The organism is Halopelagius longus (genome assembly GCF_900100875.1).
In the GTDB taxonomy this organism is placed as follows: Archaea; Halobacteriota; Halobacteria; order Halobacteriales; family Haloferacaceae; genus Halopelagius; species Halopelagius longus.
This window is the reverse complement of sequence record NZ_FNKQ01000004.1, coordinates 115344-306041: the sequence shown is the minus strand read 5'-3', so window position 1 is coordinate 306041 and position 190698 is coordinate 115344. Positions and strand designations below refer to the sequence as shown.

Sequence of the window (190698 nt, the reverse complement as noted above, 5' to 3'; positions counted from 1 at the left end):
GGACAATTTGAACCAGGCCGTCAAGCCCGATAAGTGTCATAAAGACCCAGAACGAATTGAGACCGACCCGTCCGAACAGTTCAGCGGTCCGTTCGTCACCTAAGGCCTTTCCATCTCGGCTTGCGGAGACCGCTCTGTAGCCGAATACAGCGAGTACGACAGCTGGGATCAGAATTCCAAGGTAGCTTATTAGTGGTAAGTCGTAAAGCTGGGAAGCGATAATGCTCCCTGCTCCGAGTATCACGACTCCGGACAACATCAAATAACCGTTCCGTCTCTGACGGCTAATGTTAGTGGCAGATTCACTCATGCTATCACTTGCACACCTGTATTTTCAGGACCATGCACACACACGTCTGTTCGCGCAGGATGGTTATGTCCTAACGACATTATGTCGGGTATGCTTTCCACATTGTATACGATGGGTTACAGCCACTTAATTGCTTTCCCGTATTATTTTAGACAAGAATGATGCATGAGGCAGAGCGAGCTTCTAGTAGCCTATGCCGAAAATCGCCCACCTCGACTGTGATAGTGACTGTTTCGGGCGAGGGCTTGTTAAGCGAGAGGCGACACCCGAGGCGGCGATGAAGCTCGGTATCCCACTTTATCTACACTGCCGTTTTCGGATACAATTTTGTTCTCGATAGCTGAGTGTCAATCGGTACCGATCCACCGTTCACAACTGGATCCAAAAGCCGGATCGACAGCCGACATCACGAAGGGCAACCGTGGGACGGTGAAGTCGAACTCGATAGTAACGGCCGGAACTCAGAGGAACGGATTCTCGGGTACAAGGGCGACCTCGGCCGGTTCTTCCTTCGCTGGAAGGTAAGTTCCACATCAAACTAGCCTCCGAGGTCGTAGAGTCGACATCAAAATTTTCTATAGCGCCATGCAGTATATGGCTGGCCTGAATCAGGCGGTTCGTCCGAATACAGCGTTCTCACTGGCAGGCAGGGGAGAACCGGCTCCTTTCCATACCACTTTGACTTATAGCCATAAGCACAAGTGGAAACAGCGGGGTCGATGTCCTCCCCCGACGGCCGGTGCTTCCGAGAACAGAGGAGACGTCTCAACAGACTCGCGAGAGACGAAAACTGCAGCCGAACGCACCCTCTGGCGCCATCGAACCGCCGCTTGGGCTGAGGACGACACCGGGACGACTTTTCCGACGGCAGAGATACGGAGGCCGAAGCGTGAATACCGCCGTCGATACGAACGCCCTCCTTGCGCTTCTGTAGGATGACGTCAATCTGCGAAGATCGGTGGTCGGTGAGTATAGAGCGGCTATTCAGCGGTCGAAGTCGCAGGTGAATTCGATGCGATGAAGACGGACAGTCCAACGAGAAACAGCCCACAGATAACCATGGGAACTCTCAACAATTCCCGTTCTGCAGGAGTAAGGAGTTGAAGCTCGATGATTAGCCGTCCACCGATACAGACTGCAAATGAGCTAATCGTGGCGAGGCCAAAAAGCGTCAACCGAACAGTAGAAGGGAGAGTCCACCAAATTCGACGCAGAAGGGCCATGTTTTCAGGTTGTTCTTGTATCTCCGTTGTCTTTAAAGCTATTGAGCCTCTGTCATGAGGCTGTATTTGGTAGATTTGTACTCCTCCTGAGCGGTTAGTTCAGAGTCAAGAAGACGAAACAAACGAGGTTTCCATGATGGATACGCCCTCTATATCGCGCACACTACTGGCACGTTGAGGGGTTCACCGGGCTACCCGTTGTCTCTTTCGGGGTTACTCGTCGAGGAGTTCACTCGCCGCATCCCCCCGCTCAGATGCGTCGATATGTGAGTACGCCTGCTTCGTGACCGAGAGGCTACTGTGCCGAAGAATATCCGACGCTAGTCCGCGGTCCTTCCGGAACAACGTATCACCGAGGCCGCGACGAGCACCGTGTAATTTCGGAGCTTCACCGTCCACCTCGACTCCGGCGTCCTCGGCGATTCGCGCCAGTACCTTCCGAGCACCGTGGGTCGTGATCGCCGGCGGCGCGATCTCGCACTCCCGAAGCACCGGATCCACGTCAGCATCCGCCAGCAAGTCCTCAGCATCCTCCCGCACCGCTCGGACAGCGGCGTACTTCGAGGGGGCGTGAGCGGTCGGGAACACCGGCCACTCGTCGGTCGGCGGATCCTGCACCCGGTACCACCGATCGATAGCGTCTCGTGCTTGCTTTAGCACCGATACGTCCTCCCAGGACTGCGATTTCCCCCAGACTCGGAACGTCCAGGACTCGCGGTCTACCCGGCTCCACGTCAGTCCTTGTCGGCCCTCGCGGTCGTCGCCGCTCACGCGAAAGACCTCCGCGCCTCTGACGCCCGTGTACGCGAGGATATGGACGAACGCGCGCTCTCGGACCGCCTGCGTCGCGTCGAGGTCGTCCTCCTCGATAGCCTCGTACGCTCGGTCGTTCGTGTACTCGACCAGTCGCCGACGGACGTCGGGTGTCCAGAACTGCTGGGTGCGGTCTTGGTCGTCGCGAGGCAAGGGTTCACGGGCGCGGTCCGTCGTTGCTGGATTTCGCGATAGGACGCCGTCGCGGACGCAGAATCCGAGGAACCCGGAGATGACGTTGTAGTACATCTGCGCCGTCGAGGCCGCGATGCCGTCGGCGTCGACGCGCTGATTCAGTCGGTCGGCGTATCGCCGGATGATCTGTTCGCCGTCGCGTTCGAGGTCCTCGAACGAGTCGAGGTTGCGGCGCCGCAGCCACGTCTCGAACTGTCCAAGCACAGTCTCGGCGGTGTCGCGGTACTGTTTGGAGTCTCCGCTGGAGCGGAGGTAGCGGGCGACTGCCCCCGTGAACTCGGTCGCATCGTCGACGCTCACCGTCGGCCTCCTCTGGTGGGATGGGTGTTTCGTGGACTGTAACCCGGGGATTTCGTGGCTGGCATCGAGTCCGATGAGGATACAGCGCCGACCCCCTTGAATCTACTTACGTGTATGCGGCTACACGAAAGTGGAATGTGCTAATTCGGATTCTGCCTCTGCAGCCACCCATACCCACAGTATCAGGACTTCAGCATGTTACTCCACCATGATAAACTATATTAAGCTATACAAACTTCACAAGGGCGAAAGTTGAGGATACACCCGCTATAGAGGGTCTCTGATTCGTGGATTTAGACGAATTCAGGCAGAGTGGTCGCTTCGATCCCTCGTCTCAGGAGCGGTTCGTTCATAAATTATAACTCGTTCTGCAGGGCAGCAGTGCGTGACCAGTGCAGCCGTCATTATTACCTCGATCCAGCGGTCGCGACTGCTTTTTCGCGCGCTTTCCTTCTCGACGAACTGATGTCTTGAAACAGGAGCGATTATCCTTCTCGGAGGCTGTCTGGGGTTTCGACCCGGAGATACGACGCACCTGTCTACGTCGTCGATTGACGGAGAACGCAAGATGATTCGAATGTATCACAGGCGGATACCGTAGCGTATTCCCTCGATCTGACCGCAATATGTTTAATAATCGCACACTGTCCGTACGACATGGACAACACGGAACTCCGGATCGGAATCGTCGGCTTGGGTCCCCACGGGACGAACCACGTCGAGATTCTCACCGACATGGGCCACGAGGTGTTCGGCGTGGACGCCGACCCGAAGGCCCGCCGGGAGTTCCAACGCCAGTTCGATACGACGACGTTCGAGAGTCCGGCCGACCTGTTCGCGCAGGACATCGATGCGGCGGTCATCTCGACGCCGAACAAGTTCCACGAGGCCGCCGCGGTGAAAGCCCTCGAAACGGGGCTCGACGTGCTACTGGAGAAACCGCTGGCGCACACCTTAGAGAGCGCAGAGCGCATCGCCGAGGCGGCGGAGCGAACGGGGAACATCTGCGCCGTCGGATTCCACCACCGCTACCGCAACATCTGTCAGGTGGCGAAATCCTACGTCGAGGAGGGGTACCTCGGAGAGGTGACGCACGTGGACGCCCGGTTCGTCCGCCGCCGGGGCGTCCCCGGACGCGGCACGTGGTACACGTCGAAGGACATCGCCGGCGGCGGCGCACTCATGGACGTGGGCGCGCACCTCCTCGATATGCTTCTGTTTCTGAGCGACTGGCCCGAAATAACGGACGTGATGGCCACCGCACGGTCGGACTTCGGCCACCATGACGATTACGCGTACCTCCACATGTGGGGCGAGGACGACGAGGGGCGGATGTACGACGTGGAGGACTCCGTCACCGCCTTCTGCGAGTTCGACAACGGAATGACGGCGAACGTCGAAGTCGCGTGGGCGGCGAACATGGAGTCGACGCACTCGTACATGCTCCGTGGGACGGAGGCGGGGGCGCACCTCGACATCACGAACACGCTGGACGAAGTCGAACTCGAAGTGTCGGAGCGAAATCGCCTCGAACTGTACGAGGCGCGAAGCGGACGGAGCGACCACTTCGTCAACTCCGAGATAGTCGCGCCGTTCAACGACCCGTACCACGACGAACTGGCGGCGTTCACCCGCGCAGTGGCTACCGACGAGAGCCCCGAACTGACCGACATCGACCAAGCGTTGCAGGTGCAACGCGCCATCGACCGAATCTACCGCGCCGGACGTGGCGACTAACGCTGCGTAACACCTTATACGCCGCATCCCCGACGTTTCGCCATGACCGAGCCACCGGGTACCGGGGGTCGAGGCGGGAACGAGGGCGGCAAGACGATACAGTCGGTCGAAACCGCGCTCTCCGTCTTGGAGTACATCCGCGAACACGGCGAGGTAGGCGTCTCCGAGGCGGCGACGGTCCTCGACTGCTCGAAGAGCACGGTCCACCACCACCTCACGACGCTGGTCGAACGGGGCTACGTGGAGAAGGTGGACGGCCGCTACCGACTCGGTCTCACGTTCCTCGCTCTCGGCGGGGAGGTGCGCGAACGCCAGCGTCTCTACCACCTCGGGAAGGACGACGTGGACGCGTTGGCCGACCGAACCGGGGAGAAGGCGCGCCTCATCGTCGAACACGACGGGCGCGGCATCACCCTCTATCAATCGACCGGCGAGAACGTCGCCGACACCGACACCCACACCCACGTCGGAAGCGTCGAGGAACTCCACTGCACCGCCGCCGGGAAGGCGTTCCTCGCCGAACTCTCGGCGGACGAACTCGACGCCTACCTCGCCGACGCGCCGTTGACGGCGTACACCGACGCGACGATAACCGACCCCGACGCCCTCCGCGAGGAACTGGAGGCGATTCGCTCCCGCGGCGTCGCCTTCGACGACGAGGAACGGTACGAAGGCGTTCGCTGCGTCGCCTCCGCCATCGACGTGGGGACCGGCGAACTACTCGGCGCACTCAGCGTCTCCGGTCCGACCGAAAGAATCGACGACGACCGGTTCCGGACCGACATCCCGAACCGAATCCAGAACGTCGTCGGCGTCGTCGAGATAAACACGACGTACTCCGAGTGGACCGACGCCTTCTGACCTCCCTCGCGCCTCCTCTCTGGCCACCCGTTACAACCGTATTACTGTCTCGGTACGTTCCTCGCGCATTCGGAAGCGTCAAACGAACGTCTGCGGTTCTTCCGACTCGTACGTCCGAGTGTGCCGACGACGACGCGGGTATCGGAGTCGACGCGCGCCGGCACCGTCGAACGGCGCGGCACTCCGACCGAACACCTTCCTCTCTCCCCTCGGCCCCTCGACTCGTCGCGCCTCGATCCGCCGGACCGTTTGACGCTCCCGAACGCCGGCCGCCGAAAATCACCCCTCGTTCCGAGTAGCAAACGGACGATACGGCTCCGTAGCTGCCGGATATCGCCGGATGACCGACGCATCTATCGGTAGGATTATTACCCTGTGAGAGTTCGTGCGAGGTATGCAGACGCGTACCTTGACCGGAAGGTGGGAGTTTCGCTCTCGGGGCGACGACCGGCGGTTGCCGGCGTCCGTCCCCGGCGGCGTCTACTCCGACCTCTTGGCGGCGGGCGAGATACCGGACCCCTACTACGCGGACAACGAACTTGACCTGCAGTGGGTCGGAGAGACCGACTGGGTGTACGAACGCACCGTCGAACTGGACGAGGCGTTCCTCGACGAGGAGTCGGTTCTCCTCCGCTGTGAAGGCCTCGACACCGTCGCCACCGTTGAGGTGAACGGCACCGTCGTCGGCGAGACGGCCAACATGCACCGGTGCTACGAGTTCGACGCGGCGGAGGCACTCGTCACGGGCGAGAACGAGATACGCGTGGCGTTCGACTCGCCGGTGGAGTACAGTCGAGAACGCGCCGAGGCGCACGACTACGAGGTGCCGACGCTCCGCTACCCGGTGGACCAACCCGGTCGGAACTTCATCCGAAAGGCGCAGTGTCACTATGGGTGGGACTGGGGGCCCTGCCTTCCGACGGTCGGCATCTGGCGCGACATCGAACTCGTCGCGTTCTCCGACCCGCGCGTCGAGTGCGTGAAGACCGAACAGACGCACCGGGGCGACGGCGACGTGGACCTCTCGGTCACCGTCGGCATCGACGCGCCGACGGCGGCGGACACCCTCGTGACGGCCTCCGTCACGGGCGCGACGGCCGCGGACCGCGTCGCCCTCCAAGCGGGCACCTCGGAAGTGACGCTCGATCTCACCGTCTCGGACCCCGACCTGTGGTGGCCGAACGGCTACGGCGACCAACCGCTGTACGAACTCGTCGTCGAACTCACCTCGCCCGACCGCGACGCGGTTCACGACGCCCGGACCGAGCGCATCGGCTTCCGCGAACTGTCGCTCCGCCGGGACGACGACGGCGACGACGGCGAACTGTTCCAGTTCGAGGTCAACGGCGTCCCCGTATTCGCGAAGGGGGCGAACTGGATTCCGGTCGACGCGCTTCACGGCAACGTCACCGAGGAACGCTACGACGACCTATTGGAGAGCGCGGTGGACGCCAACATGAACATGCTCCGCGTGTGGGGCGGCGGCTACTACGAACACGACGCGTTCTACGACCGATGCGACGAACTCGGCGTCCTCGTCTGGCAGGACTTCATGTTCTCCTGCGCGCTCTACCCCGCGGACGACGACTTCCTCGACTCCGTGGAGGCGGAGGTCCGGTACCAGGTCCGCCGCCTGACCGATCACCCCTCGCTCGCACTCTGGTGCGGCAACAACGAGATAGAGATGGGCCTGCAGAGCTGGTTCGACGGAAGGAACCACCTCGAGGACCTGTACGAGGACTACGAGACGCTGTTCTACGACTTGTTCGACTCCATCGTCGAGGAGGAGGACCCGACGCGGACGTACTGGCCGGGGTCGCCCTCCAGCGGAACCGGAAGGCGCGACCCGTACCAGGAGGACAAAGGTGACGTCCATTTCTGGGACGTCTGGCACAGCGGCGAACCGTTCGAGGAGTACCACTCGGTCGAACCGCGGTTCGTCTCGGAGTTCGGCTACCAGTCGTTCCCCTCGGTTTCGACACTCTCGGACGTGGTGCCCGAGGACCAACTGAACCCCACCGCACCGCTGATGGAACACCACCAGCGTCACGAGAACGGCAACGGTAAGATTCTGGGGCAGATGACCGACTACTTCCGATTTCCCTTCTCGTTCGACGGCTTCGTCTACCTCAGCCAGGTCCAACAGGCGCTGGCGATGAAGACGGCCATCGAGCACTGGCGGCGACTCAAGCCGTACTGCACGGGGACGTTGTACTGGCAATTCAACGACCTCTGGCAGTGCGCGTCGTGGTCGTCCGTCGAGTACGGCGGCGACTGGAAGGCGCTTCAGCACGTCGCGCGGCGCATCTACGCGCCCGTGCTCCTCAGTACCGAACGCGACGACGACGAACTGAACGTGTGGCTGACCTCGGACCGACGCGAACCCCTCGACGGGACGGTCAGCGTGGAACTGCTCTCGTTCGAGGGCGACGTTTTAGCGACGCGACGGGCCGAGGCGTCGGTTCCGGCGCTCGCGAGCGAATCCGTTCTGACCGTCGATATCGGCTCGCTCGTTCCGGATGGACGGACCGACGAGGTGTTCGTCCGGGCCACCTTCGACGGTGCCGACTCCCACCCCGCCTACGCCTTCTTCGAGGAGTTCAAGCGCCTCGAACTCCCGGAACCGGACGTCTCCGTAGCCGTCTCGGGCGACGAACTCGTCCTCAGCACGGACGCCGCGGCGCTGTTCGTCGCCCTCGACGTCCCCGCCGACGGCACGTTCTCCGACAACTACTTCCACCTCGTCCCCGGCGAGGAGAAGACGGTCCGCTTCGACGCCGACGACGCCGGCGACGTCGAGACGACTCTCCGAGACGACCTCTGGGTGACGCACGTCGGGGCGACGTACTGAATCACCCAAACGATTATTACACTCCGTCACGCAGTAGCGTGTGGCGGCATCTCAGACCGACTGACCGGTGCGTTCTCATCGTGATGCGCCCCGAGTCCAGTATCAACCGTTCCGAGTCGCCGCCCGATTCCGTGACCGGTGCGCCCGCGAAGCTCTCCTTCGGCTTCGCGCCGCGCATCCGCCGCGCTATCCGCGCGTGACCAGATATCCCTCGATGTACTGGAAAATTTTAATACATGGGATGTGAACGTATTCTGCATGAGTGAGTTTAGCATCGGCTTCGTCGGTGCCGGAACCATCGCCGACTGGCACGCCCAGCGAATCTCCCGACTCGGAGGGGAGATTTCGGCGGTGGCGGACGTGGACCCGACGGCTCGACGGCGGTTCGCGGACGAACACGGCGTGAAATCGACGTTCAAGCGCTACGAGGAGATGCTGTCGACTCTCCAGTTGGACGTCGTGGTCGTCGCCGTTCCGAACGCGTTCCACGCCGACTGCGCAGTGGCGGCGTTGGAGTCGGGCGCGAACGTCTTCGTCGAGAAACCCCTCGCGGACTCGGTGGCGGGGGCGAGGCGCGTCGCCGACGCCGAACGGGAGAACGAGGGAACGGTGATGGTGGGATTCATGAAGGCGTTCGAACCGAACACCGACCTCCTCTTCGACCACGTCCGCGGGCGGGAGTTCGGCGACGTGTACGAGGTGAACGTCGAGTACGTCCGCCGCCGCGGCATCCCGCAACTCGGGTCGTGGTTCACCCAGAAGGACATCGCCGGCGGCGGCGTCGTCGTGGACATCGGCCCGCACATGCTCCATCTCGCCCTCTCGGTCCTCGATTTCCCCGATATCGAGTCTGTGTCGGCGACGACGGGGTCTCACTTCGGCGTGAAGGCCCAAGAGTACACGTACCTCGAAATGTGGGGCGGCGACCCCGTGGAAGACGGCACGTTCGACGTGGAGGACCACGTCCGCGCACTCGTCCGCACGGCCGACGGGAGCGCGATTCACCTCAACTGCGCGTGGGCGAGCAACACCGAACCGGTCCAACACGTGCAGGTCCGCGGCGACGAGGGCGGCGCGACGCTGACTCCCGGCGACGACGGCCTGACGGTCCACACGACCCGCGAGGATTCCCTCGCGGACCACACGTTCGAGACGCCGGACGGCGACCCCTACGAGGCCGAGTGGGAGTACTTCTTCGAGGTCCTCCGCGGCGAACGCGTCCACGACCGGAACACCGTCTCAGAGGGCGTGACGGTCCAACGACTCATCGACGCAATCTACCGAAGCGCCGAGGACGGCGGCGAAGTGGTGTTCGACGCCGCCGACTCCGACGCGGAGGCCGCGGTGCAGTCCGACGCCGACGACTGAGCGCGGTTCGTCTGATCCTCCTCGCCGATTGATGCGACTAACCCGTTTTCCCCCTCGTCCGCGCACGCCGACCCATGACGGAAAGAATCGCAGACACGTCCTGTCGAACGGGCGAAGGACCGCTTCGGCCCCCCGACGAGGGCGTCCTCTACTGGCGCGACATCCCGGCGGGCGACCTGTACCGCTACGACCCGGAGACCGACGACCACGGCGTCGTTCTCGACCACGACGGCCACGAGGCGTTCTGGGCCGTCGCCGCCGACACCACCGTCGAACGCGGACTCGCGGACCCTCGCCGAGGAGTACTACCCCGAGGCGGCGGTACGCGGCGAATTGCCGGGCGAGACGAGTCTCGTCAGCGCCGACGAGGCGCGGGAACTCCTCGACCGGGAACCGACGCGCAGTTGACGAAGCATCTGAGCGGTCTCCCGCGGTAGAAGGGGCGTACGCTCCGGTAAGCATCGGCTATCGAACGCGCCGAAGAACGGGTAACCGTTGGTCGAGCACGGACACTTAACTTCCCTTCGCACGACCGAGAAGCTATGACCGAGTTCGGATTCCAACTGTACAGCCTGCACGACATCGAAGACCCCCTCCCGACCGTAATCGGACGCGTCGGCGACGCCGGGTTCGACGGCGTCGAGTTCGCGGGACTTGGTGAGACGGACGTAGGCGACGTGCAAACCGCCCTCTCGAACGCCGACCTCTCTCCCGCCGGCGCGCACGTCGGCCTCGAAGAGTTGGAGGCGAACCTCGACGAGGTGGCGGAGACGTACCGCGCTCTCGACTGCGAGGAGATAGCCGTCCCGTGGTTGGACCCCGAACACTTCGAGTCGGCCGACGCCGTCGAGTCCGCCGGTGAACGTCTCTCCGCCGTCGCCGCGGACCTCGCGGACCGCGATCTAACCCTTCACTACCACAACCACGATCAGGAGTTCGCGGAGGTCGGGGGCGAACCGGCGCTGACGCGACTGCTTGAGGTGGCGACGGACCTGCGATTGGAACTGGACCTCGGGTGGGCCGGGGCGGCGGGGTACGACCCGCTCTCGTTCCTCGACGACCACGCCGACCGCGTCGATATCGTCCACCTCAAGGACTACGACGCGGCGGCGGGCGACCCCGTCGCGGTGGGCGACGGCGACTTGGACCTCGAAGCCACCGTCTCGCGCGTCCGCGACGGCGGGTTCGACTGGTTGGTGTACGAAGCCGAGGAGCGTCCCGACTCCTACGAGACCCTCGATCGCGCCGCAGACGTCCTCGATACGTACTGGTGAGCGACGCTACCGGGTCGCCGCGGTGACGTAGCCGTCGAATTCGAGTCCGATGCGCTGTGCGAAGTCACCGAACAACGCCTTCCCAGCCGGCGAACGCGCCCGACCGACGACGAACGCGTGGTCGCAGTCGTGTCTTTCTCCGGCCTCGAGGTAGACTCAGCGCAGATGCGCCCTCGCTCGCCACCCTCGTTTCACAATTTTAAAAACACTTCCGTGCCCGAGCTCGGTATCCATATAGTCGAACCCCTGCCGCCTACCCAAGACGAACACTCTTTGGGAAGTTACAACCGTAGGTATGTAAAGCACAACTCGGACTCGCCGTCCGTATGGAGTCGGCAACGCCGCAATCGAGTTCGGTGTCGGCTCAGAGACCATCGAATCGACCGCCGGCGCCCCATTCATACCACTATTTGAAACTCTATTCAGTCGATACTCGACTCCCAACGGGAGTAGGTGGTGTTGATCTCGACGACTCCGGCGACGTTCCAGAGTTCGTTCGGGAGTTTCGTACGGAATCGATCGTCGGAGATGCGATCGACGGGGCCGGAGACGCTGATCGCCCCGAGTAATTCGTGGTTACAGCAGACGGGCGTGGCGACGCATCGAATCCCCTCGTAGCACTCCTGGTCATCGAGTGCGACGCCAGTCTCCTCAACATCGGCGATTTCGGCGCGCAGTTCGTCGAGGTCGGTGATCGTGTGTTCGGTCCGTGGTTCGAGGGCCGTCTCTTCGAAGTAGGCCTCGCGCTGCTGTTCGGGTAATTCCGCGAGGAAGGCTTTTCCTGCCGCCGTGCAGTACAGCGAATCAGTCGTCCCGACGTGCGTGTGGGGGTCGGTGACGTTGTCGCCGGCGGCCTGGTAAACGGTGAGTCCCTGGTGGTCGTCCTCGACGATGAGGCGAACGAGTTCAGACGTGGTGTCGGCGAGGCGGTCGACATCGTCTTTACCGTGGCGGTAGAGTGCCTCCCGTTCCCGAACGAACCCACCGAGGGCGAGAAAGCGGAGGCTGAGCCGGTATTTCCCACCTTCCTTTTCGAGGTAGTTCCGCTGTTCGAGTGTATTGACGTAGTGGTAGATCGTACTCTTTGACCGACCCAGCGCGTCGGCGAGTTCCGTGACGCCCGCCTGTTCGCGTTTCTCGAGTACCTCGATCACGTCAAGCGCAGTCTCCACCGACTTGATGGTCGTCCCGCGTTCGTCCGACGTTCGTTCTGTCATACCCCTTTCTCGAACGGCCCCGTAGTTAAGCCATCGCTCACCGCTCGTTCAGCCCTTACTCCGGCGCGGTAAACCTTCTCGATGGCAACCCGGACACCACCCCTAGTGGACGTCGTTTGCCGAAGAGTTCGGGCGGCCTTCGTCTGTCGTCGCGTCGTACTCGCGTTCAAATCGATAGCGGCCTTCGTATCGGCGTCGACGCCGCGAACAGGGTGGCCGATGACGCGAGAGTTCAGCGTAATTTCGCCCGCGGGCGCCGAGGCCGATCGGGAGTTTCGTCGGATCCGTGTATTTCGTGGGTGAGAGACGGGGACAAACCGTTTTGGTCCGAGGAGATTGGCGGCAACGGCGCACTTACCCTTCTGACCCAGCGGAGGTGTTCTCCTCGGCGCCGGTGTCCTTGATCGATGCTCGGTCGGCCAGTGCTCGGCCGGCCGCCGCACGGCCGATCGTTTCACACTCTTAGTTTGAACGTGATCATCGAGCTCCTCGTCCCACATGGTGAAATGAGAGTTCTGCGCAGATCTGTTCGCCCGTCAGTTTGCCGCGTCGTACAGCGCTTGTGAGGCGCCCGATCCGCTGTTCAAGTAATGGTGACGTGTTTAGATACCGCTCCTACCGTTCTGACCGCCACTCTCCTACATCGTCGTCGGCCGCGCGAAGTTCAGGCTCGGACGTCCAGTTACGCGGATTCAGCGCGCGAAACGAGACTCCAGCCTCGCCGCACGACTTCGTAGAGCACCGGCGCGGCGAGGATGTAGATGAAGCCGAAGAAGACTCCGGCTACTTTCCCGAGCGACGCGTATGCTGCGGCGAAGACGACCACGCCGAAAATCAGGAGGACGCCGAATCGGAAGTAGGGCTGTAGTCTTCTCATCGTGATGTCACGTGCTACTGTATACCACGCCCCCCGAAATAGGTACCGATTCGAAAGTTGTGCGGCGGGTCGGTCGGCCGAGGGACCCAAACGGCTATGCTGCCGCATGCGCCACTGTTTCTCACGGACATGGTGAACGGACGCGAACTTCGGTTCGGCACGAGAACGCGGACAGTGGCGGCAGCGCACTTCCTCGCGGCGGGCCTCCTGTTGAGCGTCCTCGCCGGGTGGCTCCTGACGGGCTATCGGCCCGGACCTGCCATGGACTTCCTCGCGCGCCTGTGGGCGGCCTCTGCTGGCGAATCGACGGTCCTCACCCGCGGCGACGCCCTCGGCCTTCTCAGAACGTCCGTGGTCACCGCGGTCGCCCTCGCCCTCGGGGCCATCGCGGCGGCGCAGTTCGTCACCGCGGCCTGCACGCGCCGCGGTCGCCGATTTCGGCTCTGTCTCTTTGCCGGACTCTCAGGCGCGTTCACTGTCGCGGCGTTTCCGCTAGTCTTCGTCGGGGTTTCGCTGATCTACCTCAGCAGGTCGCAGTTCGAGTAGCGTTCGTTCCCAGCATCCGTCGCTCGACGATGCGGTCGCCACGGACGACGAGGCGGCGGTTGGGACACAGGTCGTGGAACCTGACGACAGTTCCGTCAGGGTACTCAACGCGAAGGCGCTCAATCCGGTCGGCGTCGCCGATTCCGACGTGGAGGACGTGGCTGTCCTGCGAGAGGAAGTCCGCCTTGGCGTTGAGCCGCCGGTAGTTCGTCCGGTTCTCGGTGACGACGGTCACGGTTGTCCCCAGGACGGTCCGGTTGTCGTCAGGGCGGACGGTCACCTGCAGTGCATTCCCGTTCGGCGCCTGATTTCGGTAGAGACGCGTCGTCCCGTCAGCGTTGGCGGCGATCAGGTCGGCGTGTCCGTCGGCGTCGAAGTCGAGTTGACCGACGCCGCGGCCGTCAGTCTTGACCATCCCGACGGCGGTCGCGGTTCGATCCTCGAAGCGCCCTCGTTCGACCCGCTCGAATATCCGGGAGTGCTGGTAGTACTCGAACTGCTCGCCCCACTTCGCCTCAAGTTCCTCGGGAACGAACTGCTCGCGGGTCGTGTGGAATAAGTCGAGGTCGCCGTCGTTGTCGAGGTCGGTCATCGACGCTGCCCACCCCCAGCGTCCGTTGCGCACGTCGTATTCGACGGCGCGGTCCGTGAAGTTGCCCTCGCCGTCGTTTATGAGGAGGTTGTTCCCAATCGACCCCTCGGTGATGACGCCGATGGTGTCGAGTTTCTCCCTGATCTGGCGAGTCCAGTAGATGTTGCTGACGAAGATGTCAGGGTCGGTATCGCCGTCGACGTCCGCGACCTCCGAGGCCATGCCGTTACGGTTGGTCTTCGGAATCTCGCGGGGTTCGAAGGATCCGTCGCCCCGATTAACGTACAGCAGGTCGTGGTGGAAGTCGTTAGCGACGTGAATGTCGGGCCTTCCGTCGCCGGTGAAGTCGACGAAACTCGTCGAGAGACTCCAGTGTTCGCCGTCGATGCCCACGTCAACGCGCTGGAAGTCAGAGTCGCAGGTCCCCCGGAACAGGTAGTTGCGCTGGCCGTTGTCCGCCGTCCGGTTCGGCATAACGCGCGCGGGGTAGGTCGTCTTCCAGTCGCCGTTCTGGGCGACGAACACGTCGGCGCAGCCGTCGCCGTCGTAGTCAGCCGCGGTAGCCGAGACGGGCACGTTGATCCGCGTCCGGAAGGCCTCCGGCCGCGGCGAGAACGAACCGTGGTCGTTGTGCAGCAACAACGGTTCGCCGAACAGTGGAAAGATCACGAGGTCGCGCCAGCCGTCGTTGTCGTAGTCGACGAACAGCGCCGTCCGGTACTGTGCGCTCTCGTTGAGGGACGGGAGTGCCTTAGAGCGGGAGAACCGGCCACCGTCATTTTCGAACAGCATCGGCCGGTTACCACCCAGCAACAGTGCGTCACTGTCGAGGTCCCTGTCGTAGTCGGCGACGAACGCACCCGACCGGCTGATCTTCCCACGCATCCCCGCTTGCTTGCGCACCGACTCGTAGACGAGGCCGCGCTCGGAGGCTACCTCGCTAAAATTGAGGTCTGTCGCCGATTGTGATCCGTTCGCGCCCCCATCTTGGATCGACGCGGTGATGCCGGTGTCGCCGACGAACGAGGGCACGATCAGTGCCGCGGGAACGGCGTACATTGCTACTCCCAGGAGGACGACGGCAGTTACGATCACCCGTTCACGGCTCATTCATATCACCGAACGGGTTAATGGGAAATAAATGTGCAGGACTATCGGCTCGCGCCTTCGAGAGGAACGCTCTCCCAGTACTCGTGGTCGTCGTCGGCCCGGTAGCAAGCGACTTCGCCGCCCCTCTCTACGTCGAACGTCGGGGGCGTGCGTTTGCATGCCTCGCGGGCCTTCTGACAACGGGTATGGAAGCGACAGCCCTCCGGCGGGTTCTGCGGGTCCGGGATGTCGATCGATCTGACGGGCGGTCGCTCGCGTGATCCGTCGTCGAGTTCCAGTTCGGGCGTCGCCCACATCAGCACCTGCGTGTAGGGGTGTTGAGGATCGTGAATAATCTGCTCGACCGGCCCGATCTCGACGATCTCGCCGAGATACATCACGCCGATGCGACCGCCGGATTTCTCGGCGAGGTAGCGTGCGTTCGAGAGGTCGTGGCTGATAAAGAGGTAGGAGGTGTCGAACGCGTCCTGCAGTTCGAGCATCAGGTCCATCATCTCGACGCGCAATGACACGTCGAGCGCGCTAATGGCCTCGTCGGCGAGGATGAGTTCGGGATTCATCAGTAGCGTCCGGACCAGTGCGACTCGTTGGGCCTCCCCGCCCGATAGCTGGTGAGGGTAGCGGTAGGCGTAATCCGACGGCGGGGTCATCCCCACGCGATAGAGCATGGCGAGGATCCGCGCCTGTCGCTTCTCGCGGGTGAGGCCAGGCTTCCATTTCTTCAGCGGGCGTTCGAGCGACTCCATCACGCGCTTGTTCGGGTTGAGCGACGCACCCGGATCCTGGTGAATGATCTGGAGCGCCCGCCGGATCTTGCGGTAGGGGACGCCCCTGTCGGCGTTTCCCCTTCGGGTTTCCCAAATGTCCTGCCCGCGGTAGCTGACCGTCCCTTCGGTCGGCTCCTGCAGACCGATCGCGGCCTTTCCGAGCGTGGTCTTCCCGCACCCGGACTCGCCGACGAGCGCGACGACTTCGTTCTCCTCGATATCGAGGTTGACGCCATCGACGGCGTGAACTGCCTCGTTTTTCGAGAACACGTCGAGGAGGCCCCCGTCGGACTCGAAATGGACCTTCACATCGCGCAGCGAGACGACAGTATCGCTCATCACTGACCCCCTCTGTTGCTGGTGAGGTCGGCGGTATGTTCCGTCTCGCCGTCGAGTTCGAACGGCACGGACTCGCGGGCTTCGTCGGGATAAAAACACGCCGCCCGATGGTCGTCGTCGACCTCGAAGAGGCTGGGGTCGCTTTTCGTGCACTGCTCGGTCGCGACGGGACAGCGCGGATGGTACGAACACCCCTTCGGAACCGACGACGGGTTCGGGGCGACGCCCTCGATTGGTTTCATCTCCTCCAAAGGTGCGTTGACGTTCGGGGTCGCCCGCAGTAGCGCACGGGTGTACGGGTGTGAGGAGGACAACAGGACGTCCTCGGTGGGCGCGAGTTCGACCAGTTCGAAGGCGTAGAGGACCGCCAACCGATCAGCGAGTTTCGCCACTAGCGGCAGGTCGTGAGTGATGAACACCATGGTCAGATCGTACTTGTCGGCCAGTTCCTCTAGAAGGCTGACGATCGACCGCTGCATGAGCAGGTCCAGCGCTGCCGTCGGTTCGTCCATGATCAGCATCTCCGGCTGAAGGATCAACGAGAGGGCGATCAGCGCCCGCTGGCTCATGCCGCCCGAGAGTTCGTGGGCGTAGGAATCAAGCACCCGATCGGGTTCGAGATACAGGTCCGAAAGGAGGTTCCGCGCTCGCCGCATCCCCTCCTCGACATCCGCGTTGTGGGCCTCCAGTGTCTCCCTGAAGTGTCCGCGGATGGTCATCGTCGGATTGAACGAGTTCATCGCCCCCTGAAACACCATGGCGACGTCCTCCCACCGTAGTTTGTTCAACTCCTTGTCGTCGAGATCGAGGACGGAGATGGGATCGGCGTCCGGCGGGTAGTAGGTCACCTCCCCGGTGGTGATTCCCGGATCCTCGACCCCGTCAAGCATCGACGATGCCAACATCGACTTCCCGGATCCGCTCTCACCGACGATGCCGAGTATCTCGCCGCGCTCGACGTCAATATCGACGTTGTCGAGGACGCGCGAGTCGCCTCGACCCATCGGGAAGGTGACTGACACGTCCCGCAACTCCATGATCGTCTCCTGATTCGTCGACGGCACGTCCGCGCGCTCGTCAACTGTGCTCATAGTATCACCTGGTGTGCGTTGTTGCGATCTGAAGCACAGTTTCACCGAATCCGGAGGTAACTCTATCATCTGTCGTGCTAAGCTGCATACCGCATATATCGACATTCCCGTATATAATTCATGCGGTTGAGTGACACGGACGCGTCCCGAGCGAATAAATCCCCCCGGCGATACGTATCCACCATGTTGGCGTCACTCTCGGATTTCGGAGATCTCGCGGACGCCCTCCGCGGCCCGGCACGAATCGTCATCGCAGTCACTGTGACACTGCTGGTTCTCTCGGCGTTCTCCGTCTTCGTCGGGGGGTTGAGCGCCGCCGCAGAGGTCGTGCTCCTACTGGCGACGATCATCAACGTCGTCGCGTTGATTGCGGCCGTCGGCGTCTTACTCGTCTGTCGGCGAAACGATCGGCGGCGCGAGGGTCAGAACTGACGACCGACGTGCGAGCCGCGAGGTCGACACCGACGAACAGTAGGTAGAGTGGCGACGCGACCGAGAAACTGTTCGGAGGGCCCGGACCCCGCCGAAGGGTGGGATTCTTCCCGGGCAGGGAGTACGTCAGCGAGTGACGACGGCGGAGGACTGAAACGTCAGCAAGTACTGATCCGCCAAGCCCCACGAAGGGCGAACGAAGCGTCGTCGGTCAGTCTGACAGTGACTGCACCTCGGTACTCGACTCGGACGCGGGGGTCGGCCCGGTCGACTCGGAGTCGGAGACGTGTTTCGACCGTAGGCGCGGGTTGAACATCCGGTCGGCGCTCTGAGAGAGCATCAGCGCCCCTAGTGACAGCAGAACGACCGCGAGCGTCGGTACGAGGATGAGGTGGGACATCGAGAGGTCGTACAGCGCGGCGGTCGAACTGGTGGCGTCGGACATCATGATCCCCCAGTTGGGGCTGATACCGCCGAGAACGCCGAGGTAGTACAGCGCGACGGCCTCGAAGATGATCTTCCGGGCCGCGCCGACGAAGCTAACGGATACGTACGGCATGAGGTTGGGCAGCAGGTCCTCGCGCACGATCGAGGGAGTCGTCAGCCCCATCGTCCGCGCCGACTCGACGTATTCGGCGTCGCGTAGGGTGAGAACCTGTGAGCGGAGCGACCGGGCGAGCCCGGTCCAGTTGTTAATCGCGAGAATGACGCCGATGAAGTAGGGGTTGGTCGTCTCGAAGTAGAACGTGATGACGATGATAAGCGGCAGGCCCGGCAGCGTCAGGAGGATGTCGCTGACGGTCATGAGCACGCGGTCGACGAGGCCGCCGGCGTATCCCGACACCGTTCCGACGAGCGCGCCGACCATCGTGGCGAAGACGGCGCCGGCGGCGACCATCTTCAGGATGTACGGCGTCGAGTGGACCGTCATCGAAAACAGTCCCTTCCCGACACGGTCGGTCCCGAGCGGATACTGCCAATCGACGAACGGGAGCATGAACCGCTGATCCGGCGGCGCGGTCACCGGTTCGGGGACCAGCATCACGCCGACCGTGCCGAGGTAGACGATACCGACGAGGACAGCTATGCCCACGCGACCGCGCCAATCGCTCAGCAGAATCTTCAGCGGGGCGACAATCGACTCGTCGAACGTCCGGCGGAGCCGATCGGCCCGGTCAGGCGTCACCCGCTCGTACGGATCCGTGTCAAGGATGAAGTCGTCGTCATCGTCGTCAGCCGGGGTACCACCGATCCGTGCCGGAAGCGCGAGGGCGCCGGTCCGGAAGCGCAAGAGCATCTCACGGAGAGAGGCGCCGCTGGCGTAGGATTCTCGCTGGCTCTCATTTCCGGTCCGCGGGTCGAGGACGCCGTAGGTGAGGTCGGCCACGAGGATGCCGATGACGACGGCAACCGAGATGATCATGAACGCCCCCATCATTAGCGGGTAATCCCGCGCCTCGATCGCTGTGAACAGGTAGAAACCGACACCGCGGTACCGGAAAATCTCCTCCAGCACGACCGATCCCCCGAAGACGGCGCCAACCGACAGCACGAGGTGCGTGTACATCGGGAGAATAGCGTTTCGGCCGACGTACCGAAGTGCGATGCGCCGCGGCGAGAGACCGCGGAGGCGCGCGACGTAGAGGTAGTCTTCGCCGAGGACCTGAATACTGTTGCCGCGCATCCCGAGCGCGTATCCCCCAGCCCACGTGAGGACGATCGACAGGATGGGGAGCGCCGCGTGCCGGAGTACGCTGACGACGAACGGAACTGACAGTCCGGGCGTGAGGCTATTGTCGTAGAGTCCGCCGGTGGGGAAGATGTTTCCGACGTAACCCAGGTAGAAGACGAACAGGAGGGCGAAGATGTAGTACGGTACTGACTGGGCTACGATGGCGTTCACCGAGAGCACCGAGTCGAACAGCGATCCCTCCTTGTAGGCCATGATCGCCCCGGCGACGATCCCCAACAGGAACGCCAGCGAGATCGACACCGACATCACGAACACCGTCCACGGGAGTGCCTGCGCGATCACGTCGGCGACGGGGGCGTCGAGGGTAAACGACCGTCCGAGGTCGCCTCGCAGTAGCGATCCCATGTAACTGACGTACTTCTCGGTGAACGTCTGGTTGGGCTCGATGTTGAGGTACTGGCGCATCAACCGAAGTTGCTGTTCGGGGTTCGTCGCCCCGCGCAACTGTGACTGCAGGTACGCCATCGGTCCGCCCGGAAGCTGTTGGACGAGAACGAACGAGAGGTTGATCACGACCAGTATCGTAAGCAACGACTGCAGGACGCGCTTTATCACCCATCTCGAATCCATATCTATCGATACATATCCCCTCTGATTGTTAAATGTTCCCGTCACTAATGGTATCGATTGTCAGGGACATCACTCGTGTCGTGGATATCGCTCTGTACGAAAATCTGGCGCGCGGCGCGCCAAAATCGCGGGCAGAAGACAGTTGAATTCGGCCATCGACGACGCCCCGAGGTGGCGCGACGGCGGGGACGCCACGCGGAGGGGATCACTTCGTCGCCTGCATCTCACCTATCTTGGGGAGGAACGTGAAGGGAACGTTCGTCTTGAGGAGGGCACTGTCCGACGACGGGAACGACCACTGATCGCGGGTGATGAAGTGCTGATTGAACCCCTCCGTCGGCTGAAGATACGGCAGCGCCTGGTTGACCGTCCACGCCAGTTCCCGGATCAACCGTTTCGCCTCCTTCGGTTCGGACGCCTTTCCTAGCGCCTGAATCTTATCGTCGACGTTGACGGTCCGGGTGTCGCCGTCGGGGTTACCGACGGGCATCGGGACCTCGTACTCCTTGACCTCGGGGTTGTACTGGTAGGCCGGTTCCGTGAGCGTCCCGAGATTCGTTCGGAAGCCGAAGTAGGGGTACGGCTGCCCGGCGACCCCCCAGGTGCCGGCGATGGCCACCTCAAAGTCGTGCTTCTCGATCGTCGGTCCGAAGAACGTGCTGTTCTCGACGGGTTGCCCCTCGGAGTTGATGCCGAACTGCTTGAACTGGTCGGCGACGTTCTGCCAAGCGGGGCGGTCACCCGTCCACCCGGCGGGGAACTTCACCGGCAGTTCGAGCGGTTTCCCGTTAGGCCGCATCCACGTACCGTTTTTCTTCGAGAAGCCGGCGTCCTCGAGGATCTGAGTCGCCTTGTCCGTCTTGGCGGCCTTGCCGTAGCGAGTGAAGTCGCTGGCTTTGTCGCCGAGGAACTTCTCGTTGGCGCTGATCGACATACCGCTCTGGATAGCGGGAACGTCCTCGGAGTTGATCAGCGACGTGAACTGCTCGAAGTCGAACATGTACGCGATAGCCGTCCGGATGACCCCTGCGTTCTCGGCGTTCTCGCCCACCACGTCGCTTTTCGGTCCGAACGCGATCATCGGCCCCTCGAAGCCGGGGACGCGAACCGCCTCCCAGTGATCGGGCAACTGGTTGATGATGTTGTCCGGCATCTGGACGAAGTCGATGCCGTCGAGTTCATCACCGATCGCCGCCTGGTACAGCGTCTTCTCCTCAGGATAGAACGTCGCCTTGACGTTACTCCAGTTGATGTTGTCCGCCCGAGCGTAGTCGGGGAACCGTTTCAGGTTCACCACGTCCTGGCCGACATCGGTCACCTCGAACGGGCCGTTACCGATCGGTGTGCCGACTTGGTGTTCCTGTACGGCTTGGACGGCTTTGTCGCTGCCGTCGGACGATTCGAGTTCCTCCAGGAACGTTCCGTACTCGGACTTCTTCGCGAAGATTTCGTTGCCAAGGAAGGAGGGCCAGACGACCTCCGGGTTGACTTCGTTCATCTCGATTTTCACCGTGTAGTCGTCCGGCGCGGAGACGCTCTGGGCGAAGTCCCACATTGGCGCTTCGAGGTACTTCTGGATGCGCCACTGGGTGACGACGTCTGCCGAGGTCAGCGGATCGCCGTCGTGCCATGTATAGTCCTCCCGGAGGTTGATCGTCGCGGTCGTTCCGTCGAGGGTAAAGTCCTTGGCGAGGAGAGGTTCGTACTCCTGCTGTTGCTGTTTCAGGCGGGCCAGCGGGTCCCACACCATCCAGCGGAGACGCTGAGGTGTGGTGTCTCCCTTCGGATTGAACATGTTCCAGTTGACTTTCGAGAAGTCGATCCCGCCCTGCATGTGGAAAGTCCGATCGACGACTCCCTCGGCGGTCTCCCCGCCTCCTTGCGCCGCGTCGTTATCTCCCGTTCCCCCTCCGTCGCCGTTACCGTCGGAGGACGAACACCCGGCGAGGGTGACGATACCAGTGGTACCTGCCGAAGCTACAAACGTTCGCCGACTGATACGGCTGCCACTATTTGGCATACTACCCGAATATGCGGGAACTATATTTAATATTTTTCACTGAGATTACAGTATCGGCGACGCCGGGCACTCACGGGCGAGCACTATCGCGTCCGCGTGTATCGACCACCGCCGACGCCACCGACCGTTGATTACTCCGGCGCATATAAGCAGAACCCGCCGTTATCGGCCACGTTGATCCCCAGCGTCTCCCCGGGTTCGAGGCGTCGGCGATCGCGGACCAACGACCCACCGTCCGTGCCCTCGTGAACGACCTGTGCCTCCCGCGCCGCGTCGAGAAAGGTCAGCGGAATCTCGACCGTCCGGGCGGGGCCGGCAGTAATTGCGCCGACGAACCAGTCGCCGCCGCGACGGCGCGCTAGCACGGCCTCTGATCCCGGTCGCCCGCGGAGCAGGACCGTCTCGTCCCACGCCGCGGGCACCCGTTCGAGAAACCACTCCGCCGCGGGTCGGGCGGCGTACTCCTCGATGTCGTCGGCGAGGTGCTGCAGGCCCGATTCGAAGATGACCGACAGAGCGAGTTCGTGGCCAACCGACGTAAGGCGATTCTCCGCGGAGAAAGTCACTGGCGTGTAGTCCATGGGGCCGACGACGTTTCGTGTGAACGGGAGAATCGTATTGTGTTCGGGCGGTAGACCGGTCCACTGGTGGTGTTCGGCTCCCTTGACGCCCTCGTAGGTAAGGACGTGGGGCCACCGGCGCGACAGCCCCGTGGGAACGATCGATCCGTGGAAGTTCACCAGCAGTTCACGCTCAGCGGTGGCTTCCATGAATCGATCGTAGAACTGGTGGCGGCCCTGATCGTCCGCGTCCATGAAGTCGACCTTGACGCCGGCAATCCCCCAATCGGACCACCGGTCAAGTCGTCGCTCGCGATCGTCGTCCCGGTGTAACTCCGTCCAGTGGGCCCACAGAAAGATGCCGACCTCGCGTTCAGTAGCGTACTCGACGAGGTCCGGCACCCATTCCTCGTCCCACCCCTCGTCGACCAGAACGTATTCCCAGCCCCGTTCGGCCGCGTAGTTGACGTGTTCCTTCTGACGCTCGAAGTCCGAGGGGCTCCGGTTCTCGCCCCACCACGACCACGCGACCCGCCCGGTTTCAACCCAGTCGTCGTCTGCGTCGACGGCGACCGGCGCATTGCCCCCGTTGGTGTCAGGACCGTCGACCAAGTCTGGAATAAGCGTCGACTCGGCGATCGCCGAGAGATCACCGATCACCGCGACCCGCCACGGCGTCGCGGCGGGAAAGGCCAGTCGGAGTGTCGTGTCCGGCGTTCGGAACTCGTAACCGCGATCGTGCTCGCTCGTCGTGAGGCGGGAGGCCGCGTAGCCGCCGTCAACGCCCGCTTCGCCCACGAGCACCCACGACCCGTTTACACGGAACAACCCAGGCGGGGTGAACTCCCCGTCGGCAAGCGACGCCGAGTAGTGCTTCCCCACCGATTCGTGATCGTGGTCGTACTCGAACAACCACGACACCGCGCCGGCTGGGAAGCGAAAGCCGCTCCGCTCTTGCGGACCGTTCTGCTCGCCCCCGTGGAGAAGCATTCCCCCGTCGCCGTCGATCCGGTAGCGGTAGGCGATTCCGTCATCGGTCACGCACACCTCGAAGTCGACCGCATGACCGTTTTCGGACTCGAACGTGTAGGTCGCCAGTGTCCACCGACGCCGGCGAGTCGTCGCCTTGCCGCGGGCCGTCTCGATGGTTTCCTCGACCGTACGGGTGTTGCGCCCGACGAGATCGTACGCCTCGGGGAACGGCCCGTCGGGCGTATCGATCCCGATCGGCGACGGATCGATCACCTTCGTACCGCCGTCGAACGCGCGCAGTGCTGACGACGGTTCGGAGAAGTCGATACCCACTTCGAGGTCGCCGCTATCGTGCGAGATAGTTTTCATGTCCCCGCAGACTGCTCTATCCACCTTAACGTTTCTGCTGAATCGAGCGCGACAATTCGTTGCAAGGCGGCGGTTCGCCCCGACGATACATTAATGATGAACGATATCGGATGTGAGTACATGGCACAGGACGACTCCGACGAGAGACTTACGCGTCGGAATCTCCTCCAGGCGTCGCTCGTCGCCGGGGGGATGAGCGCATTGTCGGCGTGTCTCGACACGACTGCAGCGACCGGCGAGATGGACGTTCCCTCGGGTTCGGCCGATCCCAAATCGTACCCGCAATCCCAGCACGCGTGGAACGATTCCCTTGTGATCGACCCGCACGGAAACACCGCAGCACCGAATTATCAATTGTTGTTGTTTCTCCGTTACACCGGATCGATCCCTCCGACCGACGACGAGCGCAGGGCCGTCGCAGAGTGCCTCGAAAGCCTCGACCGCGCTTTCCAGCGCGGTACCGGCGGCGACCCTGACGCGCTGATCCTCGACGGATTGCTCACGATGGTCGGTTACTCACCAGATTACTTCGCCAAGTTCGATGACTCGCTTCCGCAGAACGTCGATCTCCCATTTCCGGAGGTGGTGCTCGATGCTGTCGGTGAGGGCGAGTCAAAGGCCGACCACCACGACGCCGTGGTGGCAATGACGAGCGACCGCGTCGAGGTGTTACTCGCCGCCGAACAGGCACTCCGCGGCAACCGGAGTACCGTCAACGACGTCGACGTTCCGTCGGCGCCAACTGAGGTGTTCGAGGTGGCCGAGCGTCGGACAGGGTTCAAAGGTGAGGGACTGATGAGCCGGAAACTGGCGGCCGAGGTAGGGATAGACGCCGTCTCCGAGGAGTCGCCGTCTGCGATGGGGTACAAGTCCGGATTCTCGGAGAATCAGGCGACGGAACGACGGGTTACGATCCGGGAGGGACCGTTCGCGGGCGGGACGACCCTGCACGTCTCGCGGTTGACCCTCGACCTCGATTCGTGGTACGATCTCCCCGAGAGCGATCGGGTCGACAGGATGTTCAGCCCGGACCACACCGTCGAGATGGTCGGCGAGGCGGGGAAATTCCTCGCCAGCGACAGCCGCGTAAATGAGGAGATGGCTGCGGCGACGACCGAACACACACGGACAGAAGGCGTTGTGGGCCACACGCAGAAACTCGCGAGCGCGCGCGACGAAAACTTCGAACCGCGCATCCTCCGTCGGTCGGAGGCAATTACCGTCGACGGCGGCGAAGTCGGGTTCAACTTCACCTCGGTCCAGCGGACGATAACTGACTTTATCGAGACACGGCGAGCGATGACGTTCGTCGATGGTGGCGACGATCCATCGGGTGGGTCTAGCTGTCCGTTCCACGGGGACGGACCGACTGACCGGAGCGCCGACGGCGATCCGTCCAGACGCGGCGACTGCCCTCTCGACGACGGTATCTTGGAGTTTCTCGAAACCGAGCGCCGGGCGAACTTCCTCGTTCCGCCGCGTCGGTTGCGTGCTCTCCCGGAACCGAGCGGGTAACCGGGGCGACTGACTTGTGGTTCCGTCGCGGGTCTGCTCCGGCGTTTGAGGGGGGATCGTGCGGTTCGTCGTGTTCGTAGTCGAGAATGAGTAGATCCGACGTGTCTCGGCGAGTCCCTTGAACGCGGGGTGCCCGTCGACCTCGACGAACTCGTCGTTTGTGGTAGTCTATTCCGGCTCCGATCGGAGACCTCCTCGGCCAGCGAAAGGGGGTCAGTTCGCGCTTTCCTCGGTCGCCGCCTCGCTCTCGAACTGTTCGGCGTCGAACCACGGGATGACGAGTCGACCGCAGTCGAGGAGTGGGCGAATTCGACGGCTCCCTTGATGGCATCGACGCTCTCGTAGCAGGCGTCTCCGATGCGACCGATCAGATCTGCCAACGGTTCGTCCGATCCTCGTAGCGAGCAGAACTCATCGAGCTATAGACCGAAGTCTGAAATAACGTTTCAAAATTGTTACTCGTCTGGCAACCGGCAATGCGAGTCGGTTCCCTAGTTCTCTGGCTGCGAAGATCATGGCCGAATCATCTAGCGCAGGCTGTTCCAAATGGTGAAATCGACCTGACTGACGGGGAACTCATTTGATACTATTGTGTGATTCCTTTCCGAGGTATCACCTAGCAAACTCGGGTGTGGGGTCCGGTACGAAGTCATTCGGATCCTCCTCAAGACGCAGTTGTTTCTCGCTGCGACGGAGTAATCCCGATTGTGAAGCCTGTTGGCGACCGTATTGGGCACCGACCGCCGTTCGGGGCGGCAGCGACAGGGCGGACTCAACTAACGAACGGGAGACGGCAAACGTCGGACGAGAGCTGTGGCCGCGCTTGGGTGCCCCGTCGATCGCTTTCTCTTTCGCCACCTTCGGTTCACGATGTGAAACGAATCTCGGGTGACTTCTACCTTGGCCGTTACCTCTCGTAAGAACATCCACCGTATTAGGTCGGATACGCCGAAGACTGCCGTTACGATCATCGACGTGTAAACAGTGGTATTCTCCCCACAGTCGCCTGGAGCAACGGTTCCCGACCAGTCTTCGACGCCGCCGCGGCCACGAACCGCCCGATACTCTCGTAATCGCGTTCGGCCTTCCGACGATTTTGATACCGTGTGACTGCGCCGGGATGGCCGCTTGTCACAAACACGGGAGAGGCGTCCTGACGGCCCCTTCGTCGACCTTGACTCGCGAGGCAGTTTTGCGTGTTTACTATTTGTGAACTGACGTCCGTCGGGACCGTTCGAGTGCTGCGGCCTCTGAGAAGTTGATCCACGCCCGCTAACGGGAGCGCTTCGTTCTCGGCACACATTCTATTACAGTACTACGGTTGTAAAACCTGGGCAGGGGAGACAGCCCATTGAAGACGTCGTTTCACTCGATTTCTTCGAATTCAGGAACAAAGCGCCTCTCGACCGGTGCGCCTACGGTTCGAATCACCCGAACCGCCGTCGACGACTAGCGACTGCCCGCCGAGGTAGCCAAACCTCGGTGACGAGGACCGAAATCTCAACCCGAGGTTACTCCATCCCTCTGAGCTTTACGAGTCACCTCTCAATCGTATCGACCCTCCCTCTGAGCTCTCTCCCAGTATCTGTATGGAGATCGCCATTTTGCGCACGTTAGTCCAAACACTTCTATTGAAAACCCACGGAAAACACGCTACTATCGTCCAAATTTACGTTTATCGATTGTTCGTTTACGATAGTTCCGAAATTGATAGCAGTTTGTGTTTTCTGTGCACACTAACCAGGTTTATCCTCAAAATAGAACCGGGAACGATGTTGAGTAATCAGAATTCTTATAATGTGTTTAGCCTGCATGTTCTGAGTCGTACTGTCTGTTGATAGCTACCGTAACGCCATAATACCGTTAAGAATCCGCAGAATACATCTGTATAGTGGCGATATCTGTTTCAGGGGTGTTACAACATCGCCTCCGAGTTATGAGCTGATCGAACACAGTTGGTTCCCTCAGTCGGGTCCCACTTGGACGGACATACTCTGGAACAAATATTATTATTTGTATGAACCATCCTCGTGAAGGCCGGTTCGTCGACCACCTCTTTCTGTTCATCGAACCCGTCTCCACCTCTGAGTTCTACCCCGTTGTAGACCAAGCGACGGATTAGGATACAAAGAGGAGACCCTCACGTTCCCAGCCGCGGTTGGGAAGGGGACTGCGTCGAACCTGGATGTCTTCCGGGCGAAGAAGTCCGGGCGAAGAAGGGAACAACCCGCAGGCGACTTTGAGCAGTTCGAGCAGGTGAAGCAAATGTTAGAGCAGGCCGAGGCCGACGGAAAAGGGACCTAAAAATAGGGATCGTGCTGTTCGGGCCCGTCAAGAGCGCGTGCTTACGAACCTCGTACGTATAGTCGTCGTTCGAGCGAGCGATCGCCTATACTTGAGTCTCTCGCGTTTGGTCAGGTACTTGCAGTACGGCTATTCCCAGAGGCGTTGTAGGATTTGGGCGCTGTACGGGCTAGTGTTCTAGCTTTGATGCGGCGACGGTTTGAAGCTGCGGCCGACCGCTTACCGATTGTCGTCAGTGGTGCCGGCTGCTATCGCATTTCCGTCGTAGATATCGACACTAACCAACACTGATCCCCTCTCGCGCCTCGACCTCTTGGACGTTTCAAGAAGAGCGGGAAGAGTAGAAGATGGCCTTACTTCGCAACAATCGTCTCGATGAGTTCCGCTGCCGTTTTCAGGTTTTGAGTTGCGGTGGCGCACCCGTCTTCGGGCCAGTAATCAAGAAGCCCCGCCTCATCCAATTTCGGCAGGTGGTTGTGGTGGAGTTCTATTTCCATTTGGTCGGGATCCTGCTCAGCGTCCTGTACTTCTGCAGTAACCTGCTTCACGAGAGACGAGCGAGTGACGGGGCGGTCTTTTTCTGCGAGGATATCGACCACGGCGCGGCGGTACTTGTTGTCAAGGGCGGCAAGGTAGTCACCAGTCGGCTGTCCGGACGAGATGCCGTCTTGGTTGATCGCCATTTCTGTTTCTACGAAAGTGGCCAATCCATGAATAACATCGCCCTAAAGAGTTTGGTGTAGTGGCGACTATCAGTCATATAATCCATTTCTCCCAACGGATTAGGAGGGGAGACAAAGGGAGAGAGCCCTTGTACCGCCCTCTCTTCCGTCCGTACGTTACTTCTAACTCACTCTCGAAAATGGGAGGTGCCGAACGGCCGAGAGCTTTCATCGAGAGTATCTCGCAGGCAAGTTCGACCGACGGGACTGAGGTGCTGTTAGACAGCGATCTGTACGAACCGTAGTTCGGCGCGTCCGCTGTTTTTCGTGGATCTCCCAGCCCGCCGTGAGAGGAATCTCTGCGTAGAAAAGAGAGGCGGCTGCACGAGACGCGCCGGTCCCGTTGCCCTTCGTGTCACGATGTCTGTGGCGCACTCTCGTTTCGCACAACCCACGTCGAGAACTGTCCATTCGTATAGACCCGTCCGGCGGCCGTGTCGGTCCGAAGACGGTCCATGTCGTCGTCCGTGATGAAGCGGATGCCCGGCCATCTGTTCCGTGGTTGGTTTCGATACCACGAGCGTCGGGTCTGATGCACTGCTTCCTTGCATCTCATTTGTACCCGAGAGCCTCCAACTGCGCATCGATGTCCGCCTCGTCGTCCGGAGCCGGTAGCGGGTCCGGCTCGTACGTCTCCTGGTCGGTCGATTCGAGTTCCAACCACGGAACGCGTTTCGCCGCCGGGACCCACGAGTTACGGGGGTGCCCGAACACGCCCCACTCTCCGAGGGCGTTCGCGTGGTCCGCGGAGATGACGACGTCGCCCTCGACGTTCTCCAACAGTAGTTCGACCTCTTCCAGAACGAATTCGAGGTTCTTCCGGTAGGCGGTCCACAGTTCCTCGTACTGAAGTCCGCCGTCGCGGTACTGATACCACGAACTCCGGTCGTCTTCCTCTTGTGCGGCTTGGCCGAAGCCGTCGCGACGGTCGTATCCCTCCGACCAGTCGACGGGGACGAACGGTTCGTGCGGTTGCATGTACCACGCGATAACACGGTCTGCGCCGCCGCGATGGGCGTGAATCGCGCCGTCGGTGACCGGCCGCGGTAGGACCGTCCCCTCCTCGTGGGACCACGAGCGTCGCCACACTTCGTCGAGATGCCACCAGTCGTCTTCGCGGACGCAGTCCTCGCGGGTGAAGGGATTCCCGGTCACGAGGGCTGTCTCCGCCATCTGGTCGCGATACTTCTCGGCTGTCATCCGCTGAAGCCACTCGTGGGACATCGACGCCGCGGAGACGTGCGTTTCGACGTCGCCGTCGTCTATCCACGACGTTTCGCGGGCGACTTCGCGAAAGAGGTCCGACCGACAGGCGTCGAGGACGACGAGAACGTCCCAGTCGCCGCGTTCCCAGTGGGGCGTCCCGTAGTTGATACGGCCTCCGACGCGCCGGGCGGCACCGGTTACGAGTTCGCCAGTCGCGTACTTCGCCGCGTCCAGAGGCGGGTGCCGGTCGAACATCTCGCGCGTCTCATCTACCCAGTCGACGAACGTCATTTCGCGTTCTCTCCGTCGGTTTCGAGGTCCTTCAGCCGTCGCTTGATCTCCTCAGTATCACGCTTCAGCGGGCTTCTCTCCGCTCTCTGGCTCTGCCCCTGATTGAACGACTGTTCGCTGGGGTAGATGACGGCGTAATCGAATACCATCCACGCACAGAGTACGAGGACCGCAGTGGAGAGGAATAGCCAGAACGTCCCGAACGCGTCCCGGAGTACCGGCGTCGTAGACCACGCGGCCGACATCGCGGAAACCATCGTAATCATCCGCGAGATGATGCCAGACCGCTGGAAGAGAACTTTCGCCCCACCGAGTCGGATGACTCCACTCGATAGTTGCGGGAGCAGTCTGCTCTTCTCTTCGCTCTCACTCATCGTTGACCTCCATGCGACGGTACTCTGCGGTAAGAATCCCGGCGTAACACCGGTACGCCGCCCACGCGGGCCACTTGTGCGCCGCAAGTCGGAGTAACGGCGAGGCGGCCGACAGTGGACCGCCCAGCCAGACGTCCACACTTCGGTTGATCAGTTCCAGCGGGATGTCGGGGTCCCAACTTCGGCGATGGGGGCGCGAGAACTGTTCCGGCGTTCGGTAGGTCCAGTTCGGTGCTTCGTGGTCCGAATCGGTATCGGCGTTTACCCCCAGCGGAACGGAGATCCGGAGGACACCGCCCGGGCGAAGAACGCGTGCAGCCTCGGCGAAGAAGCCGGCGCGGTCCTCGAGGTGTTCGACCACCTGCCGAGCCTCGATGACCTCGACGCTGTTGTCGGGAGCGAACTCCCACTCCTCTTCGAGGTCGGCGACGACGTCCGGTTCGACGTCGGGGTTCGCATCGACGTTGAGCCACTCCGGACGGTGGTCCTCGCCACAACCGAGATGGAGGCGCTCCGGCTTCTCGTGGTGTTGTGGTAATCGGTTCGCATCGGGGCGACCGACGATCATGTCTCACCACCGTCCGGAACGGTGGGCCGTGGAGTCGGGTAGTCGAGTCCGGTCTTGACACGAGCACTTTCGACCGCTTCGTGGACGATACGTCGCATTTCCGTTCGGAATCGATCCACCGAGAACTGCTGTGCGAAGTTCTCTATCGCCGGCGGCGAACTCCGGACTCCGTGTTCCTCGAACTGTTCGATGACCTCGACGAGGTCCGGAACGCTCCGGTCGAAGAGCAGACCGTTGACGTCGTCGGAGATCTGGAACTCGGTGAAGCCGTCGCGCACGCCGATGACGGGCGTACCGGCGGCCATCGACTCGATCGGGACCATGCCGAAGTCCTCGTTTTCGGCCGCGAAGATGGTCGCCTTCGCGCCGGAGACGAGTTGTCGGAGTTCGTCCCACTCGACGAAGCCGCGGAACTCGACGGTCGGGCCGGCGATGCGTTCGAGGCGCTTCCGTTCCGGCCCGGTGCCGCCGACGACGAGGTTTACACCCGCACGCGTACACGCTCGGACGATCGTTTCGATGTGCTTCGACGGATAGAGCCGCGACCACGTGACGTAGTAGTCGCCCGTCTCGCGGTCGTGTCGCGACCACTCGTCGACGTCGACCGGCGGGTAGACGACGTCGACGTCGTCCGGGCTCACACCCCAGTAGCGGACGATTCTCCGCCTGACGAGCTCCGAGTTCGCGACGAGCCGGTCGGAGTACTTCCCCTCGGGGTGGAACTGCCGGGCCGCCTTCGCGTACAGGTGCGCGACGGGACCGTGGTTCGAGTCGCTCTCGGCCCAGCGGTCGTACGGCGTTCGCTGTGGGCTGTGAACGTACGAGACGACGGTCTGGTCGTCTCGGGGGACGAACCAACCGGGGTTGTTTCCGGAGGTGACGACGACGTCGAAGTCCCGAAGTTCCGGCGCGTCCGCCCACGCAAACTGGTAGTACGCGTCTCGGAGGATGATCGACCGGCGGATGAAGCCGCCGGCGATGCCGTCCCCGAAGAGGTCGTGAACGGCCACGTCCTCCGAAGTCGCGTCTTCGTTCACGAACCCCGCGTAGACGTCCGCGTCGAACGTCCGCGCAAGTTCGTCGGCCACCATCTCGCCGCCGCCACGTTCCGGGTAGTGTTCGTGCGCGACTGCGACACGATACTCGGTCGCCTCAGTCATTGCTACCGCCGTCCGTTTCGGCCGAGTCAGAGCCGTGGTCTACAATCGCAACGGAAACCGTCTCTCCCGCGTAGTTGCTCCCGCTGGTGATACGGCCTCGAGAGTCGGGTGTCACGCTCCGCAGACTCTCTTCGGCCTTCGTTTCGACGGGGACGTTCATCGTCCCTCACCGCCGTGAGCGATGATCGGATGACGCCGATAGCCGACGAGACGCCGTTGCCGTCGTCGGGGTGTGCTTTCGATATTCATGGTTTGTCGGACACGGAGAAGTACAGCAGAGGCTCACGATGCCTAAGGTGGTGAGTTCTGTCGGCACCGGAGCTTCACCCCTGCCCTTCCCCTTGGTGTCTGCCAGCCTCTCTCTCTCCATCCCACATAAATTCATTGTTAAGTTAAAGTCAGTATACATTACTAGTCCTTCAAGATACAGCTCGCGTAATGGTAAAGAGCGGTAGCAACTCCGTCGCAGAATTCCTCCGTCGGATAAAAGTAACTACTATTGCGTATTTAAAATGTCAAGTGTGATCGCCTTCGTGGTCCGTCCGAATCGCTAGTCGGTACGAGGCGCCTGAAAGGCTGGCTACGATGACTCTACGACCGAGATTACAGTCGGCACGCGGACGCGTGCCCGACGTGGACTGAACAAAGTATTTATCAGCTCGTCTCACACAGTCACTCACGCGTTATTCGATACGCATTCAAAGCCCCACTGAGCGTACTTCTAATATGACCCGCCGTTCACTCCGATTCAACCGACGCACACTCGTCGTTCTCTTACTCCTCGGCGTCGTGCTTCTCGCAGTCCTCTGGGCGTCTGGGGGTGCGATTGGAGATTCGAACCCCTCCGTCGACGCCAACGTGACCGAGCGCTACCGCTCCATCGACGCGCTCACCGGAACGCAGACGGTCACGATGCGGACGAACGGCAGCGTCACGTCTCGGAACGTCGCCACCGTCACGCTCGTTCCGGGAACCGAGCGGAAACGGATTCTCTTCGAGAACGCGTCGGACCGGCGGTACGAACGACAGGTCTCGAACGGGTCGACGCTCTGGCTCCACGATACCGACCGAAACGCCGTGACTGCGGTCACGTTGACGGGACCACCGACCGATTCGCGAACGGCGACCCGGATTCAACGAATCGTCCAAGCCGCGGGGCTGACCGACGACGCGGGCCGGCCGAAATCCATCGGCGTGTCGCCGTTGCCCGTCGTACCGCGACAGACCGGTGCCGCCCCCGAAGTGGACGAAAACCGTAGTTACGCCGTCGAATTCGTCGAGACCGACACCGTCGACGGGCGAGACGCGTACGTGTTCGACGTCGTCCCCGCGGACAACCGGAGCGAGGCCGACTACAGACAGCGGTTGTGGGTCGACACCGAACGGTTCTATCCGCTACGCAAGCAGACGGCGTGGACCGACGACGGCACTCGGCGGTCGGTGACGACGACGTACACGAACGTGACGTTCGACGCGGAGGTGTCGGCGGACACGTTCCGACCCGAACTGAACGACGACACGACTGTGCGGCGACCGAACGTCCCCAGCACGGAGTGGTACCGAAGCACCGCCGCCTTGGAGGCGCAGAGTTCGATTTCGGTGCCGAATCCGACCGTGCCGTCCGAGTTCGAGCTGGTGTACGCGACGCGAACGACCGGCCGCATCGAAGGAGTCGGGCTCCGCTACGCCGCCGAGGGGCGCGAGCTCACAGTCGCGAAGTTCAACTACACCCTCGATATCGGCTCCGACGAACGCGACGTGACGATCGACGGCCGGCCGGCGACCCTCGACTACGGGTCGAGCACGTCGCTCTCGTGGAACTGCGACGGGTACGCCTACACCGTCCGGGGAACCGGCGTCGAAACGGACCGTCTGATCGAAGTCGGCCGCTCGGTGGGCTGTCAGGCCTGAAATCGCGCGAGTTTCTGGGTCAGAGACTCGCCCCCCTTTTATATTATCCGACGGCTCGTCGGTCGAAGTGCGATGGGATCAGACAACCTGACAACGTCCCCCCGCGCCAGACGTCTGGTGGTGTGCCCTCTGACAGCACAACGTATCCCATCGCAGTCTCCGTTGACGCCTCAGCCCCTCCAAAGTATCGCGGTCCTGCCCCCCCAACCCCGCGGTACTCCTACGACCGGCCGCCACGTCCGCCGATGTTCAGAACCAACGGGTCTTATTAATCCGAGAGGCGGTTATCCGACCGAAACGTGAGTGAGGATCCTGCGCTGGGTGATCTCCTCGACGTCCTCAGCGACGAGTACGCCCGAGACATCCTCGCAGCGACGAGTATCAAACCAATGTCCGCACAACAGCTTGTCGACGAATGTGAGATGTCCAAACCGACGGTCTACCGCAGGGTGGAGCGATTGCAAATGCACGGGCTCCTCGAAGAGCAGACCAAGATTCGGACCAGTAACAACCACTACAGCGTCTATACGGCCACCCTCTCCGAGGTTTCTATCACGTTAGACACCGGCACCTTCGAGGCGGCCGTGACGCGCACCGCCACCGAATCGTTCCCCGGAGAGGGGGAGAGCGACACCGCCGACCGCTTCACGAAGATGTGGGAGGACCTCTGAGATGGCCCCCCTGGCCGCGTTCATCGACTGGGCTATCATCGCGCTCGCCCTCGGGTCGACGCTCGTCGGCAGCTACGTGGGATATCAGGCCTACCGCGGGTATCGCCGCCACGACAGCCGAGCGATGCGAGCGCTCTCTCTGGGGCTGTTTTTCCTCACGGCCGTCGCGTTCGGTATCGCCTTCGTCGGATCGCTTCTCCTCCGCGAAGGGTACCTCGGTCTCCAGTATCAGCAACCGCTCACGTTCGTCACGCGACTGTTTCAGTTCCTCGGAGTGCTGCTTATCGCCTACTCGTTGCACTCGCGGGGATAACTCGCTCGCGAGGAGGTGCGGATGAGTGTATCCCCCGGCTGTTTCGTAGCCCGAAACCCGAATGGTCGATATGGAACCGCGGGAACATGGTTAGCGCGTAACCGGGATTCGCGAAGCGGTCGTAACGACCCACGGATGCGAACCCGGCGTTGAGTATATCGAGCGGGGAACGGGTGGGGAGACAACTGCTCGGTACGCACACTTACCGATCGGTAGGTTCAGGTCAAACTCTCCTGCGCCGACTGTGGGAGGGTGGTCGCCCGCCGCTATCGTGACTGCACGTCCGTCCATCGGCACGAGACGTACGTCTCCTCCCGTTGTTCGGCGTCACTGTCGCAGGCGGGGGGAGAGTCAGTCGGGCGGCGTTCCCTGCGGGGATGCGACAGCGTGCGAGTCTGCGGAACCGTCCGACGTGCCGGAACGTGACGGGCAGGAGGGAAGAGCGAGAGAGATCGATTAGTCCACCGCCGGCCCTTCGACGCCGCGGAGGACGTTCCCTTCCGTCGTCAGGTAGTAGTCCTCGGCGAGTCGGTCGGTGCCGCCCGCGAGCAGGTAGAAATACTTCATATTCTCGGACCACCAGTATCCGGGCGTCAGGTCACCTTGCTCCATCGGTGACGTCGTCACGTCCGTGATGACGGTGTAGCCGTTCTCGACCCGGCAGTGCTCCTCCATCGCCCGCCAGAGTTCGTACGCGCGTTTGCGATACACCGTTTCGCCGGTCCGTTCGTACAGGAGGAGGGCACCGCCGAGGTACTCCGGTCGGAGCCAGTACGTGGTCGCCTCCGCGGAGAGGTCCGTGTAGTCTATCGACCCCGGGAACAGGTCGTACTTTTCGCGAACCGCCGTCCACGAGTCGTGGTAGGCGCGGCCGATTTCGGGCTGCCCGGCCTCGGCCATCAGCCCCGACCAGAAGTTCGACAGTTCGCTCTGCGTGTGCGCGACGACGTCGCCGGTGTCCATGTCGACGCGGCGGTACCACAGGCGGCCGTCGTACGTCTCGGCTTGGTGTTCCTGAATGCCGTCGACGAGGACGCCGAACCACCGCAGGAAGTCCGCGTCGCCGAACAGGCGCCACCCGTCCCAGAGGTACTCGTAGAAGGAGTCCGAGGGCGGGCCGATGCGCGCGACGGTGTCCTGCCACTCGCCGGTCTCGACATCTATCGAAGCCCCGAGGAGGTCGAGGTCCGATCGGCGGTCGTACGCTGCCTCCATCGCCGCCTTCGCCAGTTCGTAGTAGCTGTCGTCGCCGACCTCCCGGGAGAGTTCGCCCCACTCGGCGACGTACGTCCCGATTTCGGCGACGAAGTTGACGGAGTCGCTCACCTCACCCGTCGCCGGGTTCACGAACCGGTAGGGCATCCCGGTCGGCGACTCCTCGAACGCCGGGCGCAGACGGTCCGCCAGATCCCGCGCGAGGTCCAACAACGCCTCGTCGCCGGTGACCTTGTAGCCCGACAGGAGGCCGCCGACCATGCGGATGTTCGCCTCGAACACCTGCATCTCGGCGTCGATGTCGAAGGACAGTTCCTCTTTTATCCACTCGACCGCCTTCTCCAGTTCGCGGTCCATCCCGAGAAGGTACAGCGTGTCCAACGCCTCGACGAGGGTGAGGCCGACGGGCTGATCGAAGAAGAACTCCTCGTAGCCGCCCGAGACGGGCGTTATCATGTCGTGACCCCACGCGTGCTTCTCGTAGTTCTTCCACGCCCACTCGAACCGCTCTCTCACCTTCCGCGCGGCCGCCTCCGACGCCCGTCGGCGATCCCCGCGAGACTCCCCTGTCGCGGCGGCGCCGGTCGTTCCGACGGCCCCGACGACCCCGAGGGAGGCGAGTCCCTTCAGTGCGCTTCTCCGGCTGATGCGACGTCCTGTTTCGGTAGTTCGTCTCATAGTCTGGTCGGTACCAACCGGCGTCGATCTCCCATCCGACTGCCTAGTCGATCGATGGGTGACAATTGTTGCCGATTAGCACAACCCTCTCCCCGCGCCGACAGACAAAAAGTCATTTCATAGACATTACAAAATGTAACATTGCTAGTGAGTTCGCTCCGTCAAAAGTACCGCCTCGGCGTCCCCCCGTTCGCGAGACCCGGCCGCCTCCTCGGGGCGGGGTGAGGTATCCTCGTCCATGCGTAATTCGGAACGTGAACGCGCACGACGGGACTCGAAGACCGCATCGAAACCCTCACCGGCGGAACGATGTCGGCAGACGCCCCACAGAAAAATCGCTGATGGAGAGTGTACGGCGCGGAACGGTCGATAGCCCCTCTCCGGGGCGACGAGAGTTCGGGCGGGAGCGATGCAATGAGAGAAATGCGCAATCTGTTCGCGGTCTACTAGCGTACTCAGTAGAGACGACAATATCAGTCAGAGACGGATATATGGAAAATATAAGAGTACTTTACCCGTTCATTTGTTCTGTCCGTTGTCATGTACGATCGAGTGACACGAAGAGAACTGCTTTCGACGGTGGGACTGTCGACCGCGACGGCCGCGTTCGGGGACGGAGTGCCCGGACGTCTCGCGTCGGTCTCCGGGGAAGACGCGTCGAGCGACGACGGCCACGAGAAGACCGGTATCGAGGCTCCGCAGGGCGTGCAGACGGGCGACGTGACCGCGGACCGAGCGATCATCTGGAGTCGGGCTAGCTGCCCCGCCCGGATGTACGTCGAGATAGCGACGGACGAGTACTTCTCGGACGTGCGAACGGTTCGCGGTCCGGCGGCGCTGGAAGTCACGGACTACACGGCGAAGCTGGATCTTCAGGGACTTCCCTCCGGGGAGACCATCTACTACCGGGTGATATTCGAGTCTCTGGTCGAACCGGGCGTGCGCAGCGAACCGGTCGAGGGGTCGTTCCGGACGCCGCCGTCGGCGGACGAGGACGGGGCGGTTCGGTTCGTCTGGGGCGGCGACGTCGCCGGTCAGGGGTGGGGTATCGACCGCGACCGCGGCGGCATGACCATATTCGAGGCGATGCGGGAACTCGACCCGGACTTCTTCGTCCACTCGGGGGACGCTATCTACGCCGACGGACCGCTTCCGGAGACGATCGAACTGGACGACGGCGCGACGTGGAACAACGTCGTCACCGAGGCCAAGGCGGGGGTGGCCGACACCCTCGCGGAGTTCCGGGGCAACTACAAGTACAACTTCCTCGACGAACACTACCGGAACTTCCTCTCCGAGGTGCCGATGATCCCGCAGTGGGACGACCACGAGGTGGTGAACAACTGGTACCCCGGCGAGACGCTTCCGGAGGACGACCCCCACGACGTCAAGAGCGTGAATCTACTCGCCGCCCGCGGTCAGCGCGCGTTCACCGAGTTCATGCCGATTCGCTCCCACGACGACAGCTGGGACGAACACTACGACAGTTTCCGCTACGGGTCGGCCCTGGAGGTGTTCCGACTCGACCTCCGAAGCTATCGCGGACCGAACACGGCGACGCGTAACAGCGAGCAGAGCTCCGAGACGGCGATTCTCGGCGCGGAGCAACTCGCGTGGCTGAAGCGGTCGCTCGCGGAGTCGGACGCGACTTGGAAGGTCGTCGCCTCCGACATGCCCATCGGCCTCGTCGTCACCGACGGCGACTACTTCGAGGCGATCGCGAACACCGACGGCGAACCGAGCGGCCGGGAGTTCGAGATCGCCGATCTGCTGTCGTTCCTCTGCGCGGAGGAGGTTCGCAACGTCGTCTGGTTCACCGCCGACGTACACTACACCGCGGCGCACCACTACCACCCCGACCGGGCGCAGTTCACGGACTTTTTGCCGTTCTGGGAGTTCGTCACCGGACCGCTTCACGCGGGGACGTTCGGCCCCGGCGAACTCGACGACACGTTCGGTCCCGAGGTGGTGTTCGAGAAGTCACCGCCGGAGGGTGAGGCGAACCTCCCGCCGAGCGACGGACTGCAGTTCTTCGGTCAGGTCGACGTCGACGCCGACTCCCGAGAGATGACCGTCACGCTTCGGGACCGCGACGGGGCCGAACTCCACAGCCAGACGCTCGTACCGGGGGAGTACGGTACGCTCGATCCGGCCGAGGACGGCGAGGACGACGATGGCGCCGGGGACAGCGACGGCGACGACGGATCGAACGGAGAGGACGACGACTGATCGGGGCGTAAAGAGTACATCCCTTCCGAGAAACAAACGCCGGTTCGTCTCCGAAACGACCGTCGGATCGGCGAGATCGGTCAGTTTCCAGTTGGCCGCCCGGTGTAGGGCAAGCGCGCGAAAACGGGTATTCCGCTGCTACCGAAGCGAAGCTATACGTTAGAACTGCTTGTACGTGATGTCGATGCTAGACGTCGTATTGATACTCAACTCGAGTCTACTGATCTTCGGATCCGTTGTCGCTCTATTTCCGGGGCTCGCAGTCGAGTTCGACGAGAAGTGCTGGTCGCTACTTCCCTTCTCTCGACCGTGGGCGCCTCCTCCGAGCCTACAACGCGTATTCTATCGGGTGCTTGGAATCCTACTGTCGCTGACAGGGTTGGGTTATCTCTACAGGTAGTTCACGCACCCTCTTACTGCCGATCTCAGCCTCTCTTCGCAGAACCAACTCCCGACAGTAGTTCGTCGACAAGCGGCGTCGGAGCCTCGTCCACGAGATCTGCTGGAGATGTTTCCTCCGTAACCGATACCGGCGAACGAAGCCTCCGAAGCGAACCGGAGAAATACGATCGGTCAATTTGACGAGAGCAGTTCACCCGGACACCGAGCGCCGTTTGGAAACGCGAAGTCCGACGAGGTAGAGAAGAACGATGAGGAGTTCTATCACGGCGAGTTCGACGATAGTACGAAACACGAATGCAGCAGCCACTCCCAGTACGAATGCGGAGACGCCTACTACCAACGGAGATCGAGAGCCGTACTTCTCCGCCTGCGAGTAAACGAACGACGAGACGAGGGCCTGTCCGACGAGGAACACGAGGGAACCAATACCAAAGGCGGGCATAGATAGCTCTCTGTGCTGACAATACAAATATTCTCTGCGGCTGACCGCTCGGTTCGTTGTGCGTCTGATTGATATCCTCAACGCATCAGCAGAAATATTCGAATACTGTCGGCACAGAACCGTAGGGCGGTCCTCGCGGACGGCGCACTGACCGAACGCGGAACGCGCGGGAACTGCTGGAAGACGACGGACTGTTGCGACTCTCTGAAAGTCTACTATTGGGGAAGGTATATATTACTCCTCTCGGTGGGGAATCTAATGGTCCACCGCCGAACGGTTCTGGCAACTTGCGGCGTATTGAGCGCAGGGTTCCTTAGCGGTTGTTCGACGGAGGGAAGCAGCGAGGCCGAGACCACCCAACACGATACTACCGCTACGGAAGACGCACCGAGCAGTGATTTTCGTCCGTCAGTTCCGGATTCGCTCGACGAGATGAACAGAACCGGAAATGAGTGGGTCGGCTCGACGAGAGGGGACCCGCACTCACACGGCGTCCTCATTTGGAACAGCGGGACGGCCAGCTACCGATTGAACGAACGTATCTTCCGAGATGGAGAGCGAATCTACGAAGGACAGGGGAGAACAGTAAACCCAGAGACGTACGCTCTGATACGTCTGCGCGGTTCGGCACGGTATCGATACCGGCTCTGGAGTACGTCTACGGAAGTCAAGTTTCGCGTTTCGAAACCAAAGTTCGAGAAGCCCCACTCCGCGACAGTAGTCGAGTTCACCGATACGGGTGCGGCCGCTCGAACTGTTGCCGATGCCGACTGGCATCACCTGTTCACCGAGACAAACCGGTCTAGAGACGGATGAGAACACCTCCGTAGGCGCGGCATCCGGGTGTCTTCCGTCGATCCATCGTTCAACAGATCTTCTAGTGGAGACGGAGAGCCGAGAGGCTACCCGTCTCGCTTTTCGTATCCCCTTCGGTACGTCACGAACCCCCCATCTTTTCGGTGGTGGAAGGGCATTGAGGGGTAATGCTAGAGATTCCGGATTCCTTGAAGCTATTTTTCGAGACGTCGCTCCAGCAATCTGAGGACAAGTACACCATCCACGTCCCACGCGAGTTCGTCGAGGAGGGGTCCTTAGATACGGAACAGACCTACCGAATCGCAGTTATCGAACGGACGGCGGCCGAACGATCCTCGGAACCGTCAGAGCCTCTCGAAGAGGGAACATCGACCGAATCTCGCTCCCCCGAGACGACGAGAAGCGAGTCGCAGGTACGAGAACAGTATGCGGCGACGCCTACTCGGTCGCACTCTCCGGTACCGCCAGTTGAGGAGGGCGAGACGCGAACGGTAAGCATCGACTCCCTCGGGGAGGAGGGGGACGGTATCGCGAAGGTAGAGAACGGCTTTATCGTCATCGTCTCAGATACGCAGCCCGGTGATCGAGTCGAGGTCGAGATCACGGACGTAAAAACGAACGTGGCCTTCGCAGAGCCCATCAGCGAGCCCACTGTCTACTGATCTCTCTCGGCGTAGTTTCCATGTGTCGAGCGCGGTGAGATACCGTTCCTTCGTAGATATCTTATCCTGAGTTTACACGACTACTAGCGTAACGGGGATGCACAGCGGTGAGCCGCGGCGGTTCAGTAGGGGTACGGAGAAACGAGCGCAACAGGAGGAGTTCTCCACCGAAAAGGAACGAACGGTGCTGCCTTCGTGCGGTGCCGTTGGGTTACGAGTTCGAACTCAGCTCTGGGACAATCGAGTTCGCCCACTGGCGTCGGTTGAGAAGCGCTTGCTCGCCTTGGTCGGAGACTTCGTAGTAGTTCGTCCGCCGATCGAGTTGCCCTTTCTCCACGTAGCCCTCTTCGACGAGCGTGTCGAGGTTCGGGTAGAGACGACCGTGGTTGATGTCGTCGTGCTGTTTCTCCATTTCTTCTTTCACTTCCTGTCCCGACGGTTGATCGAGGCCAGCGATCACGGTCAGAAGGTCACGCTGGAAGCCAGTGAGTTCGAACACCTGCTCCGTCATACGGTGGTAAATCAACGGACATAATCAAAAATCATCTGCCCAATATTCCTTACTTTCCAGTTTATCAGAGAATGTGGAACTTCGCTCGCAGGTGGAGAGAGGCCCCCGCGAGAGAGCACGACGGATGCACCATCACCCACGTGATATTCTAAAATACAGTACTGCTCGCGCTCCGGAGAGCCCTTTCTCTTTTCCTGAGCGGAAACGTTAGTTGCCGTATGGCAACGTTCGATGACGCAGTTGCTGTCGTAACGGGAGCCGGATCGGGGATCGGACGAACGACCGCTCTGACGTTTGCAGAACGCGGTGTGAGCGTCGTTATCGCCGACGTCGATACGGAGGGTGGGGAGGAAACCGTCGCACGAATCGAGGACGACGGCGGGAACGCCCTCTTCGTCGAAACTGACGTTACCGATCCGTCGGCGGCGGAGTCGATGGTCGACGCCGCCGTCGACGAGTACGGTCGCCTCGACTACGCGTTCAACAACGCCGGCATCGGTGGCGCACAAAATCCGGTTGCCGAGTACGACCCCGAAAAGTGGCAGACCGTCGTCGACGTGAATCTCGTCGGCGTGTTCAACTGTATGCGAGCCGAACTCAGTCAGATGCAGGCGCAAGACGAGGGCGGCGTCATCGTGAACAACTCCTCGGTTCTCGGAAAAGTCGGGTTCGAGAACTCCTCGGGATACGCCGCCGCGAAGCACGGCGTTCTCGGTCTGACGAAGACGGCCGCCCTCGAAAACGGCGAGACCGGTGTCCGTATCAACGCCGTCTGTCCGGGGTTCATCGAAACACCGCTTCTCGAAGCGGGAGGGATCACGAGCGACTCGGAGATGCGCAAACAGATCGAGAGTCGTCACGCGATGAACCGACTCGGAACGCCGGAAGAGGTAGCAGACGCCGTCGTCTGGTTGTGCGAGGACGATGCGTCGTTCATCACCGGCGAGGCCCTCGGTGTCGACGGTGGCTACCTCAGCCGGTAGGCTCATCGATAGAGAGCGTGCGAGTGGCGATTTGAGAGAAACTATCTGGCGTCGATCGTTGCTTTCATTCTATCCGTGGTCGGTGCCGACGTTCGAGAGGACGTGCTCGACGCCGGAGGACCGTGGCGAACGAAGCATCGACGTCGGCGAGGCCGCTACAGGAGCGAGGTGACCGTCGGCCAGTAGACGAGCCAGGAAACGGCGACGACCAGCGTCGCGTACCCCAGCGTCACGAGACCGAACGAGACGACGTCGACGGTAGAGAGCGGTCCGCGGTCGAGCGACACGAGGACGGACGTCGTGTTGAACGGGAATATCGTCGTCGAGCCGACGACGATGAGGGTGGACAGGCCGAGATAGAGCTGGTTGATCCCCATCCGACTGCCGAACTGCAGGAGTACCGGGAGAGTGACCACGATGGCGGCCGAAGCCGTCGAGAAGAATATCCTGACGAAAGCGGCCAGCGCCAAGAGCACGGCGACGCTCTGCCACATGGAGAACGCCGCGAACGGGACCAGCCCCGTCGTCGTCTCGACGAGGAACGCGAGCGCACCGGTCGACTGCATCGCGTCGAGGATGGAGAACATCGCACCGACGACGAACAGGATACCCCAACTCACGCTCGCGACGTCCTCGCTCGCGAGGACGCCGATTCGTGGCAGTGATAGTACCGCGACGGCGAGGACTGCGGGGACGATGGTCGGCACGCCGACGAACGAGCCGACGATCCAGAGGACGACTGCGCCGAGGAGGACGGTCCCGACGAACCGCTGTTCGGTCGTGAGCGCCGGCGCCACGTCGACGTCTACGGTCTCGCCGGACCCGTCACTCGCGGTCGCGGACGCCGCCGCTCTCGTCGGCGACCCGTCGGCGTAGCGGTACTCGGCGGTCAGCGTCGTCAACCCGTAGAGGAGGAGGACGGGCGGGATCATGAGCACGCCCCACTCGACCCAGGTGACCGACCGGCCCGCGCGACGGATGAGGTTCGACGTGACGATGGCCATCCCGCCGCCGGTCATCAGCGCCATCGAGGCGATGGGGTTCACGTGCCCGATGACGAGGAACGAGGAGCGTTCGAACGCGCTCCCCCGACCGAGGCCGTACGCGTCGGCCATCTCCCGAACGACCGGGATGAACGTGATCGCCCGTGCGACCGCCGACGGCATGACGAACGCGAGTGCGAGGACGTTCAGCGCGACTAAGCGGACCGGGTCGGCCTCGCCCGGTTCGCGCGCGACGAGTCGCGACGCGAACCACGAGTCGAGGTCGACCTTCCTGATGGCCTCCCCGAGGAGGAAGACGAGTAACAGGAAGAAGACGATCGTCGACGCGAACCCGGCCGTCGCCGCCTGATACGTCTCGACCGCACCGAGTGCGAAGAGGAGCGTGACGCCGAGCGTCGAGGAGACGACGTACGGAATCACCGCCGTCAACCACAGGACGAGGACGAACCCGAACACGCCGAAGACGGTCTGCATCGCCGGCGTCATGCCGGCCGGCGGCGTGGCGACGGCCGTCCAGAGAATCGAGGCCAGAGCGCCCCCGATACCGACGCCCTGGCGAATCGCGCGACGCGACGCGGGGGATACGGTCACCATCGACGCTCACACTCCGATTTCGGGACGGTCGCCGTCCGGTTCGGTCGGTTCGGTCGATTCGGTCCGTTCGATACGTACGCGCTTGATTCGCGTCTGTTCGACCGATTCGACGTGGATATCGACGGTCTCGAATCGGAACGTCTCGCCCTCCTCTACGAGTCGGCCCGCCCGGTTGAACACGAACCCGGAGATGGTCTCGAACTCCTCGCCTTCCGGGATGTCGAGGTCGAACGACTCGTTTACCGCTTCGATCTTCACTTCGCCGCGGACGAGGGCCGTGCGTTCGTCGAGGTGCGCGATAGACGGTTCTTCCTCGTCGTCGAGGATGTCGCCGACGATCTCCTCGACGATGTCTTCCAACGTGACGAGGCCCTCGGTGGTCCCGAACTCGTCGATGACGATCGCCATCTTCACTCGCTCGTCGCGCATCTCCTGGAGGAGCGCGTCGACGTCCTTCCCTTCCGGGACGTGGAGCGTCTCCTCGATGAGTCCGTCCAGGGAGCCGTCGCCGTCGAGGCCGTCGTTCTGCTGGTGGAGCACTAACTCCCGGAGGCGGACGAGACCGACGACGTTGTCGAGTCGGTTCTGATAGACCGGCAGACGTCCGTGACCGCTTCGAATGCAGGCCCGAATCGCCTCTTCGACGGACGCCTCTCGCGGGACTGCGGTCATGTCGAGTCGCGGCGTCATCACTTCCTTCGCGATGGTGTCCCTGAACCGGAGGATACGCTGGAGCATCGCTCGCTCTTCGGTGTCGATGACCCCCTCCCGTTCGCCGGTTCGAATCATATCGCGGAGTTCGTCGCGGGTCACGTAGGAGTCTTCGAGGGTCGATTCGCCGCCGCCGAGTCGGTTGACCGCGCGCGTGAGGTGATCGAACGTGACGACGAGCGGATAGAGGCAGTATTCGGCGAGTTGGAGCGGGCGGGCGATGCGGAGCGCCCACGATTCGGTGTTCTCGATCGCGTACGACTTCGGTGCGCTCTCTCCGAAGAGCAAGACGAGCGCGGTCACGCCGAACGTCGCCGCGAGGACGGACTGGCCGCGCGAGAGGTAGAGACCGCACAGGCCCGTCGCGATGGACGACATCGCGATGTTGACGAGGTTGTTCCCGACGAGGATGGTGATCAGTAGCCTGTGGGGGTCCGATGTGAGACGTTCGAGCGTCGCCGCGCCGGGGACGCCGTCGTCGACGAGTGCATCGACGCGGTGGCGAGCGAGCGAGAACATCGCGATCTCGGAGGAGGAGAAGAACGCCGAAAGTCCCATCAGTACGACGAGAGCCGCGACCCCGGCGAGCGTCACGACTCCTCGGGAAGGACGAACGGCGTCGAACAACGGCGCGTCGGCGACGGTGAGAAACATTTGGAAAGGGGGTATACGGGGGTGTGAGTCAGTCGCCGAGCGACTCGCCGGTCTGCGGGGCGTCGGCGTCGACCTCGTCTACGCTTCCCTCCTCGTCTTCCGGGAAGTAGCACGCCGCCGAGTGGTTCTCTCTCGTCGCGGCGTCGAGGCCGGGTTCCGAGCGGCGACACTCCTCCGTCGCCTTCGGACACCGCGGCGCGAACGCGCACCCCGACGGGAGGTTCACCGGGTCCGGAGGCTCGCCCTCGAGGAGCACTCGCTCGCGATCGACCGACGGATCCTTCTCCGGCGCCGCCGAGAGGAGCGAGCGCGTGTAGGGGTGAAGCGGCTGCGACGCGAGGCTCTCGACGGTCCCCTCCTCGACGATGCGGCCGAGGTACATGATGGCCAGTCGGTCCGACACCTGCGTCAGGCTCGCGAGGTCGTGGGAGATGTAGACGACGCCGATGTCCTCCGTGTCGGCGAGGTCGCGGAGCAGATTGAGGAGGTTGACCTTGAGCGAGACGTCGAGCATCGACGCCGGTTCGTCGCAGATGAGGAAGTCCGGGTCGAGGACGAGCGCCCGCGCGATGGCGACGCGCTGGCGCTGGCCGCCGGACAGTTCGTGGGGATACTGGTCGAGGAACTTTCGTGCCGGCGTGAGCCCGACCTTCTCGAGGGTCTCGATTATGGCCGCCTCGCGTTCGTCGGTCCGATAGTCGTGGATCGTCAGCGGCTCCCCGATGAGCTGTCGGACCTTCTGTCTCGGGTTGAGGGAGTCGAAGGGGTCTTGGAAGATGATCTGGGCCTTCCGGCGGAACTCCTTCATGTTCCCGTCCTGGTAGTACTCGTTCGACTTCCCGTCGAAGGTGATTTCGCCGCCGGTCGGCTCCTCGAGGAGCGCCATCGTCTCGCCGAGCGTGGACTTCCCGCACCCGCTCTCGCCGGCGATGCCGACCACCTCGGATCGGTGTACCGTGAGCGACACCCCGTCGACGGCTCTGACGTAGTTGGGGTCCTCGCCCCGAAACTTACTGAGGATCGTCTGACTCTGGGGGTACCACTTCTCGAGGTCCTTCGTCTCGAGGATGGTCTCGCCGATATCGGATTCGGAGGACTCCTCTTCGATGATTCCCCACGCCTCCGGGTCCTGCGCTTCCTCGCGCATCTGCGCCGCTTGCCGGATGTTGTGACACGCCGAGTTGTGGTTCCGGTTCGGGAGGTCGACCGGGTCGGGGTGGGACTCCGCGCACTCCTCGGTCGCGAACGGACACCGGTCTTCGAACACGCACGAGGTGGGCTCGCTGTCGAGATTCGGCGGCGACCCCGGAATCGAGACCGGATCGGTCCCTATCTCGTCGAGTTCCGGGAACGAGTTCTTCAACCCCATCGTGTAGGGGTTCGTCGGGTTGATGAGGACGTTGTCGACGCTCCCCTGTTCCATCACCTTCCCGCCGTAGAGGATCGAGAGTTCGTCGCACGTCTCGGCGATGACGCCGATTTCGTGGGTGATGAGGAGAAGCGAGCTGTCGATCCGGTCTTGGATCTCCAGTATCTTGTCGATGATCTTGTCTTGGACGATGACGTCGAGTCCGGTCGTCGGTTCGTCGGCGATGATGAGGTCGGGTTCCAGAGCCAGCGCCATCGCGATAGTGACGCGCTGGCGCATCCCGCCGCTGAACTCGTGCGGGTAGTCGTCGATCCGGTCGGGGTCGAGTCCGACGAGGTCGAACAGTTCCCGCACTCGGTCCCGCGCGGTGGACTTCGAGACGTCCCGGTGTTTCTGGATCGCTTGCCTGATCTGGGCGCCGGTCGACATCACCGGGTCGAGCGAGTCCATGGCGCTCTGCGGGATGTACGCGATGTCCTCCCACAGGATGTCACGGCGTTCCTGCTCAGAGAGGGTCGTCAGGTCCTTGCCCTTGAACTCGATCTGCCCCCCCTCGACGTTCCCGTTGTCGGGGAGGAGCCCCAGTATCGCTTCGGCCGCAGTCGATTTTCCGGACCCGGACTCGCCGGCGAGTCCGTAGTTGACGCCCTCGTCGATGCTGAACGAGATTCCGTTGACTGCGTGAACTTTGCTGTCTTGCGTGTCGTACGTGACCTTGAGGTCTGTGACGTCGAGGAGACTCATGATTCGGTCTGGATTTCGGGGTTGATGACTTCCTCGTAGGCGCGACCGACGAGGAACACCGAGGTCGTAATCGCGGCGATGCCGACAGCCGGCGGCAGGACCCACCACCAGGCGATGCGGATGTTTCCGGACGTGAACACCATCCGGAGCATGCGGCCCCAACTCGTCGTCGTCGGATCGCCGAAGCCGAGGAACGCGAGGCTCGCCTGCGCGGCGATGGACCACGCGACGCCGTAGGCCGTGTACAGGAAGCCGATCGGCAGGACGTTCGGCGCCACGTGGTAGAACATCGTCCGGAGGTTGCTCGCTCCGCTCGCGCGCGCGGACTTGACGAACGTCCGTTCGCGGACGGAGAGGACCTCCGAGCGGACGACGCGGGCCGGCATCTTCCAGAGGAACGCGGCTATCACGCCCGTGATGAGCCAGATGTTCGGCGTCATGAACGTCAACAGCAGCAGCGCCATCGGGGTGAACGGGAGCGAGAACGTCAGGTCGGTGAGGCGCATCAGCACCTCGTCGACCCACCCGCCGTAGTACCCGCTCACGAGTCCGACGAGGAACCCGATCGCACCCGTTCCGATGCCGCCGAACAGTCCGACGATGAACGTCGGCCGCGCGCCCGCGAGGAACTGGCTCAGCACGTCTTTCCCGTAGGCCGTGGTGCCGAACGGCGCCGCGGCGTTCGGCGACGAGAGCCGCATGATACTCCCGTCGGCGTTCTTGACGTCGTAGCCGATGGGGTCGTGCGGCGCGAGTACCGGTCCGAAGAGGCCAAGGAGGATGAAGGCCCCGATGATGAGGGCTCCCGCCAACGCGAGCCTGTCTTGGCGGACGAACGCGAGTTGCTCCTTCAGCGCGCGCTTCCAGGCGTTGACCCGTTCGAAGACGACCGCACCGTTCTTCGACTCCGCGCTCATGCGGTCCCACCTCCGCTGGTCGAGACGGTCGGGTCGAAGTACGCGTAGAGGACGTCGGCGACGAGGTTCGCGATGATGACCGCCAGCGCCATGATGAACACGGCCGCTTGGACGACGGGGTAGTCCTGTTGCTGGATGGCCATGACGAGGGCGCGGCCGATACCCGGCCACGCGAAGACGACTTCCAGCAGGATGAGGCCCTGGAAGATCATCCCGAGCCGAAGCGCGAAGTACGTGAGGACCGGCAGCATCGAGTTTCTGCCGGCGCGAGCGAGCTGCTCGAGTTCGGTCAGTCCCTTCGCCTTGTGGAGTTTGAGGAACTCGGAGCCTTTCTTCTCGATGACGCCGTTCCGTGCGAGTAACAGGAAGTCACCGCTGTAGTAGAGGACGGCGACGCTGAACGGCAGGATGTAGTGGTGGAGGAAGTCCATCGAGAGGTACGTCTCCGCGAACCCGCTGGGCGCCGCGGTGATGTCGCGCATCCCGAACGCGGGGACGACGTTCAGGGTGTACGAGAAGACGATCACGAAGATTATCGCCGTGATGAACACCGGCGTCGACCGGAGGTACGTCGTCGTGATGATGCTGAACTTCTCGAGCCTGCTCCCGCGGTTCCACCCGACGAACATGCCGAGCAGCGTGCTCAGAACCGCCGTCGTAACGAGCGCCGGCACGAGCAGGATGAGCGTGTTGAACAGTTTCGGCCGGATCACCTGCCAGACCGGCTGACTCTGGAGGATGGAGTACCCGAACTGGAAGGTGAGGATGTTCTTCAGGTACGTCAGGTACTGCTGCCAGAGGGGCTGGTTCAGCCCGTACATGGCCATAATCTCGTCGACCTGCTGTTCGGTGAGGTTACCCGCTGTGATGAGCGCCTCGAAGGGACTCCCCGGCAGGAGCCGCAGGACGACGAAGATGACCGAAACCGCCACCAAGGTCAGCACCGCGGCGATGGCGAACCGCTTCGCGAGGAAGCGCTGGAACTCGCTCATCGCGTCACCTCTCGGTCTCCGGCGGTCACGTCGGGCTGTGCGTCTCGGGGTCGTTCGTTCACGCGGCGACCGCACGCGGCGTACTGACGTGGGGTCGCTCCCGTGGTGTCTGGAATCGAATGCATATCTCGACTGGGCGTTGGTCGCTTCCGCGACGGCGTTGGGTGCGGAACCATGAGTTGAGTCGGGTCAGGTGGTCGCGTGGGTGGTTACGAGAAGTCCGACTGCCCGAGTTCCTCGCGGCGCTTGTGCGTGTTCCCGGTCTGTATTCGCTCGACGAAGGCGGCCCAGGCGTCGCCGTTCGGGAAGCGGATGTTCCCCTCGGAGTCCCAGGTGTAGCCCGCCTTCTCGAGGATCGTCTTCGCCTCGTCGACGCTGTGGGAGTACTCCGGGGTGTCCTCGGTGTGCCACGGGTTGATCGGGGAGATCGGGTTCTCGCCCTTGGGAACGGTCGCTCTGCCCTGCAGCACGCTCTCGGTGAACCCCTTCTTGTCGACCGCCTTCGCGAGGGCGACGCGGAACTCCTTGTCCCGGACGAGCGGACAGGAGAACATCAGCTTCACGTCGAGCGGCGCGAAGTTGTCGGCGACCATCTTCTCGATGCCGTCGGTCTTCGCCGCCCGGTCCGCCTGACCGTTCGATAGCGTCGTCCCGATAGCGTCGATTTTGCCCTGCTGGAGCGCTCCCAACATGGAATCGACGTTTCCGACGTTCACCCAGACGACGCCGTCGATACCCGAACCGCTCGCGAGGCGGTCGCCGAGGTACTTTCCGCGCGTCTCCTCGTCGAACAGCCAGTGGTCTTTGTTCGCCGACACGGTGAGCTTCGACCCCTGCTCCCAACTCTCGTACTTGAAGGGCCCCGTCCCGACCGGGTTCTCCGGGTTGTGCTGGGACGGGTTGTCGACGTCCTTCCACTTGTGCTTCGGAATGATGACGCTGCGGACGACGCGTTGCGTCGTGAACGCGGCGTCGGGGTACTTCAGGTTGAATCGCACCTTGTGGTCGCCGAGGACCTCCGCGCTCTCGATGGGTTCGTAGAACGGGACCTGACTGGTCGAGGAGTGCTCCTTGTAGAGGTCGACGGTGAACTTGACGTCCTCCGCGGTGAACGACTCGCCGTCGTGCCAATTGACGCCCTCCCGAAGGTCGAGTTCGACGGTGGTGTCGTCCACGAACTCGGCGTTCGTCGCGAGTGCCGGCACGACTTCGAGGTCCGGCGTCGCGTCGAAGAGGCCGTCGTAGACGTACTTGAGGCGCTTCTCCTCGGCACCCCCCGCCGCCCACGGGAGGTTGAGGGAGTTCATCGACGTCGTCACGCCCTTGACGTACGTCGTCTCGTCGGTCTTCGGCTGGAGGTTGACCTCCGACCACCTGAACGAGTCGCCGGTCGGCCCGTTACCGGGTGTCTTCACGTACCCCTCCCACTTCTTCCGGTTCGCCGCCGTGATGACGTCCGGGAACAGGCTGATGATGCCGCCGACGTCTTCGGCGAATATCCGCTGGGCCTTCGAAACCAGCTCTTGGCGCTTCTTCTCGTCCCCGGTTACGGTTCGCTGTTTCTCCAGAATCTCGTTCAGTTCGGGGTTGACGTAGTTGTCGTAGTTCGAGGGGTTGTCCTTGTGCCGACGCATCAGGAGCGGATTCGGATCGAGTCCACGCTGCGGGTCGGGGCCGTGTGTGCTCATCGAGATGACGGCCTGTAGGCCCGGCGTGTTCCAACTCTGCGCGTAGAGTTGGTTGAGTGGCCGGTCGTTGAGCGAGACGGAGAGACCGAGGTCGTTCGCCGCCCGCTTCACCATGAGCGCGTGTTCGCGCATCCACGGGTCGTCTTCGCTCGAGAACTCGACCGGAATCGGATCGAGGACGGCGCCCGCTTTCGCGGCGTAGTCGAGCGGGGGCTTCTCCGCGTCGATGTTCGACCAATCGTGCCAGTACTTGGTCTCGACCGATTCGGGCGTCCCCTCGGGGACCTTCGCCTCGAGGCTCTGCCCGCTACTCGTTCCGCTACTGTTGGATCGATTGCTACAACCAGCCAGCGCGGTCAGCGCAGCCGTCCCGGCCGCGGTCGTCGCGAGGTACTCGCGCCGACTGAACTGGTCGTCTCCACCCGAACGCTCCGATTTGTCACGGTCTTTCGACGCCATGTACCCCTCCATTGAGAGGTATTCACACTCAATATATTCCCGAAGGACAATGATGAACATCGTTCTTTATAAGGAATGTCTAGCGCCTGACGTTCGCACGGAACTCTCGGCGGGGACCGTTCGTTAGAAATCGTTCGGGCCGTAGATCAGTTCGAGCAGAGCCCGTTCGGCGGTTCGGAGTCGCTCACTCAGCGTGGACTGCGCGATGTCCAGTTCCTCGGAGAGTTCTTTGGCCGAAACCTCCCGTGGAACGTCGAAGTAGCCGAACGTGTACGCCGTCTCCAGGATTTCCAGCTGTTCGGTGGAGAGCTTCGTGGTTAAGACCTCCATTAACCGTCCGCTATCGAGGGGTTCGCCCGGCTGTTCGATCTGGTTTACGCTCTGTAGTTCGAACGTTCCGAGCGTCTCCTTTATCTCGTCGGCGAGTTCCCGAAAGTCCTCCCACTCGCGGGTCGTAACGACGACCTCGAACAGGCCGTCTTGGTAGACGATCCGGTTCGGGATCGCTTCTTTCCGAAGTACGATGCCTAAGATGAACGGGTAGGATTCGGTAGCGAGGAGCGTGAGGCGTTTTACCGTCACGCCGGTCGGACCCGTCGGAATCGTGCGCGTATAGAAGAGTGTCGTCCCGGAGATTCCGCTCACGAAGTCCGCCGGATCGAAATCCTCCGTCGCAGAGATCGTGAGTGACTCGATCCACTTCCCGTCCTCGACGTAGAAGGCGTTGTCGAGTTCGATGCTCCGAACCTCGTCGATCGTGTTCGCGATTTTGGACATCACTCCCGTCGGAGTCGTTCGAAACTCAACTCGTAGAATGAGATCTCACCGCTGTTTCGTTCTGGGATACCCCTATATACTTTCACCGATACCTTCGGACGGAAACGTGCGTTGCGGCGTTCAGACGCCTCCCAACCGCTAATTTCGGTGACAAGATTGTGGCCGTACGTCTCCGAGGCGGCTAAACGCCGGAACGCCGTCGACCACGGAAAGTCGGTAGTTCATATCGGAGCGTACACCCGGTGACGGCGTACGCATCGTTGCCACTCCTTGGAGACCCAGTACGAAACGGGAACTATCCTAGATACTCTTACAGAAGGGGTAACAACGTAGCGCCTTATCAGGGCCCAAAGGCCGCGATATCGGCTCCCACCGTCGCCAGTGCGTCGGCTGGGTTCGGGTCGCTGTCGGCCAGATGCGTATACCGGTGGTCCGGGATGCTCGATAGCGCCGCCGTGACGGCTTCGCTGTACGTCTCGACGCCCGGTTCCGTCGGGTCGTTTCCGCCCCAGACGTCTCGGATGACCGTCATCGAGTCGATGCGCACTTCCAGCCTGCGTGGCTCGTAACGCGCCAGCAGTTCGGAGAGCCCGAGTTGGAGGGCGACGTACTCGGCGGTGTTGTTCCCCGTCCGGGAGCCGACCGGTCGGCCGAGACGGGCGAGTTCCTCCTCCGCGGCGTCCATGATGACAGCGCCCGCACCCGCGGGACCGGGGTTGCCGCGCGAACTGCCGTCGACGTAGAGGACGAACGTGTCGCTCGTCGCCTCGGGGACGGACGGTCGGGTGAGTCCCGACTCAAGCAGGCTTTCCAGTGCGCGACGCAACTCGGCCGAGGTGGTCGCGGGGTCGAAGAGACCGCCGTAGCCGGGGACGGCGTCGTCGATGGCGTCGGTGGCGGCCGTCACCTCGTAGCCGACGCCCGCGAGCACCTCGTCGACGAGCGTGGCGAGCGGCGAGAGATGTTCGGCCGGGAGGGGGTCGTCGGTCACGATACACCCCGCTTCGGGCTTCGGTTCGGGGCCCTCACACCGACACGCCCGGATGACCTCGTTGGATGATCGCACCACTGCATATCGGTTCTTGGTAGTCGAGCGGGATAATCTCTTCAGGTGGGAGACCGGTGGGGAGCCGTCTCGAATTGGTCGGCTCCGTGGGTACTGTGGTGGCAGATACGAACGGCCTAACGAATAGTGGGTGTGATCTACAAGAATGCCTCGGCGAGACCGGGTGAAACAGGTAAGTGATACCTATTTTAGTGATGGCTGAGGTGTACCCGTATGGTCTCCCGACGAATTACCGCCCTCCTCGCTGTCCTCGTCCTCCTGAGTGGAGTCTCGGTCGTGGCCGGCGACGAAATCACCTCACCGCCGACGATGACGGTGACGAACGAGGATACGACGACGTACCGCGTGACGGCATTTACGGCCGAAAACCGGCAGACGGCGTTACTGATGAACTTCGCAGTCACCACGCGAGAGGGGGAGCGGCGACTCGCGACGCTTTCCCAGATGGTGTGGCCGGAGGGGTATCGGAACGTCACTCTCGTCGACGACGGGATTCCGACCCGGCACGTCACTGTCGACCCCGGTGAAGAGGAGACGATGACGGTCACCGACTGGACGCCGGGTAACGTCACCGTCTACGTCGTCGAGGACCTCGGTGACAACGAAACACACGTGCACACGAAGATCGTGAGCTGCACACAACGCGAGCAGGAACACACCCTCACGCTCAGGGAAGATGGTTCCGGCGGTTCGTCCGTCTGCGCATCGAGCGTGGATTGGCTGCTCGCTTGATTCCGTTGTGTGCCCTGAGGGCGAGGGCGACACTGGCATCCGGTCAGCAGTCACCCCGTTGTTCGAGGAGAACGGCGAGTGCAACCGAGTGAAGGGGGGCGACGATACCCGTACTCAGAAAGCCCCCGACGAGTGGAACCTGGGCGAGTACCCAGTACCCGACTCCGAAGATGACGACGAGTGAGAGCAGCGGCCAGAACGCCCCTTTCGAGGCGCACACGCTCCGTTTGAGTGCGACTGCGACCCGGTCTCCCCTACCGACGAAGCCCGAAAACAGGAAGAACCGCACGGAGACGACCGATACGATCACGAGTCCTAATAACGTAAGCGGCAGACTATCGAGGGAAACGGACGTCGGGCCGAGGAGGACGGGAATCACGCCGGTCGATCCGAAGACACCGAGATACCGGACGAGCGATCCGAGGTGTCGATCGGTATCCAACGCACGAGTGATCGTGACCCACCCTGCGAGTCCGACCACGAAGAAGACCGCAACTTCGAGTGTGACAGCACCGAGAGCGTACGGCGTTCGAAGGTCGACGACTGCACTGAGCGTTCTGACGGTCCGGGCAGGACCGCTCGGGAAGAACGAATATTGGACGCTGAGCGCTTTTCCGACCCATTCCGGAGTCGTCACGGGGATGGGGTCCCACGCTCGAATCGCGTCCGCAAGTGCGATAACTACCCCGGCGATCACGAACGGAAGTCCGAGAAGCGGGTCACGCTGAAGTCGTGTCAGCGCTCGTTTTAGAACTCGTCCGAACGCCATCGGCTGACTGACTGATCGCGTCTCGGAGTTCGGTGCTGACTCGCCAGGACCCTGAGGCGTCATGCCGCCTCCTCCAGTGCGAGAATTCGCTTACGGTTAGCCGCATAGAGGACACCGTCGCCCACGATCGGTGTCGATAACGGGACCTGTGACGGGCGATACTCGAACAGCGTCTCGCCGGACTCCGCGTCGAGAGCCACCAACGAGTACCCCGATCTGACCGCGTACACGGTTCCGTCGGCGACGACGGGGGTCGTTGGGCCATCGAACGGCGCAGTCCAGCGTTGTTGGCCCGTCGCGAGAGCGATGGCGTGTAACGATTCCCGTTCGTCCGCGACGAAGATCGTGCCGTCTGAGACTGCGGGCGTGCTTTCGGTCGCGTTCCCGTCCGTCGAGTACCGCCACACCTCGGAGCCGTCTGTCGGATCGAGTAAGTAGACGAACTCCCGAGACGGGACAACGACTCCGTGTTCAGTCGCGACCGGCGGGAGGAGCAACTGGTCGTCGAGTTCGACCAGCCACTGTCGTGCGCCGGTCTCGGCGTGATACGCGGCCGCCTGCTTGGGCCAGTTCGTGACGAAGACGAGTCCATCCGACACGGCGGGACGATTGATCTCTGCGCTTACTGGGTCGTCTTCGTGGTGGGTTCTCCGCCACAGGACCCGACCGTTGTTCGGGTCGAGTGCGGCGACGGAGTTCGTCCCGGGGAGTGCCGCGTAAATCACCCCGTCAGCGGTGACCGGAGTGTCCGCTTCCGCCGGGCCGAAGAACCCCCCACCTGCCGACTGCGGCCCGGCCCACCGTTCGACCCCGACGGGACGGTTCAAGAGGGGAATCGTGAATCCGCCGCCGGCGTTCAATCCGAAGACCCCGGATGGGGCAGTCACCGCGAGCGTGTCGGTGTTGTAGGCCGGCGCTGGAGCGAGTGCCGGAGACGATTGATACGGGCCGGCACGTCCGAACTGACGGTCTCCGGACTCGCTGTCGAGTGCGAGCAGTCCGTTGCCGACTGCGTAGAGGGTATCGCCGCGCCGAACGAGTGACGTCGTTCCGAGAAACCACTCGGGTGCATCGTGCGTCCACCGAATCGAGACGGTATCGGTGGGGCCAGACGCCGTCGGGTGATGACCGGTTCCGGCCGGGTCGTACCGCGCCATCGGCCAATCGAGGCCGGAGTCGGGACTCGCTTCGACAGCGTCCGCAACGGGTGCTCCGTGGGTCAGACCCGCAATCGCGAGCCCGATAGATTGGAGAAATCGACGTCTACAGGAGGGCATTCAGACACCTCTATACGGTTATGACTGTTGGGTGTTCCGATACGTTTCCGACCCCGCTGAGCGGACATCGCGGTAGCCGTAGCAGTAGTAAACACAGAGGAAACTGGATTCTGTATTGAATAAATAGTGCAAGTCCACTCTGGTCGTTCTTTTACCACACGTTACACTCCAAATGGAAGACACATAGTCGGTAGTACAGTTCTCAGATCGTGGCTCGTCGGACAATCCATACAGCGCTCCGTCTCCTGGGTGGAATCTTCGCGGAGCGTTTCTTTGGACCGCTGTTCGTTCCTGATCCAACGGGACTGCTCGCCGCGGGCTCGACAATTAGCGTTACGGTGGTTGTGAGTCTCGTTCTCTCCCGTTCTGAGGGGTTGGGCGAACAAACATCAACTAGATTATAAAACGTTGCGCGCATCGCCCAGACCGGGACGATCGCGTGAGCGATACGCACAATATATCACACAGCTCTCCGACACGTATCACGGACCATCGATCTCGACAACGCCGCTGTCTAGACACCGATTACCGACCGACGAATCGTCGATAGAACGTCGTCTGGACTCCGTACGTCAAGTACCCGGCCGCTGTGAGCGCTAAGACGAGCGGGATGAGGGGCCAGACGAACGACGAAGCGAGTCCGAGGAGAGGCACCCCGACGACTTTGAGTACGACCATACTGAGGGTCGTCACGAGACTGAACGCGAGAACGAACAGGATCAAGAGGACGATAAATTCTGCAGACCGGTCTCCGCTCCGTTCCGTATCGGTCAACACGTAGCCGGCGATTGCACTGAGGCCCACGACCACGACGATTCCGGGGCCGCCGCTGAGACTATAGGTAGTTCGAGTCGCAGCGAGATAGCCAGCGTACGCGACGAACCCGATCATTCCGATCATCAGCCCCGCAAACGCGCCTTTGACCGCGCCGAGGAGTCGGGTCCGGTGGCGGCGATACGATTCCGAGTCGACGCGATAGGCGAGTAGGTGCGAGCCGACGAAGACCGCGACCGCCGTGAGGGTCGGAAGGACGAAATACGGGATCGAGAACAGCTGATCTCCGAGGAACCACTGAAACGCCAGTGTCGGGACGATAGCGAGTGTCCAGCCTGCAAGGAGCGACCCGACGAAGACCACACGCTTGCGGTGCGCCGACGCCGACGTCGCGAGTTGACCGCTCGTTACCCACCGATAGCCGCCGATACCGCCGACGAGGAGGCCTAGCGGGGCGGCAAACTGAATCGATGCCACCCAATCGGGTGGAAAGAACGCGTCCGTCGTCGCGCGGTAATAGTTTTGGAGGAGTCGTCCGAGTGTATCGAGGACGAACAGCTGAACCAGACCCCACTGAAGCGCAGCCACTAACGCCTGATTCTTTGTGGAGGGTCCATCCGGGGTGGACATATCTAGGTTATCTCTACCTTCTGATTAGAACGTATTGGTGAGCTGTCGTATTTAAAGCCCACGTACTCCGTATCTCGGATTCGCATCGGATTCCGCATCTATCGGCAACTGGTGATCCAATTCTGATGAACTCCTCGGGAGGCCTCAACCGTGCCGTGTCGAACAGCGGAAACAACCACGGAGGCCTCGGATATTCGCCTCAGTGACGCTGCACGAACCGCTACGCAGCAGTTTGAATCCATCACGAGATAGGAGCTCCCGAAGAGAGGAAACAACTGGAGACACGTTGGAGGTTGTATCTAGAGGGGACGCTCGGACCCAGAGAGACGACTATTTGGGCACAAGAGGTAGGTATCTCTCGGACCGTTATCGAACTAGTGCTCAATCGGTTTCGCCATCCGCTCGTCGCGGTTGCCGTCGCGCTAGTATTGACAGTGCCGTGGATCGGGACGTTCGTCTCGTCCGGTGGGTACGGAACCGTACATCCGGGCGAGAATATTACGCCCGGGATGGCCGTCCTCGTCGGTGGGCTCGCAATCGTGGGTGCAGCGTTCCTGCTGGCGTGGGCGGCCGAGACCGCCGAAAAAGACGTCCCGCAGGCGTTCGCCATCGCGGTGCTTGCGGTGCTTGCGGTGGCACCCGAGTACGCCGTCGACGCCCTCTACGCGTGGCAGGCCGGTGCCGGATCTAGTGAGGCCGCCAACCTCGCGGTGGCCAACATGACCGGTGCGAACCGAATTCTCATCGGCCTCGGGTGGTCGGGTATCGCACTGTTCACGGTCTACCGCGCAAAGCGCACTGGCGACGCAGCGGTCGACTACCGCTCAGGATTTCTCGCGGATGCGGTCAGTCTCGACCGGGACATCGCGACCGAGATCGCGTTCTTACTCGTCGCGACCGCCTACGCCTTCGTCATCCCGCTCAGTGGCGGTATCGGGCCGGTCGATACGCTCTTTCTCGTCGGACTGTTCCTGCTATATATCGTCGTCGTGATCCGGGGTGACGCCGGTGCGTCCGAGGAACACATCGGTGTCCCCGCCTACTTCCACCAGTATCCGAAAGGGCGGCGCATCGCGGTCATCATCTTCGGGTTCGTATTTTCGGGCGTGATAATCTTCACTGCGGTCCACCCGTTCGCCGAGGGGCTAGAACAGTTGGGGCTTCAGTACGGCATCCCCGAGTTCTTCATGATTCAGTGGCTCGCACCGCTCGCCTCGGAGAGTCCCGAGCTTATCGTCGTCGCCTACCTCGTCAACAAAGCCCGCTCGACCGCTGGCTTCAACGCTCTCATCTCCTCGAAGCTCAATCAGTGGACGTTGCTCATCGGCACGCTCGCTGTCGTCTACTCTATCTCGGCCGGTGCTATCGGAACGCTCTCGTTCGATCCGAAACAGGCGGCGGAAATCTGGATCACCGCCGCCCAGAGCCTCTTTGCGATCGCTCTCCTGACGAACTTCGAGATTAGTATGCGTGAGGCCGCTGTACTACTCGTCCTGTTTGCGACACAGGTTCTCGCGGAGTTCTACGTGATTCAGACCTACACCGAACCGACTACGACGACGATCAGCATCTCTATCCTCTACGCCTACACCGTCGTCTACGCCGTTCTCGGCGTCGGACTGTTCGTCAAGCGTCGCGACAGCGTTCGCGAACTCCTCGAACGAAGCGCCTCGAACGTTCGGACCGCGATAGGAAACGGGACGAGCCAGACGGAACACGCGGACTAACGATACTGCATCGACGGCGGAACAGCCATCATACCGACACTGGGAGTTGATCTCACCATATTTATCGAAATCAGCGTGTTGAATGGAGAGGGTGTACTCAGCAGAGTAAGCTCGCAAACGGTGTTAGTCAGCAGTGTACACCTCGGTCCAGAGATAAACGATACCGAGTAGCGAGTAGAATATGCCCAAACCGGTAGGTACCCATTGGCTTTGCTTGGCAAAGAGAGCCGCCTGCACCAACCCTACCACCACCATCGCTATCCCGAAGATTGTATTGAGTAGTCTGCGTTCCATGCTGCGAAGATGGCAGATAGAGGTAATTTACTTTCCGTCATAACACCAAGCCCGAGAATACGGTGTGGCCGGTACGCCTTCTGAATGCAGTTTAGTATATCGACGCGAACGGCGAATTCCCCCATCCATAGTTCGCGAGAGCGAGTACTGGACCTCTGAACGCCGCGTTTGTGAGACTCCGCAATCGGCCGCGACCGGAGCGCTCGACATTCGAAAACGGAGAAGAGAACGCACTCTATCCGGGAAGGAAGATACTGATGATTGCGACGACGAGACCGGCGAGTCCCATCCGGATTCCGGCGACGTACCACCGCTGGCGAGAGATCGACGCCATGTAGGCCCCGAAGGCGAACAGCACACCGACCGCGACGGCCACCGAGAGGACGGTGGCCTCGAACAACGAGAGGAGCGCCCCTTCGAACAGAAACGGAGTGAGCGGTAACACGAGGCCAAACAACGGTCCGAGTCCGCTCATAAGCGCGTTGACGACCTGCGTGCTGGTTTTGTCGCGTTCGATCTTCGTCTCGCTCAGATCGGTGAGCATCGCATCTTCGATATCGTGGATTTCAGCGCGCATCTCGGCGCGTTCGATCTCCCAAACGCTCCAGACGCCGGAGGTCGTGAGACCGACGGCACCGCCGAGACCGATCTTGATGACGGTGAACCCGTCCGGTACCCCCGAGAGATACGCGCCGACGGTGACCCCGACGCCAGTCAGTGCGCCGTCGAAGCCGTTGGAGACGAAGTACCGCCGCGCGATCGGCCCGATCTTGTCGAGCCCGATTCGTTCGGAAAGCGACTCCGAGTCGGGTTTCGCGCCCATCAGTCTTGGGGAGTCGGTGCATCTTCGACGATGTACTCTCCGCACGCGACCTGGTCGACCGAATGAATCGTCCCACCGAGGTCCTCGACGATGGCCTCGACAGCGTCGTAGTCGATCGCTTCGCCCTCGATGGTGAGTTTCAGATTCTGGACCTTCTTGTCGAGTTCGATGAGCGTCGCGTTGACGCCGGCAACGCTGTCTGCCTCTGCGACCTGCTGGGTAAAGGCGAGCGTCGGCGGTTCGTACGGTTTCAATACGTCGATCACTAAGCGTCGCGTCGCAACCATAGCATCGTCTACGGAGCCTCGTTGCAAAGTAGTTCTGACACACGATCACATGGGTCCGGTCCGTATCGACTATAGATCGAGGAATGGAATCAGCGTTCTAATCAAAACGAATATGCTCGTTCCCACGCTAAGTGGGAATATGACCAAGGTGGATTCCAAAGGGCGAATCGTTCTCCCGAAGGAGGTGCGAGAGCGTCTCGGTATCACTCCGGGTACAGAGGTAGACATCCGCGAGGAAGACGGGAAAGCAGTCGTCGAACCGGAAGACGACCCCGACGAAGTTCTCGAACGGATGGAGCAACTCGTTGCTGAGACGTCTTCGGAGCGAGGGGAGACGACGCCGCTCACCGAAGCACCCGACCCAATCGCCCGAAAACACAGAGATGCTGTTCGAAGAGGGGCGGAGAAAAACAGCGATGAGTAACGACGGTGGTCCGTATCTTTTCGATGTCGGAGTGATCGCTCTCGCACACACGACGGCCCCGGTTCGTGATTCTGCGCTCTCGTACGTCCGAGATGCCATCGCCGGCGAGATAGATGCCGTTGTTCCGTATCCCGCGCTGTTCGGAGCGCATACCGTCCTGACGACGTACTACGGTCGTTCGAACGCTGACGCGTCTCGACTGCTCCAGAATTTTATGGACGCGAAGCGAATCCGGTGGTACGACGGGATGCCCGAAGACGTCGTTCGGGGCGGATTTTCTCGGGTGAGTGAAGCAAACGTCGGTGGTTGGGACGGGTACTACGCTCAAGTAGCGATCGACGAAGGGGCGAACACTGTGTTGACGATCGACGACGACTTCGAGGGGTTCGATGCGTTCGATACCGAGGTCATCCTGTCGCCCGACGAGTTTAGCGAGCTGAACCGATTCCTCGGGAACTGATTCCAGATCTCGCCGAATCGAGAAACCGTACTACCAACGACTGCTAACGGACGGGTTACCGCGTCCTCGGCGAACGATGTCTCGAAGCCTCGCCGTCGACGCCCACGCTCGCGTTCGGAGTGCTCAGCAAGACGGGGAGTGACCGGATCAGAGGAACTCGTTTCCTCGGTTCCGGAATCGCCGTCGTTCATCGGGTCCGGGAAGGCTGTGATAGTCGTCGGCAGTCGTCTCGTTCGGTGACGCCTCAGGGAGGTCCGGATAGCTGTCGAGGAGATCGACTGCGAGGGACGCGCCCGTCGCCGACAACTTCCGGTACACCGAGTCGACCGTGTCCGTGGGTTCGATGGAGAACGCACGCCGTGCGATAACGGGTCCGGCGTCGAACTGCTCGGTCATCCGGTGGGCGGTGACGCCCGTGCGATCGTCGCCGTAGTAGAGGGGCCAGAACGCCGTCGCTCGGCCGCGATACTTCGGGAGCAACGAACCGTGTAAGTTGATCGCGTCGTTCGAACGGTCGATTAGTTCGGGCGGCAGACGTTGGCCGGCGACGACCGAGAGAATCACGTCGGGGTCGAGTGCCCGCATACGCTCGATAAACGCGGGGTTCGACACGTCGGCTACACGCTCGACGGGTACTCCGTGTGCCCGAGCAACTGCGGCGACGGAGTGGTATCCACCTATCTGTATACCGAGATGGCGGCCCAGCGCATCGAGGGCGTGCCCGCGAAGATAGCGGACTGCCATTCGGAAACCCGCTCGGGGCCCGTACATGCCGAACTGTTCCCGAACTTGTCGTGAGAGCGGTGCGTCGAACGGCGCGATTACGAGACGGTCCACGTCGGCGGCGTGCGCGTCGAGAATCGGCTCGATGTACTGGGGGAGATACAGGGGTTCCTCGCTCGTGAATAGGACGACCTGCACGGCCGAACTAGGTGAACTCGGCAAGAAAGATTTTCGCTCGAGTAACACAAAACCTATTCCACCGTACGAGGAGTTCGCGTTCATGTCCCCACCTAGGCCGTGTAAATCGAGCGTTCGCCGCGGGGTTCTGCGCGACCTCTCTCGCACCGTCGGCGCTCTCGCCGTCGGTCTCTCCGCGATTGCCCTTCTCTCGGTCTGGCACCGACTGACCTCGTCGGCAGAATCGGGGAACGCAGGTTCCGCGCCGCCAGCGGAGGACATCTCCGACGCAACGCTCGTGGAGTACGAACTCGATTGGTACCGCTATCTCAAGGCCTTCGACGCCCACCACGGGGCCGGCGGTAGCCCCGAACGCGACGTTCGGTCGGGGTCGTTCCTCAGAGGGCTTCGCGTCTGGATAGGCACACGGTTCCTTCGGGGGTACACTCTCGGTGACGAGGTGTACGTCTGTCCGAACGCGCCGCGCGTTCTCCGGGTTCACCAAGCGGGTCACGCACCCTCCTTCGGCAGTGAGTTTCCTCCCCTCGTCCGTCCGCGACGGGAAGACGGAGGATTGGAGGATGCTCCGGTGTACACCTTGGACGTGATGCTTCCCGGCGCGTTCCCGCACACGTTCCTGCGACTACGCGACTCTCGGAATCTCACTGGGGCGTACGAGACGTGGCTCCGAGACGGACGAATCGCGAGAGTGACCTGCTAGGCGATAACGTACAGTATCTGGCTACCGTGTCGAAGGATGTCCGACCCCGCCCCGGTCCTTCCGGACCACCGTTTCATCGGCCGCCTCTTCCGCGTCGTTAGTCTAATTAATTACGACTAACCGTAGTGAGACGACCCTAAATTCGTTCTCACGATCACGTAGGCCGTTCCGGAATAACGGCGATCTGTCGGCGGATTTTCGGATCTCTCCCTCCAACTCAACTCATCGGCCGTCATCGCTCTATCTTCGGGACGTGTGTTGAAGAGATGAGCATCTCACGGAGAAGAATCTGGTTTGTCGATGTTCTCACGAGATCTCGTTCAGATAACTGGGAACAAGATCTATATGAAATTAATATAAGAACATTATGGATATAGCCAACGTCCACACATATATAATCATACAAAAGTAGCTCGATGTACCCGGTACACTCGTCGGTCCACCGTCGGACGTGTGGACGGATACGACCCTGAGAGTCCGTCTCGTCCGTTCGCTGTCGGAAATTGGCTCGGGGTGACGAAGATTCCCGGAATCATCACTCCGACAGAGTGATTACGGTCGGACGGTCACCCTCCGACGATGTCAGACGGTATACGTGAGATCGAAGTCGACCTGCCGGATGTCGATCCCGCGTGGCTGTCACTGCCTGCGGGGTTGCTGGCCGCGGTGGGGGTGTTCGAGTTCGCCCCGCTTGCGGCCGACGCGACGCTCATGCTGGCTATCACCGTGTTCTGCGTCGCGCTGTGGATCGGGTCGCCCGTCGATCCGTGGTTCACCGCGCTCGTCTGTCTCGGTCTGATCGGGGTCGCGTTCTCGACGGATCTGGCGCTGACCGGCTTCCAGAAACCGGCGACGTGGCTGGTCGTCGTCGGCATCCTCATCGGCGGGGCCGTCCGCCAGAGTGGGTTAGCGGAACTGGTGGAACTGCTCGCCCGCAACCGAACGCCCGACCGAGTGCTGACCGACGCGGTGGTCGCCTACCGTTACCTGCTGGTCGGCCTCTGCGTCGCCAGCCTCGGATTGGCTGTGCTCGTTCCCTCCTCGCTCGTCCGCGTGCTCATCCTCGGACCGATCCTGATCTCGCTGGGCGACCTGTTCACCGAGCGACGGCCGAAGGTCGGCCTCTTTCTCGGTCCCCTGTTCGCTACGTTCTACGGTGCCTCGGGTATCCTGACCGGAGCCCTGCCGAACATCATCGTCACGGGACTGGTCGAATCCAGCGGCGGTCCGGCCATCTCGTGGACCGAGTGGCTGCGCTGGCTCGCGCCCGTGATGAGCGTCGGCCGGGTGCTGATCGTCGTCGCCGTCGCCTACCTCCTGTACCGGCCGCGCGACCGGGACGCCGTCGTTCCCCCCGAGCGTACGGAGGTCGTGACGGTGTCGGCCGACGAGTTGCGCATGCTGGCGTTCCTCCTGGTGGGCGTCGCCGTCTGGATGACGGACTCCCTCCACGGCCTCCACCCGTTGTTCGGCGCGCTCGCGGTCGCCGTCCTCGCCTTCGCCCCGCGAATCGGCGTCGTCGGCTCCGAAGCCGTCGCCGACGCCGACTTCTCGATCCTGTTTTTCTTGGGTGCGATCTTCGCCGTCGCCGAGGGCCTCCGGCGGACCGGATTCACCGACCTCGCCGCCGGCGAACTGCTGTCGTACCTGCCCAGCGATGCCTCGTTCCCGATCGTCCTCCTGTTCGTCGTTCTGATCGCCCAGTTGCTCACGCTCGTCATGGAGGGGATGGCCGTCGCCAGCGTCCTCACGCCCGTCCTCGCGTCGTTCGCGGAGAGCGCCGGCGTCCCGTTGGTCCCCGTGGCGATGATGGAAGCCGCGGCGCTCAACACCTACTTCTTCCCCTACCAGTCGGCCGTCCTCGTCGCCATCCTCGGCATGGGCGTCGTCGACACCGTCGAACTGACGCGGATGTCCGCCGCTATCGCGGTGGCGACGTTGCTCGTTCTCGTCCCCCTCCAGATCGGCGTGTTCGCGGTGTTCTTCTGAGTCTCCGCCCCCGTCTGAGCGCCGTCGTTCACTCGCTCGCCGCCGCCAGTGCACTCCCGAATCGGACGGTCCGTTACAGGACTACCGCTGTAATTTCTCGACCGGTTTCGCCGCTCTAGGTTCGTCGCGTCCGGGGAACTGCCGGATCGACGCCGTCCGAGTACTTCCGGTCGTTCCGCAGTACTCGATTCCTCCGAGGTCGCGTAAACGTAGAGTCAGGGAGTCCGAGCTGTCGACCAATCAGCAATACTCTCCGAAGGACGCGCCCTTATCATTTTTACTCGATTATCATCTGCCGTATGCAGTACACGGAGGAGCGGTAAGATGGAGACCGACGCCAGCTCACTCGTCGACGGCCTCACGCTGGAAGAGAAGATAGAACTGGTCCACGGGACGCTCGACCCGGACGGGAAGGCGACGGGCTACGTCCCCGGCAACGAACGGGTCGGCATCCCGCCGCTGACGATGGTCGACGGTCCGCTCGGCGTGCGAGCGATGGGGGAGCAGGCGACCGCGTTCCCCTCGTCCATCGCGCTCGCGTCCTCGTGGAACCCGGAACTGGCTCGGTCGTTCGGGGTCGCACTCGGCCGGGAGGCGGCCGCACACGACCAAGACGTCGTTCTCGGCCCGGGTGTCAACATCGTTCGGACGCCTCGGGGCGGTCGAAACTTCGAGTACTACAGCGAAGACCCGCACCTCACCTCCCGGATGGGCGTCGGGACAATCGAGGGAATCCAGTCCGAGGGCGTCGCGGCGACGGTCAAACACTACGTCGCGAACAACCAGGAGACGAACCGCTACGAGGTGAGCGCCGAGGTCGGCGAACGAGCGTTACGCGAGATGTACCTACCGGCGTTCCGCGCCGCGGTCGAGGAGGCCGACGTCCTGTCGGTGATGACCGCGTACAACCGGGTCAACGGCGTCCACATGAGCGACCACGAGTACCTCCTCTCGGACGTGCTGAAGGGCGAGTGGGGGTTCGACGGGTTGGTCGTCTCCGACTGGTGGGGGACGCGGAGTACCGTCGACGCGGCGCTGTCCGGCCTCGACTTGGAGATGCCCGGAGTCGAACTCGAAGCGTACCTCCCGGAGGAGGCGGTCGAAGACGCAGACCCCTCGGACGACGGCGGGGAGTTGCCGCCCATGCCGGACGTCCCGGCGTACTTCGGGGACCCGCTCCGAGAGGCGGTCGAATCCGGAGAGGTTCCGGAGGAGGTTCTCGACGAGAAGGTTTCGCGACTCCTGCGCGTGTTGGAAGCGATCGGTCGGTTCGACGACGACGGGAGCGAGGGTGCGCTCGACACGTCCGAACACCGCGAGTTGGCCCGAGACGTCGCCGTCGAGGGGACGGTCCTGCTGACCAACGACGACGCGTTACCGCTCGACGACTCGGACTCCGTCGCGCTCGTCGGACCGAACGCAGACGCCGCCAAACTCGGCGGCGGCGGCTCCTCCGAGGTGACGCCCTTCACCGACACCAGTCCGCTCGACGGACTTCGAGAGCGAGCGGCGTCCCTCTCGTTCGAGCGCGGCGTGCCGCCGATAGCCGAGTCGTCCTTCTTCGCCGACGAGGGCGGACCGACCGGGGACGCGGAGGCGAGCATCGACGACGCGGTGACGGCCGCCGAAGACGCCGACTGCGCCGTCGTCGTCGCTCAAGACGACGCCACGGAGTTCAAAGACAGAGCGCACATGGCGCTCCCCGGCGACCAGAACGAGTTGATATCGGCCGTGGCCGAGGCCGCAGAGCGAACGGTCGTCGTCCTCCGGACGAGCGGTCCCGTCGAGATGCCGTGGCTCGAATCGGTCGATGCCGTCCTCGAAACGTGGTACCCCGGGCAGGCCGACGGCGACGCACTCGCGGACATCTTGTTCGGCGACGCGGACCCGGGCGGTCGGCTCCCCGTTACGTTCGGCCGGTCCGCCGAGGACTATCCGACGGCCGACGAGGAGGCCTTCCCGGGGGTAGAGGGGAAGGCCCACTACGACGAGGGCGTCTTCGTCGGCTACCGCTACTTCGACGACCGGGACATCGAACCGCTGTTCCCGTTCGGACACGGCCACTCGTACGCGACGTTCGAGTACGACGACGCGACGATTAGCGAGACCGACGACGGATTCGAACTCGCGGTCGACGTCCGCAACGTCGCCGACCGACCCGGCAAAGAAGTCGTTCAAGCCTACGCTCGGACATCGGCGGCGCCGGTCGCCGTCCCCGACCGCGAACTCGTCGGCTTCGAGAGCGTGACGCTCGAACCCGGAGCCTCGGCGACGGTGGGCGTCTCGCTGGCCCGCGAGGACTTCGCGTACTACGACGAGGACGACGGGTGGACGGTCCCGGAGGGGACGAACGCCGTCCTCGTCGGTCGCTCATCGCGCGACATCCGGGCGACGTTCGAGGTGGACGTGTAAGACGACAAACCCCCTTCCATCTTTCCGACCGGTTCGTCGAGTTCGTCGCCGCGCGATCCGTGCGTCCGGTAGCCATTATTTTACTATACGGGGGAGTAAGGAGACAAACACACAGTTTAACCTCTCACAATGGGTGTAAGCATCCTGTCGGAATAGATTCGTAACGATAGGTAGTTCGAGGTCTGAATTCCGATTCATTCCTCGTTATCGGTATACACGCCAATTCAATAATTCTATTAGCGGATTCTAAAAATGTCGAGTTCTGAATTAGTATCGGGTGATCAGAAGACATGTGCGAAATCATCGGATGTGGAGATGGAGGGAGAGGTGGACCGTCTCCGGCGAGAGTCGGAGCGACGGTCCCGGTTCAACCGCGATACCGGCGAGGGCGGCGACCGGCGCCGTCGGCGAGGGCGAGTTCGACGGTGCTCGGACGAAAGACAGGAGCGTCGGCACTCAGGAGTGCGCTACCGAGGCGAGTGAGGATTTCGCCGAACCGGGACGGCCGCGGTGTGACTCTGCCCGGTCGGTTCGACGAACGGTCGGAGCGGACGGCAACTCTCCCCCGAAGACACGGCTACTCGACCGGAGTGAAGGGACGACGCCGCTTCCGGATTCTACCCGGCGCTCCGACGAAGACACCGCCGTCTCGAACGACGGCTTCGGCCGGTTACTCGCCGAGGGGCGGCACTACCGAGTTCTCCCACTCCCGGCGGTTTACGAGGGCCACCTCTCCCTTTTCGGTCAACTCGTAGTAGTTCGTCCGCCGGTCTATCTGTCCTTTCTCGACGTACTCCTCCTCGACGAGGGCGTCGAGGTTCGGGTAGAGTCGGCCGTGGTTGATGTCGTCGTGTTTCTTCTCGAGTTCTTGCTTTACCTCTTGGCCCGAGGGCTCCTCGAGGCCCGCGATCACGGTGAGCGTGTCGCGCTGGAACCCGGTCAGGTCGAACAGTTGGTCGGTCATGTTCTTTCAATTAAAAGGATATAATATATACTATCTGGCAGGTGATGCAGAATGTCACCTCTACTTACGAGAACGACGGGAGGACTTCCTCCTCGTAGAGGTCGAACACCGCCTCTTGGTCGTCGCCGATCTGATGGATGTAGACGTGGTCGTAGCCCGCGTCGAGAGCCTCTTGGATGCTGTCGATGTGCTGTTGGGCGTCGGGGCCGGTCATGATGCTGCCCTCCGCGATGTCCTCCTCGGAGACCATCTGCGTCGCTTGCTCGAAGTGCGTCGGCGTCGGAAGAATCGCGCTCAGTTCGCCCGGCAGTCCCGAGTTGCGCCACTTCTCGTGGGCGGTGGAGATACCTTCCTCTTCGGTCTCGGCGACGCAAGCGTGGAGTTGGCAGAGTCGCGGCCCCTCGCCGCCGTGTTCCTCCCACGTCTCGATTACGTCCTGCGGTCCGACCGACCAGAAGCCGTCGCCGATTTCGGCCGCCGATTTCGCGGCGTGCTCCCCGTACGCCGACACGCAGATGGGCGGTTGCTCGTCGGGGAGCGTGTACAGTCGCGCGTTCTCGACGGTGTAGTGCTTCCCGTGGTGACTGACCCGTTCGCCCGTCCACAGTTTCCGGACGACGTCGACGGCCTCTTCGAGCATCTCCAGTCTGACCTCGTGTTCCGGCCAACGGTCGCCGTAGATGTGTTCGTTGAGGTTCTCCCCCGTCCCGACGCCCGCGAAGAACTGCCGCCCGTCGAACATCGCCGCCGTCGTCGCGGCCATCTGCGCGTACAGCGCCGGGTGATAGCGGAGTATCGGCGGGGTGACGCCGACGCCGACGTCGATGTCGTCGGTCCCCTCCGCGACGCCGCCGAGGGCCGTCCACGCGAACGGCGCGTTCCCTTGGGCGTCTATCCACGGGTGGTAGTGGTCAGAGATGGAGAGGAAGTCGAAGCCGACCTCCTCAGCGCGCTTTGCGTGCTCTACGAGGTCGGTGGGACTGTGCTCCTCGCTCGACAAGGTGTAGCCGATTTCGGTCATGAGAGGTCGAAGCGGTCGGTCTGGTGCCGACCTTTCGAAGCACTCGGCCTGTTATGTCACTAAGTCCACTGCTTGCCTATGGACGGCAGTCCGGCCCTCGATAGAACCGACCGCGCGAACCGAATCGCTGCCCGCCTCGGCTACTCGTCCCGCAGGAACGCCTCGTCGCCGTACCGGTCGCGGAGTTCGCGGAACCGCTCTCGCTGTTCCCGAATCGTCGGCGTCTCGCCCTCGTATGCGTACTCGAACATCTCCTCGGGGTCCGCCTCGTGGGCCTCAAAGCGTTCGACGGCGTCCGCCAACGTCTCCTCTATCTCCTCGTCTATCGCCGCGACGCGTTCGTCGGTGAGGCGGCCCGTCTCGCGCAGGAACGACTCGAAGCGGTCGAGGGGGTCCTTCCGCCGCCACTCCTCGACTTCATCCTCGTCGCGGTACGCCGAGGGGTCGTCCGCCGTCGTGTGCGCGCCGTAGCGGTACTGGACCGCCTCGATGAGCGTCGGGCGCGGACGTTCGCCCGCCTCCGACCGCGCCTTCTCGCGGGCCGCCCGCGTCACGACGTACGTCGCAAGCGGGTCCATCCCGTCGACCTGAATCCCCTCGAACCCGTAGGCGCGCGCCTTCTGCGCGAACGTCCGACTCGCCGTCTGACGCTCCCGGGGCGTGGAGATGGCCCACTGGTTGTTGTTGCAGACGAACAGGGCGGGGACGTCGTACACGCCCGCGAAGTTGAGCGCTTCGTGGAAGTCGCCCTCCGACGTCGCGCCGTCGCCGAAGTGCGCCACCGCCACCCGGTCTTCGTCGCGGAGTTTCGTCGCCATCGCCATCCCGACGACGTGCGGCAGGTGGTCGGCGATGGTGATGTTGAGGGGGAAGACGTCGATGTCGGCGAGTTCGGCGTTGCCGCGTTCGTGTCCCGCCCAGTAGAGGAGGTACTCCCACGGGAATCCGCGCGCGACCACGGCGCCGTGTTCGCGGTACTGGTAGGCGATTACGTCCTCGGGGGCGAGCGCGTAGGTGGAACCGATCTGAGAGCCCTCCTGCCCCGCCAGCGAGGAGTACGTCCCCATCCGCCCCTGCCGTTGGAGGCTTATCATCCGCTCGTCGAACCGGCGACAGAAGCGCATGTCGCGGTACATCGCCACGAACGTCTCGTCGTCCAGTTCGGGCACGAGTTCGGGCGCGACTACGTTCCCCTCGGCGTCCAGCACCCGCACCCGGTCGTCGGGGTCGCGCGAGAAGAGGTCGTCCGTCGATGCCATCTCTCCTCCGTTCGCGGAGGGACGACAAGAAGTGCCCGGTCGGTTCCGACGGCGCTTAGGCTTCGATTATCTCGACGAGGTTCGATTCGGGGTCGCGGAGAAAGCAGATGCGCGACCCGCTTTCGGTCGTCTGCGGTTCGCTCAGCGTCTCCACCCCGTCGGGAAGCGACTCGTAGAACGCGTCGACGTCCTCGACGGCGAAACCGAGGTGCTTCGCGCCGGAGTGGTTAACCTCATCGGTCGGAACGTCCTCCCCGGCGGGGTCGTACTCGACGAGTTCGACTCGGGAACCGTCGGCGTCCAAGTGAGCGAACCGTCCCGTCGCACCGTCCACGCCGACGGCGGTGGCGAAGGCGTCGCCCGAGACGGTGAAGCGGTCGAGGACGTCGAACCCGAGCACGTCGCCGTAGAACTCCACGGAGCGGTCGAGGTCGTCGACGGTGATGCCGGTGTGGTGCGCGCGAAGGTCGGACATACCGAACTCCCCTCGCGCCGCCCGGAAATGTGCTTCGTCTCTCCCGCGAGGGCGGGTCAGTGTCGTCCGGCGCGCGTCGTCCGCACGGACATCGTCGTCAGGACGACGCCGCAGAGACAGAGGAGCGAACTGAGGAGGAGTCCGACGAGAAGCGAGAGCGTCCACGTCGCCTCGGCGGTGACGGTCCACCAGACGCCGACGAACCCGACTACCGCCAGTAGCGCACCGGGCGCGCCGAGGAAGAACCGGGGGTAGCGGATGCCGCCCGTCCGGAGGAGTCGCACCGCGACGGAGAAGCCGTGACGGACGGGGTTCGACGTGTTCGGGTCGGGAACGTCGTAGTTGACGGATATCGGCACTTCGTCGACCGTCAGGCCGCGTTCGCTGGCCGACTCGAGCATCTGAGATTCGACGCCGAATCCGGCGTCGGTCACCGCCACCGTCTCGATTGCGGTTCGGTCGAACGCGCGAAAGCCAGACTGGGAGTCGGTGACGGAGTACCCCGTGTTCGCTTCGGTGATGCCGTCGAGGACTCGCTGGCCGACGCGGCGGTACAGGGCCGTCTCGCCTCGATTCCCGTCGAGGTACCGACTCCCGATGACGATGTTGGCGGGCCCCTCCGCGCACGCCGTGAGCAACGCGTCGGCCTCCTTCGGCCGGTGTTGCCAGTCGCCGTCCAAGAGGACGAGATACTGCCAGTCGTTCTCGCGGGCGTACTCGAAGGCGTTCTCGATGGCCGTCCCCTTCCCCCGGTTGGTGTCGTGTCGGATGACGCGCGCGCCCGCCGCCGCGGCGAGTTCTGCCGTCGCGTCCGTGCTCCCGTCGTCCACCACGAGAACTTCCTCCGCGACGGTCCGCGCCTCCAGTACCACGCTCCCGATGGTCGCCGCCTCGTTGTACGCCGGAATCACTATCAGCGCGTCTGTCCGCCCGGTCTCTTCGGGTACCGTTCGACTCGCCTCGCCCGTCGCGGCCGTTCTGTCCATCCTTTCGAGAGCATTACCGCGGGCGGAATAAGTGCTTTCGTGCGAAATAGAGTGCATAAGACCTATTAACCCTGAAATATTGGAGGGCCTCTCGCGCACAGCCGAGCGCTGTTCGAGATCTCCGAGGCTTCTCCGCCGAAGACGGCCAGTTCTCGCTTCGACCGCGTCCCGCGGCGGCCCGCGCTGGCGACTCGGCGGGACGGACACTCAATCCTGCGTTAAAGTGGAGTTAAGGGACACATTCGTCGCTCGCGGGATTAGTAAGGACGGCCCCGAGGCCCGGTGCCGACTGTTCGTCGTCGAACGCACCTCGGACGGCGACGACCGGGGGTTCGGCCGACTGGTCGCGCAGTTGTAAGCGGCGGCCGACGCTCCCCCGGACCGAGTCCGCGGGCGAGTCGGAATCGGTCGGCCGTCGTAGCCTGCGAACGCGGCGGACGCGATAAATATCACGCGCAGTATATTTCTGGAGGGAGCAGGAGGGAGAATCGCAGGACGGGGCCTCGGTCGGATAGCGAGGCCACGGATCGGTAGGTGTGGGTACGTCTCGACGGTTGTTTTAACTTTCGAATGCCTGCAGGTCGGGACCGTCACTTCGGCCGGACTGGGACTGCCGTACAGCGTTATATGTCCAGAGGCTGTTAGCTATGGCGGACCAATGACACGCGACGACCTTCGGACGGCTGCGGAGGACAGCGCGAACCCGCACGGCGACTCGTCGGGAGTCGTGTTCGACCGGCGGACGGCGATAAAGACGGCCGTCGCCGGACTCGGCGCGGTGACGCTTCCGTGGGGAACCGCCGCGGCGTCGTCGCGGACGGACGCCCAGTCCGACGACCTGCACTCGCTGATGATAACGGCGAACGGGCCGTTGGAGTACGAGTTCACCGTCGACGGGACGATGGAGGCGGACACGGAGCACGGCGACTTCTCCGCCGACGAGGACGACGAACCGCACTACGTCGAGAACAGTCCCAGCGTCTACACGGTGAAAGACGAGACGGGGCCGACGTTGGAGAACGCGGGCGGGACAGCGTTCCACGGCGACCGGTTTCTCGTCGATTACTACGTCCACCTCACCCTCGATGCGCACCCCGACTACGAGGCGAACGTCTACATCGACGAGACGCTCGTAACACCAGAGGAACTGAACCGCATGCAGTTGACGGACCCCAGCCTGCACACGGTGACGATAGCGGCGAACGGCCCCACGTCGTACGAACTGCAGGTCGAACCGGAGATGACGCCCGACCGGAAGGGCGGGAACTTCTCGGCGGACGACGACGACGCGCCGACGGAGAACGACGACGGGACGTTCACCGCCGCGGGCACGACGGGACCGCTTCCGGCGGATGCCGGCGCGACGACCGTGCTCGGGGACCGGTACCTGTTCTCGGGGTCCGTCGAGACGTTGGACCTCCAACTGAGCGACTCGTCCCACGAGACGTACGTCTTCCTCGACGAGAAGCCGGTCGACCCGGAGGTCGTCCGCGAGAACCGATTCTGACCCGGCCGAGACGCGCCCGCGCCGCAGGAGAATATTTTTCCTTTTTCGTCACCGCGAGAGGGAAGTCGCGCGCTCGCACGCCTTCGACGGTGTTCACCCCGCGGTCACCGTGCACGCCGTGCACGACGAACGCCGGGAGCAGTTATCTGTCTCGGCGTTGTCATCAGTAAGTGGTATGACAGACAAAGACAAGCAATCGAGGAGAGCGGACGGTCTCCCCGAGTTGGGGACGAGGGGCGCGGCGTTCGACCGTCGGACGGCGATGAAGGCGGCCGTCGTCGGACTGGGGGCGGCGAGTCTCCCGGTCGGAAGCGTCGCGGCGGGGGGATCTGACGGATCGGACGACGTCCACACGTTGATGGTCACCGCCAACGGGCCGGTGGAGTACGAGTTCACCGTCGACGGGACGTTGGAGGCCGACACGGTGGGGGGCGACTTCTCCGCCGACGAGGACGACGAACCCGGCGACGGGCCGGGTCCGTACAACGCGGCCATCACGGACGTCACGGGGCCGTTACCCGAGGACGCCGGCGGGACGACGTACCTCGGCGACCGATACCGAACGTTCGGGTACATGCAGTTCGACGTGGAAGACTCCGGCTACGACGTGAACGTCTACTACAACGGCGACCCGGTGGCACCCTCCGACGTACCGGAGTGGCAGACCGAGGAGGGAGAGTTGAACCTCTTCACCATCGCGGCCAACGGTCCCACCGAGTACACCATCCAGATGGAGGGTACGTTGAACCCCGACACCGTGGGCGGGAACTTCGCCGCCGACGACGACGACGAACCGGTCGAAAACGACGACGGGACTCTCACCGCCGCCGACGAGACGGGACCGCTCCCCGAGGACGCTGGCGGGCTGACATACCTCGGCGACCGCTACCTCTTCTGCGGATCGGTCGAGGAGTTGAGCCTCGACCCGGGCGATTCCTCGTACAACGTGGAAGTGTACCTCGACGAGCGGATAGTCTCTCCCTCGACCGTCCGGAACAACAGCTTCTGATCCGCTCTCGGCCTTCCGCATCTTTCGGTCGGCGTTCGGGTCCGGTCGGGGTCCGTCGGACTGGAATACGGCTTCGGACGCGGGGTATCGCTCCGTTTTCCGACAGCTACTCACACTTATGGCACTCATCGACATACCGTCGCTAGTGTGAGTGACACCGAGGCGGACGCCGCGGTGGAGCGCATCGCGCTTCTGGCGCGTTCGACGGCGCGGGCGACGCTACTCGTGGAGTTGATGCGTCGTCGGGAGCTCCGCAGGCGCGAACTCGCGGAGTGCGTCGACGTCTCTCGGACGACGCTCCAGCGAAATCTCGACACGCTCGCCGCCGCGGGGTGGGTCCGGCGGTCGGGACGGACGTACAGAATTACGACGGCCGGCGACGCCGTGGCGCGGTCGTTCGAGGAGTTTCGCGAGGTGGTCGAAATCACGGAGCGACTGTCCCCGTTTCTGCGGTTCGTCCCCCGAGAGGAGTTCGGCGCGGACGTTCGGTGCCTCGCGGACGCGGACCTCCTCTGCGCGGACCCGCCGGACCCGTACGCGGTGCGCAACCGCCACGTCCGCGCGCTGAAGGAGATGGACGAGTGCCGGATGGCGGTGCCGTTCACCGGCCTTCACGCACAGGAGACGCTCCGCGACCGAATCGTCGGCCACGGGGCGCGGGCGGAACTCGTGGTCGAACCCGAGGTGGCGGAGACGCTCCGGACGAAATCGCGGTACGCGTCGCTGTACGACGAGATGGCGGCGACCGGAAGATACCGGGTGTACGTCCACGAGGGACCGGTTCGCTACGGCGTCGCGCTCATCGACGACACGGCGCAGTTCGTCGCCCACGAGGAGTACGAACCGCGCGCTCTCGTGGAGACGGACGACGACGACGCCGTCTCGTGGGCCGCGGCGGCGTTCGCCGAGTACAAGCGCGAGGCGACACCCCTCACCTGAACGCTGGCGAACCGCCGGTACCGTCTCTCACTCGGAGGCCGCGTTCACCGCGTCGAGGAGAGCGTCGTGGGCGTGGCCGTTCGAGGCGACGATACCGCGGGCGTGGGGCCGCCACGGGTCGCCGTCGAGGTCCGTGACGGTGCCGCCCGCCTGCGTGACGTGATATGCGCCGGCGACGGTGTCCCACGCGTTCGGGTCCTCGTCGAAGGCGACGGCGGCGTCGAGAGCGCCGGAGGCGACCATCGAGAGCGTCAACTGCGCCGAGCCGAGTCGCCGCACCTCGCCGAACCGTTCGGTGAGTATCTTCGAGAGCGACCCGACGGTGTCGGCGTTCTCGGCCGTCCACCGAAGCGTCGGGGCGACGACGAACGTCTCGGGGTCCGTCGCGTCGGTCACCGAGACGGGTCGTCCGTCGCACCGCGTGCCGTTCTCCGTCGCCCGGTACGTCTCCCCGCGCGCCGGGGCGACGTTGACCGCACTCAGGGGCGTCCCGTCCTCGACGACGGCGACGCTGGTCACCCAGTCGTGCATCCCGCGGGTGTAGTTCTGCGTCCCGTCGATGGGGTCGATTATCCACGCGTACCCCTCCTCGGGGACGGTCTTTCGCTCGTCTTCCTCCTCGCCGACGACGGCGTCGTCCGGGAACTGGTCGCGGATGACCGACACGACCCGACGCTGCGTCGCCCGGTCGATGTCCGTGACGACGTCCGTCTTGCTCGACTTTCGCTCGACGGTCAGGTCGGACCGGAAGTGCCGGTTCGCGTACTCGGCTCCCTCGTAGGCCGCATCCACGGAGAGCGTCTCTCTCGTCGTCATACCGAGAGGCTCGCAGCCGGTCGTAAAGTAACCCCGGACTCGGGACTCCGTACCACCGGGACGCGCGGCGACTGACCGCCGAGGGGCGTGCTGTGCGCTACCGTGTCCCGAAAGCGTCGGTGCGGTTCGCGCACGCTCGAACCGAGTGGGAATTCACAAAAGAAGTTACACAATCGCCGGGGCGGAGTCGGTCCACCACTCCGGTAGCGAAAACCGCCGACGGGAAGGTTCGTCACCCTTCCTCAATGAGGTCTATCTCGTGCGGCGGTGCGTCAACGATGGCGAGATCGCGGCCACGAATCGTCGTCCCGCCGAGCGTCGGGGTTCGGTTTCCGGGGTCAATCTCGAGAGGCTCCGCTCGGAAGTTCAGGACCCACGTGTAGCCGTCGCGTTCGGCGAGTCGAACGAACTCGGGGAGGCGTTCGCCGAACGGAACGTCGGCCCGTTCGAGGAGAGTCGTCGTAATCGCGTCGGCGAGTTCCGCTTCCGGCCAAACGCCGGCGTACGCGGCGTGTCCGTTACCGTAGTCGTTCCTGACGATAGCCGGTTCGCCTTCGGCGACACCGGTCTCGTGTCGGCCGACGACGGTCGCTTCGTCCGCGGTGAGCCACTCCGCCCACGTCCTGTACTCGTAGGTCTCACCGTCGTACCTGACCCGTTTCTCCAGGCCGGGTGCGAGACTCTCGTGTTGCCCGACGCGCGCGCCCAGAGGCTCCGCTAGCGGACCGGGTGCGAGTTCGTCTCGGAGTTTGTGGTACTCGTCCTTCATCGCGGTTCGGATCGTCAAAAGCAGTTCGCCGCCGTCGGAAACGTACTCGGCCAACCGCTCGGAGAGTTCCTGATCGACGAGGTGCAGCGACGGTGCGACGACCGCCGCGTACTCGCTCACGTCCCTGCTCGCCGGCACGAGGTCCACGGTCACGCCCCGGGAGCGAAACGCTCGGTAGTACGCTCGAAGGTGCGCGAAGTAGTGGAATTCGGGCGTGTGGGGTTCGGTTTCGAGCGCCCAGAGGCTATCGTAATCTACGAGCATCGCCACGTCCCCGGACGGCGCATCGAGATTCGGGAGTTCCGCGAAGTCCTCGGCGGCTTCCGTCGCCTCCGCGAGGCCCCGGTCCGGTGAACCGTCGTAGTTGTTCAGTCCGCCCCAGTACTGCTCCTGTCCGAAGCGGCATCGTCGCCAGCGAAAGTACGAGACGACGTCACAGCCGTGAGCGACCGCTTGGTGGGACCAGAGTCGGACCATCCCGTCGGCGGGTTCCGCCGAATACGGATACGCACGGATGTCGCCGGACTGGCTCTCCATCACCCAGAATGGCCCGTCGCTCGCGCCGCGGTAGAGTGCGTGGTTCATACCGATCATATCCGGGTCCCCGACCCGCTGGAACGTGGCTCCCTCCTCCGAGGCGGGGTCCGGCGCATCCGGTATCTGCTGGCTGAAGAGCGTCGGATAGCAGTCCCAGGCCGCGAAGCTCAGATCCTCGCTCACGGAGAAGGCGTCGATGTCGGGGAAGTTGCCCATGAAGTTGTGAGTGACGAACCACTCGGAGTTCGCCTCCCGCAGAATCCCCGTGTGAAGCCGATTGTACTCCGCGACACTGTCGGACGCAAACCGCTTGTACTCCAACAGGCGAGACGGGTGGTGTTGGTCCTGCGCGGGCGTCGGACCCGGGAGGTCGACCTCGGCGAACGACCCGTACTCTTGGCTCCAGAACGCGTTCCCCCACGCCTCGTTGAGGGCGTCGACGGAGTCGTACTTCTCCCGGAGCCACGTCCTGAACGCCGAAGCGCAATCGTCACAGTAGCAACGCGTCGTATCGTGACAGCCGAACTCGTTGTCTGTCTGCCAACCGGCGACGTACTCGTCGTCCGCGAAGCGAGCCGCCATCTTCTCTATGATCCGACGACTCTCCCTCCGGTACACCGGCGAGTTAAAGCAGTAGTGCCGACGGCTACCGAACTCGCGGGGCGTACCATCCCGCCCTTCTTGGCGGATACTCGGGTACTCGTCGAGAAGCCACTTCGGCGGCGTCGCCGTGGGCGTACAGAGTACCGCTTTCATCCCGGAGTCGCCGACGAGGTTTACGGCCTCCTCTAACCACTCGAACTCGTACACCCCCGGTTCGGGCTCCATCCGGTTCCAGGAGAACTCGGCCATGCGGACGTACTCGATCCCCGATTCCGCCATCCGCTCGATATCAGCTTCCCACTGCTCGCGGTCCCAGTGCTCGGGAAAGTAACAGACTCCCGTGTTCATCGAACTCCCAAAGCCGGGCGAGGGTAGTAAATCCCTCACATATTTTGAGGAGGAAGACGGCCGGACGAGGGCAGTAACTGCGACGAACCACGGCACCGCCCGACCCGTTCGCACCGAAGCGCCGCGCCGCGAAGCGACCACACGGATCCGAGCGTTCGACCGATTCCTGTGAGAGGCATCGAAGTACAAAAACATATATCCAGAAAGCGGCACTATCGCCTGCGTTGGCTTCGAGTTGTCTCCGGCGAGAGAGATATCCGACGACTCCACCGCGACAAGTGAAGACGCCCCCGCCACTCCCTCTCGTCCGAGGAGGGATAGCAGGGCGTCGCACACCGCGTCGGGTCACAGGTGGTTCCCTCACGGCGAACAGTCCACCGGTACGCCCAGCGTCCGTTTTGTAGAACAGAAAAGTTAATGAGAATGGAGTGATATTATTGATTAATCATGGACGCCAAGCACCCGGTGAAGACCACCGAGAAGACCCTCGCCCTCATAAACGAGTTGGCCGAACGTGGTCCCTGCGGTGTGACCGAGTTGGCGGACAGCCTCGACATGGGGAAGAGCGCGGTGCACAGTCACCTCTCGACGCTCCGGAAGCACCAGTACGTGTTGAAGGACGACGACGACTACCGACTCGGGTTGAAGTTCCTCGAACTCGGCGGCAACATCCGGAAATCGATGGAGTTCTACCAAGTCGCGGAACCGGAGGTGAAGTCCATCGCCGCCAAGACGGGCGAACTCGCCAATCTGCTGGTCGAAGAGCAGGGGATGGGCGTCTACCTGATGCGCTCGAAGGGCGATCAAGCCGTGGACTTAGACACCTACGCCGGACTGCGCACTCACCTCCACACCACGGCGCTGGGAAAGGCCATCCTCGCGCACCTGCCGGAGTCCCGCGTCGAGGAGATAATCGAGCAACACGGCCTCGAACGGAAGACGCCGCGGAGCATCGGCACTCGCGAGGAACTGTACGACGCGATCGACGACATCCGCGAACGCGGCTACGCCATCGACGACGGGGAGCGTCTCGAAGGGTTGCGCTGCGTCGCTGCGCCCGTCAAAACCTCCTCCGACAAGGTGTTGGGCGCGATAAGCGTCTCCGCCCCCGCGAGTCGCGTCAGCGACGACCATCTCCACGGCGAGTTCTCCGAACAGGTTCTCAGCGCGGCGAACGTCGTCGAACTCAACATCAACTACTGAGTATCCGTTCTCGATTTCGAAACCGCACCCTCATTGCCGACGGGGTTCCGGTCTGCACGTACTCTGACAGTAGTACTAGAGCATCCCGACCTCGCTCGTCGAGCGGGAGAGATAGACGGCGCGTCTCTCACGAAGATGTGCCGGCGCATCGTCCTCACTCTGACCTCGCCGAGATCGCTACTCGACGCGGGTCCACACCTGCATCTCGCCGGGTTCTCGGTTGTCCCACAGATAGTAGGGGACCATCGTGAGCTGTGCGGACTCGGTGTCCGTCTCGTCGTCGCGGCGGTACAGCGTCCCTTCCCATCCGTCCAACGCCGGCACCTTCGCATCGGCTTCGAGGATGGTCACTCCATCGAGCAGGTCGTTGCGGTGCTCCGCGTCGATAGCGCCGTCTGAAGCGAGTGCGTATTGATGGAGTGGTCGATCGTTGTCGACTGCTTCGGCGCAGTAGACGAGCGGGCCCCGTTCGACGGCGACTCGGCCCGCATCGCTCTCGACCGCGGGATGAGCACGGACTAGTTCGGTTTCCCGTTCGAAGCGGATCTCGATCCGGTCGCCGCCCCACTCACCGTCGAGTTCGACGTACTCCTCGCCGCTCTGGTCGACTTCCTCTCCGTCGATCAAGACGGACGCGTCGGTCGTCCACTCGGGGATCCGAAGGCGGACCGGGACCGGCCCGTCAGCGTCGACAGTGAGTGTGACCTCACCGGACCAAGGCAGCGAGCTCGACTGGGTGAGTTCGACCTCGGTCCCGTCGACGGTCGTCGTCACTGTGCTGCCGACGTACTGGTTGACAGTGAGCGACCCGTCGACGTTCGAGTAGACGTACTGTCCGAGCGACGCGAACAGGCGCGCGGCGTTCGGCGGACAACAGGCGCAGGTGAACCACCCCTTGCGATGGTGGTCACCCGAACTCTCCAGGGGGTTCTCGTAGAAGAACCGCGTACCGTCCAGCGAGACGCCGGCGAGGAACCCGTTGTACAGTGTCCGCTCGATCACGTCCGCGTACTTCGCCTCGCCCGTGAGTTCGAGCAGTCGCTGGTTCCAAAAGATGCTCCCGATGGCCGCACACGTCTCGGCGTAGGCATCCTCGTTCCTGAGGTCGTAGTCCTCGGTGAAGCCCTCGTGCTCGCGTTCGGGGCCGATGCCCCCGGTCACGTACATCCGCTTCGTCGTCATATTCTCCCAGAGGCGTTTCATCGCCTCGAACAACTCCTCATCGTCCGTCTCCGCCACGAGGTCAGTGACCCCCGCGAAGAGATACATCGCTCGCACCGAGTGTCCCTCGACTGTCTCCTGTTCCCGGACAGGAGCGTGGGCCTGCGCGTACGTGCCGACGTACTCGCCGTCCTCGTCGAGGAACAGACTTCCCCCGCCCGCAGCAGGAATGAGTGCGCCGTCGTCCCACGAGTGGCCACCGATTTCGTCGGAGTGTTCGAGTTCCCATTCGAGACGGTCGTCGTGGCCTCGGAGGTCGACGAAGTACTGTGCAAGGTCGAGATAGCGCTCGTCGTCCGTAACCCGATAGAGCCTGACGAGTGCGAGCTCGATCCCTTCGTGTCCGGGAACGCCGTCGATCCGGTCACCGAAGACGTCGTCCACGTGGTCAGCGAAGTTGATGGCCACGTCGAGCAGTGACTCCTCGCCGGTGGCCTCGTAGTGAGCGACTGCGGCCTCGATCAGATGACCGGCACAGTACAGCTCGTGCATGATGTTGAGGTTCGTCCACTTCATCTCCGGCTCGACGAGCTGGAAGTACGTGTTGATGTAGCCGGTGTCCTCCTGTGCAGCGGCAACTAGCTCGATCACTTCGTCGACCCGCTCTCGAAGAGCAGGATCGTCGGTCTTCGCGAGCTCGTAACTCGCCGCTTCGAGCCACTTGTAGGCGTCGCTATCCTGGAACCACATCCCCTGGAAGCCGCCTTCTTTCCCGTCGCGGGCGCGGCGGAAGTTCTCCAGCGTCCCCGATTCTTCGAGCTGTTCGTACTGATATTCGATCGTCACGTCGCGGTTCCGGGTCACCCAGGGAGACCAGAACCCGTCATCGATTTCGACGTCCGATAGCTTGATCTCGTCTGTTGTCTGCTCGTGTTCGCTCATTCTGTTTCAGTGAGCTGTCGTTGATTCGATAGATCGATCCGGTGTCGCCGGCCGAGCGGTGCGGTTCGCGCCAGTGCGAACGGTATTGTCGGCCACCTCTTATTAATGGTACAGGGGGCTATCTGAGCTGTTTGACCTGTTGTTCGGAGTGGAGTGGCGGGTTGTACACGGCGTCTTCGGTTTCGTCGAACAGGTGGATCCGGTCCGGGTCGATAGCGACGCCGATCGTATCGCCGTGGTCGAAGTGGCGGGATCCCGGTACTTGCGCGAGCAACTCCTCATCGCCCTCGCCGAGAGTGAGGTGAACGATGTCGAACGAGCCGACCTGTTCGAAGACACCTCCCGGAGTCGCGCGTCGAGGAGGTAATCAAGCGACACGGCCTCGAACGGAAGCGACCCCGGAGCATCGGTTCGCGAGGGGAACTGTACGACGCGATCGACGGCCTCCACGGCGAGTTCTCCGAACAGGTTCTCGGTGCGACGAGCGTCGTCGCACTCATCATCAACCACGAAGAATCCGTTCTCTATTTCGAAACTACCCCTCGTCCGGACCGTCTGTCGGACCACTGACTCGTCCGCCTCAAAGGCCGTTACGAACCTACGTCCGTAACGAACGCCGTTCCTACTGCCCGAGTTCGTTCTGTACTAGAGAACAGAGGGAACACCGACTGATCCAAAGTCCCCACACTTCGGACGCTCCAATCGCGGTCGGTTCAAGACGCGGTCGGCGACGAGAGAAGGCGTTTTCGGGACGACGTTCTCCTCACTGGCGACGGACGCGAGGGGTGCCTCGGGGAGGTATCTGATTTCGAACATCAATTCTGGGAAGATGACTGGCGTGTTGGCCTCTTGACGGCCGACAGCACCGCCATCATCGGCCGACTGGACCGGCAACCTACCATCCGGAAGTGGACACCGTCGCGGGCGTGACGGTTGTAAATTCGCTCTGCTCTCCTTTCTGTCGAAGCTTCGAGACCATTTCTATCTCAAAAAACATTATGTATTTGGCGTGACGGTAATGGGACGCATGACAGACAGTCATGGCAAGCGACGGTTCGATAGGCGCAGCGTTCTGAAAGTTATCGGCACCGGTATCGCAGGCACGGCCGCGGCCGGGCGCGCCAGCGAGACGGTTTCGGCGACGACGGACGGATCGACGCACTATCACAACGAACTGTACGGGCCGCACTTCCCGGATCCGACCATCCATCGCGACGACAGCGGTACGTGGTGGGCGTACGGGACGAACATGGACCGGAGCGACGGGAGCAACGACTCCGAGGAGCTTCTGATACCGATACTCCGGTCGGACAACCTCCACGAGTGGACGTACGTCGGGGAGGCGTTCGATTCGCGACCGGGGTGGACGTACGGGTCCATCTGGGCGCCGGACATCCACTATTACGACGGCGAGTGGGTCATGTTCTACTCGCTGTCGCCGCGGCCGTGGGAGAGCGGCGAGTTCGGCATCGGCCTCGCCAAGTCGGACACGCCCGACGGTCCGTTCACGGACTACGGACAGATACTCGGCGACAACGATCACGAGGGCGGAGGTAGCATCGACGGCTACTTCGTCGAACACGACGGCACGCCGTACCTGTTCTGGGGGAGTTTTCAGGGCATCTACGTGACGGAACTCACCGCCGACCTGCAGGACTGGAAGCCGTCGACGCTCCAGCAGGTTGCCGGCCAAGCGTACGAGGGGACCTGCGTCTTCCGGCGGAACGGGTACTGGTATCTGTTCGTCGCGACCGGGACGTGCTGCGACGGGTACAGCAGCACCTACGAAGTAGAGGTCGGGCGGTCACAGAGTCTCTTCGGCCCCTACACCGACCCCTCCGGGACCGACATGCTGAACTACGACGCGAACAACGCCGGCGTCGCACAACTCACGGCCAACAGTCGCTTCGCCGCGCCGGGTCACGGCGACATCGCGACCGACGATAACGGCCGGGACTGGTTCGTCTACCACGCCTACGACCGCAACGATCAGGAGTACGTCGACGACGTCCCCGCGCGGCAGTTCTTCCTCGACAGGGTCGAGTGGACCGAGGACGACTGGCCTCTCATCGCCGGCGACAAGACGCCGAGCCTCCAGTCGGTGGAGCCGAACGCGAACGACACCGGCGTCCTCGACGACGGCATCTACCGAATCGCGAACGAAAACAGCGGGAAACTGCTGGAGGTCGCCGACGCGGGGACGGCCGACGGAGACAACGTCCGGCAGTGGTCGAACAGCGGATGCGCCTGCCAGCGCTGGTGGGTCGAGTACGTCGGCGGCGGCGAGTACCGCATCGTCAACCAGAACAGCAACCGCGCGCTCGACGTGACGGACGGGTCGACGGCGAACGGCGCGAGCCTCCAGCAGTGGGGGTGGTGGACGGGTCCCTCGCAGAAGTGGGAGATTGTGGAGAACGGCGACGGCACGTACAGACTCCGGAACGTCAACTCGGGAAAGGTGGCGGACGTGCTGAACGCCTCGACGGAGGACGGCGCCGACGTCGTCCAGTACGACTGGACCGGCGACGCCAACCAGCGGTGGTCGTTCGACTTCGTGAAGACCGTCCAGCCCGCGGACGACGGCCGGCCGTGGTGAGGGCGCAGCGTCGCCGGGCCGCCCGCCGAGTCACGGAGAGAAGTGCCGATGGGCACGGCCGCTCTCCCCATTAATTACACCTTCTTATTTGAATAAACAATTACTTCTTTCGGTGGGTTTAATATCTCTCAACTAACAGGCGGTAGTACATGGTTAAACATGACGCAGGTCCCGAAACGGACAGACGGACGTATATAGCCGCGCTCGGCACCGGACTCGCCGCCGGGTTGGCGGGCTGTGCCGGCGGGAACGGCGGGGGAGAAGGCGGCACGACGAACGGAAGCGGCGGCGGCGGCAGCGGAGAGTGGAACGAGACGCTCGAAGTGCTCCACGGCTGGTCCGGCGGCGACGGCGAAGCCGCGGTGAGCGCCCTCATCGAGGCGTTCAACGAGGAGTACCCCGACATGGAGACGAACTTTCAGGCCGTCGGGGCGAGCGCGAACGTCAATCTGAACGCGACCATCCTCCGCCGGATGGTGAACAACAACCCGATGAGTTCCTTCGCCAACTGGCCGGGGAACAACTTAGAGCGCTATCGGGGTCACCTCATGGACCTCGAGAAGGACGTCTGGGAGGCCGAGGGGTACAAGGACGTGATGCAGGACCGAGCCGTCGAACTCTGCACCTTCAACGACAAGATGCCCACCGTCCCGCTGGGGTCCCACCGGATGAACAACCTGTTCTACAACATCAAGGTGTTCGAGGACGCCGGCGTCGACCCGAAGAGCCTCGACTCGATGGACGCGTTGCTGTCGGCGCTCAAGACGATTCAGGAGGAGACGGACGTGACGCCGATGGGTCAGGCGATGAAGGCGCCGTGGACAGTGCTCCAACTCTGGGCGCAGGTCCTCATGAGCCAGTCCGGCGTCGACGCGTACACGAAGTTCATCGAGGGGAACGGAGACAAACAGAAGATCGTCGAAGCGCTGAAGACGGTCAAGGATATCCAGCAGAACTACATCACCTCGGACGCTTCCTCGGTCAGTTTCACCGACGTGGGCGGGAAGATGATAAACGGCGAAGTCGCCTGCATGCACCAAGGCAACTGGCTGGCGGGGCAGTTCCGCTCGAACGATTCGTTCAACTATCAGGAGCATTGGGGGTGGATTCCGTTCCCGGGCACGGAGGGCGTGTACTGCTACCACCTCGACTCCATCGTCGCGCCGATGAACAACCCCTCCAAGGAGGAGACCATCGCGTGGGAGAAGTTCGTCGGCACGAAGAAGGCGCAGATAGCCTTCAACAACCTGAAAGGTTCGGTTCCGCTTCGAACCGACATCGACCCGAGCGAACTGAGCGACTTCATCGCCATGACGTACAAGGACCTCACCAGTTCGGAGAAGTACCCGCCGACCATCGCGCACGGACTGGCAGTCCCGCCGGAGCAGATGGGTAACTGCAAGACGGCGATGAGCGAACACATGATGGGTCCGTACGACGTCAACGCGGCCGCGGATGCGCTCCTCAAAGCCGTCTCGGGATAGCGTAATCACACTAACAACACAATTTATTACGACGGACCTGAACACTCTTACCGATGGGTACGACCGAAACGACCGAAACGACCTCGTCGTCGTCCGAGGAGGTGGGCTGGGAGAGGAAGCTCAGGTACTTCCTGAACAGCGACTTCGTCCGGTCGTCGCCGTACTGGGGGATTCCGTTCCTCATCATGGGAATCGCCGTGTACGGCGGCATCGGGTTCAACCTCTCAATCTCCCTGACCGACGCGAAAGGACTGACTCCGCCGGATTACAGCACTCTGGACTTCGAGATGTATCGACAGGCGTTGGCTAGCGACGCCTTCAGGCAGGCCGCGCAGAACAACTTCGTGCTCCTCGTCGTATTCACGACGGTCTGTCTGCTTCTCGGTCTGTTCTTGGCGGTACTTTTGGACCACGGCATCCGGTACAAGGACAAGATTCAGACCATCTATCTGCTCCCGATGAGTCTCTCGTTCGTCGTCACGGCGCAGATGTGGCTCTGGATGTTCAACCAACAGAACGGGCTTCTCAACATCATCGTGACCGCGCTCGGCTTCGAGCCGATAGACTGGATCGGAAACCCGTCCATCGCGCTCGGGTCGGTGATATTCGCGCTCATCTGGCAGTTCAGCGGGTACACGATGGTCGTCTACCTCGCCGGACTCCAGTCGCTCCCGGACGACCAGTTCGAGGCTGCTCGCGTCGACGGCGCGAGCACGGTCAAGACGTACCTTCGCATCATCATCCCGCAACTCAAGGAGTCGTCGGTCAGCGCCGCCGTCATCCTGATGGTGTTCGCCCTCAAGGCGTTCACGTTCCTGTACGCGCTCACGGGCCGGTACCGCCCTCCGAACGGCACCGACATCCTCGCGACGCTGATGGTTCGGCAGGCGTTCAAGTTCGGTAAGTGGGCCTACTCGGCCGCCATCGCCACCTACCTGCTCCTCTTGGCGCTGGGAGTCATCGCACCGTACCTCTACTACCAGTACAAGCAAGGGAGTCTCTGAACATGTCGCAATCAACCTCTGACGGCGGAATCGACGTCGCCTCGTTCGTCGAGGACTGGAACCTCGGTCGAATCGCCCAGTATACGCTGGTGATACTCTTCATCGGCTTCTTCCTCGCACCGCTGGAGACGGGCCTGATGACGGCGCTGAAGACGAACGAAGCCGTCGCCCGGTCGATACCGCTCGTGCCGCCGACAGGAGAGGGATTCACGCTCGGGAACCTCCGGTTCGCGTTCGACAGGCTCTCGGGGGCGTTCTTCAACTCGCTTTTCATGGCCATCCCGGCGACGCTCGGTAGCGTCCTGTTAGGGAGCATGGCCGCCTACGGGCTCACGATGGTCGACTGGCGCGCCCAGATCCTGATGCTGGCGCTGTTCCTCATCGGCATCTTCATGCCGTACCAAGCCGTCTTGGTGCCGCTGTCGCGGTTCTGGAACAACATCTTCCCGCTCGCGTCGATGATCACCCCCCTGTTCCAGACGCTCCCGTTCCTGCAGGGGTACCACGCGAACCTCGTACCGCTGATAATCACTCACATCGCCTACGGGATTCCGATCTGCACGATACTGTTCCGGTCGTACTACCAGAGCCTCCCGAACTCGCTCGTCGAGGCGGGAAAGATCGACGGCGCGTCCATCACGAAGATATACCGGCGCATCGTCCTGCCCATCTCGAAGCCGATGTTCGGCGTCGTCTTCATCTACCAGTTCACCCAGATCTACAACGAGTTCCTCTTCGCGTTCACGCTGGTCACGGGCGCGGACACGCCCGAGGCACCGGTCACGCTCATCCTCCCGGCCGTCGGCGCCTCGACGTCGGGTATCGACTTCGGGATTCGGATGTCGGCGTCGTTCCTGGCCGCCATCCCGACGCTCATCATTTACGTCGCCTTCGCCGAACAGTTCGCTAAGGGTCTGCAGACGGAGAGTGGATAATCATGGGAGAAATCGAGATCGACAACCTGACGAAGCGGTTCGGAAGCACGACGGCGGTCGACGGGCTGAGCCTCGACATCGAGGACGGAGAGTTCCTCGTCCTCGTCGGCCCCTCCGGATGCGGGAAGTCCACCACGCTTCGGTGTCTCGCCGGGCTGGAGTCCGAAAGTTCCGGCGACATCTACATCGCGGGCGACCACATGAACTACCGCGTCCCGCAGAACCGGGACATCGCGATGGTGTTCCAGGACTACGCGCTGTATCCGCACATGACCGTCCGACAGAACATGCGCTTCGGCCTCGAAGAGGAGGAGGGGTACACGGCCGAGGAGCGCGACGAGCGCGTCGAAGAGATCGGAGAGATGCTCGGTATCGCGAACCTCCTCGACCGTAAACCCGACGAACTCTCGGGCGGACAGCAACAGCGCGTCGCCCTCGGCCGCGCCATCGTACGGGACCCGGAAGTGTTCCTGATGGACGAGCCGCTGTCGAATCTGGACGCGAAGCTCCGGGCGCAGATGCGCACCGAACTCCAACGGCTCCAGAACCGATTCGGCGTCACGACGGTGTACGTCACGCACAATCAGACGGAGGCGATGACGATGGGCGACCGCATCGCCGTGATGAACGACGGCGAACTCCAGCAGGTCGGCGAACCGCTGGAACTGTACCACGCCCCGGCGAACCGGTTCGTCGCCGGCTTCATCGGCGAGCCGATGATGAACTTCCTCGAGGGAACGTACGACGACGGCGTCTACCGCGGCGAGCACATCGAGTACCCGTTCGACGAGCAGATTCGAGAGCACGTCGACGGCGCCTCCGAAGTGGTGCTCGGCGTCCGCCCCGAGGACGTCGAACTCCACCCCGCCCGCGACGGAGCCGAGGCGACGCTCGACGACCACCAGTTCCTGATGGAGGTGGCTGTCGTCGAACCGCACGGCAATCAGAACATCGTCTACCTCAACCCCGTCGACGAGACGGGCACGGAGACCCTCTTGCAAGCCGTCGTCGGCGGCACCGACGACCCCCAACCGGGGATGCGAGTGATCGTCGGTATCGACCCCGAGACGGTCCACGTGTTCGACGCGCGGACCGGCGAAGCGCTCCACAACCGTCGCTTCGAATCCGAACGGGAGGTGACGGTCTGACCGTGTCCCGACTGGCACTCGACGACGTGACGAAGGTGTTCGGCGACGGCGAGTCGGAGGTCGTCGCGGTCGAAGACGTCTCGATCGACATCGCGGACGGCGAGTTCCTCGTCCTCGTCGGCCCCTCCGGATGCGGGAAGTCCACCACGCTCCGGATGATCGCCGGCCTCGAAACGGTGACGGACGGCGAGATTCGACTCGGCGACCGGGTGTTGAACGACGTCAAGACGCAGGATCGAGACATCGCGATGGTGTTCCAGTCCTACGCGTTGTACCCGCACCTGACGGCCGAACGCAACATGTCCTTCGGACTGGAGGAGTCGACGGAGATGTCGGACGCCGATATCTCCGAGCGCGTCGAAGAGGTTGCGGGGATGATGGGCATCGTAGACCTGCTCGACCGAAAGCCCGGTCAGTTGTCCGGCGGGCAACAGCAGCGTGTCGCGCTCGGTCGCGCCATCGTACGGGACCCGGAAGTGTTCCTGATGGACGAGCCGCTGTCGAATCTGGACGCGAAGCTCCGGGCGCAGATGCGCACCGAACTCCAGCAGCTACAGGAGCAACTTGGCGTCACGACGGTGTACGTCACGCACGACCAGACGGAGGCGATGACGATGGGCGACCGCATCGCCGTGATGAACGACGGCAAACTCCAGCAGTTGGGCGAACCGCTGGAACTGTACCACGAGCCGTCGAACCTGTTCGTCGCCGAGTTCATCGGGGAGCCCTCGATGAACTTCCTGCACGGGCGGATATCGGGGGCGACGTTCGTCGGCGACACCCTGAACTACGAACTCGACGACGACATCATCGCGGCGACCGAGGGCGTCGATGACGCCGTCGTCGGCGTGCGTCCGGAGGACATCGAGGTGCTGCCGAGGGCGCGCGTCGGCGACGACTCCGGCCACGAGTTCGAGATGGTCGCGACCGTCGTCGAACCGATGGGTAACGAGAACATCGTCCACCTGTCGTTCTCGGACGACCGGACGGAGGACGATCTGGTCGCCGTCACGGAGGAACCGCGTGCGGTCGAGGAGGGCTCCACCGTCGTCGTCAGGATTCCGCCGGAGATGGTCCACGTGTTCGACCAGACGACCGGCGAGGCCGTCCACAACCGCCGCGTAGAGAGCAGCGGACGGTTCGCCACGCCGTAGCGTCGTCGCGCTCTTCCCCCCTACTCTCCGTTCGCGTTCGAGCGAACGGACGCGCCGTATGCGCTCGGCCGTCACGTCGATAGAGACTCGTCACCGACACTGCGACGGCCGCCACCGACGCCGGAACGGCCGTCGCCGATATCTCTCGGCTGTCGCGTCCGCAGCCGTCTAAAAAGAACAGCTATCGTCGAAAGGAGAGCGATACGCGTCTCATCTTCCGCGAGTCGCGTCAGCGAGGACCCCCACGGCGAGTTCTCCGCGCGGTCTCAGCGCGACGAACGTCGCCGAGTTCGACGGCAACTACCGAGAGACATCGGACGGACCGCGGAACCGCGACGGCGCGACGGCGCTCCGACTCGCGTTCCGCCCGACGGTTCGGATTCGGCGAACGGTCGGATTCAGTAGTTGTCGTAGACGGTCTTCTCGATGGTGTAGAACTCCAGTCCGGCGTCGCCCTGTTCGCGCCACGTCTCCGAGGACGAGCGTTTGAACCCGCCGAAGGGGACGTGGAGTTCGAGGCCGGTCGTCTTCTCGTTGACCTTCACGACGCCCGCCTCCGCCTCCTCGAGGAAGCGGTTCGCCTCGGTGTGGTCGTCGGTGACGACGCTCGCGGAGAGGCCGTACTCGACGCCGTTGGCCACCTCGATACCCTCCTCGAAGTCGCTCACTTCGATGACGGCGACGACGGGGCCGAACACCTCCTCTTGGGCGATTCGCATGTCGGGGTCGACGTCGGTGAAGACGGTCGGTTCGACGAAGTGCCCTTCCTCGACTTCGTCGCCCTCGGGGACGCCGCCGCCGGCGACGAGCGTCGCACCTTCGTTTTCGGCCACCTCGATGTACTCGAGGGTGGAGTCGCGTTCGCCGGCGCTGACCTGCGGGCCCATCTCGTGTTCGTTTCCGGGACCGATGTCGATGGACTCGGCGCGGTCCGCGAGTTCGGCGACGAACTCGTCTTTGACGTCCTCGTGGACGATGGCGCGGGAGCAGGCGGTACAAGACTGACCGGTGGTTCCGAATCCGCCGCTGGCGACGATTTCGGCCGCCTCCGCGGGATCCGCGGAACTGGCGACGACCGTCGGGTTCTTCCCGCCGAGTTCGGTCTGGGCGCGCTTGCCGGCGTCGGTGGCTTGGTCGTACACCATCTCGCCGACCTGACCGCTCCCCGTGAAGGAGACGGCGTCGACGGCGTCGTTCCCGATGAACTCGGAACCGACTTCGCTGCCGGGACCGGTGACGACGTTGAGAACGCCGTCCGGGAGTCCGGCCTCGTCGAGCGCTTTCGCGAGTTCCAGTGCGACGCCGGGTGCCAGCGACGCGGGCTTCAGGACGACGGTGTTACCCGCCGCGAGCGCCGGTGCGAGCTTCCACGCGGGGATGGCGATGGGGTAGTTCCACGGCGTGATGAGGGCGGCCACGCCGACGGGCTCCTTCCGGGTGTAGAGGTTCGTTCCCCGTCCGCTCGCGCCCTTCACCGTGCCGCCGAGGTCGGCGGCCTTCGTCGAGAAGTAGTGGAAGATGTCGATGGCGCGTTGCACCTCGCCGGCCGCCTCGGGGCGGGCCTTCCCCTCCTCGGCGACGAGCATGTCGGTGAGTTCCTCCTTCCGTTGGGCGAGGAGGGTCCCCGCCTCGCGGAGGATGCGGCCGCGTTCCGGGCCGGGGGTGTTCGCCCACTCGTCTTGGGCGCTCGCGGCGGCGTCTACGGCGTCGGCCGCGTCGGATTCGTTCGACTGCTGATACCGCGCGACTGTCACGCTCGGGTCCGCCGGATTCTCGACGTCGATCGTCTCGCCCGTCTCCGATTCGACCCACTCTCCGTTCACGTAGTTGCGTCTGGTTTCCGTCATCGGGTACACTATCACAGTTCAGATATACGGTTGTTACGGTTTCGTAGAGGACCGACCGGCCCGCGGGCAGTCCACTACACTTTTGTCGGTCGCAGGGAACGTTCGTACTATGTCAGTCGATGACTACCTAGAGAGCGCCAGAGACCGCGACTGGGAGGAACTGGAGTCGGGGACGCTCCGCCTCGCCATGATCGGACTGGGGTGGTGGACGCGCGAGCAGGCGATACCCGCCGTCGAAGCGTCCGAGTTCTGCGAGACGACCGTCGTCGTGAGCAGTACGCACGAGAAGGGTGCCGAACTCGTCTCGGAGAGGGAGACTATCGAGACGGCACTCACCTACGACGAGTTCGTGGCGGGCGAGGCGACCGACGAGTACGACGCGGTGTACGTGTGTACGCCCAACGCCCGGCACCTGCAGTACGCGGCGGCGGCGGCCGAACACGGGAAGGCCATCCTCTGCGAGAAGCCGATGGAGGCGTCGGTCGAACGCGCCGAGGAACTCGTCTCGGCGACGGCGGACGTTCCGCTGATGGTCGCCTACCGCATGCAGACGGACCCGCAGGTGCGCCAGATGCGAGAACTCGTCGCCGAGGGGGCCATCGGCGACCCCGTCACCGTCCAAGGGCACATGGAGCAACAGATGCTCTCGCTCGTCTCCGGCGACCCGGACCAGTGGCGACTCGACCCCGAACTCGCCGGGTACGGCGCGACGATCATGGACATCGGCATCTACCCGCTCAACACCGCCCGGTTCGTCCTCGACGCCGACCCCGTCAGCGTGACCGCCCAGATGCACTCCGAGGACGAGGCGTTCCGAGACGTTCCGGACCAACACGCGACGTTCACCGTGCAGTTCGACGACGGAACGTACGCCGCCTGCACGGCGAGTCAACACGGGACGAGTGCGGGCGGTCTCCGCGTCATCGGGACGGACGGCGTGTTGACGCTCGAAGAGACGTTCCTCGGACAGGCCTCCCAGACGCTCACGCTCCGAAAGCCGGACGGGGAGACGATCGAAGTCGACGACGGTCGACGGGACCTGTTCGGCGACCAGATGATCGAGGAGTTCGACTACTTCGCCGACCGCGTCATCCGAGGGGAACCCGTCGCGCCCGACGGCGAACACGGACTCGTCGATATGCGGGCCATCGCGGCCATCTACGAGGCGGCGGAGACGGGCGCCGAGATATCGGTCGAGTAAGTCGGTCTCGTCCGTGAGTTGACGAGTCACAAGTTTTACTATCTCCCTTTCGAAACACTCCATTCGTAATGGTTGACCACGCGAAGCTCCGCGACCCGAACGCGGAGTACACGATGCGGGACCTCTCCGCGGAGACGATGAACATCACGAACGACCGCGGCGGGGTCCGCGACGCCGAGATTACGGACGTGCAGACGACGATGGTCGACGGTAACTACCCGTGGATTCTGGTTCGCGTCTACACCGACGCGGGCGTCGTCGGCACCGGCGAGTCCTACTGGGGCGGCGGCGACACCGCCATCATAGAGCGGATGAAGCCGTTCCTCGTCGGCGAGAACCCCCTCGACATCGACCGCCTCTACGAACACCTCGTGCAGAAGATGTCCGGCGAGGGCTCCATCTCGGGGAAGGTCATCTCCGCCATCTCGGGCATCGAAATCGCCTTACACGACGTGGCCGGGAAACTCCTCGACGTGCCCGCCTACCAACTCGTCGGCGGGAAGTACCGCGACGAGGTGCGCATCTACTGCGACCTCCACACCGAGGACGAGGCCAACCCCGAAGCCTGCGCCGAGGAGGGCGTGCGCGTCGTCGAGGAACTCGGCTACGACGCCATCAAGTTCGACCTCGACGTGCCCTCGGGCCACGAGAAGGACCGCGCGAACCGCCACCTGCGCGGCCCCGAAATCGACCACAAGGTCGAAATCGTCGAAGCCGTCACCGAGGCGGTCGGCGACCGCGCGGACGTCGCCTTCGACTGCCACTGGTCGTTCACCGGCGGGAGCGCAAAGCGCCTCGCGGAGGCCCTCGAACCGTACGACGTCTGGTGGCTCGAAGACCCCGTGCCGCCGGAGAACCACGACGTGCAGGCGAACGTGACGCACTCCACCTCGACGCCCATCGCCGTCGGGGAGAACGTCTACCGGAAGTTCGGGCAACGGACGCTTCTGGAACCCCAAGCGGTCGACATCGTCGCGCCCGACCTCCCCCGCGTCGGCGGGATGCGGGAGACGCGGAAGATAGCCGACCTCGCGGACATGTACTACATCCCGGTCGCGATGCACAACGTCTCCTCGCCCGTCGGGACGATGGCCTCCGCACAGGTCGCCGCGGCCATCCCCAACTCGCTTGCCGTCGAGTACCACTCCTACCAACTCGACTGGTGGGAGGACCTCGTGGAGGAAGACGACCTCATCGAGGAGGGGCGCATGGAGATACCCGAAACGCCCGGTCTCGGTCTGACGCTCGATTTAGACGCCGTCGAGGAACACATGGTCGAGGGCGAGACGCTGTTCGACGAGGCGTAAGCCGACGTCGAGCCGGCGAATCTCAGATTTGCGCTGTTCGACGAGGCGTAATTCGTCGAGCACGTGACGCCGTGCGTCACTCAGTTCGACGGAGAATCGGTCGGGTAACTCCCCGACGGTCGGTTTCGACTTCTCTTTTCGGCGCTCGGTTCGTGAGGGCCGCGACGCCGTCGCACTCCGGTGGCGAAGAATCGGCGGCGTCCCACCCCGAAGCGCTCAGAAGGCGCTGTCCGCGAACCCGCCGTCGACGGTCACGACCTCTCCGGTGACGTACGAGGAAGCGTCGCTCCCGAGGTACACCGCCGCGCCGACGATCTCCTCACGGTCGGCGACGCGGCCGAGGGGCGTCCGCTCGTCGATGCGCGTTCGTTTCTCCGTCCCCTCAGCGTACGTCTCCTCGTTCTGGGGAGTGATGACGAAGCCGGGAGCGATAGCGTTCACCCTGATGTCGGGCGCGAGTTCCTTCGCGGACGCTCGGGTGAACGCCTCGACGCCGCCTTTCGCCGCCGAGTACGCCGGGAGGTTCGACATGGAGAGCGTCGCCGCCAGCGAGGAGATGTTGATGATCGACCCCGAGTCCATCGCGGGTTCGAACGCCTGCGTCACACGGCGGACGCCGTCGAGGGCGACGTCGGTGACGAAGTCCCACTCCTCGTCGGATATCTCCCGGACGGAGTCCCGAGAGATGGCTCCTTGGGATGCCACGACGACGTCGATGCCGCCGAACTCCTCGACCGCCCGGTCGCGGACGCGGGCGAGCGAATCGGAGTCCGTCACGTCACAGGTCACGCTTACGGTGTCGGCTCCGAGTTCTCGAATCGACTCGGCCGTCGATTCGACTTTCTCCTCGCTCCGACTGGTCGCGACGACGTCCGCGCCCTCGCTCGCGAACCCGAGCGCGATCGCCTGTCCGATTCCGCTCGTGCCGCCGACGACGACTGCGCGCTTGTCCTCGACAGTAACTGGAGTGTGCTCGTACGGTGCCATACAGAACAGGCGTGTCGATCACCGTTATTACTGTCGGTATCGGAGGACTCCGCGACGAACGCGGTGCGACACAGTCTTCGCCGACCGACAGTCTGATAGTCACCGCGGTAGCACGTCCCACTATGCGAGGACTCAGTAAGACTAGTCGCAGTAGCGGTTCCATGGAACTCCTCGACGTCGAGAAGCCGGAACCCGACGCCGACGAGGCGCTTATCGAAGTCGACTACGCCGGTCTCTGCGGGAGCGACGCCGGAATCTACGAGTTCGAGTCCGCGTTCGAGCGGATGAACCTCCCGAACATCATCGGCCACGAGTACACCGGCCGCGTCGTCGAGACGGGCGAGGCGGTCACGTCGTTCTCCGTCGGTGACCGCGTCGTCGAGCGCCCGATTCGGGGCTGCGGCGAGTGCTACCAGTGCCGCATCGGCGAGGAGAACGTCTGCCAGAACGCGGTCATCACGGGCGTCGACCACGACGGCGCGTACGCGGGCTACATCGCCGTCCCCGAAACGGCGCTTCACCCCGTTCCGGACGGCGTCGACCCGCGCCACGCGGCGTTAGTCGAACCGACGAGCATCGGCGCCCGCGCCGTGATACAGAACTCGCGAGTGGGGGCCGGCGACCGAGTATTGGTCGCGGGACCGGGGCCCATCGGACAACTGACGGCGCAGATCGCAGACGCACAAGGCGGCGAGGTGGTCGTCGCTGGCGTCGGACAGGACACCGACTACCGCCTCCCCCTCGCCGAGGAACTCGGATTCCGAACGATCAACGTCGAGGCGGACGATCTGGAGGCCCACCGCGAGGAACTGACCGACGGCGTCGGCTACGACGTCGTCTTCGACACGACCGGCCACCCCTCGGGACTGACGATGGCCGTAGACGAAGTCCGGAAGGGCGGTCAGATCGTCCTGATCGGCCAGACCGGCGAGACGACGATGCCGTACTCGCCGCTGGTCCGGTCCGAAATCGACCTCCAGTGTTCGTACGCGTCGATGTACGAGGACTTCGAGCGCTCGCTTCGGATGATCGAGTCCGGGGACGTCGACCACGAGACGTTCCTCGACGACCGCTTCTCGCTTCTGGACGCCGACGAAGCGTTCGAGACGTTCCTCGCGGGCGGGACGTGCAAGCCAGTGTTCGACGTCTCGGAACTGCGCGAGTAACGCGCGGCCCTATTTTTCCCGTTTCGGACAGTTCTCGGCGGTGAATGCCGACCGGCGAACGTTCTCACTGACCAGTACCGGTGAAAAAGCGGTGCGCTCGGATTATCGGATCGAGATTCCGGCCACCGTCGACGCCGGCAACTCGGCGATCAGGGAACCGCTGTCGACCGCCACGTCGAGTTCCTCGGCGGTGAACTCCTCGGCGTTGTCGGCGTCGACCTCCGCGTCGGGGTCGTGGTCCTCGAACAGTATCTCGGCGTCGATGGACTTGGAGTCGAGGTCCATCCCTTCGAGGGTGACGTCGACCGTCTTCCGCTCGCGGCAGTCGAGGTTCGTGACGGTGACGTACGTCTCGTCGTCGGCGACCGACGCGGACGCGCCGACGAGCGGTAGTTCGCGGTCCTCGTCGTCGCCGTCGAGACCGCGCGTCGGCGTCTCGACCGACGTCTGCACCGCCTCGTTACCCTTGTGCGGCGCGTACAGGTCGAAGACGCGGTACGTCGGGCGCGCCCACGCGTCGTCCTCGTCGGTTTCGACGAGGCACTGCAGGACGTTGACCGTCTGTGCGATGTTCGTCATCGTCAGGACGTCGCTGTGGTCGTTGAAGACGTCGAGGACGGCCGCCGCCGAGAGCGCGTCGAGGACGGTCCCCGGCTGTTCGAGTCCGTTGTCGGCCGTGGCCTCGGGGTGCCACGAGCCCCACTCGTCGATGATGACGCCGATGTCGTCGGTCGTCGCCACCGCGTTGATCGCCGCGGCGATTCGCTCGATGTGGTCCTCCATCTCGAGCGCCTCGACGAGGAACTGATCGTACTTCTCCTCGTCGGCCTCGGGGACGTTCATCGTCCGTCCGTAGTAGTGGTGCAGCGTGAGGTGATCGAGCGGGAACTCCACGCCCCACGGGGAGCCGTTGACCTCCTCGAGGAAGCGGCGGTTCCACTCGTGGCCCTCGAAGCCGCAGGCGATCAGCTCGAGTTCGTGATCGAGCATCAGGTTGTCCATCGTCCCGACGTACGTCGCGTACCGCCGGTACTCGCGGGCGTACTGCTCGGGGGTCATCTGTCCGCCGCAGCCCCAGTTTTCGTTGCCGAGCCCCCAGTACTTGACGCCGTAGGGCTCCTCGTGACCGTTCTCGCGCCGTCGGTCCGCGAGTTCGGTGTCGCCGTCGTAGTTGCAGTACTCGACCCAGTCGGCGGCCTCTTGGGGGTCGCCCGACCCGACGTTGGCCGCGAGGTACGGCTCCGTCCCGATTCGCTCGCACAGTTCGAGGAACTCGTCGGTGCCGAAGGCGTTGGACTCCTCGGGCAGTTCCTCCGGCCCCTGCGCCCAGAAGAGGTTCCGGCGTCGCGGTCGTTCCTCCTGCGGACCGACGCCGTCCTCCCAGTGGTAGTCGTCGGCGAAACAGCCGCCGGGCCAGCGGAGAACGGGAATCTCGAGGTCCGAAAGGAGCGAGACGACGTCCTCTCGGAAGCCGCCCTCGTCGGCGCTGTCGCTGGTCCAGAGCCCCTCGTAGATGCACCGCCCGAGGTGCTCGGAGAAGTGTCCGTGCACTTCGGGTTCGATGCGGTCGATACCCGCTGCAGTATGGACTGTAATGCGTGCGTTAGCCATCCGCACTCGTCTTTCTTGCACAGTATAATAAGTTCCTCGATTATGTCAGTCCGGGCCCATGAACCCGAGAGAGCGGGGACGACCGACGAACCGGTCGCTCCGCTGTGGTCGGGACGCCGGACGGTCGCTCCCGAAGGTATATTCAAGTGCTAGTCTCGCCACGTATCGGCCGTGACTCGACTCGAACGCGTCGCGGACACACGAAACGACACCGGCGAAGGACCGCTTTGGCATCCCGACGAGGGCTGTCTGTACTGGGTCGATATCCCGCCGGGGAAGCTGTACCGGTTCGATCCGGACGCCGGAACGCACACGCTCGCGTACGAGGCCCCCGGCGACCAGCCCATCGGCGGCTTCACGATTCAGACCGACGGGTCGCTGTTACTGTTCGAGGACGGTCGGATCAGCCGGTGGCAGCCCGGATCGGAATCGGCGGAACTCGTCACCGGCGTCGACGCCGACACGCGGTTCAACGACGTCATCGCGGACCCCGAGGGGCGGGTGTTCTGCGGGACGATGCCCGGCGAGGACTCGCTGGGCGACCTCTATCGGGTCGACCTCGACGCCACCGTGACGGCCGTCGTCGAGGACGTCGATATCGCAAACGGGATGGGGTTCTCCGGCGACGGAGAGACGTTCTACTTCACCGAGTCGGAGGCGCACCGGATCTACGCGTTCGACTACGACCGAACGACCGGCGAACTCTCGAATCGGCGGACGTTCGTCGAGACGGCCGACGACGGGATTCCGGACGGACTGACCGTCGACGAGGACGACTGCGTCTGGTCGGCCCGGTGGAACGGCGGCCGCGCAGTCCGATACGACCCGACCGGGACGCCGGTCGAGGAGATTACCGTCCCCGCGCGGAAGGTGTCGTCGGTGACGTTCGCCGGCCCCGAGTACGACGACCTGTACCTGACGACCGCACTCGACGGCGGTGACCGGGACGGCGAAGGTGAGGGGGCCGGTGCACTCTTCCGAGCAACGGGGCTCGAAACGGGTGGTCGCGAGGAGTTCCGCTCGCGGATCGAGACGGAGTAGTCCCGTTTCCGTCGCGGCGGTCGAGACAGGCCGTCCGCTTCCTTCTCCGGTGGTTCATCTCGGGGTCTCCCGCGGCTTGTCTCCGATTGCGTCGGCGAACGCTCGCGACGCCTCGCGACCGCCGAGAAGTTACCGGGACAACGGGACCGGGAGGTCGATTCGAAGGTCGGAGTCGACGGCCTCGTACTCCGCGGTGGGCCACGAACCGGTATCGGTGACCACGTCGACGCCGCCCGACGAGACGAGGACGGTGTCTTCCGTTTTCGCCCCCTGTACCGTCGGGTTCCACGCGTACGGCGCGGGCGCTTCGACGGGCGCGTCGGCCGACGGCGTCGCGGTCCACTCCCGACTCTCGAACCCGATTGCGCCGCCCTGATGGTGCCGTCGCCACTCGTCTTCCCGGCCGACGGCCGCGTACGCACGCTGTATCTCGCCGAACACGTCGCCGGCGGCGCCGTCCTCGGTCGTCGCCGCCTCCCGCGTCGCCGCCATCGCCGTCGCCGCGACGCGACTCGCGTCGTCGTGTCGCTCGCGTAGCCACGACGGGGCGTCGAAGTCGACGGTCCGGGTGACGGCGATGTTGACGCCGCGTTCGACCGCAACGACGGTGAGAAGTGCGTACTCGCCCAGCGGTTCGTCCGTCGGCGTGAAGTGTCGGTGGCGCTGGGAGCGTTCGGCGCCGCCGACGAGGACGACCGGCGATTCGAGCCCCCGCCGCCAGAGTTCCTCGCGGAGTCGTCCCGCCGCGGCACGCTCGGTATCGTCCGGAGAGACGTTTCGTGCCACCGTTTCGACCGCGTCGGCGGTCGCTCGGCCGGCGCGTTCGAGTACCCGCCGGTCCGGGTCGGTGAACGGAAGCCGCAGTCGCGAGGCGTCGATGGGGTCCAGACCCGGTACCGTCGGAACGTCCGCACCGGCGCTGTCGGCGCTTGCACGCGCCACCGCCTCCGCGAGGGACGACTCGTGCCACTCGAACGTCTCGACGGGTACCCCCGACGGGAGTTCTTCCTCGCGGAAGCGGTCCGCCTCGTTGTTCGACGTGAGCGCTCGGACCGCGTCGCCGTCGTAGCCGAGTGCGGCGACCCCGGCGTCCGCCGCGCGGTCGACCGTCGAGTTCCCGCCGTCGGTCACCCACGCGAAGTTCGCCGGCCTGAGGAACCACAGTTCCGTCAATCCCCGTTCGGCCATGAACTCGTCTAGACGCGTCAGTTTCTGGTCGCGTACCGCCGTCATACCCCTCGCGACGAAGGGCGTCGCATAAATTGTTTGGGTGCGAGTCCCCCGATTGGTAGGCGGGGGGAAAATATCCGTATGTCTACGTATCTGCCGTGAGCGGAGGGGGGAAGAAATATATGTGACGTTGATAAATTGTCATCCAGGATGGAAGATGATGACACGAGGTGACAGCGTCCATGAAAGGTTCCGACAAGACACGTAACTGGACGAATCGGCGGAAGTTCCTACAGGCGGCGGGTGCCGCCGGCCTCGCCGGGTTTGCCGGATGTAGCGACCGCGTCAGTGCCAGCGACGACGGCGGACTGTCGTACTGGACGCTGTTCAGTGGCGGCGACGGGGCCGTGATGGAGTCGATGGTCAACAGTATCAACGAGAGCACAGATCTGAACGTCAATCGGCAGCGAGTGCCGCCGGACGAGTACTACAACCGCTTGTACACCGCCCTCGCCGCGGGGGAAGTCCCCGACGTGGCGATACTCCACTCGGAGCGACTCCAGGAGTACAAGGACTACGTCGTTCCGATGACGGATCGGATCGACACGAGCATCTACACCGACGCGATCATGGACAAGGTGCTGCTCGACGGCGAACTCCTCGGGGTGCCGATCGACGCCCACCCGTACGGGCTGTGGTGGAACAAGGACGTCTTCGAGGAGGCGGGTCTCGATCCCGAAGCCCCGCCCGACACGCCGGAGAAGCTTCAGAACGTCTGTCAGACGATCACGGAGAACACCGACTACATCGGCGGACAGATCCACGGCGATTCGATCCTGGCGGCGATGTTCCACATGTTCGTGCGGAGCATGGGCAGTCCGCTACTGACCGAGGACAACGAACCGGGCTTCGACAACGAGGACGGCGTCGCCGTCGCGCGGTACTTAGACGAGATTATCAACGAACGCGGTTGGGTGCCGCAGGACGGCACCGCCGGGTGGGAAGCGTGGAACAACGGCGAAGCGGGCTTTATAATCGACGGCACGTGGCACCTGAGCGTCGTTCGCGACACCGACTTCGACTTCGGGGTGACGGCGCCGGCGGTGATGCCCGACGCGGAGAAACACATGACCAACACGAGCAGTCACACACTGATCATCCCGTACGACGAATCTCGCAGCGACGCGCGGCGAGAAAAGGCGATCAAGTTCATCCGCGAACTCACGCAGAACTACGCCATCCAGTGGGGCACCGGTGCGGGGCACCTCCCGGCGAGTAAGGCGGCCCTCGAGAGCGACGAACTTCGCAACAGTGACGCGTGGTCGCAGTCGGTGCAGACGTTCTACGAGATGTCGCAGAACGACCAGTTCGCGTACGAACCGCGGACGGACTCGAACACGGAGTACCTCGAGGAGATCTGGCAGCGAATCCAGTCGGTTCGGTTGAACGACGTCACTCCCGAAACGGGGGTCAAACAGGCCGCAAACGGCGTTCGCGGGGTGTTCGACTAACGACCCATGGCGCTCCCAGAACAGAGTTCCGAGGGAACGGACGAGGGCGGCTTCGGACTCGACATGACGTCTCGCCGGAGGCGCGAGCAACTCGCCGGAATCGGCTTCGCGCTGCCGTATCTCATCATCGCCGGCGGGTTCCTGTTCGGCCCGCTACTGTTCGGGCTGTTCATGAGCTTCCACAACTGGGATCCGGTCTTCCCCGCGCAGTCGGAGTTCATCGGATTCGAGAACTACCGGGTCCTGCTGAACGACCCGCAGTTCTGGCAGGCGTTGCGGAACACGGTCTACTTCGTGGTGCTGACCGTTCCGACCATCGTCGTGCTGTCGCTTCTGCTGGCACTCGGCGTCAACCGCGAGGTCAAGGGACAGTGGCTGCTACGGATGATCTTCTTCAGTCCGTACGTGCTGACCGTCGCCGTGATCGGACTGCTGTGGAGCGACCTGTTCAGCGAGACCGGGCTCATTCCGTACTACCTCCCCGTCGATACGGGGAACTGGCTGATATCGACGGACCTCGCGATGCCCGCCATCGTGATCGCGACGGTCTGGTGGTCGCTGGCGTTCAACTTCGTCGTCCTGCTGGCGGCGAGGCAGAACGTCTCCGACAGGCTCTACGAGGCCGCGAAGTTGGACGGCGCCAGCAGTTGGCGGATGATGCGGGACATCACGATTCCGCAGATGAAGAACCCGCTCATCTTCGTCGTCATCACGACGTTCGTCAGTTCGTTCCAAGTGTTCGGCCAGCCGTTCATCATGACGCAGGGCGGCCCGTCGTTCTCGACGACGACCGTCGTGCTGTACCTGTACAACACGGCGTTCAGCACCGGCGACTTCGGCTACGCGGCCGCGGTCGGCTACGTCCTGTTCATGATACTGATCGTAGTGTCTGCGACCAACTTCTACGTCCTCGGGAGTGATACGTCATGAGTACCGAATCGAGTGGACTCCTCGACGACGTCTCGCTCTCCGAGCAGGGGCTTCGGTCGATCGCCGTCCACGTCGTGCTGTACGGAATGGCCGTCCTGTTTCTCCTTCCGTACTGGTGGATGTTCACGACGTCGCTCAAGCCGCGCGAGCAGATCTACTCGTCCGTTCCGCACCTGTTCCCCAGCGAGATCACGTTCGAGGCGTATCGGCTCCTCCTCTCGGACTCCCAGATCGTCCAGTGGACGGTGAACACGATCATCCTCGCGACTCTCACCACCGTCACGGTGCTGATCATCGACTCGATGATCGCCTACTCGCTGACGCGCTTGGAGTGGCCGGGACGGAACGTCGTCTTCACGGTCATCGTGGCCTCGTTCCTCGTTCCGGGTATCGTCAACCTCGTGCCGGTGTTCCTGATCGTCGCCGAACTCGGACTGGTGAACAACCTGTTCGGCGTCGTGTTACCGAGCGTCGCCAACCCGCTGGGCGTGTTCATGCTGTATCAGTTCTTCCGGGACATCCCGGAGGAGTTGGAGGAGGCCGCACGCCTCGACGGCTTCTCGCGGTTGCGCATCTTCACGCACATCATCCTGCCGCTGATGCGCTCTGCGCTCGCGGCCCTCGGGCTGTTCATCTTCATCTGGACGTGGAACGCGTTCCTGTGGCCGTTGGTCATCCTGCAGGACAGCAGCCTCTACACGCTCCCGATCGGGCTTGTGACTCTGCAGGACAACATGGGAATCGCCAACCCCGGTATCGTGATGGCCTCCGCGGTGATCGCGTCGCTTCCGCTGCTGTTGGTGTTCCTGCTGCTGCAACGGCATCTGATCAAGGCGGTCGAAGCGCAGGGGACGGTCAAATGACCGCGGCGGAGTTCGACGGGCGCGACCCCCTGCACGCGACGATACAGTCGACGGGGCGGTTCGTCTGGGCCAACCTGGTCTCGGTGGTCCTCATCAGTGTCGGGTGGTTCTTCGCGTCGCTTCCGGTCGTCACCGTCGGGCCCGCGACGGTGGGGGCCTACCGCGCGGTACTGTCGCTCCGCGAGGACGACGGCGACGGCATCGACGGAGACGCGGTGTGGACGACCGTTCGCGAGCAGTTCGTCCACGCGACGCTCATCGGTCTCGTCCCCCTCGCGATACTCGCCATCGCGGCGACGTACGGCGTCACCTACCTCACGACGGGAACGCTCGTCTCGGGGCTACTGGCGCTGGTCGGCGTCTACACCGCAGCGTACATCTGTCTCGTGTGGGTGCCGACCTTCGTCGGCTTGGCGGAGGGCGAGACCGTCGCCGACGCGGTGACGGCGGGCTACCGATGGACCGCCCGCCACGCCGTCGGCGCAGTGGCGCTGGCCGTGGTGACGGTCGTGCTGTTCGTCGTGTCGTCGCTCCTGACGGTCGCGCTGGCGCTTCTGTTCGCCGGCGTGGCCTTCGCGTTCCACGTCGAGTTCGTCACCGCCGTCTCGGAGATCGACCGACTGGACGGACAGACAGTAGAGACATGAACCGAGAGATCGTACACGACAAACAGAGACACACGGAGGACACACAATGAGCAACGACAACTCGAACGCATCAGTCACGTTCAACGACACGAGAAAGGAGTACGGCGACTTCGTCGCCGTTGAGGGGTTCAACGCCCACATCGAAGCCGGGGAGTTCATCACCATCGTCGGTCCCTCGGGGTCGGGCAAATCGACCCTGTTGCGGATGATCGCCGGTCTCGAAGAGATTTCGGCCGGGGACATCCAAATCGACGGTAAGAGCGTCAGAGGCGTCGAACCGCAGCAGCGGGGAATCGCGATGGTGTTCCAGAACTACGCGCTGTACCCGCACATGAGCGTTCGCAAGAACATGGCGTACGGGCTGAAACTGACCACTGACCTCCCGGACGACGAAATCGACGAACGGGTCCGCGAGACGGCGACGATGCTCGAAATCGAGGACCTCTTGAGTAACAAACCGGCGAACCTCTCCGGCGGACAGCAACAGCGAGTCGCCACGGGGCGCGCCATCGTCCGCGACCCGAAGATATTCCTCATGGACGAACCGCTCTCGAACCTCGACGCGAAGCTGAAAGTGCACATGCGGACGGAACTGCAGCGTCTGCAGGAGGAGTTGGGGACGACGACGATCTACGTCACCCACGACCAAGAGGAGGCGCTGACGATGAGCGACCGGATCATCGTCCTCGACAAGGGCGAACTCCAGCAGTTCGGCACTCCCGAAGAGATCTACGACCGCCCCGCAAACCGATTCGTCGCGGACTTCATCGGAAGCCCCGCCATGAACTTCTTCGACGTGGAGCTGAGCGGTTCGACGCTCCTCGGAGAGGGCTTCGAGTACTCGATCCCGTCGAGCATCGCCGAGCGAATAAGCGACACGCAGGCGACGAACAGCCTCGAACTCGGCGTCCGACCGGAGGACATCTGGACGGGAGCCACGGGGGAGAACGCGATTCCCGCGACCGTCGAAGTCGTGGAGAACGCGGGCAGCGACAACTACCTCTACCTCGACATCGAGGGTCAGGAGTGCCGCGTTCGGGCCGAGAGCGACGTGAAACCGGACGTCGGCGACACGCTCCGCGTGACGTTCGATCCGTCGGACATACACCTGTTCGACACCCGAACGGGCGAGAACCTCCTCGTCGAGGAGACGGGCGTGGCGACGGTTTCCGACGAAGCGCCCGCCTGATCGGCTCCCGCGGTCGTCACCGCTGCCGTCAGCGATTCCGGATTCCGACGGACGAAGGGAATCGGCGGCGTCACCCGAGCGGCGACGCTCGAAACGCGGACGGCGGCGACGATTCCCGTGGCCAGTATCATCTCGGTCCCGTCTTCTCGACGCTCGTGCTTGCGTAGCCCCTCCGCGGCGTTTTGCACTCGGTACTCTTTTAACGATATCTGTACATGAACGGGTATGCGGTATTACCGACTCCCTGGTAGCAAGCAGAGGCCATCTTCAGATTCGCTCGTCGTCATCGACGACGGCGGTGACGCGTACGACCTGACGGCGGCGTCGGACGACCTCGGCTCGTTCACCGAACTCGCTCGCACGGCGAACGCCAGCGACCGTTCCATCGACGCTATCGCACGCGACCGAATCCCGGACGCCGACCGCCTCGAAACCGGCGACTTGGACGGCGACGCGCTCCTTCCCGTCGTCGCAGACGAGGTGTGGGCGGCGGGCGTCACCTACCGCATCAGCGAGCAGGCCCGCGAAGCCGAGAGCGGCAAGCCGGAAGTGTACATCGACGTCTACGACAGCGAACGGCCGGAACTGTTCCTGAAGGCGACGCCGTCGCGGACGGTCGGTCCGAACGACTCCATCGGAATCCGCGGCGACTCCGAGTGGGACGTGCCGGAACCGGAACTGGGCGTCGTCCTCCACCGCGGAGAGGTGGTCGGCTACACCGTCGGCAACGACGTCTCCAGTCGGTCCATCGAGGGCGAAAACCCCCTCTACCTCCCGCAGGCGAAGGTGTACGACCGCTGCTGTGCCATCGGTCCCTGCGTCGCCACCGAGGACGCCGTCGAGGACCCCCACGACCTCTCGATGTCTCTCACCATCGAACGCGACGGCGACGTCGTGTTCGAGGACGCCACCTCCACGGGGGAGATGGCGACCACCTGCGAGAACCTCGTCGAGTACCTCGGCCGCCACAACGACCTTCCCGAGACGGTCGTGTTACTCACCGGCACCGCCCTCGTCCCGCCGGAGACGTTCACCCTCGCGGAGGGCGACCGAGTCACCATCGACATCGACCACATCGGACGCCTCGTCAACGACACCGTCGTCGTCTGAACGGGACAGAACCGGTTCGGGCTGACGGCGACGCGAACGTCCACGGTCGACAGAAGAGAGGAAGAGAGAAGCGGCGGAGGCGAACCGACTGTCTCGGCGCTACTTCGCGTCCGTGACCCGCGTCACGGTGAAGTACGTCCGGCCGGCGGACGGCACCTCCTTCGTTCGTCTCCTCAACGCGACCCCACCGCAGGTCGTTCGGCGGAAGACCGCCCTCGCCGCCGATTCTGGTCAGATGACCGATACCGTCCGAGAGGTCTTCTTCGAGGGCGCTTTCGTCGAGAGTTCCGTCCTCGTCGAGAAGTTCGTTCGCGTTCACCGACCCCAGTTGCGCCGCCTTCTCCGTCGGGAAATACCGTCCGAGTGAGTCGTCTCCCCCACCGACGGAACCCCGAGTTAATCGACGGGAGCGTTCTAAAATAGAGAACGAAGCTGTACCGAACGCCGTTCCGTCGAGACGGCGGATTACAGACATAGGCTCGTAACGGGCATCATTACAGTCCTATAGTTGTAACCCCTTCCGTGGTCAGTATCGAATGGGGAACGCCTGCCGACCGACAAATGACGGAACGCAGTTCAGAGGCGGATTTCCGTCGGAGAAGAACTGGCACGAGCGTTCGGGGCGCTCCGCGCGGCGGCGTCCGCAGAGCGGCATCGACCGGCCAGTTCGGCCGGGCGGACCCCGAAAGGTCGTTCTCTATCACAGAACGTATTGGGGCCGCCGATGTACGACGAGGACGGCACTCGCTCTCCGGCGCGGAGCGAATCGGTAGCGAACCGACGGAGGGCGCGGGTGGACCGACGGAGAAGGAGCTACGCGGGGATGAACCCCACGGCGATGGCCGTTACCGGCGTCTCCTCAGTCCGCGCCTCTCGGAAGGTGGAATCCGCATGACTCGCAGACGAACTCGTCGTCGTAGAACGATTCGTGAACGGTGAGGCTCTGGTCGCAGTCGGGGCAGCGCATGCGGTTCCAATGCATTTCGATATTCACTTAAGCATTACTACGACAATCGTCGAAGGGATCAGGGGCCAGAGTACTCCTTCCTGATATTTGTACCAACCAAAATGATTATGACTCTGTCAGAACACGGTTCGATTGGTCGCCGAGCAGCGACCGACTGCGTGAAAACTGAGTCAGTCATACCGCCGTGCCTGGTAGTCGAACGGGGAAATGCGCCTGTCCCCTCGTAGCTCGTGAACTCCCCCGTTCGACTAGCGCGGTGAGCGCTCCCGATACCGTCGAGCGCAACCCCCGAGTACCGTCGGGGGAACGCAGTTCCGTTCGTCACCGCACTCGCCGTTTCTCTCCGGCGGCTATCGATACCGAGTCGTGACAACGTGGACCAATATTTATTTATACCGAGCCGGGCAAATCCTTGCTAATGTCTGTCAACCTCGAAAACCGGCGTAACGTCGGATTCCTCTTAGCACTCGTCGTCGCAACCGTCCTCGTCGCCGCCGTCGGCATCCTCTGGCTTCGCGGCAGAGGGGAACCGCTCATCGTCGAAGTCGCGTACGGCCTGCTCGTCCTCCTCGGCGCGGCGGTGGCGTACGACAACTACCTGATACAGTAACGACTCGCGTCGACGGGTATCCCGAACAATTATTAGGAACTGCCCGAATCGACACGGTAATTCGCTCTCGAAGTATCCATGGCTACGAACGAACGATACACAGGTTGGTCGACGGTCCCCGGTCCGGAGACTCGTCGGATGATACGGGACGCGTCGGAGGAGATGGGCGGACTGGTCCGCAGTACGCTCGGACCGTTCGGGTTGGACAAGATGGTCGTCCGTCGGATGCCAGACGACGAACTCCGCTGGTTCGTCAGCAACGACGGGAGCGCCATCGTAGAGGAGTTCGAAGGGGAGACGGACCATCCGGTCGCACAGCGCTTCGTTCGGGCCGTCGAGAACCACGAGGCCGACTACGGCGACGGGTCGACGACGTTCGTCCTCCTCGCATCCGAGCTTACGACCGCGGCGATGGACCTCGTCGACCGGGGCGTCCACCCGAACGACGTGATAGAGGGCTTCTCCATCGGCGCTCAGCGGACCTTAGAGCGGTGGAACGAGGCGACGATTCCGCTGACGAACGCCGCCGGGCGACTCGACCGCGACCGACTGCGCGCCGTCGCGACGACGGGGATGACGAACGGACGGGAGGGAGAGTGGCAACTCGGCGAGTTCGCCGACACGGTGGTCGATGCAGTCCTACGCGTCTCCGACCCGAAGACCGGGAGCGTTAGACTCGACCACGCGAAGACCGTCGCCGTCCCCGGCGGGAGCGTCTCGGACTCGACGCTCGTCGACGGAGTCGTCCTCCCGGAGACGGTCGTCACCGGGGAACGCCTCCTCCCGGCGACGGGGCCGGTGTTGCTCGTCGATGGGAGCCTCAAGCCCCGAAACCTCTCGGCGAACGTGAACGTCTCCGTCGAGGACGACGCCGACACCGAACGGATAGCGAACGGGAGCAGAGACAGCGAGCGAATTGCGGCGACCATCGCAGCGACCGGGGCCGTCGCGGTGGTCGTGACCGGCGACGCGGACATGGCCGTCGCCAAGGAGTTGGCCCGCCACGGAGCGATACTGCTTCGGAACGTCAAGCACACCGACTTCGAGTACATCAAGCGGGCCACCGGCGCGACGCACCGCGGACCGGTCCGCCCGAACGAGCGAATCGATCCCGACATCCTCGGTCACGCGACGGTGCGGTTCCGCGACGCCGGCCGCGACGACGACTGGGTCGCCTTCGAACCGCCCGCCGCCGCCGAGTCGCCCGCGTGCACGCTCGTCGTCCGCGGCGGAACGCAGGCGGCCGCGGAGGAGGCGGAGCGTCGCGTCAGGGATAGCAAGAACGCGCTCCGGGCGTGCGTCATAACGCCGAAGGCGCTTCCCGCGGGGGGAGCCGCGGAGACGGCGGCGGCGCACGCGGTCAGGGAACTCGCGCCGCGGTTCGGCGGACGAGAGCAGCTCGCGGTGGAGCGCTTCGCAGACGTGCTCGAATCCGTCCCGAAGACGCTGGCGAGAAACGCCGGGCTGGACCCGATGGACGCGCTGGCCGACCTGCGCTCGCGGTACGCGGCGGGTCACCGCCGGACTGCGATATCTAGCGACGGGAGCGTCGTCGACGACGTGACCGCCGACGGCGGCGGTCTGGACCCCTACCAGATTCGGGTGTCGGGGCTGATTCGCGCCGTCGAGTTCGTCACCGCCCTCGTCCGAATCGACGGGGTGCTGCTCGACGAACGCCCGCCGACGGCGGGCCGGGTGCTCGACGACCCGGAGACCGGCCCCGAAGGGGCGATGGACGGCTGAACGGCGGGAGACGGCTAGAGTAGCTGCGTCGCGACGACCGCGACCAGCGTCACCGGGAGAACCGAGAGGACGCTCCGCTTCTTGTCGATGCCGTACAGTTCGCTCACGACCGGCAGCAGCAGGAATCCGACGAGTATCCACACCCCGGCCATCATCGTCCCGACGATGCGCATCTGCGGGCTGTTCGCCACCGCCTCGTGCGACGCGACGACCTCCGAGACGGGTTCCGCGCCCGCGACGACGGTCTCCGGCGCGGGGATGGTGGTGACGAGCACCGCGCTGACGACCACCACCGGGACGAACAGGAGCATCAGGTACCCGCCGACTTTGAACATCGCCGTCTCCATGGCCGTCTCCTCGGAGAGGTGGCCCGCGATGGCCCCGGCGACGCCGAAGTAGAAGAAGCAGACGAAGCCGACGAAGAAGAGGCCGTACAGGAGGTTGATGCCGAGCGCCAACTGCCAGCCGGCGAAGACGTACCCCTGCGACATGGCGAACGGTTCCGAGAGGTACGCGAAGACGCCCCGCACGACACCGAGAAGCGCTAGCGCGAGGAGCGGCGGCGTCCATCCGTACCGCTCGACGGTCCCCACGAAGTCGGCGATGCTCCGGGCGTTCGTCAGTTCGTGTCCGAGTCGACGCCACGTTCGGTCGGTGACGCCGACCCCCCGCTCCGGAACGTTCGCGGCGGCCTCCGAGTCGGCGTCCGTCTCGCGTCCGTACTCTGTGATGTCGTCTACGGTCATGGGTGTGCTGTGGGGGATACTGGGGTCACGGGTCGGGTTCGTCGCCGTCGTTCGTCCGTCGGATACCGGTCATGAGGTCAGTCGCTCGCTCCCGTCGCCGACTCCGTTTGGGCTTCGGCGACCGAGGCGGTGCTCAGACTGAGGTTCTCGCCGGTGTTCGGGTCGAACACGTGGACGTGTTCCGTGTCGAACGTGAGATACACCGGGTCGTCGCTGCGTTCGTACCGCTGGGGAATCGAATCCGGTTCGATGAACACCTTGTACTCCTCTCTGTCGCCTTGCTCGTCCGCGCCGATGTCGATGCCTCCGGCGACGACGGACGAGACGTCGACGTGGTCCTCCAAGTCGAAGTACAGCAGGTCGTTGCTCCCGAGGGGTTCGATGATGTCCACGAACGCCCGCACCGACTCCTCCGTCGGCGTCTCGTGGACGTGGATGTGCTCCGGGCGGACGCCCAACAGGAACCTGTCGGCGTCGCTTCGCGCGGCGATGGCCTCCGCCTGCCGCCTCGGAATCGGCAGTTCGATGTCGCCCGTGAACCGGGCCTGCTCGCCCGAGAGGTCCAGTTCGGAGACGAACATGTTCATCGAGGGGCTGCCGATGAACTGCGCGACGAACGTGTTCTTCGGTCGGTTGTACACCTCGCGGGGCGGCCCCACCTGCTGGAGCGTTCCGTGGTTGAGGATGGCGATGCGGTCGCTCATCGTCATCGCCTCCTCTTGGTCGTGAGTGACGTAGATCGTCGTCGTCTCGAACGTCTGCTGGAGGCGTTGGAGTTCCGTCCGCATGTGCTTGCGGAGTTTCGCATCGAGGTTCGAGAGGGGTTCGTCGAACAGGAACACGGCCGGGTCGCGGACGATGGCGCGACCGGTCGCCACGCGTTGACGCTGACCGCCGGAGAGATGTTTCGGCTTCTGGTCGAGGAGTTCGCCGATGCCCATGAGTTCGGCGGCCTCCCGCACCCGTTCGTTTATTTCCTCGGCGGGGAGGTCGGTCGAGCGCTTGAGGCCGAACGCCATGTTGTCCCGCACCGAGAGGTGGGGGTACAGCGCGTAGTTCTGAAACACCATCGCGATGTCCCGCTTGCGCGGCGGAAGCCGGTTGACCGGCGTGTCGCCGATGCGTATCTCGCCGTCCGTTATCTCTTCGAGGCCCGCGAGCATCCGGAGCAGCGTCGATTTGCCGGAACCGCTCGGACCGACGAGCGTCAGGAACTCCCCGTCCTCGATTTCGAGGTCGAACTCGTCCACGGCGAGGACGTCGCCCTCGTACCGCTTCGTTACGCTGTCGAATAGGATTCGGCTCATTCTTAATGGACGATTCTTACGTAACTATTTATTATTTTTGTTGGCCGTCACGAACGGAGCGGGAGAATCAGCCGGGGCGCGGGGCGACCGTCAGGTCTTGACCGCACCCTCGGCGAGGCCGTTGATGATGTACTTCTGGAGGAAGAACAGGATGATGAACAACGGAAGCGTCGCGCCGAGGGCGCCGGCCATGAGCAGGTCCCACTGGAGGGTGTACTGACCGACCCACGAACTGAGTCCCGGCGGCAGCGTCGTCTTCGCGTCGTCGTTGATGAGGATGAGCGCCATCACGAACTCGTTCCACGCGAAGATCCACGCGAAGATGGCGGTGGTCGCTATCGCCGGCGACGACAGGGGAACGATGACTCGGATGACCGCGCCGACGCGCGTGCTCCCGTCTATCATCGCCGCCTCCTCCAGCGCCTCGGGGAGGTTCTCGTAGAACCCCCGCAGCATCCAGATGGAGAACGGAAGCACGAACGCGACGTACGCTATCGTGAGGCCGAGGAGACTGTTGAACAGGCCGATGTTGCGGAAGATGAGAAACAGCGGCACCGCCACCAAGATGAGCGGGAACATCTGCGTCATCAACAGGAACGTCGCCACCGCCTTCCGACCCTTGAACCGGAGTCGGCCGATGCTGTAGGCGCCGAACGTACAGATGACGATGCTGAGCACCGTCGAACCCACCGTGACGATGACGCTGTTGCGGAACCACCCGATGAAGTTCGTCTCGTACAGCATGCGGCGGTAGGCGTCGAGGTTCGCACCTTCGAGCCACGCCCCCGGGTTCTGGATGAACGTGTCGAACGCCACCTGATTCAGCGAGACGACTATCATCCACAGCACCGGCATCAGCACGACGAATATCGACGACCAAAGCAGCGCGTGGAAGCCGAGCGTCTTCGCCCACGCTGCGACCTTCGGGGACACCTCGAAGCCGAGCAGTTCGTCCGTGTCTCGTGTTTTGCTTGCCATGTTATTTCCCTCCGACTTCGTCCTCGTAGAGCCGCAGGTAGACCAGTCCGTAGCCGAGCATGATGACGAGCATCACGACGGCGATGGCCGCCGCGACGCCGAAGTTGTTCTGGATGAACGCCTGCCGGTAGATGTACACCGGCAACACCATAGAGGAGTTTCCGGGACCGCCGCTCGTCATCACGAAGACGAGCGTGAAGTGGTTGAGCGTCCACAGGCTCTGCAGGAGCGTCGTCACGATGCCGATGGGCTGGAGGAAGGGAAGGGTGATGTGCCGGAACAGGTCGAGCCGTGTCGAGCCGTCGACCTGCGCCGCCTCGTAGAGGTCCTGCGGGATACCCTTCATCGCCGCGAGGAAGGTGATCATGAAGAACGGGAAGTTCCGCCAGACGTACGCCATCGTCACCGAAAACAGCGCGTACCGCGACCGGCCGAGCCACTCGACGCCTTGGAACCCGAGCACTTCGAGGAGCCCGTTGAACATCCCGAGTTCGTAGTTGAACAGCAGCGTCCAGTTCAGGGCGACGGCGATGAACGGAATCGTCCACGGGAGCAAGAGGAGCGTCGTCGCTATAGAGCGCCCTCTGAACTCGCGGTTCAGGAGGATGGCGAATCCCAGACCCAAAATCGCCATCAACACCACCGCCGTGAACGACCAGACGAACGTGTTCTTCATCACCACCCAGAAGTCCGGGAGTGCGAACACGCGGGCGTAGTTCTCGAACCCGACGAAGACGTCCTCTCTGAGTCCGCCGTACTCGTAGAAGCTCAGAACGATACCTCGGAGGATGGGGACGACGCTGATGAGACCCAACGCCGCCAACGTTGGCAGTAGGAACAGCCACCCCCAGAGGCTCTCCTTCGAGAGCCAGTACTGGTACTCCTCCGGGATAGTGACTCCACCGACTGCCGAGGTGTTTCTTGCCATTACTCTCGTGGGGAAAAGGCGTACATTGTGTGTGCGGTTGCCATCGAACGACTCTCGTTACTCGTAGGGGTTGTAGATTTTCGGCACGCCGTCGCCGGTAATCCACGGTTGGACCTCGTCGGGAGCGTCATCGAGCGACGGTTCCTCGGGCGCCTCCACCTCGTAGTCGAGGTAGTCGGCGTTGTTTATCCCCGAGCGAGCCTTGTCGGCCATGGCCTTGAGCGCCTTCTTCGGGTCCGTCTCGGAACCGATCATCCCCGAGATGGCCGTCGAGTAGCCGGTCGTGTTGCTCTCGACGGAACCCATGAACGGGGCGACGCGTCCCGCGCCGGTGACGCCGTAGCGGACCGCGTTCGGGGCCTGTTCGAGGCGGGCGTCGAGCCACGAGTCCGGAATCTCCGTCGGGTTGTCGGTGAACAGTTCCATCTCCTCCTGTCCGCTCCGGACGGGGAGGAAGTTCGGCGCGGAGACGGGGAAGTACTTGTCCAACTGGTCGGGTTGGGTCATGTAGTCCATGAAGCCGAGCGAAATCTTGTCGTCGATGTCGTGGCGGGTGACGTTCTGCTTGAACGTCGTCATGCAACTGCCGCCCATGAAGGACTGGCGTTCGCCGTTCGGCCCCGCCGGCATCGGCGTCAGTTCCGTCGCCTCGGCCAACTCCTTGTTCTCGTCGGAGACGCCTTCCTGCGGGTCGACGAGACTGCGAGCGAGGTCCGTCGGGAGGTGAGCGATGGCCGTCCGCCTCTCGCGGTAGAGTTCCTCGCCGGAGGTGCTGTCGATGCCGCCCCAACCGCCGGGGGCGATGTCCCACTTCTCGCGGAGGCTCAGCGCCCAGAGGTGGGCGAACAGCGACGCGGGACTGTCGATTTCGACGCTGAACTTCCCGTCGGAGTGGCCGTAAAACGACCCGCCGGACTGGTGCGTCATCGCCGTCAGGTTCTGACCGGTCGGGAAGTCCGTCGCACCGGGCGTCGTGAACCCGGAGGCGTCGGTGTTCTCGGAGACGGCCTGTCCGGTCTCGATGAGTTCGGCCCACGTCTCCGGCGGCTTGGAGACGCCCGCCTCCTCTAAGAGGTTCATGTTGACGTGGCTCGTTCGAAGCTCCATGAACCACGGCATCCCCCAGTACTCGCCGTCGAACTGCCCCCACTTCGAGATGGTGTCGTACCAGTCGTCGTACGTGTTGAACAGTTCCGTGTTCGGACGCGCCGCGCCGCGTTGACCGAAGTCGGCGGCGTGTTCGCACGCCATCTCGGAGACGTTCGGCATCGAACGGCCCTCGATGGAGGCACTCCACTCCTGGAACACTTGGTCCCAGACGACGACTTCGGTGGTGACGTTGACGTTCGCGTCCGCGGCGTCCTCGTACCCTTTGGCCGTCTGCTTGATGGCCTCCGTCTCCGCGGGGATGTACCCCCGCATCGTCCACCACAGGAAGTCCTGTTCGCCGTTGCCGTCGGTACCGCCGTCGCCGCTACTGCACCCGGCGAGGGCCGTCACGCCCGCCGCACTCGCCGCGGCGGCCGTCTCCATGAACTTCCGGCGCGAGTACTCCTCGGATTGGTCGTCCGTCCGGACGTCCGACTGGCCGTCGGACCTCCCGGTCGGTTGCGATGCTGTTTCGTCCGTACCATCCACTGTCGACGCCATACCGCAATATCAGGAACGACCATCATATATCTACCGGGACTCGAAAGGGCCGTCCGGCGAACAAGGAGAACGGCCGGTTCAGCGAGGGTCGTCGCCGTAGCGGGAAACTCCCGTTCGCCGTCGAAAACGAGACGCTGACGCTCCTACTCCTGTTGGGCGTCCACCACCGCCACCGCCGCGAGGTCGAGCGACCACCTTTTTGCTTCGTCGGGTGCGCTCCGCGCACCACTCCTCGCAAAAACCTGGACGAAAAATATCCGCTCGGTCAGTTTCTACTCCTGTTGGGCGTCCACGACTGCCACCGCCGCGAGATTGACGATGTCGCCCACCTCGTCGCCGCGTTGGATGACGTGGACGGGCTTGTCCATGCCGACGAGCATCGGGCCGACGGCTTCGGCGTCGCCGAGTCGTTGGAGGAGTTTGTACCCGACGTTGCCCGCCTCCAGGTTCGGGAACACGAGGACGTTCGCCGGTCCGTCCAGTTCGGAGAACTCGTAGGAGTCCGCGAGGACGTCCTCGACGACGGCGGTGTCGGCCTGCATCTCGCCGTCGACGGGGAACTCGACGGCCGGGTCGTCGCGCAACGCCCGCGCCGCGTCGCGAGGTTTCCGCGTCCCCGGGTTATCGACGCTTCCGAAGTCCGAGTACGAGAGGAACGCGACGCGCGGGTCGACGTTGAACCGGCGCGCGAGGTCGGCGGTGTGGCGGGCGACTTCCGCGAGGACGTCGGCGTCCGGGTCCCGATTGACCGTCGCGTCGGCGCAGAATATCACCCGGTCGGCGACGGTGAGCATGTACACCCCGGCGGCGTAGTCGGCGTCCTCCTTCGTACCGACGACCTGCAACGGCGGTCGAAGCGCCGAGGGGTAGTGGTGCGTCAGGCCGGTCAGCATCGCGTCGGCGTCGCCCTCCTCGACCATCACGCTGGCGAGGTAGTTCGGGTCGGTTCGGACGAGTTCGGCGGCCTCGCGCCGGGTCAGGCCCTTCCGGCGGCGGAGGCGGTGGAGCCTGTCGGCGTACTCCTCGAGTTCGTCCGCCGTCGGGTCGACGACGCGGGGGTCGTAGTCCAGTCCGCGGGTCTCGACGACCGACTCGATGGTTCCCCTGTCGCCGACGAGGAGGGGCGTCGCGATTCCCTCCGACTCCATCCGGGCGGCCGCGCGGATCATCTTCTCGTCGTTCCCCTCCGCGAGGACGACGCGCTTGGGGTCGTTCTGCGCTTTGTTGAGGACGACGCGGAGCATCTCCAAGGACTTCCCGACGCGCGCTTCGAGTTGCTCGTGGTACGTCTCCAAGTCGATATCTCGCCGGGCGACGCCGCTGTTTATCGCCGCCTGCGCGACGGCGGCGGACACCTCGAACAGGACGCGGGTGTCGAGCGGTTTCGGGATGACGTAGTCGGGGCCGTACTGGAGGGGTTGGTCGCTGTAGGCCTTCACGACGGCGTCTGGCACGTCCTGCTTGGCTAAGTCCGCGAGTGCGTGGGCGGCGGCGCGTTTCATCTCCTCGTTTATCTCCGTCGCTCGCGCGTCCAACGCGCCGCGGAAGATGAACGGGAACCCGAGCACGTTGTTTACTTGGTTGGGGTAGTCCGAGCGACCAGTCGCCATAATCACGGTGTCGTCTCTGGCCTCTTTGGCCTCCTCGTAGCCGATTTCGGGGTCCGGGTTCGCCATCGCGAAGATGATGGGGTCCTCGGCCATCGACCGCACCATCTCTTGGGAGACGATGCCGCCGGCGGAGAGGCCGACGAACACGTCCGCACCCTCCATCGCCTCCGCGAGTCCGCCCGCGGGAACGTCGCGCGCGAACTCGCGGTTGTACTCGTTCAGGTCGCCGGCCTCCGCGCGTTCGGTCGTGAGGACGCCGTCGATGTCGCACATGACGATGTTCTCCGGTCGGACCCCGAGAGAGACGTAGAAGCGCGCGGTGGCCGTCGCGGCGGCGCCGGCCCCGGCGAAGGTGACCCGAACCTCGTCTAACTCCTTGCCCGCGATATCGACCGCGTTGAGGAGGGCCGCCCCGGAGATGATCGCCGTCCCGTGTTGGTCGTCGTGGAAGACGGGAACGGACATCTCCTCGCGGAGTCGTTCCTCTATCTCGAAACACTCGGGGGCCTTGATGTCCTCCAAGTTGATGCCGCCGAACGTCGGTTCCATCGCGCTGACGGTTCCGACGAACTCGTCTACGTCGCTCGCGTCGAGTTCGACGTCGAACACGTCGATGTCTGCGAACCGCTTGAAGAGGACGCCCTTCCCCTCCATGACGGGCTTCGACGCCTGCGCGCCGATGTCACCGAGTCCGAGGACGGCGGATCCGTCCGAGACGACGCCGACGAGATTACCCTTGGCGGTGTACTCGTACGCCGCCTCCGAATCTCCGTCGATGTCGCGGCACGGCGCGGCGACGCCCGGCGAGTACGCGAGACTCAGGTCGCGTTGGGTGTTCGTCGGCTTGGTCGTCGAAATCTCTATCTTCCCCGGCGGGTCCTCGCGGTGGTACTCCCGCGCGTCGTCGTCGAGTGACATGGATAGATAGGTACCACCGCCCGCAGGACATAAAGATGGTTGACCGACGGACGGCGACGCTCTCGGAGGGAGTACGAGTATTTCTGTCTCCGACTCGGGACCTATCATCGGCCGAATGATAGTTGAGTGATCTTCATTTGATCCGAGATTATACGAACTGACATTCGGTACACTGTTCGTTTTATCGGCGTGAATGGACTAAATATGGAATTTCGGTTCGTATATCTTCATTCAGTAGACGACGAGAATAGCGGCTGGAAGTCTCTTGCGAAAAGGAGAGGCGCGACGTCTCCGATCCGTCGAAATAGGGCCCAGAACGCGGTATCGTCCGCAGTTCGTTTCCTCTCCGGAGCACGGAAACGGCGAGAGACACTCGCGGCGATGGAGCGGATTCGCCGTCGAGAATCGAGACACGAATATAACAAATTAGATAAAGGGGCGCGTCGGTACAGCAGTCGAAGTCTCCACCCAGTACGACCGGTCGTCCGAGAGAGGTTCGCACCTCCACTCCTGCAAGTGAACGCGAGACGTAGACCTCCGTCGCGGACGCGATTTACGACTCGTGGAGGGGGTCGAGGTCGCCGTGGAGTTCGCGGTTCATCACGTCGGCGACGAACAGTTTGAGGCGGTCGAGGAGTTCCGCCTCCGTCTCGTAGGACTCGATTCTGAGGTCCCACCGCTCGTTCGCCGCCCGGAGCATCGCACTCGTCACGTCCGCCTCGTGGACGAACAGCATCCGGTCGCCGTGCGTCTCCGACAACGCCTCGAGCACCGACCCCGCCTCCTCGCCGACGCCGAAGTTGTGACCGAGGTAGGGGAGGACGAACGCCGTGACGTTGCTTCGCCGGGCGTACTCGATGCTCTGGGTCGCCGCGTCCACGTCGTCCACGTCGATATCCACGTCCACGGCGAGAAACGCGTTCACGCCGGGGTCGGCCCGGAGTGACCCCTGCACGCGGCGGAGTAACGCCTGCGCCTCGTCGACGTCGTCGCGTCGCTTGAACAGTCGCCTGATGGGACCGGGCAGTTCCTCGATTTTGATGTCCGCCCGTTCCTCCTCCGAGAGGACGTACGCCAAGTTGAACGACTTGTACGGGCCCATGATGTAGAGCAGAAACTCCGAGTACGCGACCGACCCCAACGCCTCCCTGATCCGGTTCCTCGTTATCTCCGTTCCCATACCTCCGACTCGGACGGGCGGTATATAAAAAGAGGTATTTTCGGGAGTCGTTGAGTCAGCAATCGTTAAGCGGCGTCGCGGAGTACAGAGAGACGAATGGCGACCAACCACGCCGCGGCCGACGACGGAGACGCCCCGGAGGACCCGGAGGACCTCCTGCCGCCGACGAGCGTCCTCTCTCTGGACGACTACCTCGACATGCAGGCGGCCATCGGCGACCGGACGCGGTTCGCCGTCGTCTACACCCTCGTCCACGCGGGCGACCAGAGCCCGAAGCAACTCGAAGAGCGACTCGACGTCCGCGGGAACACCCTCCACTACCACCTGAACAAACTCGTGGAGGTGGGCCTCGTCGAGAAGCGAAAGCGGGCCGAACGCGACAGCGAAGGTCTGTACACCTACTACGCGGCGACCTCCTTGGGCGAGGGAATCCTCGAACACGGCGTCGAAGAACTCATCCGCCGGGAGCGAACGTACCTCGACGCCTACGGCGACGACGCCGAGACGGAAACCTGATTCGGAGACGGAACCCCGACTCGGGCGGAGACCCAACTCGACGGGCGACTACCCGTCCGACGCCGCGCCGTCGGGGGACTCACATTCGAGCGACGCGCCGCAACAGGACGACACGTACGACTCGTACTCTCGAACCAACTTACAGTCGCGGTACCGTCTGGCGACGACGTTCTCGCAGTCCGTGCAGGTGAGCAGGTACGCGGGCGTAGCGAAGTGGCGGACCCGGACGGGGGCGTCGAGGGCCGCCGCGCGCCGGCGGAACGCCGGTCCGTGATCGGTCGTTCCGAACCGCTGGAACTGCTCTACGTGGACGAGTTCGTGTCTGAGCGTCGCCGTCCACTCCTCGTAGTCGAACGACTCGAACGCCCGCCACGACAGCGACACCGTACACGTCGGCGCGCCGCCGTCCTCGGCCACCGTCGGCCGTTCGCTCCAGTCTATCGGGTCGCCGACGGCCGTCTCGGACACCTTCGGTCGCTTCACCGCCGCCGCCCTGCGCTTGGCGCGGGTCGAAACTTCCCACGACACCCGCGAGAACGCCACGCTCAGTTCGAACTCGGAGACGGCGTATTCGCAGTAGTCGCGCGAGAACGCTATCAGTTCCTCGTGACTGCCGACGGTTTCGAACTCCCGCCGGAGGCCACCGGCGAACACTCCTTCGGACACGAGTGGCCCGTCATCGGGGGGTGAGAAAACTGTTCGGTTTGGCTACTGATAGCGGAGGGACCGCCCCGAGCGACGGCGGTCGGTCGGCTGTTCCATCCGGCGTTTGTATAATTACTTTTGTGCATGATGCAGACAACACCTTCGAATCGTAAGGAACTGGTACCGTCCGCGAAGACAGGGAGTCGTGCAACCGACGGCGACGGAAGAACGGTTACGCGGCGGGTACGCGGGACGGATGCTGTTGGTCGTCTCCCTCGGGTGGGCGGCGCTTCAGACGGGTCGGTTCCTCCTCTCGCCGCTTCTGCCCACCATTATCGCGGACCTGCAGATAACGGAGGCGACGGCCGGGGTCGCCCTCGCGCTGTTTCAGGGCGTCTACGCGCTCTCTCAGTACCCCGGCGGCGAGTACTCCGACCGGTGGACGCGCGCGACGCTCATCGTCCCCGGACTGCTCGTCCTCGTCGTCGGGTTCGTCGCCTTCGGGTTCGCGTGGAGTCTCCCCGCGTTCGTCGCCGCGGCGGCCGTCGTCGGCCTCGGGAAGGGCCTGTTCGCCATCCCGTCGCGCGCGCTTCTCTCCGACCTGTTCGTGCGCCGCCGGGGGCGCGCCCTCGGCGTCTACGCCGCGGGCACCGACGTCGGCGGCCTCCTGTCGTCCGGCCTCGCCGTCCTCGCTCTCGGGTACGCGACGTGGCGTACGCCGTTCTTCCCGGTGGCGGCGGTGTTGGCGGCCGTGACGGTCCTCTACGTCCTCTGGTCGCGCGAGGGGTACCGCGTCGGCGATGCGTCCCTCGACGTGGGCGGAACCGCACGCAGACTCGTCACCAGTCCGCAGCAACGCGGGACGCTACTGGCGTTCTCGCTGTTTTACTTCATGGTCGGCGGGTTCATCAACTTCCTCCCGACGTACCTCGCGGTGTCGAAGGGGTTCTCGCAGGGACTCGCCAGTGCGACGTTCGCCATCGTCTTCGCCGTCGGTCTGGCGGTCAAACCCGTCGCCGGGGGACTCGGCGACCGGTTCTCCCGACGGGGCATCGCCGTCGTCGGAATCGGGTTCGCGGCGCTTTCGCTCGGGGCACTCGTCGCCGCCGGGTCGAAACCGGTCGTCTGGGTCGCGGTCGGACTGACGGCGGTGGGCTACAAGACGGGCTTTCCCCTCGCGGACGCCATCATCATGGACGACGCCCCCGACGGCGGCATGGGCGCGGACTTGGGCGCAGCGCGCGCCCTGTTTCTCGGCGCGAACGCGCTCGGCCCCGCCTACGTCGGCGTCGTCGTGACCTACGCGAACTACGCCGCGGCGTTCGGCGGCCTCGTGGTCTGTCTGGTCGTCGCCGCGGCGATTCTCCTGTACGGGGAGCGAAACGGCGAGTGAGAGGCGAGAGAACCGACCTCCCTCACGGGCCGATGTCGTCCCGACGCACGTAGAGGACGACGAGACCGAGCACTAACAGTCCGACGCCCCACCACATCGAGTCGCCGGGGAGGTACGCCAACAGGAGCGATACGATTCCGGACGAGACGAGGGACCAGCCGATGGTCGTCTGGTACGTCACACCGGAACTAGTCCGCTCTCGGAGTTAACCGCTGGGGCAGTTGCCGCAGGCGGCGTGGTCCGCCCCCTCGCCTCTCCTCTTCGCCTGCGTACGGACGGCGACCAAACCGGGGAAGATAGGAAAGATCAACAAACTATCAGAGATAGCAAAGACGGAAAAGATGGTTTTGACGACGGAGAGTGGGTTAATTGAGAGCGTAGTTCGTCGAACGCGAGTCGGTAGAAATCGTCACTGGAACCCGGCTATCCGTTCGGTTACGGAAACGGTGGAGCGTCGTCGGCCGGCGGAGAAACTGCTCGCCGACCGCCGCCTCCGGGTTCCACAGAATACCTTGGACCTGGGGGCGAGTCGAACCGGTCGCCCGGACGGCCGTCCACGCACGGGGACGTACCTAGGTCCGCCGACGAGTGCCGGCCTCGGACTCGTCGGGAGCGCGGAGACTTCGCCGAGGTGACGGAAACGGGCGTTAAGCACCGCACGGACGTAAGTACCGTATGCACGACGCGACAGACCGCCGGGTGACGATTCCCGTCGGCGACGCGGAACTGGAGGGGTGTCTCGTCGTCCCGCCGGACCCCGCGGGCCTCGTGATTCTCGTGAGCGGAGGCGAGAGCGGTTCCGACGCGCGAATCGGGCGCGTCGCCGACCGCCTTCGGAGGGCGGGGTTCGTGACGCTCTCGTCGGCACTCCTCGCGGGGCCGGACGTCGAAGCGTACGCGACGCGGTTCGACGTGGGGCTACTGACCGAACGGGTGGTCGCCGTCACCGAGTGGATTCGAAAGCGAGACGACGTCGGTGACTCGGAAGTCGGGTACTTCGCCACCGGAACGGCCGCCGCCGCGGCAATCGAGTCCGCCCTCCGGTTCGACGTGACGGCCCTCGTCGTTCTCGGCGGCCGCGTCGACCGCGCCGCCGAGTCGTTGCCGGACGTTCGGTCGCCGACGCTGTTTATCGTCGGCGGCGCGGACGGCCCCGTCCTCGAACTCAACCGGCGCGCGTTCGAACGACTCGACTGCGAGAAGTCGCTCGAAGTCGTCCCCGGCGCGGGACACCGCTTCGAGGGGTCGGACGAACTCGAACGCGTCGCCGAACTCGCCGCCGAGTGGTTCCGGCGTCACCTCCGAGAGTGACAGGATGGGACGCGACGGAAAAGCGGTCCCGCGCTCCGCCCTCGCCGCGCGGCGGAATCGGAGGACGGGTCCCTCGTTCTCGAACGGGTTCGCTCGGAGGAATAAACGATAAGGACCATCCCGCGAAAGTTACAACGCGGAAACGCAACCAGAGAGCCATGATGCCCGACAGAAACCCCTTCCAAGAGCTCGAACGCATGTTCGAGCAGATGAACCGGCAGTTCGAACAGTCTCCGTGGTCGATGGGCCAAGAGGGTATGTTCGGCCGCGGGTCGGTGGACATAGACCTCGCGGACCACGGCGAGGAGTTCGTCGTCACCGCCGATCTCCCCGGATTCGAAAAGGAGAACATCGACGTCCAGTGCACCGAGGAACAACTCACGATTCGCGCGGAGAGAGAGCGCGAAACCGAGACGAGCGAGGAGAACTACCTCCGACGGGAACGCTCCGACGAACGGATGCAGCGGTCGGTCCGCCTCCCCGAACCCATCGACGCCGACGGCGTCTCCGCGACGTTCCAGAACGGCGTTCTCACCGTCACGCTCCCGAAAGCCGGGTCGTCCGACCGGGGGCAGAACATCGACATCGAGTGAACCGACGGCGGACGGCCGAACGTTCGCACTCCTTTTTTCGGTGACCGCGGTGAAAACGAGAGAAAACGGGTCGTCTGCGGCGATTCTCGGACGCCCGGTCGCCGGCAGACGCGGCTTACTCGTCGAGCGGAATCGGCGAGGCGTACGTCGGCGTCTCCTCCTCGGAGAACCGGTCGGCGTTCGAGTCGTCGGACGGCGCCGACAACGGCGGTAGCTCCTCCTCGGAGGTCATCGCTTCGAGGGCGTCCTCGACGGTGTAGTGGGCCTCGCGGTCGGAGCACGGGAACACGCCCGCGACGTCGCCGTCCTCGTAGAGAGCCAAACAGAGGTGCGGAGGGACGATAGCGTCGTACGCGCCGTCGACGAGGGATTCCCGCCGCACGTCGGAGAAGAACGGTTCGACCGTGTACCCGTTCGTCGTCGCCCACGACTCGAACCGGCGGACCGTCTCTATCATCGTCCGCCCCGCCTCGGTCCGAGTGACCGCGCTATCGGTCGCTATCTGGTCTCCCCACACCGTCACGGAGAAATCGAGTTCCCGTTCGGACTCCATGTCGAGGAGTCGTTGCACGACCGCCTCCTGCGACGCCTGCGCGCCGCGCGGTGCCAACGACCGAACGTACAGTTCCGCTCTCGTGTGTGTGTCTCCCGAAGGCATTGTTTTTCCTCGCTGCCGGTCGTCAGTCCCCGTCCGACCGGTCAGCAGTATCACCTAGTGGTTCACGAGCTACGTTACCTATTCCCCCTGTCACTACGCGGTGTTTAAATAGACGCGCGGATCCGTCGCCGAGTCGGGCCGGCGGTCACGCCCGCCCTCCTCCGGACGACGGCGGTTCGTCGTCCTCGGGAATCGAGTCGATGAGGACGACCGCCTCCCCCTCGACGACGGGGTTCTCGTCATCGCCGAGAACGTCCGTCGAGAGTCGGAATCGATCCGACCCGAGTCGTTCGGTCACCTCCACCATCGCGGTCAGGCGCGACCCCACCTCGGCCGGTCCCACGAACTCCATCTCCTGCGAGAGGTAGATGGTCAGACCGGGGAGGCGGGCCAACGCGGCGCTGATGAGTCCGGAGACGAGCGTTCCGTGGACGATTCGGCCGCCGAACCGCGTCCGCGACGCGAACTCCTCGTCCGTGTGGAGGCGGTTCGTGTCTCCGCTGGCGGCCGCAAAGGCGGTCACGTCGGCCTCGTCGATGGACTTCGAGAACCGGACCCAGTCGCCGACGTCGATGTCCTCGACGGCGTCGACGGAACGTTCGAACTCCCACTCCTCCTCGGAGTGAGAGACCGCCACCGCCTCCGCGTCGCCGTCGGCGTCGTGACCGTTGACGCCGAACAGCGCCAACGTGGCGCGGTTGGCCTCGACGACGCTGTTGACGAGGTGGTTCGAGGCGCGCCCCCACGCCGTCGTGAACTCTTCGAACTGCCCCCCGAGGGGAGGCGGCGAAACTCGGTCGCCGGTTCGGTCGTCGCGCGCCATCTCACGCCCTCCGCCAGCCCGCCACCGGGCTATTTGTATTCAATTCTGATAAATCAACGACGCCGGTATTACCGTTCTCACCAATCGTAGCCATCGTATACCATTCAAGGGTAACGTGGGGAACACATTTGTATCATGGGGTCCTACGTGGAAGTGAGATGACGGACGACCCATCGACTCCGCCGTGGCCGCCGGCCGCGTTCGCGGAGCAGTTCCGGCAGGCGAGCGAAGAAGTGACCGACCAGCAGTTTCGGTTCTTCAACGAGCTCATGTCCGCCGGAAGCGGCGAGGAGAAGAGCGACTTCGATACCCTCGAATCGCTGAGCAGAGACGCCGCCGTCTTCAAGACGCGCGTGCAGAGCGGGGGGAGAATCAGCATCCCCGACGCCGAGCGGGAGGCGCTCGGTATCGAAGAGCGCGACCTCGTCCAGGCGTTCGTCATCCCGATAGAGCCGAAAACGGAGTGAACACCCATGAGTCAACACGACACTAACCGACAGCGACAGACGTACCGAGTCCAGAACCCCTTCACCGCGATGTTCGACGCCTACCAGCGGTCCCTCGAACAGAGCCAAGAGGCGATGCGCCGGAACATGGAGCTCCAGCAGTCGTACATGGACCTCTTTGCGGACAACGTCGAGTCGAGCCGCCCGGTGCAACAGAAGACGACCGACGTCAGACGGTCGATGGCGCAGATAGCCGTCGACACGATGGACAACACCGTCCCGTCGAACAACCAAGCGTTCATCGAGAACACGCGACAGGCGCTCCAGATGTCGCTCGAAACCATCGACTCGATGGACGGGAGCGTCCAGAACAACCAGCAGTTCTTCGATAACCTCCGAGACACGATAGACGAGCAGTACGACACTGCCCACGAGATCAACGAGAACGTCTGGGACGCCCTCGAGACGAGCATGCGTCAGAACACCGACCTGTACAACGACATGCTCGAGCAGTACCAAGAGAACATGGAGCAGACGGTGGACGACGTCTCCGAGCGGATAGCCGAGGCCCGAGAGGCGACGCCCGAGACGACCGAAGTGGAAGTCGAGGCGGGCGCGGAGTCGGACGTCGGCGGGACGGACTCCGACGCGGAGTTCGACGCCACCGAGGAGTAACTCGGGCGGTAACCATTTGGAGACACTTCGCGTAGAGTGAAACGATGTCGGAAGAGTACGCTACCGCAGGCACCGAGGAGGACTGGACACGCTTCGTCGAGGAGACGAACGAATCGTTCGCGGACGCGTTCGAACGGAACGCCGAGGCGCAGGCGGCGTTCGTCGAATCGTGGTTCGACGCCGTAGAGGAGTCCTCCGCCACGGACGCCGACGCGTGGAGCGACGGTATCGAGGGGTACGCCCGCGCCTACGAGGTGTGGATGGCCGCCGCCGAGGAACACCTCGAACGGACGATCGACGCCGTGGAGGGCGAGGACGTAGACACCGAGGAGATTAGAGACATCTGGCTGAACGCCGCCAACGAGGCGTTCAAAGAGGTGATGCGAACCACCGCGTTCGCGGCGACGACGGGTGAGGCGGTCCAGAACGTCTTGGAGTTCCGGCAGGACGTAGACGAGATGTCGGAGACGACGCTTCACACCCTCGGGTTCGCGACGAAGTCGGACGTGCAGGAGGTCGGTGAGAGACTCGTCGAACTCGAACGGCGCCAACACTCCGTAGAGCAGAAACTCGACCGAATCATCGACTCGATGGAACCGTGAACCCCTACACCTTCGCACTCGACGTGCAACAGCAACAGTGGACGGCGGCCGCCGACGCCGTCGAACGCCTCGCGACGGCGCGAGAGCAGACGGAGCGGTTCACCGGCGTAGACGTGGGACAGACGCCGAGCGAAGTCGTCTACGAGGAGAACAAACTGCAGCTTCTCCACTACGAGTCGCGGACGGAGGAGCAACACGACGTGCCGATACTCGTCGTCTACGCCCTCATCAACAAGCCGTACATCTTGGACCTCCAGCCCGACCGGAGCGTCGTGCGGTCGCTTCTCGACAGCGGCTTCGACGTCTACCTCATCGACTGGGGGGAACCGTCCGCGCTCGACGCGTCGTTGACGCTGGACGACTACGTGAACAGGTACATCGAGAACTGCGTGGACGTGGTGCGCGAACGCTCCGGACGGGACAGCATCCACCTCCTCGGCTACTGCATGGGCGGGACGATGAGCGCGATGTACGCCGCCCTCCACCCCGAGAAAGTCCGAACGCTCGGCCTCATGGCCGCCGGCCTCTGCTTCGACGACAGCGGCGGCATCCTCGAGAAGTGGGGCGACGGCGACTACTTCGATCCGGAGACGGTCACCGAGACGTTCGGCAACGTCCCCTCGGACTTCCTCGATGCGGGGTTCGCCATGATGGACCCCGTGGACAACTACATCACCAAGTACGCCCGCTTGGCCGACAACCTCGACGACGACGACTTCGTCGAGAACTTCGCCCGCATGGAACGGTGGCTGAGCGAGGGCATCGACGTGGCGGGCGAGGCGTACCAGGAGTTCCTCGAAGAGATGTACCAGTCGAACAGTCTGGCGAGGAACGAGTACACGCTGAACGGCGAGCACGTCGATTTAGAGGAGATAACGATGCCCGTCCTCCAGATAGTCGGCGAGTACGACCACCTCGTCCCCTCGGAGGCGAGCGTCCCGTTCAACGAACTCGTCGCAAGCGACGACACGGCGACGATAGAGTTCCCGACGGGACACATCGGCCTCTCGGTCTCCTCGCGGTCCCACGAGGACCTCTGGCCGCGCGTCGGCGAGTGGTTCGAGAAGCGGTCGCGGGTCGAACCCGCCGACGAGGGAGACGAAGCCGCCGAGGCCGACCGAACCGCCGAAACCGACGAGGCGGGCGGCAGGACCATCTCGCGGCATCCCGACGAGGGGCACGTGGACGTCTACGTCGAGGAGACGGACGAAAGCGAGGCCGCCGAGACGGGGGCGGGGACGACGGAGACGAGCGGAGAGACGGGACTCGCCGAAGACGAAGACAGCGCCGTCTACGCCGAGGACGAAGGCGGGCGACCGCCGACGTTCGACGAGGCCGACGAGACGGACGGGGCGACGCGCGACGAACCGCGGGCCGACGACGAGACGGAACCGCGAGAGCAACCCGAATCGGAGTCGGCCGTCGAACAGATCGACGAGATGCGAACGCCCGACGACGAGACCGGCGAATCGGCCGACGAGACGGGGACCGACGCCGGCGAACCGGCGGAGACGCCGACCGACCTCCGGGAGATATCCGGAATCGGGTCGGGGTACGCCGGACGCCTCGAAGGTGCGGGCGTCGAGGACGTCGCCGCCCTCGCCGCGTCGGACGCCGAACCCCTCGCCGAGGAGATAGGCGTCTCCGAGAGTCGCGTCCGAGACTGGATAGCGCAGGCGCGTGACCTGACGTCCTCGAAGTAACCCTCGGCGTACTCTTCTCCGGCCGACCGGTCGCCCGCGGACTACCGTTTGGATATCCTGAGAAACACTTACTTGGCCGATTGTCGTCGGTAGATTCGTACGGCGGAGCCCAAACGCCGGGAGTAAGCGGACCTTCCACCACCCAACAATGACACTGGACAACCGAACGTGCCTCGTTACGGGGTCGTCGAGAGGAATCGGATGCGGAATCGCCGAAGAACTCGGTCAAAACGGCGCGAACGTCGTCGTCAACTACCGCTCCTCGGAGGGGGAGGCGTACGACGTCGTAGAGACAATCGCGGAGGAGGGCGGCGACGCCATCGCCGTCCAAGCAGACGTGAGCGACATGGAGTCCGTCGCGGAGATGCGCGAACGGGTTCACAACGCCTACGGACCGGTGGACGTCCTCGTGAACAACGCGGGCGTCACCGTCGACCGGACGTTCGAGAACATGACCCGCGAGGACTGGGACCAGGTGATGGACGTGAACCTCGGCGGCGTGTTCAACTGCACGAAGGCGTTCTACGACGACATCTCGGACGCGGAGCAGGGACGACTCATCAACATCTCGAGCGTCGTCGGCCAGCAGGGTAACTACGGGCAGGCGAACTACGCCGCGACCAAGAGCGGTCTGTTCGGGTTCACCCGAACGCTCGCGTTGGAACTCGCGAGTTCGGGGACGACGGCGAACTGCGTCGCGCCGGGGTTCGTACGGACCGACATGCTCGAAGGCGTGGACGAACGCGTCCAAGAGAAGATTCGCAAGCGCATCCCCCTCGACCGGTTCGCCGACGTCGAGGACATCTGCGGCATCGTGCGGTTCCTCGCCAGCGACGACTCGCGGTACATGACCGGACAGGTCATCGGCGTCAACGGCGGCATGGAGTGGTAACGGCCGCGCCGACACCCGTCGGCCCTCCTCGACAGTGTACTTCGGTAACACACACCTTGAAATCCCCAGCGAGCGTACGAGAACGCGTGTACTCGAACATCTTGATTCCCACCGACGGGAGTCGTGGCGCGGAACGCGGAGGAGAGCGAGGACTAGAACTGGCCGAGGAACACGGGGCGACGGTTCACACCCTGTTCGTCCTCGACGAACGGACGTACGGGACGCCGGCGTTGAGTAGCGACGAACTCTACCTCGAAGCGGTCGAACGGCGCGGGGCGAGAGACTGCGCCGAGATAGCGGCGGCGGCGTCCGAACGCGGACTCGACGCCGAGGTGGCGTGTACGAGGGGGTGTCCGCACGAGGAGATACTCTCCTACGTCACGGCCAACGACATCGACCTCGTGGTGATGGGCGGACACGGAACCTCGCCGACGACGCGGCCGCACGCGTACGCCTGCACCGACAGAGTCAGCGACTCGGCCCCCGTTCCGGTCATGTCGGTGTGATGGGTCGGCGCCTGCGCGCGGGACCTCGTCTAACCGCGGGATGAGACGACGGTCGGTCGCTCGGTAGTTCTGTGAATCGGCCAACAAATTCACGTGCTGTTACAGGAATACGGCTGTAAGGGACGGACGGTCAGCGCCGGAGGAGGACGGCGATGCCGCCGCCGCCGCCGACGCTCATCCCGACGACGCCGTACTCTACGCCGTCCTCAGCCATAGCGTGTGCGAGTGTCGTCGCCAACAAGCCGCCGCTTCCGCCGATGGGGTGGCCGTACGCGATGGCCCCGCCGAGCGGGTTCAGTTTCTCTCGCGGAACGTCGAGGCGGTCCATCGTGTACACCATCTGCGCGGCGAACGCCTCGTTCAACTCGAAGAAGCCGATATCCTCGACGGTCAGGTCGTTCGCGTCGAGGAGGCTGGTCACCGCGTCGGAGACGGACTTCCCGAACCACATCGGGTCGCGGTACGAGACGGCGTAGTCGGCGACGGTGGCGAGGGCCTCGGAGTCGTCCACCGCGTCCGCCGACGCGAGGAGGAGTGCTCCCGCGCCGTCGCTCAGGTCCGAGGCGTTGCCCGCCGTTATCGTCCCGTCGGACTCGAAGGCGGGCGATAGCGACCCGAGTCTGTCCATGTCGGTGTCCTCCCGCGGACCCTCGTCCACCTCGACGGTGCCGGAGTCCGTCTCGACGGGGACGATTTCGTCCTCGAAGCGCCCCGCTTCGATGGCCTCCACCGCGCGCCGATGACTTTCGAGGGCGTACTCGTCCTGCGCCTCGCGGGAGATGTCCGCCTCCTCGACGAGGCGTTCGGTGAGAGCGCCCATGTGTTCGGCGTAGCCCACGTCCCAGAGGCCGTCGTATATCATCGCATCGCGCATCCGCACGTCCCCGTAGCGGCGGCCCTTCCGCGTCTCCGTCGAGAGGTACGGCGCGTTCGACATCGACTCCATGCCGCCCGCGACGGCGACGGACGCCCGCCCCGCCTGGATGCGGTCGAACGCGAGCGTCAACGCGCGGAGTCCGGACCCGGACGCCTCGTTTATCGTCGTCGCCGCCACGTCGTTCGGGAGGCCCGCCTCGGTGACCGCCTGCCGCGCGGGGGCCTGCCCCACTCCCGCCTGAATGGCGTTCCCCAGACCGGCCCAGTCCACGGCCGCCGGGTCGACGTCGGTTCGGTCGAGGAGGCCCCGAAGCGTTCGAGCGCCGAGTTCGACGGCCGATGTGTCCGATAGCGCGCCGAGAAGCGCACCGTGCGGCGTCCGACATCCGTCGATGACGACTACGCGAGTCATGTACCGGACAGACGGCGGGAGCCGACAAAATAACTGGGCCACACGCACGGCGAGGAGACGGTCACGGTTCGAGACGGGAACGACGGCGGCCGCCGCGGACCGTGCGACCGAACGTCGGTGCGGGACGCCGTCGTACGTCTACGGGGCGGAGAACGTCCGAACGACCCTGAGTAAGTTTTATGGCGTCTTCCGCGCATGACGTTAGTGAACGCAGAAGTGACAGATGAAATACACCGAGCCGCCGCCAGATATCCCGGAACAAGACCTCCGAGAGGCCATCTCCAGCGGACTCGGTGTCGTTTACCTCACAAAACATACAACAAATGAAGAGCACCCAACTCACGACAGAGAACGGTACGCCCGAAGAACAGTCGCCCCTCTCGAGAGACGAGTCCCTCCCGTCCGACCTCCAGTCTCCCCGGGCGAAACTCGTCTACCTCTACCTGCGTCAGACGGAGGAGGAGAGCCTCGAACACCTCCGGACGGCGCTCGACATGAAGACGATTACGCTCTACCCGGTCCTCGGAAGCCTCGTCGAGAAGGGCCACGTTCGGTCGGACGGTGACCGGTACGTCTGTCGGTAACGGCGGTTTCCCCCTCGCCTCCCCGCGCCCTCCGGCGCACGGGTGACCGACCCGTTACCGGCGGGTCGTCCCCGACGGAGGGACGTACGGAGACGGAGTCGCCCGGCGGTGACTCGTCTCCGTCAGTGCCCCGTCGCGGTTCTCCGACCCCCACTTCGAGTACTCCTAACTCTCCGAGAGAGCGCTGTACGGCGCTGATTCGATCTCTGTAGTCCAACTGATTTTGTATTTCCGACTACCTTGTATCGCAAACAGTAGCAGTCGGCGAGGTAGTTACCCGGCCACGGGGAATCGATAACATCGGAGAAAGGCGTCGAGCGTACGATCTGAGCGGTCTGAGCGGCGAGCCGACGAACGAGGAGGAACTCTCCGAGAGTTCATCGTCTCTACTGCCGCTGTAGCCCGAATATTCGGACGAGCGTCGCCTTTCGCGGGACGAGCCGTTCGAATGAGAATGTATTGCACACCAAGATAGGGACTCAGAAGTGATTGTACCAACGGGATGTTCGCTCGGAGACGTGTCTCCGTCCGTTACATACCTATCTCTGTAACGATTCGAAAGCCGTCGGCGGCGGAGACCCGACGAGGATGGCGGGCGGCGGACGGAATCACACGTGACTTTACAAACCCCCGTCTCCATCGACCGTACGAATGCCCGCCCAATCCGGACCCGAGGAACAGACCGCCGCACCGACACTCCGAGAAGCGTTGGCGACGTTCGTCGAGAGCAAAGGGACCGCCGAGGGCGACGGTCGGTACGCGACGGAGTCCGAACGCGTCCTCACCTCGTGGATAGCGTGGTGCGAGGAACGCGGCGTGGAGACGTTCGACGGCCTCGACGCCCGAACGTTGGGCGCGTACGCGCGGCACCTCAAGCGCCGCGTCGGTGCGCGCGAGTCGGACGACGGGAGCGGTATCTCCGGGCGGAGCGCACACCAGTACTACGCCCGCGTCCGCGCCTTCCTCTCGTGGGCCGTCGCGTGGGAGTACATCGCGGAGAACCCGGCGGCGAAGGCCGTCGCGCAGAACGAACTCCCCGAGGAGAGCGCGGGGTCCAGCGAGTCGAGACAGCAGTTCTGGCGGAGCGAAACCCGCGAGGCCATCGTCCGGTGGGCCGACTGGCGCGCCGAGGACGCCCTCGACTCGGAGTGGATGGACGGCGCGACGGCGGTTCGGGACCGCGCGTTGGTGGCGACGGTGGCGTACACCGCCGTCCGCGGCGCGGAGATACTCCGCGAACCGCGCGACTCGCGCCGGCGGGGACTGCGCTGGAGCGACGTCCACCTCGACGACGGCTACTTAGAGGTGCTCGGAAAGTCGCGGGAACGCGAGGAGGTTCCGGTTCCGCCGCAGGCGCGCCGCTACCTCGAACGGCACCGACGACGGCAGAATCCGCCGAACGCCGATTGGCCGGTGTTCGAGAGCGGTCACCTCCCGAGCAAGTACGCCCTCGTGCGGGAAACGGTGGACGACGAGGACCGAATCGAGGAACTGTGCACGCCCGCGCGAATCGACGACGCCCTGCGGACGTTGGGCCTCGCGCCGCCCTCTCTCACCGTCGAAGGGGGACGACGCATCCTCGCTCGACTCTCCGAAGAGTCGGGGATACGCGAGGACGGCGACGTGCTGAAACTCCACGGCGCGCGCCGCGGACTCGGCCACGAACTGTACCAGCGAAGCGCCGAGTTGGCCCAGGTGACGCTCCGCCACAAGAGCATCGAGACGACGCACGAACGCTACACGGACATCGAGGCCAAGCGCACGGGCGAAACCGTCGGCGAGATTCTGGACGAAGAGCGGTAGTGCAGCGTCGGTTACGCATCCGGAACTCGTCAAGGGCACGGCCGTACGGCGCATCGACACTCCGATTCCCTACGACAGAAAGCACCGCCTCCGCTCGAGGGGAGGATTCCATCGGCCGCGAACGGCCGCCACCCGTTTTACGAACATTTCAAGTGCTGTAACGGGATCAGTCGTCATCGAGGAGGACCGTCGGCCGATGCCGGTTTCCCACTCCCTGACAGGAGTACGACTGTAACGGAGGACATCCTCGCGGCTCTTGGAGACGATGAAAATTCGGAAAGTGATTCCCCTATTTCATAATTCATAAATTGAGTTTGTTTTCCACAGATTGGAGACGAAGAGTCGTTTCAAGCCACGAGGCGGCTGCTAACGGCCGGTTCAGCGGAGAGAAGCGAGTCGTTTCGGCGACGAGGGGCGTTCGTCGGTTCGACATCCGCTTTTCTATCTCAGAAAGCGGTCGTCGGACGGACGGGACGAAAAACCCACTGCGGGCCGCCTCAGACGGCGACGGTTTCGTCCTCCAATCAGCCGATGCGGTCGACGTCGACGTGTACCTCGGGCTTGCCGCTGATTAGTGGTGGTGGATAACTGCCACTCTCTGACGCCACCCGGATCTGTTCGACCATCGGAACGTAGCGCGACTTTCGCGAGGGAAAGCCTGTGCGCCCTGGGAGTTCGTCTCTACCCCGCCTCTCCGGACCCTCACATTGGATGGACGGAGTCGAAACACAAGCCTCACTCGTACTGATTCGGAGAAAGCAGAACTGAGAGACCCCGAACGTTCTCGGAAGAGGACGCAGCATTGGACGGGGATGGTCACCGACTAAGCGGGAGATCTGACGAACTAGTGCGACGGGTCGAATGGTAAACGATCACAGTCGGCCGACGTAGATTAACAGCGATATACATCAACAAAATAGAGGAATATTTATCATCTATTGTTATGAATAGAGGAACTGGTATGTGGGAAGATACCGATGGTCAATCTGTCGAGAGCAACGACCGGAAAAGCCACTCAGAGGAGAGGACACGGCGTTCCCTCCTGCAGACAGTAGGCGCTGGTGCGAGCGCACTAGCGCTCGGTGTCGGTGCGACTTCTCCCGCGTCAGCCGCAAAAGCCGAAGAGACCTGCGCAAGTGGAGAGGTGATCGAAGTCGCCAACAGCAATTGGCACGTCCTGAACAACAAGTGGGGAGACCCGGACGCTACCCAGTGCATTTGGCGGCACGACGACGGTCGATACGGTTGGGATTCCGACTCGACCGGCGCGGGGATCAACTATCCGCAGACGTTCTGCGGCGGCCGACCGTGGGGTTCAGACAGCGGTATTTCAGAACTACCGACGCAACGAAGTAATATCTCGGAGTTCGAACTAGAGTGGGATATCAGCCTCAACGAGAGCGGCGGCGACTGGAACCTCGCCGAGGAATGGTGGCTCCTCGACGGCCAGCCTCAGGCGAACAACCCACCGATCAAATACGAGGTCATGCTCGTGCTCGACTGGGGCAGTAACCTCAGTCACCCGATGGTCCAGGAAAACGTCCGCACTGACAAGTACGGCAACCAGATCGATCACTGGGCCGACTACGACCACTCCGAAGGGTGGAAGTTCCAGATCTTCCGCATCGCTGGTGGGGCTTCCTCCGGACAGGTAGATTTCACGGAGATCATGGATTACATGGATAGCTATTTCGGTGTCAGCGACAGTCTGACCCTCACCGGCTGCGAGGTTGGCACCGAGATCTGGGGCGGTTCCATCAGTGCTACGTTCAACACCTGTGATCTTACGATCAACGGAGAGACCTACTCGAGCGGTTCCTGAGGTAGTAACAGCGACACTCGGCAACAACGCGAATCAGTAGACGGAGGGGAATCAGTAATCGAGAACACCGGGACACCCCCTCCCTTGAGCGCAGCCCTGTCGGCTGTCTGTATCATGGAAGGCGCCGACGCCAAAGTCTGGAATGAAATAGACCGCAGACCGAGGGGAACATCTGCTGTGTAATCCTGGCAAGCGAAACTCTAGTTGTTCCGAGGAGTAAGATGACAGTGACAATCGCGGAGGTCGCTCGGACGAACCGTTCCTCACGAGTGTGATCTCCGATTCCAGATTCCCAAAGAGAAGTAGTCGAGCGTCGATAACGCGGCCAGAACGTGCCGAGGACCGCCGTGCGACGCACAGGCCTATGGTTCTCTAAGACAGAACGAACCGTCTCTGCTCGCCGGGAGAGTCCATCGATTCCGAACGGACGCCTCCCATCGAGCGAACACCCATAGGATTGTAATGGGAACGGCCGCGAAGAGGAACGTCGGCCGACGCCGCTTTGGCAGTTCGTCACGGGATTCCGACCGGCAAGGAAGGATACTGTTGCGGCCCTCGGAGACGGTGAAAATCCGGAAAGTGATTCCCCTATTTCAGAATTCATAAGTTGAGCTCGTTTTCCAGAAGTTGGAGAGAAAAGCCGGTTCGAGCCACGAGACGACTGCTAACGGCTGGTACGGCGGAGAGAAGCGAGTCGTTTCGGCGGGGGGAGCCGTTCGTCGGTTCGGCATCCCCTTTTCTATCTCAGAAATCGGTTCGTCGGCGGTCGCGAGCGATGTCGTCTCCGTCTCTGTCGCTGGCGTCCGCCACGCAGAAAGTCCCCCGAACGAACCGCGGTCTGCCGACGCCGCTTTCGCTCCACCGAATAGTGCGGCTGGGAGACCGCAGCGAGAGACGCCGCCGACGGTTACGGACGCCGTAGCGGGGACGTGGCGGGAGTCCGCTCTGGCCGTTCGCCGCGCGTCGTCGCCTCGAATTACCCCAGCCGAAGCGTGTGAACCCGCACCGCGCCGCGGGCGACGAGGTAGAGTTCCCGGTTCTTCCCGGTCGCCTTCTCAAGCGAGAACGTCGCGTCCTCGTAGGCGTACTCGCCGCCGGTCGATTCGACGTCCGTCCGACCGAGGACCGTCCCCGAGGGCGACCCGCGTCGAAGCTCCACCGTCGCGGTTCCGCTTTCGGGGCGGGCGAACGAGACGGTCGCTTCCGTCGGTTTCTCGCGCAGGTCCACGTCGGCGAACGACACCCACGAGTCGGCGGTCATCCCGACGACGGTTCCCTCCGACTTCGAGCGGTCGAGCAGGTCTATCTCCGACCACGTCCAGTCGTCGGCGTCGACGGCGCGGGTCGGTTCCGAGAGGGTCCGCGGCGGAATCTCCTCGCCGTCGACGCGCAACGTCCCGCGTGCCCGGATGTCGTCGGAGGCCGACCCGACGAAGACGCGGTGTCGAGAGCGCTCGACGACCCGTTCGTTCCGGGTTACGTCCCAGAAGGCGAACTCATCGTGATCGACTTCGAACTCCACCGTCGTCGACTCCCCGGCGTCGAGGCGGACGCGTTCGAAGCCGCGCAGCACCCGTCTGGGCTGGTCCGTCCGCGAGCGTTGCTGGCACGTGTACAGTTGGGCGACTTCGTCGGCCGCTCTCGACCCCGCGTTCGTCACCTCGACGCTGATAGTCGCCGCGTCGCCGGACGTGAGCGCGGAGTTGGGAATCTGAAGGTCGCCGTACTCGAACGTCGAGTAGGAGAGTCCGTGCCCGAACGCGTAGAGGGGATCGTCGTCGCCGTAGCGGTAGGTCGCGCCCGTCTCCGCGATGTTGTAGTTCGTGATGTCCGGAAGTTGCTCGACGGACTTCGGCCACGTCTGGGGGAGTCGGCCGCCGGGGGCGGTCGAACCGAACAGCACGTCCGAAAGCGCTCGGCCGGTCTCCTGCCCGGCGTGGGAACTCCAGAGGACGGCACCCGCGTCCGCCTGCGCACCGCCCATCGTCACCGGATAGCTCGTCTGCAGGAGCACCGCGGTCCGGGGGTGTTCGTCGACGACCCGTTCGAGGAGTTCCTGTTGACGCGGCGCGAGACCGAGGTCCTCGCGGTCCTTCGTCTCGCGCCCGCCGATGAGCGGGTGCGTTCCGACCGTGACGACGGCCGCGTCGGCCTCCGAGACGGCCTCAATCGCGGCGTCGATGCCGCTCTCGCGGACTTCGCGGACGAACGTCGCGGCGTCGCTCTCACTCTCCGCGCCGGTGACGAGCGACCCCTCCTCGACCGCCACGAACGTGTCGCTCTGCCTGTGGCGAAGTGCGACCGCGTCGCCGCCGACGTCGACGAACTCGAACGTCTCCGCGACCGTCTCCCACCCGGCGGGCGCCTCCGCGGCGTTGACGAGTCCGTCGCCGTCCACCGTGACGTACCGTTGGTTCGCCGACGCGAGGAGCGTCCACGAACGCTCGTCCCACTGGACGGCGTCGAACAACTGCACGCTCGGCGCCTCGTTTTCGTTGAGTCCGAGTCCGCCGCCGCCGGCACTCACGCCCGCGGTCACGTACCGGTCCGACTCCGCGTGCCGGAGCGCTATCGTGTCCGCTCCTTTCGCGCTCCGGAGGTTCTCGGCTCCGATTCGGTCCCTAACTCCCTCCTGAACCGTGATGCGGTACGGCGGCGTTCCGCTGTACCAGTCCTCGAAGACACTCTCGGAGAGGGGTCCGACGACCGCGACCGTCTCGTCCGACGAGAGCGGTAAGACGCCGTCGCCGTCGTCGTCGTTCTTCAGCAACACCGCCTGCTTGCGCGCCGCCTCGCGGGCCAGTTCGCGGTGTTCGGGCCGTCCGATGACGTCGTCGGTGATGTCCGCGTAGGGAACCTCCGAGTCGGGGTCGAACTCCCCGAGGCGGAACCGGACGGAGAGGACGTGTCCGACCGCCTCGTCGAGTTCCGCCTCGTCCAAGTGGCCCTCTTCGAGCGCAGTCGCGAGGGCGTCGGTCGTCGTCGAACTGTCGGAGCCGTACTCGGTGAAACTGTCGAGTCCCGCCTTCACTGCGGCCGCGCGGGCGACGGCGTCGGACTCGAAGTACTCCTGTGCGCCCGTGAGGTTCACCGGCGCCCACGCGTCGCTGACGTTCATCACCTTCGACCCGTCCGGCGCCCACTCGCGGACCATCTCGTCCAGCATCGGAGAGACGGTCATCGGCCGGCCGTTGACCAGATTGTACGACGCCATCACGCCGACGGCGTCGCCGGACTCCATGGGCCGTCTGAAGAACTCCGCGTAGTAGTCGCGGAGGAGTCGCGGCGGAATCTCGGCGTTCGTGGTCGTTCGCTCCGTCTCGTTGTTGTACCCGATGAAGTGCTTCAGCGTCGGGGCCGTCTTGAGGTACTCCGAGTCTTGCCCGGCGAGTCCGCGGACGTAAGCGGTCCCCGCCTCGCCGGACAGGAGGGGGTCCTCCGAGTAGCCCTCCTCGTTTCGACCCCACCGCGGGTCCCGGAGGGGGTCCACCGTGGGCGACCAGACGTTCAGGCCGACGCCGCCGTGCGTCGCGTCGTGTTTCCCGCGCACTTCGTCGCCGACGGCGCTTCCGACGCGTTCCACGAGGTCCGGGTCCCACGTGCTGCCGAGTCCGATTGCCTGCGGGAAGACGGTCGCCTCCTCCAACCACGAGACGCCGTGTAGCGCCTCGGTGCCGGTCCGGAACGCACCCAACCCGACCCGCCGAATCGGCGGTTGGTACTGGTGGAGGAGCGATATCTTCTCCTCGGTGGTCAGTCGTCCGACCAACTTCGCCACCCGGTCGTCCATCGGCCTGTCTGCGTCCCGGTACGGTTCGTCCGACGTCGATTCGTCGCTTTGCGCGCGGACGGCGTCGCCAGCGAGTACGAGTCCGGTTCCGGCGCCGAGACCGAGCAGCACGTCCCTGCGTGTCGTGTCAACCATCTATTATTACTCCGTGGTCACAATCGGCTACCTCCGCCAAAAATCTTTCTCGGATAATAATTTCGTTTTCGGGGAGTCGGAACCGGCGCGGGATGCACTAATCCCCCGAATCGAGGTCGGAACGCCGCGACTCCGGCGTCGATCGGTCGGGGTTACGCCCAGTACGCGTCGCCGGGTTCCGTCTCGAAGACGGCGCGTCGGAGGACGTCCACGCCCTTCTCCAGTCCCTCCGGGGAGGAGGTCAGCGAGTCCTCGTGTTCGATGGAGAGAGAGCCCTCATAGCCGACCATCCGGAGGGTGGAGACCACGTCCTTCCAGAACTCCTCGCCGTGCCCGTAACCGATGGAACGGAACAGCCACGAGCGGTCGGCCTCCTCCGTGTACGGGAGGGTGTCGAGGACGCCCTTCTCGCGGGCGTTGCTCTCGTACACCTTCGTGTCCTTCGCGTGGAAGTGGTGTATCGCGTCCTCCTCGCCGAGCAGTCGGATGGCGTCGGTGATGTCGATACCCTGCCAGAACAGGTGCGAGGGGTCGAAGTTCGCGCCGATTCGCTCGTTGGTCGCCTCCCGCAGTTGGAGCATCCCGTGCGGTTCGTAGACGAGCATGTTCGGGTGCATCTCGATGCCGACGTCGACGCCGTGGTCGTCGGCGAACGCCGCCAGTTCCGACCAGTACTCGACGGCCACCTCCCACTGGTACTCGTGGGCGTCGCGGTGTTCGTCGGGCCACGGGGCCGTAATCCAGTTCGGCGTCGAGTCGCCCGGCGCGCCCGCCGGGAGACCGGAGAACGTCACGACGGTATCGACGCCGAGTTGTTCGGCGAGGCGAATCGCGCCCCGAATCTCCTCGTCGGCCTCCGCGGCGCGTTCCTCGTCGGGGTGAAGCGGGTTGTTGTGCGTCGCCAGCGCCGCGATTCGGAGGCCGTACTCCTCCAGGAGGTTCCGGAGTTCCGCCTGGGCCGCCTCGTCGTCGAGATACTCCGACTGCGGGAGGTGGTCGTCGCCGACGAACCCGCCGCACGCCAGTTCGACCGAGTCCACGCCTATCTCGTCGAGGTACGCGAACGCCTCTTCGACCGTTCTGTCCGCTAACGAAACTGTGAGGACACCTACGTCCATACGATGCGGACTCGCGACTGTCGCAAAAACCCCTCTGATTGTGGTAAGTATCGGCATACCACTTACATCTCACGTCGAATCGTCCGTCGAGCGACGTGCCGGCCGCCAGTCAACATTTATGTAACTGAACTGTGAACTGCTCGCTGGTATGGGATCACTTAGGTTGCAGAGCGTTACCAAGCGATACGGCGACGTCGTCGCGGTCACCGATATGAACCTCGACATCGAGGACGGGGAGTTCATCTCGCTGGTCGGCCCCTCGGGGTGCGGGAAGTCGACGACGCTCGAGATGATCGGCGGACTGACGAAACCGTCGGAAGGGTCGGTTTACATCGGCGAGGAGGACGTCACGGACCTGCCTCCCAAGGACCGCGACTTGGCGATGGTGTTCCAGAACATCGCGCTGTTCCCGCACATGGACGTGTTCGACAACATCAGCTACGGCCTGCGCATCCGCGGGACGGACAGCGACGAAATCGAGGAACGCGTCGACGACGCCGTCGAGGTGCTGCAGCTCGACGGGATGCTCGACCGGATGCCGAGCGAACTCTCAGGCGGCCAACGGCAACGCGTCGCCATCGGCCGCGCCATCGTCCGAGACCCGGAGGTGTTCCTGATGGACGAACCGCTGGCGAACCTCGACGCGAAGCTTCGCGTCCACATGCGGACCGAACTCCAACGCATTCAGCGGAAACTCGACGTGACGACCATCTACGTCACGCACGACCAAGAGGAGGCGATGACGATGTCCGACCGCGTCGCCATCATCGACGACGGCGAACTCCAGCAGATAGCCCCGCCGTTGACCTGCTACAACGAGCCCGCGAACCTGTTCGTCGCCGGGTTCATCGGGTCGCCCGCGATGAACTTCGTCGACGGAACCGTCTCCGGGAGTCACTTCGAGGCGGAGGAACTGCGGGTGGACCTCGGCTCGACCGACGTGGGCGACGCGACGGACGTGACGCTCGGCGTCCGCCCCGAGGACATCCACTTCCGGGCGGCGCTCCCCGACTCGGAGTCGCTCGGGTCGGTGCGCGCGTCGGTCGACGTCCTCGAACCGATCGGCGAACGGATGTTCGTCTACCTCATCCCCGAGAAGGCGGTGCCGACGGACCGAGAGACCGGCGGCGAGGTCAGTCAGCAGTACCTCCTGATGACCGTCGACCCCGAGGAGGACATCGAGGAGGGAGCAGACGTCGAAGTCACCTTCGACCGGTCCAACGTCCACCTGTTCGACACCGCGACCGGAGGGGCACTGCTGCACGGACTGGAAGACGAACCCGCGCCGACCCCCTGACCGCCCGCGACCACAGGCCCGTCCGAAGACCGAAACCGTCGCCGGACCGTCCCGACGCGACACCGCACCGGTCGGCGACGAGAAGCGCCGCGTAGCCCCCGGTTCGGGAGATTCCGCCGCCCTTCGCACGGAGGTCGATACCGACCGGCGCGCTTGATGCAAACATATATGTGAGCTCGTCCAGTCGTCGTGGTTGTACATGTCAAGCAACGGGGCCAGCGATAGGAAGGGAGAGCGTACCGTTCGAAGGGCGATCAGCCGACGACGGTTCGTCGCCGCCGCCGGCGCGACGGGCGTCACCGCCGGGTTCGCCGGGTGTTCCAGTAGCGGCGGCGAGGGGACGACGGGCGGGACGGCCGGGGGCGGCGGCGGCGGTTCGACGACGCTCCAGTTGAGCGCCCACTCGGAGTGGCGCAACCAAAGCGAGAAGGTCAAGCAAGCGCTGTACGACGCCGGACTGTCGGAGGACATCGGACTGGAGTTCGTAAGCGCCGGGTCCACCACAGACGAGATGCAGAGCCAGTACAACCAGTGGCTCTCGGCCGGGCAGGCCAAACCCGACCTGCTGGTGTTCGACAGCGGGTGGACGATTCCGTTCATCATCCGCGAACAGCTGCTCAACCTCGAACAGGAACTGCCGCAGGACCTGCTCGATACGGTCCACAACGACTACTTCCAAGAGAGCGTCAGGTCCGCGACCGGACCAAACGGCGACCTCTACGGCGTCCCCCTCTACCCGGACTTCCCCACGATTCAGTACCGGAAGGACCTCGTTCAGGACGCCGGGTACGACTGGCAACAGTACGCGACCGACCCGATGTCGTGGGAGCAGTTCTCAAACGAACTGGCGGACGTCCACGAGCAGTCCGACGCGAAGTACGGGTTCAACTGGCAGGCCGCCTCCGAGATTCAACTGGCCTGCTGCGTCTTCAACGAGTTCCTCAGTTCGTGGGGCGGGGCGTACTTCGGCAACCCCAAGGAGAACCTCTACGGCCCGGTCGGCGACCGGCCGATAACCGTCACCGAAGAGCCCGTCCTCCAGTCGCTCCGGATGGCCCGGACGTTCATCCACGGGAGCGACGCCCAGGACACGCTCGACGGGTTCGCCGGGGGAATCACCTCCCAGGAGGCGTCCCAGTGGGGGCTGTCGCCGTCGATGCGACCGTTCACGCAGGGTAACGCCGTGGCGCTCCGCAACTGGCCGTACTCCATCAACATCAACGGGGCGGACGACGCACTCGGCGAGGACATGGGCGTCATCCCGCTCCCGTACGGCGTGCCCGAAGGCGAAGGGAAGTACCCCGGAACCGGCGGCTCCATCGGCGCGCTCGGCGGGTGGAACTTCTCCGTCAACCCGAACACGGAGAACTTGGAGGCGAGCATCCAGTTCCTGCAGGCGCTCTCGACGGAGTCGTTCCAGCGGGCGAACTTCGAGATATCGGGCCACCTCCCGCCGGTGCCGGACGTCCTCCAGAGTTCCACCGACGTCCCCATCATGGGCCGGTATCTCGAACCGCTCACGTACGCCGGGAAGAACACGATGGCCCGCCCGGCGACGCCCGTCTGGCCCCAGCAGTCCGACGCCGTCGCGCAGGAGGCGCACTCGGCTATCGTCGACGACAAGCCCGTGACGGAGGCGATGAATCGGCTTCAAACGCGCCTGAAGGAGTTCGAAAGCTCCTACAGCGGCTCATGAGCACCGAAAAGAAGACGACGTTGGCCGGAGGGACTCCGTGGTACCGGCCGGATATCGCCCTCGCGAACCGTCTGGAGCGACTGAACGAGACGCAGTTCGTCTACGTGATGTTGCTTCCGGTGTTCGCGCTCCTCGGGACGATGGCCATCTGGCCGCTGCTCTACACGGCCAACATCTCGCTGCACGCCGACAACATCGTCTCCTCGAACCCCATCGGCGATTTCGTCGGTCTGCAGAACTACGTCCGAGTGCTGACGGGGGAGGCTAGCCTCCGTCGGCCGTTCTTCGACCTCGACCGACCGTTCACGAGCGCCGCGCCCGTGACGCTCATCTTCACCTTCGGCGCGGTGGTCGCCGAGACGGTACTCGGATTCACGATGGCGCTCATCCTCGACCAGAAGTTCCGCGGGCGGCGGTGGGTGCGCGTGGGGATGATACTCCCGTGGGCCGTCCCCATCGTCATCCAAGGGATGATATTCTACCTGCTGTTTCAGCCGTCGCTCGGGTTCCTCGTCGAACCGCTCGCTAATCTGGGGTTAATCTCCGAAGCGCCGCTGTCGAACAGCCAAGACTCGCTCCTGATCGCCATCCTCGCGGACATCTGGAAGCAGTCGGCGTTCATGGCGCTTCTCATCCTCGCGGGCCTCCAGAGCATCGACCGCTCGCTGTACGACGTCGCGAAGATGTCCGGCGCGACGAAGGTTCAGCAGTTCCGCACGATAACGTTCCCGCTCGTCCTGCCGACGCTTCTCGTCGCGTTGCTGTTTCGGACCATCGCGGCGGTCAAAGTGTACGGGTTGGTCGAGACGCTGTCGGGCTGTAACACGGTGCCGACGCTCAGCTGTCTCGTCGTCTCGACGTGGAACGTGAACCGGTTCGGTTCCGCCGCGGCCGTCGCGTTCATCGTCGCGGCGATAATCGGAGTGTTACTCCTCGTCTACCTCGTCCAGTTCAACGATCAAGAGAACGGAGGAATCTAAGATGAGCACCGAATCAGACGTGGCCGACGCGAAGACCGGAGAGAAGAACATCCTCGAACGAGCCTCCCTGAAGGCGATTCAGGACCCCGATAGCGTCTACGAGTGGTTAACGTACATCGGTATCGGGTTCTTCCTGACGGTGTCGCTGTTCCCCTTCTACTGGCTGTTCGTCATCGCGCTCACCCCGAACCGGAACATCTCGAACATGGGGGTCGTTCCGAAGGGGTTCAACCCCGCGGCGTTCGTCGAGATATTTCAGGTCATCCCGTTTCACCGGTACGTCCTGAACAGCATCCTCATCGCGACGTTCTCGACTATCATCGTGCTCCTCATCGGGAGCATCGCGGGGTACGTCTTCGGACGGTACGACTTCCCGGGGCGGACGCCGCTCATGTTGGTCGTACTCATCATCTCGTACTTCCCGCCGGTGGCGTTCCTCATCCCCCTCTTTCGGCTGTTCACGGGGAACATCGACCTGTTCGGCCTCTCGTACCCGCAGTTGTACAACACGCCGTGGGCGGTGGTGATGCCCCTGAGCGCGCTGGTGATGCCGCTCATCATCTTCGTCCTCTCAACGTTCTACAGCCAGATACCCGACGGGCTGGAGGACGCCGCGCGCATCGAGGGGTCCACCCGAATCGGCGCGCTGTTTCGGGTCATCGTCCCCCTCTCCGCGCCCGGCGTCGCGACGGCGGGCATCCTCACGTTCATCATCGTGTACAACGAGTTCTTCTTCTCGTACCTGATGGTGAACGGAACCGTCGATAGCTGGTCGCCGGTGCTGCACGGTATCCTCGCGTTCCAGGGGACCCAACAGGTCGCGTACAACCTCATGGCCGCGGCGAGTATCGTCGGCGTCGTCCCGATGGCGATTCTCGTGATGGTGGCGCAGGACCGCATCGTCAGCGGTCTCACGCAGGGAGCGCTCAAGGAGTAGCGCTCGCGGCCACTCGCCTCCGCCCCGTCCCGTCGCGCTCTCGTCCGGTCACGCTCACCGTCCGGAACGCCGGCGACTCGACCGGTTGCGCCTCGACCGGTCTCTCGTCCCGCCGCGGTTCGACCACAGTGGAAAGAACTATCATACGGCGGACAGCTGTTCGAACAGAGCTATCGATGACATACCGCGCAATTCTGGTCGGCACGGGCGGACAGGGCGCAAACTGGTGTTCCGAGTACCTGCCCCCGAACGTGGAAGACGAACTCGTCGACGTCGTCGCCGCCGTGGACGTAGACGAGGCGGCGCACGAGAACGCCGTCGAGCATCTCGGCGTGGACCCTTCGGACTGCTACACGGACGCCGAGCGAGCCTTCGAGGAGGTGGACGCCGACTTCTGCGCCGTCGTCGTTCCGCCGTGGATTCACGAGGACATCGTGGACATCGCCATCGAACACGACGTCCACGTCCTCACCGAGAAGCCCATCGCCGATTCGCTCGAAGCGTCCGTCCGCATCGCGGAGAAAATCGAGCGCGCGGGGCTGAAGATGGGTGTGACGATGAGCCACCGGTTCGACCGGGACAAGACGACGCTGCGCCGGCGGCTCCGTTCCGGCGAGACGGGGCCGATAGACTACTTTGTCGGGCGGTTGACCTGCAACGCCCGGTCGTACGGGACGTGGGGCGCGTTCCGCCACGAGATGGAGGACGTACTGCTGGTCGATGGTGCCGTCCACCAACTGGACTACATCGCCGACATGGCGGAGAGTCCTTGCGAGACCATCTACGCCGACACGTGGCTTCCGGAGTGGGCCGAGTACGAGGGCGACGTGCAGGCGCTCGTACAGCTCCGCTTCGAGAACGGCGTCCGCGCGTCGTGGGAGGGGGCGAAGTCGAACGCCGCGACGCTCAACGGGTGGATGAGCGACTACCTCCGCGCGGAGTGTCGAGACGAGACGCTCGTCCTCGACGACCGAGAAATCACGCGGTACCCGTACGACGCGGAAGCGGAGGGCGTCGTCGGAGGGCTAGACGAAAATGCCGGCGAGGCGGTCCCTCTCGACGAACAGGAGAAGTGGGCGAACACGTGGCTCGTCGAACAGTTCGTCGAGTGGTTGGACGGCGGCGAGAAGATGGAGACGAACGTCCGGGACAACCTCCAGTCGATGGCGCTCATCGAGGCGGCGATGGAGAGCAGTCGAACCGGCGACCCGGTGCACGTGCAGGAACTCCTCGAAGAGGCCCGCGAGTCGGTCACGCTCGCGTAACACCGCGAGACCCGACGACGCCGCTGAACGTCTCCGCGGGCGGGGAGTCGGTCCGGCGGGCGGTGGGGGTCGTGCGAGGAGGCGGTCAGTAGTTGATGTTGAGTTCGATGACGTTCGCCGCGCTCAACACCATCTCCGACAGTCTCCCCGAGAGGTCCTCGTCGCTGACGCGACTCGCGGGGGCGGAGACGCTTATCGCGCCCAACACTTCGCCCGAGGAAGTTTTGACGGGGGCCGCGACGCAGCGCAACCCTTCCACACGTTCGCCGTCGTCGATGGCGTACCCCCGTTCGCGGACAGTCTCGAGCGCGGCGTACAGTTCTTCGCGGGTGCCGATGCTGTTCGGCGTCTCGCGCTTCAGCCCGCGGCGGTCGAGTATCTCCTCGACGCGCGACTCCGGCAGGTGCGCGAGGATGGTCTTCCCGAGTGCCGTCGTATGGAGGTACGTCCGCAGGCCGACGTACGTTTCGAGGTCGACCGCCTTCTCTCCCTTCGAGCACATCAGATACACGCCCAACCCCTGCTCCTCGACGAGGAGGTGGGCGAGTTCCCCCGTCTCCTCCGAGAGAGCCTCCACCTCCGGCGCGGCGACCTGATAGAGCTCCATCGACCTGCGCGTGTGGCCCCCGACTTCGAGGAACTTCAAGCCGAGTCGGTACTCGTCGCCGGTCTTCGTCACGTAGCTCTCCTCTCGGAGCGTCATGAGGTGGTTGTGGACGGCGCTCGTCCCCATTTCGAGGTCCTCCGCGAGTTCGGTCACCCCGCACGGCCCCTTCCGCTTTAACTCCTCTATCAGTCGGAGGGTCTTTCTGGTTGTCTGTACCGGATGTTTGGCCTGCATGTTATTGTAAACCAATCATCATTATCGCAGTTAAACTTTCTGCGTGTCAGAACGGACGTTCGTAGTCGAGTACACCAATACCGGACGGCCCCGATATTATTGTTATATTTACACAACACACCCGAAATGGAACCTCTCCGAACATTTCAGACGATATTTGTCCATCCACCGGCGACATTCGGACGGTAACAATTGCTATCTCACATTATTCGGCGTCAATCACTTCAATTCAAAATATTTTCCGGGAACAGACGAAACGTCGTATTCGAGGAAAGGAAAACACCATCCGGGAACCATTCGTCCGGTAGAGGTCTCTTCCGGGCGTATTTTGGACAGGAAACGGTGAATTCGGAACCACAAATCGATACGTTCGACGTAGTCCGCCGGGCGGTTGTATTGCTAAAAATGAGCAATATCGTAGAGCGTTTCGAGAATCGGCCGTTCTGAATGAGCGGATGAGAGAGTCAGTACTCGGTCCCCTTCCGCGCCCGTCGGCCCTCGTCGATGGGATGTTTCACCTTGCGGACGTTCGTCACGAGGTCCGCGGCGTCGAGGAGGTACGTCGGTTCGGAGTGGCTTCCGGTGAGGACGAGTTCGAGGCCGTCTGGCTTCTCTCGAATCAGGTCGAGTACGGACTCCTCGTCCAGCAGACCCATGTCCGCGGCGTAGAGAATCTCGTCGAGGACGAGCATGTGGACGCCGTCCTCCGGCGGCGCGTCGAGGTCGAACGGCGTCGAGAGGTCCGCCTCGCGCGCCGCGGCGAGGAGTTCGGTCGCCCGTTCGAGTCCGGCGGCCGCGCGTTCCTCGTGGGTCTCGTCGTCGCTCCCGTCGGCCATCCCGGCCCATCCGTAGTGGCCGAGGTTCTCGTAGGAGAAGCCCGGCATCGCCCCGATAGCGTTGTACTCGCCGCGGACCGCCTCCACGGAGTCCGCGCCGCCCTTCATGAACTGGAGCATGTGGACGCGGTAGCCGTGACCGGCGGCGCGAAAGCCCATACCCATCGCGGCGGTGGTCTTCCCCTTGCCGTCGCCCCACCAGACCTGCACGAGGCCGAACTCCTCGGGCGCGGACGGTTCGATGGTCGCGGCGTCGGGACGGACGCCGCGGCCGGGCGTGTTTCGTCGGACTGTCTCCGGGTCGATGTCGTTCGTTCCGGTGTCGTTCGTGTCGGTCATGGGTGCGGTGTCGTGTGGTCTGGTCGTCAGAGTCGGTCGACGAACCGGTCGAACGCTCCGCTCTCGGCGTGGACGTGCGCGTACGTGCCGAGCGTCTCGTACTCGCAGAGGCCGTCGAAGCCGTCGATTCCGGTGCCGCGTTCGACCTCGAAGGCGAACGTCGCGTCCGAGTCGGGGTCGGCCGTCGAGTAGTGGAACTCGTGGCCGCGGAGCGTCTCCCCCTTCGAGGCGGTCAGTGCGTCGCGCGTCGCCCGCAGTTCGACGTGGTCGAGGGCCTGATACCGGTCGCACATCCGGATATCGACCGGGAGGACGCCCGCCATCTCGTGGCGTTCGCCCTCGGCGGTGGTCAGCGACTCGCCGAGAGCCATGAACCCGCCGCACTCTCCGAAGACGGGCACCCCGTCCGCCGCGCGGTCCGAAAGGGCCGAGAGCGCCGACGACCGCGAGAGCGTCTCGGCGTGCAGTTCCGGGTACCCTCCGGGGAGGTAGACGCCGTCGCAGGGCGGCAACGCGTCGCCCTCGACGGGCGCGAACGTCACCACGTTCGCCCTCGCCCGCAGGCGGTCGAGCGTGGACGGGTACGCGAAGCAGAAGGCGGCGTCGCGGGCGACTGCGACGGTCGGACGCGAGGAATCGGTCGCTCCGCCCGCACCGTCGTCGGGAACCGCGTCGGGGCTGAAGTCCGAGAAGTCGGTCAGCCATCCGGGACGGCGCGCGAGTTCGAGCAGTCGTTCCGCGCGGACGCCGTCGGCCGCCGCGTCCACCGCCTCCGTCGAAAGCGGTGACTCGTCGCCGAGGTGGAGTCCGAGGTGTCGCTCCGGGATTTCCAGGTCGTCGCGGGGCGGAATCCGGCCCGCGTACGTCAGTTCCGCCGGAAGCGCGTCGCGAATGCCGTCGGCGTGGCGGCCCTCGTGCGCCCGCGAGGCGATAACGCCGGCGACGTCGATTTCGACGCCCGCCCGGTCCGCGTACTCGCGGAATCCGAGCGCCGTCGCGGCGATGCTCTCCATCCCCGCGCTGGCATCGACGACGAGGACGACCGGCAGGTCGAGCATCGCGGCGATGCGCGCCGTGGAGGTGTCGCCGTCGTACAGGCCCATCATCCCCTCCACGACGCAGATGTCGCCCTCGCCGCGGGCGTAGGTCCGGCGCATCCCGTCTTCGCCCTCCAACCACGGGTCGAGCGTTCGGGAGGGCCGTCCGACGACGGCGGCGTGGTGGGAGGGGTCGATGAAGTCCGGGCCGGCCTTCGCCGGTCTGACCTCTTGGCCCGCGCGTTCGAGGGCGCGACACACCGCGAGCGTCGCCACCGTCTTCCCGACGCCGGAGGACGTTCCGGCGAGGACGAACCCCTTCATCGTCGGCTCACCCGAATCGACGGCGGGGACGGACGGAAATCGGAGTCGGAGCCGGCGTCTCCGGGGAATTCCGGAGGCGAAGTCGCGACCGCTCCGAGTCCGTCCGCCGCGGCGAGTGAATCGGTTCCGACCATCGAATCAACCTCAGTTTCAGTAGATAAAGAATTGTTGGGTCGGATACTCGGCGGGGAGCGCAGACCCGCCCCGCTCGGCGGGTACGCCTCGAAAGGAGGGGCGACGGCGGAGCGAACGCCGCGTCGGAAACCGACCGGCGCGAGTCAACCCTGCGGTTTCCAGATGGTCGTGACGACGTACTCCTCGAACTCCGTCGTCTCGTACTCGTACCCTCGTTCGGAGAGTCGGGGGTAGAGATGTTGCGGCGCTCTGTCGTTCAGTTGCACCACCGCCGTCTCGTCGTCCAGTTCCGCGAGGAGTTCGAGCGTCTTCTGAAGCGGTTGCGGCGGCGGCAGTTCGCGCGCGTCGAGCGTCTCTATCGGACGCGACGGCGAGACGGGCAGTTCGTCCGTCGGTAGGTCGTCGAGAGACGGGTCGGTCGTCGCCATACGTTCGGGTAGGGGCTTCGGCAGTACGAAGACGACGCCGAACACGTTCGATTCGGGAGCCGAAGATTCGAACGAGCGAGCGTCGCACTCGGGGGCGTCGGAGCCGAACAGGTTCGGGAGGAAGGCTACCCCGACGGAGCGCCACGTTTCGCGTATGTTCGGATTCGGGTCAGCGTCGTCGGAGTCCGACGGCGCGTTCGACGGCATCGACGAGTTCGTTCCCGAGCACATCCCGGAACCCGGCCCGTCCTTGGAGGGACACGACGTGCTACGGGGCGAAGAGCACGTCGCGTTCCACCGGACGACCGAGGACGTGTTCGAGGAACGCGGCGTGTACGACGTGACGTTCGGCTACAACCTCGCGCGCCTCAACCTCGACCACCGACACCCCGATTCGGGGTACCGGTACGCGGTGGACGAAGACGACCCGTCGGTCCTCCGGGCTGAGTTCACGCCGACGGCGCCGTTCTGTCCGCAGAGTCGGACGCTCACCGTCGCGTCGTTCAGGGCGTGGAACGGGCTCGCGAAGCGACACGACTACGAACTCGTCCGGGTGAGCGTCCACCCGATGCACCACCGGAGCGACGCCATCGACGACGAACTCGACCGACTGGCGAGCGAGTTCCGAGAAAGCGGCGAACTCCCCGACCCCTCTGACGACGGAGCGCCGTTCCCGACGGACGGCGGCGCGGTGGGCGGAGAGTCGGACGCGCCGTTCTGACCGCCTCGGTTACGCGTCGACCCGCCGCCGGCGAACACGTTCGGGACAACGTCCACCGAGCCTTCGGACGAACGTCCGCGCGTATGACTCGACTCGCGAACGGAGCGACGCGTTCGACCGGCGGGGAACCCCTCGGAGGTGTCCGTCGATGCCGGCGGTAGATTTCGACGCCGAGCGAACGTTCGACGCCGACCGGTTCGTCGCCCGAGAGGCGGTCCGGACGGACCGAACGAAGGTCGTCTGCGGGTATTTCGAACCGGGGCAGTTCATCCCCGTCCACGCGCCGGAGAGCGACGTGGTCGTCTCCGTGCGGTCGGGGACCGGCCTCGTCCGAGAGGGCGACGACGAACACCGCGTCGAACCCGGCGACGTGTTCGTCGTCGAGGCGGGGACCCCGCGCGGTATCAAAGCCGACGACGACGGGCGACTCGAAGCGTTGCTCGTGACCGCGCCGCCGCCGACGGACGAAGAACACGGCCCGGTCCGGGAGGGACTCCGCCGCGGCGAGTTCGATCCCGGCGCGTAAGCGGCGGGAGACGGCGGCTTTTACTCTCCTCGAATTCCGCGGCGGTGAGAGGGTTCGACGGGCGTGCCGAACTGGGGGCGTGAGTTTCCCACAGGGCGTTTCACGAGTTCCCGATCCTCGGTCGTGGGATCTACCGCTCGACGGACTGGTCGCGGAAAGCGTGGACGAACCCGCCGGCGTCGAACGGAACGTGGACGGCGGGAAAGTGACGTTGCACTCGCAATCAGAAGCCCGAACCGGGTGGCGGCCCCCTCTTTGAATATGAGTTCTCCCAACGACCAGTACAGCGACGAGTCGTACCGCGAGGAGAGTCGCTACGACGGCGATCAGTACACGGAAGACGAGGACCGCGGGGGGTTCCCCTACTACCCGTCGTGGGGGTGGGGCGGCGGGTGGGGCGTGCCCCTTGCGAGTCGTGAGAAGGCGCGCTCCGACGAGAACGGGAGTCTCGTGGACGAGGGCCTGATCACGCTGTTTCTCATCACCGGCGCTATCCTGTTCTTGATCCCCGAACCGGCCACCTCGGCGGTCGGAGTCCTGCTACTGTTCGCGGGCGCAGTTGCGTGGCTGGTCGATTGGATGCTGTAGTGACGGATTCGGGTGGCGGGACGGTCGCGTTCTACTCCGGACCCCGTCTCTGAGTCGGAGTCCGAGGACCGAGCGGGATAGTCAGGCCGCACCCGTCGGTCCGTCGCCGTCGGACGATACGTTCGCGTCCTCCGATTCGACGGAACGACGACCGATTACGGGTCCGAGCCGTTCGGAATCGATAGTTCGTAGGTGTCCCATCGGTCCGACAGCGTCACCGTACCTATCTCTCGCCCGTCGAGTCGGACGGTCGTCCGGACGCCGGAGTCTATCCCCAGTCCTTCGACCGTAAGCGCCGTCGCGTCTTCGACGGCCGGGAGTTCGAAGAACACCCGACAGCGACCGTCGGAACCGCCCATCCACCGCCAACTCCGCGCGCCGTCGGACTCGGAGTCGTACACGCCGCCGCCGAACAGTAACCCCGTCGCCGCCCCGACGTCGTAGTTCGCCAGCGGCGTCGTTCCGTCGCGGAGCGCGATTCGGTTCGCCGCGAACGCCAACTGCCGACTGTCGTCGGGCGGTGATTCCGTCCGGTCGAAGCGCAGTTCCAACGACGCGCGGGCGTCGAGGGGGTCGGTCACCTCCGCCGTCGCCAGTTCGTCGGAGACGGCCTCGAGCAAGGCGTGACCCATCTCCAGGGTCGGTTCGACGTGCGTCCCCTCGTGGAACTCGTTGTACGACGTTACGACGACGGTGTTGACGGCGCTGTCGCCCGTCTTCCGGGCCGAGCGACAGTCGTCGCGGAACCGTTCGGGGTCCCGCGGTAACACCGGGAGGTCGCCGCCGGCTTCCGTGTTGTCGAACCCGGGGACGACGGTGGGGTAGAAGTGCGTCTCCCCGCCTTCGGCGGCGGCGCGCCACTGGTGGTAGTGGTCCGAGAGGGCACTCGCGAACGACCGTTCGTCGGCGTCTATCCGCCGCCATAGAGCGTACGGATTGTACATCGAAATCGCGTCGAACGCCCCGACTCTGTCTCGGTCCGCGCCGGTCGGGGCGTGTGGACTCACGAAGTTGCCCCAGATGTACGGTTCAGCGTCGAGTTCGGCGCGAACCTCCTCGAACGCACCGACGACATCGCCCCGGAAGGCCCTGCTCGGCCAGAGATACACGATCGGCTTCCCGTTCACGCGGCGGTAGTTGGGGTGACGAAAGTGGTTCTCCTGCAGGTATTCGAGGTCGGAAAGCAACCGCTCGCGGTTCTCCGGCAGGTCCATGTCGATTCCGTCGTCGGTCGCGTCGAACCGTCCGAGCGATTCGTAGAGGACGGAGTACTCGACGTCGGTCTCTCGAATCCGGTCGCCGAAGACCGTCGCGAGTATCCGATTCTCGCGGGAGTTCGGTCCCCACCAACTGGCCGAGAGCCAGTCGATACCGTACTGTTCCGCCCAGTCGAGGTTCTGGTCGATGACCGCGGAGTGACCGGAATCGTACTCCCCCAACAGCGGCGTCTCCGTGTACCCCTCGTCCCAGTGGCTGTCAGGTCCGTACCACGGGTAGTAGTGGGCGCAGACCGTCGTCGACGGTCGTTCGTTCGAGGGAGACGAGGACGTCGCCTGCGTCGTCTCGTCCGGAGACTGCGAGCGCACTCGCCCGGCTACCGCCGTCCCCGAGGCGACCAATCCGACCGTTCCCGCGAGCAGGCGCCGCCTCGTCGTTTCGAGCATCATGCGATACGTCCGAGGTGAGAGGTATAGCCACTCCGGTTGGTTATCAGAATTGATACTATACGGAGGGAGCGTACCCGCAACGTGACCTCGGACACGCCACGCGGGATACGGCCGCGGACGGACCGAGAGATCAGTTCGATGCGCGTACGGGAGCATCTCAGAATTCCGCTCCGATCGAGGGTCACCGCCGGAGGCGGCGTTTCGAGTCTCTGTCGGTGGTGGAGGGGGAAGATGGAAACGGGGACGCGCAGAGAATCAGAACGGTCGCGGTGCCGATTCGGAGGCCGGCGGGCGCGTACGACGTTTCCGCCGGTGTGCGTCAGTTACGGATGCTCTGCACGCGCGAGTAAACTTCGTCGTACGCCCCCTCGATACCGTCAGACACGTCTCTTCGAAGGCGCAGCGACGACGCTTTCAGCGATTCGAGGGGGTCGCGCTCCGGAACGCCCACGATGTACGCGACGAAGACGAACATCGGGAACCAGAGCATGTAGTTCTGCAGCGACCGCCAGTGGAACCACAGCACGAGTCCCGGGAACGCGAGCATCCCGACGCCGAGTTTGTCGTAGTACCGGTACGACGCCGCGAGCGTCAGGAACCACGCGCCGAACACCGCGACGGTGAACAGCGGTTTGACGGCCATCGGGTCGAGTTGGAGGTAGTCGACCAGCATCGCGGGTCCGACTCCGCTGGGCGGGAGCGTGATGCTGATGGGGATGGTGACGTACTCCCAGTAGGCTCCGAGCCCCGTCCAGAGTGCGAACGGGACGTTGATGAGCGCAGTCGCCGAGAGGCCGGTTACGACCCACTTCTTGAGGTACTGCTTGCCGTACAGGTTGTACGCGATGATGCCCAAGTAGGGCGCGACGATGATGGGTTGCGGGCGGTAGCTCGCGCCGAGCGCGAGGAAGAGCGCGGACAGACGGGGGTAGTGCAGCGAGAGAATCGCACAGACGACGAACAGGACCCACGCGGCGTCCGGGATGAACGCCGAGGGGAACAGGATGAGGTTCCAGTCGATGAGGAAGAAGATGGGGATGAACGTCCGGAGTTCGTCCCTCGCTACGACCGTGACGAGGGCGACGAGGAGCATCATCGCGACGAGGTCCTGCGTCGCCCCCGAGACTCCGAGCGCCCGCGCGGGCAGGTACCAGATGACGGAGACGGGCGGGTAGTCCAGGTGCGTGACGATGTTCGTCGGGTACTGGACTCCCTGCGGGAGGAGGTCCGGCGTCAACGGCGTACGGAAGTAGCCGGGGACCTGCGCGAGAATCTCCTGGTCGTAGTTGTACGTGTAGGGGTTTTTCCCCCGCAGGAGACGTCCGGCGCCCTCGTACTGGAGGACGTACCCGTCCGTCTTGCCGCCCATCACCCGCTCTCGGATCACCGAGGTCGAGAACACGTTTTTGAGGAACAGTATCCCGACGACGCCGTAGACGAACGGCGTCACGTACGAGAGTTTCGAGACGCTGGCGGACCACGCGGACCCCACGCTGAGCAGGGCGAGGAACGCCACGAGGTACAGCACCAGTGCGCCCGCCATGGCCAAGGCCGGCGGGTCGTACGCGAACGTCGTCACCTCGTTCATGACCGAGACGGCGAATCCGCCCGTGTTGTAGAGGACGAGATTCGCGTAGGTCATCAGCATGAGGGCGAGCATGATGAGCCCGACGTCGTCCGTGTCGAACGGGAACTGGGTCTCGGACGTCGCCATCAGCGAACAGTCACCCCTGCAGCCGGTTCGTCGTCGAGGTACTGGGAGCAGACCTCACGAATCCCCTCCTCGAGCGGTATCTCCGCTTCCCAACCGGTCGCCTCGCGGATGGCGGAGGTGTCCGCCATCGTATCGTGGACGTACACGCTCTCGGGAATCGGGTTTTCGACGTACGAGGGAGCGACGTCCGTCCCGAGTTCGTCGTTCAACATCTCGACCAACTCGTTGAACGACACCTGCCGACCGGTTCCCAGATTGTACACGCCTTGGAGTCGGTGTTCGGCGGCGGTTATCAGACCGCGGACGATGTCGCGCACGTGCGTGAAGTCGCGGGTCTGCGTCCCGTCGCCGTAAAGGACGGGCGACTCCCCGTTGGCCAAGTCGTCGGCGAACTGCGCGATGACGTTCGCGTACTCCCCTTTGTGTTCTTCTGCGCCGCCGTAGCCCTGGTAGACGCTGAAGAACCGCATTCCAGCCGTGTTCAGGCCGTAGTGGTTGTGGAAGTACTCGGCGTACTTCTCGCGCGCCATCTTCGACGCCTCGTACCCCGTGTTCACCGTCACGTCCATGTCGACGGGCGACGGTTCGGTCATGTCGCCGTATATCGAGGAGGTGGACGCGTACACGACGGTGTCGCATCCGTCCTTGCGCGCTTGGTCGACGGTGTTGACGAACCCTTCGACGTTCACGCGCGCACCCCGGGCGGGGTCCTCTTCGTGCATCGCGTACGAAGACAGCGCCGCGAGGTGGAAGACGACGTCTACGTCGGTCGGCAGGTTGTCGTCGAGGACGCTCCGTTCGTGGTACTCTATCTCCGGGTCGAGGTTCTCCTCGGTGCCCAGATAGCCGTCGTCGACGACGACGACGTCGTTCGATTCGGCGAGCGTGTTCGCGAGGTTCGATCCGATGAAGCCGGTGCCTCCGGTGACGAGGACGCGTTTGCTGTCGAGGTTCATTGGTGAAGTCGTAGATGAGGTTTCAGTCCGCGTACTGTTCGATCGTGACCGCACTGGTGGTGGTCTCCTGCCGCGTGTCCGCGTCCGCGAAGGCGAACTCCTCCGTGCCGACGTAGTTGAACACCGCCCCGGTAGCGATGGCGACGCCGTTCGCGACGAGCGCCGGCAGTTGTGCGATTTCGATGGCTCCGGTGAGAGCGGCGGTGTACACCACCAGTCCCCCGAGGGAGACGAGATTGAACTTGTAGTACATCTCGAGGAGGTCCGCCTGCGGGCGGTTGAACGTAATCGCGTAGTTCCCGACGAAGTTGAAGTTGAGCGCGGCGACGAACGCGACGACGCCGCCGATCAGGAAGTGCTCCTGAAGGCCGTACGAGAACGCGGCGAAGACGCCCATGTTGACGACGACGCCGAGTGCGCCGACCGCGAAGAACTCCAACATGCGGACGACCTTCCGGGAGTTACGGGTGAGGGTCGTTCCGAGCCAGACGGTCGAAAGCATCAACACGTGTTCGACGTAGAACTGGTACTCGCTCGCCGTCAGCTTCGATTCGCCGTACTCCCGGTCCCGAAAGACGTACGGCACCTCGACGATGGTATCGTAGTCGCACTTGACGAGCAGTTCGAGGAGGATTTTGTACCCCTCCGGGTCCAAGACGACGTCTTGGACGATTTCGCGGCGAACGGCGAAGAACCCCGACATCGGGTCGCTGCAGCCGCGGATTTCGGGCAGAAGCGCCTTCGAGAACAGGCCCGCTCCCTTGCTCACGACCTTCCGAGTGCGAGACCAGTTTTCGATGCCGCCACCGTCGAGATACCGGCTCCCGATGACGACGTCCGCGCCGTCCTCCAAGGCGTCGAGGAGTTCCGGGAGCTTCTCCGGGGGGTGTTGAAGGTCAGCGTCGATTACGGCGCACACGTCGTTTTTCGACCGTCTGAACCCCTCGGTGACGGACTGCGCCAGTCCCTTGTCGCTGGTCCGGCGCACGACGCGGACGCGCGAGTCGTCCCGGTACTCCTCTCGGGCGAGTTCCCACGTCCGGTCCGGGGAGTCGTCGTCGACGACGAGCAGTTCCATCGACCGGTCCGAGAGCGCCGCCAAGCACCTGTCGACGATGCGTTCGATGTTCTCCCGTTCGTTGTAGGTCGGGACGATAACGGAGATGCTGAGCGCTTGCTCCCGGGACTGCGACGCCGAAGTGTCGCCCTCCTGCGTCGCGGTGCTACTCATCGTCGTTCGAGGAGTCGGCTCGTTCGGGGACGATTATCCACCCACGCTCCGTGAGGTACCACTCGAGCGTATCTCCCGCCGTGATGTCTTCGGAGGTACGCACGACGTCCGGGACGACCGTCGAGTTATTTCCGCTCACTTTGGTGGTCGCTAGTTTCTTCTCCAGATTTTCGGCCATCGTTCACATAAGCGATATAGTCACAAACACTTATCTAATTTCTAGATAATGTCTGTTTCACCTGAGATTAAGAAATGAATACCAGTAGTTAAATCGCCTATCGGACAGATTTGGTTCCCGAAAAAGCGCTCAATCGGTCGTTAAACGGCGTGAGGAGGCCGGAAGCGCAGTATCGATCGTTAGGGATTCGGGGCGCTCGCGGCGTCGGCACCGGCAGTCCGGAGGCGTCGAGAGAGGAAGTGTAATAATTCCCACATAGGTGTCCGAGGCTGATCGACGGTGGCGACGAGAAGAGTCCGTGACGCGCTACTCGGTCGGCGGCGAGTCGTCGCCGCGACGCCCCGAACGCTGAAGGACCGTCCCGACGACGCCGCGAGGCCCGTGTTCGTGGACGACCGAGGCGAGGTTGTAGACGAACAGGACGACGCCGCCCGCCACGAACGCGCCGCCCGCAAGTCGAACGGCGTCGGGGAGGCCGAACCACGCCGCGGCGAGGAGAAGACCCCCGCCGGCCACCGTCGCGGCGAAGTCGGCGGCGGCGACGAGGGAGTCGTACAGGTCGTCTATCGTCGGGACGGGTTCGTAGCCGATGCGGTCGCTGTAGCGGTGTTCCCAGACGATGAACGGGACGACGTGATAGAGGGTTCCGAGGACGACGAACCCGACGACGCCGACGGCGAGGAGGGGCGTCGCCCCCGCCGCGCCGAACCGCGCGTCGGCGGCGAGGGGGTCCGCGAGCCACGACGGTGCGGTTACGAGCGCCCACACCACCAGCGACGCCGCGACGACGGCGTAGCGCCGGAGCATCGCCGACCGCGGCAGGTTCGTCTCGACGAGTCGCCGCCCGAGGACGACGCCGACCCCGAAGAGACTCAGAAGGACGAGGACGCCGCCGGCCCGCGCGAGGGACGGGGCGGCGACCAACCGACCGCCGGCGAGGGCGACGACGCCGAGGGGGTAGGCGACGGTTTCGAACCGCTGAATCGCGCGGTCGTACCGGTCGAGTTCCGTCTGCGTGAACATCGTCGCCAGTTGGTACAGCGCGCCGAAGACGGTGGTCAGCACCGCGCCGAACGCCGCAAGCGTCGCGTGCGCCGCGACGACGTTCGCGCGGGCGAGTCCGGCGGACGCGACGACGGGGCGGGTGAAGTCCACCGCCAGCGCGAGACCGAACGCCGTCACGAGGAGGAAGAACGCCAACGCGACGGCGAAGTGGCGTTCGGTCACGTCGAGGGGGCGGGCGGTCAGGAGCGTCCGGCCGACGTTGTAGACGAACAGCCAGAACCCGACGAGTGCGACCGCGCCGACGGCCGGAAGCCACGCCACGCGCCCGGAGAGAAAGCAGGCGGCGAGGCCGGCGACGCCGACGGCGACGCACCACAGTTGGGCGTTCGCCAGTCGGCGAGAGTGAATCTCCGCGCCCGACCAGACGGGGACGAACTGCGTCATCGCGCCGAGGATGGTGAGACAGACCCATCCCGCGAGGAGGAGGTGGTACCGCGCGGGGGAGACGAGTCCGGATACCGCCCCGACGGCGTCGGCGGCGGCGACGAGGACGCCGCCGAGGAGGAAGCCGAGTCCGACCAGAAAGTGCCGGAGGGGAATCGCCATCGGCGGTTGGCTGTCGGTGTCGACGCCGCATGGAATCGCGCTCATGGTCGCGCGTACGTGCGCACGAACCCTCGTCTTGGTCGCGAACACGTTCGGGTCAGGAAACGAAGTCGCGTCGCCGCGTCGTCCGACGTTCTCAAGAAGGCAGATGGCTCGGGCCGGGGGCGACTCAGGACCGAACGCGTCCGTCGTCGCCCTCGGCGTCCTCGCGCCACTCGACGTTCGGTTCGTCGCCCGTCCCCGCTATCCACGCGGCGACGCCGAAGATGATGGGGGAGACGACGGCGAGGGTGACGCTCCCGGCCACCGAGAGGGGCCAAAAGTCCTCCTCGGTGACGCCGTCGCCGCCGCCGGACCCGGACACCGCCGCCGCGGAGTCGTCCACGACGACTGCGCCCTTCATCCCCATCGCCTGGTGGGGCGTACAGACGTACTTGTGCGTGCCCCCCTCCTCGAACGTCTGAGAGAAGGTGTGACCCTTCTCGTCGGTCATCTCACTCTCGAACGAGCCGTCCTCGGCGGCGACGTTGTGACTGCCGCCGTTGCCGGACCACTCCCAGACCACCGTCGCGCCGGGCGAGACGCGGACGGCCGGCGGGGCGAACGCGAAGTTGCCGTTGTTTCCGCTGGCGCCGACGGTGACGGTCACCTCCGAGGTGCCCGTCCGGTCGACCACGCCGTCGTAGTTGCTCACGCCCTCGAACCAACTCTTCAGTTCCTCGGACGCCCCCGACGACTCGGTGGGCGACGCCCCCGAGGCGGACCCGGCGGCGGCGTCTCCGACGACGACTGCGCCTTTCATGCCCATCGCCTTGTGGGGCGCGCAGGCGTACTTGACGACGCCTTCGCCGTCGAACGTCTGCTCGAACGTGTGGCCCTTTTCGTCGGTCATCTCGCTCTCGAACGAGCCGTCTTCGGCAACGACGTTGTGACTGCCGCCCGCGCCGGACCACTCCCAGACGACGGTGGTTCCGGGGTCGACGCGAATCGCCGCCGGACCGAAGCCGTACCCGCCGCCGTTGGCCTCCGCGCCGACGGTGACGGTCACCTCCGAGTTGCCCGTCTCGTCGACGACGCCGTCGTAGTTGCTCGTGTTCGAGAACCACGAGTCGAGGCCCGAAGACTGGGCGGAGACGGGCCCCGCCGCGCCGAGTGCCGCGCCGGCGACGGCGCTCCCGGCGACTCCTCTGAGGACGGTGCGACGCGTCACGGATGCGTTGCTGTCGGACATTGTCAGGCCCCCTCGTATCCCGCGTACTCCATCAGCTGTGCGAAGATGTCGGTGTCCATCACCGACTCGTAGACGACGCCCGTGAGCATCCCGCCGGGGTAGGCGGTGCCGTTCATCACGTGGTTCACCTTGTGGCAGTGCATCAGGTAGACGCCCGGTTGGGCGTCGGCGGTGAACTCGACGGTGTGCCGTTCCGCGGGGGCGACGTTCGTCACGTCCATCTCGTGGCGCGCCGCCTCCGGAATCGCGCCCCCGTCCTTCTCGACGCGCCGGAACCGGTGGTTGTGGATGTGCATCGGGTGGCTCATGTACCCGCCGTTGACGAGGTGGACGCGGACGGTGTCGCCCTTCGAGACGATGATGGGCGACCCGTCCTCGGGGTGGAGCGTCCGCGGCGCGCTCTTGCCGTTGACCGTGAACACGTCGGGGTTGCGGTTGCGCGGACTGTAGGAGGCGTCCTCGCCGGCCATCATCCGGTTCAGCGAGGAGTCCCACTCCTTGACGGTCATGAAGTACTCCTTGTCGGCCTCCTCGTACCCCTTCGGGTCGACGCGGAAGATGCCGAACATCCCCATGTCGATGTGCCGTTGCGTCTGGAAGTGGCAGTGATACAGGTGCGTCCCGGGGACGTTCGCCGGGATGGAGTAGGTGTGTTTCTCGCCGGGATTGACGGTGATACCCGTCGTCGTCGGGACGCCGTCGTTCTCCCACGTCTTCTGGACGCCGTGGAAGTGGACCGTGTGCGGATGCTTCCCGTTCGTGTTGTCGAGCGTCACCTCCATGTCGTTGCCCTCGGTGGTGCGGATGATGGGGCCGGGCACCGACGGGTCTCTGTCGTCGGCTTGGAACGCCCACACCCGCGGAAGTTCGACCGGACCGCCCATCGTCTCCAACGGGTGGACGTCGTGGGTGGCGGGTGCGGTCTTCAGCGTCACCGACCCGCCCTGTTCGTCGACGTTCACCACTTCGGGCGGTGACGTGGTCGGAAGTTGGTTCTCTTGGGCCGTCACGGAGGCTTCGGTGGCCGCGTCCGCGCCGCCGTTCGTCGGGGCGGAACAGCCCGCGACGCCGATTGCCCCCGTGGCTCCCGTCGCCGCCAGGAATTCGCGCCGAGACAGTCCCTTACCGGGTGCGCCTACGTGGTCGGTCATGACATGTGAACGTAAGAATACGGTACATAAATCCAGACGCGATAGTTTTCAAGAACTTAGAAACGGTCGAACATGTTCGGTCGAAAGGTGAGGAGGGTGTGCGAAGTACGTCGAACCGTCATGTCCGAAATCACGTCGCTGGACGAACCGGAGTCGGAACCGCACGCCGAACTGTTCGAGACGCGCCGTCCGCGGATGGTGCGCCTCTCCCTCGACGCGGACGAACGCGTCCCGCCGCATCGACATCCGGGGAACGACATCGTCCTCCACCTCGTCGAGGGGCACCTCGAACTGACGTTGGACGACGAGACGCACGAACTGCGGGCGGGGCAACTCGCCCGGTTCAGCGGCGAGCGGGAGATTTCGCCGTACGCCGTCGAACCGAGCACGGCCGTCGTCGTCTTCGCGCCCGCAGCGGAGGACTGAGAGGCGGAGAGGACACGCCGGGGTGCGCCGCGACGGGGCCGAAAGACCGAACCGCGCGCACCGCGTCGGTTCGGACCATGTTCGACGAGACGGACACCGAGACGGGAGAGTCGCCGATAGACGCCGCCGTGGCGGAACGCGTCGCCGACGAAACCGGACTCGGCCTCGACGAACTGCGGACCGCCCTCGTAGAGTTGAACTCGGCGCTCATCGGTCGCCACTCCACGCTCGAACGACAGGGCGACTACGAGACGGTGGACGGCGTGCGCGGATACCGCGTCCCCGCCGAGGAGTGGAAGGCAATTTTGGACGACTTCGAGTTCCGCGAGGAGACGGAGGGCGCCCTCCTACGCGCGCACACGGAACAAACTCGGATGCTGTTCGCGGAGTCCCCCGACGCCCGCGAACGGTTCGAAGAGGGCGAAGTCGGCGTCGTCGTCGGCGTGGACACCGCCGAGGAGTTCTGAGCGCGCACGTCAGCGCCTCACGGGCGCGTCCCTCGACTCTCGCCTCCGGGGCGAGTTCGCCGTACGACCGGACCTCCGCGACCCTTTTTACGTTCTGACCGAACGTCTTCGCTCCCGTCTCATCGACCGACGTTCGTAATTCCACTATAAACATATGGGGTGTTTTCTCCCAGATGTGAGGTGACCACGATGCTGAAAACTACGCGGCGGCGGACGCTACAGGCACTCGGACTCGGCGGCGTGGCGGCAGTCGCCGGATGCGCGTCGGAGGCACCGAGCGCTGAACAGACCCAACAGCAGCAAACGACCGTGGCGCAACAGACGAAGCAGGACGTAGACCGAGTCGCCGCGGACCCGACGGACATCCCGGGTCCGTTGGACCGAAGCGAACCCGCCGAGGTGGACGTGACGCTCACCGCCGAGGAGGTGACCGCCGAGATAGAGGACGGCGTCACCTTCGACTTCATGACCTACGGGGGGCAGATTCCCGGGCCGTTCATCCGCGTCCGGCAGGGGGACACGGTGAACCTGACGTTCGAGAACCCCGACTCGAACTCGATGCCGCACAACGTGGACTTCCACGCCGTCGCCGGACCGGGCGGCGGCGCGGAGGCGACGACGACCGCGCCGGGCGAGACGGCCCACCTGAAGTTCAAGGCCACCTACCCCGGCGCGTACATCTACCACTGCGCGGTGCCGAACATGGACATGCACATCTCGGCGGGGATGTTCGGCATCATCCTCGTCGAACCGAAGGACGGGATGCCGGAGGTGGACGAAGAACTGTACATCGGCCAACACGAGGTGTACACCGACAAGGAGACCGGCGAGACGGGTAAGCACGGCTTCTCGGTGGACGCGATGGCCGCCGAGGATCCGACGTACGTGCTGATGAACGGCGAGAAGTACGCGACGACGCCCGAGAAGTACGGGCCGGCGGCCACCGTCGAGACGGGGGACACCGCCCGGGTGTTCTTCGTCACCGGCGGGCCGAACCTCGCGAGCAGTTTCCACCCCATCGGCAACGTCTGGGAGACGCTCTACCCCGAGGGGTCGCTGAGCACGAAGCCGCAGAAGCACATCCAGACGCGACTCGTCCCGCCGGGGAGCACCACCATCGCCACGATGGACTTCCCCGTCCCCGGCGACTACAAACTCGTGGACCACTCGCTCAGTCGCGTCGCCCGCAAGGGATGCCTGAGCATCGTCCGCGCCGAGGGCGAGGAGAACACCGAGGTGTTCGACCCCGACCCGCAGCAGTAACACGTGAGTCGGGGCATCGCTTTCGGACGCGACGGTCGCTCTCGGACAGGAGTTCCCCCTCGGCCGATGGACACCGAGGGGGTCGACGGGGTGCGCCACCAATCCGTCGGTTCGGCGGGCATCGCGACGACGGCCGCCGAGTCGAACCCGACGCGGTATTTTTCTCTCGGGGCCGAGCGACGTAGCGGAGACGAGCGGTAGTCGAATCCCTCGTCGAGACACGAGCAGGCCGTCGGCGACTCTCCCGTCAGAGAGACGCCGAGCGGCCGTTGTCGGTTCGAACATGTTCGGGGGAGGAGCGAGGGAGCGTCCGTCCCACCGTCCGAACGACGCCCGCGCGGCGTCGGTTCCACCATGTCACGAGACGACGCATCCCCGCGAGAGCGACCGAAACCGCCGCACGTCGGCGTGGACACTGACGAGCGACCGTTCGTCCTCGTCTGGGAGGTGACGCAGGCGTGCGAACTCGCCTGCGACCACTGTCGCGCCGACGCGCAACCGAACCGCCACCCGGACGAACTGACCACCGAGGAGGGAAAGCGCCTCCTCGAACGGGCGCGGGCGTTCGGCGACGGGCAACTCGTCGTCCTCTCGGGCGGCGACCCCCTCGCCCGCGACGACATCGCGGAACTGGTCTCCCACGGCACCGACCTCGGTCTGCGAGTGACGCTCACGCCGTCGGGAACGTCGTCGCTGACGCGCGAACGCGTCGAGGAACTCGCCGACGCGGGGTTGAGGCGGATGGCCCTGAGCGTCGACGGCGCGAGTCCGGCGGCGCACGACGACTTCCGCGGCGAGGGGGGGAGCTTCGAGGAGACGATGGCGGCCGCCGAGTTCGCCCGCGACGCCGGCCTCCCCCTCCAGATAAACACGACCGTCTGCCGTCGAACCGTCGGGGAACTGCCGGGCATCCGCGACATCGTCTCGGAGGTGGGCGCGGCGATGTGGTCCGTGTTCTTCCTCGTCCCCGTGGGCAGGGGGCGTCTCCTCGACCCGGTGTCGCCGGACCGCGCCGACGAGGTGATGGAGTGGCTGGCGTCCGTCAGCGACGAGGAACCGTTCGGACTCAAGACGACGGAGGCACCCCATTACCGTCGCGTCAGGGTCCAACGGCGACGGGCCGAAGCCGACGACGGGGAGTCGGGCGGCGGCCCCCCGACGGGCGTCTCGCGGCGGCGCGGAATCGTCGCCGGCGACGGCTTCGCGTTCGTGAGCCACACGGGCGAAATCTTCCCCTCGGGCTTCCTCCCGGAGTCGGTCGGGAACGTCCGGGAGGAGGATTTAGTCGAGCGATACCGGGAGTCGGACCTGTTCGAGTCGCTCCGCGACAGGGATCGGCTCCGCGGGAAGTGCGGCGCGTGTCCGTTCAACCGACTCTGCGGCGGAAGTCGGTCCCGCGCCTACGCGCACACTGGCGACCCCCTCGGGAGCGACCCCCTCTGTCCGTACGTTCCGCCCGGATACGACGGCCCGACGCCGACGGCCGACGGGAGGACGGAGTCGTGACCGCCCGCACCGAGGCGGCCGTCGATGCCGACGAAGCCGCCGGAGCGGACGTCGGCGGGCCCGTAGAGCGGATGCGCCGCGAACAGGTCCGGCGCGCGCTCCGCCGGTTGGAGGCGCAGGGCGGAGTGACGGACGAACAGCGACGGACGGTCGAGCGACTGTCCCACCGACTCGTCGGCGCGCTTCGGGACCCGGCGGCGCGCGTCGTCGCCTCGGCGGACGACCGAGCGACCGTCCGCAACTACTTTCAAACGGAGTGAGAAGACTCAGCCATGCCGCGAGCTACCTTAGCGATAACGTTGCCGGAGCAGACGTGGGTGTCGGAGCTCTCGACGGCGAACCCCGACGTGACGTTCGAGGTGCTCGCCGCGATGCCGTCCGACGAGACGGGCGTCGGCCTCGTCGAACTGTCGGGGTCGAACCTCGATACGGTGATAGCGGAGATGGACGAAGACGAGCGCGTCCTCTCGACGAACCTGCTCGAAGTGCGGGAGGACGCCGCGCTCGTGCAGTTCGAGACGACCGAACCGCTGTTGCTCCTCTCCATCCGCGAGGCGGGCGTCCCCCTCGAACTCCCCATCGCCATCCGCGACGGCGAGGCGGAACTGGAGGTGACGGCGTCGCGCGACAGGCTCTCCGAACTCGGCGCGCAGTTCGAAGCGTTCGGCATCCCCTTCGACCTCCGGTCCGTGAAACAGACCGTCGAGATGGAGTCGCTCCTGACGGACGACCAGCGCGGACTCCTCGAAACCGCCGTCGAGGAGGGGTACTACGACTCGCCGCGGCGCTGTACGCTGACGGAGCTCGCGGAGCGGGTCGGACTCGCGAAGTCCACGACCAGCGAGAAGCTCCACCGCGCGGAGGGGCGAGTCATCAAGGAGTATCTCGACTCCGACAAGTGAGGCCCGAACGTGTTCGGGGGAGCGTTCAGGGTGTCCCGACGCCGACACTCGAGTATGAGCGACGCGAAATCCGACGCTGGCGAATCGCACGGGACGAAGGAAACGGTCGAACCGGTGACGGACCGCGTCCACGACAACTCGTGGTCGGCGAACCTCGAACACCCCGTCCACGCCGGCGACAGGGAACTCGTCGTGCGGCAGGCGTTGGACGCCGTCGCCCACACGACGCCGGGGAACCACGTCAACCTCGTCACGCACGGCGACAACGGCCACCCGGAGACGTACCTCTACGAGGAACTCGAAGCGAGCGACCACGACGTGGAGTGGGAGTACGTCGAACGCTGCGGGTGCGGCGGGCACGTCACCCGCGTTCGCGTCCGCTCGGACGGTAAATCGGAGTGAGGGGCGAAACCCAACACAGACACGGAGCCGACGCGACGTAGCGAGCGACGAACGCGGCGCGCAGCGAGCGACGGTGACACAGATGAGCACGAACCCACTCGCGGACGCACTCGCGCCGGACCCCGGGTCGGTGTTCGGCGTGCTGAACGACGACGACTGCCAGCGGATGGTCGAGCGGATGGACCGACCGATGACCGCCGACGAGATCTGCGACGAGTGCGAACTCCCCCGTTCGACGGTGTACCGGAAGCTCGAACGCCTCGTCGAGGCGAACCTCGCGGAGAAGCGACTCCACGCCGGCGAGGCGGCGACGTACCGACTCACCTTCGACCGGGTGGTGCTCGCAGTCGAGGAGGAGGCGGACGGACTGGCGTTGAACGTCCGCGTCGAGGAGGGCGCGGAGACGGCCGCCGACCAGTTGGCCGACCTGTGGTCCGAGGTCAGAGCGGAGCGTGAGCGACGATGACGACGGACCCGCCCCTCGCCTTGGCGGTGGTCGTCGCGAAGACGGTGACGCTCGTGCTCGGCGGTCTGGTGACGTTCGTCACGTGGAAGGCGTTCCGACGGACCGGGCGACGGGCGCTGAAGGCCCTCTTCGTCGGGTTCGCTATCGTCACCCTCGGGTCGATGACGGCGGGCGTCGTCGACCAACTGCTCGCTTTCGACCCCGACTACGCCCTCCTCGTCGAGAGCGTCCTGACCGCCGTCGGCTTCTCCGTCATCGCCGCGTCGCTGTACGTCGAATAGACGCCGGCCGTCCGTCTCCGAGCGGCCGAATAATTGGTGCTTTTTTCGACCGGTAGCGTCGGGTCCCGTCGCCGTAGTTCCCGGCCGGAACATGTTCGGCGGGCTCTCAGACCGTGGGAAGTTCGTTCCGCGCTTTAGTCGGTGGGGGGCCGACGACCAACTATGAGGGTAACGAGACAGACAGTAGCGAAACTACTGGTGGCGGTGTTCGTCTTCAACCTCGTCGTCATGGGCGTCGGGGCGTGGTACTCCGCGGCGAACGCGCCGCCGATACCGGACAGCGTGACCGGCCCCGACGGGGAGACCGTCGTGACGGCCGAGCAGATTCGGGAGGGGAAGGTCGTCTTCCAGCAGGACGGCCTGATGAACCACGGGTCGATACTGGGTAACGGCGCGTACTTCGGCGAGGACTTCACCGCGCAAGCGCTGGACTCGAAGGTCCAGTACATGCGCGAGTACTACGCGGAGGAGCGGTACGGTTCCTCGTACGAGCAACTGAGCGCCGACCAGAAGGCCGCCGTGAAGTCGCAGGTGGAACGCGAACTCGACGCCTCCACCGGCGGTGAGGGAACCGTCGAGTACTCCGCCGCCGAGGTGTACGCACACCAGCAGGTTCGGCAGGACTACGTCGAACGGTACCACGAGGGGTCCGCCGAACACGGCGTCCCGGCGAACATGATAGACTCCGAGGAGGAGGCGAAGCGCTTCGCCGACTTCGCGATGTGGACGGCGTGGATTTCGCACACCGACCGGCCGGGGAGCGACCACACCTACACCAACAACTGGCCGTACGCGCCCGACGCCGGTAACGTCCCCACCGCCGGGACGATGACGTGGAGCGTCATCGCCATGGTGCTTCTCGTCGCCGGCGCGGGCATCGGCGTCTGGCTCTACAAGTCGGTCGAACTGCCCGAACCGGAGACGAAGGGCGTCACCGTTCCGAAGCCCTCGGAACTGTCTTTGACGCCGAGTCAACGCGCCGCGACGCGGTTCGTCCCCCTCGCCGCCCTGCTGTTCGTGGGACAGGTGTTCTTGGGCGGGTTGCTGGCGCACTACTACATCGAACGGGGCGACTTCTTCGGCCTCAACGAACTGCTGGGGATAGACATCCTGTCGTACCTCCCGTTCGCCTTGGCGAAGACGTACCACCTCGATTTGGGCATCCTCTGGATAGCCACGATGTGGCTCGGCGCGGGACTGTTCCTCCCGCCGCTTCTGACGGGCTACGAACCGTCGAACCAAGGGCGGTACGTCAACGGACTGCTCGGCGCGCTGTTGGTCGTCGTCGTCGGTGGCTTCGCCGGCATCTGGCTCGGCGCGCAGGGGTACATCGACGGCGCGCTGTGGTGGATTGTCGGTAACGAGGGCTTGGAGTACCTCGAAGTCGGCAGGCTCTGGCAGTTCGGCCTGCTCGGCGGCTTCCTCGTGTGGGCCGTCCTCGTCGCCCGCGGGTTCAAGCCCCTCTTGGACCGCGAAGCGCCGTACGGGCTGGCGCACATGATACTGTACGCCGGCGGCTCCATCGCCGTGCTGTTCACCGCGGGGATGTTCTACACCCCGCAGACGAACATCGTGACGACGGAGTTCTGGCGCTGGTGGGTCGTCCACATGTGGGTCGAGGGCGCCTTCGAGTTCTTCATCCTCGCCATCGTCGCCTTGACGCTCGTGAGCATGAACCTCCTCTCGCGGCGGTCCGCGGAGAAAGCCGTCGCCTTCGAGGCGTTGTTCGTGATGGGGTCGGGCGTCATCGGCGTCTCCCACCACTACTGGTGGGTGGGCCAACCCGACGTGTGGCTCCCCCTCGGGAGCGTCTTCTCGACGCTCGAACTCATCCCCTTGGTGCTCATCCTCTTCGAGGCCATCAACGAGTACCGCGCCTTGGCGACGAGCGGAACGGAGTTCCCCTACAAGCTACCGTTCATGTTCATCATCGCCTCGGGCGTCTGGAACTTCGTCGGCGCGGGGGTGCTCGGGTTCTTCATCAACCTCCCGTTGGTGAACTACTACGAGCACGGCACCTACCTCACCGTCGGCCACGCCCACGCGGCGATGTTCGGGGCGTTCGGCTTCCTCGCCCTCGGGATGGCCACCTACATGCTCAGGATAACCGTCCGGCCCGACGCGTGGGACGAGACGAACCTCCGGCGGGCGTTCTGGCTGTGGAACGTCGGCCTCGCGGTGATGGTGTTCGTCTCCGTCCTCCCGGTCGGATTCCTCCAACTTGAGGCCGCGTTCACCCAGAACTACGCGTTCTCGCGGAGTCTCGCGTTCTACGACTCCGGCATCGTCCAGACGCTGTTCTGGGCGCGACTCCCCGGGGACTCGCTTCTCATCCTCGGGACGGTCGTGTTCGCCTACGACGTGGTGAAAAAGCGGTTCCGCGTGCGGTCGGTCGAGTCCGACTCGGCGGGCGAACCGACGCCCGTCTCCGAACGGGTGATGGGCGGCGACGACTGAGGACGCCCGCCCTCGGTCGGTGACGCGCGGTGTGGTACTTTTTCTCGTAAGATATTATTCGTATACGGGGTGCTCGTCGCACAGTTCCGAGACGCGCTCTCGGACCGCCGCTTCGACGGCGTCGTCCGCTGGATTTTCGAGCACGTCTACGACGAGATTTGCGACGGTTCGCAGGTCGTCCGGTCCGAAGCCCCGGGTCGTGAGGGCCGGAGTACCTAACCGGAGACCGCTAGCGCGCGTTGGCGGCCGCGGGTCGCCTGGGACGGCACTCTTGTTGGCGACGATACCGGCCTCTTCGAGGGCTCTCTCCGCGGCGAGCCCCGTTCGCTCCGGGTGTGTGTTTCGAAGGTCGACCAGCGCGAAGTGTACGTCGGTTCCGCCCGAAACGAGTTCGAGGCCTCGCGCTCGCAGTTGCTCCGATAACGCTTCGGCGTTTTCCAGAATAGCGGCCGCGTACTCCTCGAACTCGGGCCTCAGCGCCTCACCGAACCCCGCCGCCTTCCCCGCTACGTTGTGCATCAGAGGGCCGCCTTGGCAACCCGGCATCACCGCTCTATCGACGATATCCGCGTACTCCCGGTCACAGAGGACCATCCCACCGCGACCCGCGCGGATCGTTTTGTGCGTCGAACAGGTGACGATGTCGGCGGTATCGACGGGCGACGGGTGAACGCCGCCGGCGATAAGACCCGTGAGGTGAGCGATATCGGCCACGTGGTAGGCGTCCACCTCCTCCGCAATCGCCTGCATCCGCGTCCAATCTACTCGTCGCGGGTACGCCGAGTAGCCGGACACGAGAAGGTCCGGGTTCACTTCCCGAGCGCGCTCCGCGACGGCATCGTACTCGAGGCGACCGGTGTCGACGTCCAGTGTGTAATGGAATACCTCGAAGTGATCGTGCGGTAACGTTCTCTCGTGGCCGTGTGAGAGGTGGCCGCCGTGGGAAAGTTCTAGAGAGAGGATCCGGTCGCCCGGTTCCAGTAGCGCCAGATACGCCGCCAGGTTCGCTTGCGTGCCGGAGTGGGGCTGAACGTTGGCATGCTCGGCGCCGAACAGTTCTTTCGCGCGCTCGATAGCTATCTCCTCTACGGTATCGACGTGTTCACAGCCGGCGTAGTATCGGTTGCCGGGGTCGCCCTCGGCGTACTTGTTCGTTAGCACCGAACCTTGCGCTTCCAGCACGGACTCGCTAGCATAGTTCTCGGAGGCGATCATCGCCAACGTATCGCGCTGACGCTCGCGTTCAGCGGCTATCGCGTTCGAGAGGTCGCTGTCGGTAGTAGGGAGGTGATTCACGAGTACGCAGAGACGGCCTAACAGTAAGTGAACTGTCATGACACAGATCAGACTATGTCGGCATTGTCGTCACAGTCACTATGGTCCACGCGGTCATCGAATCGACCATGGACGTCGCAGAGCGCGTACATGTGATGCCGGTCGGGTACGAGAACGACCGCATCGTACTATCCGCGGAGCGCCTTCGAGCCGATCGGGTCGTCCTCTTGCAGTACGAAGACCGAACGGATCACCCATCGTACGCGGAGACAGTACGCCATCGCCTCACCGAGCGGAATATCCCTCACGAATCGGTCTCGTGCGACATCTTCGACTTCTACGGTTCTATCGGAACGATCGCCGAAGTCGCGACCGCCTTCGGGGACGATAACGAGGTGTACGTGAATCTCGCGTCGGGGTCGAAGATCACGGCCATCGGCGGGATGATAGCGTGTATGGCAACGGGTGCAACGCCCTATTACGTCCGCGCTGAACGCTATGCCGCCGAGACGGAGGGCGACGTTGCCGAGGGTATCCGTACCATCACCGAACTGCCGACCTACCCGATGGACAGCCCGGATACGCAACACGTTGCGGTCTTGGCCTACCTCTACGAGGAAGGCGAGGCTCGGAAGAGCGATGTGATCGACTACGGACGAGAAGAAGAACTCCCGTTTATCGCGGACCACGACGCGTCAAACGCAAAAAGCGAGTATCGCCTTCTCGACAGTCACATCACTAAGCCGTTAGTCCGGCGGGGGTACATCGACGTCGAGACCGTCGGCCGTTCGAAACGTCTTTCGCTTACGGAAGCGGGTGAGAACACGCTTCGGGCGTTCGGCTACCGATTGGACGGTGTGGAGATCGGAGATGTACGAGAATCCGCGGGACGGTGCTGACGGAATCGTCCGAACCGTACTCCGATTGGGATAGCTCAGGGGAGGCCCACGTCCGTCAACGTCCCGCCGGTTCCGATTTCGACGACGCCGTTCCGGTAGACGACGACGCCGTAGCCGAGGAGGGTGAAATCGAGGAGCACGTCGTCCCGCCCGCCGTCGGTCCGAACCGGGCCTTCGACGGCGAAGGTGAGCGTCTCGACGGTCCGCGGCGCGCCGGGGAGCGATTCGAACGTCTCGGCCGGAACGTCCAGAATCGCCCCCTCGACGGTGAACGCTATCGCGCCGGGGCGGGAACCCGTCGTCTCCGAGTCGTCGTCTCCGCCCGGGGAAAGCGAATCTAACCCCGGTGAGAGGTCGTCCGCGTCCGGCGTCTCCACGCCGACGTCGACGGTTTCCAGTCGGAGCGACGACTCCGCCGCGAGGTCGATCGCGACGGCGGGGGACCCGTCGCCGGAGACGTCGATTCGGACGGGATTCAGCGTCGCTCCCGCGAAGGATCCCAGTAGGTCTTCGGTCATCGTTATCGTTCCTTCGACCGCGAACGCGATTCGGTCCGGCGGGCGAGTCTCGACGACTTCGTCGGTCAGCCGAACGCTCTCGTTCTCGTCGAGGTGGACTGTGACGCTCATCGTTCGCTCCTGTCGGTCACGGGGCCGGAGCGACGAAAGGGTAGCGGCGACGCCGGGAACGTCCCGCGTCACCCGGACGCGACCGCCGCGTGCGACGCGGCGCATCCTCCGGAAAAGAGAGCGGCGTCGGCAGTCGTCGCTCGGCGTCGCCGAGTGAAACTCGGCTGCTCACCGACGTTATTCGGTGACGACGACTGCGCCCTTCATGCCCATCGCCTTGTGGGGCGTACAGACGTACTTGTGCGTGCCCCCCTCCTCGAACGTGTGCTCGAACGTGTGGCCCTCCTCGTCTGTCATCTCGCTCTCGAACGTGCCGTCCTCCGCGGAGACGTTGTGGCTCGCCCCCTTCCCCGTCCACTCCCAGACGACGGTCGTTCCCGCGTCCACGCGGACGGCCGCGGGGTCGAACGCGTAGTTGCCGTTGTTTCCGCTGGCGCCGACGGCGACGGTCACCTCCGAGGTGCCCGTCTTATCGACCACGCCGTCGTAGTTGCTCACGCCCTCGAACCACCCGTCGAGCGACGCTCCGCCGCCGCCGGACGCCGAACTCTCGGCGTCCGTCGCCGTCCGCGTCTCCGTCTCTGTGGGCGTCGATTCGCCGCCGTCGCCGCCCGATTGGTCCCCTTCGGCACCGCTTCCGGTACATCCCGCGAGTGCGCCGACGGCGAACGTCCCGAGGGCCGCGGCGAACGTGCGTCGAGTCGAGTGTGAGTCCATCATACAGTCGGTAGTTCCGGCGGTACGTCACAGTCGTTTGCGCCGAACACGTTCGGGTGCGCTCTCTGGTTTCGACAACCAGCGCCGAAGGTGACCCGGCGGAAGGCCGATTCGACCGGAAGTCGACGGAGACGGAGCGAGAGATCCGCTAACGTACGTCAGTGGCCTCTCGACCGCCGCCCGTAGCCCGTGCCTACCACTTTAGGTATACTACTTTTGCGGATAGGAGAACTCGTCTTGAAACAGAGAGTCCGATGGCAGTCACAGAAAACAGAACCCTCCCGTCCGAAGACCTCGACGAACAGCTCGCCCTCTTGGCGAACGACCAGCGACGGGCCATCGTCGAGATACTCGCAGAGGAGAACCGCTCGCACCACGTCCACCTCCTCGCGGGGTGGACCGCGGCCGAAGAGAGAGGCGTTCCGTTGGACGCGTTGCCCGAGCAAGCCGTCGAACGGATGGAGGTCAAACTCCACCACCACCACCTGCCGAAGCTCGACGAGGCCGGAATCGTCGAGTACGACGCCGAGGAGAACCGGGCCGCACCGGGACCGGAGATGGCGACCGCGCGACGGCTGATAGAGTCGGTACGGTCGGCGCGGATGAACTGAGTGCGGCTGAATGACGGAGCGGCCCACCTCGGGCGGCGACCCCGAAACGCTCGGACGGTGCACCGAGTGCGGGGCCATCTACCCTGTCCAGCGGACGACCGCAGGGAGCTTTCGAGTCGTCGGAACCAGCGGAGCCTGCGAGTGCGGAAGCGCCGAGTTCGACCCTCTGGATGAAGGGTAATCGAACCGCAGGCCGGGGGACTACCTCCGAACGAAGTGGCACAGAGGAACGTGAGCAAACAGATGAACACCCCTCCCATATCGCGAACGGTAATCGTAGAACAGCAGTACAGACGCCGAACCCAACCGCGAACGGGGTTCTCTCCAGCGACAACGGTCACACGATGAACTCGGGCTCGACGTCGGACGTCACACGAGGCGACGTAGAGCGCCTGTTCTCGAACGCCGACGAACCGTACACGACGTCCGAAGTCGCGGAGCGACTGAAGTGTCCGGAACGGTCCGCGGAACGGGCGTTAGAGACGTCCGCCGACCGCGGCGAGGTACGGACCAAAGAGGTCGTCGACGGAACCCGCATCTGGTGGCGACCGCCGGACGAGGCGGAGTCGGACGACCAGCAGTCCGAACTGCGGGAGTTCGGCGCGTTCGTGAGGGCGGTCAAAGACTACGCGATTTTCATGCTCAACCCCGACGGAACCGTCGCCAGTTGGAACGAGGGAGCCAGACGCATCAAGGGGTACTCCGAAGACGAGATAGTCGGTCGGCACTTTTCGACGTTCTACACGGAGGAGGACACCGAATCCGGAGTCCCGGAGACGAACCTCGACGCCGCCGCGAGAGAGGGTCACATCGAAGACGAGGGCTGGCGGGTTCGACAGGACGGCACGCGGTTCTGGGCGAACGTCGTCATCACCGCCATCCGGGACGTCGACAGTACGCTCCAAGGGTTCACGAAAGTGACCCGCGACATGACCGAGCAACGGGAGTTCGAACTCCAACTCCGCAGAGAGCGTGACCTGACCGAGCAGATACTCGAAACCGCGCCGGTCAGCATCTGCGTACTCGACTCCAACAGGGAGTTCGTGCGGGCCAACCAGCAAGCGCTCGACCTCCTCGGCGCCGACCAACCCTCCGTGGAGGGCAGTTCCATCGAATCGAAGAACCTCTACGACGGCGCGGGGAACCTCGTTCCGAACGACGAGCGACCGTGGACGCGGGTCATAGACACCGGCCAGCCCGTGTACGATTTCCACTGTCGGTCCGACTGGACGGAGGGCGACCGTCGCTGGCTCTCGATAAACGTGGTTCCCCTCGAAGGCATGGTCGGCGACGACAACGGAGTCGTCGTCGCCATCGAGGACATCACGGCGCAGAAAGAGCGCGAACGGCAACTCGAAGAGCGGAAGTCGGAGCTCGAAACCGAACTGAGCGAAATCCTCGGTCGAATCTCCGACGCGTTCTTCGCCCTCGACGACGAGTGGCGGTTCACGCACCTCAACGAACGCGCCGCGGAGCTGTTCGGCCTCTCTCAGTCCGGGTTCGTCGGACGGTCGTTCTGGGAGGAGTTCCCCGAACGGTCCGACGGCCGCCTCTGGGAGGAGTTCTGCGAGGCGATGGAGACGCAAGCGCCCGTCAACTTCGAACTGTACGACGAGCGACTCGAAGCGTGGCTGGAGTACAACGTCTACCCGTCGAAGTCCGGACTGTCGATATACATCCACGACATCACCGAGCGCAAGGAGTACCAGCGGAAACTGGAGGAGTCCAACGAGCGCTTAGAGCAGTTCGCCTACGCCTCCTCGCACGACCTCCAAGAGCCCCTGCGGATGGTTTCGAGCTACCTCCGACTGATCGAGAACCGCTACGGCGACGAACTGGACGAGGAAGGACGGGAGTTCCTCGAGTTCGCCGTCGACGGGGCCGACCGCATGCGCGACATGATTCGCAGCCTGCTCAAGTACTCGCGCGTGGAGACGCGCGGCGAACCGCTCGAACCGGTCGATTTGAACGACGTGCTCGACGAGGTTCGCAACGACCTCGAACGGGCGATAACGGAGAGCGACGCCGTAGTCACGGCGGAGACGCTTCCGACGGTCAAGGGCGACGACAGCCAACTCCGGCAGGTGTTCCAGAACCTGCTGGAGAACGCAATCGAGTACTCGGGCGACGAACCGCCGCGCGTGCACGTCGCCGCCGAACGCAGCGGCGAGCGGTGGGAAATCTCGGTCACGGACGAGGGCATCGGCATCGACTCCGAGGACGAAGACCGGGTGTTCGAGGTGTTCCAACGGCTCCACACCCGCGAGGAGTACGACGGTACCGGCATCGGACTGGCGCTCTGTGAACGCATCGTCGAACGCCACGGCGGCGAGATATCGCTCGATTCCGCGCCCGGCGAGGGCTCGACGTTCTCCTTTACGCTACCTTCAACCAATGAGTGACGAAACCGACGGCCGAGGCCCGATAGAGATCCTCCTCATCGAGGACAACCCCGGCGACGTACGGTTGACGAAAGAGGCGTTCAGGGAGGGAGAAGTCGAGACGACGCTCCACGTCGCCTCCGACGGCGTCGAAGCGCTCGATTTCCTCTACCGACGCGAGGGGTACGCCGACGCGCCGCGGCCGGACATAATCCTCCTCGACCTCAACCTCCCGCGGAAGGCCGGCGAAGAGGTCCTCGAAGAGATACAGGACGATACGGACCTCTCGCGGATTCCGGTCATCGTCCTGACGAGTTCGCAGACGAAGGAAGACATCACGAAGTTCTACGAACTGCAGGCGAACGCCTATCTGGTGAAGCCGGTCGAACCCGAGGAGTTCGTCGAACTCGCGCGCGCCTTAGAGGAGTTCTGGTTCCGCTTCGCCGAGTTACCGACGCGCACGGCGTGAGCGTCCCGAAGCGTCAGTCGGAGTCCTCGACGTCGCGCCCGAACGGGCTGTAAGCGCAGGTGTACTCGTTGCGGATGATCTCCTCTTCGGCTATCTCGAACCCGAGCGCGCTGAGCTCCCGTCCGATTCGGCTCAGGTCGTCGCTGTCGCGTCCCACGGCGGTGATGTGAACGTTCTCGTCGCCGGTCATTATCTCCCGGACGGAGACGACGCCGTCCACGTCGAGCGCCTGTTTCGCGAGTTTCTCTCGGTCGGGGATGGGTGCGGTACAGAAGATGATGGTGTACAGTTGATAGCCCATCGCCTCGTAATCGACGTCGAGGTGGCTCCCGCGGATGATGCCGTTGGATTCGAGCTTGCTGATTCGGTTGCGGACGGTGCTCGCGGAGACGCCGCGTTCCTTCGCGATGTCTCCCCCCGACGTGTGTCGCGCGTCCTGTTGGAGCGCGTAGATGATGTATCGGTCGAGGTCGTCAATCGATGTCGACGCCATGCTACGATGACCGGGCGAGAGGCCGATATGTGTTTTGCTCCGTCAGAGGGGGTGAGCCGAGCGGTTCGAGGCGGCTCAGAAGAGCCAGCGGTCGGCGAGGCGGGCGAGGCGGCCGCGCCGCCGTGCGTCCTGCCCGTGAACCATCAACACCGAACAGCCCCACTCGTCGACGATGCGCGACTGCGTCTGGTCGGAGCTTCCGACGCCGACGACCAACACGTCGTCGTCGTGCGGCGGTTCGTCGGAACTGCCGCCGTCGGCGAACGGCAGTCCCGTCCGAACCGGCGCAGAGCACAGTTGCCCGATCTCTTCGTGGTACTCGCGTATCGTCCGCGCCCGCGTCGGGCGGGACTCCACGTCCACCGCGTGGTTCAGCGCGACCGTGGCCCCCGCCTCGGACGCGAGGGCGTCCGCGACGGCGACCTTGGTGGGGTCGTAGGGACCCTCGTCCGTGAGGACGCCGACCGTCTCTATCTCGTCGAGGCCGCGGTCGTCGAGGAGCGTCACGTCGCAGGGCGCGTGTCGCATGACCCAGTCGGTGTCGTTGCCGAAGAGGCGGCCGCGGAGACCCGACGCGCCGGGGTCGTGCTCCATCAGGAGCATGTCGGCCTCCTCGTGGTCGGCGTAGTTGACGACGGCGTGTTTCGTGTCGTGGCTGACGATGGTGCCGCTATCGACCGGCACGTCGAACTCCTCGTCGAGTTCGTCCGTCTGTCGCTCGAACTGGAGGTCGGCGGGCGACTCCACCTCCGAGGCGTGCGCCAAGGGGACTTGGTCGGGGACCTCCTGGAAGCGGACGACCGTCACGCGGCCGTCGAGGGGACGCGCGAGGTCGGCCGCCACGCGGACGAACGACCGCTCTCTGTCCTTCGAGACATCGTCGGGAAGCGCCACGAGGACGCGGTAGCCGCTGGTCCACTCCTCGATGGTGTCGCGCGTCCGTTCGACCGCGTTCTGACCGATCTGTCGGCGGACGGCGTCTATCGCCGCGCCCTCGCGGTCCACTCGCGGGCGCGCGTACACGTAGTACCAGACGATACCGGCGGCGGTCATCACGACAGCGCCGACGAACGGGACGGTCCCCATCTGCGTCAGGAGGACCACGCCGCCGACGATGCCGAACGCCTGCGTCCACGGGTAGAGCGGCGACTCGAACGACGGTTCGTACTCGACGTTACCCTCGCGGAACGCCACGATAGCGAAGTTGATGAGGACGAACACCAGAATCTGGAAGGCGCTTGCGAGTTTGGCGATGTCGAGGATTGGGACGAACGCGATGAGCAGTAACAGGACGACCCCCGTGACCGTTATAGACGTGCTCGGCGTTCCGAACCGGTCGCTGACGACCGACAGTGAGGAGGGGACGAGGTTGTCGCGAGCCATCGCGAAGGGGTACCGCGACGACGAGAGGATACCCGCGTTCGCGGTGCTGACGAGCGCTAAGATGGCGGCCACCACGATGGCGACGACGCCCGCGGTGCCGAGTGTCGCCTCCGCGGCGACGGCCATCGGCGTCGAGGTGTCGGCGATGGTTCCGGGGTCGGTGACGCCGACCATCACCGCGACGATGAGCGTGTAGAGGAGCGTCGTGAACGCGAGCGAACCGACGATGCCGAGGGGGATGTTCCGGTCGGGGTCTTCGACTTCTTCGGCGACGCTCGCTATCTTCGTCACGCCCGCGTAGGAGACGAACACAAGTCCGGTCGCCGCCAAGAGACCGCCGACGCCGCCGGTGAAGAACGGGCTGTAGTTCGTCTGTTGGACGCTCGGCGTCCCGCCGACGGCGAACCACACGAGTGCCGCGAGCATTATCGCGACGATGCCGACTTGGAGACGGCCGGTCTGCTTCGCGCCGAACAGGTTCACGAGAACGAGAAGCGCCGCGAGTACGAGAGCGACGGGCGTGACGACGCTCTGGGGGACGTCGAACAGCAACAGGAGGTACGGGACGCCGCCGACCAGGGCGAGTGCGCCCTTAAAGGAGAGGGAGAACCACGTCCCGAGTCCGGCGACCGTTCCGAGAAGCGGGCCCATCCCGCGTTCGATGTACAGGTACGTCCCGCCCGCTTCGGGCATCGCCGTCGCCATCTCGGACTTCGACAACGCCGCGGGCAACACGAGGAGGCCGGCGATAACGTACGCGAGGATGACGGCGGGGCCGGCGATTTTGACGGCGAGAGCGGGAAGAATGAAGATGCCGCTCCCGACCATCGCGCCGATACTGATGGCGAGAACGGAGAACAGGCCGAGGTCGCGTTCTAACGCCTTCTGCATTAGTTCGACCTCCTCCCGCGAGCGATTCGGTTTCGGGCCGACTCCGCGAACCGGCCGGTAGCGAGCGTCTTCGAACGGAGGCGACTCCCGAAGTCGAACGGCCGCGCGGGACGCCGGTCGGACTCCGACTCGGACCCGTCGTCGGCGTTGAGTTCGACGGACGAACCGTCCGACGCCGAATCGAGGTCGAACGTCGTCTCGAGCATGGCCGTGGTGACGGCCGTCGCCGCACAGACTGATTCGACTCCGAGTCCGTCGAAGGCGTCGTGGTTCCGCGGGTCGTTGACGAGGACGACGATTCGCGGAACGTCGAACCGACAGCGCAGTAGTTGCGCGACGAGCAGGTTGACGCTGTCCTCCAACGACACCGCGATAGCCGTCTCCGCGTCGCCGGCACCCACGTCGTCCAACGACCGCGGACTGGTCAGCGTCGCTTCCCGTGCCGGTACTCCGTTCTCCCGTGCGCGTCGAACCGCAGTCTCGCTGTCGTCGACGAAGTGGACCGCCTCGCGGCGTTCGTCCATCCGTCGGGCGAGCAAGCGGCCGACGTGACCACCGCCGACGATGAGTGTTTGCGTGGACATGGTTGTAAGCGTGTGCGTCGCCGGTGTGGTGGCCGGCTTCGACAGCGGCTAGTACAGGACGGAACGCCATAAACTAGCCGGTTCGAATAGCGATTCGACAAAATAACTCTACTATTCTGTTTATCCGTCCTACGACAGTAGGGGAAACGAGACCGTGTTCGCTCCGCGAAGTATCCCGTCTCGAAGCGGTAAACCGGGAGGTGGAGGGGCGGGGTCGGACGAACAGAATCGGACGCGGAGAGGAAATAGCGCGACGGGGAGGGGCCCAGTGCGACCGAGCGAAGACACAGCGAGACGGAGAAACGCTACCCGGGCGAGGCCGTCACCGCGCGTCGTCGCGGAGGAGGCGGAAGCGGCCGGCGGTCAGCCCCGCGACGGCACCCGTAAAGTGCGCGACGAGCGCGCTTCCGGGTGCGCTGTAGGTGAGCGTGAGGGCGAACGCGACGAGGGCGACGAGGACCACGACGGCCCGTGCGGGGAGGCGGAACCGGTCGAGGAGCGACGCCGAGACGGGGTTCGAAGCGAGGACGTAGCCGACCAGCGCGAACGCCGCCCCGGACGACCCGAGGACCGCCGTCGGATTCCCGAGAATCACGCCCGACCACACTTGGGCGACGGCGGCGAGTGCGCCCGTCGAGAGGAAGAAGGCGTGGAACCGGAGCCGAGTCGTCGAGAGCGAGACGATGCCGCCGGCGACGGCGATGAGCATCGCGTTCGAGAGGAGGTGCGCGGGGTTGGCGTGGGCGTACACGCTGGTCACGAGGCCCCACGGCGGGTCGAAGATGGGCGGGGCGAGGACGAACAGTCCGGTCGAGCCGACCAGAAAACTCCACCACGTCAAGAGGGAGACGACGGCCATCGTCACGAGCGTCTGTACGGCGGGGTTCCCGACGACCCGTCCGAAGGGGGATGCCCTCTCGCGGCCCGTGTTCATACCCGCCTGTAGAACCTACGGGTATGAAACGATATCCACGGCCGCCGCGGGGGAGAGCCGTCGAACGTGGGCCCGTCGGACGAAGACGGCCGGGTGAGGACGGTCACGGTCGGTTTCGAAACCCCGAATTCGTCCCGATTGTCGGGTCGCCCTGTTTTCTCCTCGCTTCTCTCTTGCATCTCTTCCACGTCCCGCTTCGCTCGTCTATCTCGCATCTCTTTCTCGTCTTCCATCTCTCGTCCGTCTCGCACAGTTCGTTTCGCTTTACTCTCCCAACCCTCTTTGCTAGCAAATCTATCTTTGATGGCTTGACTACTTTTCCTGCCGGGGCCATCTTTACGAGAAAGACGAACGAGATAGTTTTGATAGCAAATCCGTCAAAACCTGTTAGTACAGCAAAGATTGGAAAGAAAGGAGAGACGGAAGAGATGAAAGAGACGATAGAGATGGAAAGGATGTCAGAGAGGTACTGTCCGTCCGGGAGCGAACGGGCAAAGACGGTCTAGGAGAGAAAACCGATCTAGGAATTTCGTCTATCTTTTACGTCAAAACCGTATTTGCTTCCTCGAATCGGTGGTCAACTCCGATTCATCACGTTCGCGTCTCGGGCGATACATCGATCATTTCGGGTATTCGGCGTGTTTCCGCCGCGAACGAGGCGGGTTCTCGTTCGGGAGTCGTCGCCGACGATAGCGACCGGCCGTCGACAGAGTCGGTAGAGACAGTTTTGCCGGCCATACTCAACCTATAAGTTTAGACGGCAAAGACAGTCAGTATGGCCGGACCAGTAAAACTCTGCGTGTCGAACCAGAAAGGGGGCGTCGGGAAGACGACTATCGCCATCAACGTCGCGGGCGCACTCAACGCCCGCGGACACGACGTACTCTTCGTGGATTTGGACCCGCAGGGGAACGCAACGGAGAACCTCGGTCTGATGGAGGCGTACGACGACGAACCGCCGACGCTGTTCGACTGCCTCACGGACGCCGAGAAGCGGGGGGAGATAACGAACATCGTCCGCGAACACCCCGAGATGGACGTCATCCCGTCGAACATCGACATGACGGCCGCCGAGCCCGAACTGACCCTCGCGCGTCGAAGCGGCGAACAACTCGACCTCGTCCTCCGTGAGGTGGAAGAGGGCTACGACTACGTCATCGTGGACTGCCCGCCGAACCTCGGGAACCTTATGGACAACGCGCTGTTTGCGACGCAGAACGTCCTCATCCCCGCGCTCGCGGAGTCGACGTCGAAGCGCGCCTTCGAGTTGCTCTTCGACCACATCGACGCCCTAGAGTACGACTACGAGATAGACATCCGGGACCGAGGCGTCGTCGTCAACCGCATCGACGTGCGGAAGAAGCAGGCCCGCGAGATGGTCGACTGGATAAACGCCGCGTTCGAGGACGTTCCGGTCTGGGAGATCCGCGAACGCGCCGACGTGCAGAAAGCCCTCGACTCCGGCGTGTCGCTCCTCGAATTCAACCCCGACTGCGACATGTGCGAGACGTTCCTCGACGTGGCGGCGAACCTCGACGAACAGTTCGGTCTCGCGGAGGCGAACGCATGAGCGACGGTGACCGCGCCGACCGACTCCGACGCCGTCGCCAACGCGCCCGCGACCGCGCACACGGTTTCGCCGCGGACGAAGACGACGGAGAGGAACCCGACGCCGAGAACGAATCCGAGGAGCGAACGGAGGCCGAGACGGCGGATTCGGCGGAGACGACGAGTTCGGCAGAGACAGCAAAACCGACAAAGACGGAAGAGACAGCAGAGAGAGGAGAGGCGGAAGAGACGGGCGAGACGGGAGAGAAGAACGAGACGGAAGAGAGAGGAGAGACGACAGAGACGGAAGAGACCGAAAACGCCGAGAGTGGAGACGGAAGCGGTGGGACCGGAGAGACCGACGAGACCGTAGCGACGGACGAGGAAGACGGCGCGAAAACGGAGTCCGACGCTCCGGACGCGGAGAGGGACGCGACGGACGGCGAGAGCGGAGAAGAGGAAGACGCGTCGGCGAGAGAGGAGTCGCCGGCGATGTCCGTCAAAGACGAGCAGAAGCCGACGTACATGTACCTCCCGCACGACGTGCGGCGGAACCTCGACAGGGCGTACGCGATGCTCAAAGCCGACTACGAGTACGAGTTCGACGAGAGTTTCGAGAAGAACCGCCACTTCTACCCTCTCGTCGTCTCTCTCGGACTCGACGAGATAGACGAACTCGACGCCGAGAGCGTTCGCGAGAGACTCGAAGACGTCGAGTAACAGACTGTGAGTTCGGGCGAGGCGTTCGTCTACCGTAATGGGAGGTCGTTCGCACTCAGTTTCGAGTTCCGTCCTCGGTTGCGTCGCCGGTCGCCGTCCCCGCCGCCGTCTCGACGGACGGCACGTCGTCGCGCCCGCGCCGCTTGACCGCCTCGGGGTCGAAATCGTTGACGTCCGTGTTCGGACGGAGTCCGGCCTCCGCTATGACTTCGAGGTCGTCGGCCGGCGACTGCCCCGTCGTGGTGAGGTAGTCGCCCGTGAGGATGCCGTCCGCGCCGGCCTCGAACGGGAGGTGCTGTTCGTCTACGTCGAGGTTCACCTCCCGGCCGCCGGTGAGGCGGATGCGCGCCTCCGGATGGAGGAGTCGGTAGACGGCGATGGTCCGGATGATCTCCTCGGTGGTGATGGCCGCCTCGTCCGCGTCGCCGAGGGGCGTACCTTCGACCGGGTTGAGGACGTTCACCGGAAGCGACGCGACGCCTATATCGCGGAGGGCGAGGGCGGCGTCGATACGGTCCGTCGGCGCTTCCCCCATGCCGAGGATGACGCCGGCACAGAGGTCCATTCCCGCGCGCTTTGCACGTTCGAGCGTCTTCACTCGGTCTTCGAACGAGTGAGTGGAGACGATTTCCGGGAAGTAGTCGGGGGACGTCTCGATGTTGTGGTTGTAGTGGCAGACGCCCTCTTCGGCGAGTATCTCGGCTTCCTCCGCGGTGAGGATGCCGAGACTCGCGTCCACCTCGACGTCCGTCTCGTCGCGGACGAGACGAATCGCCCGGAGGACGTCCGCCCACTCCTCGGGGCGGCGGTCCTTGCTCACGCCCTCCTCCGCGACGACGATTCCGAAGCGCTGAGCGCCGTCGCGTTCGGCGCGCTTCGCGGCCGCGAGAATCTCGTCGGGGTCGAGGAAGTCGTAGGAGTCGGTTCCGGTGTCGAAGCGGGCCGACTGCGCGCCGAACCCGCAGTCTTCCGTACAGTTGCCCGCCTTCGCGTTGACGATACTGCAGGCGTCGACGGTGTCGTCGCCGTACCGGGCGCGAACGTAGTCCGCCGCCGGAGCTAACTCCTCGACCGGTTGTGCGACGAGTGCGAGGGCGTCCGTCCGGTCGAGTCTCTCTCCGCCGAGAACCCGTTCTACCGCGCCGTCGACCGTCCGATTTCCGGTCTCGTAAACCATAGTTCGAACCGCAGTTTACGATCGTATAATGGTTGGGTACTGACACGTAGTCGGAGATACTTGCATCTCCACCTTCGGACGGCGTCACAGAGAAAGTAGAGAGTGACTAGCGTCGGTTTGGGCCGGAGTAGTAGTCGAATCCCCCTCGCTCTTCGAGTTCGTCGACGGTGCATTCGAGTTCGTCTAATTCGGTACGGACGTCTTCGATACGGTCGCGAACGAAATCGTAGTCACGCAGTTCCGTGAGCGAAACGAGTCGGTCTCGGAGGAGGCGTTCGTACGCATCGACTTCTTCCTCCGCGCGATAGCCCATGTTGTTCGCGAGGACGTGAAACGCACACCAGAGGCCGTACCGCCGACCGTCGTCGTCTGCAACCTCTTCGACGAGTTCCGGCCGGTCCTCGAACCGGTCGAAGTATTCGCACGCCATACCGCTACCGAGAACGTAAGCCCGACCGAGGAACCGCTGAACCGGTTCGGATTTGTCCGCGAACGGCGGTCCCTCGCGAGACCACGATTCGGCGTATCCGTCTTCGACGAGGGCGTCCCATCGGTCGCGTTCGGAACGAATTACGGTCTCAAAGTCGCCGTAGATGCCGAGCATTACCTCACTCCGGTCGTATCGGGGGTCCATTCCGAACCGAGAGAACCGTACGCCCGTGCAGTCGTCGATAGCTTCGAGTCGATCGACCGCCGGAACGACGTACTCTCGGATGAGGCGTTCATCCGCATCGTCACCCGTGGTCACGAACGAGATACGCTCCCCGAATGCCATGAATGGTTGACGAGCAGATACAGTATCAAACTTTTCAACGGTATTTCAACTGGGTTAGAAAGAGAGTGCTCGGATCTTGCAACGTCGCCACTAACCAAGGTGGGCATTGTCCGAGGTGAAGAGGGGGTTGAAATATAACTGGAATATCGAAAGTACCCCCCGTTAGTCAACCGCTCAGATATCTGCCGTATCGATCACGAAGAGTGGATCGCGCCGATCCGTGTACTCTCCTTCGTTCACGTGATCGAACAATTCGACATCCCGAATGGTTGCCGTCCCATCAAAGATATCCAGCAGATACGACCGATACTTCGAGATACTCTCAGCAGGATGTATCGGGTCGGCTTTTGAGAGATACATCGTCCCCGGGGGTTCGTAAAGTAGGAGACTCGTCTTCTGCCCGACGACCTTCAACATCCGCGTCGCTTCTTCGATACCATATGCACCGACCCAGTGATGCTGAATCGTCAGCAGAAACGTGACGTCGGTCGATGGGAGCTCAGAAACGTTCTCCGGTGTGATACGCTGTAATCGGAACTGACAGTTTTCGTTCGCTCCGAACTCCGCCTCAGCGCGCCTGTACCGATCCTCGTCCATCTCGATCCCCGTTACCTCTAGTCCGAACTCGGCGGCGGCGTTCGTGAAATACCCTTCTGCACAGCCGATGTCCAGAGCGCTTCGATGGTGGTCTTCGAGATACTGCTGAATGAACGACCACCGTTCCTCGTTGTCGGCCCGTAGCGAACAGTACGGCTCGTCTGGCTGCCGGTCGTTGTTCATCCTCTCATTATCGAATGGCGCTAAGGCGTTCGGTCATCTCTGCTTCGATCCAGGTCGCAACTTCTTCGGGCGACTCGTCGGAGAACTCGACGACTTTGTCGAAGAATCCAGCCGTCCCAAGGAGTCGGACTGCATCGTAGATTGGCGCACGATCGTCTAGGCCGGTCGGTAAGGACCCTGCGCGTTGGCGGTAGCCGTCGTGGAGTGCAGCCACGAGCTGTTCGTCCTCGTCAAGATTCCTCGATTCGAGTAACTGGTTCTGCGCTCTGTGGAGCTCCTTGGCAGGGTCGCCGATGTGCGCACGTTCCCAATCGACGAAGCCGAGCGTCGTTTCGCTCCGAAAGATGTTTGGCATGGCCGGATCGCCGTGGGCGAGAGTCGCAGGTGCGAGATCGAGGCGCTCACGATTTGCTTTGACACCCTCGATCACCTCGTCGTAGTACTGCTCGAAGCGATCTGACGATGCTAGTTCCCGCATCATCTCGATTCGATCAACGAGGATGGTGGTCCACGAACCGGTGTCCAGGACCAACCCGTCCGAATCACCATCCACGATGTGCCCATGGTGATCGAACTCTTGCGAGTTCACGTCCGCGAGGGCACACCCAACTTGTCGGAGGGCGGCCGTTCGTTCCGTCCTCCTCAACTCTGCCCATTGAGATGCGAGACTCCGCTCGCGCATCGGCGCTGTAACGAGATACGGGGGTTCACTGGCAGCCTCGCTCGCAATCACCGTTGGCACGACCACGTTACAGTATGTATCGACGTAGTCGATAACGGCACATTCCCGAGTGATCCGAGACCCGTCTTCATCGGCGGCGATCTTTAGAAACGCCGATTGGCCGTCGGCGAACTCGACACGAACTGTCTCGTTCAGGTCGTTCCACGACGGCCCCGCAGGAAGCACTTCCTCGATCTCTCGCTCAGGGAACGCACTGGTGAGAGCTGCCGCGATGTCTTCGTCAACTGTGTCGTCGTTCATCATCGGTTCGCTCCGTACTGGATACGCTGGGCGTCGAGGACGCCCCGGCCGGTCGTTTGGGTGGTCTGCTGTACTGCTGGATCGGTCGTCGGTACGCGTCTGTTCATATCGACTCTTGACTTCGGGTGAAGTCTGCCGTTAGTGCTAGCTCCAGGATGCTCTGAGAAGGCGAGTTGCGGTGAAAAACGACTATCGCGGGCACGCCGGAGCCGCGAACGGTAGTGCCGTGGCTCAGAAGGTAGTCCAGAGCCTGGACGCGTTACTCCGGCGGCTGAGGAACAGAAGTAGCGATCCGTGTCTCGATTTCGTAGTTCCTCGTGGCAGTTGCTGTGCAGGTATGCTATTGACGCTGCATCGCTGTGCTGCCAGACGGATTTGCGTCGAGATATCTCCGTCTCTGTTAGTGGCCTTCGACACGTGAGGACGGTCTGTTCTTCCTCACGTGAGGCGGCCTTCCGCTAAGTGAGCATCCTACGAATGATGACACGTGATAGACACAAAGATCTTTTCTTATTTTCACTCCCATATTATACGAAATTACGGGTTCGCTGACTCTGTCCGCTGAGCCCGCGATAAAATCACCTCGAACTGGTAAATCAGCAGAGAACACTTGGTAGTCTCCCAGATAGGCTCGATATCGGAGAGAACTCCATCTCCCGAAGATGCATCCGAGGGACACACCACTTCCGCAAGTGAATTCGAGCCGAGACCCCTTCACTTGAAAGAGTGGAGTGGGGACCCGCCGGAGAGGCGTCGAGTCGGCGACAGAGCGGAGATGCCGGTCAGACGATGTCGTACCGTCGAGCGGTCGTGCGGATGTCTTCGAGGACGGATTCCAGCGAGAGGACGTCGGTAAGCGCGGTCATCGCGCTGGAGAACGGAACGTCGAGCGCGTAACTGTAGTAGTTCCCCCGAGAGCCCGTGCGGTTCTCCTCGGCGGAGAGGATGCCGAGCATCCGCAGGTCCGAGAGGTGGTTGTGAATCGACCGCTGTGCGAGGGGTTCGATGTCGGCTTTCTCACAGAGGCTCACGTACTCGTCGTACACGTCGCGCATCCGGCAGGGCGTCTCTCGCTGGGCGGCCTTCGAGACGACGGCCAACAGGGCGTAGTGGCCGTTCACGGTGAGTTCGCGCATCCCCTCGACGACGCGTTCCTGCTCCAGTTTCTCCCGGGCGGTTTCGACGTGGGTACGGGTGATGCACTCGTCGTCGCGGTTCTCCGCGTACTCGCCGGCTAACCGGAGCAAGTCGAGCGCCTGTCTCGCACTTCCGCTGTCTCTCGCCGCCAGCGCCGCACACAGGTTCAACGCGCCCTCCTCGTAGGCACCCTCCGAGAGTGCCACGCTAGCACGGGATTCGAGGATGTTCTGCAACTCCGGCGCGTCGTACGGCGGGAAGTGGAGTTCGCGTTCGCAGAGGGTGTCCTGCGCGCGGGGGTCGAGTCTGTCTCTGAACTTGAAGTCGTTCGAGATGCCGACGATACCGACTTTCGCGTGCTCCAGTTTCCCGTTCGACCGGGCGCGAGGGAGTTCGTACAGCAGTTCGTCCCGCTCTCCGATGGAGTCAATCTCGTCGAGGACGACGAGTATCGTGCCGCCCAACTCGTCGAGTTCCTTGTAGAGCTTCTTGAAGACGGTCTGTTGGGGGTATCCGGTCGAACTGATTTCGCCGCCCGCCGGACGGAGTTCGTTGACCAACTCGATGGCCACCTGATAGGAGGAGTTGAGCGTCTTGCAGTTCAGAGAGAGGACGTGCAGGTCCACGTCGTCGTACTGTTCGACGTCCTCTCGCAGTACTTTGAGCAGGTACTCGGTCACCGCCGTCTTTCCGACGCCGGTGTTGCCGTAGAGGAAGACGTTGTTCGGTTCCCACCCGTCGACGACGGGTTGGAGCGCGT

At 63.8% G+C, this 190698-nt stretch carries 164 protein-coding genes and 1 pseudogene (1 of these 165 cut by a window edge); 81 read left to right on the top strand and 84 right to left on the bottom strand.

Going from position 1 to position 190698, the window contains the following annotated elements:
• Both BLS11_RS19635 and BLS11_RS16455 read right to left on the bottom strand, forming a co-directional pair.
• The coding region (locus BLS11_RS19635; RefSeq protein WP_217629027.1) for a hypothetical protein at positions 1-259 on the bottom strand (259 nt) is incomplete at its 3' end.
• Positions 260-1746: 1487 nt separating this feature from the next.
• The gene (locus BLS11_RS16455; RefSeq protein WP_245698991.1) at positions 1747-2841 is read right to left on the bottom strand and encodes a tyrosine-type recombinase/integrase; all 1095 of its coding nucleotides are present in this window, start codon (positions 2839-2841) and stop codon (positions 1747-1749) included.
• A gap of 657 nt (positions 2842-3498) precedes the next feature.
• On the opposite strand from BLS11_RS16455, the gene BLS11_RS16450 reads away from it, so the two are divergent.
• The 6 genes from BLS11_RS16450 to BLS11_RS16425 all read left to right on the top strand — a co-directional run bounded on the left by BLS11_RS16450 (position 3499) and on the right by BLS11_RS16425 (position 10932).
• On the top strand, positions 3499-4578 hold the full coding sequence (locus tag BLS11_RS16450; RefSeq protein WP_092538867.1) for a Gfo/Idh/MocA family protein: 1080 nt from the start codon (positions 3499-3501) through the stop codon (positions 4576-4578).
• A gap of 42 nt (positions 4579-4620) precedes the next feature.
• Entirely contained in the window at positions 4621-5439 is an 819-nt protein-coding gene (locus BLS11_RS16445) for an IclR family transcriptional regulator (protein ID WP_092538866.1), read from the top strand.
• 394 nt (positions 5440-5833) lie between these two features.
• Positions 5834-8290: a beta-mannosidase gene (locus tag BLS11_RS16440; RefSeq protein ID WP_092538865.1), complete on the top strand. Its 2457-nt coding sequence runs from the start codon at positions 5834-5836 to the stop codon at positions 8288-8290.
• Between the two features lie 258 nt (positions 8291-8548).
• Entirely contained in the window at positions 8549-9658 is a 1110-nt protein-coding gene (locus tag BLS11_RS16435) for a Gfo/Idh/MocA family protein (protein WP_092538864.1), read from the top strand.
• A gap of 74 nt (positions 9659-9732) precedes the next feature.
• On the top strand, positions 9733-10095 hold the full coding sequence (locus BLS11_RS20025; protein ID WP_092538863.1) for a hypothetical protein: 363 nt from the start codon (positions 9733-9735) through the stop codon (positions 10093-10095).
• A gap of 105 nt (positions 10096-10200) precedes the next feature.
• On the top strand, positions 10201-10932 hold the full coding sequence (locus BLS11_RS16425) for a sugar phosphate isomerase/epimerase family protein (protein WP_092538862.1): 732 nt from the start codon (positions 10201-10203) through the stop codon (positions 10930-10932).
• A 422-nt stretch (positions 10933-11354) separates the two neighbouring features.
• Here the strand turns inward: BLS11_RS16425 and BLS11_RS16415 are convergent, their stop codons facing one another.
• Both BLS11_RS16415 and BLS11_RS16410 read right to left on the bottom strand, forming a co-directional pair.
• Entirely contained in the window at positions 11355-12149 is a 795-nt protein-coding gene (locus BLS11_RS16415) for an IclR family transcriptional regulator (protein WP_092538861.1), read from the bottom strand.
• Between the two features lie 682 nt (positions 12150-12831).
• Positions 12832-13026, bottom strand: coding sequence for a hypothetical protein (locus tag BLS11_RS16410; protein WP_092538860.1), 195 nt, complete (start codon positions 13024-13026; stop codon positions 12832-12834).
• 174 nt (positions 13027-13200) lie between these two features.
• Between BLS11_RS16410 and BLS11_RS16405 the strand changes: the two genes are divergently transcribed.
• A complete protein-coding gene (locus BLS11_RS16405; RefSeq protein WP_139172812.1) occupies positions 13201-13572 on the top strand; it encodes a hypothetical protein in 372 nt (123 codons plus the stop codon).
• On the opposite strand, the gene BLS11_RS16400 is transcribed toward BLS11_RS16405, so the two are convergent.
• The 3 genes from BLS11_RS16400 to BLS11_RS16390 are packed head-to-tail and all read right to left on the bottom strand — an operon-like array spanning position 13550 to position 17471.
• Positions 13550-15274: a CRTAC1 family protein gene (locus BLS11_RS16400; protein WP_092538858.1), complete on the bottom strand. Its 1725-nt coding sequence runs from the start codon at positions 15272-15274 to the stop codon at positions 13550-13552. The genes BLS11_RS16405 and BLS11_RS16400 overlap by 23 nt on opposite strands.
• Before the next feature lie 41 nt (positions 15275-15315).
• Complete coding sequence (locus BLS11_RS16395) at positions 15316-16380, bottom strand: ABC transporter ATP-binding protein (protein WP_092538857.1); 1065 nt, start codon at positions 16378-16380, stop codon at positions 15316-15318.
• A complete protein-coding gene (locus BLS11_RS16390; protein ID WP_092538856.1) occupies positions 16380-17471 on the bottom strand; it encodes an ABC transporter ATP-binding protein in 1092 nt (363 codons plus the stop codon). The genes BLS11_RS16395 and BLS11_RS16390 overlap by 1 nt, the downstream gene beginning before the upstream one ends.
• 126 nt (positions 17472-17597) lie before the next feature.
• Between BLS11_RS16390 and BLS11_RS16385 the strand changes: the two genes are divergently transcribed.
• Positions 17598-17903: a hypothetical protein gene (locus tag BLS11_RS16385; protein ID WP_139172811.1), complete on the top strand. Its 306-nt coding sequence runs from the start codon at positions 17598-17600 to the stop codon at positions 17901-17903.
• Positions 17904-18114: 211 nt separating this feature from the next.
• On the opposite strand, the gene BLS11_RS19525 is transcribed toward BLS11_RS16385, so the two are convergent.
• The 3 genes from BLS11_RS19525 to BLS11_RS16370 all read right to left on the bottom strand — a co-directional run bounded on the left by BLS11_RS19525 (position 18115) and on the right by BLS11_RS16370 (position 24147).
• On the bottom strand, positions 18115-20226 hold the full coding sequence (locus tag BLS11_RS19525) for an ABC transporter permease subunit (protein WP_114936191.1): 2112 nt from the start codon (positions 20224-20226) through the stop codon (positions 18115-18117).
• A 205-nt stretch (positions 20227-20431) separates the two neighbouring features.
• Positions 20432-22060 carry an ABC transporter substrate-binding protein gene (locus BLS11_RS16375; protein ID WP_175454480.1) on the bottom strand — a complete coding sequence of 543 codons (1629 nt, stop codon included), beginning with the start codon at positions 22058-22060 and terminating at the stop codon, positions 20432-20434.
• Positions 22061-22377: 317 nt separating this feature from the next.
• On the bottom strand, positions 22378-24147 hold the full coding sequence (locus BLS11_RS16370; RefSeq protein WP_092538853.1) for a glycoside hydrolase family 97 protein: 1770 nt from the start codon (positions 24145-24147) through the stop codon (positions 22378-22380).
• 120 nt (positions 24148-24267) lie between these two features.
• On the opposite strand from BLS11_RS16370, the gene BLS11_RS16365 reads away from it, so the two are divergent.
• Complete coding sequence (locus BLS11_RS16365; protein WP_092538891.1) at positions 24268-25662, top strand: DUF7405 family protein; 1395 nt, start codon at positions 24268-24270, stop codon at positions 25660-25662.
• 2657 nt (positions 25663-28319) lie between these two features.
• Here the strand turns inward: BLS11_RS16365 and BLS11_RS16355 are convergent.
• The 5 genes from BLS11_RS16355 to BLS11_RS16335 all read right to left on the bottom strand — a co-directional run bounded on the left by BLS11_RS16355 (position 28320) and on the right by BLS11_RS16335 (position 32287).
• Complete coding sequence (locus tag BLS11_RS16355) at positions 28320-28649, bottom strand: DUF7344 domain-containing protein (RefSeq protein ID WP_092538851.1); 330 nt, start codon at positions 28647-28649, stop codon at positions 28320-28322.
• Positions 28650-29240: 591 nt separating this feature from the next.
• A complete protein-coding gene (locus BLS11_RS16350) occupies positions 29241-30185 on the bottom strand; it encodes a hypothetical protein (protein ID WP_092538850.1) in 945 nt (314 codons plus the stop codon).
• On the bottom strand, positions 30182-30559 hold the full coding sequence (locus BLS11_RS16345; RefSeq protein ID WP_092538849.1) for a hypothetical protein: 378 nt from the start codon (positions 30557-30559) through the stop codon (positions 30182-30184). Before BLS11_RS16345 ends, BLS11_RS16350 begins: the two co-directional genes overlap by 4 nt.
• Positions 30552-31127 (bottom strand): class I SAM-dependent methyltransferase, encoded by a 576-nt coding sequence (locus BLS11_RS20020; protein WP_092538848.1) that lies wholly within the window; start codon positions 31125-31127, stop codon positions 30552-30554. The genes BLS11_RS16345 and BLS11_RS20020 overlap by 8 nt, the downstream gene beginning before the upstream one ends.
• Positions 31124-32287, bottom strand: a complete 1164-nt coding sequence (locus BLS11_RS16335) for a glycosyltransferase (RefSeq protein WP_092538847.1) — start codon at positions 32285-32287, stop codon at positions 31124-31126. Before BLS11_RS16335 ends, BLS11_RS20020 begins: the two co-directional genes overlap by 4 nt.
• A gap of 726 nt (positions 32288-33013) precedes the next feature.
• Between BLS11_RS16335 and BLS11_RS16330 the strand changes: the two genes are divergently transcribed.
• The 3 genes from BLS11_RS16330 to BLS11_RS16320 all read left to right on the top strand — a co-directional run bounded on the left by BLS11_RS16330 (position 33014) and on the right by BLS11_RS16320 (position 35182).
• Positions 33014-34198 carry a LolA family protein gene (locus BLS11_RS16330; protein WP_092538846.1) on the top strand — a complete coding sequence of 395 codons (1185 nt, stop codon included), beginning with the start codon at positions 33014-33016 and terminating at the stop codon, positions 34196-34198.
• Positions 34199-34497: 299 nt separating this feature from the next.
• Positions 34498-34869, top strand: a complete 372-nt coding sequence (locus BLS11_RS16325; RefSeq protein WP_092538845.1) for a winged helix-turn-helix domain-containing protein — start codon at positions 34498-34500, stop codon at positions 34867-34869.
• Position 34870: 1 nt separating this feature from the next.
• The gene (locus BLS11_RS16320) at positions 34871-35182 is read left to right on the top strand and encodes a DUF7521 family protein (protein ID WP_092538844.1); all 312 of its coding nucleotides are present in this window, start codon (positions 34871-34873) and stop codon (positions 35180-35182) included.
• A 456-nt stretch (positions 35183-35638) separates the two neighbouring features.
• Here BLS11_RS16320 and BLS11_RS16310 read toward each other — a convergent pair whose 3' ends face one another.
• On the bottom strand, positions 35639-37075 hold the full coding sequence (locus BLS11_RS16310) for a glycoside hydrolase family 47 protein (RefSeq protein ID WP_092538843.1): 1437 nt from the start codon (positions 37073-37075) through the stop codon (positions 35639-35641).
• A gap of 540 nt (positions 37076-37615) precedes the next feature.
• Between BLS11_RS16310 and BLS11_RS16305 the strand changes: the two genes are divergently transcribed.
• Complete coding sequence (locus BLS11_RS16305) at positions 37616-39304, top strand: alkaline phosphatase D family protein (protein WP_092538842.1); 1689 nt, start codon at positions 37616-37618, stop codon at positions 39302-39304.
• A 592-nt stretch (positions 39305-39896) separates the two neighbouring features.
• On the opposite strand, the gene BLS11_RS16300 is transcribed toward BLS11_RS16305, so the two are convergent.
• Entirely contained in the window at positions 39897-40148 is a 252-nt protein-coding gene (locus BLS11_RS16300) for a sporulation control protein (RefSeq protein ID WP_092538841.1), read from the bottom strand.
• A 983-nt stretch (positions 40149-41131) separates the two neighbouring features.
• Here BLS11_RS16300 and BLS11_RS16295 point away from each other — a divergent pair.
• Entirely contained in the window at positions 41132-41626 is a 495-nt protein-coding gene (locus tag BLS11_RS16295; protein ID WP_092538840.1) for a TRAM domain-containing protein, read from the top strand.
• Between the two features lie 211 nt (positions 41627-41837).
• Here BLS11_RS16295 and BLS11_RS16290 read toward each other — a convergent pair whose 3' ends face one another.
• On the bottom strand, positions 41838-42125 hold the full coding sequence (locus BLS11_RS16290) for a PadR family transcriptional regulator (RefSeq protein ID WP_092538890.1): 288 nt from the start codon (positions 42123-42125) through the stop codon (positions 41838-41840).
• Positions 42126-42355: 230 nt separating this feature from the next.
• Between BLS11_RS16290 and BLS11_RS16285 the strand changes: the two genes are divergently transcribed.
• Positions 42356-43120 (top strand): SDR family NAD(P)-dependent oxidoreductase, encoded by a 765-nt coding sequence (locus BLS11_RS16285; RefSeq protein ID WP_092538839.1) that lies wholly within the window; start codon positions 42356-42358, stop codon positions 43118-43120.
• 155 nt (positions 43121-43275) lie between these two features.
• Here BLS11_RS16285 and BLS11_RS16280 read toward each other — a convergent pair whose 3' ends face one another.
• The 8 genes from BLS11_RS16280 to BLS11_RS16245 all read right to left on the bottom strand — a co-directional run bounded on the left by BLS11_RS16280 (position 43276) and on the right by BLS11_RS16245 (position 54020).
• A complete protein-coding gene (locus BLS11_RS16280; protein ID WP_092538838.1) occupies positions 43276-44718 on the bottom strand; it encodes an SLC13 family permease in 1443 nt (480 codons plus the stop codon).
• Positions 44719-44724: 6 nt separating this feature from the next.
• The gene (locus BLS11_RS16275; RefSeq protein ID WP_092538837.1) at positions 44725-46083 is read right to left on the bottom strand and encodes a hemolysin family protein; all 1359 of its coding nucleotides are present in this window, start codon (positions 46081-46083) and stop codon (positions 44725-44727) included.
• 28 nt (positions 46084-46111) lie between these two features.
• On the bottom strand, positions 46112-48196 hold the full coding sequence (locus BLS11_RS16270; protein WP_092538836.1) for a dipeptide ABC transporter ATP-binding protein: 2085 nt from the start codon (positions 48194-48196) through the stop codon (positions 46112-46114).
• Positions 48193-49113, bottom strand: coding sequence for an ABC transporter permease (locus BLS11_RS16265; RefSeq protein WP_092538835.1), 921 nt, complete (start codon positions 49111-49113; stop codon positions 48193-48195). Before BLS11_RS16265 ends, BLS11_RS16270 begins: the two co-directional genes overlap by 4 nt.
• Entirely contained in the window at positions 49110-50105 is a 996-nt protein-coding gene (locus BLS11_RS16260; protein WP_092538834.1) for an ABC transporter permease, read from the bottom strand. The genes BLS11_RS16265 and BLS11_RS16260 overlap by 4 nt, the downstream gene beginning before the upstream one ends.
• A 209-nt stretch (positions 50106-50314) precedes the next feature.
• Positions 50315-52252, bottom strand: a complete 1938-nt coding sequence (locus BLS11_RS16255) for an ABC transporter substrate-binding protein (RefSeq protein WP_092538889.1) — start codon at positions 52250-52252, stop codon at positions 50315-50317.
• Positions 52253-52375: 123 nt separating this feature from the next.
• Positions 52376-53029: a helix-turn-helix domain-containing protein gene (locus tag BLS11_RS16250; RefSeq protein ID WP_092538833.1), complete on the bottom strand. Its 654-nt coding sequence runs from the start codon at positions 53027-53029 to the stop codon at positions 52376-52378.
• 340 nt (positions 53030-53369) lie between these two features.
• Positions 53370-54020, bottom strand: a complete 651-nt coding sequence (locus BLS11_RS16245) for a ribonuclease HI family protein (protein WP_092538888.1) — start codon at positions 54018-54020, stop codon at positions 53370-53372.
• 288 nt (positions 54021-54308) lie between these two features.
• On the opposite strand from BLS11_RS16245, the gene BLS11_RS16240 reads away from it, so the two are divergent.
• Positions 54309-54827: a hypothetical protein gene (locus tag BLS11_RS16240; RefSeq protein WP_092538832.1), complete on the top strand. Its 519-nt coding sequence runs from the start codon at positions 54309-54311 to the stop codon at positions 54825-54827.
• Positions 54828-54870: 43 nt separating this feature from the next.
• Here BLS11_RS16240 and BLS11_RS16235 read toward each other — a convergent pair whose 3' ends face one another.
• From BLS11_RS16235 to BLS11_RS16225, 3 genes are all read right to left on the bottom strand, one after another.
• Entirely contained in the window at positions 54871-55659 is a 789-nt protein-coding gene (locus tag BLS11_RS16235; RefSeq protein ID WP_139172810.1) for a hypothetical protein, read from the bottom strand.
• Positions 55656-56873, bottom strand: a complete 1218-nt coding sequence (locus BLS11_RS16230) for an outer membrane protein assembly factor BamB family protein (RefSeq protein ID WP_092538830.1) — start codon at positions 56871-56873, stop codon at positions 55656-55658. Before BLS11_RS16230 ends, BLS11_RS16235 begins: the two co-directional genes overlap by 4 nt.
• Positions 56874-57398: 525 nt before the next feature.
• Complete coding sequence (locus tag BLS11_RS16225; protein WP_092538829.1) at positions 57399-58277, bottom strand: hypothetical protein; 879 nt, start codon at positions 58275-58277, stop codon at positions 57399-57401.
• Positions 58278-58654: 377 nt separating this feature from the next.
• Here BLS11_RS16225 and BLS11_RS16220 point away from each other — a divergent pair, with 377 nt between their 5' ends.
• On the top strand, positions 58655-60004 hold the full coding sequence (locus tag BLS11_RS16220; RefSeq protein WP_092538828.1) for a sodium:calcium antiporter: 1350 nt from the start codon (positions 58655-58657) through the stop codon (positions 60002-60004).
• Between the two features lie 529 nt (positions 60005-60533).
• Here the strand turns inward: BLS11_RS16220 and BLS11_RS16215 are convergent.
• Together BLS11_RS16215 and BLS11_RS16210 are read right to left on the bottom strand one after the other, a co-directional pair.
• Positions 60534-61121, bottom strand: coding sequence for a VIT1/CCC1 transporter family protein (locus BLS11_RS16215; RefSeq protein WP_092538827.1), 588 nt, complete (start codon positions 61119-61121; stop codon positions 60534-60536).
• Complete coding sequence (locus BLS11_RS16210; protein ID WP_092538826.1) at positions 61121-61408, bottom strand: DUF211 domain-containing protein; 288 nt, start codon at positions 61406-61408, stop codon at positions 61121-61123. The genes BLS11_RS16215 and BLS11_RS16210 overlap by 1 nt, the downstream gene beginning before the upstream one ends.
• A gap of 112 nt (positions 61409-61520) precedes the next feature.
• Here BLS11_RS16210 and BLS11_RS16205 point away from each other — a divergent pair, with 112 nt between their 5' ends.
• Both BLS11_RS16205 and BLS11_RS16200 read left to right on the top strand, forming a co-directional pair.
• On the top strand, positions 61521-61832 hold the full coding sequence (locus tag BLS11_RS16205) for an AbrB/MazE/SpoVT family DNA-binding domain-containing protein (protein ID WP_245698988.1): 312 nt from the start codon (positions 61521-61523) through the stop codon (positions 61830-61832).
• Positions 61825-62292 (top strand): PDDEXK family nuclease, encoded by a 468-nt coding sequence (locus tag BLS11_RS16200; protein ID WP_092538824.1) that lies wholly within the window; start codon positions 61825-61827, stop codon positions 62290-62292. Before BLS11_RS16205 ends, BLS11_RS16200 begins: the two co-directional genes overlap by 8 nt.
• A gap of 147 nt (positions 62293-62439) precedes the next feature.
• Here the strand turns inward: BLS11_RS16200 and BLS11_RS16195 are convergent, their stop codons facing one another.
• Entirely contained in the window at positions 62440-63297 is an 858-nt protein-coding gene (locus BLS11_RS16195) for a methionyl-tRNA formyltransferase (RefSeq protein WP_175454479.1), read from the bottom strand.
• Between BLS11_RS16195 and BLS11_RS16190 the strand changes: the two genes are divergently transcribed.
• The 3 genes from BLS11_RS16190 to BLS11_RS16180 all read left to right on the top strand — a co-directional run bounded on the left by BLS11_RS16190 (position 63296) and on the right by BLS11_RS16180 (position 68314).
• Positions 63296-63913 carry a hypothetical protein gene (locus BLS11_RS16190; protein ID WP_175454478.1) on the top strand — a complete coding sequence of 206 codons (618 nt, stop codon included), beginning with the start codon at positions 63296-63298 and terminating at the stop codon, positions 63911-63913. The genes BLS11_RS16195 and BLS11_RS16190 overlap by 2 nt on opposite strands.
• A 579-nt stretch (positions 63914-64492) precedes the next feature.
• A complete protein-coding gene (locus BLS11_RS16185) occupies positions 64493-65902 on the top strand; it encodes an SLC13 family permease (RefSeq protein WP_092538821.1) in 1410 nt (469 codons plus the stop codon).
• 324 nt (positions 65903-66226) lie between these two features.
• The gene (locus BLS11_RS16180) at positions 66227-68314 is read left to right on the top strand and encodes a beta-glucosidase family protein (protein WP_092538820.1); all 2088 of its coding nucleotides are present in this window, start codon (positions 66227-66229) and stop codon (positions 68312-68314) included.
• A gap of 670 nt (positions 68315-68984) precedes the next feature.
• Here BLS11_RS16180 and BLS11_RS16175 read toward each other — a convergent pair.
• The 5 genes from BLS11_RS16175 to BLS11_RS16155 all read right to left on the bottom strand — a co-directional run bounded on the left by BLS11_RS16175 (position 68985) and on the right by BLS11_RS16155 (position 73019).
• Positions 68985-69266, bottom strand: a complete 282-nt coding sequence (locus tag BLS11_RS16175; protein ID WP_092538887.1) for a PadR family transcriptional regulator — start codon at positions 69264-69266, stop codon at positions 68985-68987.
• Positions 69267-69342: 76 nt separating this feature from the next.
• A complete protein-coding gene (locus tag BLS11_RS16170; protein ID WP_092538819.1) occupies positions 69343-70299 on the bottom strand; it encodes a TIGR03557 family F420-dependent LLM class oxidoreductase in 957 nt (318 codons plus the stop codon).
• Between the two features lie 140 nt (positions 70300-70439).
• On the bottom strand, positions 70440-71558 hold the full coding sequence (gene pdhA, locus BLS11_RS16165) for a pyruvate dehydrogenase (acetyl-transferring) E1 component subunit alpha (RefSeq protein WP_092538818.1): 1119 nt from the start codon (positions 71556-71558) through the stop codon (positions 70440-70442).
• Between the two features lie 55 nt (positions 71559-71613).
• Positions 71614-72033 (bottom strand): VOC family protein, encoded by a 420-nt coding sequence (locus BLS11_RS16160; RefSeq protein ID WP_092538817.1) that lies wholly within the window; start codon positions 72031-72033, stop codon positions 71614-71616.
• A gap of 56 nt (positions 72034-72089) precedes the next feature.
• Positions 72090-73019: a glycosyltransferase family 2 protein gene (locus BLS11_RS16155; RefSeq protein ID WP_175454477.1), complete on the bottom strand. Its 930-nt coding sequence runs from the start codon at positions 73017-73019 to the stop codon at positions 72090-72092.
• Between the two features lie 658 nt (positions 73020-73677).
• Here BLS11_RS16155 and BLS11_RS16150 point away from each other — a divergent pair.
• The 3 genes from BLS11_RS16150 to BLS11_RS16140 all read left to right on the top strand — a co-directional run bounded on the left by BLS11_RS16150 (position 73678) and on the right by BLS11_RS16140 (position 76474).
• Positions 73678-74526 (top strand): hypothetical protein, encoded by an 849-nt coding sequence (locus BLS11_RS16150; protein WP_092538815.1) that lies wholly within the window; start codon positions 73678-73680, stop codon positions 74524-74526.
• Between the two features lie 175 nt (positions 74527-74701).
• Complete coding sequence (locus BLS11_RS16145) at positions 74702-75535, top strand: hypothetical protein (protein WP_092538814.1); 834 nt, start codon at positions 74702-74704, stop codon at positions 75533-75535.
• 147 nt (positions 75536-75682) lie between these two features.
• Complete coding sequence (locus BLS11_RS16140; protein WP_092538813.1) at positions 75683-76474, top strand: helix-turn-helix transcriptional regulator; 792 nt, start codon at positions 75683-75685, stop codon at positions 76472-76474.
• A gap of 27 nt (positions 76475-76501) precedes the next feature.
• Here the strand turns inward: BLS11_RS16140 and BLS11_RS16135 are convergent, their stop codons facing one another.
• Positions 76502-77290: an inositol monophosphatase family protein gene (locus tag BLS11_RS16135; protein WP_092538812.1), complete on the bottom strand. Its 789-nt coding sequence runs from the start codon at positions 77288-77290 to the stop codon at positions 76502-76504.
• A 232-nt stretch (positions 77291-77522) separates the two neighbouring features.
• A complete protein-coding gene (locus BLS11_RS16130; protein WP_092538811.1) occupies positions 77523-79547 on the bottom strand; it encodes a beta-galactosidase in 2025 nt (674 codons plus the stop codon).
• A gap of 447 nt (positions 79548-79994) precedes the next feature.
• Here BLS11_RS16130 and xacR point away from each other — a divergent pair, with 447 nt between their 5' ends.
• A complete protein-coding gene (gene xacR / locus BLS11_RS16125; RefSeq protein ID WP_092538810.1) occupies positions 79995-80750 on the top strand; it encodes an HTH-type transcriptional regulator XacR in 756 nt (251 codons plus the stop codon).
• 177 nt (positions 80751-80927) lie between these two features.
• Here xacR and BLS11_RS16120 read toward each other — a convergent pair whose 3' ends face one another.
• Together BLS11_RS16120 and BLS11_RS19095 are read right to left on the bottom strand one after the other, a co-directional pair.
• Positions 80928-82853 (bottom strand): glycoside hydrolase family 127 protein, encoded by a 1926-nt coding sequence (locus tag BLS11_RS16120; RefSeq protein ID WP_092538809.1) that lies wholly within the window; start codon positions 82851-82853, stop codon positions 80928-80930.
• A gap of 118 nt (positions 82854-82971) precedes the next feature.
• Positions 82972-83169, bottom strand: a pseudogene (locus BLS11_RS19095) (hypothetical protein); the annotation flags it as partial.
• A gap of 711 nt (positions 83170-83880) precedes the next feature.
• Between BLS11_RS19095 and BLS11_RS16110 the strand changes: the two are divergent.
• The 6 genes from BLS11_RS16110 to BLS11_RS16085 all read left to right on the top strand — a co-directional run bounded on the left by BLS11_RS16110 (position 83881) and on the right by BLS11_RS16085 (position 91174).
• The gene (locus BLS11_RS16110) at positions 83881-85449 is read left to right on the top strand and encodes a family 43 glycosylhydrolase (RefSeq protein WP_092538807.1); all 1569 of its coding nucleotides are present in this window, start codon (positions 83881-83883) and stop codon (positions 85447-85449) included.
• 149 nt (positions 85450-85598) lie between these two features.
• Positions 85599-86933 carry an ABC transporter substrate-binding protein gene (locus BLS11_RS16105; RefSeq protein ID WP_092538806.1) on the top strand — a complete coding sequence of 445 codons (1335 nt, stop codon included), beginning with the start codon at positions 85599-85601 and terminating at the stop codon, positions 86931-86933.
• A gap of 53 nt (positions 86934-86986) precedes the next feature.
• Entirely contained in the window at positions 86987-87937 is a 951-nt protein-coding gene (locus tag BLS11_RS16100; RefSeq protein ID WP_092538805.1) for a carbohydrate ABC transporter permease, read from the top strand.
• A gap of 2 nt (positions 87938-87939) precedes the next feature.
• Entirely contained in the window at positions 87940-88872 is a 933-nt protein-coding gene (locus BLS11_RS16095; RefSeq protein ID WP_092538804.1) for a carbohydrate ABC transporter permease, read from the top strand.
• A gap of 2 nt (positions 88873-88874) precedes the next feature.
• Positions 88875-90020, top strand: a complete 1146-nt coding sequence (locus BLS11_RS16090) for an ABC transporter ATP-binding protein (RefSeq protein ID WP_092538803.1) — start codon at positions 88875-88877, stop codon at positions 90018-90020.
• Positions 90021-90022: 2 nt separating this feature from the next.
• Complete coding sequence (locus tag BLS11_RS16085) at positions 90023-91174, top strand: ABC transporter ATP-binding protein (protein ID WP_092538802.1); 1152 nt, start codon at positions 90023-90025, stop codon at positions 91172-91174.
• Between the two features lie 398 nt (positions 91175-91572).
• On the opposite strand, the gene xacF is transcribed toward BLS11_RS16085, so the two are convergent.
• Complete coding sequence (gene xacF, locus BLS11_RS16080; protein ID WP_092538801.1) at positions 91573-93021, bottom strand: 2,5-dioxovalerate dehydrogenase; 1449 nt, start codon at positions 93019-93021, stop codon at positions 91573-91575.
• A 109-nt stretch (positions 93022-93130) separates the two neighbouring features.
• Between xacF and gfo6 the strand changes: the two genes are divergently transcribed.
• Positions 93131-94222 carry a D-xylose 1-dehydrogenase Gfo6 gene (gfo6, locus tag BLS11_RS16075; protein WP_092538800.1) on the top strand — a complete coding sequence of 364 codons (1092 nt, stop codon included), beginning with the start codon at positions 93131-93133 and terminating at the stop codon, positions 94220-94222.
• A gap of 68 nt (positions 94223-94290) precedes the next feature.
• Positions 94291-95529, top strand: a complete 1239-nt coding sequence (locus BLS11_RS16070; RefSeq protein WP_092538799.1) for a mandelate racemase/muconate lactonizing enzyme family protein — start codon at positions 94291-94293, stop codon at positions 95527-95529.
• 216 nt (positions 95530-95745) lie between these two features.
• On the opposite strand, the gene BLS11_RS16065 is transcribed toward BLS11_RS16070, so the two are convergent.
• Positions 95746-96516 carry an SDR family NAD(P)-dependent oxidoreductase gene (locus BLS11_RS16065; RefSeq protein ID WP_092538798.1) on the bottom strand — a complete coding sequence of 257 codons (771 nt, stop codon included), beginning with the start codon at positions 96514-96516 and terminating at the stop codon, positions 95746-95748.
• A 122-nt stretch (positions 96517-96638) separates the two neighbouring features.
• On the opposite strand from BLS11_RS16065, the gene BLS11_RS16060 reads away from it, so the two are divergent.
• Positions 96639-97682 (top strand): zinc-dependent alcohol dehydrogenase, encoded by a 1044-nt coding sequence (locus tag BLS11_RS16060; protein WP_092538797.1) that lies wholly within the window; start codon positions 96639-96641, stop codon positions 97680-97682.
• 102 nt (positions 97683-97784) lie between these two features.
• On the opposite strand, the gene BLS11_RS16055 is transcribed toward BLS11_RS16060, so the two are convergent.
• Entirely contained in the window at positions 97785-99293 is a 1509-nt protein-coding gene (locus BLS11_RS16055) for an alpha-N-arabinofuranosidase (protein WP_092538796.1), read from the bottom strand.
• A 171-nt stretch (positions 99294-99464) separates the two neighbouring features.
• Here BLS11_RS16055 and BLS11_RS16050 point away from each other — a divergent pair, with 171 nt between their 5' ends.
• Positions 99465-100334, top strand: a complete 870-nt coding sequence (locus tag BLS11_RS16050; protein ID WP_092538795.1) for an SMP-30/gluconolactonase/LRE family protein — start codon at positions 99465-99467, stop codon at positions 100332-100334.
• Between the two features lie 129 nt (positions 100335-100463).
• On the opposite strand, the gene BLS11_RS16045 is transcribed toward BLS11_RS16050, so the two are convergent.
• On the bottom strand, positions 100464-101567 hold the full coding sequence (locus tag BLS11_RS16045) for a M24 family metallopeptidase (RefSeq protein ID WP_092538794.1): 1104 nt from the start codon (positions 101565-101567) through the stop codon (positions 100464-100466).
• Between the two features lie 179 nt (positions 101568-101746).
• Between BLS11_RS16045 and BLS11_RS16040 the strand changes: the two genes are divergently transcribed.
• The 8 genes from BLS11_RS16040 (at position 101747) to BLS11_RS16000 (ending at position 111074) form a co-directional block, all read left to right on the top strand.
• Positions 101747-103015 carry an extracellular solute-binding protein gene (locus tag BLS11_RS16040; RefSeq protein ID WP_092538793.1) on the top strand — a complete coding sequence of 423 codons (1269 nt, stop codon included), beginning with the start codon at positions 101747-101749 and terminating at the stop codon, positions 103013-103015.
• Positions 103016-103078: 63 nt separating this feature from the next.
• Positions 103079-103945: a carbohydrate ABC transporter permease gene (locus BLS11_RS16035; RefSeq protein ID WP_217629031.1), complete on the top strand. Its 867-nt coding sequence runs from the start codon at positions 103079-103081 to the stop codon at positions 103943-103945.
• Entirely contained in the window at positions 103942-104808 is an 867-nt protein-coding gene (locus BLS11_RS16030; RefSeq protein WP_092538791.1) for a carbohydrate ABC transporter permease, read from the top strand. The genes BLS11_RS16035 and BLS11_RS16030 overlap by 4 nt, the downstream gene beginning before the upstream one ends.
• On the top strand, positions 104805-105455 hold the full coding sequence (locus BLS11_RS16025) for a DUF624 domain-containing protein (RefSeq protein WP_092538790.1): 651 nt from the start codon (positions 104805-104807) through the stop codon (positions 105453-105455). Before BLS11_RS16030 ends, BLS11_RS16025 begins: the two co-directional genes overlap by 4 nt.
• Positions 105456-105501: 46 nt before the next feature.
• A complete protein-coding gene (locus tag BLS11_RS16020; RefSeq protein WP_092538789.1) occupies positions 105502-106644 on the top strand; it encodes an ABC transporter ATP-binding protein in 1143 nt (380 codons plus the stop codon).
• A gap of 225 nt (positions 106645-106869) precedes the next feature.
• Positions 106870-107754, top strand: a complete 885-nt coding sequence (locus BLS11_RS16015) for a fumarylacetoacetate hydrolase family protein (protein WP_092538788.1) — start codon at positions 106870-106872, stop codon at positions 107752-107754.
• Positions 107755-109139: 1385 nt separating this feature from the next.
• Positions 109140-109331, top strand: coding sequence for a hypothetical protein (locus BLS11_RS16005; RefSeq protein ID WP_092538786.1), 192 nt, complete (start codon positions 109140-109142; stop codon positions 109329-109331).
• 138 nt (positions 109332-109469) lie between these two features.
• Positions 109470-111074, top strand: coding sequence for a TCP-1/cpn60 chaperonin family protein (locus BLS11_RS16000; protein WP_217629026.1), 1605 nt, complete (start codon positions 109470-109472; stop codon positions 111072-111074).
• A 14-nt stretch (positions 111075-111088) separates the two neighbouring features.
• Here the strand turns inward: BLS11_RS16000 and BLS11_RS15995 are convergent, their stop codons facing one another.
• The 7 genes from BLS11_RS15995 to BLS11_RS15965 form a co-directional block, all read right to left on the bottom strand.
• A complete protein-coding gene (locus tag BLS11_RS15995) occupies positions 111089-111820 on the bottom strand; it encodes a hypothetical protein (protein WP_092538784.1) in 732 nt (243 codons plus the stop codon).
• A 77-nt stretch (positions 111821-111897) separates the two neighbouring features.
• Positions 111898-113127 carry an ABC transporter ATP-binding protein gene (locus tag BLS11_RS15990; protein WP_092538783.1) on the bottom strand — a complete coding sequence of 410 codons (1230 nt, stop codon included), beginning with the start codon at positions 113125-113127 and terminating at the stop codon, positions 111898-111900.
• Between the two features lie 90 nt (positions 113128-113217).
• The gene (locus tag BLS11_RS15985) at positions 113218-114105 is read right to left on the bottom strand and encodes a carbohydrate ABC transporter permease (protein ID WP_092538782.1); all 888 of its coding nucleotides are present in this window, start codon (positions 114103-114105) and stop codon (positions 113218-113220) included.
• A gap of 1 nt (position 114106) precedes the next feature.
• On the bottom strand, positions 114107-115033 hold the full coding sequence (locus BLS11_RS15980; protein WP_092538781.1) for a carbohydrate ABC transporter permease: 927 nt from the start codon (positions 115031-115033) through the stop codon (positions 114107-114109).
• A 57-nt stretch (positions 115034-115090) separates the two neighbouring features.
• The gene (locus BLS11_RS15975) at positions 115091-116683 is read right to left on the bottom strand and encodes an ABC transporter substrate-binding protein (protein ID WP_092538780.1); all 1593 of its coding nucleotides are present in this window, start codon (positions 116681-116683) and stop codon (positions 115091-115093) included.
• 272 nt (positions 116684-116955) lie between these two features.
• Positions 116956-119211 (bottom strand): NADP-dependent malic enzyme, encoded by a 2256-nt coding sequence (locus tag BLS11_RS15970; RefSeq protein ID WP_092538779.1) that lies wholly within the window; start codon positions 119209-119211, stop codon positions 116956-116958.
• A gap of 553 nt (positions 119212-119764) precedes the next feature.
• Positions 119765-120391, bottom strand: a complete 627-nt coding sequence (locus BLS11_RS15965) for a DUF7509 family protein (protein WP_092538778.1) — start codon at positions 120389-120391, stop codon at positions 119765-119767.
• Positions 120392-120487: 96 nt separating this feature from the next.
• Between BLS11_RS15965 and BLS11_RS15960 the strand changes: the two genes are divergently transcribed.
• Positions 120488-120907 (top strand): winged helix-turn-helix domain-containing protein, encoded by a 420-nt coding sequence (locus BLS11_RS15960; protein WP_092538777.1) that lies wholly within the window; start codon positions 120488-120490, stop codon positions 120905-120907.
• 48 nt (positions 120908-120955) lie between these two features.
• Here BLS11_RS15960 and BLS11_RS15955 read toward each other — a convergent pair whose 3' ends face one another.
• Positions 120956-121573: a SprT-like domain-containing protein gene (locus BLS11_RS15955; RefSeq protein ID WP_245698984.1), complete on the bottom strand. Its 618-nt coding sequence runs from the start codon at positions 121571-121573 to the stop codon at positions 120956-120958.
• A gap of 235 nt (positions 121574-121808) precedes the next feature.
• Between BLS11_RS15955 and BLS11_RS15950 the strand changes: the two genes are divergently transcribed.
• Positions 121809-122945 carry an MFS transporter gene (locus BLS11_RS15950; protein WP_092538885.1) on the top strand — a complete coding sequence of 379 codons (1137 nt, stop codon included), beginning with the start codon at positions 121809-121811 and terminating at the stop codon, positions 122943-122945.
• Between the two features lie 22 nt (positions 122946-122967).
• On the opposite strand, the gene BLS11_RS19520 is transcribed toward BLS11_RS15950, so the two are convergent.
• Positions 122968-123126: a hypothetical protein gene (locus tag BLS11_RS19520; protein WP_175454476.1), complete on the bottom strand. Its 159-nt coding sequence runs from the start codon at positions 123124-123126 to the stop codon at positions 122968-122970.
• A gap of 494 nt (positions 123127-123620) precedes the next feature.
• Between BLS11_RS19520 and BLS11_RS15945 the strand changes: the two genes are divergently transcribed.
• Together BLS11_RS15945 and BLS11_RS15940 are read left to right on the top strand one after the other, a co-directional pair.
• Positions 123621-124256, top strand: coding sequence for a dienelactone hydrolase family protein (locus BLS11_RS15945; protein WP_092538776.1), 636 nt, complete (start codon positions 123621-123623; stop codon positions 124254-124256).
• A 158-nt stretch (positions 124257-124414) separates the two neighbouring features.
• Positions 124415-124849: an Hsp20/alpha crystallin family protein gene (locus BLS11_RS15940; protein WP_092538775.1), complete on the top strand. Its 435-nt coding sequence runs from the start codon at positions 124415-124417 to the stop codon at positions 124847-124849.
• Between the two features lie 115 nt (positions 124850-124964).
• On the opposite strand, the gene BLS11_RS15935 is transcribed toward BLS11_RS15940, so the two are convergent.
• Complete coding sequence (locus tag BLS11_RS15935; RefSeq protein ID WP_092538774.1) at positions 124965-125507, bottom strand: HTH domain-containing protein; 543 nt, start codon at positions 125505-125507, stop codon at positions 124965-124967.
• A 145-nt stretch (positions 125508-125652) separates the two neighbouring features.
• Complete coding sequence (locus BLS11_RS15930; RefSeq protein ID WP_092538773.1) at positions 125653-126330, bottom strand: MaoC family dehydratase; 678 nt, start codon at positions 126328-126330, stop codon at positions 125653-125655.
• A gap of 158 nt (positions 126331-126488) precedes the next feature.
• Between BLS11_RS15930 and BLS11_RS15925 the strand changes: the two genes are divergently transcribed.
• The 6 genes from BLS11_RS15925 to BLS11_RS15900 all read left to right on the top strand — a co-directional run bounded on the left by BLS11_RS15925 (position 126489) and on the right by BLS11_RS15900 (position 131154).
• Positions 126489-126797: an AbrB/MazE/SpoVT family DNA-binding domain-containing protein gene (locus tag BLS11_RS15925; RefSeq protein WP_092538772.1), complete on the top strand. Its 309-nt coding sequence runs from the start codon at positions 126489-126491 to the stop codon at positions 126795-126797.
• A gap of 6 nt (positions 126798-126803) precedes the next feature.
• Complete coding sequence (locus BLS11_RS15920; RefSeq protein WP_092538771.1) at positions 126804-127451, top strand: hypothetical protein; 648 nt, start codon at positions 126804-126806, stop codon at positions 127449-127451.
• A 44-nt stretch (positions 127452-127495) separates the two neighbouring features.
• Positions 127496-128053, top strand: a complete 558-nt coding sequence (locus BLS11_RS15915; RefSeq protein ID WP_092538770.1) for a poly(R)-hydroxyalkanoic acid synthase subunit PhaE — start codon at positions 127496-127498, stop codon at positions 128051-128053.
• Entirely contained in the window at positions 128050-129756 is a 1707-nt protein-coding gene (gene phaC / locus BLS11_RS15910) for a class III poly(R)-hydroxyalkanoic acid synthase subunit PhaC (RefSeq protein ID WP_092538769.1), read from the top strand. The genes BLS11_RS15915 and phaC overlap by 4 nt, the downstream gene beginning before the upstream one ends.
• A 148-nt stretch (positions 129757-129904) precedes the next feature.
• Positions 129905-130648, top strand: a complete 744-nt coding sequence (locus BLS11_RS15905; protein WP_092538768.1) for a beta-ketoacyl-ACP reductase — start codon at positions 129905-129907, stop codon at positions 130646-130648.
• Between the two features lie 86 nt (positions 130649-130734).
• Entirely contained in the window at positions 130735-131154 is a 420-nt protein-coding gene (locus tag BLS11_RS15900; protein WP_092538767.1) for a universal stress protein, read from the top strand.
• A gap of 130 nt (positions 131155-131284) precedes the next feature.
• Here the strand turns inward: BLS11_RS15900 and BLS11_RS15895 are convergent, their stop codons facing one another.
• Complete coding sequence (locus BLS11_RS15895; protein ID WP_092538766.1) at positions 131285-132442, bottom strand: thiolase family protein; 1158 nt, start codon at positions 132440-132442, stop codon at positions 131285-131287.
• Between the two features lie 323 nt (positions 132443-132765).
• Here BLS11_RS15895 and BLS11_RS15885 point away from each other — a divergent pair, with 323 nt between their 5' ends.
• From BLS11_RS15885 to BLS11_RS15875, 3 genes are all read left to right on the top strand, one after another.
• Positions 132766-133026, top strand: coding sequence for a TrmB family transcriptional regulator (locus BLS11_RS15885; protein ID WP_175454475.1), 261 nt, complete (start codon positions 132766-132768; stop codon positions 133024-133026).
• Positions 133027-133677: 651 nt separating this feature from the next.
• Positions 133678-134829: a tyrosine-type recombinase/integrase gene (locus tag BLS11_RS15880; protein ID WP_092538764.1), complete on the top strand. Its 1152-nt coding sequence runs from the start codon at positions 133678-133680 to the stop codon at positions 134827-134829.
• Positions 134830-135790: 961 nt separating this feature from the next.
• Positions 135791-136651 carry a hypothetical protein gene (locus BLS11_RS15875; protein WP_092538763.1) on the top strand — a complete coding sequence of 287 codons (861 nt, stop codon included), beginning with the start codon at positions 135791-135793 and terminating at the stop codon, positions 136649-136651.
• Between the two features lie 976 nt (positions 136652-137627).
• On the opposite strand, the gene BLS11_RS15870 is transcribed toward BLS11_RS15875, so the two are convergent.
• Together BLS11_RS15870 and BLS11_RS15865 are read right to left on the bottom strand one after the other, a co-directional pair.
• The gene (locus tag BLS11_RS15870; protein WP_092538762.1) at positions 137628-140576 is read right to left on the bottom strand and encodes a glycoside hydrolase family 3 protein; all 2949 of its coding nucleotides are present in this window, start codon (positions 140574-140576) and stop codon (positions 137628-137630) included.
• Between the two features lie 152 nt (positions 140577-140728).
• A complete protein-coding gene (locus tag BLS11_RS15865; protein ID WP_092538761.1) occupies positions 140729-141694 on the bottom strand; it encodes a sugar phosphate isomerase/epimerase family protein in 966 nt (321 codons plus the stop codon).
• Positions 141695-141842: 148 nt separating this feature from the next.
• On the opposite strand from BLS11_RS15865, the gene BLS11_RS15860 reads away from it, so the two are divergent.
• From BLS11_RS15860 to BLS11_RS15840, 5 genes are all read left to right on the top strand, one after another.
• A complete protein-coding gene (locus tag BLS11_RS15860; RefSeq protein ID WP_092538760.1) occupies positions 141843-142991 on the top strand; it encodes an ABC transporter ATP-binding protein in 1149 nt (382 codons plus the stop codon).
• Positions 142992-143190: 199 nt separating this feature from the next.
• Complete coding sequence (locus BLS11_RS15855) at positions 143191-144687, top strand: extracellular solute-binding protein (RefSeq protein ID WP_092538759.1); 1497 nt, start codon at positions 143191-143193, stop codon at positions 144685-144687.
• Positions 144684-145667, top strand: a complete 984-nt coding sequence (locus BLS11_RS15850) for a carbohydrate ABC transporter permease (RefSeq protein ID WP_092538758.1) — start codon at positions 144684-144686, stop codon at positions 145665-145667. Before BLS11_RS15855 ends, BLS11_RS15850 begins: the two co-directional genes overlap by 4 nt.
• Position 145668: 1 nt before the next feature.
• Entirely contained in the window at positions 145669-146604 is a 936-nt protein-coding gene (locus tag BLS11_RS15845; protein WP_092538757.1) for a carbohydrate ABC transporter permease, read from the top strand.
• 176 nt (positions 146605-146780) lie between these two features.
• The gene (locus tag BLS11_RS15840; protein ID WP_092538756.1) at positions 146781-147869 is read left to right on the top strand and encodes a Gfo/Idh/MocA family protein; all 1089 of its coding nucleotides are present in this window, start codon (positions 146781-146783) and stop codon (positions 147867-147869) included.
• An 85-nt stretch (positions 147870-147954) separates the two neighbouring features.
• Here the strand turns inward: BLS11_RS15840 and BLS11_RS15835 are convergent, their stop codons facing one another.
• The 4 genes from BLS11_RS15835 to BLS11_RS15820 all read right to left on the bottom strand — a co-directional run bounded on the left by BLS11_RS15835 (position 147955) and on the right by BLS11_RS15820 (position 151809).
• A complete protein-coding gene (locus BLS11_RS15835; protein ID WP_092538755.1) occupies positions 147955-148710 on the bottom strand; it encodes an IclR family transcriptional regulator in 756 nt (251 codons plus the stop codon).
• A gap of 464 nt (positions 148711-149174) precedes the next feature.
• Entirely contained in the window at positions 149175-149885 is a 711-nt protein-coding gene (locus BLS11_RS15830; RefSeq protein ID WP_092538754.1) for a cob(I)yrinic acid a,c-diamide adenosyltransferase, read from the bottom strand.
• 26 nt (positions 149886-149911) lie between these two features.
• Entirely contained in the window at positions 149912-151246 is a 1335-nt protein-coding gene (locus BLS11_RS15825; RefSeq protein WP_092538753.1) for a cobyrinic acid a,c-diamide synthase, read from the bottom strand.
• Positions 151247-151524: 278 nt separating this feature from the next.
• Positions 151525-151809, bottom strand: a complete 285-nt coding sequence (locus BLS11_RS15820; protein WP_092538752.1) for a DUF2249 domain-containing protein — start codon at positions 151807-151809, stop codon at positions 151525-151527.
• Between the two features lie 154 nt (positions 151810-151963).
• Here BLS11_RS15820 and BLS11_RS15815 point away from each other — a divergent pair, with 154 nt between their 5' ends.
• The 3 genes from BLS11_RS15815 to BLS11_RS15805 all read left to right on the top strand — a co-directional run bounded on the left by BLS11_RS15815 (position 151964) and on the right by BLS11_RS15805 (position 153644).
• Positions 151964-152530, top strand: coding sequence for a DUF7998 family protein (locus BLS11_RS15815; RefSeq protein ID WP_092538751.1), 567 nt, complete (start codon positions 151964-151966; stop codon positions 152528-152530).
• A 148-nt stretch (positions 152531-152678) separates the two neighbouring features.
• Complete coding sequence (locus BLS11_RS15810; RefSeq protein ID WP_092538750.1) at positions 152679-153056, top strand: cupin domain-containing protein; 378 nt, start codon at positions 152679-152681, stop codon at positions 153054-153056.
• A gap of 261 nt (positions 153057-153317) precedes the next feature.
• Positions 153318-153644: a hypothetical protein gene (locus BLS11_RS15805; protein ID WP_092538749.1), complete on the top strand. Its 327-nt coding sequence runs from the start codon at positions 153318-153320 to the stop codon at positions 153642-153644.
• A 155-nt stretch (positions 153645-153799) separates the two neighbouring features.
• Here the strand turns inward: BLS11_RS15805 and BLS11_RS15800 are convergent, their stop codons facing one another.
• From BLS11_RS15800 to BLS11_RS15765, 8 genes are all read right to left on the bottom strand, one after another.
• Positions 153800-155311, bottom strand: coding sequence for a glycoside hydrolase family 99-like domain-containing protein (locus BLS11_RS15800; protein WP_175454474.1), 1512 nt, complete (start codon positions 155309-155311; stop codon positions 153800-153802).
• 319 nt (positions 155312-155630) lie between these two features.
• Positions 155631-157025: a hypothetical protein gene (locus BLS11_RS15795; RefSeq protein WP_092538747.1), complete on the bottom strand. Its 1395-nt coding sequence runs from the start codon at positions 157023-157025 to the stop codon at positions 155631-155633.
• Positions 157025-157981 carry an NAD-dependent epimerase/dehydratase family protein gene (locus tag BLS11_RS15790; protein WP_092538746.1) on the bottom strand — a complete coding sequence of 319 codons (957 nt, stop codon included), beginning with the start codon at positions 157979-157981 and terminating at the stop codon, positions 157025-157027. Before BLS11_RS15790 ends, BLS11_RS15795 begins: the two co-directional genes overlap by 1 nt.
• Before the next feature lie 22 nt (positions 157982-158003).
• Positions 158004-159212, bottom strand: coding sequence for a glycosyltransferase (locus BLS11_RS15785; protein WP_092538745.1), 1209 nt, complete (start codon positions 159210-159212; stop codon positions 158004-158006).
• Complete coding sequence (locus BLS11_RS15780; protein WP_092538744.1) at positions 159205-159390, bottom strand: AbrB/MazE/SpoVT family DNA-binding domain-containing protein; 186 nt, start codon at positions 159388-159390, stop codon at positions 159205-159207. The genes BLS11_RS15785 and BLS11_RS15780 overlap by 8 nt, the downstream gene beginning before the upstream one ends.
• 306 nt (positions 159391-159696) lie before the next feature.
• Positions 159697-161046 (bottom strand): heme-copper oxidase family protein, encoded by a 1350-nt coding sequence (locus BLS11_RS15775; RefSeq protein ID WP_092538743.1) that lies wholly within the window; start codon positions 161044-161046, stop codon positions 159697-159699.
• Positions 161047-161170: 124 nt separating this feature from the next.
• Complete coding sequence (locus tag BLS11_RS15770) at positions 161171-162232, bottom strand: halocyanin domain-containing protein (RefSeq protein ID WP_092538742.1); 1062 nt, start codon at positions 162230-162232, stop codon at positions 161171-161173.
• 2 nt (positions 162233-162234) lie between these two features.
• Complete coding sequence (locus BLS11_RS15765; RefSeq protein WP_092538741.1) at positions 162235-163383, bottom strand: multicopper oxidase domain-containing protein; 1149 nt, start codon at positions 163381-163383, stop codon at positions 162235-162237.
• A 120-nt stretch (positions 163384-163503) separates the two neighbouring features.
• Between BLS11_RS15765 and BLS11_RS15760 the strand changes: the two genes are divergently transcribed.
• From BLS11_RS15760 to BLS11_RS15715, 10 genes are all read left to right on the top strand, one after another.
• Complete coding sequence (locus BLS11_RS15760) at positions 163504-163809, top strand: cupin domain-containing protein (RefSeq protein ID WP_092538884.1); 306 nt, start codon at positions 163504-163506, stop codon at positions 163807-163809.
• 77 nt (positions 163810-163886) lie between these two features.
• Positions 163887-164276, top strand: a complete 390-nt coding sequence (locus tag BLS11_RS15755) for a DUF8048 family protein (protein WP_092538740.1) — start codon at positions 163887-163889, stop codon at positions 164274-164276.
• Positions 164277-164465: 189 nt separating this feature from the next.
• The gene (nirK, locus tag BLS11_RS15750; protein ID WP_092538739.1) at positions 164466-165539 is read left to right on the top strand and encodes a copper-containing nitrite reductase; all 1074 of its coding nucleotides are present in this window, start codon (positions 164466-164468) and stop codon (positions 165537-165539) included.
• A gap of 354 nt (positions 165540-165893) precedes the next feature.
• Positions 165894-167045: a TIGR04053 family radical SAM/SPASM domain-containing protein gene (locus BLS11_RS15745; protein WP_092538738.1), complete on the top strand. Its 1152-nt coding sequence runs from the start codon at positions 165894-165896 to the stop codon at positions 167043-167045.
• A complete protein-coding gene (locus tag BLS11_RS15740; protein ID WP_092538737.1) occupies positions 167042-167305 on the top strand; it encodes a hypothetical protein in 264 nt (87 codons plus the stop codon). Before BLS11_RS15745 ends, BLS11_RS15740 begins: the two co-directional genes overlap by 4 nt.
• Positions 167306-167317: 12 nt before the next feature.
• Complete coding sequence (locus BLS11_RS15735; RefSeq protein ID WP_092538736.1) at positions 167318-167947, top strand: helix-turn-helix domain-containing protein; 630 nt, start codon at positions 167318-167320, stop codon at positions 167945-167947.
• 54 nt (positions 167948-168001) lie between these two features.
• Positions 168002-168349, top strand: a complete 348-nt coding sequence (locus tag BLS11_RS15730) for a CGCGG family putative rSAM-modified RiPP protein (RefSeq protein ID WP_092538735.1) — start codon at positions 168002-168004, stop codon at positions 168347-168349.
• A gap of 82 nt (positions 168350-168431) precedes the next feature.
• Positions 168432-168815: a winged helix-turn-helix domain-containing protein gene (locus BLS11_RS15725; protein WP_092538734.1), complete on the top strand. Its 384-nt coding sequence runs from the start codon at positions 168432-168434 to the stop codon at positions 168813-168815.
• A complete protein-coding gene (locus BLS11_RS15720) occupies positions 168812-169096 on the top strand; it encodes a DUF7521 family protein (protein ID WP_092538733.1) in 285 nt (94 codons plus the stop codon). Before BLS11_RS15725 ends, BLS11_RS15720 begins: the two co-directional genes overlap by 4 nt.
• A 162-nt stretch (positions 169097-169258) precedes the next feature.
• Positions 169259-171553: a nitric-oxide reductase large subunit gene (locus BLS11_RS15715; RefSeq protein WP_092538732.1), complete on the top strand. Its 2295-nt coding sequence runs from the start codon at positions 169259-169261 to the stop codon at positions 171551-171553.
• 54 nt (positions 171554-171607) lie between these two features.
• Here BLS11_RS15715 and glyA read toward each other — a convergent pair whose 3' ends face one another.
• Complete coding sequence (glyA, locus tag BLS11_RS15710; protein ID WP_394327403.1) at positions 171608-172849, bottom strand: serine hydroxymethyltransferase; 1242 nt, start codon at positions 172847-172849, stop codon at positions 171608-171610.
• Between the two features lie 107 nt (positions 172850-172956).
• On the opposite strand from glyA, the gene BLS11_RS15705 reads away from it, so the two are divergent.
• Positions 172957-173727, top strand: coding sequence for an HFX_2341 family transcriptional regulator domain-containing protein (locus BLS11_RS15705; protein WP_092538883.1), 771 nt, complete (start codon positions 172957-172959; stop codon positions 173725-173727).
• 35 nt (positions 173728-173762) lie between these two features.
• On the opposite strand, the gene BLS11_RS15700 is transcribed toward BLS11_RS15705, so the two are convergent.
• Entirely contained in the window at positions 173763-174356 is a 594-nt protein-coding gene (locus BLS11_RS15700; RefSeq protein ID WP_092538882.1) for a hypothetical protein, read from the bottom strand.
• Positions 174357-174533: 177 nt separating this feature from the next.
• Positions 174534-175076 (bottom strand): halocyanin domain-containing protein, encoded by a 543-nt coding sequence (locus BLS11_RS15695; protein ID WP_092538730.1) that lies wholly within the window; start codon positions 175074-175076, stop codon positions 174534-174536.
• 251 nt (positions 175077-175327) lie between these two features.
• Between BLS11_RS15695 and BLS11_RS15690 the strand changes: the two genes are divergently transcribed.
• The 3 genes from BLS11_RS15690 (at position 175328) to BLS11_RS15680 (ending at position 178534) form a co-directional block, all read left to right on the top strand.
• Positions 175328-175684: a DUF7344 domain-containing protein gene (locus tag BLS11_RS15690; RefSeq protein ID WP_092538729.1), complete on the top strand. Its 357-nt coding sequence runs from the start codon at positions 175328-175330 to the stop codon at positions 175682-175684.
• 344 nt (positions 175685-176028) lie between these two features.
• The gene (locus BLS11_RS15685; RefSeq protein WP_092538728.1) at positions 176029-178086 is read left to right on the top strand and encodes a PAS domain S-box protein; all 2058 of its coding nucleotides are present in this window, start codon (positions 176029-176031) and stop codon (positions 178084-178086) included.
• Positions 178079-178534, top strand: a complete 456-nt coding sequence (locus BLS11_RS15680) for a response regulator (protein WP_092538727.1) — start codon at positions 178079-178081, stop codon at positions 178532-178534. Before BLS11_RS15685 ends, BLS11_RS15680 begins: the two co-directional genes overlap by 8 nt.
• A gap of 13 nt (positions 178535-178547) precedes the next feature.
• Here BLS11_RS15680 and BLS11_RS15675 read toward each other — a convergent pair whose 3' ends face one another.
• From BLS11_RS15675 to BLS11_RS19090, 5 genes are all read right to left on the bottom strand, one after another.
• Positions 178548-179027, bottom strand: a complete 480-nt coding sequence (locus tag BLS11_RS15675; RefSeq protein WP_092538726.1) for an Lrp/AsnC family transcriptional regulator — start codon at positions 179025-179027, stop codon at positions 178548-178550.
• 75 nt (positions 179028-179102) lie between these two features.
• Positions 179103-181301: a universal stress protein gene (locus BLS11_RS15670; protein ID WP_092538725.1), complete on the bottom strand. Its 2199-nt coding sequence runs from the start codon at positions 181299-181301 to the stop codon at positions 179103-179105.
• Positions 181301-181885: an NAD-binding protein gene (locus BLS11_RS15665; protein ID WP_092538724.1), complete on the bottom strand. Its 585-nt coding sequence runs from the start codon at positions 181883-181885 to the stop codon at positions 181301-181303. The genes BLS11_RS15670 and BLS11_RS15665 overlap by 1 nt, the downstream gene beginning before the upstream one ends.
• 322 nt (positions 181886-182207) lie before the next feature.
• Complete coding sequence (locus BLS11_RS15660; protein WP_092538723.1) at positions 182208-182819, bottom strand: rhomboid family intramembrane serine protease; 612 nt, start codon at positions 182817-182819, stop codon at positions 182208-182210.
• A 103-nt stretch (positions 182820-182922) separates the two neighbouring features.
• Positions 182923-183153: a hypothetical protein gene (locus tag BLS11_RS19090; RefSeq protein WP_139172808.1), complete on the bottom strand. Its 231-nt coding sequence runs from the start codon at positions 183151-183153 to the stop codon at positions 182923-182925.
• A 441-nt stretch (positions 183154-183594) separates the two neighbouring features.
• Between BLS11_RS19090 and BLS11_RS15655 the strand changes: the two genes are divergently transcribed.
• Both BLS11_RS15655 and BLS11_RS15650 read left to right on the top strand, forming a co-directional pair.
• On the top strand, positions 183595-184389 hold the full coding sequence (locus BLS11_RS15655) for a ParA family protein (RefSeq protein WP_092538722.1): 795 nt from the start codon (positions 183595-183597) through the stop codon (positions 184387-184389).
• Entirely contained in the window at positions 184386-185087 is a 702-nt protein-coding gene (locus BLS11_RS15650) for a DUF8160 family protein (protein ID WP_092538721.1), read from the top strand. The genes BLS11_RS15655 and BLS11_RS15650 overlap by 4 nt, the downstream gene beginning before the upstream one ends.
• Positions 185088-185142: 55 nt before the next feature.
• On the opposite strand, the gene bioB is transcribed toward BLS11_RS15650, so the two are convergent.
• From bioB to BLS11_RS15625, 5 genes are all read right to left on the bottom strand, one after another.
• Positions 185143-186264: a biotin synthase BioB gene (gene bioB / locus BLS11_RS15645; RefSeq protein ID WP_092538720.1), complete on the bottom strand. Its 1122-nt coding sequence runs from the start codon at positions 186262-186264 to the stop codon at positions 185143-185145.
• Positions 186265-186370: 106 nt separating this feature from the next.
• A complete protein-coding gene (locus tag BLS11_RS15640) occupies positions 186371-187039 on the bottom strand; it encodes a hypothetical protein (protein WP_092538719.1) in 669 nt (222 codons plus the stop codon).
• A gap of 174 nt (positions 187040-187213) precedes the next feature.
• Positions 187214-187819, bottom strand: coding sequence for a class I SAM-dependent methyltransferase (locus tag BLS11_RS15635; protein WP_092538718.1), 606 nt, complete (start codon positions 187817-187819; stop codon positions 187214-187216).
• Positions 187820-187826: 7 nt separating this feature from the next.
• The gene (locus tag BLS11_RS15630; RefSeq protein ID WP_092538881.1) at positions 187827-188801 is read right to left on the bottom strand and encodes a phosphotransferase family protein; all 975 of its coding nucleotides are present in this window, start codon (positions 188799-188801) and stop codon (positions 187827-187829) included.
• 782 nt (positions 188802-189583) lie between these two features.
• On the bottom strand, positions 189584-190698 hold the 3' portion of the coding sequence (locus tag BLS11_RS15625) for an orc1/cdc6 family replication initiation protein (RefSeq protein WP_092538717.1). 112 nt of this gene lie beyond the right edge of the window; the window shows 1115 of its 1227 coding nt (coding positions 113-1227); its start codon lies off the right edge, out of view; it ends in the stop codon at positions 189584-189586.

Excerpts from the sequence above, each read along its gene's own strand:
- BLS11_RS16150 (WP_092538815.1), top strand. The coding sequence starts at position 73,678 with ATGACACGCGACGACCTTCGGACGGCTGCGGAGGACAGCGCGAACCCG.
- BLS11_RS15790 (WP_092538746.1), bottom strand. The coding sequence starts at position 157,981 with ATGAACCTCGACAGCAAACGCGTCCTCGTCACCGGAGGCACCGGCTTC.
- xacR (WP_092538810.1), top strand. The coding sequence starts at position 79,995 with ATGGACGCCAAGCACCCGGTGAAGACCACCGAGAAGACCCTCGCCCTC.
- BLS11_RS15760 (WP_092538884.1), top strand. The coding sequence starts at position 163,504 with ATGTCCGAAATCACGTCGCTGGACGAACCGGAGTCGGAACCGCACGCC.
- BLS11_RS16255 (WP_092538889.1), bottom strand. The coding sequence starts at position 52,252 with ATGGCGTCGAAAGACCGTGACAAATCGGAGCGTTCGGGTGGAGACGAC.
- BLS11_RS15830 (WP_092538754.1), bottom strand. The coding sequence starts at position 149,885 with ATGACCGACACGAACGACACCGGAACGAACGACATCGACCCGGAGACA.
- BLS11_RS15915 (WP_092538770.1), top strand. The coding sequence starts at position 127,496 with ATGTCGGAAGAGTACGCTACCGCAGGCACCGAGGAGGACTGGACACGC.
- BLS11_RS16215 (WP_092538827.1), bottom strand. The coding sequence starts at position 61,121 with ATGGGCGCGAAACCCGACTCGGAGTCGCTTTCCGAACGAATCGGGCTC.
- BLS11_RS16035 (WP_217629031.1), top strand. The coding sequence starts at position 103,079 with ATGACGTCTCGCCGGAGGCGCGAGCAACTCGCCGGAATCGGCTTCGCG.
- BLS11_RS19525 (WP_114936191.1), bottom strand. The coding sequence starts at position 20,226 with ATGGATTCGAGATGGGTGATAAAGCGCGTCCTGCAGTCGTTGCTTACG.
- BLS11_RS15650 (WP_092538721.1), top strand. The coding sequence starts at position 184,386 with ATGAGCGACGGTGACCGCGCCGACCGACTCCGACGCCGTCGCCAACGC.
- BLS11_RS16280 (WP_092538838.1), bottom strand. The coding sequence starts at position 44,718 with ATGGTGACCGTATCCCCCGCGTCGCGTCGCGCGATTCGCCAGGGCGTC.
- BLS11_RS15785 (WP_092538745.1), bottom strand. The coding sequence starts at position 159,212 with ATGAGTAGCACCGCGACGCAGGAGGGCGACACTTCGGCGTCGCAGTCC.
- BLS11_RS20020 (WP_092538848.1), bottom strand. The coding sequence starts at position 31,127 with ATGATCGTCGGTCGCCCCGATGCGAACCGATTACCACAACACCACGAG.
- BLS11_RS16205 (WP_245698988.1), top strand. The coding sequence starts at position 61,521 with ATGCTCGTTCCCACGCTAAGTGGGAATATGACCAAGGTGGATTCCAAA.
- BLS11_RS19090 (WP_139172808.1), bottom strand. The coding sequence starts at position 183,153 with ATGGCCCCGGCAGGAAAAGTAGTCAAGCCATCAAAGATAGATTTGCTA.
- bioB (WP_092538720.1), bottom strand. The coding sequence starts at position 186,264 with ATGGTTTACGAGACCGGAAATCGGACGGTCGACGGCGCGGTAGAACGG.
- BLS11_RS16020 (WP_092538789.1), top strand. The coding sequence starts at position 105,502 with ATGAGCAACGACAACTCGAACGCATCAGTCACGTTCAACGACACGAGA.
- BLS11_RS16040 (WP_092538793.1), top strand. The coding sequence starts at position 101,747 with ATGAAAGGTTCCGACAAGACACGTAACTGGACGAATCGGCGGAAGTTC.
- BLS11_RS15800 (WP_175454474.1), bottom strand. The coding sequence starts at position 155,311 with ATGATGCTCGAAACGACGAGGCGGCGCCTGCTCGCGGGAACGGTCGGA.
- BLS11_RS16065 (WP_092538798.1), bottom strand. The coding sequence starts at position 96,516 with ATGGCACCGTACGAGCACACTCCAGTTACTGTCGAGGACAAGCGCGCA.
- BLS11_RS15820 (WP_092538752.1), bottom strand. The coding sequence starts at position 151,809 with ATGGCGACGACCGACCCGTCTCTCGACGACCTACCGACGGACGAACTG.
- BLS11_RS15735 (WP_092538736.1), top strand. The coding sequence starts at position 167,318 with ATGCCGCGAGCTACCTTAGCGATAACGTTGCCGGAGCAGACGTGGGTG.
- BLS11_RS15980 (WP_092538781.1), bottom strand. The coding sequence starts at position 115,033 with ATGGCAAGAAACACCTCGGCAGTCGGTGGAGTCACTATCCCGGAGGAG.
- BLS11_RS16355 (WP_092538851.1), bottom strand. The coding sequence starts at position 28,649 with ATGGCGATCAACCAAGACGGCATCTCGTCCGGACAGCCGACTGGTGAC.
- BLS11_RS16250 (WP_092538833.1), bottom strand. The coding sequence starts at position 53,029 with ATGTCCAAAATCGCGAACACGATCGACGAGGTTCGGAGCATCGAACTC.
- BLS11_RS16410 (WP_092538860.1), bottom strand. The coding sequence starts at position 13,026 with ATGAGAAGACTACAGCCCTACTTCCGATTCGGCGTCCTCCTGATTTTC.
- BLS11_RS16445 (WP_092538866.1), top strand. The coding sequence starts at position 4,621 with ATGACCGAGCCACCGGGTACCGGGGGTCGAGGCGGGAACGAGGGCGGC.
- BLS11_RS15670 (WP_092538725.1), bottom strand. The coding sequence starts at position 181,301 with ATGCAGAAGGCGTTAGAACGCGACCTCGGCCTGTTCTCCGTTCTCGCC.
- BLS11_RS16275 (WP_092538837.1), bottom strand. The coding sequence starts at position 46,083 with ATGTTTCTCACCGTCGCCGACGCGCCGTTGTTCGACGCCGTTCGTCCT.
- BLS11_RS20025 (WP_092538863.1), top strand. The coding sequence starts at position 9,733 with ATGACGGAAAGAATCGCAGACACGTCCTGTCGAACGGGCGAAGGACCG.
- BLS11_RS16365 (WP_092538891.1), top strand. The coding sequence starts at position 24,268 with ATGGCACAGGACGACTCCGACGAGAGACTTACGCGTCGGAATCTCCTC.
- BLS11_RS15720 (WP_092538733.1), top strand. The coding sequence starts at position 168,812 with ATGACGACGGACCCGCCCCTCGCCTTGGCGGTGGTCGTCGCGAAGACG.
- BLS11_RS15795 (WP_092538747.1), bottom strand. The coding sequence starts at position 157,025 with ATGGCGACGTCCGAGACCCAGTTCCCGTTCGACACGGACGACGTCGGG.
- BLS11_RS15870 (WP_092538762.1), bottom strand. The coding sequence starts at position 140,576 with ATGGTTGACACGACACGCAGGGACGTGCTGCTCGGTCTCGGCGCCGGA.
- BLS11_RS15770 (WP_092538742.1), bottom strand. The coding sequence starts at position 162,232 with ATGTCCGACAGCAACGCATCCGTGACGCGTCGCACCGTCCTCAGAGGA.
- BLS11_RS16225 (WP_092538829.1), bottom strand. The coding sequence starts at position 58,277 with ATGTCCACCCCGGATGGACCCTCCACAAAGAATCAGGCGTTAGTGGCT.
- BLS11_RS15655 (WP_092538722.1), top strand. The coding sequence starts at position 183,595 with ATGGCCGGACCAGTAAAACTCTGCGTGTCGAACCAGAAAGGGGGCGTC.
- BLS11_RS15810 (WP_092538750.1), top strand. The coding sequence starts at position 152,679 with ATGCCGGCGGTAGATTTCGACGCCGAGCGAACGTTCGACGCCGACCGG.
- BLS11_RS15850 (WP_092538758.1), top strand. The coding sequence starts at position 144,684 with ATGAGCACCGAAAAGAAGACGACGTTGGCCGGAGGGACTCCGTGGTAC.
- BLS11_RS15965 (WP_092538778.1), bottom strand. The coding sequence starts at position 120,391 with ATGGGAACGGAGATAACGAGGAACCGGATCAGGGAGGCGTTGGGGTCG.
- BLS11_RS16425 (WP_092538862.1), top strand. The coding sequence starts at position 10,201 with ATGACCGAGTTCGGATTCCAACTGTACAGCCTGCACGACATCGAAGAC.
- BLS11_RS16025 (WP_092538790.1), top strand. The coding sequence starts at position 104,805 with ATGACCGCGGCGGAGTTCGACGGGCGCGACCCCCTGCACGCGACGATA.
- BLS11_RS16440 (WP_092538865.1), top strand. The coding sequence starts at position 5,834 with ATGCAGACGCGTACCTTGACCGGAAGGTGGGAGTTTCGCTCTCGGGGC.
- BLS11_RS15835 (WP_092538755.1), bottom strand. The coding sequence starts at position 148,710 with ATGCAGGCCAAACATCCGGTACAGACAACCAGAAAGACCCTCCGACTG.
- BLS11_RS16070 (WP_092538799.1), top strand. The coding sequence starts at position 94,291 with ATGGTTGACCACGCGAAGCTCCGCGACCCGAACGCGGAGTACACGATG.
- BLS11_RS16180 (WP_092538820.1), top strand. The coding sequence starts at position 66,227 with ATGGAGACCGACGCCAGCTCACTCGTCGACGGCCTCACGCTGGAAGAG.
- BLS11_RS16195 (WP_175454479.1), bottom strand. The coding sequence starts at position 63,297 with ATGAACGCGAACTCCTCGTACGGTGGAATAGGTTTTGTGTTACTCGAG.
- BLS11_RS16110 (WP_092538807.1), top strand. The coding sequence starts at position 83,881 with ATGACAGACAGTCATGGCAAGCGACGGTTCGATAGGCGCAGCGTTCTG.
- BLS11_RS16135 (WP_092538812.1), bottom strand. The coding sequence starts at position 77,290 with ATGACGACGAGAGAGACGCTCTCCGTGGATGCGGCCTACGAGGGAGCC.
- BLS11_RS16335 (WP_092538847.1), bottom strand. The coding sequence starts at position 32,287 with ATGACTGAGGCGACCGAGTATCGTGTCGCAGTCGCGCACGAACACTAC.
- BLS11_RS16240 (WP_092538832.1), top strand. The coding sequence starts at position 54,309 with ATGGTCTCCCGACGAATTACCGCCCTCCTCGCTGTCCTCGTCCTCCTG.
- BLS11_RS16230 (WP_092538830.1), bottom strand. The coding sequence starts at position 56,873 with ATGCCCTCCTGTAGACGTCGATTTCTCCAATCTATCGGGCTCGCGATT.
- BLS11_RS15905 (WP_092538768.1), top strand. The coding sequence starts at position 129,905 with ATGACACTGGACAACCGAACGTGCCTCGTTACGGGGTCGTCGAGAGGA.
- BLS11_RS15880 (WP_092538764.1), top strand. The coding sequence starts at position 133,678 with ATGCCCGCCCAATCCGGACCCGAGGAACAGACCGCCGCACCGACACTC.
- BLS11_RS15660 (WP_092538723.1), bottom strand. The coding sequence starts at position 182,819 with ATGAACACGGGCCGCGAGAGGGCATCCCCCTTCGGACGGGTCGTCGGG.
- BLS11_RS16170 (WP_092538819.1), bottom strand. The coding sequence starts at position 70,299 with ATGACCGAAATCGGCTACACCTTGTCGAGCGAGGAGCACAGTCCCACC.
- BLS11_RS15730 (WP_092538735.1), top strand. The coding sequence starts at position 168,002 with ATGAGCGACGCGAAATCCGACGCTGGCGAATCGCACGGGACGAAGGAA.
- BLS11_RS15895 (WP_092538766.1), bottom strand. The coding sequence starts at position 132,442 with ATGACTCGCGTAGTCGTCATCGACGGATGTCGGACGCCGCACGGTGCG.
- BLS11_RS16265 (WP_092538835.1), bottom strand. The coding sequence starts at position 49,113 with ATGAGCGCGGAGTCGAAGAACGGTGCGGTCGTCTTCGAACGGGTCAAC.
- BLS11_RS15665 (WP_092538724.1), bottom strand. The coding sequence starts at position 181,885 with ATGTCCACGCAAACACTCATCGTCGGCGGTGGTCACGTCGGCCGCTTG.
- BLS11_RS15705 (WP_092538883.1), top strand. The coding sequence starts at position 172,957 with ATGGACGTCGCAGAGCGCGTACATGTGATGCCGGTCGGGTACGAGAAC.
- BLS11_RS16120 (WP_092538809.1), bottom strand. The coding sequence starts at position 82,853 with ATGAGCGAACACGAGCAGACAACAGACGAGATCAAGCTATCGGACGTC.
- BLS11_RS16435 (WP_092538864.1), top strand. The coding sequence starts at position 8,549 with ATGAGTGAGTTTAGCATCGGCTTCGTCGGTGCCGGAACCATCGCCGAC.
- BLS11_RS15865 (WP_092538761.1), bottom strand. The coding sequence starts at position 141,694 with ATGGACGTAGGTGTCCTCACAGTTTCGTTAGCGGACAGAACGGTCGAA.
- BLS11_RS16415 (WP_092538861.1), bottom strand. The coding sequence starts at position 12,149 with ATGACAGAACGAACGTCGGACGAACGCGGGACGACCATCAAGTCGGTG.
- BLS11_RS15925 (WP_092538772.1), top strand. The coding sequence starts at position 126,489 with ATGACGGACGACCCATCGACTCCGCCGTGGCCGCCGGCCGCGTTCGCG.
- BLS11_RS15775 (WP_092538743.1), bottom strand. The coding sequence starts at position 161,046 with ATGAGCGCGATTCCATGCGGCGTCGACACCGACAGCCAACCGCCGATG.
- BLS11_RS16105 (WP_092538806.1), top strand. The coding sequence starts at position 85,599 with ATGGTTAAACATGACGCAGGTCCCGAAACGGACAGACGGACGTATATA.
- BLS11_RS16285 (WP_092538839.1), top strand. The coding sequence starts at position 42,356 with ATGGCAACGTTCGATGACGCAGTTGCTGTCGTAACGGGAGCCGGATCG.
- BLS11_RS16015 (WP_092538788.1), top strand. The coding sequence starts at position 106,870 with ATGCGGTATTACCGACTCCCTGGTAGCAAGCAGAGGCCATCTTCAGAT.
- BLS11_RS16145 (WP_092538814.1), top strand. The coding sequence starts at position 74,702 with ATGACAGACAAAGACAAGCAATCGAGGAGAGCGGACGGTCTCCCCGAG.
- BLS11_RS16330 (WP_092538846.1), top strand. The coding sequence starts at position 33,014 with ATGACCCGCCGTTCACTCCGATTCAACCGACGCACACTCGTCGTTCTC.
- BLS11_RS15675 (WP_092538726.1), bottom strand. The coding sequence starts at position 179,027 with ATGGCGTCGACATCGATTGACGACCTCGACCGATACATCATCTACGCG.
- BLS11_RS15680 (WP_092538727.1), top strand. The coding sequence starts at position 178,079 with ATGAGTGACGAAACCGACGGCCGAGGCCCGATAGAGATCCTCCTCATC.
- BLS11_RS15630 (WP_092538881.1), bottom strand. The coding sequence starts at position 188,801 with ATGAACGACGACACAGTTGACGAAGACATCGCGGCAGCTCTCACCAGT.
- BLS11_RS16210 (WP_092538826.1), bottom strand. The coding sequence starts at position 61,408 with ATGGTTGCGACGCGACGCTTAGTGATCGACGTATTGAAACCGTACGAA.
- BLS11_RS16395 (WP_092538857.1), bottom strand. The coding sequence starts at position 16,380 with ATGAGCGATACTGTCGTCTCGCTGCGCGATGTGAAGGTCCATTTCGAG.
- BLS11_RS16390 (WP_092538856.1), bottom strand. The coding sequence starts at position 17,471 with ATGAGCACAGTTGACGAGCGCGCGGACGTGCCGTCGACGAATCAGGAG.
- BLS11_RS15940 (WP_092538775.1), top strand. The coding sequence starts at position 124,415 with ATGATGCCCGACAGAAACCCCTTCCAAGAGCTCGAACGCATGTTCGAG.
- BLS11_RS16155 (WP_175454477.1), bottom strand. The coding sequence starts at position 73,019 with ATGGACAGAACGGCCGCGACGGGCGAGGCGAGTCGAACGGTACCCGAA.
- BLS11_RS16100 (WP_092538805.1), top strand. The coding sequence starts at position 86,987 with ATGGGTACGACCGAAACGACCGAAACGACCTCGTCGTCGTCCGAGGAG.
- BLS11_RS15885 (WP_175454475.1), top strand. The coding sequence starts at position 132,766 with ATGAAGAGCACCCAACTCACGACAGAGAACGGTACGCCCGAAGAACAG.
- BLS11_RS15855 (WP_092538759.1), top strand. The coding sequence starts at position 143,191 with ATGTCAAGCAACGGGGCCAGCGATAGGAAGGGAGAGCGTACCGTTCGA.
- BLS11_RS16090 (WP_092538803.1), top strand. The coding sequence starts at position 88,875 with ATGGGAGAAATCGAGATCGACAACCTGACGAAGCGGTTCGGAAGCACG.
- BLS11_RS15930 (WP_092538773.1), bottom strand. The coding sequence starts at position 126,330 with ATGGCGCGCGACGACCGAACCGGCGACCGAGTTTCGCCGCCTCCCCTC.
- pdhA (WP_092538818.1), bottom strand. The coding sequence starts at position 71,558 with ATGGCATCGACGGACGACCTCTTCTCGCGCGACCCCGACGACCGGGTG.
- BLS11_RS15805 (WP_092538749.1), top strand. The coding sequence starts at position 153,318 with ATGAGTTCTCCCAACGACCAGTACAGCGACGAGTCGTACCGCGAGGAG.
- BLS11_RS16200 (WP_092538824.1), top strand. The coding sequence starts at position 61,825 with ATGAGTAACGACGGTGGTCCGTATCTTTTCGATGTCGGAGTGATCGCT.
- BLS11_RS16000 (WP_217629026.1), top strand. The coding sequence starts at position 109,470 with ATGATACGGGACGCGTCGGAGGAGATGGGCGGACTGGTCCGCAGTACG.
- BLS11_RS15745 (WP_092538738.1), top strand. The coding sequence starts at position 165,894 with ATGTCACGAGACGACGCATCCCCGCGAGAGCGACCGAAACCGCCGCAC.
- BLS11_RS16310 (WP_092538843.1), bottom strand. The coding sequence starts at position 37,075 with ATGAGACGAACTACCGAAACAGGACGTCGCATCAGCCGGAGAAGCGCA.
- BLS11_RS16305 (WP_092538842.1), top strand. The coding sequence starts at position 37,616 with ATGTACGATCGAGTGACACGAAGAGAACTGCTTTCGACGGTGGGACTG.
- BLS11_RS15755 (WP_092538740.1), top strand. The coding sequence starts at position 163,887 with ATGTTCGACGAGACGGACACCGAGACGGGAGAGTCGCCGATAGACGCC.
- BLS11_RS15845 (WP_092538757.1), top strand. The coding sequence starts at position 145,669 with ATGAGCACCGAATCAGACGTGGCCGACGCGAAGACCGGAGAGAAGAAC.
- BLS11_RS15715 (WP_092538732.1), top strand. The coding sequence starts at position 169,259 with ATGAGGGTAACGAGACAGACAGTAGCGAAACTACTGGTGGCGGTGTTC.
- BLS11_RS15815 (WP_092538751.1), top strand. The coding sequence starts at position 151,964 with ATGTTCGGATTCGGGTCAGCGTCGTCGGAGTCCGACGGCGCGTTCGAC.
- BLS11_RS16095 (WP_092538804.1), top strand. The coding sequence starts at position 87,940 with ATGTCGCAATCAACCTCTGACGGCGGAATCGACGTCGCCTCGTTCGTC.
- BLS11_RS16005 (WP_092538786.1), top strand. The coding sequence starts at position 109,140 with ATGTCTGTCAACCTCGAAAACCGGCGTAACGTCGGATTCCTCTTAGCA.
- BLS11_RS15725 (WP_092538734.1), top strand. The coding sequence starts at position 168,432 with ATGAGCACGAACCCACTCGCGGACGCACTCGCGCCGGACCCCGGGTCG.
- BLS11_RS16045 (WP_092538794.1), bottom strand. The coding sequence starts at position 101,567 with ATGACGGCGGTACGCGACCAGAAACTGACGCGTCTAGACGAGTTCATG.
- nirK (WP_092538739.1), top strand. The coding sequence starts at position 164,466 with ATGCTGAAAACTACGCGGCGGCGGACGCTACAGGCACTCGGACTCGGC.
- BLS11_RS15640 (WP_092538719.1), bottom strand. The coding sequence starts at position 187,039 with ATGGCATTCGGGGAGCGTATCTCGTTCGTGACCACGGGTGACGATGCG.
- BLS11_RS16190 (WP_175454478.1), top strand. The coding sequence starts at position 63,296 with ATGTCCCCACCTAGGCCGTGTAAATCGAGCGTTCGCCGCGGGGTTCTG.
- BLS11_RS15975 (WP_092538780.1), bottom strand. The coding sequence starts at position 116,683 with ATGGCGTCGACAGTGGATGGTACGGACGAAACAGCATCGCAACCGACC.
- BLS11_RS16370 (WP_092538853.1), bottom strand. The coding sequence starts at position 24,147 with ATGAAAACTATCTCGCACGATAGCGGCGACCTCGAAGTGGGTATCGAC.
- BLS11_RS16345 (WP_092538849.1), bottom strand. The coding sequence starts at position 30,559 with ATGAGTGAGAGCGAAGAGAAGAGCAGACTGCTCCCGCAACTATCGAGT.
- gfo6 (WP_092538800.1), top strand. The coding sequence starts at position 93,131 with ATGTCAGTCGATGACTACCTAGAGAGCGCCAGAGACCGCGACTGGGAG.
- BLS11_RS15860 (WP_092538760.1), top strand. The coding sequence starts at position 141,843 with ATGGGATCACTTAGGTTGCAGAGCGTTACCAAGCGATACGGCGACGTC.
- BLS11_RS15935 (WP_092538774.1), bottom strand. The coding sequence starts at position 125,507 with ATGCCTTCGGGAGACACACACACGAGAGCGGAACTGTACGTTCGGTCG.
- BLS11_RS15840 (WP_092538756.1), top strand. The coding sequence starts at position 146,781 with ATGACATACCGCGCAATTCTGGTCGGCACGGGCGGACAGGGCGCAAAC.
- BLS11_RS15635 (WP_092538718.1), bottom strand. The coding sequence starts at position 187,819 with ATGAACAACGACCGGCAGCCAGACGAGCCGTACTGTTCGCTACGGGCC.
- BLS11_RS15700 (WP_092538882.1), bottom strand. The coding sequence starts at position 174,356 with ATGAGCGTCACAGTCCACCTCGACGAGAACGAGAGCGTTCGGCTGACC.
- BLS11_RS15960 (WP_092538777.1), top strand. The coding sequence starts at position 120,488 with ATGGCGACCAACCACGCCGCGGCCGACGACGGAGACGCCCCGGAGGAC.
- BLS11_RS15780 (WP_092538744.1), bottom strand. The coding sequence starts at position 159,390 with ATGGCCGAAAATCTGGAGAAGAAACTAGCGACCACCAAAGTGAGCGGA.
- BLS11_RS16160 (WP_092538817.1), bottom strand. The coding sequence starts at position 72,033 with ATGTCCGACCTTCGCGCGCACCACACCGGCATCACCGTCGACGACCTC.
- BLS11_RS15985 (WP_092538782.1), bottom strand. The coding sequence starts at position 114,105 with ATGGCAAGCAAAACACGAGACACGGACGAACTGCTCGGCTTCGAGGTG.
- BLS11_RS16350 (WP_092538850.1), bottom strand. The coding sequence starts at position 30,185 with ATGACGTTCGTCGACTGGGTAGATGAGACGCGCGAGATGTTCGACCGG.
- BLS11_RS16270 (WP_092538836.1), bottom strand. The coding sequence starts at position 48,196 with ATGAGTCTCCTCGACGTCACAGACCTCAAGGTCACGTACGACACGCAA.
- BLS11_RS16450 (WP_092538867.1), top strand. The coding sequence starts at position 3,499 with ATGGACAACACGGAACTCCGGATCGGAATCGTCGGCTTGGGTCCCCAC.
- BLS11_RS16295 (WP_092538840.1), top strand. The coding sequence starts at position 41,132 with ATGCTAGAGATTCCGGATTCCTTGAAGCTATTTTTCGAGACGTCGCTC.
- BLS11_RS16030 (WP_092538791.1), top strand. The coding sequence starts at position 103,942 with ATGAGTACCGAATCGAGTGGACTCCTCGACGACGTCTCGCTCTCCGAG.
- BLS11_RS16235 (WP_139172810.1), bottom strand. The coding sequence starts at position 55,659 with ATGACGCCTCAGGGTCCTGGCGAGTCAGCACCGAACTCCGAGACGCGA.
- BLS11_RS15875 (WP_092538763.1), top strand. The coding sequence starts at position 135,791 with ATGTGGGAAGATACCGATGGTCAATCTGTCGAGAGCAACGACCGGAAA.
- BLS11_RS15970 (WP_092538779.1), bottom strand. The coding sequence starts at position 119,211 with ATGTCACTCGACGACGACGCGCGGGAGTACCACCGCGAGGACCCGCCG.
- BLS11_RS15950 (WP_092538885.1), top strand. The coding sequence starts at position 121,809 with ATGCTGTTGGTCGTCTCCCTCGGGTGGGCGGCGCTTCAGACGGGTCGG.
- BLS11_RS16060 (WP_092538797.1), top strand. The coding sequence starts at position 96,639 with ATGCGAGGACTCAGTAAGACTAGTCGCAGTAGCGGTTCCATGGAACTC.
- BLS11_RS16055 (WP_092538796.1), bottom strand. The coding sequence starts at position 99,293 with ATGGCTAACGCACGCATTACAGTCCATACTGCAGCGGGTATCGACCGC.
- BLS11_RS15995 (WP_092538784.1), bottom strand. The coding sequence starts at position 111,820 with ATGACCGTAGACGACATCACAGAGTACGGACGCGAGACGGACGCCGAC.
- BLS11_RS15825 (WP_092538753.1), bottom strand. The coding sequence starts at position 151,246 with ATGAAGGGGTTCGTCCTCGCCGGAACGTCCTCCGGCGTCGGGAAGACG.
- xacF (WP_092538801.1), bottom strand. The coding sequence starts at position 93,021 with ATGACGGAAACCAGACGCAACTACGTGAACGGAGAGTGGGTCGAATCG.
- BLS11_RS15685 (WP_092538728.1), top strand. The coding sequence starts at position 176,029 with ATGAACTCGGGCTCGACGTCGGACGTCACACGAGGCGACGTAGAGCGC.
- BLS11_RS16400 (WP_092538858.1), bottom strand. The coding sequence starts at position 15,274 with ATGAGCCGTGAACGGGTGATCGTAACTGCCGTCGTCCTCCTGGGAGTA.
- BLS11_RS16320 (WP_092538844.1), top strand. The coding sequence starts at position 34,871 with ATGGCCCCCCTGGCCGCGTTCATCGACTGGGCTATCATCGCGCTCGCC.
- BLS11_RS15695 (WP_092538730.1), bottom strand. The coding sequence starts at position 175,076 with ATGATGGACTCACACTCGACTCGACGCACGTTCGCCGCGGCCCTCGGG.
- BLS11_RS16260 (WP_092538834.1), bottom strand. The coding sequence starts at position 50,105 with ATGAGCGAGTTCCAGCGCTTCCTCGCGAAGCGGTTCGCCATCGCCGCG.
- BLS11_RS15690 (WP_092538729.1), top strand. The coding sequence starts at position 175,328 with ATGGCAGTCACAGAAAACAGAACCCTCCCGTCCGAAGACCTCGACGAA.
- BLS11_RS16300 (WP_092538841.1), bottom strand. The coding sequence starts at position 40,148 with ATGCCCGCCTTTGGTATTGGTTCCCTCGTGTTCCTCGTCGGACAGGCC.
- BLS11_RS15765 (WP_092538741.1), bottom strand. The coding sequence starts at position 163,383 with ATGACCGACCACGTAGGCGCACCCGGTAAGGGACTGTCTCGGCGCGAA.
- BLS11_RS15920 (WP_092538771.1), top strand. The coding sequence starts at position 126,804 with ATGAGTCAACACGACACTAACCGACAGCGACAGACGTACCGAGTCCAG.
- BLS11_RS16185 (WP_092538821.1), top strand. The coding sequence starts at position 64,493 with ATGTCAGACGGTATACGTGAGATCGAAGTCGACCTGCCGGATGTCGAT.
- BLS11_RS16375 (WP_175454480.1), bottom strand. The coding sequence starts at position 22,060 with ATGCAGGGCGGGATCGACTTCTCGAAAGTCAACTGGAACATGTTCAAT.
- BLS11_RS15990 (WP_092538783.1), bottom strand. The coding sequence starts at position 113,127 with ATGAGCCGAATCCTATTCGACAGCGTAACGAAGCGGTACGAGGGCGAC.
- BLS11_RS15945 (WP_092538776.1), top strand. The coding sequence starts at position 123,621 with ATGCACGACGCGACAGACCGCCGGGTGACGATTCCCGTCGGCGACGCG.
- BLS11_RS16130 (WP_092538811.1), bottom strand. The coding sequence starts at position 79,547 with ATGAACACGGGAGTCTGTTACTTTCCCGAGCACTGGGACCGCGAGCAG.